Origin of the sequence: Corallococcus exiguus (assembly GCF_009909105.1) — a bacterium.
In the GTDB taxonomy this organism is placed as follows: Bacteria; Myxococcota; Myxococcia; order Myxococcales; family Myxococcaceae; genus Corallococcus; species Corallococcus exiguus.
This window is the reverse complement of sequence record NZ_JAAAPK010000001.1, coordinates 399,042-626,303: the sequence shown is the minus strand read 5'-3', so window position 1 is coordinate 626,303 and position 227,262 is coordinate 399,042. Positions and strand designations below refer to the sequence as shown.

Below are 227,262 nucleotides of genomic sequence, written 5' to 3'. Positions count from 1 at the left end.
TCTCCGAGCCGCGGAAGCTCATGAAGAACTGGTCCTCGTTCACGCCGCCCACCGCGCCCACGCCCGCCATCAGCGCGGCGCCGGCGCTCCCACCGCCGCCGTTCTCGCGGTACACGCTCTCCGCCCACCCGTAGTAGTCCACGTTCCCGCAGGTGCCCCCGCTGTCGATCATGAGCGGGCACTCACGGCCCTCCGCCACGGAGGACAGGCCCCAGTCATCCAGCAGCATGAAGAAGCGCCGGGTGCAGCGCCCGCCCGACGCGCGCCCCGCCGCGCACACGCGGAACTGGTCGCTGGCGAGCCGGTGCGACACCTTGAAGAACTCCGGCTCCATGAAGTTGCCCAGCCGCTCCGCGCGCAACGTCGTGGAAGCGTTGCAGGAGATGCCGTCGGACTGGGTGGCCATGGCCAGCCCCAGCGCCGTCGAGCCTGGATCCGCGTCCACCGGGCGGGTGCCCAGGATGTCCACGGGGCTGCCCGCGGGCCGCGTCGGCTCGCAGTCCACGTTCACCCGCGTGGCGCGCGCGATGGCCAGTTGGAAGGTCATCGCGCCGCTGGCGTGGCTGGCCCGGCCGTCGAAGTCCTGGTAGCGCCCCGCGGCCTCCGACGACGCCAGGGCCTCCGCGTTGGCGCGCTGGAAGACGCCGGCCTGCGGGTTGTGCATCACGTGCCCGGTGGCCTCCCACAGCGCGAAGTTGGCGGCCTCCTGCACCTTGAGCGTCAGCGCGCCCACCTCCGCGAAGTAGATGCCGAACAGGAGGATGGTGACGAACACCATGGAGCCCAAGGCCGTCTCGACGAGCGCCTGTCCCCGGCGCGACGTGGAAGCGCGCGCGCGCATCAGTACTTCCCTCCCGTGCTGCTGCCGCCCCGGTAGCCGGCGTTGTCCAGGCGGCGCAGCGCTTCCGCGTGCTCGGAGAAGCCCGCCTGCTGCAGGCTGTTCGCGGGCTTGTCGTCGCGGGCGCCCTCGGTGCTCACCAGCGTGGCGCGCCAGAAGGGGTTGAGGAAGTTGGGCGGCTCCTCCCAACCGCCGCCCACCGCCGCCGGCCGGGGCCGGTGGTAGTAGGCGAGCCCCGCGGCCAGGGCCACCTGGTTGCGCTGCACGTCCTCGCGGCCGGTGGGCAGGATGCGCCCGAGCGGCGCCGCGTTGTCGAACTCCGTCTCCTGGTTCGCGAACTTGAAGGTGAACAGCAGGTTCCACGGGTCCGGCTTCGCGCGGCGTGCGTCGCTGGCGTAGTCGCGGTGGAGCATCGCGTACAGCTTGGGCTGGCCGTAGTCGTTCTCGTCGGCGTTGCCGTGCAGGAGCCCCGCGTTGAAGCCCACGGAGTAGGGCCAGATGCCGGGGCACACCACGCAGGCGCCCAGCGTGTGGCGCTCGTCCACGGTGGTGTTGTTCTCCGCGCCCTGGCCGGGCGGCGCCTTCGCGCCGTAGACGTGCTGGTCCTCGTTGGACTGGCGCTCGTCGGACATCACCCACGCGTCCGTCGCCCCGGCGGTGTAGGGGGTCCCGTCCGGGCAGACGCCGGTGACGGCGCGGCCGTGGTCGTGCGCCCACGAGTTGCGGCCGGAGATGGTCTGATAGGTGGAGGAGTCCATCGCGGACGCGCTGCCGTAGTGATGGAAGCCCGGGTTGTGCGCGGCGGCGCCAGAGCCGAAGCCCGCGCTGCCGCTCCCCCGGTTGTGCACCCACGTCCAGCCCAGGCTGCCCATGGTGGCGTTGAGCGTGGCGGTGCCCTGGCCTCCGCCCGTGGGCATCACCGCGCCGGAGGTCGCCGGCACCGAGCCCGTCTTCTCCTGCTGCATCAGGTCGTCGTAGCTGGAGCCGGAGGACGCGCCGCCGGACACCTCCGCCAGGGACTTGTTGGCGCCCTCGGGCTGGGCGGCCAGCTCCGGGTTGATCTCCTTGGCGATGAGCCGGGTGAGGTTCTGGTTCGCCAGGTGCGTGCCCACCAGATGGTTGTAGATGGCCAGCTCCGCGCGGAACATGGAGCCCGCGCGCCCCTGCAGCACCTGCACCTGCGTGGCTGCCGCCTCGTCCAGGGCGGACCAGTCGTTGCCGGGCATGGCGCACGGGGACAGCTGCCGCGCGGCGTACTGCTGGCTGCCGTAGCTGATCATCGACTGCGTGCCCGCCATGGCCACCATGTGGGCAATCTGGGCGCGGTTCATCACCGCGATGGCGTTGAACGTGCGCGCCGTGGACACCGCCTGGCTGTAGGCCGCCGCGTCCGCCGCCATCTGGATTTCGACGCGCTCCTTGGCGCGCATGCCGAAGCCCAGCGTGAGCAGCACCATCAGCGTGAGCAGGAGGAACGTCAGCGAGAACAGCACCAGCGCCTGACCGCGCGCGCCGGACTTCAGAAGCCGTGCAGGCTGCATCCGGCACCTCCATTGAAGTTCGACGCCTTCACCGGGGTCATCATCCGCATGGCCGCGTGGACCTGGATGGGGAACAGGTAGTGGCCCTGCGCGTTCCAGCGCAGCATCCGCTCACCCAGGTCGCCGCCGGGCCAGTCATCCGGCCCCAGCTCCACGTCGGTGTCCGCCCACCAGTCAGACTGCTTCTGCGCCGGGTTGAGCGGGTTCGCGTCCGTGTAGTTCTTGAGGTGGAACTGGGCCAGGAACATGCGGCTCATCACCCAGTCCGCGAACGGGATGCGCATGTAGTACCAGGCCACCATGCGGATCTCGAGCGTGCGCCGCTGCATCTCCGCATTGGAGTCCGTGGGCACGTCGAACAGCAGGTCCTCGTCGCCCGCGAGGCTGCGCACCCAGGCGGGATCCGGGGACTCGCGGACGATCTCCACCATGGGCCCCTCGGTGAAGAGCGTCCCCCGCGAGCCGCGCACGCGCAGGTAGTTGCGCTTGCGCTCGTCAAAGGCGTTGGCCAGCTGCGCGGGCGTGCGCGTGTGCTCCACCGTGGGCAGCATCGTCACCAGCGCCGCGTGCGTCATCGCCTCGCAGCTGCCGTGGTTGAGGCTGCCCGCGCGCACCGCGCGGTACACCGCCACCTGCGCCAGGATGCGGCCCTGCAACAGCATGAAGAGCTGCAGCGAGCCCAGCACCATGAACACCACGAGCGGCATGCACAGCGCCGCTTCCACCGCGGCCTGACCGGATTCGCGCTGCCGACGTGGGGGGTGGGGAAGGGCCATGGGGGAGGCTGCCTTCCTCCTAGATTCTCGGTGATTGGGGAATCGGTCAAATGGACGAAGCCCCGACAGGACCGATTCCATTGTGACACAACTGTTTACTCACCGATTGAGGGTGAACCCGCAGGCCGCGTCCAGCGCCACCTTCGCCCCCGCGAGCGCCTGGAGCAGGCGCTCGTAGTGATTGCGCTCCGCGTCAACCTGGGCCTCCACCTCCTCTGGGGGCAGGCCCTGGTGGGAGAGGGAGAGGCGCAGGCGGGCGGCGGCCGCGTCGCGCTCCGCCTCGATGGCCGCCCGGGCCTTCTTCGAGGACCGGCCAAGCTCCGCCTCGGCGGCGGCCTGGGCCACGGGCAGCGCGGCGTCCACGAAGGCGCCGAAGCCGGGGAAGGCCTGGTGGACTTCATCCCCCTTCAGGGCCTTGCCGTCGGATTCCAAAGCGGTGAGTACGGAAACGTCCGCCACGGGGCCCTGGGGACCCTCCACCACGGCCACGGGCAGGAGGGTGCGGGCCAGGAAGCGGGCCAGCTGCCGGCTGGGCACGCGGGCACCGGGCGAGGTGTCCTGGGGCTCCGGCAGCTGGACGTGGAAGAGCAGCTCCAGGCCGCGCGCGGGCTTCTTCACGCTGCGCTTCTCGATGTGGCGGAAACCACTGCGGCCGTAGGGGCCGTCCTTGAGGAAGCCGAACAGCGCCTCCACCAGCGGGTGGCCGGTGGCGAAGTACTCCAGCTCCTCCGCTTCCACCGCGGTGTCGCGCCAGAAGGTGCCCAGCAAGGTGCGGTCCTGCATCACGTCGATGCCGGGCAGGCCTTCCACGTTGAGCGCGTGGCCGAACTGGAAGGCCACCTGGAAGGCCTCCACCTGCTCGTCGGTGTCCACGCCAATGCCCACGCGGCGCGCCAGCTCCGTGACGGTCTCCTCCAGGCGCTCGTCCAGGTCGCGCGCCACGCTCCACAGCCCGTCCTCCAGCGGCGGAGCCTCCTCGTCGGAGTCCTCGTCGCCAGGCTCATCCCCCATGCGCTCCTGCGCGCGCGCCACCAGCCGGGCCACGGCGGGCTTGTCGAAGCTGCGCACGTCCAGCAGCGGGTCGTACGCGCGCTTCACCTGCTCACGCGCCGCCTCCACGCGGGTCTTCAGCTCCGCGGCGTACTCCACGCGCGCCTCGCGGGGCAGCAGGGCCAGGTCCGCGATGCGGTCCTCCACCTCCTCCAGCACCGCGTCCAGGCCGCCCACCGTCTCACCGAAGACGCCCACGGCGTCCGCCAGCAGCATCAGCACGTCCGACGCGAGCGTGCCCGCGGGGTCGAAGACGTGGATCTCCACCGGGTGCGCCTGCCCGATGCGGTCCAGGCGGCCGATGCGCTGCTCCACCGTGGAGGGGCTCCACGGCAGGTCGTAGTGGACCAGGTGATGCGCGAACTGGAAGTTGCGGCCCTCGCCGCCCACCTCCGTGCACAGGAGCACGCGGGGGCCTTCCGGGTCACGGAAGCGCGCCACCTGACGGTCGCGCTCCACGAGCGGCAAATCGCCGTGGTAGCCCAGCGCCTCCACGCCCTCGCGCGACAGCTCCGACTGGAGCGAGTCCAGCGTGTCGCGGCTCTCCGTGAACACGAGCACCTTCGCGCGCGGCTCCGCATTCCAGATGCCGCGCAGCACGCCCACGAACGCGAGGAGCTTCGCGTCCCGGCCGGTCAGCTTGAGGTCCGCGCCCTTCAGCGCCGGGTTGGACTTCACCGCGCCCATGAACGCCGCGGGGCTGGACTCCAGGCGCCGGAGCACGTTGGCCAGCGGAGCGCCGCGCAGGCTGCCCTTCGCCAGCGTGGCGAGCGCCGTGTCACGCGCCGTCAGCTCCTCTGGCGTGAGCTGCACCGGGTGCCGGTGGAGCCTGCGCGTGGAGAAGCCACCCACCACCGCGCGCCGGTTGCGCACCAGCCGGTCGGACAGGCTGTACGTCTCCGCCAGGTGCGCGAGCAGCGCCTCCTTCTCCTTCAGCGTCTGGAGACTCGCGTCCTCCGGGAAGCGCTTCGCCAGCGCGGCCACGGCGGCCTTCGCGGCCTTGCCGTCGCCCTTGCCTTCCATGAGCGCGCGCACCGCGGTGGACAGCTCCTCCTGGCGCTGGAGCCGCGCCTCGAAGCCGTTCACGGACGGCGCCGTCGCCGCGTCGATGAGGGTGAGCAGGCCGTGGTACTCCGCCGGATCCAACTGCATGGGCGTGGCGGTGAGCAGCAACAGGCCCCACGAGTTCGCGGCCAGCCCCTTCGCGGCGGCGAAGGCCTTCTCGCCCTTGAGGTGGTGCGCCTCGTCGATGATGACCAGGTCCCAGAAGGCGTCCTCGGCGGCCACCTCTTCGCGGTGCTCGCGGGTGCGGCTGAGCAGCTCCAGGCTTGTCACCACCAGCGGGAAGCGCGCCCACGGCGAGACGTCCGGCGCTTCCTTCAGCGACTGCTCGTAGCGGTCCGAGTCCATCAGCGTGAAGAGCTGGTTGAACTTGTGGAACAGCTCCACCAGCCACTGCACGGTGAGGTGGCTGGGCGCCACCACCAGGCAGCGGCGCGCCAGGCCCACCAGCCGCAGCGCGCTGAACACCATGCCCGCTTCAATCGTCTTGCCCAGGCCCACTTCATCCGCCAGCACGAAGCGCGGCCGGCGCGCGGACAGCACGCGCTGCACCACGCCCACCTGGTGCGGCTTCACCATCACCCGGCTGGCCAGCAGCGCGCCCAGCGCGTCACCCCGGCGCTCGTCGTCCAGCACCAGCGCCTGCTTGCGCAGCATGAACGCCTTCGCGTCCCCCACCCGCCCGTCGCGCAGCGTGGACAAGAGGTCGGAGCGCGGCGCCAGCGCACGCACCTCCGACTCCGGCAGCTCGTCCTCCTCGCCCGTGTCCTCGAAGCGCACCACGTAGCGGCGCAGTCCGCGCGCGCCCGGCTCCTCGCCCAGGACGGTGGCCTTGCGCCCCTTCGGCGTCTGGATGGGCTCGCCCTTGGGCAGCTGGTAGGGAACCAGCGCACCGCCGCGCGTGGACACCAGCACCGGCGCATCCTCGCGGGACGGGAAGGCGATGAGGGCCTTGGCCCCCTGCTCCTGCAGCGACAGCAGATGCCCCACGCCCCACTCGGGCTGCGGGAGGTAGCGGACCTTCAGACCTTCGACGAGAGACGCCATATGCCGTGCAACACCTGGGTGACGAGGAAGGGGCGCTGCATAACGTCCCGGCGCCCGGAAGGCCATTTCACGGGCACCTCCACCTCTTCCAACCCCTTGATTCCAGGCCCGAGCTCCCGGAAAGCGCCGGGGCATCGTCCACCATCCGACAGCCCCGCCGCGTCCTGCCCGCCAGACCTTTCCCATCCCTGCGGGTAGGGTCCATGATTTCATGACAAACAGGTAAAAACAGGGTTATAGGATACCCTGCCCGACAGTGCGATGTCGCTCACCCCACCTTTTCGGTGATGTTGAGCGTCCTTCTGCACAGAAGCGCTCGGTGCCGTCGGGGGGGAGTGCCACATGCTGCGACGTTGGACCTTCGCTCAGCGGGTCGGGGCAGGTCTGTCCGTATGCCTTCTGGCCGGACTCATCCTGCTTGCCACCCTTGTGTCCACGGCCCACACGCTGACGGTGGACGACGGGGCCGTCCTCCATCACGCCTCCGACATCCTCTCCGGCCTGCTGGGCCTGGGCGCCCTGGTCGCGCTGGTGGTGGTGCTGCGCAACGCGCTGGGCCCCATGCACGCGGAAGCCGTGCAGAGTGAACAGCGGTTGCACCTGTTCATGGATGGCGTGAGCGACTACGCGCTGTGCTTCCTGGAGCCGGATGGCACGGTGTCCTGCTGGAGCACGGGCGCGGAGCGGCTCACCGGATGGACGTCCTCCGACATCGTGGGCCAGCGCGTGGAGGTGCTGCACGTGCCGGACGCGGTGGCGCACGGCCTGCCCGCCTCCCACCGCGAGCGGGCCGCGCGCGAGCGGCGCCTGCAGGCGGAGGGCTGGCGGATCCGCAAGGACGGCTCGCGCTTCTGGGCGGAGACGCTGCTCACCGCGCTCTACACGGAAGGCGGCACGCTGCAGGGCTTCGCGGAGGTGACGCGCGACATCACCGAGCGCAAGCGCACCGAGCGCATGCAGGCGTTGCTCGCGGAGGCGGGACGCGTGCTGCAGCCGCAGGCCGGCGCCAAGGAGCTGGGAAACGCGCTCACCCGCCTGTGCGTGCCGGAGATCGCTGACGCGTGCGTGCTCTACCTGCCGGACGGTCAGGGCGGCGTGCGCCCCGGCGCGGTGACGTGCGCGGACGCGGCCACCCAGGCGCGGCTGTGGGAGCCGCTGTTGCGCAGGCCCTCGCAGGACGAGCCCGGCCCCGCGCGCGTCATGCACACCGGCCGCGCCGAGCGCTTCGCGGAGGTGGATCCAGACCGGCTGCCCTCCTCCGTCAGCGACAGCACCTGCGCGGAGCTGTGGCGCGCGCTGGGCGTGCGCTCCGCGCTGAGCGTGCCGCTCGTCGTGGACAACCGCGTGCTGGGCGCGCTGTGCCTGCTGTCCACCCGGCCCCACCGCCACTACGGCGCGGTGGACCAGGCCTTCCTGGAGGAGCTGTCCGCGCGCGCCGCGCTGGCGCTGGACAACGCCCGCCTGCTGGCGGCGACGCAGAACGCGCTGGAGCTCATTGGCGTGGCGGCGCACGACCTGGGCACTCCGCTCAGCTCGCTGCAGCTGCGCCTGCGCCGCGTGCGCCTGCAGTGCGCGCCCGCGAACGCGGAGGACCCACGCCTGCGCGAAGGGCTGCTGCTGGCCGAGGATGAGACGAAGCGGCTGGGGCAGCTGGTGCACAACCTGCTGGACCTGTCGCGCCTGTCCGGCGGCCGGCTGGTGCTGGAGGCCCGGCCCATGGACCTGGCGGAGCTGGCGCACGAGGTGACCGCCCGCCACGAGGACCAGGCCGCCGCCGCCGGCTGCGCCCTCACCGTCCACGCCCGCGACGCGGCCCGCGGCCGCTGGGACCGCCAACGCCTGGACCGCGTCCTCACCAACCTGGTCAGCAACGCCCTCAAGTTCGGCCGGGGCCAGCCGGTGGAGGTGCATGTGAACGTGGATGAGGACTCACACCGGGTCCAGATGTCGGTGCGGGACCACGGCGCCGGCATCCCTGCCGAGGCGCAGCAGCGCCTGTTCACCCGCTTCGAGCGGGTCACGACGGACAGCCGCGCGCCGGGCTTCGGCCTGGGTCTCTACATCGTCCGCCAGCTCGTCGAAGCCCACGGCGGCACCATCCGCGTCCACTCCCGGCTGGGAGAAGGCTCGGAGTTCACGGTCGAACTCCCGTTCACCCTGGAAGCACAGGAGGAAGTGGGAAAATCGATTCGAATATGACCCTCCCGGGTGGGTTGCGCCCCAGAGGCCCTTCCCATCCAGTCACGGACAGTTCGAGTTCGCCTCTGGGTGGAATAATTCTCAGAAGTTGAATCGCTCTGTTGATTGTGGATATTCTCCGTGTGGCTAGAACTGCTCGTTTCCGGCAAAAGCCGGATTTGAGAGTGACCCTCCGCCAGCGTCCCCCCGACGCAAGGGCACCCGGGTCCACTGGCCGCGACGCTGCTTCGGCAGCCGTCCGCACATACGCGTTCGGAGGAGTCCCCTCATGGCTGGAACTGACACGATTCGGGAGCGGTGTTCTCGCACTTCCCCCCACCTGTTCACGGCGGGCCGCGCGAGCCTGCTGGCGACGCTCGCCAGCCTGACGGTGGCGTGCGGTGGTCCGGAGTCCACGGAGCTGGAGTCCTCCGCCAACGTGGAGCCGCAGCTCGCGGTCCAGGGCCAGGACCTGTCGCTGGGCGACATCCTGGGCGGCGGCAACCGCGAGCCGGCCGTGGGCCTGGCGCTGGAGGTGGACAACGGCAAGGGCGTGCCCATCAAGGTGAAGGCCGGCCAGAGCTTCTGGGTGAACCAGATTGACCTGCGCGCCTCCATCACCGCGTCGAAGGACGAGGGCGTGGACGGCCTGCGCCAGAACAGCGACTTCCTGGCCATCGGGTGGTCGGGTGTGCGCCTGGCGGACCAGGAGTTCGTGGGCCTGTCGAACCCGGACGGCACCTTCACCCGCCGCCGCTTCTACCGTGACGCCGCGTGGATGAAGGCGACCAGCCTCTTCACGGTGGAGCCGGTGGACTCCCGCGGCGTGCTGACGGGCGCGCCGGTGCTGCTGAACATCGGCAGCGACGACACCCGCCGCACGGAGCGCGACGACTTCTTCATCCGCCGCATGCGCGCCATCCAGTGGACGCGCGACTGCCGCTCGCTCACGGACTGCAACGGCGCCCGGGCCTATGAGGAAGAGGCCCTGGTGGAGCTGCGCAACGCGTACGACCACGCGAAGAAGCAGACCCTCACCTTCAACTCCCGCACGGCGGGTCTGCGCCTGCGCTGGAGCCTGCGCCCGTTCGCCCCCTACTACATCCCCGTCACGCAGGTGTCCCAGCCGGAGTTCAGCTACGGGTTCGGCATCGACATCAAGCCCGTGACGGCTCCCCGCAAGGACGGCACGTATGCCCCCGGGTCGGACGTCACCTTCCAGATGACCCTGAAGGACGGCAAGGGCAAGCGCCTGCACAAGGCCGGGAGCCTCCCAACCTACAATGAGGTCGCACCTCCGGGCGCTCCCGGTAGCCCGGGCGGCATCCAGTACTATCAGGCGTTCTTCAACCCCACGACGACCTACTATCGCCGCAAGCACCAGGAACGGATGATGATGACGCAGCTCATCGGGCCGGCGCAGGACATCCAGCCCATCCGGACCATCGTCGACCTGGAGGCCTTCCTGGATGACTCGCAGGACGTGCAGACCATCGCCACCCCGGCGCGCGACGGCGTCTATGCGCAGTTCATGACCTTCCCCCCCGCCAACAAGCTGTTCGGCGGCGCCTTCTTCCCCAACGACGGCCGCTGGGACGCGCCCGTGAGCGACACCTGGACCTACACCCTGCCCGCGGACGTGAAGCCCGGCACCTACCTGGTGACCGCCAAGGCGCGCCGCAATTACCTGGGCGAGGACATTCCGGCGTCGCGCACCATCGAAATCCAGGTGGGGACGAAGACGCACACCAGCGCGGCCCTGACCACGGGTCCGTGCAACACCTGCCACAGCAAGGGCGGCGATCTGGGTGAAGTCCTCCATGCGAACGACAACCGCGCCGCGTGCGCGTCGTGTCATGCTCCGCTGGGCTTCGAACTGGAAGGGCCCATCTTCGTGCGCACGCACTTCATCCACTCGCGCTCCAACCGCTTCGACGCGCCCCTGGAGAAGTGCTCGTCCTGCCACCTGAAGCAGGAGACCACGCAGCGCACCAGCAAGGCCGCCTGCCTGTCGTGCCACAAGAGCTACCCTGAGAGCCACGTGGCGAAGTTCGGCCCCATCGAGAGCATGTACGTCGGCGGGGGCCGCGAATCGTTCCAGCAGTGCACCGGCAGTTGTCACAAGACACACCCCGGCGCCGGCTTCTAGCCGCCGCCGGTTCGCACGGAGGTCCTCATGGCGCACGTGAAGATGCAGACGGCTCGTTCCACCCTCACGGATCCGGTCGCCGTCGCCGAGGACCTCCTGCGCCAGTTGCACGGCCCCCCGCCGAAGCTGGTGACGCTGTTCGCGGCCCGCCAGCGCGACCAGCGCGCGCTCAACCGCGCGGTGCGCGAGCGGCTGCCGAAGGACACCCGGCTGGTGGGCGCCACCACCGCCGGGGAGCTGGACAACAACGGCATCCACGAGAACAGCGTGGTGATGGGCGCGCTCTCCGGCGACTTCGAGGTGGGCCTGGGCCTGGGCAGCGGCCTCACCGGGGACGCCATCGCCGCGGGCGCGCAGGCCATCAAGCGCGCGTGCGAGGAGCTGGGCGTGCGTCAGCAGGACCTGGACGCGCGCCGGTACGTGGGCCTCGTGATTGACGACGGCTTCCGTTACAAGAAGGAAGAGCTGCTGCTGGGCATCCTGGAGAAGAACCAGACCCTGGTGCTCGTGGGCGGCGGCGCCAGCGACTCAGAGACGGACCCCGCGCGCCAGTCCGCCCTCATCCACGTGGATGGCGAAGTGGCCGGCGACGGCGTGCTGGTGGCCCTGTTCAAGACGAACGCGCCCTGGGCCGCGCTGCGCTCGCACTGGTACGTGCCCACCGGCGAGCGCATGACCATCACCAAGGTGGATGAGACGCACACGCGCGCCCTGGAGATCGACGGCCAGCCCGCCGCCCGGCGCTACGCGGACATCCTGGGCGTGGAGAACATCGCGGACCTGGAGTTCGGCCGGCCGGGTGGCTTCGCGCTGCGCCCCACCGCGCTCAAGGTGGGCCGCGAGTACTTCATCCGCGCCGCGTGGCGCCCCCTGGAGGACGGCTCCATCCTGTTCGCCAACCTCCTGGAGGAGGGCAGTGAGCTGGACCTGATGAAGGCCGGCGACCTGGCGGGCATGACGCGGGACTTCTTCCAGGAGGAACTGCCCAGGCGGGTACAAAACCCCCAGGCCGCCCTCCTGTTCCACTGCAGCGGACGCCTGTGGTACGCGCAGGCCCAGGGCATGTTGCCAAAGCTCTCCGAGGCCATGAAGCTTGCACCGTCCGCTGCTGGGATGAACGTGCAATTCGAGATCTACTCGGGCTTCCACATCAACACCACGCTGACCGTGCTCGCGTTCGGCTCCAACTAAACAGACCATGGCCCACCACCCGTTCGACGTGGCCCAAGCCGAAGCGCCCCTCGGTTACACCCTGTCCCTGCTCCTGGTGGGCAGCGAGCGTGAGACGCGCGCCATGCGCGACGCGTTGGAGAAGGAGGACATCCTCTCCATGCTCACGCTGGAGCCCGTCAGTACGCGGGAAGCCCTGGAGCAGGCGCTGGAGCGCCCCTGGGCCCTGGTGCTGGTGGGGTCCGAGCTGCCGGGCATGACCTGGGAGGACGTCCAGGCCGCCTGGGTGAAGCGCGGCCGTGAGACGGCCTTCGTGGTGAGCGCGCCCACCTGGAGCGCGGACACACTGGCCGCCGTCATGCGCGCCGGCGCGCGCGACTACGTCAGCGAGGACCGCTACGGCCACCTGCCCTTCGTGGTGGCGCGCGAGCTGCGCCTGCACGCCGAGCGCGCCCAGCACCAGATGACGGGCGTGGAGCTCAAGCGCACCAACTACCTGCTCAGCAACATCATCGACGCGCTGCCCTTCGTGCTGTTCGTGAAGGACGCGGAGACGCGCCGGCTGGTGGTGGTGAACAAGACGTTCGCGGACGCGTTCCGGGTCACCAAGGAGTGGTTGCTGGGGAAGCTGGACCACGACTACTTCCCCAAGGAGCAGGCGGAGTCGTTCATCGCCATCGACACGGAGATCCTCGAGACGCGCAAGATGAAGACGTTCGAGGAGGTGGCCCGCGCGGACGGCGTGGACCGCATCTTCGCCACGCGCAAGATTCCGCTCCTGGACGACCAGAACGTCGCGCGCTTCGTGATGGGCGTCACGGAGGACATCTCCGACCGCAAGCAGAACGAGGAGGCCCTGCGCGCCTCCAGGGATGAGCTGGAGGCCGCCAACAAGCAGCTGGCCGCCAGCCTGGAGGAGATCAAGAAGACGCGCGCGGTGTCCGCCCGCTCCCTGGCGAGCTACCAGCAGCGCGCGCTCCAGATGGAGATCATCCGCCAGCAGAACGAGGACCTGGACCGGCTGGCCCAGGAGCTCTCCGTCGCCAAGCGCAATGAAGAAGAGCGCGCCCGCGAGGCGGAAGGCGCCGTGCGCCTCAAGAGCGAGTTCCTGGCGAACTTCAGCCACGAAATCCGCACGCCGCTCAACGGCATCATCGGCTACTGCGACCTGCTCATGCGCGAGGAGGGCAGCCGCCTGACGCCGCACGGCCGGCGCGACCTCAACGTGGTGAAGACGAACGCCAAGACGCTGCTGGCGCTCATCAACGACATCCTGGACCTGTCCAAGATTGAAGCGGGCCGCGTGGAGGTCGTCACCGAGCCGGTGGACGTGCAGGAGCTGGCCGACGAGTGCATGGCCACCGTGAAGGAGTACCTCAAGGGCAAGGACGTGGCCCTCACGGTGAACGTGGACACCGAGGCGAAGGAGATCCGCACCGACGCGCTGAAGCTGCGGCAGATCATGCTCAACCTCTTGAGCAACGCGGCCAAGTTCACGGACACGGGCGAGGTGGCGCTCACGGTGGTGCCCGCGGGCGGCGGCGAGCTGCTGATGACGGTGGAGGACACCGGCGTGGGCATCCCGTCGGATCAGCTCCCCTTCATCTTCGAGAAGTTCCGCCAGGTGGACGGCACCACCACGCGCAAGGTGGGCGGCACGGGGCTGGGGCTCGCCATCGTGCGCGAGCTCACCCGCGTGCTGGGCGGCACGGTGGACGTGAAGAGCACGCTGGGCCGCGGCTCCACCTTCACGGTGCGGCTGCCAGACGTGCTGGCGACGACCGTGGGCGCTGACAGCCCGCACGCCACGGAGCGCCTGGTCCCCTTCCACGACGTGGCCCAGAAGCTCGCGCCCATGGCGCGGCCGGGCAGCACGGTGATGGTGGTGGACGACGACGTGCTCATCCAGCAGCTCGTCACGGGCCAGCTGGAGCCCGCGGGCTTCAGGGTGGTGACGGCCAATGACGGCCTCGCCGCGCTGAAGCTGGCCCGCGAGGTGAAGCCGCAGGCCATCCTGCTGGACATCCACCTGCCGCGCATGGACGGCTGGTCCGTCCTGAGCCAGCTGAAGAGCGACCCGGCGCTGGCCGCCATCCCGGTCATCCTGGTGTCGGTGGAGGAGCAGCGCGCCCGCGGCTTCAGCCTGGGGGCGTGCGAGTACCTGGTGAAGCCGGTGGAGCCGGAGCGCCTGGTGGACGTGGTGCAGAAGAGCCTGGCCTCCGCGGGCGCGTCCGCCGCCACGGGCGACGTGCTGGTGGTGGACGACGACGCGGCCACGCGCGAGCTGGTCAGCCGCAACCTGCGCCGCGCGGGCTTCTCCACCAACGAGGCGCGCAACGGCGAGGACGCGCTGCTCAAGGCGCGGGTGTCTCCGCCGTCGCTGGTGGTGCTGGACCTGATGATGCCGAACCTGGACGGCTTCGAGGTGCTGCGCCGGCTGCGCGCGGAGAAGCTGTCCGTGCCGGTGGTGGTGCTCACCGGCAAGACGCTGTCCACCGAAGAAGAGACGCTGTTGCGCGACGGCTTCGCGGGCTTCGTGCGCAAGGGCGGCCACGCGCTGGAGGACGTCATCGCGCAGGCCAAGGGCCTCTTGATGACCCAGCGGGCGGCGTCCGCGGGGAAGCTGCCTCGCGTGCTGTACGTGGAGGACAGCGAGCAGAACCGCGACATCGTCCGCAGGTACCTTGGCGGACTGTATGACCTCATCGAGGCGGAGGACGGCGAGCAGGGGCTGGAGCGGGCCCGCAACGACGCGCCGGACCTCATCCTCATGGACCTGTCCCTGCCGCGGCTCGACGGTTGGGAAGTCACGCGCAGGCTCCGCGCGTTGCCGGATGGGCAGAACGTGCCCGTCATCGCCGTCACGGCACACGCGGGTCGCGAGTACCAGGACAAGGCTCAGGCGGCCGGTTGCACGGCCTACATGACCAAGCCCCTGGACCGCGATCAGCTCATCGAGACGATTCGTCAGTACCTAGGGAGAAGCCATGGCTGAAGCCAAACCGCGCGTCCTTGTCGTGGACGACGATCCGGATCTGCTCGACCTCGTGCAGCGCTCGCTGAGCGCGTACGGGTTCGATGTGCAGACCCACACGTCCGCGTTGGGCGTGTCCAACATCGTGCGCGCCTCCGAGCCGGACTTCGTGCTCATCGACGTCAACTTCCCCGCCCTCAAGGGGGACAAGGTGGTGGGCCTGGCGCGCCAGTACGCGCCCCCCGGCACCCGCTTCATCCTCTACTCCGCCTCGGATGAGGCCAAGCTGCGCTCGCTGGCCATTGCCTCCGGCGCGGACGGCTACATCTCCAAGAGCGTTCAGGGCGCGGAATTGGCGCAGAAGCTCCACGCCATGCGCCTCAAGCCTCGCCCGGCGTCGCCCAACCGGAATCCCTCACCGGTTGAGAGCTGACCCACCCCCTGGGTGAGCCCGACCCCTCGGGCCACCCCGTACTCCGGACGGATGGGAATCTCAAAAATCGATAACCAGCAAGCCCTGTATGACTTGAAGTTCACCAAAAGGGCTGTAAGGTAGTCGCTTCTAGAGATTTACGCGCTCACTGTTCCTCCCTACTGGGGCGCGCTCTACCCACCACGAACTGCCTGCGTCCCCCCGGAGGCACCTTGCATACGTCGACCGATTACAGCCACGCCGAAAAGCTGAAGCAGGAGCTGACTCAACCCCTGTTCAACGTGATGTTGAAGAAGTGGGTGGGCAAGGGCGAGCTGGACTACGAGCGCTACCTGCACACGGACACCCTGCTGGCGCTGCAGTCTCCGGAAGGCGAGCTGGTCTCCCATGACGAGCTGATGTTCCAGATCGTCCACCAGTCCCAGGAGCTGTACCTGAAGCTGGCGTCGCGGGAGATGGTGGAGGTGGTGGCGGAGATGGACCGCGACGCGCTGTGGGCGGTGTCCGCGCGGCTGGTCCGGGTGCAGAAGATCCTCTCCGGCATCAGCGCGGAGATGGCCATCCTGGAGACGATGACCCCGTCCGAGTACCAGGTCATCCGCCGCAGCCTGGGCAACGGCAGCGGCCAGGAGTCGCCGGGCTACAACACGTTGCGCCTCGCGGCGGACGGGCTGGAGTCCGCCATGGAGCGCATGCTGGCGCGTCGCGGGCTGACGCTGTTCCAGGTCTATTCGGCTGGGGGGCCGAAGGACCTGCAGCACGTCTGCGAGCAGCTGGTCACGGTGGATGAGAGCTTCCAGGGATGGCTGTACGCGCACTACCAGCTGGTGCGCCGGACGATTGGTATCGACCGTACGGTGAAGGCGCTGGACGGGCTGCCTTCGCAGGTGCTGCAGGCGCGCATGACGCTGCCGCTGTTCCGCGCGCTGTGGGACGTGCGCGTGGAGCTGACCGCGGGCTGGAAGCGCGAGGGTGGCTACACGCCGGGTGAGTCGCGCGGTGGCGGCTGCCCGATGGCCGCCATCAACGCGATGAAGGACACGGCGGTGAACATGCCGGTGGCCCAGGCGCAGGCGGCGCACGCCCATGTGGCGGCGCACGCGCAGCACGCCTCGGCGGCGCACGCGGCCCCGGCCCATGCGCATGAGGCGCGCACCGGCGGCGGCTGCCCGATGAACATGCAGCACGCTCCGGCGGCCCACGCCTCCGCGGTCCACGCTCCGGCGGCCCACGCGGCCCCGGTCCACGCTCCGGCGGCCCACGCTCCGGCGGCCCACGCGGCCCCGGTCCACGCTCCGGCGGCCCACGCCTCCGCGGTCCACGCCTCCGCGGTCCATGCGCACTCCGCTACGGCCCACGCTCAGCACGCCTCGGTGGCTCACGCCGTCATGGCGCATGCTTCGGAGGTCCACGCGGCCCATGCGCAGCACGCCTCGGTGGCTCACGCCGCGACGGCTCACGCGGCCCCGGTCCCTGCGCACGAGGCGCGCACCGGCGGCGGCTGCCCGATGCATGCTCAGCACGCGCCGGTGGCCCATGCTCCGGCCGTCCACGCACAGCCGGCTCTGGCTTCACACGCTCCGCACGCGGCGGCCCATCCTCCGCACGTGGCGCACGCGCCGGTGGTCCACGCCCCGCACGCGTCGGTGCCGCACGCGCCCGCTCCCCATGCGGCCGCGGCTCCCGCGCCGGTGATGCACGGACCGCATGCGGCGGTGCCCCACGCTCCGACCCCTCACGGGCCTCATGCGCATCCGCACGCCGCGCATGCATCGGCGTACGCCCACGCCCAGGAGCTGCGGAGCCAGTCGTGACCGTGGCGGCACTCCCGGGAGCCCTGCGCGCGGAGTACCCGCTGCTCCAGACCTGCACGTACCTCAACAGCAACTCGACCGGGGCGCTGCCCCGGGCCGTGGAGGGCGTGCTGGCGCAGTACTGGAACACGATGCGCGCGTGGCGCGATGACACCTGGGACAGGTGGCTGTCCCAGATGCAGGCGTACGCGGACGGGGTGGCGGAGCTCATCGGCGCACCCGCCGGCTCCGTCGCGCTGGACACCAACCTGAGCGCGCACCTGTCGCGCCTGGCCTCGTGCCTGGAGTTCACCGGAGAGCGCCGCCGCGTCGTCATCACCGACCTGGAGTTCCCCACGGTGCCCTTCATCTGGAAGGGCTTCGCGCGCTACGGGGCGGAGCTGGTCGTCGTCCCGTCGAAGGATGGCCGCGTGGACGAAGCCGCGCTGGAGGCGGCCATCGATGAGCGCACGCTCATCGTCTGCGTCGCTCACGGGGCCTTCGCCACCGGCGCCGTGCTGGACGTCGCGCGCATCGCCAGGGCAGCGCACGCGGCCGGAGCGCTCATCGCCACGGACGCGTACCAGACCGTGGGCACCGTCCCCGTGGACGTGCGCCAGCTGGACGTGGACTTCCTCATGGGCGGCGCGCACAAGTGGCTGGGCGGCTCCGAGGCCGCCTTCCTGTACGTGCGCCCGGGGCTCCTGCCCACGCTCCGGCCCGCGGTCACCGGCTGGCTGGCCGGCGCGTCACCGCTCGGCTTCCAGCAGACGACGGACTACGCGCCGGACGCGCGCCGGATGATGGGCGGCACGCCCGCGCCGCTGATGGTGCTGCTGTCCCGTCCCGGCCTGGAGCTGCTCAAGGACGTGGGCATCCACGCCGTGCGTGAGCACTCGCTGAAGCTCACCGGCCAGCTGATGGCGCGCGCGGACGAAGCAGGCCTGCGCGTGGTGACGCCGAGAGAGCCAGACCAGCGCGGCGGCGTGGTGGCGATGAGCTTCCCTGGCGACGCCCAGGTGACGGCGCGGCTGGTGGCGCGCGGCTTCATCTGCAGCCACCGGGGCTTCCTGCGCGCCGCGCCACACTTCTACAACACGCTCGAGGAAGTGGACGCCTTCATGGACGCGCTCATCGAAGCGCAGCACAATGAAGCCGCATGAGCAGCCAGATGCCTCCCTTCACACGTGAGGCGCCGTCGCCTCGCGCCCTGCTGCACCTGCTGTTCAACGGCGCCCGCGCGATGGACGTCGTGGAGACCGCGCTGAAGCTGGGCCTGCTGGACGCGCTGGAGCCCGGCCCGGTGACGCTGGGCGAGCTGGCCACGAAGTACGACCTGCGGCCCAAGCGGCTCTACAAGTTCCTCGACTGCCTTGAGAGCCTGGGGCTGGTGCAGCGCGAGCAGACCAGCGACGCGCTGGAGGCGGCGCGCTACCGGGGCGTGCCCGGCCTGCGCGAGGCGGCGGAGCTCGTGCTCGGCGCGGGGTCGCTGGAGCGCGACCGCGAGAAGTACGACTGGAAGGCCCTGTACGGCCGGCTGCCGGAGACGCTGCACGGCCAGCACTCCATGTCCGCCACGTCGTTCGACTGGCCTCCGCGCACGCCCGAACAGGTGGAGGGCTTCGAGGCCAGCATGTCCGCGGGCCTGGGCCCCATCCTGGAGACGTTCCGCGCGCACGCGAGCACCCTGTGGCCCTCCGAGGCCCGGCTGCTCGACGTGGGCGGCGGGGACGGCACGCTCGCGGAGCACCTGCTGCGCCAGCACCCGATGCTCTCCGTGGACGTCTACAACCTGCCCGCCACGGAAGCCCTCGTCGCGCGCACGCGCGAGCGCGCGGGCCTGCCCGCCAAGCGCCTGGGCTTCGTGGGCGGCGACTTCCTGAAGGAGCCGCTGCCCCGGGGCTACGACGCGCTGTCGCTCGTGCGCGTGCTGCATGACTGGCCCGCGGAGGTGGCGCGGTCGCTGATGCAGGCCGCCTTCGCCGCCCTGCCCTCCGGCGGACGCCTGCTCATCTGCGAGGAGTTCCGCACCCCGGAGCGGCTGGCGGCCCAGTTCTTCTGGTCCTACTTCCTCATCGGCGTGGACACGTGCGTGAGCCGGCTGCGCGAGGTGGAGTTCTACCTGGAGGGGCTCACCGCCGCGGGCTTCACGGACGCGCACGTGCTGCCCGGCCCCTTCGAGCTGGTGGTGGCCACGAAGCCCTGAACCGCCCCACCCCGTCAGGGGTGGCGTGCGAGGAAGGGCGCCCTCCCCGGGGCGCCCTGGCCTGCCCCGCGGGCCCTGTCCTACGCTGGACACCCGGCCCCCTCCGGCAGGTCACAACGGGTGGGGCCATGTTCAGACTGTGTCTCAGCCAGACGCGGTAACCAGCCACACGCAGACGGGAGGAGCCTGTATGACAGGTCCCCGGTCACGAACGGGGTTGAATGCGGTAGGGCAGGACCACGGGTGGGAAGAAGCGCGGGAGTCCGAAGCGCGACGTGGTGGCAGGCCGGCGGCGCGCACGCATCTGGAGCGCGAGGTGATGGTGCCGGTCGATGACGCCGTCCTCGTCCGAGGACGGCTGGCGGTGCCCTCGGGGGCCCGGGGCGTGGTGGTGCTGGCGCGCGGCAGCGACAGCAGCCTCCAGAGTCCACGGCTCGCGCAGACCGCGCGCCTGTTCCAGGCGATGGGGCTGGGCACCTTGTTGATGGACCTGCTCACCCGCGAGGAGATGGAGGAGCGCAGGACGCGGCAGTTGCGCTTCAACGTGGGCCTGCTGGGCATGCGCATGGCGGGCGCGGCCCGTTGGCTGAGGCGCGAGGGCCCCTCCGCGGGCCTGAACGTGGGCTACTTCGGCGCGCACACCGGCGCGGGCGCGGCGCTGTCAGCCGCGGCCTTCCGGCCTGATCAGGTGGAGGCCGTCGTGTCGCGTGGCGGCCGTCCGGACCTGGCCGGCGCGGTGCTCCCCAAGGTGCAGGCACCCACCCTGCTGCTGGTGGGCGGCGCGGACACGCTGGGCCTGGACATCAACCGCCGGGCCTACGAGGCGCTCCGCTCCGACAAGCGCATGGACATCATCCCGGGCGCCACCCACCACTTCCAGGAGGACTCGGAGCTGGAACAGGTGGCCGAGCTCGCCGGGGAGTGGTTCCTCCAGCACCTGGGCGACCCCCGGGAAGCGCTGGAAGACGGCGCGGAGGAAGCCGCGCCACCTTGAGGGAACAGCCTCAGGCCAGCACGGGACGGGTCACGCCCAGCTCGCACGCCATCACCGCGAGCTGGGCGCGGTTCTCCGGTCCCAGCTTGCGGTAGATGCTCGTCAGGTGGGCCTTCACCGTGCGCTCGGTGATGCCCAGGTGGGCGGCGATCTTCAGGTTGTCCGCGCCGGCCGCCACGTAGCCCAGCACCTCGCGCTCGCGCAGGGTCAGCCGTGACAGCGCGGAGCCCGGCATCTCAAGGTCGTCCAGGTTCAGGGCACTGGCGTGGAGCATGTCCACGGGCAGCAGCCGCTCGCCCCGGGCCACACGCCCCACGGCCCGCACCACGTCGTCAACGCCCGCGTTCAGCTTGCACAGGTAGCCCGCCGCTCCCGCCTGGAAGCAGCGCTCCACCACGTCCGGCTCCTGGTGTCCGGACAGCACCAGCGCGCGCACCTGCGGATGGAAGTCATGCAGGTACTTCAGCGCGTTCAATCCGTCCTCCGCGCCCTCACGGCCCACGTGCTCCAGCCGCAGGTCCACCACCGCCACGTCCGGCGCGGCCGCGCGCACGTTGGAGAGGAACGTGCCTGTCTCCGCGCACCGGGCCACCACCTTCATCCCCGCGCCTTCGAGCAGGGCCACCAGGCTCTCGCGGAACACCTGCTGATCTTCCAGCAGTGCGACGCGGATCTCCCGCCCCGTTGAGTTCAGTTCCATGGATGACACCCTTGCCCTCCCATCGCTTGGTCATCACCCCCTGGGAAGGGACATCCACCCTACGTCATCCCGCCGCCCCCTGTGAAACCACTCCCCGCGTGAGCTTGGCGGAGGAGAAGGGCAGCGAACGTTTTGTCGTCCGAGACCCAGACGAAGAGTATGCCCGACAGTGTGTCCCCGAGAGGGGATTACCAGTCTTGCCCGTTCAACCCCCGCTGAGCTACGTCCGTCGGATGGCGCCCAAGCCTCCACGCGACAGCGAGCTCGAAGCCATCCTGGAGAAGGTGCGTCAGGTGCGGAACTTCGACTTCCGCAATTACAAGCGGGCCACGCTGCAACGGCGCATCGAGCGGCGGATGCAGGCCACGCGCTGCAAGAGCCGGGCGGCCTACCTGTCGCTGCTGGAGCGGGACCCCACGGAGGTGAGCACGCTGGTCTCCTCCATGCTCATCAAGCTGACGTGCTTCTTCCGGGACCGCGAGGTCTGGCAGGCGCTGGAGCAGTGCGTGGCGGAGCTCGTGCGCCAGCGGCCGGACACGGAGCTGCGCATCTGGAGCGCGGGCTGCGCCACCGGCGAGGAGGCGTACTCGCTGGCCATCATCGCCGCGGAGGCGATGGGCCCGGGCTACCCCGGCGCGGAGCTGAAGGTGTTCGGCACCGACGTGGACGAGGACGCCATCGCCACCGCGCGCCGGGGCATCTATACGCCGGAGCAGTTGGAGAACGTCTCCCCGGAGCGGCTGGCGCGCTTCTTCGTGCGCACCGGCAACAGCTTCACGGCGCGCAAGGAGATCCGCCGCGCGGTGGTGTTCGGCGTGAACAACCTGGTGTCGGACGCGCCGGTGTCGCGCATCGACATCATCCTGTGCCGCAACGTCTTCATCTACCTGGACTCGGAGCTGCAGAAGCGGGTGCTGGCGCGCTTCCAGTTCGCGCTGCGCCGCAACGGCCTGATGGTGCTGGGCCGCTCGGAGCTCATCCCCTTCGCTGCCCGGCTCTTCCGGCCCATCGACCTGGCCCGGCGCATCTACCGCAAGGACGGCCACGCGGAGGTGACCAGCACGACGCAGGACCGGCTGCCTCCGGAGCCCGTGAGCCTGCCGCGCCTGCTCGAACCCAGTCAGGACCTCGAGCGCACCTTCCTGCGCGACCTCCTGGACTCGCACCCCTGTCCGCACATCGCCACGGACAACGACGGCACGGTGACGCTGTGGAGCCGCGCTTCGGCCCGGCTGTGGAACCGCAATGAGGGCGAGATGCTGGGCAAGAGGTTGGCCACGCTGGGCCTGGCGGGCCTCAGCGGCGACCTGCTCGTCGAACAGAGTCAGCGCGTGCGCTCCGGCAACTCCGAGCGGGAGACGGCCGACGGGATGCTGGAGATCGCCAACGGCGAGGCCCTCGCCCTGCGCATCCAGGTGGTGCCCCTGCGCGAAGCAGGGGGCGGCCGGCAGGGCCTGCTGTACATCGTCCACGACATCTCCCACCTGCGCGGCGTGGAGCAGAACCTGCGCGCGGCGCAGGAGGAACTGCAGGCCATGCAGCTGCGGATGCAGTCCTCCACGGAGGAACTGCGCGCGTCCAACGAGGAGCTGGAGACGACCAACGAGGAGCTCCAGTCCGCGAACGAGGAGCTGCAGACGACCAACGAGGAGCTCCAGTCCACCAACGAGGAGCTGGAGACGACCAACGAGGAGCTGCAGTCCGCCAACTCGGAGCTGGACGCCACCAACCGCGAGCTGGCGCACCGCACGCTGGAGATGGACGCGCTCACCTTCTGCCAGCGAACCATCATCCGCACGCTCTCCGCCGCGGTGCTGGTGCTGGACGGCGACGGCCGCATCACCACCTGGAACCTAGCCGCGGAGCGGCTGCTGGGCCTCACCGAGCGCGAAACGGTGGGCCAGCTCTTGTGGTCCCTGCACGTGCCCGCGCTGAAGCGCGCGCTGCTGCTCAAGCTGCGCCGCCACCTGCAGGAGAAGCGCTCGCTGCGCCTGGAGGGCATCGCCTACCAGTTGCCGCACGGAGGTAAGGGCAGCGCCACGCTGGTGGCCACGCCGCTCATCACCGACACGCACGTGCTGGGCTCCATCATCCTCTTCGAGGACACCACCCGGGCCACCGCCCTCCTTGAGGAGAACCGGACCCTGCAGGAGAAGCTCAAGGCATGAGCCCCCGCCGCGAGCCCCCGCCCTCCGCCGTCCCGGGCCCCAGCGTCCGGGAGTCCCAGGGACTCCTGGGCAAGTACCGCGAGCTCATGAAGAAGCACACCGCCCTGGTGCGCAAGTTGGGGGAGCACACCCGGCGCCAGGTCATCACCTACAAGCTGTCGCGCTGGGCTCTGGAGACCAGCGACAGCGCGCTCGCGGTGATGAACGCCACCAGCGTGGTGCTGGCCAACAGGCGCTGGCACGTGCTGGGGCGGCTGCGCGGTCCCTGGCGGCGCGAGGAGGACGGCGCGGAGCGGATGGCCCTGCGCGACGTAGGCCAGGCGGAGGCGGCGGCGGTGCTCGCGCATCCCGAAGGCGTCACGCGCGTCACCCGCTACCGGCAGGCGCGGGAGGCCCAGCCCCGGGTGCTGGAGGTGCGCGCCGAGCGCGTCACCGGCAACATGCAGGGGCAGGTGCTGATGCTCGCGCGCGACATCACCGAACAGGCGCGCGCCGAGGAGGAGCTGGCGAACGCGCGCGCCACCCTGCTGGAGCGCGAGAAGGTGCGCGCCCTGGGGGAGCTGGCGGCGGGCATCGCGCACGACCTGCGCGCCACGCTCAACGCCATGCGGCTGCGGCTGGAGCTGCTCCAGCGCGACGTGGACCCCGCGGGCCAGGGCCAGCAGCACCTGGACGCGCTCACGCACGTTGTGTCCGACGCGGAGGCGCGCGTGGAGCGGCTCCAGGCCTTCTCCCGCAGCAAGCCCGGCACCGTGCTGGAGCGCGTCCAGTTGACGGGCGTGGTCCGCGACGCGGTGGACATCGTCCGGGGAGGCATCGAGCACCAGGCGCGCCAGGGCGGCCACTCCCTGCGCCTGGACGTGGAGCTGCCCGAGGGGCTTCCCCACGTGTCGGGTTCCGCCATGGAGCTGCGCTACGTCGTCATCAACCTGATCATCAACGCGCGCGACGCGATGCCCCGGGGCGGCGCCATCCGCCTGCGGGCCTTCCGGTTCGGAAGGGCGGTGCGGCTCACGGTGGAGGACGAGGGCACCGGCATCCCGGAGGAGCACCTGCTCAACATCTTCAAGCCCTTCTTCACCACCAAGGGCGACAAGGGCACCGGCCTGGGACTGTCCATGGCCCACGGCGTGGTGACGCAAGCGGGCGGCACGCTCACCGCGGCCAACCGCCCGGAAGGGGGCGCGGTGTTCACGCTCACCTTCCCCGCGCTGAAGGCCGCTCCCGCCCCGCCACGCGGCGGAGCGCGCTGACCCTGGGACCTCAGCTCAGCTGCTTCGGCTCGTCGGGGAGCCTGGACTCCGCGGACGCGACGCCGGACGGAGGCGCCGCGAGCACCGCCTGACGTAGCAGCTGCACCTGGGCCTCGGCCGTGCGGGCGCGCTCGTCGAAGCGCAGCGCGGAATGTTCATGGCTGCGCTGCCGGGCCTGCATCGCCAGCCGGCGCGACAGGGACGCGCTCTCCTCCAGCGCGCGCAGCGCGGCCCACATCGCGCCGTCCAACTGGTTCTGCTGCGAGCCGGACAACGCCTCCGCCGTGTACGCATGGCCCGTGCGGCAGCGAAAGCGCAGCAGGCCGTCCTCCTCCAGTTCGAAGAGCACGCCGCCACAGTCGGGGCAGCCGTAATAGGAGGGCTTCGCGTACTCCAGCGGGGAGGGCGGGTCGTCCATGGAGGGGATGTCCACCTTCATCGCCTTCACCTCCGTCTCCACCTGCCGCGACCGCTTGCGCGAGCGCGGCGCGGCGGGCGTGGCCACCAGCCGCGTCAGCAGCGCGCCCATGCCCTCCAGGGGCACGCAGTGGTCCACCGCCACGAACTCCATCGCACTCCGGGGCATGTCCGGACAGAGCGCGTCGCGCGGGTCCTGCACCACCGCCAGCCCCCCCTCCCGCTTCACCGCCAGGAGGCCACCGGTGCCGCAGTCCAGCGCGCCGGTCAGCACCACGCCCACGACGCGCGGGCCATGGGCGCTCGCGGCCGAGCGGAACAACGGATCCACCGCCGGACGGTGCCCGTTCTCCTTGGGGCCCTTCATCACCCTCACGCGGCCCGGCTCCACCAGCAGATGTCTGTCATTGGGCGCCACGTAGATGCGGCCCGGCTCCAGACCTTCCCCATCCTGGGGATGGTGGGCCGGCAGCGGACCGGAGCGGGTGAGGATCTCCGGCAGGTAGCTGCGGTGCTGGGCCGGCACGTGCAACACCAGCAGCACGCAAGCGGCCAGGTCTCCAGGCAGCTGCCGCACCAGTGCGGTCAGCGCCTCCACACCGCCCATGGATGCGCCAATGACGATGATGTCGTGACGTTGCACGTGTCTCACCCCTGGCGGCGCGAAGCGGCTTCGCCGCGGTCGTTTCAAGCTAGGCAGGGACCCTGCCCCCGTGCAGCCCGAGACCGGATGGACGCGGTGCCGCCGCCAGGCCAGCGCTCAGGCCCCCTTCTCCCCGGGCAGGCGGCCCGTGGGCGCTTCGAGCGGAGCCAGATGCGCCTTCTGCGAGGACACCTGCGCCTCGGCTTCCGCCCGGCCCGCCTCGGCCAAGGCCCGGCGGGCCTGCGCGGCGTGGAGGGAGGACTCCCGGTCCATCAGCTCCGCGTGGGTCCCGGCCCGCTGACCGTCATGCCAGGCCCAGTTCCGCTCGTATTCGCTGCCGCCCAGCCTGGCCACGGCGTGATCCGCCAGCGAGACGGCCCTCAGCGCCTGGGCCCGCTGCGCGCAGGCCTGGGCCAGCGCGGTATAGGCCTCCGACTGGGCCCGTGACGCCAGGGACTCCAGCCGGCGGGCCTCCGCGCGGACTTCCAGGGCATGCTCCCGCGAGTCAGGGGCTCGCACCTTCTGCTGGGATGTCATCGGGGTTCTCCAGGTGGGGAGGCCACCCACACCTGCCGCGTGGCGCTCGTCCACTACAAGGCTAGGGACGAGCCTCCAGGTCGCCCACCCGGCGGGGCGAGGCATGTGGTTCCAATTGGAAATCTCCAGAAAATTCCAGGGAGGGTGGCCAGAAGGGAGGGGGGTGGGTCATACTCGGGAAGTGCCCGGGTCACTGTCTTCCTTGGGGCGGCATCCTGCCGACCGGGGCACCCAACTGTCGGTTCCAGGGGGAGCCACCATGTCCGAGACCAAGATTCGCGTCCTCATCGTGGACGATGACCCGGACCAGCTCGCGCTGACCGAACGCTCGTTGTCCTCGTACAACTTCGAGGTCCGCACCCACCGTTCGTCCCTGGGGGTCTCCAACCTGGTGCGCACCACGGCGCCGGACCTGGTGCTCCTGGACGTGAACATCCCCGCGCTGAGTGGCGACAAGGTGCTGGCGCTGGCCCGGCAGCAGGCGCCGGAGAACACCCGCTTCGTCCTCTACTCCGCCTCCGACGAGTCGAAGCTGCGCGCGCTGGCGCTGGCGGCGGGCGCGGACGGCTACCTGTCCAAGAGCACGCAGGGCGCGGACCTGGCGCGCAAGCTGGAGCGGCTGCACAAGCGCCCCCGCGTCGCCGCCGGCACGTAGCGCTCCGCGCTCACGCGAAGGCTCACTCGCCCACGAGCGCGCCGACCTCCAGGAACACCTGCCGGAAGTCGCCCTGCGCGCCCACGAGGCGCAGGTTCTGGGCCAGCCCCCCGGTGGCCCGGAAGAACATCATCGCCTCCGGGGGCGGCCGGATGCGCATGATGCGCGCGGCGTTGCGCGTGAAGTGGTTGCGCATGTCGCGGTTGATGTCGCAGGTGCCGTAGTCGTACGGCGCCGTGCGCATGGGACGCCCGGCGATGTGGAGCACCTCGCGCAGGAGCACCTCCGCCTCCGCCTCCGGCAGCTCCACGGAGAAGCCCACTTCGCGGCACAGGCCCAGCACGTCCAGCGTCTCCAGCCGCAGCGCCTGCTGGAACATGCGGCGGTTGGCCGCGATGAAGCCCGGGCTGAAGCGCTTGATGGAGCCGAAGTCCAACAGGCCCATGCGCCCGTCCGGCATCACCATGAAGTTGCCGGGGTGCGGGTCGGCGTGGATTTCGCCCGCGTCCAGGAACGGCCCGTAGGTGGCGCGGATGAGCTGGCGCGCGACGCGGAAGCGCGCGGCGTCATCCGGCGACGTCGTCACCCAGTCCTTGAGCGTCTGGCCTTCCAGCAGCTCCAGCGTGAGCACGCGGTGGGCGCTGCGCTCCTCGACGACCTGGGGCACGTACAGGTCCGGCAGCCGCGCCACGCTCTTCGCGAAGCTCTGCGCGAGCTTCGCCTCGCGGCGGTAGTCCAGCTCCAGCATGAGCTCGTCGCGGAGCTCCTGGAAGTAGGCGGTGCCGTCCATCATCCGCGACGTCTTGGACACCGTCTTCACGACGAGGCCCAGGTTGTCCATGTCGTGGCCCATGGACACGTCGATGCCGGGGTACTGCACCTTCACGGCGACGGGGCGGCCGTCATGCAGCACCGCGCGGTGCACCTGGCCCAGCGACGCGGCGGCGAGCGCGTCCGGGGAGAACTCCTTGAACAGGGCCTCCGGCGCCGCGCCCAGCTCCTCCTGCACCACGCGCGACACCTGCGCGTAGGACATGGCGGGGGCCTGGTTCTGCAGCCGGGCCATCATCTGCCGTACCTCTGGCGTGAGCAGGTCCGGGTCCATGGAGAGGGCCTGGCCCAGCTTCATGGCCGCGCCCTTCATCTCCCCCAGCGTGGCCACCAGCTTCTCCGCGGTGCCCAGGCTGAGCAGCTCCGAGGAGTTCGTCCCGGAGAGCTTCTTCGCGCCCGTCTTGAGCACCTCCGTACCCACATGCAGGGAGAGGCCCGCCAGCTTGCGCAGGCGGTTGAAGCGCCCCTGGGGCGGCAGCTTGTCGTCGGGTTCGGAAGCCATGGGAGAGCAGAGGATTAACGAAGACTCCTCTCCCATACGCAAGACGCCCCCGGGTGGATGCGAGCCCGGCTCCCCTACCGGGGAGCGGCCGAGCCCCGCACCCGGGCCCGGAGGAAGCGCCAGCGCTTGAGCCCCTCCAGGTCCAGGGGGTCCGCGCGGACCGCCAGCTCATAGGCGGCGAGCGCCTCCTCCAGCCGGCCCACGGACGCGAGCGCGTCTCCGGACAGGCGGTGGACGGCGGCGCGGCCCTCGCGGCCGGTGTTGCCCGCGAGGAAGCGGCGGCGGCACTGCTCCAGCATGGTGGCGGTGAGGCCCGCGGCGAGGCACCGCTCGATGCCCTCCACGTTGCCCAGCGTGGCGTCGTACTCCACGCGCCGCTCCACGTGGCCCAGCGTGTGGAGCGCTCCGGACACGCGATCCAACGCGCGGTCCACCTGGGCGCGCTGGCCGTCCGACAGCGGGCGGGCCTTGAGCAGCTCCAGCGCCCCACGAGCGCGCTGGGCCGCGGTGCGCACGGACTCCAGCGTGGCGTCGCGCGGCAGCTCCAGCACTGCGTACGGGTCCCCGGCGAGCCGCCGGCGAAAACCCTGGAGGACGGTCTCTGCTTGCGCGTCCTCGGGCGTGGGGATGGCGGCGGTGGCCTGCGCGGACGTGGCGCGGGTGACGTTGCGAAGCTGGGCCAGCTGGGCCTGGAAGGCGGGGCTGGCATCGCGCAGCTGCACGCCGAAGCCCGGGGGCATGTTCCACGACTGGGCCTGCTCGGCGGTGACGTGGCGTACCACCTGCGCGGTGCACGGCAGCTCGCCGCCGGGAAGCCGCAGCACCAGCGACACCTCCGACAGGAGCGCGGGGGGCGGAGTGGCCAGCTGGAAGAAGAGGCCGGAGCGGCCCACCCACTCGCCCTTGAGCTCCACGGGGGCCTGCGTGCCCTGGCCGCGCAGGAGCGCGGTGAGCGGCGGCGCGGAGGGCGCGGGCGGCGGCGCGAGCGACGCCTCCAGGGCCGCTCTCAGCTCCGCGGCGGAGGCGAAGCGGTGTTCGGGCCGCTTGGCCAGCGCGCGCAACAGCACCCGCGACAGGGGCTCCGGCACGGCGGGGTTCAGTTCGTGCGGCGGGACGGGCTCCTTCTGCAGGTGGCCCACCAGGATTTCGGCGGCGGTGCGGCCGTAGAAGGGCACCTGGCCGGTGAGCAGCAGGTACGCGAGCACACCGGCCGCGTACAGGTCGCTGCGCGCGTCCACGATGCCGTCGCCGCACTGCTCGGGGGCCATGAACTCCGGCGTGCCCAGGAGGACGCCCACTTCGGTGGTCATCTCCCCGGCGGGGCGGGACAGGAGCTTGGCGATGCCGAAGTCGAGCAGCTTCACGCGCTGCTTGCCGCTGGGGCTGGGGACGAGGAAGACGTTGGCGGGCTTCAGGTCGCGGTGGACGATGCCGTGCGCGTGCGCGGCGCCCAGGGCGTCACACACCTGCATCATCAGGTCCACCACCAGCGCCGCGGCCATGGGGCCGCGGGCGAAGTTGGCCAGGCTGTCACCCTCCAGGTACTCCATGACCAGGTACGGGCGCCCTTCGCGCGAGTCCAGGTCATAGAGGGTGACGACGTTCTCGTGCTGCACGAGCGTGAGCGTGCGGGCTTCGGAGAGGAAGCGCGCGACGAGCTCCGGGGCCTGGGCCAGGTGCGCGTGGAGCACCTTGATGGCCACGCGCTTCTGGATGAGCGTGTGCTCCGCGAGGAACACGGTGCCCATGCCGCCGCGGCCCAGCTCGCGCACGACGCGGAAGCGGCCGAACTCCTGGCCCACGAGGGAAGGCACCACGGGCGTGGGAGACGACATGGGCGTGAGCGAAGGGGCGGGCAGCGACGCCGCGGGTCCCGGCGGCGGCGTGCCGGCGTAGAGCATCGTGCCGCCGTTGAGGTCCAGCCCGCGCATCAGCGTGGGACACGCCTCCGCGTCCGAGTGGGGCTGACCGCAAGAGCAGATGAGAGGCGACTGGGCGAGCACGAGGGACCGGTAACCAGGGAAGGCGATGCGGGGGTAAGGACGGCGTCAGCGGCCGATGCGAGCGGTGTGCCAGGAACCGGAATTCTCCGGCTCGCGCGGACGGGTGCGCCAACCGGTTGATCCGCTTCGCTTTTGCGACACTCGGATGCGGCCTGGGACCCAGCTCATGGACAGACACCCCTCGCTTTCGGGGAGTTTTTACAGCCCCGGGACGGAACAGTTTTCCGTCCAGCACATCCCAATACGTTCGGTCCGCAGGACCTTGGGCAACTTCCGCCTCGCCTTCCCTTCAACCGTCCTGCCGCGCCGCGAAAGTCCCTTCAAGATGACAGCACGTCGTGCGGGTTTCCAGTGCGCAGCGACACGAACACCCACGTTGGAAAACATCTCGTTCAATCTCGAAGTAAGCCGCGATTGCGCGGCTGGCTGAGGGAGCCTGGAAGGCCCTGTAGCGCGAGAGGAACGTACGGATCCGCCGGTGTTGGGAGGCCGACAAATCGGCCCGGGATGAAGTGTCCTGCGAGGATGGCGGGGGTTTCCGGGCTTCTGGCGGGACGCGGTTGCGTGCGGTGGGGACGCGGGGTCCCTCACCCGTCCTGCATCAGCTTCTTCAGCCAGAACCAGCGCCCGTTCGAGCGGAGCGCGCCCGCCAGGAACTCGGAGAAGGAGCTGGCGATCCGCGGGCACTGGGATGGATCCGGGAAGCCTTCGCGGAAGCCGTCGCGCAGGGGATAGCGGCCGTCGTGCTGCTGGCTCACGTCGAGCAGGACGTAGTTCCCATCGCGGACCTCGCAGAGGGCGTACCAGGACGCGGGCCCCGCCCGGTCCGTGTCGTCCTGGCTCATGACGATCCGCGCGCGGCGGAGCTCCGACAGCGGGGGGAAGGAGAACGCGGGGTCGACGCGGTCGAACAGGTCCGCACCGTCGCAGTGCAGGTAGAAGGCGCGCAGGTCCGGGTCCAAGCGCCAACCGGCGCGTTGCTCGAAGGCATCGAGCTGCGCGGGGGTCGCGGGAGGGCGTGCGTGGTGGAGGCGCGAGACCTCTTCGAGCAGGGCACTCATCGACATGGGGTCATTCGCCCCTGATAGGGAGAAGGGATGCTCAAGACGGCAGGTTACTTCCGGGAGTTCGGTCCCGGGTTCGAGGATGCCCCTTCCCTCGTGGAGTCGCGAGGGAAGCTGCCGGAAGAGGACTGGCGGCGCGTCGCGCGCTATCTGCACACGGGCGTCACGCTCGCGGTCAGCGGCGGCCTGCTGAAGGACTGCCTCACGGGTGAGACGCTCGTGGCCAGCCACTACGCCCAGACCGATGGCGTCTGGACGTGGCGGGCCGACCTGCCTCGCTACGTCGAGCGATACCGCGTGGCCATCCCCGACGCGTTCCTGGAACACATGCGGGCGCTGGACTGGAAGTGCCCCGTCCTCTCCCAGCAGGAGCTGATCGCGCTGACGGAGCGGCTCTTCCACGAGATGAAGCACGCACGGAAACATCGACGGAAGCCCTGAGGGCGGCACGAGCCCAGGAGAAGGCCACGCGCTGGGAGCACCGCTCGCTCGTGGGCTCGCGGCTGGCGGACCGTGCGTTGATGGCCACCCTTACGCCATGAGCACGCAAGCCCCGCGCAGGCTGAACGACGGGAACTCGCTTCCTCCCATGGGCTTTGGCACCTGGCCGCTCACGGGCGACGAAGCGGCGGTGGCGGTGGAGACGGCGCTGCGAACGGGCCACCGGCTGGGCGGCGACCCGAACGTGTACGTCGAGCTGTAGGGGGAGCAAGCCATGAGGTTCCATCGCAAGGTGGGAGTGCTCGCATTGGCGCTCGCGTCGCTCACCGCGTGGGCGGAGGACGCGGTGGACTTCTCCACGCGTCCCACCGGCACGCTGGAGGTGGTGGCGCGCTTCGATGGGCCGGGCCCATCAGGCATCGCGATCACTCCGGACGGGCGCATGTTCGTGGGCTTCCCGAGGCACGCGGAGGACCACAAGGGCGCGACGCTCGCGGAACTGGTTCGAGGCACGCTGGTCCCCTTCCCCAACGCGGCCATGAGCCTGCCGTCGAACGCGCCCGCCGCGCAGCGCCTGCTGTCGGTGCATGGGATGACCACCGACAACAAGGGCAACGTATGGGTGATCGACGACGGCAAGCGCGCGGGCATCCAGGGCATCCCGGATGGCGGAGCCAAGGTCGTGGGCTTCAACCCGACGACTCGCGAGGTCATCGCCAGCGTGGTGATCCGCGCGCCCGCGATGCTGCCCGACAGTCACCTCAACGACCTGCGCGTGGACCTGACCCACGGCGCGAAGGGCACGGCGTACATCACCGACTCCTCGTTCGGCACGTCGCCCGCGCTCGTGGTGGTGGACGTGGCCACGGGGCGGCAGCGCCGGGTGCTGGCCACGCATCCGTCCACCCAGCCGGAGCAGGACTTCCTGGCGGTGCTGGAAGGCAAGCCGCTGCGCTTCGACCCGAAGCACCCGACCTTCCCGGTGGGCGGAGCGGACGGCATCGCGCTGAGCACGGACTCACGCCGTCTGTATTACGCGCCGCTGACGAGCCGGCGGCTCTACAGCATTCCGACGGCCGTAGTGTCGACCTCGACGCGACGGAGCCCACGTTGGCGGCGGCGGTGAAGGACGAGGGAGAGAAGGGCTTCGCGGATGGCCTGGCCATGGATGCCCAGGACCGGCTGTACATCACCGATGGCGAGCATCACTCCATCCTGCGCCGCTGGCCGGACGGCCACTTCGACGTGGTGGCGAGGGATGCGCGCATCGTCTGGCCTGACGGCATCTTCGCCACGGCGGGACATGTCTACGTAACGCTCGGCCAGTGGAACCGGCTGCCGTCGTTCAACGGCGGCAAGGACCTGCGCGAACCGCCGTACCTGTTGATGCGCGCACCGCTGGAGGCAACGGCTCCGGTGGATGCCACGCGGACGAAGAAATGAGGAGCGGCCATGCACTCACGATTGGGATGGAGGGCGGCCCTGGTGGCCGTGCTGGGACTGGGCGGAGGCGCCTGGGACCGAGACTCCGCAGCCACGGCTCCAGGACAAGCGCCTGTCTTCAGCTACTGGCACAACTGGACGGATGACCATGGGGTCAGCCACATGACCCTGTGTCCCGTGCGGAGCTTCGACCTGAAGAGCATGTCTCCGCCCGCCGATCCCCAATGGCAGGCACACCAGCCGCCCGGCCAGTCCCAGGTCATCTTCACGGTCCAACCCAACGGCTGGAAGGGGTCCTGGCACGAGGACCCGAAGGTCCAGTGGATCATCCCCCTCTCCGGAACATGGTTCGTCGAGGCAATGGACGGCACCCGCGTGGAGCTGGGGCCAGGGCAGGTGTCCCTGGGCGAGGACCTGAACACACGGCCGGACGCACAGGGCCGAAAGGGCCACCTCTCCGGGAACGTCACCCCCGGTCCTGTGACGCTGATGGTCGTGCAGCTCGCGGAGGAGCCCACCGTCAATCAACCGTGCCGGTTCAAGTGACGGCGGTGCGTGCTGGATGTCTTCGCTACGGCGGCGCGAGCTGAACGTCTGGCACCACGTCCGCGAGCAATCCGAGCACTTCATCCCGATAGGGCAATCCCGCCTGCGCTCCCAACCGCGTCGTCGCGATGGCGGCGGCTGCATGCGCGAAGCGCGCGGCGGAGAGCAGCGGCTGGGACTCCGCCAGAGCGACACAGAGGGCCGCGGAGAAGGCATCCCCTGCCCCGGTCGTGTCCACCGTGTCCACCGGCAACTCAGGCAGCCAGGCCTCCTCCTCCCGCGACACCAACAGGCTGCCCCCAGGCGCCGCGATGATGGCCGCCCCCACGCCGCGCATCAGCAGATTGCGGGCGGCTCGCCGCGCGGAAGCACGGTCATGCACCCGGACGCCCGTCAGCGTCCGCGCTTCGGAGGCATTGGGCCGGATGACGTGCACATCCTCCAGCAACACCTCCGGCAGCGGCACGGCCGGCGCGGGATCCAACACCACCCGGACACCAGCCGCTCGCGCCAGACGGACCGCCGCCTGGACCGCGTCCAGCGAAACCTCCAACTGCACGAGCAATACCTTCGCGGTGGCGATCCGCTCCGCGCTCCGCAACACATCCCGGATGGAAAGTCTGTGATTGGCGCCCGGGGAGAAGAAGGTCTGCTTCCTCCCGCGTCCATCCACCATCACCAGCACCGCGCCAGAAGGCGCCTTCGGATCAGGCACCACCCCCTCCAGCGCAACGCCCTCCCGTTCCAGCAACGCCACCTGCCTCAGGCCGCGCCCATCCGTCCCCACCCTCGCCACCAGCGAGGCCCGCGCCCCCAGCCTCACCGCGGCCACCGCGCCGTTGGCTCCCTTTCCTCCGAGCGCCTCCTGGAAGACGTCGCCCTCCGCGCTGCCTCCCGGCTCCGGCAGCGACGGTCCTCGCACCAGGTAGTCCGTGGCCACGCCCCCCACCACCACGATGCGCGGGCTCATGGCGGAGCCTCACCGAACGGACGCTCCCGTGCGGCCGTAACCAGGTGCTGGAGGAACCAATCCCGGGCCAGCCGGGCCGCCTGCTCCAGCGTTCCCGGCTCCTCGAAGAGGTGGGTCGCCCCAGGCACGATCTCCAGCCGCTTGTGCGTGCGCAGCGCCGCCAGCGCCTCCTGATTGAGCGCAATCACTTGCGTGTCATCTCCACCCACGATGAGCAGGGTGGGCGCCCGCACCGCCGGCAGCACGGCACCCGCGAGATCCGGACGACCGCCCCGGGACACCACCGCCTGGATGGCTTCAGGCATCCGCCCCGCGGCCACCAGCGCCGCACCCGCCCCCGTGCTCGAACCAATCAACCCCAGCGGCTGGCCTCCCAGCCCTGGCACCCGTTCCAGCCACCGCGTGGCTCCCACCAGCCGCCGCGCCAGCAACTCGATGTCGAAGCGCAGGTGCCGCGTCCGCCGCTCGGCCTCCTCCTCCCCCAGCGTGAGCAGGTCCATGAGCAGTGTCGCCAGCCCCGCCTGCTGCATCACTCCCGCGACGTACCGGTTGCGCGGACTGAAGCGGCTGCTGCCGCTGCCATGCGCGAACAGCACCACGCCGGAGACCGACTCCGGCACGCTCAGCGTTCCTTCCAACCCCACGCCGGGCTCCACCTCCAGCCGCACCGCGTGCTCCGAAATTCGTTGCTCAGCCATGTCTCAAACCTCCGCTGGACTCACGGCGCCACCGTGCGCAGCGCGCGCCAGCAGCTCGCGCACCTCGTCGTCGGTGGTCTGCGTGAAGTCCTCGAACCATTGCCCCACCGCGTAGAACGACTCTGGGGTGTGGACGCAGACGACCGCGTCCGCTTCGCGCTCGAACTCCGCGCACGTCTCCGGCGCGCCCACCCCCACGCCCACCACGATGCGCGCGGGCTTCTGCTGACGAAGCGCCCGGAGCGCCGCCCGCATCGTCGAGCCCGTGGCCAGCCCGTCATCCACCAGGATCACCGTCCGCCCTTCGACCCGCGCGGGAGGCCTGCCGTCGCGGAAGAGCTGCTCCCTCCGGACCAGCTCCCGCCCCTCACGCTCGGCGGCCGCGGCGATGGCCGACTGGGGTATCCCCAGCCTTCGCACGACACCCCCGTTGAGGACCGTGACACCTCCGGTGGCGATGGCCCCCATCGCCAGCTCCTCGTGCCCCGGCGTGCCGAGCTTGCGCACCACGAACACGTCCAGCGGCACCCCGAGGATGCGAGCGACCTCGAAGCCCACGGGCACACCGCCGCGCGGCAACGCCAACACCAACAGGTCACCGCCTCCGCCAAGCAGGACGCGGAGCCGTTGGCCCAACGCACGGCCGGCGTCGACGCGGTCTCTAAACAGTTGCATGCCATGCCCCAGGGTCCGAAGAAGACGTCCTCCTCCTTGAGGTGGAAGACATGCCGGATGGCAGCAAGGGCACCCTGCCCGCCCGCTCGCATCACGCCCGAGTGACTGATTCAGCGATCAACCATTAACAAACATTTACATCCGACTTCGTGCGCGTGACGCGAGGCGTCACCTGCCTATGGTCTGTTCCGCGTCAAACCCCCGTAGGAGTGCGTCAAAACCCAACGCAGGGAGTCCCCATGTCGAAGGTCTATGAAGCTCCGGGTCAGAAGGGCAGCAAGGTCGAGTACAAGAGCCGTTACGGCAACTACATCGGCGGTGAGTTCGTCCCGCCCGTGAAGGGCCAGTACTTCGAGAACATCAGCCCCGTCACCGGCCGCCCCTTCTGCGAGATTCCCCGCTCCACGGCGGAGGACATCGAGAAGGCGCTCGACGCCGCGCACAAGGCGAAGGACGCGTGGGGCCGCACCGCCGCCGGCGAGCGGGCCAACATCCTGCTGAAGATCGCCGACCGCATGGAGCAGAACCTGGAGATGCTCGCCGTCTCCGAGACGTGGGACAACGGCAAGCCCATCCGCGAGACGCTCGCCGCGGACCTGCCGCTCGCCATCGACCACTTCCGCTACTTCGCCGGTTGTATCCGCGCGCAGGAAGGCTCGCTCAGCCAGCTGGATGACAACACCGTCGCCTACCACTTCACGGAGCCGCTCGGCGTCGTGGGGCAGATCATCCCGTGGAACTTCCCGCTGCTCATGGCCGCGTGGAAGCTGGCCCCCGCGCTCGCCGCGGGCAACTGCGTGGTGCTCAAGCCCGCGGAGCAGACCCCCGTCACCATCCTCAAGTTCGCGGAGCTGGTGGGCGACCTGCTTCCCCCCGGCGTGCTCAACATCGTGAACGGCTTCGGCATCGAGGCCGGCAAGCCGCTCGCCAGCAACAAGCGCATCGCCAAGATTGCCTTCACGGGTGAGACGACCACTGGCCGCCTCATCATGCAGTACGCCTCCGAGAACATCATCCCCGTCACCCTGGAGCTGGGCGGCAAGTCCCCCAACATCTTCTTCGAGGACGTCTTCGCCAAGGACGACGACTTCGCCCAGAAGGCGCTGGAGGGCTTCGCCATGTTCGCCCTCAACCAGGGCGAGGTCTGCACCTGCCCGTCCCGCTCGCTGGTCGCCGAGCGCTTCTACGACGACTTCATCGCCAAGGCGGTGGAGCGCACGAAGCGCATCGTGCAGGGCAACCCGCTGGACGTCTCCACGCAGATTGGCGCGCAGGCGTCCAATGATCAGCTGGAGAAGATCCTCAGCTACCTGGACATCGGCAAGAAGGAGGGCGCCAAGGTGCTCACCGGCGGCGGCCGCAAGTCGCTGTCCGGCGCGCTGGCGGAGGGCTACTACGTGGAGCCCACCATCTTCGAGGGCCACAACAAGATGCGCGTGTTCCAGGAGGAGATCTTCGGCCCCGTCGTCGCGGTGGCGAAGTTCAAGGACGCAGAGGACGCGCTCGCCATGGCCAATGACACGCTCTACGGCCTGGGCGCCGGCGTGTGGACGCGCGACAACAGCACCGCGTACCGCATGGGCCGCGGCATCCAGGCGGGCCGCGTCTGGGTGAACTGCTACCACCTGTACCCCGCGCACGCGGCGTTCGGCGGCTACAAGCAGTCCGGCATCGGGCGTGAGACGCACAAGATGATGCTCAATCACTACCAGCAGACGAAGAACCTGCTCGTCAGCTACGACCCGAAGCCCATGGGCTTCTTCTAGGACGCCCCGCATGCCCGTGCCGCGCGTCGAGGTCACGCCGGCCGCCGAGGCCCTGCTCCACAAGATGCAGGGCCTTCACGGTCCGCTCCTCTTCCACCAGTCCGGCGGCTGCTGCGACGGCAGCGCGCCCATGTGCTTCCCGCGCGGCGACTTCCGCGTGGGCCAGGAGGACGTGTACCTGGGCGACATCGTCCGCACGCCCTTCTACATGTCCGGCCCGCAGTTCGAGCTCTGGCGCCACACCCACCTCACCGTGGACGTGGTGCCCGGTCGCGGCAGCGGCTTCTCCGTCGAAGCCCCTGAAGGCGTGCGCTTCCTCATCCGCTCACGCCTGTTCACCGACGACGAGTACCGCGCGCTCGAACAGGAAGGCCCTCCGCCCAAGGGGCCCCAGCACTGAAGGCATCGCCGGCCCCGGCCTCCCTCACATCTCCGGGGGAGGCGGGGGCCGCGCTTCCGCCGTGTTCCGGGGCAGCCGCAGCGTGAAGGTGGCGCCCTGCCCCGGCTGGCTGTCCACGTCGATGCGGCCGCCCAGCGCCTCCACAATCTGGCGGCTGATGTAGAGCCCCAGGCCCATGCCGCCGTAGTGCCGCTCGCTCACGGCGCGCTCGAAGCGGCCGAAGAGGCGCGGCAGCGCGTCCGCTTCGATGCCGATGCCCTCGTCGCGCACCTCCACCCAGGCCTCGTCGCGCGCATCCACGCCCGCGCGCACCGACACCGGGTGGCCGGCGCCGTACTTCGCCGCGTTGGAGAGCAGGTTCACCAGCACCTGGTCCAACCGCAGCGCGTCCCACTGGCCCGTCAGCGTGCGCGGCAGCTCCAGTTCGAGCGTGCACCGCGCCTGGGCGAACACGTCCTCCAGGCGCTCCACCGCGTCGCGCGTCAACTGCACCAGGTCCACCTCCGCGCGCTCCAGCGACAGCTTGCCCAGGGACAGCCGGCTCACGTCCAGCAGGTTGTCCACCAGCGCCGTCAGCCGGAGCACCTGCCGCTGCGCGGTGTTGAGCCTCCCCGTCACGAGCCCGGGAGTGCCCGCTGTCTCCAGCGCCCGGCCAATGAGGTTGTGCTGGAGGATGAGGCTGGTGAGCGGCGTCTTCAATTCGTGGCTCGCCACGGAGAGGAACTCGTCGCGCAGCCGCACCGCGGCCTGGGCGTCGTGGAACAGGCGCGCGTTCTCCAGCGCCACGCTCAAGCGCAGCGCCAACTCCTCCGCCATCGTCACGTCCGCGGCCTCCAGCGCGCGCTGGGGCTCCGCGGTGAACAGCGTGATGACGCCCAGCGTGCGGCCGCGCGCACGCAACGGCACCGACAGCACGGACGTGGGCGCCAGGCGATCCACCAATGCCCGGTGCTCGGCGCTCGTGGAGACGGCGTCGCAGCGCTTGAAGTCCAGGCGCGACAGGAAGCAGACCTCCCCGGTGCGGAAACACTGGAGCGCCGGGTGGGCGGGCCCCCGGTCCGTGCCTCCCAGGGCCGCATGGAGCCGCGCGTCGTGCTCGGCCACGCGGTGGGCCGCGGTCACCCGCCGCAGGGTGCCGTCCGGCGCTGCCAGGTCCACCAGGCAGCCGGTGGCCACGTGGTCCACCACCAGCCGCGCCACCGCCGGCAGCGCCTCCTCCACGTCGTCCAGGCGCAGCGCCAGCACGCGGCTTGCGGCCAGCAGGAGCTGCAGCCGCTCCTCGGCCGCCTTGCGCCGGGTGATGTCCGCCATGGCGCCGGTGAGCTCCGTCACCTTCCCGTCCGGTCCGCCGAAGGACTGTCCCACGCTGTGCAGCCAGCGCACGCCGCCGTCGCGGCGAATCACGCGGAACTCCAGCTCGAAGAAGCCCGGCGATTCGCGCTGGTAGCGGTGGAACTCCGCCTCCACGGATGGCCGGTCCTCCGGGTGCAGCCGCTCCAGCATGTCGCCCACCGGCACCGCCGAGTCCACCGCCGGCAGGCCCAACATGTGGTTGAGCGCCGCGTCGCGCAGCTCCTTGCCGCGCACCAGGTCCAGGCGCCACGTCCCCATGTCGCCTGTCACCAGCGCCTGCCGCAGCCGCTCCGTGCGCTCGCGAAGCGCTTCGTAGAGCGCGGCCCGCTCCAGCGCCTGCGCGCACTGGTGCGCCAGCGCCTCCAGGAACGCGCGCTCAGCAGCAGGGAAGACGCGCGGCTCCGGCCACGCGAGCAGCAGCAGGCCCCGCACGCGCGTCTCACCCCACAGCGGCACCACCGCGCGGGCCCCCGGCCCCTGGCGGCGCGCGACCTCCGCGCCCTCCGGGTGGTGCGCGATGAGCTCCTCGAGCGAACCGAACCACCCCGCCTCGCGCCGGATGTTCGGGGCCACGCCATCCGGTGGCCGGGTGAACGACGCCAGCGCGTCTTCCGGGTAGCCCAGGACGCGCAGCGGGCGCATGAGGCCGTCCTCCTCCAGCGCCAGCACCGCGACGCGCGTGGCGCCGCTCGCCTCCCACACCTCGCGCGCCAGCACCTGCGCCACCGCGTCCTCGGTGGCCGCGCGGGACAGGGCCGCCGTCACCGCCTGCAGCCGCGCCGTGCGCGCCTGGGCCTGACGGGCCTCGCCATACAGGCGCGCGTTGTCCAGGGACAGCGCCGCCCGGCGGGCCAGCTCGCGCGCCAGCTCCAGGTCCTGCTCACCAAAGCGTCCGGCCGTACCGGACATCAATGACAGACTTCCCAGCACCCTCCCGCGCGCCACCAGCGGCACCACCATCACGGAGCGGCACCCCAGGCGCCACGTCTCCTCCAGGGCCGCGTTCCCCCGTGCCGCCGCCAGGAAGGCCTGTTCGGGCACGTCCGGGATGAGGCGGGCCTCGCCGGTGCGCAGCACATGGGCCATGCCCTGCGAGCCGTTCTCCTGGAGGGCCCAGCGCTCCCCAATGGCATACACGGTGGGTACGAGCGAGGGGTCCCGGTGCGTCGCCGCCCTTCGCTCCACCTGGTTCGAAGGCGTGACGACGTCCACCGCGCACCAGTCCGCGAACACCGGCACCACCAGCTCCGCCAACTCGCGCAGCACCGTGGGCTCGTCCAGCGACGACGCCAGCACCTCACCCGCGCGGGCCAGGAACGCGAAGCGGCCCTCCTCCGCGGAGGATGACGCCTCGCGCGCGCCGGGCGGGGGCACGGGCACGGCAGTCTCCACGGCGGCCGCGCGCGTGACGGCCGGCGCTCCCGGCGAGACGACCTCCATGGAAGCCGCGGACGCCGGCTTCAGCGCGACGGCCTCGCCTCCGCTTGCGGACACGGGGACCGCCGCGTCGCTCGCCGTTACGGCGGACGGCGGAGGTGGCTCGACGGCAGGCTCGGTCGAAGGCTCGATGGACGGTTCGGGCATGGAGCGCGGGCCACGGCGTCACGGGGATGACGCCTCACCAAAGGGACGTTCCGATAATGACGGCCCCCGACCAGCCACAAGCCTCCCCGCCCACCGGATTCCTGGCGAGTGTCCGGCAGGCAACCCGCCCGGCCTGCCTGCCCTCGCGCAGTGCCTCAGCCCGCCGTGACGTCCGGTGAAGGCGGGTTCCACCACACCGCCCCCTTCTCCTGGATGGCGGTGTGCGCCCGCTCCCGCACCGCCTGCATCCCCGCGGCGTCCAGGGGCTGGAAGGCCGCTGCGGATTGGAGCGCGGCGTCCTGTTCGTTCGGGAAGCCCATCCCCATCAACATCACGTCCGGATCCAACGTCAGCGTGTACCGCACGCACTCCGCCACCGACAGGTGCGGCAGCATCGGCGTGTCGCGCGCCTCTCCGCCGGAGCTGACCTTGCCGCGCGGGCGCGCCTGGAGCGGACGGCCGTAGCCCTCCGTGTCTCCCAACAGCTTGCCCGCGCCGAACGTCTTGAAGGACACCACGCCCACGCCGTGCGCTCGCGCCAGGGGCAGCACCTGCTCCACGTAGCGCGCGTCCACGAACGGCCCCAGCGGGAACATCACCACGTCGCACCGCCCGGAGCGCACCGCCGCCACCAGCGCGTCCGGGTGGTGGCAGGAGATGCCCTTGAAGCGCGCCTGCCCCTTCGCCACGCACGCCTCCAGCCGCTCCAGCGCACCGCCCGGCCGGGCCAGCTCCTCCCACTGCGCCAGCGACTTCACCGCGTGCAGCGCGAACAGGTCCACCGACGGCAGGCCCAGCCGCCGCAGGGACGCCTCCACCTGCGGCGCCACCGGTGCGTCCAGCGCGTCCACCTTGTCGATGACGAACACGCCCTCACGCCGGCCGCGCAGCGCCTCGCCCACCACCTCCTCGCTCAGGCCGTCCTCGTAGCCAGGCGCCGTGTCGATGACGTTGAGCCCCGCGTCCAGCGCCCGCGCGAGCGTGGCGACCAGTTCCTCGCGCGGCACCGTGCGGTCCGCCAGGTCGCCAATGCCCACCGCCGTCGCGGTGAAGCCCGTGCGCCCGAGCGCGCGGCGCGGGGTGAAGCGGGGAAGCGATGTCGTGGTCATGAAGTCCCTCTGTCAGGAGGAACAGCATCTCACCGCGCCCCACGCCCCGCGCGGTTCTTGTCCCAGATGGCTCCCAGGATGAGCAGGTAGGCCATCAGGCGGACGACATACAGGTAGTGGATGCGCTCGGCGTCCAGGGTGGGCGCCAGCAGCGCGCCCAGCAGGTTGTGGACGCCCATCAGCGTGAAGGCCAGGGAGAACAGCGCGAACAGCCGGTCCTTCGACTGGAGATAGAAGCGCAGGAAGAACAGGGCGCACGCCAGGTACGCCATCAACACCGCGCCATCGAGCAGGATCTTCATCATGGCGTCCCCCCCATTGCGTCAGGACACGTCCCAGATGAGGCCGAAGAGCAGCACGCCGGCCCCTACCAGCGATGTAACGGTGCGCTCCAGCGACAGGTCGCCCGCGGGGATGAGCACCAGGTCCAAGAAGAGCAGCACGTTGTTCAGCGTGAAGACCGTGAAGCACAGGCCGCTGTAGAGCAGCAGCTTCATCCGCGTGCGCCGCCAGGCCCGCAGCAGCAGCACCGCGCACGCCAGGCTCGTCAACGCGCACAGGATGTAGACCGCCTCAGCCATGTCCGTCGCCGTCCTTGTCCTTCTTGAGCACGAACGCGTCCGCGAAGCCCCTCACCCGGTCCATGGGGCGTGAGAAGATGAACGAAATCACACTCACGCGCCGCGCCGAGTACGCCATCGCCAGCTCCGCCGTGGCCTGAACGTCCTCCGAGCGGCCGGGGCTGAAGCGGTAGGCGTCCTCCGCCACCCCATCCTGGAGAAGCAGCCCTCCCGTCTTCAGCTCCGCCATGCGGCGGGCCGCTGAGGCTTCGGTGATGCGCAGCTCCAGGGCCACCGCCGACGCCGACCACGCCCGCTCCGTCCGGGCGCGAAGCAGGAGGAGCACCTCCAGCTTCTCGATGGAATCGATGTGCGTCGTGAGGAAGCGCTGGACCCGTGATGAGAGGCCGGCGTCAGTCACGTCTCCACCTATGGACCCAGATACTTTGTGAATCAACCTTTCTATTGGGAGCGGTTGTTCACAGTTACACACGAGCCTGGTCGCCTGTCTGGTCAGGGTGCGTCACGCCAGGGGGCACCTGATTCCGCCTAGTTGCGAACGCGAGGTGCGGGGGCGCGGACGCGGACGTCCATGCGGGCGTCTCCGGCCACCATGCTGCTCAGGGCCTCCGGCTGGGCCGGGGACAGGCGGGCCACGGCGCGCAGGGCGGCCACCAGGATGAGGGCTTCCAGGCTGGAGGGCACCGCCAGCCCCTCGGGGCCGGCCTTCACGGGCAGGGGCAGCCGGGGCGCGCGGCCGGCGGCGGTCAGCGCGTCCACGGCGTAGGTAGGGCGGGCCTCCAACGACACGGTGATGGCGGGCAGGGACTGCGCCTCCTTGTCGGCGCCATGCACCTGGAGCTCCAGCAGCCGCCCCAGCGAACCGGGGGACAGGTAGAGGGCCAGGCCCGAGGGGCCGTCGTCGTCGCCGTGGAAGACGCAGCCCTCGTAGGTGTGCTCGTGCGCGCCCGTCACGTCCACGGTGAAGGCCTGGCTGTCGTCCCAGTGCGTCCAGGGCTTCGCGTCCCAGAACTCGGTGGCCGCCTGGACGAAGAGCAGCGCCTTGTCGCTGCCCAGCCCGGACACGCCCAGCTGGCCCCACGCGAGGAAGGTGGCGATGGCCGCCCGGGCGGAGAGCGCCGCCAGGGACGGAGGTGCCACGGCCAGGCCCAGCGTCTCCGCGGCTTCCGCCAGCGCGGGCTCGCACGACACCTGGGAGGGCTCCAGGCCGGCGATGAGGGCGCGCACGCCGGAGAGGTCCGTCTGTTCGAAGACGGGGGCGGACGGGTCGCCCGACTCACCAATGCGCAGGTAGACGCCGGTGGTGCCCACGGAGAGGGGCACGGGACCCAGCTTGAGCAGGTGGAACATGGCGGACCCTCCGGGCACGCGGGCGGTGCGGCTCACCCTCCCCGGGCGCGGGGATTCGCGTCCAGGGCCCTGCGGACCATCTTCATCAGGGCGCGGATGTCGAACGGCTTCTGGAGGAACTCCATGCCCGGGTGCAGGCGCTTGAGGCCGCTGACGTCCACGGCGCTCATGCCCAGCACGGGAATCTGGCGCAGCGTCGGGTCCTGCTGGATGCGCGCGATGAGCGCGGGGCCGTCCAGCACGGGCATCATCCAATCCGTCAGCACCAGGTCCGGCTTCACCTCCGCCAGGCGCTCCAGGGCCTCGCGGCCATGGGACGCCGTGAGCACGCGGTAGCCCTCCTCCCTCAGAAGGTCCGCGAGCGCCTCCAGGATGCCCTGTTCGTCGTCCACCACCAGCACGGTCTCGGTCGCGGGAACCACGGAGCCTCTGGGGGTCAGGAGTGGTTGCCCGGGAAGCGAGCGATGCCGGTGAGCAGCAACTCGGGCGAAGGCTGGAACGGCGGCTGGATCTCGATTCCCTGGGAGGTGATGAGGAACTCGCGCAGCGTCGGGTCGTAGTCCGCGTCCCGCAGTTTGAAGATGGACAGCAGGCGCCTCAGGCGGCCATTGAGTTCCAGGTGGCGCATGAACAGCAGGTTCTCCGCCACGCCAGACAGGCCGGTTCCCAGGGGAACATCCATGTCCGGGCCGAAGAGGCGCGGCGTCTCCAGCGTGAAGACGGTCGTCACCCCGTGGCGTCGCAATTCCTGCGTGAGCGCGGCGAAGAAGGGGCTGATGCGCGCCGGCTCGTGGGTGGTCTCCACCATGGCGCTCAGGCCGTCCACGAACAGGCGCTTCACACCGCGCCTGCGCACGTCCTCCATCAGCGTGTGCGCCACCAGGTCCAGGTTGCACTCGGCGGGCATGTTCCACTGGAGCACCAGCCGGCCGTCCTTCACCGCGGTGCCCAGCGACAGCCCCACGTTGGCCGCCTTGTGCATCAGCCGGTCCGGCCCCTCGTAGAAGCTCACCATCAAGCAGGGCTCGCCCAGGCGCAGCCCTTCCGCCAGGTGGCTGACGCCGAGGATCGTCTTGCCGCAGCCCGGGGGCCCCATCACCAGCGTGGTGGACGCCGCGGCGAAGCCCTCCGGAATCATGGCGTCCAGCGTGGGCACGCCGAAGCGCACGCGCTGCGTGCCCCAGTCCGGCGGCTGCGAGCGGCTGACCATCGTCTCCAGGCGGGGGAACACCTCCAGGCCCGACTCGGAGATGCGGAAGTGGTGCGAGCCGTTGAGGCTGGCGCTGCCGCGGAACTTGCGCACCTGCAGTTCACGCCACGAACGCATGGCCGCCGTGCGCTCGCGCAGCTCCAGGATGCCGTCCACCATGGTGTATTCCGGGTGCACGGTGGGGCCCACGCTGCTGGTGAGCAGCAGCGCGGTGAAGCGGGACAGGCCGGCGGACACCTGGAGCTCGTGGATGAACTTCTTGAAGTCGCGGCTGCTGCCCGCGGCCTCCTGCGCCTGCACCAGACCGTCCAGCACCAGGATGCCCGCGCCGTGGTTGCGCATCTCCCGGCGCAGGAGCTCCAGCAGGCCCGGCAGCCCCTGCTCCTCCAGCATGCGGAAGCCGCTGACGTAGTAGATGCGCTGGGGCAGCTGGGACGCGTCGAAGAACGCCATGCTGCGCAGGTTCGCCAGCATGCGCGAGTGCGATTCGGCCAGCAGCGTCACGTACAGACAGCGCGTGCCCTGTTGCGCCTGCGAGTAGCACAGCTGGTTGGCGAAGATGGTCTTCCCCGCGCCGGGCTCCCCCACCACGATGTAGACGCCTGAGGCCACCAGGCCACCGCCCAGGATGGGATCCAGTCCGGGAACGCCTGTCGCGATGCGCTCGAAGACGGGAGGGTGCTGCTCGCTAGGGGACATGGCGACCGCTCATACCGTAAAACCCGGGGTGTCGCCCTGGGAGATTCGCGCCGGGGCCCCTTGCCCCCTGGAGCCCTCACCGTGGAAACCCTCGTCCGGTTCGCCGAAGGGCTGGGCCGCTTCTCCGCGCGCTTCGTCCCCAGCGCCTTCGCCATCGCGGTGCTGCTCACCCTGCTCACCATGGCGCTGGCCATGGGCTGGGTGGGCGCCTCGCCGCCGGTGGTGCTGGACGCGTGGGGCGGAGGCTTCTGGGAGCTGCTCACCTTCTCCATGCAGATGGCGCTGGTGATGTTCACTGGCTACCTGCTCGCGCTCACCGCCCCGGTGAAGGCAATGCTGGAGTGGGTGGCCGGCCTGCCGAAGAGCCCCCGGAGCGCCACCGCGCTGATGGCGGCGGTGTCCATGGCACTCGCGTACTTCAACTGGGGCCTGTCGCTCGTCGCCAGCGCCATGCTGGTGCGCTTCATCGCGCGCAGGCGTCCGGACGTGGACTACCGGCTCTTGGTGGCCTGCGCCTACTTCGGCCTGGGCGCCACGTGGCACGCGGGCCTGTCCGCCTCCGCGCCGCTGCTGGTGGCGACGCCAGGGCACTTCCTGGAGAAGCAGCTGGGGGTCATCCCCATCGACCGGACGCTGTTCTCCCTCTTCAACGTGGGCCTCACGCTGGCCGCGGTGGCGCTGCTCACGGCGCTGGCGTGGGCGCTGCATCCGTCCCCCGAGCGCACCGTGCGCGTGGAGCCCGCGGTGCTGGAGAAGCTGGGCGACTTCGTTCCGCCGGAGAAGCCCAAAGGGCGCTTGAGCCCCGCGGAGTGGTTGGATCACGCGTGGCTGCTCAACGCCATCTTCGGCGTGCTGGGCCTGGCGTGGTTCGCGCGGCACCTGTGGCTGAACGGCGGCTGGAAGGCGCTCAACCTCAACGTGGTGAACTTCACCTTCCTCACGTTGGCGGTGCTGCTGCACGGCACGCCCGCGCGGCTGCTCAAGGCGAGCGAGGAGGCCGCGAGCGTGCTGCACGGCATCGTGCTGCAGTTCCCGCTGTACGCGGGCATCTACGGCATCTTCAAGGCCACGGGGCTCACGGACCGCATCGGGGAGCTCTTCGTGTCGCTGTCCACGCAGCAGACGTTCCCGGCCATCGTGTACCTGTACAGCGGCGTGGTGAACTACTTCGTGCCTTCTGGAGGCTCCAAGTGGGCCATTGAAGCGCCCTACCTGCTGGATGCGGCGGGACGGCTGGGCGTGGCGCCGGAGAAGGTGGTGCTGGCGTACGCGTGGGGCGACATGGCCACCGACCTCATCCAGCCCTTCTGGGCGCTGCCGCTGCTGGCGGTGGCCCGCTTGGAGTTCAAGGACATCCTCGGCTTCCTCCTGGTGGCCTTCCTCGCGTACCTGCCGCTGGTGACGCTCGGCTTCTTCCTGTTCGGCTAGCGCGGCGCGGCGTCCCCGGTGCGAAACCCTGGAATCCGGGACTCGGGGAATGACGCGGGATGTTTCATGCTAGACAGGCACACCCAGGGGCCGGACGTGGGCCGGCCGCCTCCAACATCAACGAGGGGACCCCAAGACATGAAGAGCCTGATCAACGGAAGCGTGCTGTGCGCGGTGCTGGGTGTGGCGACGGTGGCCGGAGCGCAGGAGGCGGCGGCACCGGCGGCGGCACCGGCGGCGGAGTCCGTGAAGGCCCCCAGCGCGGACGCGATTCGCGACACCTGGAACTACTTCTACAAGGGCCAGGGCCAGGGTCCCGTGCTGGTGGAGGCCAAGCTCTGCACGGACGTGGCCAAGGACGGCCCCAACAAGTACGAGTGCACCGCCGAGGTGGGCCCCGAGGGCGTCAAGGCGAACACCAACGTGATGCTGTGGCAGAGCTACCTGGTGCCCCAGGGCGACTCCATTGACGACATCACGGTGCAGGTGAAGCAGGGCACCACCGTGCGCGAGACGAAGGACGTGAAGGTGAAGGGCGAGGGCTGGCGCGCGCGGCAGTGGACCGGCGTGCGGCTGCCCAAGGCCGGCAACTGGACCGTGGCGGTCATGCGCGGCGACCAGGTCCTCAAGGAAGTGTCGGTGACGGTGACGGGGAAGTAATCCGCCGTCCCAGCCACACGATGCACCGACGCCCGCCCGGGAGCGCTCCCAGGCGGGCGTTGCTGTCTGCTCAGGGCTGGAAGACGTCCTCGCCGCGAGGCGTGAGCACGCTCCAGGTGTTGGAGCGCAGGTTGAAGGCGCGGAACGTGAGGCCCGCCTCCCAGTCCCCCATCAGCAGGAACAGGTGGGGCCGGGCGAGGGGCAGGCCCTTCACGGACCGGGACTGGGACGCGGCGCCCACGGTGCCCCGGACGGCGTAATAGACATACGAGCCCGTCACGTCGGTGCCCGTAGGCGCGGGGAAGACCGCGCCCTCCGCGGGGCCGCCGGACGCGCCGTACGCCACGTCCGGGATGACGGGCGTGAACGTGTTGCCCCGGCCGATGCCGTCACCCGCCACGTCGAAGTACCCCAGGCTGGCACCCGTCGCGGGCGACGTGGGACAGGCGTTGACGAACCGCACGCGCGCGTCCTGCGCGTCGGCCGGCAGGGAGTCCGGCACCACGAATGCTTTCGGAGCCAGCGCGCCCGTCCCGCCCGCGCGGCCGGACACGACGACGAGGTAGCGGCGGCCCGCCTCCAGCGGCCCCGTCTGGGCGCCCTCCAGCACGGACGTCACGCCATCTGACTGGAGGACGAAGGACAGCGGATGTCCCGCCGCGCTGGCCGGCAGGTCGCCCGGCTTCGGATCCGCGCCGAACTGGAAGTCCGCCGCCACGGGCACGCCCTGGCTGAGGGCCTTCAGCGGAGCGCCCGAATCCAGCGCGTGGAAGAAGTACAGCAGCGGGTCGCGCTTCAGGCGCACGGCGCCGTCCTTCCCACCGGGGATGAGCAGCAGCGACGGGGCAGCCGGATCGTTCATGGCGCGCCGGTCATCACCGAAGGACACGGCGTAGTACGCGGTGCCCGACGTCAGTCCGCCCGAGGGCAGCGTGTAGGCCAGTTCGCCGCTCTGGGAGGGCGCCGGGTTGTCATTGCTGCCCCGGACGAGCAACCGCGTCGTGGACGCCACCGGGATGACGTGCCCCAGGGCTTCCGTGTCCGCGGTGAAGGGCGCCACGTTGGGCAGGTCCAGACCGGAGTCGGTCCGGATGAAGCGCGGCCTGCTGGCGGCGACCACGCGGTCCGCCGTCACGTGGCGCAACCGGGCCTCGCCCGCGCCCGGAGTTCCCAGCGTTTCATCTCGCAGCGCCACCAGCTTCGGCGTGTCGAACCGCACCGTGCCCACGCGCGACATGAGGCCCAGCGCCAGGACCGTGACATGTTCGCCCTCCGCCAGCGACACGCCCTGCAGCGTGGCCAGGGCCGCCTCCGTGGCGGGCCTACCCGTGTTGCGCACGCGGAAGGTCAGGTCCGTTCCGGGAGCCACCGGGATGAAGTCCGTGACCGCCGAGTCACCCGGCTCCACGCCGGAGAACAGCGGCGCGGCGTCCCCGAGCGAGAGGTCCATGCGATACGTCGCGGCTACCCACGGGGTGTTCGGCTCCGAGGAGTTGCCTTCGAAGAGCACGTTGACGAAGCGCACGTAGGCCGTGCCCGCGTCCACACCGGCATCCGGCTGCGTGCCCGCGTCCACGCCGGCATCCGTGCCCGCGTCCACGCCAGCATCCGTCTGGGTTCCCGCGTCCACGCCGGCATCCGTGCCCGCGTCCGGCGGCGTGCCTGCATCCGTCTCCGTGCCCGCGTCCGGCTGCGGTGCGGACGTGACGGCCACGCACTTCTCCTCCTGGCACGTCCAGACCTGGCCCGAGGGCGCAGCGCCCTTGTCGCGGCAGTCAAACGCGTCCACACACTCGGCGGAATCACATCCGGCCAGCGCCGAGGCCAGGCCCACCATCAACATCCACTGTCTCCAGCTGTTTCTCATCGCGAGGCTCCCCTTCCGGGACCAGGTGTTTGGGATTGCTTGGGCTTCAGGGCGAGGCGCGCTTCTCGCACTCACCGCGCAGCGGGTAGATCCACCCCGCCGGGTGCTGCGTGAGCTGGTCCTTGAGGAAGAAGTAGGCCATCACGCCGACGTTGAACTCCGCGTGCTGGAGCCACTCCCCGAGCGCCTCCGGATCCGACCCGTCACGAATCCCCTGCGTCAGCGGGTTGTCCAGGGTGCAGACCTCCGTCCACATCCGCGTGCCGCCAAACGAGGTGACATTCGCGCTCGGAGGCGTGGCTGTGCCGAAGCGGCCCAGCCGGATGAGATCGCACGCGCCGCGCGCCGCGCCGAGCATGTTCGCGCCCCACGCCGCCCAGTCCCGGGCGTCGCCGGAGAAGTCGATGTCCACCTCGCCGTATTTCACCCACGCCTGCATGAAGTCCTCGGAGAACTTCACCGTCGTGCCGCCGGAGGCCATCCACAGCAGGTAGCGGGCGCCACCGTGCGCGCCGTACTCGGCCTCGAACGGTGCCAGGTTGGACGTCGCGCCTGTCGTTCCAAAGAGGCCCGCCGCCAGGTTGGCCACGCGAGCGCCGTTGAGCGCCACCAGCGTCTTGGCCGCGCCGCTCTGCCCATCGCCCGAGCGACCATGGCAGTTGGCGCAGATGCCCTGGAAGGCCGTGGCACCGGGCGTGGAGTAGTAGAGCTGGCCGTAGGGACGGCGGGGGCGGCCCAGCTCATCCAGCATCCACGGCTCCACCGGATCCGGCGCCGGCTTCGTGGGGAACGCGCAGCCCGCCTTGGCCACCCACCAGTTGGTGGCGAAGGGCTGCTTCGCCAGCTGCTCATGCGCGGAAGTGATGGGGTAGCGCGTCAGCCTTTCGAAGGGAGGCTTGCCAATGAAGTCCTTCCAGGCCGGGTTGCGAGGCTCATAGGGGACCTTGTCGGAGAAGTCCTCGGTGATCCACCGCACGTCACTGGGCGGAGTGCACGAGACGCCCACCGCGAGGTCCGCCTGCCGGATGCGCTCGGCCGCCCTCGCATCCTGCTCCGCGGGCGACAGCGTTTCCTCGCCCTTCCAGCGCAGAGACCCGATGTAGCGCGCCATCAGCAGCGCGGCACGGCAGTCCTGCCCGGGCACGTTCGCGGGCATGTGGATGAGGCGCGCGTCCGTATCGCGAGCCACGCGCTGGTAGAGCGTGCTGCTGGGCGTGCGCAGCAACAGGTCCTTCGTGTAGTCGGGGACGGTGACGGGGTCGCACACGGCATAGGTGCGCTGGCCGTTGCTCTCCTTCACACCACAGGGGTTCCAGCCCGGCAGGATGCCGTTCGAGGAGAAGTCCAGCGAGGCGATGGCGGGATTGCTCTGCGTGGCGAACCCGTTGGGGTTGTGGCACTGCCCGCAGTTGGCGACGAAGTACCCCTGGAGCTCCAGCGTCTGCCGGTTGGGCGCCGGCTGCCCCTGCGGCACGGCCTGCCGGGCCTGGACCTCCAGCCGGGGCAGCAGCGTCTCCAACTCCTGACGCGAGCCGGACACCGGCAGTCCGGTGATGACGCCCGCGCGCACCAGCCGCTCCACCTGGCTCCGCTCGTCGTCCAGGACCTGCGTGTTCACATCCACGCCCGCTTCACCCGGGGCGCGGCGGTTGAGCTGCAACGGCGTGAAGCCGAGCACGAAGTCCTGGGCCTCCGCGCCGGAATGACAGTTGATGCACCGGTGCGCGCCGGGGATGGCGTAGTTGCGCGTCTTCCCCGTGGCCTCGTTCTCCGTATAGACGAGGACCCGGTCGGAGAAGGGCTCTCCGTTGCGGTAGCGCAGGTCATGCAGCTGCGCGACGGTTCCTTCCGTGTTCCAGAGGTACGTGCCGAAGAGCGACTGGTTCCACGGCGTGCGCACGACGATGAGCCGCGTTTCGATCTTCTGGTAGCGCACGTAGCCGTCCTTGCCCGCGACGGACTTGAAGAACGTCTTGTAGAAGCGCGTGTTGGGAGGGACCTGGAACTTCCCCGTGTCGGCGTCGTACCGGATGGACTGGCCCGCCGGCACGTGCACCTGACGCAGCTTCTTCGCGTGGTCGGAGAAGAGCGGATACGTGGGCGCGAAGGCGAACGTGCCATGCGTGGCCAGCTTCTCCGCGTCGAACGTCAGGATGTCCGTGTCCGTGTCGGACAGCAGGGGCGGCAGCTTCGCCATCGCCGCGAAGGCCGCGTCCTTGTCCGGGTCGCTCCCGAGCGCCTCCGGCTTGGTGACGTCCGGGATGCAGTTGCCCAGGTCCGTCATCGCGTCCGCCACCGCGGGCGCCACGGTGACTCCGCCCACGGCCTTGTCCTCGCAGCTCACCGGGAACGCGCCCGTGGGCGAGCCCTGCGCGAGCCAGGAGTTGAGGACGCACGCCAGCTCCACCGCCTTCTTCGTCTGCTCGGGCGAGGCCAGCGGGGGCATCTCCCCCTGGGACGACTTCAACGCCATCCGCGCGCCGTCCTTCTTCAATCCCTCCACGTCCGCGCCGTACTGGAAGCCCCCGACGATGTTGGGCGCCGCATGGCACTGCGCGCACTGCGCATCCACCCGGGCCTTCATCCCGTCGAAGGTCTCCGTGAACGTCGCCACGGGAGCGCCCGCGCGCATCGGGATGCGCTCCGCCGAACGCGCGGGCTTGCAGCTCGAGGGCGTCACGACGACGACCCCGCTGTCGGAAGGTCCCGCGTCGGGTGGCTGCTCCTCCGGACTGGAGGAACAGCCAGACACGATGACAGCGGCCAGCAGCAAGACCCCCCGGGTCAGGCCTGGGACAAACCCCTTGCGCTTCATTCCCATGTGGACGGGACCTCTCTCGGTGACTGAGAGGCACCCTACCGCGCAAGTTTCGTCTGCCTTTGACAAGTCCTTGCAACAAACCCTGTCAGTTGGTCACGGCGTCGTGACCAGGCGGAGCTTGCCCAGCTTGTTGCCGGTGCGCTCCGTGAACCAGACATTGCCGTCCAGGCAGAAGAAACCCGCCGGGCCGAAAGTGATGCCCGCGGGGCGGCTGCGCACGGTGGGCACGTCGAACTCGGTGATGACGCCCGACGCGGTGATGCGGCCCACGCGGTTGCCGCCCTGCTCCACGAACCAGATGTGGCCGTCCGCGCCGGGCGACACGGCGACCGGGGCGCTGGAGGGGTTGGGCAGCGCGTACTCCGTCACCACGCCGTCCACGGTGATGCGGCCCACCTTGTTGCCCAGCTGCTCGGTGAACCACATGGCGCCGTCCACGCCCGGCGCGATGGCGCTGGGGAAGCTGGAGGGCGTGGGGAGCGGGAACTCGGTGATGACGCCCGTGGCGGTGATGCGGCCCACCTTGTTGCCCGCCTGTTCGGTGAACCAGACGTTGCCGTCCACGCCCAGGGAGATGGCGCGCGGCTGGGATTCAGGGGTGGGAACCTCGAACTCCGTGATGACGCCGGCCGGGGTGATGCGGCCAATCCGGTTGCCCACCTGCTCGGTGAACCAGACGTTGCCGTCCAGGCCCGCGGTGATGCCGGAAGGCGCGGAGCCCGCCTGGGGCAGCGGGAACTCCGTCACCACGCCGGCCGGGGTGGCGCGGCCAATGCGGCCCGCGCCCAGCTCCGTGAACCAGACGTTGCCATCCAGGCCCGCGGTGATGCCCTGGGGCGAGGCGAAGGGCGTGGGCAGGTCGAAGCTGTTCACCACGCCCTGCCGCGTGGCGCGGCCGATGCGGTTGGTGCCCGGCTGCGTGAACCAGACGTGGCCATCCGGGCCCACGGTGATGCCCACGGGGGACGCGCCCGGCTCCAGGGCAATCTCCTCCACCGTGCCAGCGGCGCCGGCAGGCTGACGGCAGAGCCAGGGCAGCGGCCGGGAGGAGGACGTGAGCGCCAGGCCCGTGTCCTGGGCGAGGGCGGGAACGGCGAAGAGGAACGCGGAGGCGAGCGACAGCTTCACGGCGGAACGCATGGGGAGGGCTCCAGGAGGAAGGACTGCGGGAAGGGACGCGCCGGAAGGCGGCCGCGGCGCGCAAGACGGCCAGGCCGGGAGGGACGCACCCTCCCGACCCGGCCGGTGCCTGGACTTCAGGCGGAGGGAATCAGTTGCAGACGCCGGCGCCGCGGCCGTCGTTGTTCACGCCGCCGCACTTCAGCGCGCCGGACGTGTTGCAGGAGATGAAGCCCTGGGTCACCAGGATGTTCTCGAACTGGGCCTTGCCGGAGCCGTAGACCCAGTCATAGATGATGGCCTCTTCGTCCGAGCGCATGTTGGTGGTGCTCTCGTTGAGGAACAGCGCGCGGGCCAGCGGGTAGGCATTGGCCTTGTCCGTGAGGAACTTGCGGACGTTGTCCACCGACGGGGCGATGCTGTTGACGCTCAGCGCCTTGTTGCCCGTGCGCTTCGCGGAGTCACCCGAGTAGCCGATGGCGTTGGAGTCGGTCGCGGTCAGGTAGCCGATGCACGCCGTGGCGCTCGCGTTGGCGCCGGCGCTGACGCCCGCGGTGCTGGTGCAGGCCGCCGGCAGGGAGCCGTCGGCGACGACGATGACGCCCGGGCAGAAGGAGCCGCCGCCCACCAGCGACTTGAAGGTGTCCGTGGTGCCGGACAGGTCGTCACGGCGGTACTTCGTGAGGGTGCTGGTGCAGGAGCCCGGGATGGCCACGTTCGAGGCGTTCGTGGCGAAGAACGTCTTCTGCAGGTCCGCCATGGTGATGTTGGTCAGCGTGTTGGCGCTGTTCACGAACGCGTTCACCGCGTCCAGGGCGATGATGTTGCTCTTCTCACCCGTGAGGCACGGGGTCTTCATGTCGCGCGACATGGGCGCGAGCGCCTGCTGGCCGGCGCCGCAGAAGCCGGCCGAGCCGCCGCGCAGACAGCCCTCGCCGACGCCAGAGCCCTTGCCCTGGACGTTCAGGCCCGCCCCCGCCGCGCCGTCCGCGGCGATCAGCGCCGCCTTCAGCGTGTCCGAACCGTAGAACTCCAGGTTGGGGCCCAGCCCCTGCGCCACCGACTTCGTGCCCCCCATGGTGGCGCCGGACTCGCCACCGCAACCCACTGCCGACATCGCGATCACCGCGGCGGACATCACCCACGTCATCGTCTTCATGGACAGCTCCTGGTGGTGCTGGAAACAGGTTGAACAGCAAGTCCGGGCTCCCCCCGGACACACCCCGGCCCTGCCGCGTCACGCGGTCACGAAGACGTGGCAATGGCAGGCAAGCCGCCGAACCCGGCGCATCCCGGATTCGACGGGACGCAAGATGCAGCAATGGCAGACAGCGAGGTGACTCAAACGCGTCAAGATTCCGCGTTGGTCAGGTCACACCGCGCGAATGGATTCTTCCACGGAAGGACCGTGACGCGTCCGTCAGCGATGTGATGACTTTCATGCAGTCCATTGTCCCCCCGGACGTCTGGGTGCTTTTTTCATCCCGGCCCTGGCCTGGAGCAGGAGTTTTTTCAGACAGGAGGACAGCGCCCTCCTCCATCCGGCAGGGGTCCGTCTGGATTTCAGAGGGGACACCCTGGCCAGGACACGTTGGCCGCGCCCTTGCAGTAGGGCTTGAGCGCGGTTGAAGGGCGGGGGAGTCGGGGTTGGGTGGGGCGGGTCCGGGACGGGGGGCGGCGGTGGCGTGGATACGGATGGCGGTGTTCATGGGGGGGATGTTCCTCGTGGGGTGCGAGGAAGCCCGAGCCACGGCACCGCGCATCCCGGTACTCGGTGAGGTGGGTGGACAGGTAGCGCCAGAGGGCGTGGAGGCACACGTGTGGTCGCGGACCCTGATGGTTGGGGACCCACAGGCTCCGCACGCGGTGGTGACCTCCAACGGGGACGTCCTGGTGGCGGCGACCTATCAAGAACCCATCGACCTGGGGGCGGGTCCCCTGCCCTTCAATCGCAACGTCGTGGCGCCACACCTGCTGGTGGCGCGGTATTCGCCGGACGGGACGCTGAAGTGGGCGCGGGGCTGGACGCCCGAGCACGAGGCGAAGGCCCGCGTGGGCGGCCTGGCGGTGGACGCCGCCGACAACATCTTCATGACAGGCATGTCCGCGGGCTTCACCCGCGACGGAGCCACGCTGCCGGAGGGGCCGTTCCTGGCCCGGCTGGACGGCGGGGGCGCGCTGGACTGGGTGCGCTCGTTGCCGGGTGAAGGCCCGGTGGCGGTGAACGGCGTCACGTCCGACCACCACGGGGGCGCGGTGCTGGTGGGGGACTTCGCCGGAGCGCGCGACCTGGGAGAGGGATTGAAGCGCACGCCCCATGGCAAGCACGCGGGCTTCGCGTTGAGCGTGGGCGCCAGGGGTGAGCAGCGCTGGAGCCGCGTGTGGATGCCTTCAGGCGAAGGCGAGGTCTCCGCGCGAGCAGTGGCGGTGGATGTCTTTGGCGACGTGCACGTGGTGGGCGGCTACGCGGGGGCGGTGTCGTTGGGGGACGCCACGTTCGTCACCGTGCGCCAGCACACGCCCTTCGTGGTGAAGCTCACCCGGGACGGCGACCACGTCTGGAGCCACGACGTGCGCGGCACGGATGGCACGGCGGTGTCCGTGGCGGTGGGGGCGGACCGCGTCTTCGTGGGCGGAGGCTTCAGCGGCCGGCTGTACTTCCAGAAGACCTTCCACCGCGCGGACTCCCGCGACGGCTTCCTGCTGGCCTACGACGCGAACGGCGGCCAGCAGTGGGCGCGAACCTTCCCCACCGGCGCGCCGATGGTGGCCACCGACGACGCGGGCCAGCTAACGGTGGCGGGCGGCCATGACGGCGGTCTCGCGCTAGGCGGAGGCAGCCTGCCTCCGGGCCTGTATGTCGCGAAGCTGTTGCCCGAAGAGGGCGCGTCGCTCTGGGTGCGCGGCTTCGCGAGCCCCGGCACCGTGGCCCAGGCCCGGGCCGTGAGCGTGGACGCGTCCGGGGGCGTGCTGCTCGCCGGAGGCTTCAACCGGTCCATGCCGGAGGACGGACCGTCACGGCCGCTGCAGGATGGCTTCCTGCTCAAGCTCCATCCGTGACTTCACGCCCCGATGCCCTCGGGGTCCGTGGCCAGCTCTCCGCCCAGGTGCATGCCCGTCTGGCAGCGGTAGTCCGTGATGAGCGACGCGGCCAGCACCTTCACGCCCAGCAGCACGTGCAGCGCCGCCGCCACCGGCGAGCGCTTCGCGTACCCCAATACGAAGGGCGCCAGCACCGCGCCCAGTCCATAGGCGTAGTCCGCCAGCTCGTGCGCCTCGATGGGGATGAGCTTCGTGAGGCTCAGCCGGTAGTCCGTGAACAGCGACACGCCCACCGCGGCCCCGCCCAGCGCCCAGCCGGCCGCCTTCGCCTTGCTGTCACCGGACGCGCTCCCCACCGCCACCAGCGCCGCCCCGCCCACGTAGTCCAACACCGAGTGCAGGTCCTGCGACACCCAACGGCGCAGCGGCAGCCGGCCGAACAGCGGACGCGACAGGATGCCCGCCGCCGCGCTGTGGTCCCTCATCCGGCGCCACTCGCGCCGCACGGCACCCTCCGCGCGCGGAGGAACTGGGGGCAGCAGGGGCTCGGGGCCTCGGACCTCGTACATGACGTGACTCCTCTCCCGGCCTTCGTGGCCTTGCCCGGAACGGTAGCCATGCCTCCAAACCCAGGCGCCGGAGCCGCCCCGGTCCCACGCCCGCCTGCCTGTGCCAACAATGGTGGGGAGGCTGACTACCCCACGAACTGTTGACTGCTCAGCAAGGGGGCTTCCACCCACCCCTCCCCGACGGGCAGACTGTTGTGCGCACTCAGGCCCTCACATTTCGAGAGGACCGACCGCTCCCGAGCGGTGGGTGCCGCGCCCCACCAACAAAGAGAAGACGATTCATGGCTACTGGTACGGTGAAGTGGTTCAACGATGCGAAGGGCTTTGGCTTCCTCACTCAGGACGGCGGTGGTGAGGACGTGTTCTGCCACCACAGCGCCATCAACATGGACGGCTTCCGCACTCTCCAGGAAGGTCAGAAGGTGGAGTTCGAGGTGACGCGCGGCCCCAAGGGCCTGCAGGCGCAGAACGTCCGCTCAGTGGGTTGATCTCCACCCGCTCCGGGTCAACCCCAGAGCACGGAAGCCCGGTCCCGCTCAGGCGGGCCGGGCTTCTTCATTTTTACAACCCACCCAGAAGGAATAACACGCAATTCCTTTCAAACCTTCCACCCCCCAAGGAATCAAGGGGGGGCTGGTGAAAGTCCGAAAGACGTCTGTTAGGCTTTGATCCTGCGAGGGAGGGCGCACCTATGTTCGAAGTCACCAACGATGTCAGCCGTCGGACCATCACTGCCCGCATGAGCGGTTTCATGCGGCCGAACGAGATGAAGGAGTACGTGGCCGTCTACAAGAAGGCCACGGACAGCTACGGCGGAGGGCGGCACCTGGTTCTGGCCGACATGCGGGGCCTGCGCCCGCTGGAGCCGGAATCCGCGAACCTGTTCTCCGAGGTCATCAACCACGGGCGCAAGAATGGCTGTGCGATGTGCGCGCACGTGTCGGACTCCACCATCGCGCGCCTGCAGACGGCCCGCGTGGCGTCGGAAGCATCCCCCAACGACGACATCACCGTGGATTGTGTGTCGCTGGAGGAAGCGCAGAACCAGCTCGCCAAGGCGCGTGTGCGCCTGCTCAACGGCGAAGGCATGTCGGCTTCGCGCTAGAGCCGTTCCTTCCGGGCAGGACGCCCGCGAACGCCCCGTCTCCGGCAAGGCCCGGAGCCGGTAGCCTCCCGCGGAAGACGCCCACCCGGAACTTGTTTCATCCCCTTTGTTTCAAATGAAAGGCGCGGGTGACGGAGCCGTCACCCGCGCCTTTTGTTTCATGCCGTGAAGCCTCAGGCCGCGCGGTCGTGCGCCGCGGCCGCGTCCACGGGGTGCGCGGAGTGCGGTCCCTGCGCGCGGGGCTGCTTCTTGCGGAAGGACAGCTTCTCCATCGCCGCGAACACCACCGGCACCACCAGCAACGTGAGGAAGGTGGAGGTGATGACGCCGCCGATGACGGAGATGGCCATGGGGGCGCGGAACTCGGAGCCGATGCCGGTGCCCACGGCGGTGGGCACCATGCCAATGGCCATGGCCGCGCTCGTCATGAGGATGGGGCGCAGGCGGCGGGGGCCGGCCTTGAGCAGGGCCTCGTCCACGGAGTCGCCCTCGCGCAGGTGATGGAGCGCGCCGTCGATGAGGAGGATGGCGTTCTTCGTCACCAGGCCCATCAGCAGGATGACGCCAATCATCGCGCCCATGCTGACGTGGTAGTTCGTGACGACGAGTCCCAGGAGCGCGCCCACGAGCGCCAGCGGCAGCGACACCATGATGGTGAAGGGGTGCTTGAAGGACTCGAACTGGCTGGCGAGCACCATGTAGATGAAGACGAAGGCCAGACCGAACGCGATGCCGAACGCGTCGTTCTGCTCATCCAGGCTCTTCATCTGGCCGTCGTAGACGATGGCGTAGCCGGGCGGCAGCGGCTTCTCCGCGATGGCGGCCTTGAGCTTCGTGGCCACGTCACCCAGCGCGGCGCCCTTGGCCAGCTGGGACACGACGGCCACCTGGCGCTCGCGGTTCTCGTGCTCGATGACGCTGGGGCCGTCCTTGAGCGACACCTCCGCCACGTCCGTCACCTGGTGCAGGCCCTTGGGCGTGGCGATCATCAGCTGGCGCACGCGCTCCGGCGTGGCGCGGTCCTGCTCGCGCAGGCGCACGCGGATGTCCGTCTCATCCGTGCCCTCGCGCAGCTTGGCCGTCACGTCACCGTCGATGGCGAGCCGCAGCTGCGCGGCGAGTGACCCGGCGGACAGGTCCATGTCCGCGGCGCGCGCGCGGTCGATTTGAATCTGGAGCTCCGGCTTGGCCGGGTTGGAGTCCACGCGCACGTCGGAGGTGCCCAGGGTGCGCAGGATGCTGGCGACGCGCTCGGCCTCCTCGTTGACGCGCTTCAGGTCCGGGCCCACCACGCGCACCATGATGGGGAACCAGTCACCCAGGCCTTCGATGGACGGCGGGTCCGACAGGGTGATGGCGGTGGAGACCAGGTTGGGGACCAGCAGCGCGCGGGCCTCCTCCTTGAGGGTGCCGATGCTCTTGGTGCGCTTATCCTTGCCCACCGTGAGCACGCGCATGCGCGCCTTGTAGACGTCTCCGTTGGGACCGACCGTCGTGTAGATGTCCGTGACCTCGGGGATCTTCTTGAGGAGGACCTCCGCTTCCGCGGCGCGCTCCGTCGTCTGCGCCAGGTTGGCGGAGTCCGGCAGCTGCAATTCGACGATGAGCTGCGAGCGGTCCTCCGCGCTCATGAACTCCACGCCCAGGCGGCTGGCGGCGCCGAAGGACAGGACCAGCGCCAGCACGGTGAGGCCGGCGGTGGTCCACTTGTGGCGCAGCACCCAGCCCAGGATGCGGGCGTAGGTGGACTCCGTGGCCTCCAGGAAGCGGCGCAGCGCGCGGAAGACGGCGGGCTCGTGCCGCTGCTCCCCCGGCTTGTGCGCCTTGGCGAAGCGCGCGGACAGCATGGGGTCCAGCGTGAAGGAGATGAACAGCGAGATGAGCACCGCCACGGAGATGGTGATGCCGAACTGCTTGAAGAACTGACCCACGATGCCGGGCATGAAGGCCACGGGGATGAACACCGCCACCAGGGCCAGCGTCGTGGCGAGCACCGCCAGACCCACGTCCTTGGTGCCGTTGGACGCGGCGCTCATCGGGTCCTCGCCCTGCTCCAGGCGGTGGGTGATGGCCTCACGGACCACCACCGCGTCGTCGATGAGCAGACCGATGGCCAGCGACAGCGACAGCAGCGTCATCTGGTTGAGCGAGTAGCCCAGCACGTACATCACGAAGAACGTGCCGATGACGGACGTGGGAAGCGCGAGCGCGGAGATGAACGTGCCGCGCGGGTCCAACAGGAACATCAGGATGATGAGGACCGCCATCAGTCCGCCGAAGATGAGGGCGATCCACACCTCGTGGGTGTTGGCGCGGATGAGGTCCGACTGGTCGATGAGGAGCGTGGCCTGGAAGCCCTGCCCCACCACCGGCCCCATCTCCGCGAGCGTCTTCTTCACCGCGTCGCTGACGCTCACGGTGTTGGAGCCCGGCTGCTTCACGAGCTCGAGCACCACGGCGTCGCGGGCGTTGAGGCGCGCGGTGGTGCGGCGCTCGGCGACGCCGTCCGTGACGGTGGCGACTTCCTCCAGGCGCACCTGCGCGCCGGTACTGCTGCGGGCGATGGGCAGCTTGCGCAGGTCCTCCACGCTGATGAACTCGCCCATGGCGCGCACGGTCAGCTCGTTGGGCCCCAATTGCAGACGGCCCGCGGGCAGGTTGAGGTTCTCCATGGCGATGCGCTGGGACACCTGCGACGGCGCGATACCCACCGCGCGGGCCTTGTCCAGGTCGATGTCGACCTGGATTTCACGCGTGTCACCGCCGGTGATGCGCACCTCCGCCACGCCGGCCAGCTGCGCGAGCGCGGGCTTGATGCGGTCATCCAGCAGCTTGCGCAGCGCCTGGGACCGCATGTCCGCGGAGATGGCGTAGGTGAGGATGGGCGCGGCGGACAGGTCCACGCGGCTGACGATGGGCGCGTCCGCGTCCGTGGGCAGCTTGTTGACGGCCTGGCCCACCTTGTCGCGCACGTCCTGGACGGCGGTGTCCAGGGCGGTGCCCAGCGTGAAGGACACCACCACGGTGCCCACGTTCTCACGGCTGAAGGAGTGGATTTTATCCACGCCGCTGATGCCGGCGACCGCGTCCTCCAGGGGCTTGATGACCTGGGTCTCGATTTCGCCCGGGCCCGCGCCTTTGTAGAGGGTGTTGACCACCACCACGGGGAAGCTGACGTCCGGGTAGAGGTCGGTGCCCAGGCGCTTGAGGCCCATCACGCCCAGCACGATGAGCAGCAGGGACACCATGGCCGTGAACACCGGCCGTCGAATGGAAACGTCACTGAGAATCATGGAAGAGCTCACGCACGCCGCGCGCGAAGGACGGCCGCGGCGAAAAGGGGCGGCTTGCGGCTACTTCACGGAGACGCGGGTGCCGGGGGTCAGGGAGGGCGTGGGGAAGTCCACCACCTGCTGGAGGACGGTCGCGGCGCGCACCACCACCTCGCGGTCGCGGCGCTCCAGCACCTGCACGTCCACGCGCTGGAGCGAGCCGTCGCTGACGACCATGACGTGGTCCCCGTTGGAGGAGGACAGCGCCGTGGTGGGCAGGGCCTGCGCGTCCTGCGTCTCCCCCAGCTTCAGCATGGCGCGCGCCAGGGTGTGGGCCACGAAGCGGCCGTCCGCGTTGGGCACGGCGATCTCCACCGGGATGCGGCGGGTGGTGGGGTCCGCGGAGGGCAGGATGGTGCGCACCACGGCCTCGTCGGTGGACGCGCCGTTGCCCAGCGCCGCCACGCGCACCTTCGTGCCGGGCTTGAGCAGCGCGCGCGCCCCTTCCGCCACGGTGGTGCGGAAGATGAGCGTGTCCAGCTGCTCCAGCGTGAAGAGGGCCGAGCCCGGCCCCACCGTGGCGCCCGTCTGGTCCGGGGATTCAATCAGCGTGCCCGCGAAGGGCGCCTTCAGGTCATGCCGGCGGCGCGCCGCGCGGGCCTGCGCGAGCTGCGCCTTCGCGGCCATCACCTGCGCCTGGGCCTGCGCGGCGGCGGCCACGGCGTTCTTGTGCTGCTGGTCGCTGACGCCACCGCCGGTGCTGAGCTTCTCCGTGCGCTCGGCGGCGTCCTTCGCGATGGAGGCGCCGGCCTCCGCGGCGGCGACGGCGGCCTCCGCGCCAGCCACCTGCGCGTCCACGATTTCGGAGTTGAGCTGGGCGAGCGTGTCGCCCTTCTTCACGGCCTGGCCCTTCTGGGCGCGCACCGACTCCAGGCGGCCGCCCACCTCGAAGCCGACCTGGAGGCCCTGGGCGGGGTACAGCGTGCCCGTCACCTCCTCCGACTGCGAGGCCTGCACGCCGCGCGCGGAGACGACCTTCACGGCCGGCGCCGGCTTGTCCTGGCCGGGGGCCGCGGTGGCGGGCGGCGCGGACGCGGCATCCGCCTTGTCACAACCGGAGAGCGCGAGCGCGGCGGCCATCCCCAGGGCGGTGAAGGCGCGGGAGGCGGAGGGCTTCGTGGATGGTTTCACGGGCGTTTCCTTGGCGGGCGGTGCGGGTGGTCCGCGCGGGCTTGGCGCCGGCGCGTGGAAGGCGGTGAAGAAGGACGGGCGACGGCGGCGGGCGTCGCGGGCACGGCCTCGCGGGGCAGCGAGCCTTCGTGCATGAGACGTTGGAGGCCCACGGCCCAGGTGGCCAGGTCCGGCTTCTGCGTCAGCCGCCCCATGCGCCGGGCCAGCAGCAGATAGGTGCCCACGATGAAGGAGCCGAAGAGGCTGGGGTCCACGTCCGGGGTGTCCGGATGCTGGCCGCGCAGGTGGTGGAACTCCCCGGCGATGCGCTCCACCTCGCGGTCCACCACGTCCCACATGACGGACTCGAAGGCGGTGCCCTGGCTGCCCACGATGAGCGCCGTGACGAGCTCACGCTGCTCCCACATGAGCTCCAGCATCTCCACGTCGAGCTCGGCCTCCATCCGCAGGAAGTCGCGGTAGCGCTCCGAGCGCGTGGCGACGTCCCCGGGGCCCGGCAGGCCGCTGTGGTCGGCGCGGAAGCGGTCCATGCAGGACATGCGCTTCGTGGCCAGGACCTCCAGCGCCTCCAGGAACTCCTGCACCAGCGCCGCGAAGAGGGCCTCCTTCGAGGGGAAGTGCAGGTAGAAGGCGCCCTTGGACAGGCCGCTGGCGGCGGTGATGTCGCTGATGCGCGCGCCCTTCACGCCCCGCTTCGCGAACTCCGCCCGCGCGGACGCGATGAGCGCGCTGCGGGCTTTGGGGTCGGCGGGGCGGGGCATGGCGGACGCATTCCTAACCCGCCGGTCAGAAATAGAACAGTCGTTGCTGAACGCCGGGTCAGGAATCCGAGGGGCGTGTCGGCGGGGGGCGCAGGAGGGCGGAGCAGAGCGGACACGCGGGCGGGGCGTGGGGGGCGTCCCGGCGGTGCAGGTCCAGGATGGCGCGGGACACCTCCGCCAGTTCGCGGCGCACCTCGCGGCGGGCGCCCTTCACGCGCTGGATGCGCATGTCGTCGTAGCCGGTGGTCTGGTGGCGCATCCAGGCGATGACGGCGGCCTCCGCGCGCCTCTCAATGGGGATGCGCTCCGTGCGGGCGACGGTGCCGCTGCCCACGGGGGTGGCGTGGCCGGCGACCATCACGGCCAGACGCTTGGCGTGGGGGAGCCACGCGGGGCTGAAGGCGAGGAAGCGCAGGACGGCGTTGGCGAAGTCGACCTCGTACTCGGCCTGCTCCTTGGCGCGGCGCTCGCGGCCCTGGGCCAGCTTCTTGGCGTAGGCGGGGGTGGCGCGCTCGTCGTCCAGGGCGGCGCGGGCGTGGACGATGTGGGCCTCCGGCGCCCACACGCCCCGGGAGAAGAGCTTGCGGCCCACCTTCTCCACCACGGTCCAGGAGGGGCCGGCGGCCTTCACGCGGCGGGTGAGGCCGGCATCGCCGGGGGGGAGGAGGGCCCAGCCGTCAGGAACGGTGAGCAGGCGGCCGTCCTGGGCTTTCACTCGGCGGGGGTCGGCCGTGGGGCCGACCGTCAGGGAATCAGGCATGGGGGAGGGTCCGAAAGGGCCGGCTGCATAGCACGCCCCCTCGCACCCTGGTAAATGCCCCCGGGAACGCTCGCGCGCAGGCAGATTCCGCGCGTGCGAGGAGGCCACTCTCGACGTGGGAAGCGCTGGCATGTCCCTACTGAGGCTCACCTTCCTCGGCACCTCCGCCGCACAGCCCACGCTGCATCGCGGCCTCTCCGGTCTGGCGGTGAAGGCGGACGCGGATCTGCTGTTGTTCGACTGCGGCGAGGGCACCCAGCGGCAGATGGTGCGCTTCGGCACGGGCTTCACCGTGGACGCGGCGTTCTTCACGCACTTCCACGCCGACCACTACCTGGGAATCATCGGCTTCCTGCGCACGCTGGGGATGATGGGCCGCACCGAGCCCATGCACCTGTACGGGCCTCCCCCCGCGCGCCGGCTGTTGCATCAGGCCGTGCACCTGGGGCTGGAGTCGCTGGCCTTCCCGGTGGAGATCCACGAACTGAAGGACGGGGACTCGGTGCGCCGCAATGGCTACACCGTGCATGCGGTGGGCGTGGACCACCGCATCCACGCGCTGGGCTACGTGCTGGCGGAGGACGGCCGTCCGGGGCGCTTCCACCTGGAGAAGGCGCGGGAGCTGGGCGTGCCGGAGGGGCCTTCCTTCGGCAAGCTGCAGAAGGGTGAATCCATCACGCTGCCGGACGGGCGCGTGGTGAAGCCGGAGGACGTGCTGGGCGAGTCGCGGTCCGGGCGGCGGCTGGTGATTTCCGGAGACACGCGGCCGTGCCCGTCGCTGGTGCAGGCGGCGAAGGACGCGGACCTGCTGGTGCACGAGTCCACCTTCTCCGACGACGAGCAGGCGCGCGCGCTGGAGACGCGGCACTCCACCGCGCGGGAGGCGGCCCAGGTGGCCAAGGACGCGGGGGCGAGGCGGCTCATCCTCACCCACCTGTCCAGCCGCCATGACACCGACCCCGGACGGCTGCTCACGCAGGCGCGTGAGGCGTTCAAGGGGCCGGTGGAGGTGGCCTTCGACGGCCTCACCGTGGAGCTGCCGCTGCGCGACTGACGTTGGTGTCGCTCGGGCGGCAGCCCCTGCTCGGTGACGGTGGGTGGGGCTACTCGACCTTCTTCGCCTCGGCCTTGAGCGCGGAGGCGGCGTCGGGGTCCACCTTCTGGAGCAGCTCCCACTCCAGCTCGGAGTCGCGCCGCATCTGGGAGGCGCCGGCGCCCACCGAGGACTCACCCGTTTCCTTGGCGCGGCCGTCGGTGCTGTCGGCGGCGCGGGACTCGGAGCGGTCCTGGCGGCGGAACTCCACCGCGGACTGGCCGGGCCCCCGCTCGAAGCCGCGCACCAGGTAGCGCGCGTAGGAGGTGCCCAGCGAGGAGGGAGCGCTGGTCATCAGCCACTCCGTCGTGGTCTCGAAGCCGGTCTGCGTGTTCGTCACGGAGAAGCCCTTCTCCTTGACCAGGGCCAGGGCCGCCGGCCACACCTCCGCGATGGGCTTGCGGTAGACGTGCCCCATGGCCTTGTCCTCCAGGTACGCCTGCTGACGGCGCGCGGCGCAGCCGCTGAAGGCGAGGGCGAGGGCGGACACCACGAGCAGCGCCGAGGCGCGGGACGATTTCGAGGGATTCATTGCTCCGGACTCCATGAAAGAGAAGGCGGTTGCGGAATTTCGCCCGGTGCGGGCCTGGAAGCCAAGTCCAGGCGCGTCCGGAAGAGGGTTACCTCCAGCAGGCAACCTTCATTTGGCTAGAGCCCGGCCGCCTTCTGGTGATGCGTCCGGCGCCGCACATCCGTGCGCACGAAGCCGTCCGGGGGGCTGGTGGCGAGGCCATGCTGGCGGGCGGACATGATTCCCATCAGCGACGACAACCCGACCCTGCGCACCCCGGTGATGACTTACCTGCTGCTCGCGGCCCTGGGGCTCACCTGGGTGTTCTTCCAGGGCGCGGGCTTCAACGTGGTGGCGCTGGCCACCAGCATCTGCGAGCTGGGCATGGTGCCCGGGGAGCTCACCGGCCGCGCGCCGCTGGGGCAGGCGGTGCCGCTGGGGGACGGGCTCGCGTGCGTGGTGGACAACGAGGCCATCAACCGCCTCACGCCGCTCACGTCCATGTTCCTGCACGGCGGCTGGGGGCACCTCTTGGGCAACGTGCTGTTCTTCTGGGTCTTCGGAAACAACATCGAGGACAGCATGGGGCGTTTGCGCTTCCTCGTCTTCTACCTGGTGTGCGGGCTGGTGGCGGCGGCCGCGCACGTGGCGGTGGACCCCACTTCGCCGGTGCCCACGGTGGGAGCGTCTGGCGCCATCGCGGGAGTGCTGGGCGCGTACCTGGTGCTCTACCCGCGCGTGCGCGTGAACATGCTGTTCATCATCTTCATCCTCATCCGCGTCTTCCCCATCCCCGCGTGGGCCGTGCTGGTGTGGTGGTTCGTGCTCCAGGTCATCACCGGCCTGCCGCAGTTGATGACGCTGAGGCCGGAGGTATCCGGTGGCGTCGCCGTCTGGGCGCACATCGGCGGGTTCGTGGCGGGCATGGTGCTGATCAAACTCTTCGAGAACCCCCGCTACACCTCACAGCGCACGACGTGGCGGCACCGGATGCACCCGAACCACCCCTAGGGCAAGCGGACGGACAGGCCTCCGTCGGCCCGGGATGCGGATGCGAACAAGCGCCCCGACATTGGGGGTGGGTGTTCTTCGCGCCGTGAGGAGGCGGGCATGGGGGCGGACGGAAAGAAGGAAGGGCTCTGCGTGGACGCGCCGCCGCGCAAGCGGGTGCTCATCCTGGGGGGCGGCTTCGCGGGGATGTACGCGGCGCTGCACCTGGAGCGGCAGCTGGGGAAGCGGGACGACGTGGAGGTGACGCTCGTCAGCCGCGACAACTTCTTCCTCTTCACGCCCATGCTCCACGAAGTGGCGGCGAGCGACCTGAACGCGACCGCCATCGTCATCTCGCTGCGCAAGCTGCTCCCGCGCATGACGTTCGTGGAGGGCGACGTCAGCGGGCTGGACCTGGAGGCGAAGCGGGTCAGGGTGGCGCACGGCGGGCTGGACGGACACAGCCACACGCTGGAGTACGACTACCTGGTGCTGGCCATGGGCTCGGAGACGAACTTCTTCGGCAAGCCGGGCCCGCGCGACTACACGCTGACCATGAAGACGCTGGGCGACGCGATGCTCCTGCGCAACTGCCTGGTCGACCGGTTGGAGGAAGCGGACGCGGACTGCGTCACCACGGGTGCGCGCAACGCCATTGTCACCTTCGTGGTGGTGGGCGGCGGCTTCGCGGGCGTGGAGACGGCGGGCGCCATCAACGACTTCATCCACGGCGCGCTGCCCTTCTATCCCAACATCCAGCCCGCCAACGTGCGCGTGATGCTGGTGCACGGCGGCAAGGAGGTGCTGCCGGAGCTGGGCGAGGACCTGGGTGCGTACGCGCGCAAGAAGCTCATCGAGCACGGCGTGGAGGTGCGCACCGGCGTCCACGTGAGGGACGTGACGGAGGCGGGCGTGGAGCTGCCGGACGGCACGGTGGTGCCCACCAAGACGGTCGTGTGGACCGCGGGCGTCACGCCGCCGTCCCTGCTGTGCACGCTGCCAGGCGAGAAGGAGCGCGGGCGGCTCAAGGTGAACGAGCGCATGGAGGTGCCCGGCTTCCCAGGCGTGTGGGCGCTGGGCGACTGCGCGTCGGTGCCGGACGTCACCAACGGAGGCAAGCCCTGCCCGCCCACTGCGCAGCACGCGCTCCGCCAGGGCGTGACGGTGGCGCGCAACGTGAGCGCGGCGCTGAAGGGTCAGCCGGGGAAGCCGTTCCGCTACCGGATGCTGGGGCAGCTGGCCACGATTGGCCAGCGCTCGGGCGTGGCGCGCATCCTGGGGCTGAAGTTCTCCGGCACCTTCGCGTGGGTGCTCTGGCGCACCGTCTACCTGTTCAAGCTGCCGAAGCTGGAGACGAAGGTGCGCGTGGCCATGGGCTGGACGCTGGACCTGTTCTTCCGCAAGGACGTGGTGCAGGTCATCGGTCCGCGTGAGTTGGATCAGCTCACGCTGCCGGCCCTGCCGCTCAACAGCCGCCAGCAGGTGCGCCAGGTGCAGGCGCTCCACCCGCGCACGCAGCACTGAGCGCTGTCTGGCTCAAGCTCGACGGCGGGAAAGAAGAGCCCCGCTGCGCGAGCGCCCGCCCGGGCCGCCTTCGTGCTCGTCACCGACCCGGCCGAAGTGGACGCGCGAATCGACGTGCAGCGTCCGGCGCCACCGAACGAGACCTGCCAACCCACCGCTCACGCTCCGGCGCTGAAGCCGGAAGACCCGGTGGCCAGTGCGTTCGGGTCAAGGCGCTGCGCGTCCGCCGATCTCCGGAAAGCGCTCGTAGGTCCGCTTGAGCGTGTCCAGGTGGGCGGGCTTGTCCAGGTCGAGCGGCGCATCGGTGAGCTGCACGACCCAGCCGCCCGATGCCGTGCGCCGAGCCCGTGAAAGCAGCTCGGCGTCACGGGTCGGATCCGGGAACCCGATGGCCCGCGCGGCAGCGGCAGACCAGTAGTTCAGCCACCCGAGGAACCAGGGAATCTCAGGCGCGGGGAGCTTTTCTGGCAGGTTGATCATGGGCAGCCCACGGGGTGAACACTCTGGTCCATCAGACGATCGGCGAAACTGCGGCGCGACTTCCGAACCGTAACCATATGGCGACGCATGTCCCCAGAACGAGCACGCACCCTCAGCCACGCCCTCAAGCAAAGCCGCCGCTGCCGCGAGCACGGGCTCGTCCAGTGGCAGTTCTGCATGCACTTCAGACAGGGACTGACTGCCTGGGCTGAGGAGTCCAGGTCTTCCCCTCCCGTTGACCGTCACGGGGTAACGCTCGTCCCCGTTGCACAGAAGAGGGAATCTCCCGTCCTGCGTCCTTTCCGCGAGCCACGCGTCGCGCTGCGGCAATGCGATGGGACGCACTCCGTTGCCTACTTCCCACTCCAGGCGCAGGCCGGGAAGCGCCTTCTCCATCCCACGGACGATGGCGAGCGTGCGGCCGTCCTGGCCTACAAGCGGAGGCGCATAAACAATGAGGGAGAGGGCTCTACGCCTGGTCATCGTTTGCACCCCGTGACGACTACATCCAGTGAGAAGTCCACTTCGATAAGCGCGTCTTTGTGCTCCTGGGTGCTCACCCCAATGACGAAGTCATATCCACATGCCGCGGCAGCAGTTCGCTCCTTTTGTATTTGCTCCAACTCCCTCTCAATCTCCCGCCGCTGGATGAAGCCAGGGTACGTGTCGAATCGATGGGTCTTGATCTCCCACAGCTTGCGCACGCCCACTTGCAGCGCATCGAAGCGCACTCCGCCAACGAGCACGTCCATCCCGGGGTAACGGTTGGGTGGGAACTTGTCGGCACATTCATTATGTGGGTCGTCCTCGCCCGCGTGGGGCACCGGAACAGGTTCGCAACTGGCGCGTCCCGTCCGGTCCACGGGCACAGGCGGCACTGGGGGCTGCCAGTCCTGCCCCGCTGGCTCGGGCTTCAGCTTGGGCTTGCGTTGCGCTTCGGCTTCCCGGGATGCCACCTTCGTTCCTCGTGAGGTTCCTGCCTCTTCGGGGTAGGCGTGGCGGAGCTCATAGGCATCCATTGCTTCCTTGATGGCGACGCCGACCACCACCACACCCAGCACGATGACGGCGCCCACGGCAATCTCAGGAGCCGCCAGCACGCAGAACCCGATTCCAACGGCAGCGGCGTCAGCGGAGGCGACCGTGCATCTTCCCGTGGTGTCGTGGAACTCGATCCGGTCACGGTCGAGGGTCCGATAGCACTTCTCCACCAACACGGGCCAAGGCTGTGCAGCCTCACGGACGACGCACCGTCCACCGTCAGTCCATGGCAGCTCCGCTGCTCGCTGGAGGTTGGCGAGCCTCGGGTTACGCACCGTCAGCTCATTCCAGCTCGGCGCCGACGTGGCACAGGCCGAGAGAACGAGCAGAAGTGCGGCGCAAGCGCGGAGACGCCTCATGGTCACGACCTTTCAATCAAGCGCGATGCTGGGGTCCTGGGGTCCTGGGGTCGCCTGACTCCAGCCACGCTGTCAGACGAGCGGCGGCAGGTGGTGCAGCAGCCGCTCCAGATCCGGCTGGAGCTCGTCCGGCATGGCGGTGGCCAGCTCCTCGTGGGCGTGCGTGCCCCAGGTGACGGCGTACGTCTTGAGGCCCGCGGCCTGGCCCGCGCGCAGGTCCAGCGTGGTGTCGCCCACCATCCACAGGCCGCCGGTGCCCAGCGCCTTCAGGGCGTGGTGGATGACGTCCGGCGCGGGCTTGTGCGGAAAGCCGTCCGTGCCCTGCACGTGGTGCAGCAGGCCGCCCAGCCCCATCGCGTCCACGAAGCGCCGCGCCATGTCGCCGCGCTTGGTGGTGGCGACGGCGAGCAGGTAGCCCCGTTCGCGCAGCGTGCGCAGGACGCGCTCCACGCCGGGGAAGGGCCGGGAGCGCCGGTGGAAGTTCAGCGGGTAGTGCTCGCGGTAGGCCACGCAGAGCGTGGTGGCGTGCTCGGGCGCGAAGCGCGTGTACATGGCCTCCAGCGGCTGGCCGATGAGCGCGCGCACCTCCGCGACGGAGGGCGCGGGCAGGCCGTGGTGCGTGAAGCCGTGGAGGAAGCTGTCGATGATGTCCGGCAGCGAATCCACCAGCGTGCCGTCCAGGTCGAAACAAATGCCGCGAGGGGTAACGGTGCTCACCCGCCTTTCCATACGCCCTCCGGGGCCGCGTGTCCCGGTTCGTCCGATATGCCTTCACCCGCCGTGCGTTTCCTCCCCAGGAAGGGCGCACGCCAGCGGGGGGAGCCATGCAACGCACGAAGCAGCAGGACGGCTTCTGGGTAGCCCCGGAGGTGCCGGGGCTGGAGCTTCACCGGGCGGCCTACACCCGATGGACCTTTCCCAAGCACTCGCACGATGCCTTCTCGCTGTGCGCCTATGACGCGGGGGCGGAGTCGCTGTACCTGCAGGGGCAGCGGGTGGTGGCCTCGGTGGGCAGCTTCCTGGTTGTGCCGCCTGGAGAGATGCACGAGGGCCGCGAGGCGGACTCGAGCGTCGGGTGGGCGTATCGGATCCTTTACATCCCGCCCTCACTGCTCATCCGCGCGGCGGAGGAGACCGGGGCGCCCCCGGGCACCCTGCCCGGCTTCGTGTCTCCCGTGCTCCAGGACGCGGCCCTGCTGGAGCGCTTCACCGTCACCTTCGACGCGCTGAAGGGCGGCGGCGTCTCCCGGTTGGAGCGCGAGGAGCGGCTCTTGGGGTTGCTGGTGGCGCTGCTGCGGCGGCACGCGGGCCTGCCCCACCGACAGCGGGCGATCCCGTGCGCGCGGGGCGTGAAGCGGGCGCGGGAGCTCTTGGAGGCACACCCCACGCGCAACCTCTCCCTGGAGATGCTCGCGCGCGTCGCGGGGCTCAGCCCGTGGCACCTGGTGCGCGCATTCCACCGTCAGTTCGGACAGACGCCGCAGGTGTTCCAGCGGTCCCTGCGGCTGCGGCTCGCGCAGGAGTTGCTGGCGGGGGCGCTGCCCATGGCGGAGGTCGCGCTCGCGGCCGGGTTCACGGACCAGAGCCACCTCATCAAGCACTTCGGCCGCACCCTCGGCGTCACGCCCGGCGAGTACCGGGCCGCGGCGCACGCGGGGCGTGGACCGCGCAAGCACGTACAATCCCGCGCGCCCGCGCATCCGTAGTTTGGAGCCCTCTTCACAAGGAGGGGTCCACACATGCTGAAACACATCATCGCGGTGTCGATGCTCATGGGTTGCGCTCCGGATGCAATGCCAGATGAAGTGGCGCCGGAGCCCGCCGCCTCTTCCGATGAAGCACTGGAAGCACGGAACTGGGGCGCGGTGGTGCTGCCACCGGGAGCCCGCGTTTACGGCCGGCCCATCACCGCATGGGCGAAGGAGTGGTACCGCTGGCACTTCCGCGTGCCGGCGGACCGCAGCCCCATGCTGCGGCTGGAGCAGGACTGCGACGAGGACCAGGACGGCCCGGTCTACTTCGTCCCCACGTACGACCTGGACACCACGTACCAGCGCACCTGCCGCGTGCCCCGGAACCGGCCGGTGCTGGTGCCGCTGTGGGTCATCATCAATGACTATCCGTGCCCCGACCCGGCCTTCGAACCGGCGCCGGGCCAGACGCTGGAGGACTTCCTCCGCCAGGGCGCCCTCGACTTCAACAACGGCACGCAGGACCTGGTGGTCACCGTGGATGGCCGGCGCGTGGACACCCGCCGCCACCGTCACACCAGCGGCCTGTTCACCTTCGACGCGGACCCCAGCCTCGTGGGGAAGATTCCGGACCCGTGCCTCGTGGGGGGCGAGCAGCGCGGCGTGACGGACGGGTGGTGGCTGATGCTCCAGCTCTCCCCGGGGGAGCACGTGGTGCGCGTGCAGGCGCTGGCGCCCTTCGGCACGCCCATTGATTACACATACACGCTGCGCGTGGGGCGCTAGCCAGCGGTGACTCGCGGAACTGGCCGTCGCGCGGGGCGTGCGTCAGAGTGCCGCGCGCGATGTCCCGGGACTTTCCTGCCCGGGCGAACGAACGGTCATGGCGGGTGCGCGGATGATGCGAGGACGTCTCGGTTGGATGCTGGGGGCGCTGGTCCTGTGTGCGGGCGCGGGTTGCTCGCGGCGCGTGCCGGAGGGAACGCCCGCGGAGCAGGCGGTCGCGGACGCGCCCACGGTGTACGTGGCCAAACGCATCCGCACGCTGGATGCCGCGAAGCCGGAGGCCCAGGCGCTCGCCGTGCGGGACGGCAAGGTGCTGGCCGTGGGCACGCGTGAGGAGGTGCTCGCCGCGGCGGGCGCCACCGCGCGCGTGGTGGAGCTGGGTGACGCGACGGTGGTCCCGGGCCTCACCGATTCGCACGGGCACCTGGCGGGGCTGGGCCAGGCGCTCGCGGGCGTGCGGCTGGAGGGCACCGCGTCGCTGGCGGAGGTGCGCCAGCGGCTGGAGAAGGCCCCGGCCACCGCGTACCAGGGCGACTGGCTGGTGGGGCAGGGCTGGGACCAGAACGACTGGGACACGCCGCGCTTCCCCACCCTCGCGGACATGGGCGAGCACCTGAAGGACACGCCCGTGGTGCTGTGGCGCATCGACGGGCACGCGCTGTGGCTCAACGGCGCGGCGCTCAAGCGCGCGAACATCACCCGTGACACGAAGGACCCCGAGGGCGGCACCATCCAGCGGTTGCCGGGGGGCGACCCCAGCGGCGTGCTCATCGACAACGCCATGGACCTGGCGCTGAAGGCGCTGCCCCCGCCCACGAAGGAGCAGCACGAGGCACGCATGAAGGCCGCGCTGGAGCACTGCGCGCGCGTGGGCCTCACCGGCGTGCACGACGCGGGCATGGACCTGCGCACGTTCCGCCTGTTCCAGGCCTGGGACAAGGCGGGCACCCTGCCCCTGCGCGTCTACGCCATGGCGGATGGCCAGACGGATGACCGCGTGCAGTACCTGAAGGACGGCCCCTTCCAGGGCAGGCTCCTGACGATGCGCGCGGTGAAGCTCACCCTGGACGGCGCGCTGGGCAGCCGGGGCGCGGCGCTGGGCGCGGCCTACAGCGACGAGCCCGGCCACCGCGGACTGCTGCTGCTGTCCCCGGAGGAGTACGCCTTCCGCGTGCACGCCTTCGTGGGCCGGGGCTTCCAGGTGGCGACGCATGCGATTGGCGACCGCGCCAACACGCTGCTCCTGGACACGCTGTCGCGGGAGCTTTCGGCCACGGGGACCAAGGCCGCGCGTCCGCGCGTGGAGCACGCGCAGATCATGACGGCCGAGGACATCACCCGGCTGGGCGCGAACGGCTTCGTGGCGAGCGTGCAGCCCACGCACGCCACCAGCGACATGCCCTGGGCGGAGAAGCGCGTGGGCTTGGAGCGCATCCAGAACGCCTACGCGTGGCAGAAGCTGAAGGCCGCGGGCGCCGTGCTGGCGCTGGGCAGCGACTTCCCGGTGGAGCGGCCGGACGTGCTCGCGGGGCTGTACGCGGCGCGCACGCGGCAGGACGCCAGCGGCCAGCCCCCGGGCGGGTGGCACCCGGACCAGCGCCTGAGCGGTGAAGAGGCGCTGGAGGGCTTCACGGTGGGCGCGGCCTACGCGTCCTTCGCGGAAGCACAGCGTGGCCGGCTGATGCCGGGCATGGACGCGGACTTCGTGGCGCTGTCGGTGGACCCCGTGGACGCGCCCCCGGCGGACCTGCTCACCGGGCAGGTCCGGCTGACGGTGGTCGCGGGCCGCGAGGTGTTCCGCGCGGACGCGAAGTAGCTACAGGTCCGCCTCGTAGGAGAGCGACTCGATGCGCTGGTTCGTCTCCGCCTGCAGGCGGGTGCGCTCCAGCTCGAGTCGCTCCAGCTCCCGGCCGATGCTCTCCAGCCGGTCCTCCTGCGCGTTGAGCTTGGTGACGAAGCGCTCCACCAGCTCGCGCTGGGACGCGCCGCTCTTGAGCGAGTCGATGTTGGAGCGGATCCGCTCCTGGTCCTTGAAGAGCTGGGTGCGCTCCTCGTTGAGGCGCTGGATGTCGCGGGCGACGTTCGACTGCTTCTCGCGCATGGCCACCACGTCGCGCAGGGCCTGGGCGACGCGCGGGTCGATGTAGCGTGAGTCGAGGAAGAACGTCACCTCCTCCAGCCCCAGGTTGCCGAGGTAGTACTGGCGGTGGCCCCGGGTGCGCTCGGTGATGACGAGCGTGTCGGAGGTGCCCGGGGCCAGCTCGCGCTTGAAGCGCCAGAAGCCGTCCGTGGTCTCCGCAGGGGTGGCCGTGTCCTTCAACTCCCAGCCGGTGCGCGGGTGCTCCACGAAGAGCACCTGGGGGCGCTTCGCCTTGTTGCGCGCGAGGACCTTCGTGCGGCGCTGGTGGAAGAACTCCACCACCAGGGTGCCCCGGTTGAGCCGCGCTCGGAACACCGGGCCATCCTCCTGGTCCTCCTCCACGGACATGATGCAGGACAGCTCCACGGCGTAGGGGACGAAGCGCACGTCGTCGGGCTTGAGCGTGTCGAGCATCGCCTCGCCCACGTAGGTCTCGTCCTCGGTGATGGTGACGGGGCCGCCCTCCAGCGTGAGGCCGGTGGTGTTCTTGAACTCGATGCAGGACATCGGGTTCTTCTCACGCGTGGAGCGGTTGTAGAGCAGCACGCGGCGGCCCTCGAAGGGTCGGTGCACGATGGGGACGAGCGCGCTCTGGTTGCGGTGCACGGTGACGGGGCGGTCCACGCCGTATTCGAAGAGGTCGCCCACCTCCTTGGTGAGCGTCGTCACCGCGGTGCTCTGCTCCAGCGCCTCGCGCATGCCGCCGCGTCCGCTGCCGCCAATCATCGGGCCGCCCTTGGCGCGCATCCTGCGGGGGGCCGGCGGGGGCGCGGCCATGGCGGGCATGACGGTGGACGCCATGTCCGCGGAGCCGAAGGAGCCGTCGTCCGCGGACTCCATCATGGGCTCGGCGGGGGCGCTCTCGTAGGCCTCCTCGGGGATGACGGGCGCGACGCCGGTCTCCGAGCGCACCTCCACGACGGGGCGGCGCAGGTAGCGGGGGTTGTAGAGGTCGTGGACGAAGGACACGGGCAGGCCGGCGATGAGGGACAGCTCCACGTCCACCCAGTCCTCGTCACCGGTGTTGTCCACCATGGCCCAACCCTGGAGGAGGGGCGGTTGTCCTTCATCCAGGAGGATGCGGTAGCTGGTCTTCCACACGGGGGACTCCAGCACGTAGCTGACGAACAGCTCGCGCGAGCCCTCTCCGGCGGTGAGGATGGACAGCCGCTTGGAGTCCTTCTTGTACGAGGACATGACGGTGGCCAGGTAGAACTCCAGGTCCTTGCGCACGGCCTCGTCGAGGAACTCCAGCTCGCCCAGCTCCAGCACGTCGAAGGTGCGCAGCGACGCGCCGACGAGCAGCGTGAGGAAGGGGCGCACGACGCTGGCCTCCCCCTGGACGACGGGCAGCGACTCCAGACCGACGATGGCGCCTTCCACCTGCGCGCCGCCGACGCGGGCACGGACGCGGGCGCCCTTCACCTGACCGAGCAGCGCGGTGAGGCTGCCGTGTTCAGGGATGCGGATGGTGGCTTCGGAGAGGAGCTGCTCCAGGGGCTTGGTGGAGTCGTAGCTCACGGCGGACACGGAGCCACCGTTCAGGTCCAGCACGGTCATGGACTTGAGCACGTCGTTCATGTCGCGCGCCTTGAAGTCCAGGTGCGCGGTCTCGCTGCCGGTCACCTTCCCCCGGCGCTCGAAGTAGCCGACGCCGTGCTTGTAGAGGACGACACGGCGGATGGACAGGGGCGAAGGCATGCGCGGGGCTCCATGTGCGATGTGACCGAGGGCCATGGTCTAGCAGTGCCGGGGGACACGGTTCCACTCCGGGTGGGGGTGGTGCCCCTGGCATGCTTCACGAAGCGTCATTTCCGGGAGATGCATGCGCGGACTGTGCTGGCTGCTCGTAGGGCTGCTCTGGAGCTGTGCGTCGACGTCATCTGCTCCGGCGTTCTCGCCGGAGGCCTTGTGGGCGGAGGCGGAGACTGGAAGTGAATGCGCGGATGGGGACGAGGACCAGTGCCTCGCGCCCTGGTGCGTGGATGGAGCCTGCGCGCTGTTCCGGTGCGAGGACCTGGAGCCGGGTCGCGTGGTGCGCACGCGGAGCGCACTCGCGCCGCCGGTGTTCGTGGCGCCGGGCAGTGGGCCACAGCGGACGTGGGGCAGTGCGCAGGGCCTTCCGGGCGATGCGATGCCCGTCATGGTGTTCCGCTGGTATCCGCGCGAAAAGCTGCCCAGCGAGGTGAAGCGCCAGAAGGCGCTGGAGGAATGGGCGAAGCGGCCCAAGGAGCGGCACCACATCTTCCCGCAGGCGTTCAAAGCGCATTTCAATTCCAAGCTGATCGACATCCACCAGTACGTCATCGCCATTGATGCGGACCTGCACAAGCGCATCCATCGTGGAGCAGGCGGCGGTCCCTGGAACCAGGACTGGCAAACCTTCATTGACGACCAGGGACGAAGAGGGAACCGTGAGCAGCACTTCGACTACGCCTCCCTGATGATTCAGAAGTACGGTCTCTTTGGTTTGACCATGACCTATTGGCAGCAGGTGGACCTCGCGCCCATCCCGGTAGGGGACTGACAGATGCGCTACTTCGAAGTGTCCACACCGAGGGACCTGGACTCCTTCCATTGGAGTGGGTCCTACCGCGCCGAGCGCCAATGGTACCTGCCAAGCGTCCTCTGCCAGCGCTGTGAGACCTGGGGAGTCATGACGGCGTACCCGTCAGTGGACCTGTCCACCTTGCCCGAAAAAGACGAACTGAAGAGCGTCTGGCCGCAGCCGCTCGAGGAGTATGTGCGGCGCAAGGCCCTGGTCCTTCCCTTCGTTCCCCCGGAGATTCAGCTTGAGCCGGGCTGCCAATTCGGTCCCCTCGTGGGCAGGGCGATGGGCCGGTTCGGACCCGTCACCGCGATGCCTTCGTGGCAGGTCCTCGTGCGTGAGGACACGCTCGCAGCGATTCAAGAGGCAGGGCTGAATGGCATCATCCCGGTCCGGGCGGAGCTGCGAAACCGCCGCACGAAGGAGCTGCCGCAATACGAACTGGAAGCACGTCCCCTGGTGAAGCTGCATCCTGCGTGCATCCAGGACCGCGACCGGGTGCCCACCTGCGGTTACTGCGGGAGCCACGGCTTCTACCTCCCACCGGAGCGCTGGTTGCTGGGCGAATCCATTCCCGCAGGCCTCGACCTCTTCGGCGTGGAGGACACCACCCGCATCGTCGTCTCCGAGCGCTTCGTCGACACCGTGAACCGGCTGGGCCCCAGTGACGTGGTCTACCGGGAGATCTCCGTGGAGTAGCGCCATTGCGGTCAAGACCCTGGCGCCGGAAGCCGGTCCGTGCGTCAATGGCAGACAGGGGGCGTCCGCCAGATGCAACGACAGTCTTTCCGTCAGGGATTCATCGCGGTGGCCGGTGTGGCCCTGGTCCTGCTCGTGGGCTGCGGGACGTCCAGGCCACGGGGCTTCAGTACCGTGACGGAGGTTCCTCCAGGGAGCACCTCGGACCAAACGCCCACGTCCTGGCAGGACGCGCGCGTGGGCGACCGCGTGGAGTACGCCTTCTACGCCCAGGGCGATTCCAGCCGGGGGAGCAGCGCTTCAGCGGGCCAGCTCTTCGTGGAAGTTGTCGCCGTGAGGCCACCCTGGGTCTGGCTCTCCATCCGGGTCACGCGAAATGACGGACAGCCCCATCCGCATCCGTTCCTGAGCCACGACTACGTATTGCCCGTGCGGATGGGACAGGCCCCGGCGCATCCGCCCCCAGGCATTGAGGGAAGCGTTCCCGTTCGCATCCGGGCCTTCGCCGCCGGTCATCATTGGCTGGCACAGCGAACATCCCGTGACGAATCCATGGGGGACGGCCCTACACAACATCGAATCTACGCGGAGCCTCCGGGGCCGCTCTATCTCACGCGAGGGCTCCTCGAAGTCTCCTTCTCCGCTGGCTTCTTCATGATGAGCCACCACCGCCTCGCGCTCGTGTCATTCCGGCGGGGCGCAGGCACCTCTGGAGGGACCCCTCCAGGCATGGACCAGCCCTGGGGACCGGGTACCTGGTACGAGACACAGGAGCGCGCCAGTTGGGGTGACTTCAGGAAGAGTGTCTGTCTTGGCGCGGAGCAGGGCTACCTGCTGCGCAAGGTTTGGGAAAAACCGCGGGACGAAGTCCAGTGTGAGGACTTCCAGGGCGCGGAGGTCCTTCCGTTGGAGGATGCGTTGCTCCACCTCGTCAACAACTCCGTCTACATTCCCACTTGGCCCCCTCGCGACTACGGGGCCCCTCTTCCCAGGTTGGTGCGGGTCCACCTGGGGCAGGAGTCCGTGGTGGCGTACCTCGACGAAGACCAAGCGCATCCCTGGGAGGATGCCTCCTGGAGACGGTCCCGGAGCTACTCCATCGACCTGTGGAGTCCCGTGCTCCGGGGGCTCCCCATGGAGGTGCGCTTCGACCGGCTCTCGGAAGGGGTGTACCGACAGTCCGAAGAAGGAGCGCGCGAATACCGTTCCGACAGCCGGCTCCTCCGCTGGGGCACGTGGCTGGAGTCTTCCTCCGAGCTGTCTACCAGCGCACGTTGACGCCACTCATGCGGACACCGTCCACACGGCTCCACTCGGGGCTCCGTGTATCTAGCGACCACATGCGACGCCCCCTCTTCCGCGCTCCCTTCCTGCTGTGCTCCGCGCTCCTGCTGACCACGGGCTGCGAGAGCATGAAGCCTCGTGCCGTCTCCCCCTCCGACGGCACCACCGCCACCGCCACCGAGCAGCCCGACGCCTCCGCTCCGACCGAGGCCTCCGTACTGGACGCCGGAGTTCCCAACACGGACGCCACGCCCTCACCGTGGCAGCGCGCCCGCGTGGGCGACCGCGTGGAATACGCCTTCTCTGCCCACCGGGGCCGCCCTGGCGCGGACACCGGCGTGGGCGTGGCCGGCCATGTCACGCTGGAAGTCGTCTCCGTCCAGGCGCCTTGGGCGTGGCTTACCGTCACCTTCACGGATGATCAGGGCAGGCCCCTGGCCCACCCGCGCCTCTCCCAGCCTCGCGTGCTGCCCATGCGCACGGAGGAGACGCAGCCCTGGAAGGAAGAGCACCGCGGCCAGCGCTCCGCCGAACAGACCACCGCCGCCGGACGCACCTGGGAGGCCCGCCGCTTCCTGGACGACCGCCGCCCCAGCGACGGCCCCCTCCACAACCGCCTCTATGCCAATGAGCCCGGCCCGCTGTACCTCACCCATGGCCTGCTCGACGCCAGCACCACGCTCTCCGGCTTCGGCGCCAGCGGCAGCCAGCAGCTCACGCTCGTGTCCTTCCGCCAGGGCTCCGACGCCGCGGGCAACGTGCCCGTGCTCGACCGGCCCTGGGGCCCGGGCACTTGGTACGACGTGCGCCAGGACCTCTCCGGCACGCCCTCCGTGCGCCGCGTCTGCCTGGGCGCCGAGCGCGGCTTCGTCCTTCGCAAGGAGCTGACCGGCCCCACCGGCGACGCCCCGTGCGCCGACTTCCGCGACGCCGAGCCCCAGCCCCTGGAAGAGGCCCTGCTCGCCGCCGTCAGCGAAGCCGTCAGCCAGCCGCAGCAGTGGCCTCCCGTCGCCGCCGGCACCGCGCCGCCGCGCCGCGAGACCTTCACCGTCGCTCAGCACCCCATCCCCGCCTTCGTCCTCGAAGCGCCCGCGGGCGAAGGCGCCGAGCGCCGCGTGCAGGTCACCACCTACGCCGCCGACCCCTGGGGCGCCGCGCTCAACGGACTCGCGGACGAGGCCCGCTTCATCCCGCTCGCGGATTCCGTCTACCGCACCGCGCCCAAGGGCAAGCGCGTGCCCGAGGACGGCACCGAGCTCGCCGGCTGGGGCAAGTGGGTCATCGACGGCGGCAGGTAGCGCGCGTCAGTCACACGTGCGGCGCTCCGGCTTGTCCGCGCGGCACTGCGCCACGGACGGGAGCGCCTCGCGCGCCTCGTCCGCCACCTCCACCAGCTGGCGCGCGCACTCCTTCGCCGCCAGCGAACCCTGGATGTCGAACAGGGACAGCACCTCCGTGCAGCGCTTCTGCATGGACTCCACGCCCGCCACGAAGAGCGGCTGCATCACCTCTGGCGTGAACGAGTAGCCGCTCGCCGTCGCCAACCCCGACTCGGGCTTGAACATCCACGTGCTGCGCCAGCTGCTCGCCACCTGGTCGAAGCGCGCCGAGCCCATCCACACCGCCTGCCCCGCCCCCGGCCCCACCATCTGAGGCTGGAAGCCCGTGCCCTTGCGGCGGCAGAAGTCCTCCGTCGCGCCTCGCAGCGTGCAGACGTTGTACTCGCCCAGCCGGCGCGTCACCGCGAGCAACTCCGCCTGCTGCACCTCCGCCACGCGCGGCTGCGCCACGAACAAATCGATGGTGCGCATCAGCACGCTCATCGCGTTCTTCGGATCCATCGCTGGTGACGGGTTCATCCCTCCCGTCGAAATCACCAGCACGCGCTCCGCCCCACGCTCCACCGCCTGGAGCAGCGGAAGCCCGGAGCGCACCCCGCCGTCGTAGTACGTCCCCGTGCGGTCACCCGCCGCCGACGGCAGCTTGCCCGCCGGGTTCGACAGCACCGGCTCCGCGATGGACGCCACGATGGCGTGAATCATCCCGCCCTTGCGCAGATGGTCCGACGCGCCCGGCTTGAAGTCCGCCGGGTCCTGGTCGCTCACGCTGAACACGTCGCCCGTCTGGAAATCCACCGACACCGACACCAGCTCCGTGCCGTTGTGCAACATCGCCGGCTGGATGAATTGATCCAGCTTCGTATAGATGCCGTCGAACTTCACCAGGCCCCGCGTGTCCTCCGCCAGGTTCCACAGCCACGTGGAGTTCACGCAGTACAGGTCCGACTCCACCGTGCACGTGTAGTTGCCCAGCAAGAGCCGCCGCGCGTTCGCCTCCTGGCCCGGCGTGTGGAACAGGTCCACCAGCGTGCTGATGAGCGCGCCCGTGCTCGTCCCCGCCGCCAGGTCGATTCGCGCGTCTCCGCACCCCTCCGGCGCGGGCTTGCCCCGGCACTGCTCCAGGATGCCCAACAGCCGCCACATGGCCCCCGCGCTGAACGCCCCGTTGGCCCCGCCGCCGCTCAGCACCACCGCGTTGCTGGGCCGCTGCAGGTCGCGCCGCCACGAGCGCGCCCGCACGTACGCCGCCGCGGACGCCGCGCCCCGCTGGATGCCCTGCGCGAGCACCTCGCGCGTCAGCGGCACCTCCAGCGACTGCTGCAACGCCGCGAGCGACGGACCAATGCCCATCGCGTTCGCGAGGAAGCGCTCCGCGTCCACCTCCTCCGCCGCCGCTGCCGCCACGGGGAGGGCCTGCGCGGGCATCGGCACGCCCCACGCCGACGCCTTCACGGTCCGGTCGACGTAGCCCGTGCGCGCGTCGTTCTCATAGCAGGACGCCGAGTCGTTGCCCGCGTGCTGGACCAGGCACGCCGACATGTCCAGCACGGCCTCCGGAGACGCGCCCAGCGCCTCCATCCACGCGCCCGCGCGCGCCGGGTCCACATAGGAGTCCGTCAGCTGTGCGCGCGTCAGCCCCGCCACGCGCTCCACCGCCGGCACCCGGACCGGCACGTCCTTCGGATTCGACGAGTCCGGGGTGTTGAGCGTGTCCAGCAGGACGTCCGTGCGCAGGAAGCTGCAACCGCTCGCCGAGGCGGCGAGGAACATCAGCAGGGGCGTGAGATGACGGCGCATGGAAGACGCCTCCTTGACGAGGGAGTGGACCGACCGTCTTCCTCCTTAGCTGAAGCCCCCGACGCCCGGCCATCACCCGAAACGTCCTGCATCCGCAATCTCTCAAAGCACTGCTCACGACGCGTCGCGGTGCGGTTAGCATGCGCCTCCCGTTCCGGAGGGTATCCCCTACATGGTTGAGTATGACCCGCATCGCTGGTGGAGCTACTTCCACTACCTGCGCGGTTCGATGGTGAAGGAGATCGTCGGCCGAGTGTTGATGTGCGTTGTCTGGGCCGCGGCCGTGGTGCTCTTCCACCAGCGGGTGCGCAACGTGGGCGTGCCCCCGACGGTGCACACGCTGGCGGGCATCTCGCTGAGCCTCCTGCTCGTGTTCCGAACCAACGCTTCCTATGACCGCTTCTGGGAGGGCCGGAAGCTCTGGGGCGGCATCGTCAACGAGACGCGCAACCTGATCCGTGCGTCGGAGCCCTTCATCGGCCACACGGAGCTGTTCGCCACGCTGGTGCGCTGGACGGCCGCGTTCCCCTTCGCCACCGCCGGGTGGCTGCGCGGCCAGCAGCGGCACCTGGGTCCCCACACGGGCCCCCTGCCCTCCGGGGAGGTGGCGGAGGTGCTCAAGGCCCAGCACGTGCCCCTCAACGTGGCCCGCCGGATGACCGCCGTGCTGGACGAGGGCCGCCGCCAGGGGCTCTATCCCGAGTACGTCCAGATGCAGCTGGACCAGAACGTCCACCAGCTCATCGACTACCTGGGGGGTTGTGAGCGCATCCACCGCACGCCCATGCCCTTCGCGTACATGGTGCACGTGCGCCGCGCGCTCATCCTCTACTGCTTCACCCTGCCCTTCGCGCTGGTGGACACCTTTGGCTGGGTGACAGTCCTGGCCACGTTCCTCGTCGCGTATGTCTTCTTTGGTATCGAAGAGATTGGCGTCGAGATTGAGGACCCCTTCGGCACGGACGACAACGACCTGCCGCTCGATACCATCTGCCAGAGCATCCAGAACAACCTGCTGGCGCTCCTGCCAACCTCCACCTCGAGCGCCCATGCCGACTCCGCCACCTGAGCCCGCGAGCTCCGTCCTCTTCCAGCGCAAATGGAAGGCGGAGCTGCGCGCCAGCGGCGCGATGACGCCTCGGGTGCCAGTGCAGTTCGTCGCCGAGCAGGGCCGGGCCATCCGCGTCATCGACATCCGTGAGAAGGAAGACCTCACGGGGGTGATGGGTCACATCCCGGGCTCTCTCTGGGTGCCGCTGGAGCGCATCGCGGAAGTGCACCCGCAGCTGGGTCCGGACGTGCCCGTGGTGCTCGTGTCCCACAGCGGCCGGCGCGCGGGCCTGGCGGCGCAGTACCTGCACGCGCTGGGCATGCAGTACGTGGCCGCGCTGGCCGGCGGCATGATTGCCTGGCGCACGGCGGGCTACTCCACCAGCCGGCGCGCGGCCATCTTCGAGCGCGGCCTCACCACGCCCACCTTCGCGGCGGAGGAGGGCCCCGCCACGGGCCCGCTGAAGAAGGAGCACATCGAGCGGCACGTGGGCGACCCCAGCCAGGTGCGCTGGGCGCGGCTGTCCGCGCTGCTGATGACGGGGCGCCGCTCCTGCGTGGACGGCCGCGACGAGCAGGGCGTCATCGGCACGCCGGGTGGCGACGCGGGCGAGTTCCTGCTGGCGCTGGCCGCCGTGGAGAACGTCACCGGCGCCCGGTTCGATGACGCGACGGTGGAGGAGCTCCTCTTCCAGGAGCTGGAGGTGTTCGGCCGCTTCTACATGCACACGGACATGCTCGCGTGGGGGAAGCTGGTGACGGCGCTCGCGGCGGATAAGCGCCTGTCCAACCACCGCCTGCCGGCCAGGGAAGACGAGGCGGGCTGGCATGCGTTCGTGGACCACCCGCCCGTGGACGCGCGCCCCGTGGTGATGGAGCAGCTGCTGGAGCCCGCGCACATGGGCTGCGGCCACCTGAAGCTGATGCTCACGCGGCCCCAGGACTACGGCGTGCGGCCGGACCTGGTGCGCTCGTTCCTGTGCGCGTTCCACGACCTGCGCTGGCAGGGCGTTCCGGAGCTGGAGTTCGTCACGCTCTCCGGCGAGCACGATGAAGCGGCGGTGTTGACGGTGTTCGTGGAGGAGGAACTCTGGGACATGGCGCCCATCCCGCTGGTGTCTCCGTCCGTGGGGCCCAAGCAGGTGTTCGTCGCGCACCCGCAGGTGGCGGCGAAGCACCGCGACCACTACGTGGAGTTCTTCCAGCGCCTGCCCAAGTGGGTGAAGGTGGAGCCGCACCAGGTGGAGCCGCTGCGCACGGAGATGAACGCCCTCGCCGCCACGCAGCTGGGCCACACGCTCAAGAGCCTGGCCAAGGGGCTGCCCATCTTCGAGGCGCGCTTCGACGGCGCGGAGACGGTGCGCGTCGTGGAGGCAGGCAAGGTCTAGCCCTGCCTCCGCCAGCCGTGAAGGACTACTCCGCGACGGAGACCTTCACCTCGATGTTGCCGCGCGTGGCGTTGGAGTACGGGCACACCTGGTGGGCCGCCTCCATCAGCTTCTGCGCCTCCTCGCGGGGGACGCCCGGGAGGATGCCCGTGAGCTCCACCGCCAGGCCGAAGCCGCCGTCCGGCGTCTTGCCGATGGTGACGGTGGCCTTCACGCCGGCCTTCTCATCCAGCTTCTTGCCGGCCTTGCCCGCGACCAGACGCAGCGCGCTCTCGAAGCAGGAGGAGAAGCCCGCGGCGAAGAGCTGCTCGGGGTTGGTGGCCGACTCCTTGCCGGAGCCGCCCAGCTGCTTCGGCATGGCCAGCTCCAGGCCGTCCAGCGGGCTGTTCTCCAAGAGCAGCTTGCCGTTGCGGCCGCCGTGCGTGATGGCGGTGGTGGAGTAGAGCGGCGAGATCTGGACCGGGGCCATGGTGTTGCTCCTTCGTGACGTCGTGGTTGGAAACCGCGTGTGTCTCAAGCGCTGCGTGAGGAAACCTTTTCGAACAGCCGCTGGATGTCCCGGCGCAGCCGCGACAGCTCCTCCAGCGTCAAACCGGTGCGGCAGACGATGGCCTCCGGGATGGATGCGGCCTTGCGGCGCAGGGCCTTTCCCTGCGCGGTCAGCGACACCATCACCGACCGCGCGTCCTCCGTGGAACGCTCGCGGCGCACGAAACCCTGCGTCTCCAGCCGCTTGAGCAGCGGCGTGAGCGTCCCCGAGTCCAGGTACAGCTTCTCCCCCAGCTCCTTCACCGACACCCCGTCCGTCTCCCAGAGCACCAGCATCACCAGGTACTGCGGATAGGTGAGCCCCAGCTTCGCCAGCAGCGGCGTGTAGGCCTGCACCATCGCGCGCGACGCCGCGTAGAGCGGGAAGCACAGCTGCAGGTCCAGCCGGAGGAAGTCATCCGTCGACATGGAGAATATGTAGTGCACAATTTAATTGCACGCAACTGAATCGGCGGTGCGCGGGGAAGGTGGGTGGGGGTGTGGCGTGTTCCCCGGCGGGCAGGGCCGTGGTACAGCCGCCACCCCCGGAGTGCCCGGGAACTGTCGAGGACGAGTGATGCTCAGGACGGTCACCGCCACGCGCTATGTGACGCCCTTGCGCGAAGGGGGCTCGCTGCCCGCCATCGTGGAGGCGAACGACGCGGGGCTCTATGTCGTGAAGTTCCGTGGGGCGGGCCAGGGGGCCAAGGCGCTCATCGCGGAGCTGTTGGCGGGAGAGATTGCTCGCGTGCTGGGCCTGCGCGTTCCGGAGCTGGTGTTCGTGGAGCTGGACGTGTCACTGGGGCGCAACGAGCCGGACAGTGAAATCCGCGAGCTGCTCAAGTCGAGCGCGGGGTTGAACCTGGCGCTGGACTACCTGCCGCGCTCGGTGACGTTCGACCCGCTGGCGGTGCCGGTGCCGGAGGCGCAGGTGGCGTCCGCCATCGTGGCGTTCGACGCGTTCGTGACGAACGTGGACCGCACGCCGAAGAACCCCAACCTCCTGGTGTGGCACCGCAACCTCTGGCTCATCGACCACGGGGCGGCGATGTACTTCCACCACTCGTGGGACGGATGGGAGGAGCGCAGCCAGACGCGCTTCGCGCCCATCAAGGACCACGTGCTGCTGCCGTGGGCGCACGGGCTGGCGGAGGCCGGGGACCTGCTGCGCGAGCGCGTGACGCGGGAGGTGGTGGAGCGCATCGTGGGGTCCATTCCGGAGGCGTGGCTGGGCCAGGAGCCCGCGTTCGCGTCCACGTCGGAGCACCGCGCGGCGTACGTGACGTGGCTGATGCGCAGGCTGGAAGCGGCGCCGGGGTTCATCGAGGAGGCGACGCGTGCCCACGCCCAGCTCGTTTGACTACGCCATCATCCGGCTGGTGCCTCGCGTGGAGCGCGAGGAGTTCATCAACGTGGGTGTCGTCCTCTTCTGTGTGCAGCACCGCTTCCTGGGCGCGCGCGTGGAGCTGGACGTGGCGCGGCTGAAGGCGCTGTCACCGGACGCGGACGTGGAGCTGCTCAGCGGCCACCTGGAGAGCTTCCGCCGCGTGTGCGTGGGCGGGAAGGACGCGGGGCCCATTGGACGGCTGCCGCAGAAGGAGCGCTGGCACTGGCTGGTGGCGCCGCGCAGCACGATGCTCCAGACGGGCCCCGTGCACGCGGGCCTGTGTGACGACCCGGACCGCGCGCTGGAGCACCTGCTGGACACGATGGTGCGGGTGAAGCCCGCAGTCTGACGCCAGGAAGGAACGCGGATGACTGCCGAGGAATACAGGGTCTCCAAGTTCGAGCTTCGGCTCATGGAACTGTCCAATGCCGCGCTGGCAGCGCCGGAGCGGCTGGCGCCGGAACTGGACCCCGGCAGGGCCGTGCTTCGGACCTGGTACTACCCCTCGTTCGATCACTACCGGGTCTGGCTCCTGGAGAAAAAGTACCGAGGACACTTCGAGTACCTCCGACTGCGCCGTGTGGTCTGGAACCACGGCCAGGAGCGGGAAGACCTCGTCAAAGCGGCTGACCCGGAGGCGTTCCTACGAAGCGTCCCCTCCCGCATCCAGGTCACCGACGCGGACGTGGATGGCGAGCGCTGGCACGCCTTCGAGGATGCCGCTGCGAGCGTCGTCATCCCACCGCTGTCATTCCCGCTCCGCGGCCTGTCTATGGATGGCGTGAAGTTCGGCATCGAGCATTCGTTCTTCTCTCACTCGCTCCGGCTGGAATGGCGGTCGAACATCCCCAAGGAATGGAAGCCCCTGACCCGCTGGACACAGCAGGTGCAGGACTTCTTCGACGAGTGCATCGCCCCGGCTCCCTGAGCAGGCAAGCGGGCGGGCACTTTGTCCGCCTGCAAGCACATCGCGGCTGGTGCTGGCGCATCCCATCGTGAAGAGAGCGGGGAGGCCTGGACGTTCGTGCCAGGGCTTCCCATTTTTCAACGCGAGGCATGGGGAGGTAGCGACCGGACCATGGAGCCGTCAGCGCTGCGCATCGTCACGTACAACGTCCGCTACTTCGGCCACATGCTGAGGGGGCTCGCGAGCACCGTGGGGCCCAAGCGCCGGGTGGCGGCCGCATTGGCCACCCTGGACCCGCTGCCGGACATCGTCTGCCTCCAGGAGGTGGAGACCTCCTCGCTGCGCAGCAACATCGTCCACCGGCCCACCCGCCCGGGTGAGACGCAGCTGGAAGCCTTCATGGAACGCGTGGAGGAGACGTTCGCCCTCCAGGGGAGGGAGATGCCCTACGAGGCGTTCTACTTCCGCGCGCACCACTACAAGGTGGGTGAGCTGTCGCTGTACACGACGGGGCTGGCGATGCTCGTCAACACGCGCACGCTCCAGGTGGACCGGCACAACGTGGAGGCGCCGGAGCACATCACGCACCACCACGTGCAGGGCCTCAAGGAACGCAAGCAGAGCCGCATCTGCGCGCACATGCGCGTCTTGCGCCGCGCGGATCAGCGCGCGTTCCACATCTTCAACACGCACCTGAGCCTGCCCACGCCGTTCGCCCGCGAGTTCTGGGCCACGCGCGACAAGATGGGCTGCGGCGTCAACCAGCTCCACGAGGCGAAGAAGCTCACGGGCTTCATCGGGCTGCACGCGAAGGAGGAGCCGTTCGTGGTGTGCGGGGACTTCAACTCGCCGCCGTCGTCGCCGGTGTTCCGCTATCTCACGGGGGATGCGCACCTGACGTGCGCGCAGGCGTCGGTGGGGCAGATCAACCCGACCCTGTCCCGAGCCTTCCCCACCGCGGGCTTCATGCACATGCGCATGCACCTGGACCACCTGTTCTCCGGTGGCGGCGTGAGCTGGCTGGACACGACGGAGACGCGGCCCTTCGGAGACCTGACCAGCCGCTTCCACGGCCTGTCCGACCACGTGCCGCTCATCGCGCGCTTCCGGCTGGATACTCCGGCGCCCGCGCTGGTGACCTGAGAAGCGGGCCGCCGCGTCCCCGCCGGGTACTCCCCGCGCGCGCCTCGCGTGGGCAGCGTGTCCTTTCGGAGGCTCGCGACGATGATTCGACTCCAGCGCGTTTATGACGAGCACGGCTCGGACCCTCGGGCGGGGACCCGCTTCCTGGTGGACCGGCTGTGGCCACGGGGGCGCAAGAAGGCGGACCTCCACCTGGACGGCTGGCTCCGGGAGGTGGCGCCCAGCACGGAGCTGCGGCAGTGGTATGGCCACCACGTGGAGCGCTTTGACGAGTTCCGGTCCCGGTACATCCGCGAACTGGACGCGCACCCCGACGCCTGGGAGCCGCTGCTCGAGGCCGCACGCCACGGCCGCATCACGCTGCTCCACGGTGCCCGTGACACCGAGCACAACAACGCCACGGTGTTGAAGGACTACCTGGAGGCCCGGCTGAAGCGCCCCTCGCGAACGAAGCCGCGCCGCACGGTGCACTAACCCGCGTCGCGCTCCAGCGCCTCCCACGCGTCCAGGATTTCGCGCGTCTTGCGCTCGGCGAGCGCGTGGAACTCCGGCGCCAGGTGGGCCACCTTGTCCGGGTGGTATTGCGCGATGAGCGTGCGGAACGCCTTGCGCGCCTCGTCCCTGGGGGTCCCCCGCTCGATGCCCAGCACCGTCCAGGGGTCCTTCGTCTCGGGCTCGGGCGCTACGGCACGGCTGCCCCGCGGGGGCGTGGGTCCGTCGGCCTGCCACTCGCGAGCCCTGCCCGAACCCGGGCGGGCCCCCGCATTGCCTCGCGAGGACGCGTCACCTCGGGCGCTGGAGCGGCGCCAGGGATCGGCGGGTTCCTCCGGCGCTCCGCTGTCACTCGCGGGGCCGTAGCGCGGCGGAGCCTTGGGCGCGGGCTCCGGGCGGCGGTGGCCGGGGCGCTTCTCCGGGTCGGGCGCGGGGATGCTGTGAGACAGGCGGCTCAGTGCCTCCTGGAGGAACCACAGGTCTTCCGCGGGACTGGCGTGCTTGCGCACCACCGCGCGCGGCTTGCCGTCCTCCAGCAGCACGTAGCCCGTGGATGCCGCGTAGGCGCGCTTCTTGTCCTCCGGGTAGAGCCGGTCGCCCAGGTCCCCCAGCGGATCCCTCCACATGCCTTCCGTGGTGCCTTCGTCCGCCACGACGACCTGCGACAGCACGTGCCCGAACAGGTCCTCCAGCGCCGCGAAGGGCTCGCGCGCCTGCGGCGGACGCGTCATCACCGCGCCGTGGCGCACCCCCGCCACCAGCAGCAGCCCCTGCGCCGCGTCCACGAACGAGAAGAGCTTCTCGCGGACCTGCTTGTCGGAGAAGTAGAGAACGGCCTGCACGGTCCTCCCATCTTAGGCCCTTCGCGCCCCGGCCCCCACCCGTTCCCCTCCCAACCTGTCGGGCCCGGCCCCAGGAATTCCGACAAGACCCGGTTCGAAGCGGCTCGACCCGGGGGCGGGCTTGCGAAAGAGTCACCCTCCCCTATGCGCTGCTGCCACCGCCACGCCCCCGCCGCCGCCGGGTCCTCCGACCCGCATCCGTTCAGCCTGCCCGGCGCCACCGAGCACTACGCCGCGCCCCGGCCCGTGCGCGCCGAGCACGTGCGCATCGAGCTGGACCTGGACTTCGCCCAGCGCGCCCTGGCCGGCACCTGCACCACCCGCGTGTCCGCCGTCCGCACCGTTTCCACCGTCACCTTCGACGCCGTGGACCTGGACGTCACCGAGGCTCGCGTCGACGGCCGCTCCGTCACCTTCTCCAACTCCGGCGCGCACGTGCGCGTGGAGCTGCCTCGCGCGCTCGACGCGGGCCAGGCGTGCGACATCGCGCTCACGTACCGCGCCCGCCCCCGCCGCGGCCTCTACTTCTGGGGCCCCGACGCGGGCTACCCCGACCGTCCGCTCCAGGCGTGGACGCAGGGCCAGGACATCGACGCGCGCTGCTGGTTCCCCTGCCTGGACACGCCCGCGCAGAAGGCCACGTCGGAGGTCATCGCCACCTTCCCGGCGCACATGACGTCGCTGTCCAATGGCGTGCTCGTCAGCGACGTCACCACCGGCGAGCGGCGCACCCAGCACCACCGCATGGCGCAGCCGCACGCGCCCTACCTCGTCACGCTGGTGGTGGGCGAGTTCGACGAGGCCACCGACACCGCCGGCACCACGCCGCTGCGCTACCTGTTCCCCAAGGGGCGCCGCGAGGACGCGCTCCGGTGCGTGGCGCGCACGCCGAAGATGATTTCCGCGTACGAGTCCATCACCGGTGAGCCCTTCCCGTGGAGCGGCTACGCGCAGGTGTTCGTCACGGAGTTCATCCTGGGCGGCATGGAGCACACCACCGCCACCACGCTGGTGGACACCGTGCTGCACGACGCGCGGGCACACCTGGACTACAACGCCGAGCCGCTCATCTCCCACGAGCTGGCTCACCAGTGGTTCGGCAACCTGCTCACCTGCCGCGACTGGCCCCACGGCTGGCTCAACGAGGGCTTCGCCACCTACTTCGAGGTGCTCTGGAAGGAGCGCGGCGACAACCGGGACGAGGCCGACCACCACCGGGCGCTCGACCTGGAGGCCTACCTCTCCGAGACGCGCGAGCGCTACGCGCGCGCCATCGTCGCCCGGAAGTTCCAGGCGCCCATGGACCTGTTCGACCGCCACCTCTACGAGAAGGGCGGGCTGGTGCTCCACGAGCTGCGCCGCCGCGTGGGGGATGACCTCTTCATGCGCGCCCTGCGCCACTACGTCGCGTCCCACCGCCACGGCGTGGTGGAGACGGTGGACCTGGCGCGCGCCTTCGAGGCGGCCACCGGCCACAACCTGGACCCCGTCTTCGACCAGTACGTCTTCTCCCCCGGCCACCCGGAGCTGAAGGTGGAGGTCCGCTACGAGGCGGACGACGCGCGCCTGCGCATCACCGTGCGCCAGACGCAGCGCACGGATTCGGGCACGCCTGTCTTCCGCCTCCCGCTGGAGGTGGCCGTCACGGTGAACGGCGAGGACACACGCCACCGGTTGGAGCTCACGGACGCGGAGCACCGCTTCCACCTGCCCTGCCCCGCCGCGCCCACGCAGGTGCGCGTGGATCCGCGCCGCGACGTGCTGGGCACGCTGGACGTGGACAAGGCCGTGGGGCTGTGGCGCGAGGAGCTGGCCAATGCCCCTGAGGCCCGCGCACGCACGGAGGCCGCGCACGCGCTGGGGAAGGACGGAGGCCTGCGGTCGGTGGAGGCGCTGGGCCGCGCGCTGAAGGACGCGAAGCGGTTCTGGGCCACTCGCGCCGCATGCGCGAAGGCGCTGGGCCGCATCCGCACGCCGGAGGCCCGCGCGCTGCTGCTGGACGCGGTCGCCACCGAGCACCCGCGCGTGCGCCGCGCCGTCGTCGCCGCGCTGGGCGAGTTCCGCCACGACGTGGAGGCGGCCGGGAGGCTGCGCTCGGTGCTGGAGGCCGGTGACGCCAGCTACTTCGTGGAGGCGGAGGCCGCACGGGCACTGGGACGCGTGCGCGCGCCGGATGCGCTGCCCCTGCTGGAGGCCGCCACCGCGAGGCCTTCATTCCAGGACGTCATCGGCGCGAGCGCGATGGACGGGCTCGCGGAGACGCAGGACCCCGCCGCGTTCCCGGTGGCCGTGGCACGCACCGCGTACGGCCAGCCCGCGTTCCTGCGCCGCGCGGCCGTGAGCACCGTGGCGAAGCTGGCGGAGGTGGCGAACCGCAAGCGCGAAGCGGTGGACCTGTTCGCGCAGCTCTTGCGCGACCCGCAGTTCCGCGTGCAACTGGCGGTCTGCGACGCGGCCTCCACGCTGGGCGACCGTCGCCTGCTGCCCGCGCTGGAGGGCACGACCTTCAGCGACCCGCGCACCCGCCGCTACGCCCGCGAAGCCGTGCGCACCCTGCGCGAAGGCGCGCCCCAGGCCCGTGAAGTCGCGTCGCTGCGCGAGGAGCTGGACGCGCTCAAGCAGGAGACGCGCACCCTGCGCGAGAAGCTGGAGACGTTCACGCTGAACGCGCAGCCGGCCGCCCCCGTGCGGAAGCCTGTGCGCAAGCAAGCGGCGAAGCGCGGCCGCACGCCGCCCAAGCGTCGGCGCTGAGCCGCCACGGCTTCAGTCCGTCTGCCCCTGCAACGACTGGCGCAGGAACGCGCGCCAGTCCTCGAGCAACGCGGGCGACACGTCGTGGCCCAGGTCCGGGTAGGTCCGCAGGTCGATGGGGACGCCCCGGCCCCTCAGCTCCGCGACCCGCTCGCGCGTGTGCTGCACGGGGATGATGGCGTCCTGTTCTCCCTGGAGCACCCGCACCTTCCGCGACACAGGCTGCCCCTGGACCGGGTCGCCCAGCAGCCGCGTCCCCATGGGCACCGCCGCGTCCACCAGCTCCGGGTGCCGGATGGCCAGCATCCACGCCAGGTCTCCCCCGTAGGAGAACCCCGTCACCACGACGCGGCGGAGCTCCGGGTGCGCCGCACGGACCTCGCGGATCAACTCCGCGAGCCGCTCCGCCATGCGCTCCACGTCCTCCGTCTTCCCCTCCCACGTCTTCTCCTCGTGGTCCGCCTGGAACCACGTGAAGCCGTCGCGGCGGGGCCTTGGGCCCTGGGGCAGCAGCGTGCGCACGGGGACGCCCAGTGACTGGATGGGCTCATCCCAGAACGCGGGCGTGGAGCCGGAGAAGTGCAGGGCCACGAGCAACGCCTCGGGCTTCGGAGCGCCCACCGCCTCGCTCTTGTAGACGAGCGGGCTCTGCGCCGCCGACGGCGTGCTCCGGGTGCTGGCACAGGCCATCCCCAGCAGTGACACGGCGAGCAGCACGGCGGCGGTTCGGGATTCGCGCATGCTCCCTCCTGTACCCGCCCGCTCGCCCGGCCTCCAGGGGCGCTGTCAGCATCCTGCCCTCCGGCTTCACCGCGCCGCTTCGGCCCACAGTGCGTACCTGTAGGCAAAGGGAACGCGCACGGGCGCCAAGACGCGCGCCCGCCAACGCCGGGGAGACCCCACCTCCCGGCAGGGCCGGACACGCGGCGAAAGAGACGCGTGCCGGGTCCCACCAGGAGCGAGCATGGCCGGAGGAGCCGCACGGGAACTGGAAGCCATCTTGGACGCCGCGGTGGATCCCATCATCGCGTGCGGCCCGAAGGAGCTCATCCTGCACGTCAACGCGGCGACGGAGCGGCTGCTGGGCTGGGACCGCGAGCAGCTCGTGGGCAGGCCCATCACCGACCTCTTCCCGCCTCGCCTGCACCACTTCCACGGCCTCAGCCTGCCGCGCTACCTGCTGTCGCGCCGCAAGGCGCTCGGCGGGCGGCCCACTCGCGTCTTCGCCCGGAGGCGGGACGGCGTGGAGATACAGGTGGAAGTCACCGTGGGCGCCACCGGCCTGGACGGAGATGAGCGCATCGTCTTCACGCTGCGCCGGATGCACGAGGTCATCGACTCGCTGGAGGAGCCGGTGGAACACGTCCCCGGCGGCCCCGACGTGGCCTCGCACCAGGAGACGGTGGACCGGCTCTACCGGCTGCTCGTGGAGAACGCGCCCCTGGGCATCTTCCACTTCGACCGCAACCCCGTCATCACCGCCTGCAACGACCGTTTCTCCAGCTTCATCGGCACGTCGAAGCGCAACCTGGTGGGCCTGAACCTCCTCACGCTGCGCGACGAAGGCATCATGACCTGCGTGCGCGAGTCACTGGCCGGCCGTGCCTGCGACTACGAAGGCGACTACCGCGCGCTCACCACCGGCAAGGAGATACCCGTCCGCATCCGCTTCGCCCCCTGCTACTCCGAGGACGGCACCGTCGTGGAGGGCGGCGTCGGCATCGTGGAGGACATCACCGAGCGCCGCCGCGTGGAGGCCGAGCGCGAGGAGAACCTGGCCCAGCTGGACCTGCTCGTGCGCAGCGCGCCGGTGGGCATCGGCTTCCTGGACACCAATCTGCGCTACGTGCGCGTCAACGAAACGCTCGCGCGCATCAATGGCATCCCCGCGGAGGACCATCCGGGCCGCACGCTGCCGGAGCTGCTCGGGGAGCCGGGCGCCATCGCGGAGCAGGGGCCCCGCTACGCGCTGCGCACCGGCGAGCCCCTGGTGGACCAGGAGTCCACCTCCGACGAGGACCTGGGCGTCCCCGGCCCCCGGCGCTACTTCCGGGGCAGCTTCTATCCCGTGCGCACTCCCGACGGTCGCGTGCTGGGCGTGGGCGTCCTCATCGAGGACATCACCGAGCGCCGCCGCGCGGAGGAGGAGCGCGCGCACCTGTACCGCGAGGCCCAGGAGGCCATCCGCGTGCGCGACGACTTCCTCTCCATCGCGAGCCATGAATTGAAGACGCCGCTGACGCCCCTGAGCCTGCGCCTGGCCACGCTGGAGCGCCGCCTGGAGCGCGGCGAGAACCTGGACCCCGGCGTGCTGCGCCACGCGCGCCACCAGCTCACGCGCCTCACCGGCCTCATCAACGACCTGCTGGACGCCTCGCGCATCGAGGCCGGCCGACTGTCCCTGCACCCGGAGTCCACCCGCCTCGACCTGCTGGTGGAGCAGACGCTCGCCGGCATGGAAGGCCAGAAGGGCAACCACACCTTCGACTTCGAGCCCCCCCGGGAGCCCGTCTCCGTCCACGGCGACACGTTCCGGCTGGAGCAGGTCATCTCCAACCTGCTGGAGAACGCGCTCAAGTACAGCCCGGACGGCGGCACCATCCGCGTGCGGCTGTCATTGACGGACGACGTCGCGGTGCTGTCCGTGACGGACCCGGGCATCGGCATCCCGGAGGACCAGCAGCAGCAGTTGTTCGACCGCTACTTCCGCGCGCGCAACGCCTCCACCCGCTCCTACGGAGGGCTGGGCCTGGGCCTCTACATCAGCCGCGACATCGTGGAGCGCCACGGCGGCCGCATCTGGGTGGAGAGCGAACCGGGCCGGGGGTCGACCTTCTACGTCGCGCTGCCGACACTCGCCTCCGTGCGGCCTGCCCTCCCGCAAGTGTGGCCTGATCGCCACCTCCACTGAAGCAGCGGTCGCCCATCACCTGAAAGAACTTCAGCCCTGCCTCTCCGCCCCGGACGAAGGCTGCATGCAAAGGGCTGGAATCCCACGCTCCTCAGCCCTGGCACGCCCCCTGCTCATGTGAGGGCACGGGAGGGAGAAGACCCATGGAAAACATGACGATGAAGAGCGAGTCCCCTATCAGCCAGGACAACGACGGGTGGCTTGTCCGGGTGAAGGTCGGCGGGCGCATCCAGGAGGTGCGCTGCACGTCGGAGAACCAGGCGCGCTACTTCGCGGCCGTGCTGTCGTTCAACAACGCGGTCCCCCCCTCGCGCATGCGCCACTAGCGCGCGAGGAGGAGGCGCCCGGCGTCAGGCATTGCGCCGGGCGATGTCGGTCGACAGCACGTTGGCGAAGGACACCCAGCCCAGGTACGGGGCCATGAACCATGGCGCCTTGCGGTCCACGCGGCTGGCGGCGGCGGTATACGCCGCGATGCTGCCCAGCAAGGCCCAGTTCTCCACCGCCGCGGCCTTGAGCTGGCGCTTGCGGAAGAACAGATGGGACCACGCGGCGTTGAGCCCCAGCTGCACGAACCACAGGCCCAGCGCGCGCGAGCGCTCGGCGCCCGCCGGTGAGCCCCAGATGCGCCAGCCGGACACGGCGATAAGTCCGTAGAGCGCCGTCCACACCGGCCCGAAGGCCTGCCGCGGCGGTTGGTAGGGCGGCTTCTTCAAGTGCTTGTACCAGCGGCCCTCCACGGCCTCGCGGGTGCTGCGCGCGTTGAGGAAGACCGCGCCCGCGGTGAGCGCGCTGAAGGCACCCAGCGCCACCAGCGATTCACGGTTGAGCGTGGCGTTGTGTTCCAGGCCCTCGGAGCCTCCCAGCTCGCTGAGTTGCATGTCGTTCCTCCCGGACGTGACGAAGCCGTTGTGCGAGCCCACAAGCTGTGTCCTCGCACAACGGCCTGCCATGTCCGCCTGCCTGCCCGGCTGGCCTCAGGGCTGCGCGGGGACGGACGCGGAGTCCATGGGGGCACGCGCCTCCGTGGCCACGCCTGACGCGAGCCAGCCCTTCACCAGCGCCAGGTGCTCGGCCTCCGCGTCCAGCGCCAACGTGAAGCGGTCCGCGAGCGTGTCATGGCCCAGGCCGCGCGCCAGGTCGATGAGCAGCTCCCAGCTCGCGTTGTCCGTCAACTCCGCCACCAGCAGCGCCTGAGTGGCCTGCCGCAGGTTGGTGCGCGGGTCGGAGATGGCCGCGGGCACGCCCATGGAGATGACCGAGGTGAGGTCCGCTGACGGCGTCATCGCCGTGGGGTCCGCGCCCAGCTTCTCCAGCGCCTCCGTCAGCAGCGCGAAGTGGCTCAGCTCATCATCGAGGATCTTCATGAGCAGCTCGCGCGACGGACCTCCCTCCCAGCTGCCGAAGACCTCCAGCTTGGAGAGCGCGCCCTCGTAGAGCCGGACGCCGGTGCGCTCGAAGGCGAGCCGTTCGCCCAGCTTGTCGATGAGCACGGTGGGCTTGCCGCCCTTGAGCATGTCCACCGCGGTCTTCGCCATGCCCTTGAGGCTCGCGGGCGGCGGGACGCGGCCCAGGCCGTCACCAGCCTCGCGCATGTACTGCTTGCGCACCTCCGCGATGGCCCTCGCGTCACCCGGGCTGCTGGGCTCCGCGCGCTCCGCTTCCGCGATGATGTCCTTGCTGTCCACGGGTGACGTCTTGATGCCGGTGCGGTTCATCCCCACGTCGGCGAGGGTGTCCTTGCTCATTGCAGCCTCCTGCCTTCCAGCACCGAGCCCATGCGCTCCGCCTTCGCGGCGAGCTCCGTGCCCGGCCTCCATTTGTATCCAGCCGCCGCCGTCTCCGAGGGCGACCCTTCCGAGTTCAGCTGCGCCTGGTACACGAGCGTGCGGTGGTCCGGAGGCAGCTGCGACTTGTCCACGTATTCGGTGCCGTCGGAGCGCATGTCCACCTCCTGCGAGAGGACCTTGCGCACGAACTCGCGGTGCTCCTTGAACGCGATGGGCTCCGGGAGCGTGCGGGGCAGCACCTCCGCGGGGTCACGCTGCTCCAGGCTCTTGAACAGCTCCATCACGTAGTGGAGGTGTCCCAGTTCGTAGTCCACGAACCGCTGCCACACCTCCTTGATGCGCGGGTTCGTCTCGTACGCGAGGCACGAGTGGTAGTTGTAGACCTCCATGGCCTCGTGGAGCATCCACTTCTCCAGCAGGGACTCGCCGGGGTCCATCAGCGAGCCGTACTGGGTGACGTGCTGCTCCTCGATGGAGGCGATCTCCGCGTAGAGCTGCCGCGCGACGGGGTCCGTGAACGTGGGGCCCACGGTCATGTAGTAGTCGTGCGTCTGGAACTCGGACGCGGTGATGGTCATCGCGTGCAGCTTGGACAGCGGATCCGCGGCCTTGCGGTCATACGGGCGGCGCAGGTCGTCCAGCGGATGGCGGTGCTCCACGGACGTGGGGCGGCCCGGAATGATGTCCGTATAGGACTGGGTGATGTTGTTGGGGTCCTGCCCCTCCAGCCGGTCGTAGAGCGCGGAGTAGCGGTACAGGTGGTCGAAGTCCTCCAGCATCCCGAACCGGTACGTCTGGGCCAGATACGGGTCGGGCTCGTGGATGGCCACGCTGGCGGTGACTTCAATGGCGAGCTGCTCGAAGCCGAGCGTGGTCTCGATGACCTTCTGGTCCGGCGGCGTGAGCCAGTTCACCAGCGTCTGCTGGTGGTGCTCGGCGCGGCGCACCAGCGCCAGGTGCGGACGCAGCTCCAGGCTGAGCCGCGCGAAGATGTGTTTCATGCGCAGGGCATCCGCTTCGATGCCGTTCATCAGGATGACGCGCGTCCGGGTGAACGCGTCGTCGTCCATCTTGCTGTAGGGCCGCCGCACGAGGTCCTTCCAGGTGAAGGCCTGGCGCTCCACGGGGACGCCTTTTTCTTTGAACAGGTCCAGGGCCACGGGGTGACTCCTTCAGGGCAGGGACAGGGCATTGAAACGCGGGCGATGAAGGTCACCGCCTCGGGTCCCATGGAGTTGAAGGTTGTGGGCCACGCGCCGTCGGCAACAGACGGGCAGCCGTCGCCCGCAGGCCTCCAGGGACTGCGACGGCTCGCCGGGTCTCCTGCTTCGCGGGCCTCTCTGGGTCCTCCTGGATGAAGGTGCAGTTCCGTCCTGCCCCGCACGTGCCGAGGGGGCATCTCCCGGAGTAGCGTCTCGCCATCGACCTCGTGGGGAGGGTCCGTGGCGGGTGAGACGTGGAAGCTGATCCAGGAGCGCTGGCGCCATCACGGACGCGCGATGCTGGGCATCGCGCTGGCAGCCACACTCATCGCGTGGGCGTGCGAGGAGGCGAAGGTGCTCGAGAGCACGGAGCACATCGCCTACGACGAAGCCCTGGTCCGGTTCACCGGTGGCCGGAAAGAGTCCAAGCAGGTGGTCGTGGTGGCCATCGACCAGGACTCCATCGATGAAATCAGCCAGAACGCGCAGCTCCAGATAAATTTCGGCAACTGGCCGTACACGCGCACGCTGTGGGCGAGCATCGCGCAGGAGCTGAAGGCCCAAGGAGCCAGGGCCGTGCTGTTCGACGCGGTGATGGACGAGCGGACGGCCGACGAGTCCGTGGACCTGGGCTTCGCGCAGGTGCTGCGTGAGACAGGCCTCCCCTTCTACCTGGGCATGTCGACCAGCGAGTCGGCGAAGCGGATCGTCCACGCGGACCTCCAGGCCCCCGTGCCGCTGACCGTTCCCGAGGCCGCTCCCGCCGCCAGCCCTCCAGAAGACGACTCCTTCCCCGAAGAGGAGGAGTTCAAGGAAGCACCCGCTCCGGCCACGCCTGTGCTGACGCCCGGAGCCCTGGCGCGGGCACTCGCCTTCCCCGCGCGTCGGGCGGAGGGGGAGCCGTTGCCCAGGATTGGGCAGATGCCATCGAAGCCGCCACCGAAGCCCCGCTACCCGGTGCCTCCGACACCCGCGCTGGTCAGCGCGGTGAACGGGGTCGGACTGGTGGATATGGAGGCGGATGGAGATGGCTCCATGCGCCGCACGCGCTTCGCGTACACGGACGGCACCAATACCTACGTGACGCTGCCCGTGCGCATGATGGCGGACCTGCTGGGCGCGAAGGAGGTCGTGTTCTCCGGCCGCACCCTCCGCCTGGGTGAGCACACGTGGCACGTGGACCCGGACGGCAGCGCGGCGCTGGACTACGGCGGTCCGCTGGAAAAACGCTTCGTGGCGGTGAGCCTCTTCGACGTGCTGAACGACTGGATCCACCGATCCAAGGGCGAAAAGCTGGACCTGGCCGCGGACATCTTCCAGGACAAGGTCGTCGTCATCGGAGGCACGGCGGTGGGCCTCAACGACATCAAGGCCACGCCCTTCTCCGCCGCGGAGCCCGGGCTGGTGAAGCAGGCCACGGTGGTGGACACGCTGCTGTCGGGCACGTTCATCACCCGCGCGCCGCTGGCCGTGGACCTGGGGCTGACGTTCTTCGTGGCGCTGGTGTCCGTGGTGCTGCTGATGACGGCGCGCTGGACACCGCTGGAAGTGGCCTGGCCGGTGGCGCTGATTCTGGGGCTGCACGTGCTCACGGGCCTGCTGCTCAAGACGGCGCACACGCACGTGCTGATGGCGATGCCCGCGCTGGCGGGCGTGGGCGCGAGCGTGGCGGCGCTGGCGTTCAACCACCTGGTGGCCAACCGCGAGACCCAGTTCATCCGGCAGGCGTTCCACCGCTTCATGGAGCCGAAGCTGGTGGAGCAGATGATCCGCTCACGGCAGCTGCCGCGCCTGGATGGGGAGAACAAGGAGATCACCGCGTTCTTCAGCGACATCCGCGGCTTCTCCACCTTCAGCGAGCGCTTCAAGGAGGACCCGCGCCAGCTGGTGCGCATCCTCAACACGTACCTCACGACGGTGAGCGGGGCGCTGCTGCGCGAGGGCGGTTGCCTGGACAAGTACATCGGCGACGCGGTGGTGTGCCTCTTCGGCGCGCCCATGGCCCAGGAGGACCACGCCGTGCGAGCGTGCCGGGGCGCCCTGGCGGCGAAGGCTGCCGTGGAGGTGCTGCGCGTGGACTTCCGCGAGAAGGGTTTCCCGGACGTGTACACGCGCATCGGCGTGAACAGCGCGGTGAACTTCGTGGGCAACTTCGGCAGCGACCAGCTCTTCAGCTACACGGCCATTGGCGACGGCATGAACCTGGCCGCGCGCCTGGAGGGCGCGAACAAGGCCTACGGGTCGGTCATCATGATTGGCCCACGCACATACGAACTGGCGCACGAGCACATCGAGGTGCGCGAGCTGGACCGGGTGCGGGTGGCAGGCAAGACGGAGGCCGTCACGGTGTACGAGCTGCTCGCGCTCAAGGGCCAGCTGGACGCGTCCACCCGTCACACGGTGGCGCGCTACCACGAGGCCCTGGGGCTGTACCGTGAGGCCCGCTTCGCGGAGGCCGTGAAGGTGCTGGAGGCGGAGGCCGCGCGGTCGCCGGAGGACGGGCCCACGGCGAAGCTGCTGGAGCGCTGCCTCGAATACCTGGAGGCGCCCCCGGAGAAGTTCGATGGCGTCGCGAATCTGGAGAAGTGACGGCGTATCAGGTTGGGGAGGATGACGATGAGACGATGGACCTGGGGCGTCGTGCTGCTGGCGCTGGGACTGCCGGCGACGGCCGCGTGGGCAGTGAAGAAGGACGAGAAGCTCTACGTGAAGGCGCGCAACACCCGCGTGCTCAAGAGCGCGGTGCCCACGGCGGACGTGGTGGCGGTGCTCCAGCCCGGGCAGCAGGTGACGTGGAAGGGCGCGGACCCGAAGAACACGCAGTGGCACCAGGTGACGGAGCCCGGAGGCAAGGCCGGCTACGTGTTCCAGACGAACCTGTCCACGAAGCCGCCCGACATGGAGCTGGTGTCCAAGGACGGCAAGACGCGCGGCATCGATACAGCCTCCTTTGTGTCCAGCGGCGCGGCGGTGAAGGCGCTGAGCCCCGGCGCGGAGAAGTACGGCAAGGAGAAGGGCGGCGACTACGCGGTCGCGGTGTCGCAAATCAAGGCGCTGGAGGCCCTGGCCCTCAAGGTCACGCCCGTGGAGATCGACGCGCACGTGAAGCAGGCCGGGCTGTTCCCGGTCGTGGCGCCCAACACGAAGCTGGGCCCCCAGGCGAAGAAGGCGGTGAAGTGATGCGCTCGCGCATGGGATTGCTGGCGGTGGCGGGCCTGGGGCTGTGCCTCACGTCCTGTGCCCAGATGGCGAAGGGCCTGAGGGCCGCGAACCTGGGCGAGGACGCGAACCGGCTGGCGACCGCGGCGGAGAAGGTGGAGTCCTGCGACAAGCTGAAGGTGGAGCCGGCCATCCAGGAGGAGTACGCGCTGGGCAGCGCGCTGGCCATCCACTGGGCGCAGCAGAGCGGCGGGCTGATGCTGTCAGGCGCGGCGGAGGAGAAGCTGAACGCCTACGTCAACACGGTGGGCCGCAACCTGGCGATGCAGTCCCCTCGGCCGGAGCTGAGCTGGACGTTCGGCGTGCTCAAGGACGCGGAGAACTTCAACGCCCTGTCCGCGCCCGGTGGCTACGTGTTCGTCACGCGCCGGTTGCTCCAGGGCGTGGACAACGAGGCGCAGCTCGCGGGCGTGCTGGCGCATGAGGTTGCCCACATCGTGCTCAAGCACGCGCTGCACCAGTACGTCTCCGTGAAGGTGAGCACGTGCAAGGGCGCCGCGGTGACGGGCGCCGTGGTGTCCACGGTGGCCTCGAAGGTGGTGGGCGCGAGCCGGGCGGACGGCCGGCTGGACCTGGACTCGGACACGGGCCTGATGGGGAAGATGGTCGAAGGCACCGTGGACGCCTTCGGCAAGGGCAACCGCCGCGACGAGGAGCTGGCGGCGGACGCGCTCGCGGTGGAGCTGCTGCTGTCCGCGGGCTACGACCCGGGGGAGTATTCGCTGTTGCTCGGCAAGACGACCGGGGGCGGCGGACTCCTGGCGAACCACCCCAGCGCGAAGGACCGCAGGGAGCAGATTTCCAGGCTCGTCGAGGCGCGGCGGAACAACGCGGATCCGCTCGCGCGGGTGGACGTCGCGTCGCTCCAGCGGCCGGCCCTGCCCGCGGCCTTCGCCGTCGTGGGGCCCGTGAAGAAGTCCACGGGCGTGGCGAAGGACGCGAAGTAGGCGAAGTCCTTCAGCGCACCGTGGCCTGGCTCAAGGCACGGTGCACGGACTCCAGGGCCTTGCGCGCCTCCAGCAGCTCGGCGCGCTCGGCGGTGAGGGACGCGACCTGCTGGGCCAGCACGTCGCGCTCGCCCTGCAGCGTCTCCACGGCGCGGCGCAGGGAGGAGGACTCGTCCTTGGCGCCTTCCAGCTCCACGGCGAGGCGCTCCTCTTCCGCCAGGCTGTCGGCCAGGGCCAGCTTGCCCTTGGTCACGACCTGCTCCAGGGACTCGTGCTCCTTCGCGGCGGCCTGGAGGGCCTGACGGGACTCCTGGAGGGACAGGAGCGCTTCGTCGCGCTCGCCTTCCAGGGAGGCCAGTTCGCGTTCCAGGTCGGCGAGCAGCTTCACGCGGCCCTCCATCTCCGCGGACAGGCGGCGGGCCTCGTCCATGCGGAGGCGGGCCTCCTCGGTGGCCTTTTCCGCCTGGCGGCGGGCGACCTCGAGGTCCTGGGTCAGCGTGAGGTTGGCCGCCTTGACCTTGGTGAGCTCCGCCTGGAGGTGGGTGATGCGCTCCACGGCGCGCTGGCCGGCTTCCGCGACGGTGGCGGGCAGCGGCTCCGGGCGCGGGTTCTCGCGCACGGCCTTGAGGCGGGCCTTGAGCTTCTCGCGGCGGGATTCGGAGTCGTCCTCGCGGGGAGGCGCGGGCGTCTGCACCTCGACGGGGGCGGGCGCGGCTTCCTGTCGGGCCACCGTTTCGGTGGTGGTGACGGTGGAGGCCTGGACGGCAACGTACGTCGTCATGGGCTCGGCCTCGGAAGGCATGCGGAGGGCCTGAACGCCCATCCGTCCATCGAACTGTACTCCGGGAGGCGGGCCCGCGAACGTGGCCGGCATGCCCCGGGGGGCTTCCGCCTGCGCCATCGCCGGGGGCGGCGAGGCGAAGGTGACTGGCGCACCCCGAGTGTCGGCGCGAGGGGCTTCCGCCTGGGGAGGCACCGGCGCGGGGACGGCTTCTGCACGCGGAACAACCGGAGCCGGGTGCTCCACGCGGGCCACGTCGGTGCGCAGCGCTTCCGTGTGCGTCACGGAGTGGGCCAGGGGCGCCACGCGCGTCGGGTCCACATGCGTGGCGGCTTCCGGACGCGCCGTCAGCGCATCCCAGCGCGCGGCGGCGGGCGGGGGCGGCTCCACGTGCGTGGGCGTCGGCTCGGCGCCCAGGGGCTCCTGACCGAAGGCCTCGACCGCGGACTCCCGCTGCTGCGCGACGGACACGTTCCACGCGGACGCGGCGACGGCTTCCGCCACTTCGCGGTGCGACACCGGCGGCACGGCTTCCGCGTCCCAGACGGACTCCTCGGGCGCGGTCTCCTGCGCCACGTTCCAACCGGGCGCGGTCTCCTGCGAGTCCGAGTCCAGCCACGGCGCGGGCGCGGCCTCTTCCTCTTCGCGGTGAGCCTCCGGGGACACCAGCGCGGACAGCGCGTGGGACACCGGCGAGAACGAGGGCGCCGTCACCGCCGGCAGCCCCTGCGCGGCGGCGGGCGGCGCGGTGTGCCTGGGCGGTGCGTTCAGCGCGGCCTCCATCGCCTCGGCGGCGGTGGGACGCGGGCCGGCGCGGCGCTCGATGCGCGAGCGCACCTCGGAGGACAGGTCCGGCGACTCCGCGACGGGCGCGGTCGCTTCCGGCGTGGTGGGCTCCGCGGCGGCGGCGGTCCCCGTGGGGTCGGCCGGGTCGAGGGCACCCGTCAGCGCCCCCAGGCGGAGGCGCGGCTTCGCGCGGGACACGTTCTGTTCGAAGGCTTTCTTCATGGGGAAATCTCAGCCGGCTTTCGTCGCGGTGCCGGCCTTCACCGCCGCGGCGTGCGCGGCCACCAGGCGAGGCAGCACGTTGTCCAGCATGGCCTGGATGTCGTTGGCGCCCTTGGACGTGGGGTCCGCCACGAACACCGGGCGGCCCTCGCTGGAGGCCTGCGCGAACTTGGTGCACTGCCGGATGATGGTGGGCAGCAGGTACTCGGGGTAGTGCGTCTGGAGCGCCTCCAGCGCCTCCTTCGCCAGCTTGAAGGTGGCGTTGAAGGAGTTCACCACGATGAACACGTGGTCCAGCACGTGGTTGAGGTCCTCCTCCAGGCTCTGCACCGTTTCGAACAGCAGCTTGAGGCCGTGGAAGGACAGGAAGTCCGCGAGCACCGGCACGAACAGGTCGTTCGCGGCCATCAGCGCGTTCAGGTTGAGCAGGCCGAAGGACGGCGGCGCGTCGAAGACGATGAAGTCGTACTGCGCCTCCACGTCCTTGAGCGCGTTGCGCAGCTTGAACTCACGGCCGGCCATGGGCATCAGCGCCAGGTCCACCGTGGACATGCTCAGGTTGGACGGGATGAAGTCCAGGTTGGGCAGGGTGGACTTCTGCACGACCTGCGCGAGCGGCGTCTTGCGGACGAGCACGTCCAGCAGCGTCTTCTCGAAGTCCTCGCCCTCGTAGCCCAGGCACTTGGTGGCGTGGCCCTGGCTGTCCAGGTCGATGAGGAGGACGGCGTAGCCCAGCTCCGCCAGGCGCCACGCGTAGGACGTGGACAGGGACGTCTTGCCGGTGCCGCCCTTGAAGTTGAGGAAGAGCTGCCGGCGCAGGCCCGCGGTGGGCGGGAACTTGTTGAGCGTCGTGCGCAGCTCCCACACGTCTTCCGGGCCGTAGGCGTCCTTGCGCAGCTCCGTGGGGATGGACTTCGGAGTCACGCCGAGCATCTCGGCTACCTGCTTCGAGCTGTACGTCGGCGCTTCCATGAACGACCCTTCGGATGACGTGTGAGGCCTGGGCGGGTTGCACCTTGCCTCAAGCGGCGAAGTATTTGTGCCCCCTTCGCACGATGGCCCCTCGGGCCACCAGCAGGGCAACAGCCTCCTGGGCCAGCTCCGCCGGAGCGGACAGCCCGGACGTCAGCTCGGCAAGCGAGCGTCCGCGAACGGCGACCCGCACCTCCTGCAACATCGCCCCACACAGCGCTTCCACGGGAGACGGTCCGCGCTTGGGAGGAACCGGCGGCTGGGCGGCAGGCGCCGGAGCCCGGGCCGGAGGAGGCGCGCCCATGGCGACCAGCGCGGCCTGCACGGGCGTCCGCCGCACGGCGGGCTGCACGGGCGCGGCGGGAGGAACGGGGGCTACCGGGCGCGACGGCGGCGCGGCAGGACCCGAAGCGAAGGAAACGGGACCACCGTTCGCGACCCGGGCGGGCGCCGGAGCTGCGGCGTGCATCGCGACCGGGGCGGAGCGGGCCGCCCCCACGGTGGCGACCGCGAGCGCGGGGGTGGCCATCGGAGTGGCGGTCCACTGCGAGGTATTCGCGGCGACATCCGCGAGCGACACCGGCACGGCGGCGTGCGCGGGAATCGAAGGGAGGGGCTGCGCCGCGACCGGGGCACTCACCTGCGGCGCGCCCATCACGGCCACCGGCGGCACCTGCGCCACCGCCACGGGCTGCACGGCATTCACCGCCACGGGCTGCGCCATCTCCGCGACCACGGGGGCCGCGCGCACGGGCTTCACTTCCAGCGTCGCGCGCACGGGCTTCACGGGCAGCGTCGCCAGCCGGCGGATCTCCCGGCGCCGGTGCGCATCATCCAGCGCGACCACCGCGGACACGTCATGTCCCAGGATGCGCGACAGGCTCTGCGCCGCCGCCTTGCGCACGCGCGCCTCGCCGTCGTCCAGCGCGCCCAGCAGCAGCATCCGAGCGTTCTCGCCCCGGCCCGCGCCCAGCGCCAGCGCCGCAAGCGCGCGGACCTCCGGATCCGTGTCGTGGATCGCGTCCTCGCCCAGCCGCCGCGCCGTCTCCCCCTCCAACCCCAGGGCCAACAGCGACGCGCGCCGGCGCACCGACCGGTCCGAATCCTTCATCGCCTGCGCCAGGTGCGGCGCCGCGTCATTCGGGGCCAGCACCAGCAGCGCCTTCAACGCCGCGATGCGCACCTCAGGCACCGGCGACGACAGGAGCGGCGACACCACCGACGCGCCCTCCTCCCGGCACAGCCCCGCGAACGCCTGCACCAGCGCCACCTGCGCCGTCGCGTCCGTCTCCGCGTGCAGCGCCGCCGCCAGCGCGGGCGCCGCCGCCGGATGCGCCAGCGCCTTCAGCCGCTCCGCCGCCCGCACCCGCGCCGCCGCGTCCGCCGCCGACAGCTCCCGCACGGAGAACCCGAACAGCGTCTCGTCCGTGGTGCTGCCCGTATGCCCGGACAGCTCCGCCATCTGCTCCGGGCTCACCCGCAGGCGGCCCTCGCTCTGCAGCCGCTGAGCCTCGCGCGCCACCGGCGACAGCCCCGACTCCGCCGCGGCCGACGACACCGTCGAAGCCCGGGGCGGAATGGCTGGCGCGGGGCGCTCCGCCCACGGCACATTCGGATCGGAGGACTTCAGCGGCACCGCCGGCCCGTTGAAGGGCGCGCGCATCGCCGGCACGTCCCCGCGGAGGATCACCTCGCTGCGCAGCTGGGAGATGAACGACGCCAGGTCGAACCCCAGCTCGTCGTCATCGTCCGAAGCCATGGCGCGCGACTGCCCGGAGGAGTGGATCCGGCTCGCGTCCAGCAGCTTCGCCATCAGCTGGTCGCGCTCCAGCCGCAGCGCGTGGTTGAGCCGGGACAGCTCCTCGCGCTCGGCCTGCGCGCGGGCGCTCTTCACCTCCATCGAGGCCACCTCCCGGCGCAGGTCCAGCTCACGCTGGTGCCGCTCCGACAGGTCCTCCTTGAGGTGCGAAAGCTCGTCGCGCGTGGACGCCAGCTCGCCATGCAACTGCTGCGCACGGGCCTCGAAGTAGACGATCTTTTCGAGTGCGCTCTTGAGCAGCGCGTCCGGACGCTCGTCACTCACGACTGGCTCTCGCCTCCCCGCGAAGGCGCTCGGCGGCGCTCCCCGGTTCGCTTCACCGAAGGGACTCCCCGGTTTCCCGGCTCGCCGCCGGGGCAGGCACCTTATGTCAGCCCTACGTGCTACGTAAACCACGGAAACACCAGGGGTTTTCCCCTGCTGGGGCACGCTGTGATTGACAACGCCGCCCGGGCCGATTTTTCGGCCTCGCGCTCGCGCGCACGCATGCTCCAATGCGCGCATGGCCCCTTCGCGCATCGATACCGCGGTCACCCGGATGTTGGGCATTCGCTATCCCATCATCGCCGCTCCCATGTTCCTGGTGTCCAACGCGGCGCTGCTGGAGGCCGCCGGACGCGCGGGCGCCATCGGGGCGGTGCCGTCGCTGAACTACCGCACCGCGCAGGCGTACCGGGACTTCCTGAACACGTTCCCGAAGGACGTGCCCTTCGGCGTGAACCTCATCCTCAAGTGGGCCGAGCGCCTGGAGGAGGACGTGGCCGCGACGGTGGAGCGCAAGGTGCCGCTGGTCATCACCAGCCTGGGTGACCCCACGCCCATCGTGGAGCGCGTGCACGCGTACGGCGGCAAGGTGTGGAGCGACGTGATTTCGCTGCGCCACGCGGAGAAGGCCGTGAAGGCCGGCGTGGATGCGCTCGTCGCGGTGGGCAGCGGCGCGGGCGGTCACGCGGGCAACCTGAGCCCCATGGTGCTGGGCCCGTGGCTCAAGGCGGAGTTGGGCGTGCCGGTGGTGCTCGCGGGCGCGCTGTCCACGGGGCGCCACCTGGCCGCCACGCTCGCGCTGGGCATGGATGGCGCGTACGTGGGCACGCGCTTCCTGGCCACGGAAGAGGCCGGCGCCGCGCCCGACTACAAGCAGGCGCTGGTGGACTCAGGCCCCGAGGACCTGGAGTACACGAAGGAGGTCACCGGCGTGCACGGCAACTTCATCAAGAGCGCGCTGGAGCGCTTCCGCACGGGCCAGGGCAAGGCGTGGAAGGACACCTGGAGCGCGGGCCAGGGCGTGGCCTTCGTGAAGGACGTGCTGCCCGCCGCCACCGTCGTCGAACGCATGGTGCGCGAGTACTCCGAGGCCCGCGCCGCGCTGCCGTCCGAATCCTGAAGCAGCACTGAAGCAACCCGGGTGTCGAGCCCCGCTTCCGGCCCCTTCCGCCGGAAGCGCGCGGTCTCCCCGGACCCGCGAAGTCGTCGCGAATCGCACGAAGCAACCTGGCACGTCGGGCGACCTCTCAAGGCCTTCCCGTGACGTCTTGGGAGGGGCGGAAGCGTGCCCGCCTACCACCCCGGTTCGGCGCGCGTGACGCGCAAGAAAAAACACCCGGGAAGCCTTGCCAGACGCGCGCGTGGGAACGGCGGAAACGGCGGATTGTCGAGGGTTTGCGGGCCCTGTCCGAACGCCCGGAGATGTCAGACCCCACTCTTAATCTGTGTCTCACGAGGTCACGCAAGGCAGCGACTTCTCCCCGGTACCTCTCCGTCTGAAAAGCGGGGGGAGAAGCTCCTCTTTCGACAGGTTTTCCACGCCATGGAACAACGACTGGCAACCCTTATTGGAAACGCGGTGCGAGTGGCCCGGCAGCGGCTGGAGCTGACGCAGGCCGATGTCGCCGAGCGCGTTGGCATCGCCACCGAGGTGTACGGGCGGCTGGAGCGCGGGCACATGCTGCCCAGCGTGCGGACGTTGCGGAAGCTGTGCCTCGTGCTGAGCTGCTCGTCGGACGTGCTGCTCGGGCTGAGCGCGACGGCGGCGGTGACGGAGGACGGCGCGCCGCAGGTGGCGGAGGATCCGCCGGAGTACCGTGAGCGTCCGGAAGTGCGCCGCCTGCTGCGCACGGTGCGCAAGCTGGACTCCCCGCGCCTGCGCCTGTTGGGTCAGGTGGCGCACGCGCTGGAGCGATGAAGCGCTGAAGGGGGCTACTCGGCCGCGGGCTCCGCGTTCGCGTCCACGGGCGCCGGTGCTTCGCGGTGGACAGGGGGGGATGCAGCTCCGGCGACGGGCAGCCGGAGGATGAAGCGCGCACCGCCTTCGGCGCGGTTCTCCGCGTCCAGGGTTCCGCCCGCGCGCGCCACGTAGTCGCGGCAGAGCGCCAGGCCCAGGCCGGTGCCCTTGCCGGGCGGCTTCGTGGTGAAGAAGGGCTCGAAGAGGCGCGACAGCGCGGCCTCGGGGATGCCCGGCCCGTTGTCCTCCACCTCCACCCGCACGCGGCCGTCTTCCATGCGCGCGCGCAGTATCACGTGCGCGGGCTTGCTGGAGCGGGCGGCCTCCAGTGCGTCCGCGGAGTTGAGCAGCAGGTTCACCAGCACCTGCACCAGGTGGCGGGCCGTGACGCGCGCGGGGGAGAGCCCCTGTGCGACGTCGCGCTCCACCACGCCCAGGCTGCGCAGGCGCACCGAGGCCAGCCGCTGCGCCTCGGCCAGCGCCTGCGCGACGTCGCAGGACTCCAGCTCGTCGGGGGCCTCACGCGAGAACAGGCGCAGGTCGGTGACGATCTGCTGGATGCGCAGCACGCCCTGCTGCGTCTCGTCCAGCACGCGCAGCACGTCCTCCAGGTCATCGGGCGAGCCGTGCGCCCATTCCTCCTGGAGGTAGTGCAGGTTCGACTTCACGTACGCGAGCGGGTTGTTCACCTCATGGGCCACGCCCGCGGCCAGCTGCCCCACCACCACCAGCCGCTCCACCTCCGCGCGCTGGCGCTCCACGCGCACGCGGCGCGACTCGCTCTCCGCCAGCTGGCGCAGGGCCTCGACGCGCTCCAGGTGCGCGTTGCGCTCGGCCGCGCGCAGCTTGCGGAAGGCCTCCGCGCCGTGCGCGGACACCGCGAACACGAAGAGGAGGCTGATGCACTGGCTGACGAACGCCATCCAGGGCGCGTGCGCCAGCCACATCATCAGCAGCACCGCCACCAACGTGCCGGCCATGGCGGACCACACCGGCAGCCGCTGGCCCGGGACGAAGACGGCGACGAAGAGGGGCACCGTGTAGAACGACGGGAACAGCGGGCTGGACAGGCCTCCGGTGAGCTGGATGCACACGGCGAGCGAGGTCAGGCTGACGACGCCCGCCGTGATGCCGCTGAACGGAGGGCGCAGCCACCCCGCGCCGACCGCGGTCCCCAGCACGAGGAACGACACGGTCCAACCCAGGTTCACCAGGAGGTAATCCGCGCGAAAGCCCCCCAGGACCAATGGGTGCGCCAGCGAGCCCAGCGCGATGATCAGCGCGCACCACCAATACGTGCGGCGCCGGACCCGCCGGCGGGCCCGGGCATCCGCGTTCGCGTCGTCCCACGCGCTGGAGGTTGGAGACGTCACCCCGGCCCGGTCCGCCGGGCCGCGCGGCGCGGCGCGAAGTACAGCGTCATGTCGAGTCCTCCCGTGGACGTCGCAGCCGGCGGGACTTCCCCAAACGCACCGCGTCCCGTCCCCGTTTCTTCGCCTGTCCGCCGCCGGAGGGCAAGATGGGGTCAGGACACACCGCGCGAAGTCGACATCCCCGGCACTCGGCGCCGGTCCACACGGCCTCGAAGAGGGCGGTGGTCCGGTCGATGGTGTCGAAGTCCTCCGTCACGAAGCCCATCTCGAAGTTGCGGACGTCGTCGCCCTTGGCGCCCAGGCCCGCGCCGGTGAGGTTGGCGCTCCCCAGGTAGACCCAGGCGCCGTCCACCACCACCGCCTTGAAGTGGACGCGCGGGCACACCTTCAGCTCCAGGCCCCCCTTCACCAGCCGGGAGCGCGCGTCGAACGCGGCCCGGAACGGCCGGCTGGGCAGCTCCGCATGTAACAGCCGCAGCGCCACGCCCCGGGCGGCCAGCCCATCCAGCACCTCCAGGAGCGGAACGAAGGCCCCCTTCGAGCGCTCCACGTACATGGCCTTCACGTTGGCGGTGGCCATCCACACCGACTCGCGCGCGTGGGCCAGCTTGCGCAGCACCACCTCCTGGTACAGCGCGCTCCCCGACAGCAGCTCCGCGTCGATGGGTCTCATCATGTCACCCAGCGTCGCACACTGGATTACACGAAACCATTCCCTTCCCCTCGCGAACGTCCTGCGGTGGAAGGAGACCCAGGCGCCAGCTTGACCGGTGACCGGCGGTCATTTAACTCCGGGTCATGGCAGGAGCACTGGCCGCGAAGCGGGTCGTTCCACTGCGGGCGCGGCGGGACGAGGACAAGGAAGCGCGGCGGCGGGAGCTGCTGGACGCGGCGCGAGCGCTGTTCGAGGCCACGTCGTTCGCCGAGGTGAAGATGGCGGACGTCGCGGCGCGCACGGGCCTGGCGAAGGGGACGGTGTTCCTCTACTTCCCGACGAAGGAGGCGCTGTTCCTGGCGCTCCTGGACGACCTGCTCACCGCGTGGTTCGCGAAGCTGAACGGGCGCATGGCCAAGGACGGCACGTGGACGGGCCACCAGTTGGCGCGCACGGTGGCCGAATCGCTGGAGGGCGAGGAGACCTTCACGCGGCTCCTGGCGCTGGCGCAGACGGTGCTGGAGCAGAACGTGACCGTGGCGCAGGCGCGGGCGTTCAAGGAGCGCGTGCTGGTGGCCATGGCGACGACGTCGGCGCTGCTCCAGGCGCGGCTGCCCTTCCTCACGCCGGAGACGGCGGGCCAGCTCATCCGCTACGTGCACGCGCTGGTGACAGGCCTGCGGCAGATGGCGGACATCGCGCCCGTGGCGCGCGAGGTGCTGACGCTGCCGCACATGGCGCCCCTGCGAGTGGACTTCACCGCCGAGCTGACGGCGGCCATCACCACCCTTCTTCGCGGGCTTCAGGCCCGCTGACCCTTTGCGTCTTTCTTGAAACGGAGCTGAGTCATGCTGGAAGCCGTCGCGTCCCTCCTCCCCCAGGCCACGGTTGAAGTGGACCGCATCCGCGCGGTGTTCGAGTCGCAGCGCGCGAACCGGTGGAACCTGTCGCGCAGCACTCCCGCGGAGCGCATCGCGAGGCTGCGCAAGCTGCGTGAGGCCATCATCGCGCGGCGCGAGCAGCTGGCGGAGGCCATCCACCAGGACTTCCGCAAGCCGGCGATGGAGGTGGAGCTGACGGAGATCCACCCGACGCTGGAGGAGCTGAACCACACGGTGAAGCACCTGAAGTCGTGGATGAAGCCCAAGAGGGTGGCGACGCCGCTGACGCTCAAGGGCGCGTCCAGCCACGTGCGCTTCGAGGCGAAGGGCGTGGTGGTCATCCTGTCGCCGTGGAACTACCCGTTCCAGCTGCTGGCGGCGCCGCTCATCGCGGCCATCGCCGCGGGCAACGCGGTGATGCTCAAGCCCAGCGAGAAGACGCCGCACACGTCGCGCTTCCTGGCGAAGCTGGTGCGAGACATCTATCCGGAGAACGAGGTGGCGGTGTTCGAGGGCGGCGCGGAGGTGGCGGAGTCACTGCTCCAGCACCCGTTCGACCACTTCTTCTTCACGGGCAACCCGAACATCGGGCGCAAGGTGATGATGGCGGCGACGAAGTTCCTGTCCAGCGTGACGCTGGAGCTGGGCGGCAAGTCGCCGGTCATCATCGACGATTCGGCGAACCTGAAAGCGGCGGCGGAGGCGCTGGCGTGGGGCAAGTTCGTCAACGCGGGCCAGACGTGCGTGGCGCCGGACTACATCTACGTGCCGGCGTCGAAGCAGCAGGCGTTCCTGGAGGCGTTCAAGGCGGTGCTGACGCGCTTCTACGGAGCGACGGAGGCCGAGCGTCAGGCGAGCCCGGACTTCGCGCGGGTGGTGGACCCGGCGGCGTGGAGGCGGATCAAGGAAGTGCTCGACCGCACGGTCGCCGCTGGGGCGAAGGTGGAAGCGGGCGGTACGGCGGACGGGCCGTCGCGGTACGTGGCACCCACGGTGTTGTCCGGGGTGACGACGAAGATGCCCATCATGGAGGCGGAAATCTTCGGGCCGGTGTTGCCGGTGCTGACGTACGAGCGGCGCGAGGAGGTCTACGCGCACATCAACGAAGGCGGGAAGCCGCTGGCGCTCTACGTGTTCTCGCAGGACTCGAAGATGGTGGAGGAGGTGCTCCAGCACACGACGTCCGGCGGGGTGGTGGTGAACAACGTGCTCATCCACGTGGCGAACCCGAACCTGCCGTTTGGCGGGGTGGGGATGAGCGGGTTGGGGAACTACCACGGGCACTACGGCTTCAAGACGTTCAGCCACGAGCGGGCGGTGATGGTTCAGTGGATGAAGTCGCTGGCCGCGGTGTTCTTCCCGCCGTATCGGGGAAAGACCCAGGAATGGGCTTCCAAGGCGACCCGGATGCTGGAGTAGGTCCTGGGGAGGGAGAGAGGAACCGGCATGCGCGTGGTGTCAGTGGAGGAGGCCCTGGTCCCGGGAGACCTGCAGGCGGTGTTCGACCGCCTCCAGGCGCGCCGCTGGGAGCTGGCGAAGACAGGGCCCAAGGAGCGCCTCGCGCGGCTGGAGAAGCTCAAGGCGCTGCTCTTGGAGCGGCGTGAGGAGCTGGCGGACGCGCTGCACGAGGACTTCCGCAAGCCGCCCGCGGAGGTGGAGGCGACGGAAATCCTCCCCGTGCTGCTGGAGTTGGCGCACGTGCAGAAGCACCTGAAGGCGTGGATGAAGCCGCGCAAGGTGGGGGCGCCGCTGCTGCTCGCGGGCACGAAGAGCGAGGTTCATCCGGAGCCCAAGGGCGTGGTGCTCATCCTGGCGCCGTGGAACTACCCGTTCCACCTGCTGGTGTCGCCGCTGGTGGCGGCGGTGGCGGCAGGCAACGCGGTGCTGTGCAAGCCGAGCGAGAAGACGCCGGGCACGGCGCGCTTCCTGGCGCAGCTGCTGCGGGACGTGTTTCCGCAGGACGAGGTGGCGCTGGTGGAGGGCGGCGCGGAGGTGGGCGAGGCGTTGTTGCGGCTGCCGTTCGACCACTTCTTCTTCACGGGCGGGCCGCGCGTGGGCCGGCGGGTGATGGAGGCGGCGGCGCGGCACCTGTCGGGAGTGACGCTGGAGCTGGGCGGGAAGTCGCCGGTCATCGTGGATGCGTCAGCGGACGTGGACGCGGCGGCGGAGCGGATTGTGTGGGGGAAGTTCCTGAACGCGGGACAGACGTGCATCGCGCCGGACCACGTCTGGGTGCACGCGTCGAAGGAAGAGGCGCTGCTCTCCGGGATGAAGGCCGCGCTGGAGCGCTTCTACGGGAAGACCGAGGAGGCGCGGCGGGCGACGCCGGACTTCTGCCGGATGGTGGATGACGGCGCGTTCAAGCGCGTGTGCCGGTTGCTGGATGAGTCCGTGGCGGGAGGAGCGCGGGTGGTGGCGGGAGGCGGCGTGCACGCGGAGACGCGCTACATCGCGCCCACGGTGCTGGCGGACGTGACGCCGGAGTCGGCGGTGATGGATGAAGAGATCTTCGGGCCGCTCCTGCCGGTGCTGCGCTTCGAGTCACTGGATGAAGTGGTGACGCAGGTCCGCGCGGGGGGCAAGCCGCTGGCCATGTATGTCTTCAGCCACGAAGAGGCCACGGTGGAGCGCCTGCTGAAGGAGACGAGCGCGGGCGGCACGGTGGTGAACAACGTGGTGTTGCACAACGTGAACCCGCACCTGCCCTTCGGAGGCGTGGGGCAGAGCGGGCTGGGCGCGTACCACGGCGAAGCGGGCTTCAAGGCCTTCAGCCACGAACGCGCGGTGGTGCGGCAGGGCCGCACGGCCTTCACGAACCTCTTCTTCCCGCCCTACCGTGGCAAGGCACAGCGCCTGGCCCGGCTCGCGAGCAAGTTGTTCGAATAGGATGGAGGCACGATGAGCTCCGACAATGCACCGCCGCCTCGTGGCCTCTACGGACAGCGCCCCAGCAAGAGCGCGGACGCGGCGCGGAGGGCTCAGTTCGATCGATTGGCGGCGATGACGCCTCGGGAGCGGGTGTTGCTCGCGCTGAGTCTCAAGGAACGGATGCGCTACATCACACCTGCGCGCGCGCATAAGCCCGGCCCGGGTGCGCCCAAGTGAGCGACACAGCCAGTACCAATCGGCAGGAGCGGACGCTCCAGATTGCCGAGCGTGTGGTTGGCCTCCTGGAACAGCACGGCATCTCCGCCGCGGTGATTGGTGCCATTGCCCTGGCCGTGCACTACTACCCGCGCCAGACGGAAGACTTCGACCTGGCCATCAACATCAATCCCTTCCCCCGGTTTCGTCAGCTTGACGAGGTTCTACGGGCGGAGGGGTTCGAGACAGATCTCAGTTACCCCGATGCGGAAGATCCCCTGGGCGGAGTCCTTCGTGTCTCAGGAGAGGACTTCGAGACCATCGAGATCGTGAACTTCCAGAATCCATGGCCCGGCGCGAAGGACAACACCACGCTTGCGCAAGAGGCCATTCAGTCCGCGTCGTTGGCCTTGAACCCAGGCAGTCGCCTCCGTGTCGTCGATCTTCCCCACCTCATCGCCTTGAAGCTGTTCGCGGGAGGATGGAAGTCGAAGGCCGACGTCATGGAGCTTCTGGAGCGCAACCGGCAACACCTGGATGTCGCCGGGCTACGTGATGTCTGCGAGCGCCATGGGATGGGGCCAGCCCTTCGGCCCCTCCTCGAAGAGCTCGGGATTTCCTAGCTGCGCAGACCCGGGGCTTCCTGACCGGTGCGCGCGACGTACTCCGTGTAGCCGCCGCCGTACTTGTGGATGCCGTCCGGCGTCAGCTCCAGCACGCGGTTGGACAGCGCTCCCAGGAAGTGCCGGTCGTGGGACACGAACAACATCGTGCCCTCGTAGCGCGACAGCGCCGTGATCAGCATCTCCTTCGTGCCCATGTCCAGGTGGTTCGTGGGCTCGTCCAGCACCAGGAAGTTCGGCGGGTCGTAGAGCATCTGCGCCATCACCAGACGCGCCTTCTCTCCTCCCGACAACACCCGGCACTTCTTCTCCACCTCGTCGCCGCTGAACCCGAAGCAGCCCGCCAGCGCCCTCAGCGAACCCTGCCCCGCCCTCGGGAACGAATCCGCCAGCTGGTCGAAGACCGTCTTCTCTCCGTCCAGCAGGTCCATGGCGTGCTGCGCGAAGTAACCCATCTTCACGCTGCCACCCAACGCCACCGAGCCTTCATCCGGCTGCGTCGAGCCCGTCACCAGCTTCAGCAACGTGGACTTGCCCGCGCCGTTCACGCCCATCACGCACCAGCGCTCCGCGCGGCGCACCAGGAAGTCCAGGCCGTCGTAGATGGTCCGCTTGCCGTAGCCCTTGCTCACGTTCTTCAGGTTCACCACGTCGTCACCTGAACGCGGCGGCGGCTGGAACTCGAAGAGCACCGTGGAGCGGCGCTTCGGCGGCTCCACCTTTTCAATCTTCTCCAGCTTCTTCACCCGGCTCTGCACCTGCGCCGCGTGCGACGCGCGGGCCTTGAACCGCTCGATGAACTTGATCTCCTTCGCGAGCATCGCCTGCTGACGCTCGTACTGCGCCTGCTGCTGCGCCTCGTTCTGCGCGCGCTGGCCTTCGTAGAAGTCGTAGTTGCCCGAGTACGTCGTCAGCGAACCGCCGTCGATCTCCACCACCTTCGTCACGATGCGGTTCATGAACTCGCGATCGTGCGACGTCATCAGCAGGCCGCCCTCGTACCCCTTGAGGAAGCCCTCCAGCCAGATGAGCGATTCCAGGTCCAGGTGGTTGGAAGGCTCGTCCAGGAACATCGCGTCCGGCCGCATCAGCAGGATGCGGGAGAGCGCCACGCGCATCTTCCAGCCGCCCGACAGCTTGCCCACGTCGCCGTCCATCATCTCTTCGCTGAAGCCCAGGCCCGCGAGGATTTCCCGCGCGCGGCCCTCCAGCGCGTACCCGCCCAGCTCCTCGAACCGGCCCTGCACGACGCCGTAGCGCTCGACGAGCTTCTCCATGTTGTCCGCCTGGTCCGGGTCACCCATGGCGGCTTCCAGATGCTTCATCTCCGCCGCGACGGTGCTCACCGGGCCCGCGCCGTCCATCACTTCGGACACCGCGCTGCGGCCGTTCATCTCACCGACGTCCTGGCTGAAGTAGCCAATGGTGACGCCGCGGTCGATGGAGACCTGTCCTTCGTCCGGGTACTCCTGGCCGGTCATCATCCGGAACAGCGTCGTCTTGCCCGCGCCGTTCGGGCCCACCAGGCCCACCTTCTCGCCCTTGTGGAGAGCGGCCGACGCCTCGATGAAGAGGATCTGCTGACCGTGTTGCTTGCCGATGTTGTCGAGACGGATCATGTGCGTACCGAAAAGGCCCGGGGAATCAGGCGGCGCGCCCTTATGCCACGAGCCGCCCGCCGGAGGGATGGTTCCGAACCCCCAACGGCCCCAGGTCCATCCACGCGGCCGGGCAGGCAGGCCCCCGCCCGGGATTCCGCTCGGCTTGGAACGCGGGCCTCAGTCGTCCCGGTGCACCGTGCCCGGGGAGAACGCCGGGGTGCAGATGGCCACGTACTCCGCGCCGTCCTCCTCGGGGGTGCTGTAGCGGACCCACTCGCCGGGCTCGCACACCACCGTCTGGCCGGCGTGGACGTCCATCACCCCGCCCTTGTGCTCCACCCGCAGCGTGCCCGCGAGCACCAGGGTGATTTCACGGAACTCGGGCGTCTGGCCCGGCTCCTCCCACCCACCGGGGCTGCGCATGTGGGCCACGCTGATGTTGGACGTCTTGGAGTTCACCCGGCCCACGTACTCGTCGATGAGCTTCGGCTTGTTGCCCACGGCCGTCACGCGGATGGGCTTCGGGATGAGCGTGGGCATGGCGAGGCTCCAGGGGAGGACGAAGGGAACAGCAGCCATCCCTACCCTACCAGCGCGTGGCGTAGAGTGCCGCCGTGCTGACCGTCGACAACCATCCCCTCCTCGACCTCATCGCCTTCACCTCCACTTTTCCCGCTCCCCTGGGGGACCTGCCCGCGCCCGACTGGCTGCAAGCCCTGCTGAAGCCCGGCGCCACCGCCCCCATCCAGAGTGACGACGCCGTCCGGGGCGCCGTGCGCGACCTGCTCCGCCACGGCGGCTACAAGCCCACGGGCCGGGGCAAGCCCGCGTCCGAGTACCTGGTGCGAGCCTCCGGCGATGGCACCCTGGGCACCATCAACGCCGCGGTGGACGCCTGCAACGCCGTGTCCCTGCACAGCGGCCTGCCCATCAGCGTCGTGGACCTGGACAAGGCCCAGGCCCCCTTCCGCGTCTCCACCGCCATCCAGGGCGACCGCTACGTCTTCAACGCCTCCGGGCAGACCATCGACCTGGAGGGCCTTCTGTGCCTCTTCGACGCACAGGGGCCGTGCGCCAACGCGGTGAAGGACGCCCAGCGCACCAAGACGGACGCCACCACGCGCCGCACCCTCACGCTGCTGTGGGGCACCAAGGAGCTCAAGGGCCACACCGAGCGCGCCTTCACCTGGTACCGCGAGTTGCTGGAGCGCCTGGGCGCCACCGTCGAGCCCGTGCGCTGAAAAGCGCTACCCGGGCAGTAGCGCCAGCCCGTCCAGGATGCGCTGCACCACCACGTCCGGCGGCGGCGTCACGTCCACGGTGAAGGCGTCCCTGGGCACCTCCAGCGTCTCCAACTGGCTGGCCAGCAGCGACGCCGGCATGAAGTGGCCCAGGCGCTGCTGGAGCCGCTCGCGGATGACGGACGCGGGCGCGTGCAGGTACACCCAGCGCTCGCGCCCGGCGTCCACGGTGAGTCGCGCGCGGTAGAACTCCTTGAGGCCGGAGAACGCCAGCACCAGGTCCTCGTCCGCGTCCAACGCCTTCTCCATCCTCGCGCGCAGCAGCTCCAGCCAGGGCTGCCGGTCCACGTCCGTCAGCGGCGTGCCCGCGGCCATCTTCCGGCGGTTCTCCACCGAGTGCAGGTCGTCCGCGTCCACGAACGTCCACCCCAGCCGGTCCGCGAGCGCCTGGCCCACGGTGGACTTCCCGGTGCCTGAAACGCCCATGACGATGACCACCATGCCGTTGCCGCCTCCCTCGCTCGCGCTCGCTCCCTCATGCTGCGGCCTTCCCTTCCCTGGCGCCACGCGAGAAGCACGGCCGGTGACACACCGGACATCCCGGGATACCGGAAGGTGAGCGTCCGCTGTCCAACGCCCTTGCCCCCAGGTCCACCACGCTTTCCACTTCGCGACGGAGGAACCGCTACCCTCGTTCCATCATGACTTCCGTGGGAGCACCCCCCGGCCGGACGCTCGTCCAGCTCCTCCTGTGCAGTGGCCTGCTGACCCTGGTGACCCTCGCCGCCTGCCGCGACCCCGCCGCCGCATCCGGCACCGCCCTCTTCGTCACCACCGAGTTCGAGCCCTCGCTGAACCTCACCCGGCTGCGCGTCTCCGCCACCGCGGAAGGCGCCTCCGTGCCCACCTCGCTGCTGCCCGAGGACTCCAGCCGCGCGCTCGTGAACGGTGAGACGTTCCGCGTCCTCCTGGACGGCGCGGCCAATGGCACCCAGGCCACCCTCCGCGTGGAGGGACTGCGCGACGACGCCACGGTCGCCACCGGCGAGGCCACCGCCACCGTGCGCGACGGCTACGAGGTGGAGGTCACCGTGCGGCTGACCGCCTCGAACGGCGGCACCTTCTGCGTGGACTGCCCGGACGGCTGCTGCCGCGACGGCGTGTGCACGTCCCGCACCTTCCGCACTTGCGGCGTGGGCGGCGTCGCCTGCGAAATCTGCGACTCGGACCGCGCCGACACCTGCACCAACCGCGGAACCTGCGGCTGCGGCACCGGCCCGGCCTGCGACCTCAACGCCAACCGCTGCAACGGCGGCAAGTGCTTCTGCGGCCTCGGCAATGCGTGCGGTCCGGGGCTCGCGTGCATCAACGGCTTCTGCCGCTGCGACCCGTCCACCTGCGCCGGCTGCTGCGATGGCAACAGCTGCATCCCCGCGCCCAACAAGAACCAGTGCGGCAAGGGCGGCGAGTCCTGCAAGAAGTGCGACAAGCGCTGCAACCCGGACGGTTCCTGCGACTGACTCGCGCTAGCGCACGGTGAACGGGCGCGAGCTTCCCGCGTACGGGTGGATGCGCCCGTCCCAGCCGGACTTCCAGTTCCCCTCGTGCACCAGCCGGTACGTTCCCGGCTGCGTGTCCTTGGAAATGGGCCACGTGATTCGCACGTGTGAGCACGCGAGCGTGGGCACGCAGAACTCGCGCTGCCAGTGGTACAGCGCGACGCCGTCTCCGTCGTTCGCCACGTCCCGCCACGTGCCATCCGACTCCCGCCGCTGTACGCGCAGGAAGGTGCCGCCCAGCTTCAGGTCATTGCGCGGATGGCCGCCCCAGAAGGTGACGCTCGCCGTTTCGCCGCGCACGTAGGAAGCCTTCGCTTCCTCCGCGACGGCGCCGAAGTCCACCCAGAGCAGCTTGTCGTCGAACACCACGCCGGGCTGCAGCCCCACCACCACCTTGCGCAGGTCGCGCGGCGTGGGGCCCGGCGGCACGGATGTCCCGTCGCGCAACGCGCTCGCGAGCCCCGTGAAGGACTGTTGCAGCGCCCCCAGCGTCCACGGGCCGAAGTGCGTGGACGCGCCCTCGTAGTCCTGACGCGCGTACTCCTCGCGCGTGGCCACGTAGCCCGAATAGGCGTTGGCCGGTCCCGCGATGACCACGTCCGTCACGCCCGTGCCTTGCAGCTGCGCGCGCACCGTGTCGCGCAGCCGGCGGCCCGCCATGGTGGTCATCTCGAAGGGCACCGCCACCAGCGCCAGCGGTCCCACCGTCACCACCTGCAGGGGCAGCACCTCCGGGGACCACGGGTAGGGCTTCATGGTGCCCATCTCCAGGACGATGGGCTTCTCTCCCTGGCAGGGCGTGGTGACGGCGGCGCAGGTGAACTGGCTCCACACGTCGTGCACGTTCTCGCACGTGGCCCCTTCCGAACCGAAGCCGGGCCCGTCCTCCGCGCCCGCCAGCATGGACAGGCCGATGGCCGCGGGGCAGGTGCGGTGCGTTCTGCCGTCCGTGAACGCGGGCGCGACGTCCACCGCGTCCATCTTCACGTAGGCGTGCCGGTAGTCCACGCCGCCCATCACCGGCATCCCGGCGGTGGACCACAGGTGCGCGGCGAAGTCGTACTGCTTCTTCGCGGACAGGGCCGCGTCCTCGAAGTCGTTCGCGCCGCCGCCGTTCGTGCCGCCCAGGATGTTGGGCGTGACGTCGCCTTCATTCGAGTTCGCGAACGCCGCGACAAAGGTGTCCGGGCCTCCGGGCGTCCGTCCTCCCTTCTCCACCTCGAACGTGTGCGCCGCGAGCCCCTTGTTGTCGCCGCTGATGTACGTGTTCGTGTTGCCCATGGACGTGGCGTGCACGGCGAACCAGTTGACGAGCCCCAGCTCGCGTCCGTCCGCAGCCGTCATCCGGAGCAGCGTCATGCGGTCGTCCACGTTGTCGGAATAGCGGGCGCGCTCGGACTCCGGGTTGCGCAGGTAGGCTTCCGGTGAGCGGTTGATGCTGGCGCCGTGCAGGTCGCCCGAGGACAGCCGCAGCGAGCCCTCGGCCAGGCGCGCGTTGGCGCGGAGGATGGAGTCCGTGATGCCGGAGACGATGGCTTCGAAGTTCTGGGGCACGAAGCCGAAGGTCGTCAGGTTGTAGAACGTGTAGTGGCTGAAGCCGCCCGGTCCGGAGTGCGTGTGCGTGGCGCTGAGCAGCACGTTGTCGTCGGAGAACGTGTCGCCCAGCTTCGAGCGCAGCCGCTCCACCACCTGCTGCTTCACCGCCTGGAACACCATGCCCAGGTCCGCGCTGACGAAGGCCACGCGGCGGCCGTTGCATGGCGAGGCGATGACGAACGCCCGCGAGTACAGCCGCAGGTGGATGCCCTCCGTCTTCTGGGACACCTGCCCGTAGCCCATCATCCCCACCTCCGCGGCGGGGCCGGTGATGTCCGAGCGCGCCGCGCCGATGAGGAAGTTCGCCGAGCCCGCGCACGCGTCCGCCGGAGCTTGCGCCGGAGCCGGAGCCCGCGGCGTTCCCTCCTGCGCGCTCGCCGTGGACAGCCGGGGGGTAGCGCCCGGCCCCAGCGACAGCACGCAGCCCAGCAGCAACCCGAGCACGGGAGCGAGGCGGGCGTTCAGCGTGCGCATGACATCCTCCACGGCCTCCGGAAGGGAAGGCCCCCGGCGGCGGCGGGTCCCAGCGTGTCGCTGTCGTCCCCTGGAGGGGAGCGCACGCGAGGGCAGGCCGTCCGACGCTCCACACTCGAACACGGGAGCGCGGCGGATTCAGTCCATTTCGCGGCAGCGGACGGGCGGCCCGCTCCGCCGCATGGACGCGGAATGCGGGCTGGTCAGGCCCCGAGTGTGGGCCGCGCGGCGACGTGCAGGGTGACGCGGAAGGTGGCGCCGTGGCCCTGCGTGGACTCCGCGGCGATGGTGCCGCCCAGCGCGCGCACGATGGTGTCGCAGATGGACAGGCCCAGGCCGGTGCCCTGGCCCGGCGCCTTGGTGGTGAAGAAGGGGTCGAAGATGCGGCGCAGCAGCTCCGGCGCGATGCCCCGGCCCGTGTCGCGCACCTCCACCACCACCCGGCCGTCGTCGTCCACGCGGCTGATGAGCCGGATCTCGTGCTCGTCCGTGAAGCCTTCCGGAATCGCGTGCGCGGCGTTGATGACCAGGTTGAGGAACACCTGGAACAGCTTGCCCTCGTTTGCGCGCACCGTCGGCACGACGCCGTACTGCTTCACCAGGCGGGCGCGCGGCCGGATTTCACTGGCCGCCATCTGCGCGACGGAGTCCAGCACGCGGTGCAGGTCCACCGACTCCTCGTGCGCGTCGTCCACGCGGGAGAAGACCTTGAGCTGGCGGACAATCTGGCGCATCCGCTCGGAGCCCTCGCGCGCGTCGTCCAGCACCTGCTGGTACTCCAGCAGCTCCTCGGCGCCCAGGGGCCGGGGCATGGGGCCCAGCGCGCGGTGCAGGAACTCCAGGTTGGAGAGCACGTAGGACAGCGGGTTGTTCAGCTCGTGCGCGATGCCCGCGGCCAGCATGCCCATGGAGGCCAGCCGGTCCCCCAGCATGAGCTGCGCCTGCATGTGCTTGCGCTCGGTGAAGTCGCGCGCCACCGTCACGCGCGCGGGCACGCCGTCGAAGAGCACACCCAGCGTCACCAGGTCCGCGCTCACCACCTGCCCGTCGCGGCGCACCAGCGGCACTTCATGCGAGCGGGCCGCCAGCGCCCCGTCCTGTGCCTCCTCCAGGTGGCGGCGCGCGACCTCCTGGTCCTCGCGCCGCACCAGGCCCAGCAGGTGCCGGCCCAACAGCTGCGCGGGGTCCTGGTAGCCCAGGTAGTTGGCCATGGCCGGGTTCACCGACAGGAGCATGCCGTCCGTGGTGTGCACCACCACGGGGTCCGGGAACCCTTCGATGAGCAGGTGGAAGCCGGCCTCCGTGCGGCGCAGCGCCGTCTCCGTGCGCACGCGCAGCGCGTCCGTGGTGTGCTGCTCCAGCGCCAGCGACAGCGCGCCGGCCGCGCCGGACAACAGCTTCACCTCCACGTGCGACCAGGGCCGCGCGTCGTCGCAGTTGTCGAAGCCGATGAAGCCGAACGATTCGCCGTGCACCACCAGGGGCAGCACCAACAGCGAACGGATGCCCTGCGCCAGGAGCACCGGCGCGTTGTCCGCGCCGAAGTCCTCCGGCGAGCCCTGCACGGCCTCGCCCCGGTGGAGCTGCTCCAGTTGGTGCAGCGTGAAGGCCTGGTCGATGGGCCACGCTTGCGTGTCCGGGTTGTCCAGTTCGCGCGAAATGCCGGGCGCGCACCACTCCGCGCGCTGGGACTGGAGCATCCGTCCGGAGGCGTCGCGGTGGAACTCGAAGACGTAGGCGCGGCTGGCGCCCGCGACGCGGCCCAGCGGCTCCAGGACGGCGTTGTAGAAATCCCCGGAGCCCTCTGGCGCGAGCAGCTGCCGCTGCACCTCCACCATCGCGCCCAGGTAGCGCTCGCGCGTGGCGGCGGCCTCCTCCGCCAGACGGCGCGGGGTGACGTCCACCAGCGTGCCCAGCACGCCGCCCAGGTGCTCCGGGTCGCCCGTCACGGACAACTCCACCCAGCGCGGCTGCGTGCCGCCAGACAGCCGCAACTCCAGCCGTGAGGGCACGTCCGTGCGCGACAGCGCCGTGCGCAGCAGCACCCGCGCCTGGTCCCGGTCCTCCGGGTGGAACAGCTCCACGAGTACGCGGCCCAGCCACGCGTGCACGGGAGCTCCGACCAGGCGCTCCCAGGCGGGGGTCGCCAGGACGAGGCGGCCCGCCGCGTCCAATTCGAAGAGCGCCTCTCGCAGGAGCGACCCGGCGCGCTGGAAGCGACGCGTGTCCACGAGGTCGCCCGCCACGGATGACTGCCCCAGAGCAGCGGCGCTCCCCGTTTCGCGTTGCTCCTGCCCCACCGCGGCCTCCTTCAGCACGGATGAAACGAAATGAAACCTGGATTGGAGGGAAACCCACCCGGTTCGTCCGGGCCCGACCCCTCTCTCCGTCTCACCGCGGCCCGAAGCATAGGGCGCTCGAATGTTTCAAAGTCAATGGACCCACCCTGGACTCAGGGGTTTCCCTCGGAGTCAGGAGGCTCCCAGCCCCCGGGAATTCCGGAACGGGGGCGTTGACGGCGATCCCCAAGCAGGCGTGCAGGCACGCCACCAACGATGGCCCACGGGGGCACGTCGCGGGTGACGACAGCGCCCATTCCAATCACCGCGTGGTCGCCCACGGTGACACCGTCGGTGATACCCGCGTTGGCGCCCACCCAGACGTCCTGGCCAATCACGATGCCCTTCGAGGTGACGGGCTGCTCGCGCACGGGGCGATCCGGTGCGAGGCCATGGTCGAAGGCATAGAGCGTGGCGCCGGTGGCGATGCGACTGCCCTCGCCGATGCGGACGCCGCAAGTGCCGCCGTCCAGGCTGACGCGCGCGTTGAGGCTGACGCGCGCTTCCAGCACCACGGGCCCGTGCATGAAGACGTCCGCGCCGATGCTGCACCCCGGCCCGATGCGCACGGTGCGGCCGGGCTCCGCGAAGATGCGCGCCTCAGGGGCAATGAAACATCCTTCGGCGATATCAACTGTCTCCAGCTCGCGCAGGCGGTCCTGCACCTCGCGCTGCCAGGCCTCCGCCCATTCGCGGTGGCGCGGCTTGAGACTGAAGTAGAGCCACGGCATCCACGACAGCCGCAGCTTGTGTTGTTCACGGCGTTGCGCGTTCAGGTCCACGTGTCCTGACCTACCACGGGCCCCGCATCGGCTTCACAGGGGCTCGGGCTTCACGGGCGGAGCGGTGACGGGCTCCGGTGCTGCCGCGGGCACCACGGTGAAGTGGCAGCGCTCGCGCTCCTTCGCCACGGCCTCCGCGTCCAAGGACACGGGTGTCAGGTGGCAGAGCATGTCGTCCGGCTCCCACGGGTACGGCTGGCCGTCCAGGCGCACGCGCCCTTCGGCCACGGCGCGCGTGGCCTCCACGAGCGACAGCGAGGACAGGTCGCGCATCAGCGCTTCGAAGCGGCCCTGGCGCTCCGGGGTGGAGAAGTGGAAGCGGCCGCGCGCGACGACGGCCAGGTGGTACCACATGGGCCGGAAGGCCACGCCGGCCAGGCCCAGGCGCTGGGCCATGGCGAGCAGCACCTCGGTCGTCTCGCGAGACAGGCCCAGGCCGGGCACCTCCTGGCCGGGCAGTTGCGGACGCTTGTCGCTGAAGCGCGCGCGGGGATGGCGCAGGGACAGCCAGTTGGCGAAGAGGAAGGTCTCGCCCTGGAGTTCCTTCTTCTCCACCACCGAGTCCGACAGCAGGTGCTCGCGGCCGCCCGCGTGGCCCAGCACCATGATGCGGTCGCCGGTGCCGCCGGTGGAGGTCACCTGCACGCGCAGGCGGCTGTAGCCCAGGCGCTCCACGTACGACAGCAGGCCGTAGCGGAAGAGCGCGTACTCGATGCCCTGCGCGGTGTAGTGGCCCAGGACGCGCGGCTGCACTTCCGGCCCCAGCCGCAGCGGGCCCTCCAGGTCCTCCAGCGAGAAGGGCTCCCAGTGCGGCGCCTTCCCGGCGGTGTTGGCCTTCTCCGGATCCAACATGTGCGCGATGCGCTGGAAGCGCGCGCTCAATGGGTCATAGCGCGCGGTGATGCGCTGGTGGCCCAGGCCCGCGAGCACCAGCACCGTGCCCGCGAACAGCTTCCAGGACTCCGCGTGGTAGCCGCCCCCGGGCAGCCACACGCTGGCCCGTCCTCGCAGCGCGGCGGCGATGGCCACGTCGCGTTTGCGCGCACCCTGGAGCGTGATGCCCACGCGCCCGAAGCGGTCCCCGGACAGCACGTCCCCACCGGCGATGACGAAGGTGATGTCCGAGCGCGGCATGCGCGCGAGCAGGTCCTTCACCTTCTGCACGTAGGTGACGTCGTCACAGCCATCCGGCACGCGTGTTTCATCCACGCCGGGGGGCAGCACGCCCCAGTCGCTGCCGGACACGGAGCCGATCCACACCTTGGGTTGTCCGGCGAGGCACGCGGCTGTGCCGTCCGGCGGGTGCGCGTCCAGGTCCAGCACGGCCACGGAGCCGTCGAAGCCGGAGGCGCGCAGGTCCGCCACGGACACCGCGATGTCGTTGACGGTGCAGAAGCCGCCGCCCTTGTCCGGGCGCGCGTGGTGGAAGCCACCGGCCATGTTGACCACGGGCCCCTGTCGCGCGAGCGCCAGCCGGGCCGCGCCCAACGTCCCGCCGCACACGAGCCGCACGCTGTCCAGGAGCGCGTCCACGGGCACTTCCGACGGGTCGGTGGCGTAGATGCGCGCGAGCGTCGCGGGGTCGGAGAGGGACTCCAGGTAGCGGGCGTCGTGCACGCGCGCGAGCTGCGCGTAGGACACGGGCACGGGGTGGCGCACGTCCGCGGCGCGCACCACGCCGGCCTCCAGCAGGTACCAGGTGGTGAAGTCGGTGCCGCGCGGCTCGATGCCCACGGAGGACTCGATGCCGGTGAGGGGAAGGCGGTAGGCCTCGTCGTAGAAGACGTGCACCCGGCCGCGTCCCAGGCCCAGCTTCCACAGCCACGCTTGAATCATCCGCGCCTCGCGGGTGGCAGGAGATGGCGGGCGTTCACGGGGACGAGGGACACAGGGAGAGGTTCGAAAAGAGTGATGGCCCCTTCATCACGCTTGGGGGCCGTGGGCGCAAGGCTCATTCCACGGGACGCTGGGCCTCTTCCCGCAGGGCGGGGCTGCGGCGGCGCACGGTGCGGGCGGCGACGGTGACGAACAGGGCCCACGCGAGCCCGGCCACCCAGCCACCGAGCACGTCCGTGGGGTAGTGCACGCCCAGGTACACGCGGGTGCAGCCCACCAGGACGGAGAGCACCAGGGCCACGGAGAGGAGGTAGACCTTCACGCGGCGGTGCTCGGCGAACTGGGCCAGCAGCGCGCCCAGGGTGAGGTAGGTGATGGCGGACAGCATGGCGTGGCCGCTGGGGAAGCTGGTGGACATCGTCTCGGTGAGGTGGGGCACCACCGAGGGGCGCGGGCGGTGGAACAGGTTCTTGAGCAGCGCGTTGAGGATCCACCCACCGACGATGGCGGACAGGACGAAGAGGCTGGTGCGGTAGCGGCGGGCCACCACGAGGAAGCCGCACACGGCCGCGGTGAGGAGCGCCAGGACGGGGAAGCCGCCCAGGGACGTCACGTCGCGCGCGGTCTCCGCGAGCCACCACGGGCCTCGGGGGAGCCCTGGGTCTTCGGGACGACGCAGGGAGCGCACGATGCGCTCGTCGATGTCCTGCGTGTCGCCTTCATGCACTTCATCCGACAGGACGACGAAGCCCAGGACGCACGCGACCACGAGCAGCAGCAGCCCCAGGGGCCGCGTCACCATCACGTCCCAACCCGACACCCACCGCCATGGCCCTCGTGACATGACCGTGACTTAGGACAGCGGTTGCGGGCTGGCCACGGGCTTTTCGCGGCGAGTGTCGGGCAGGCTCCAGGTGCTCAGGGGTTCTGGACGGACAGGCCCAGCGCTTCAGCACCGGCGGCCTTCGCGCCGTCGAGGGCGCTGATGAGCCGTGTGTAGGGGGCCCGCGCGTCCGGCTGGAAGAACAGGCCGCGCTGGCCCTTGGGACGGGCCTCCAGGAAGGCGCGCAGGCGCGGCACGAATTCGGCTTCGCTCACGGGCTCGCCTTCCAGGAGCAGCGAGCCGTCCGCGGTGAGGCGTATGAGGCCGGGGGCCAGCTCCTTCGACGGCGGGGGCTCTTCGGTCGGGGATGTCTGTGCGAACGGGAGCTGGAGTTGAAACTCCCCGCGCATGAGCGGGGTCACGACCATGAAGATGATCAACAGCACGAGGACCACGTCCACGAGCGGCGTGACGTTGATGTCCGACTGGATACCGGACTGGGGCTTCACCACGACGGGGCGTCTTGCGTGCATCAGTTCTTCCTCATGGAGACACCCAGGGACACTTTCAGAGCACCCGCGTCCCGCGACTGTTGCAGCACACCAAGGACATCGCCGCAGGTGAGCGTCTCATCGGCCTTGAGGAGCAGCTTGCGGTCGGGACGGGCGCGCAGCTCCTGCTGGACGCGTTCCTGGAAGCGCGCGGCGTCCGGGAAGGACTCGTTGCCGACGTACAGCATCTTGTCCGCGGTGAGGGAGAAGACCAGTGGCTCGGGCTTCTCGCGCGGCTCGCCCTGCGCGGCAGTGGGCAGGGTGACGTCCTTGTCCTGCTGGGCCAGCGGGGTCACGACCATGAAGATGATCAACAGCACCAGCACCACGTCGACCAAGGGGGTGACGTTGATGTCGGCCTTCACTCCGCCCCTGCCTCCCACGGCCATTCCCATGCACAGCCTCCGCGCGAGCTCCTGCGAGTCGGAAGCCATGGGACCACGGGGCCGGGATGCCGTTGGCCGTGGGCAGTCGGTGGTTCGGTCATGATTCGGTCACGGGTGATGTTCGTATTCTCCAAACGAGGCATCACCAGGAGGCCCATATGCGATGGCATGGATGGTTGACGCTTGCATGCGTCGCCTTGCTGACCACTGGCTGTGCGTCCGCCCCCTTCGAGCCTGATTCCCCAGACTCCACCGAGGACGTGCTCGGCCCCTTCCTGAAGGGTTCATCGCCCGCGGCCTTCGTGGCCATGCAGCGAGGGGTGAACATGGCCCAACTGGTGGAATCGCTGAGTCATTGGGATGCCGTCCGCTTGGGAGCACTGGGCCCGATGGACGCGAAGGCCTCCGAAGTTCTTGGACGGAAACGCGCGGCCTTTCTCGTCAGTGCCACGGAGCAATTCGGCGTGGCCCGAGCCGAGGTGTTCGCCCTCTTCATCCTCCACTCCACATGCGATGACGAGATGCGTGCCGTGCTCAACCTGCTGGCCAAGGACAAGCAACTCGGCCAGACGCTCGGCGCGATGGCTGCCGTCCGCGAGCAACTGCACGAGCGTGGCCTGATGATTGAGGCACACGCCGAGCGCCCTGAACGCAGCGGTGATGTCCTCCGAGGCCTGGGGCGGGCCGGCCGGGACGCGCTCGCCAGCAGTGACGTAAGTGCTGGAGCCCGCTACCTTGAGCTGTCTTCCAAGCGCCAGCAACTGCCTCCGCCATACCGTCAGGCCCTCGATGAGGTGGAGCAGTCCCTCATGGAGCAGCACTTCGCGGCGGACAGTGTGGCGCTGGGGAGCTTCGATCACCTGACCTTTGGCGTACCGCTGGGCTTCTTCCACCTGGCGGCAGGGACGGCGCAGGGGACGTCTTCGCTGGCCTCAGGCAGATACGAGCAGGCCACGCGCGAGTTGGCGCCAGCAGCGCTGATGGTCGCGCTGTATGCAGGCGGCAAGGGGGCACGTGCGCTCCGGGAGTCTGCCGCCCCTGTCCTCAGCATGGAGAGGCTGAAAACCGTAGTGGCTCGACTGGAGGAACAGCTCGGGCTCAATGCGGCCCGCGGCGTGCTGAGGTATCTCCAGGCCCGCCGGGAGAATGCCTACCTCGCCGCCGAGTGGGGCGAGGCTGGCGTTCTGGCCCTGCATGAAACCCGAGGCAATGCGGCGAAGGCCCAGGCCATGTTGGCTCAGGCCGATCGTGACCGGCCAAGGACACCGCCAGCCCGCGCTGCTTCCAGCGCATCCACGGAAGGCTTTTCCACTGACGCCCCAATCCAGAACGCGCATCTGGCTGGGAAGAAACATCCGGTTACCGACGTCCCCTTCGACGCCGAGGGCTACCCTGACTTCAACGCGGCCGGGGTCGTGAAGACCGAGGTGAGGATCCCCTATACTGGTTCGCGCGCCGGGGATTTCGCCGCCGCGAACAAGGCGGCGGGCTTGAAGCAGACGCCCAAGGGAATGACCTGGCATCACCATCAGGACCGGACCACCCTTCAGCTGGTTCCCACCGACGTCCACGCCCGGACAGGACACACTGGCGGTTTCTCGGGAGGCCCCTGATGGCTCAGCGCCTGCGGACGACTGAAGGTGGACCATTGCTGAGCGAGGCGGACCTTGTCGCGTTCGAGCAGCGGTTCAGGCTCAAGCTCCCACTTCCGCTTCGTGAATTCCTGCTGACCACCAACGGAGGCAGGCCGGAGCGCGACCTCTTCAAGCTCCAGGGCCTTTCAGGGAATCCCATCGGCCGGATCCACTTCTTCTTCGGGCTCAACGACCCCGTCGAGTCCTGCAACCTGGACTGGAACCTGGAGGTCTTCCGGGATCGCCTTCCGCCGGGTCTGCTCCCCATCGCGACAACAGAAGGCGCGGACAAGGTCTGCCTGTCCGTGACCGGCGCCACAGCGGGCCAGGTGTTCTACTGGGACGCGCATGCCCGGCCGGGCATGAACAGCGTCCACCTGCTGGCGGAAGACCTCGACACCTTCATCGCGGCGCTCCAGTCGGACGCGCTGTCTCCCACCGTGCTGGAGTCCTGAGTCGCGGTCTCGCGGCGTACGCCCCTGGACGCTCGGACTCCGGAGGCATTGTCACGAGGGTGGGGCCTGTTATCACCCGGTGACGTTCTCACCGGGAGGCACCCGCACATGGCCATCGCCACCATCAGCCCCACCACCGGCAAGACGCTGCGCACGTTCGACGTGCTCTCGTCCGAGGAACTGGAGCGCAAGCTGCAACGGGCCGCGGATTCATTCCGCTCCTACCGCGAGACGTCCTTCGCTGACCGCGCCCGCTGGATGCGCCGCGCCGCTGAAATCCTCGAAGTCGAAGCCGGCCGCTTCGGCCGCATGATGACGGAGGAGATGGGCAAGCCCCTGGAGGCCGCCAAGGCGGAGTCCATCAAGAGCGCCACCGCGTGCCGCTACTACGTCACCCGCGCGGAGAAGCTCCTTCGCGACACGCCCATCGACGTGGATGGCGACACCGCCTTCGTGCGCTATCAGCCCCTGGGCCCCGTTCTCGCCATCATGCCGTGGAACTTCCCCTTCTGGCAGGTCGTGCGCTTCGCCGCCCCCGCCCTCATGGCCGGCAACGTGGGCCTCCTCAAACACGCCAGCAACGTGCCCCAGTGCGCCATCGCACTCGAGGAAATCTTCCGCACCGCCGGCTTCCCTGAAGGCGCCTTCCAATCGCTGTTCATCGAGACGTCGGAGGTGAACCGCGTCATCGAAGACCCTCGCGTGAAGGCCGTCACCCTCACCGGCAGCGAGGGCGCTGGCCGCGCTGTCGGCGCCGCCGCGGGCCGTGCCATCAAGAAGGTCGTCCTGGAACTGGGCGGCAGCGACCCGTTCATCGTCATGCCCAGCGCGGACCTGGACAAGGCCGTGCACACCGCCGTGTCCGCGCGCCTCATCAACAACGGCCAGTCCTGCATCGCCGCCAAGCGCTTCATCGTCGCCGAGCCCATCGCCCAGGAGTTCGAACGCCGCTTCGTCGAACGCATGAAGAGCATGGTGGTCGGTGACCCCATGGATCCGAAGACCGACGTCGGTCCGCTCGCCACGCCCGGCATCCTCGAAGGGCTGCACGCCCAGGTGCAGGAGAGCGTGAAGGCCGGCACCCGGCTGCTGCTCGGCGGCAAGCCCCAGGGCGGTCCCGGCAACTTCTACCCGCCCACCGTCCTGGCGGATCCGCCGCCGAAGGCCCCCGCCTTCCATGACGAACTCTTCGGCCCCGTGGCCACGCTGCTGCGCGCCCGCGACCTGGAGCACGCCATCGAGCTGGCCAACGCGACACCCTTCGGCCTGGGCGCCAGCGTGTGGACCCAGGACGCGAACGAACAGCGCCGGCTCATCGACGGCATCGAGGCCGGCATGGTGTTCGTCAACGCGCTCGTCGCATCCGACGCGCGCCTGCCCTTCGGCGGCGTGAAGCACTCCGGCCACGGCCGCGAGCTGGCCGACCTGGGCATCCGCGAGTTCGTCAACGCGAAGACCGTCCGCATCACCGGCGCATCCGGCGCGCCACCGCCGTCGAAGCACGCGGGCGAATAGCCCCGCCCCGTCCGTCAGCGCGTACGCACCCGGCCATCCACGGGCGCGCCGTGCACCTCTTCCAGCGCGGACGTCACGGCGTCCACCTCCGCGCCCAGCTGCTCCACGCTATGGCGCAGGCCCGCGCCGGCCACGTCCGCGTCCGCCGCGTCCGCCGAGCGCACCCGCAGCACCTGGGCGTAGAGGTTCTCCAGGGTGTACGCGAGCCGCGTGAACTCGGCCTCCAGCCGGTCCGCCGCCTTCGTCAGCTCCGCGCGCTGGCGCACCTGTTCATCCAGCACCTGCAACGCCGCGCGCAGCCGGTCGCGCACCACCACGTCTTCCTCCGCGGCCCAGCGCGTCTCCAGCTTCTTGCGCTCGTCCGCCAGCCGCTGCACGTCCTCCGGCGGCGCCACCGTGCGCAGCTCTCGTTCGCGGCGGACGAGCTCGTGGCAGCTCTTGCGCAGGTCCTGCACGGTGCGCTCCGGCGAGCGCACCATCTCCTGCAACACACCCTTCCCCGCTCGCAGCTCCGCGAGCAGCTTCTCGCAGACGGCGTCCACGCGCGTCAGGCGCGGATCCACCGGCGCCTCCGGCACCTTCGCCTGGGTCAGCACCGGCGCGGGCGGTTCCTCCACGCGCGTCAGCAGGGGGTTGTTGCGCGGGCGCAGGTGCTTCGCCGCGCCCTTGAAGAACGCGAGCGCCACGAACACCAGCCACCAGTACTGCTGCGGCAATCGCACCACCGTGGCCACGCACGCCAGCGCGACGACGAGCTGCCCCACGCCCACCACCGGGTTGCGCGAGGCCTCCTCCCGAGCCGCCTTCTCCGCACGCTTCGCATCGCGGTGCGCCTGCTGCTGAGCGATGTACGCGTCGCGTTTGGCATGCCGCTCCGCGCGGCGCAGGGCGTCCTTCGACTCGCGCTCCCACTGCTTCTCCCACCGCTGGCGCTCCCGCTCCGCGCCGCGCTCCCACTCCCGTTCCCAGCGGTCGCGCTCCTTCTCGGTGGGCAGGCGGCCCATCCGGCGCACCCACGCCTCCAGGGCCGCGTCCTTGCGCGCGCGCCCCTCCTCGATGGCCGCTTCCAGCCGGCGCAGGCGCTCCGCCGCGTCGTGAGGGGGCGAGGAGGCAGGGGGCGCTTCGCGGTCTCGGGGCACGAGGTGACGCTAACAACTTCCCCCGGGGTTGGGGACTGTCGTGGGTGGCCCCATAAGCGCAGGTGTTGAGCCATTGGCGCGCGGCGGGCAGGCGGACACGGGCACGCGGTGGTCCCCTGTAAACGGATGCGGTACTGGGAGGGCACGATGACCCTTCCCACCGCCGCGACCCGCCGCTTCCAGTGGTTCAGCATGGGCGTGCTCCTCTACAGCCTGGGCGTCATCCTCTGGGGCGCGTTCGTGCGCGCCACCGGCTCCGGCGCGGGCTGCGGCGACCACTGGCCCGTCTGCAACGGCGAGGTGCTGCCGCGAGCCCCCACCCTCCAGACCCTCATCGAGTACACCCACCGTGTCACCAGCGGCCTGGCCACGGTGCTCGCCGTCGTCCTCTACGTCTGGGGCCGCCGCGAGTTCCCCAAGAGCCACCCGGGCCGCCGCGCGGCGTTCTGGGCGCTGGTGTTCATGCTCACGGAGGGCCTGGTGGGCGCGGGCATCGTGTTGCTCAAGTACGTGGCGCAGGACGCGCGCCTGGGCCGCGCGGTGTGGATGGGCGTGCACCTGACCAACACCTTCCTCCTGGTGGGCGCGCAGACGATGGTGGTGTGGGCCTCCAAGGGCCGCGCGCGCATGGTGCTCCAGGGCCAGGGCGTCGTGGGCGCGCTGCTGGGCGGGAGCATCGTCGGCATGCTGGTGCTGGGCGTCAGCGGCGCGGTGGCCGCGCTGGGCGACACGCTCTTCCCCGCCACCAGCCTCACGCACGGCTTCGAGCAGGACCTGTCGGAGACGGCGCACGTGCTCTTGCGCCTGCGCATGTTCCACCCGGCCATCGCGGTGGCCATGGGCGCGCTGCTGGTGTTCGGCGGCCGTCAGGTGGCGCGGCTGCGGCCCTCGCCGGACGTGCGGCGCGCGTCCACGTGGCTCACCGCCATGTACGTGGCGCAGCTGTGCGCGGGCATCATCAACCTGGTGCTGCTGGCGCCGGTGACGATGCAGCTGGTGCACCTGCTGCTCGCGGACTGCGTGTGGATGTGCGTGGTGCGGCTGTGCGCGGCGGGGCTCGCGGAGGACGCGCCGCGCCTGGAGCCCGCTGCCGAGCCAGCCTCCCGCGTGGAGCCGGTGTAGCGCTCAGCCGCGCAGGCCCCGGGGTACCAGCACCCGGGCCACCGCTTCGAAGAGGCCGCTGACCGCGAGCGCGAGCACCGCCGCGGGCACCGCGCCCTCCAGGATGAGGCCCACGTCGTCCAGGCGGATGCCGGTGAGGATGGGCTGGCCGTAGCCGCCCGCGCCCACCAGCGCGCCCAGCGTGGCGGTGCCCACGTTGATGACCGCCGCCGTCTGGATGCCCGCGAGGATGGACGCCGCCGCCATCGGCAGCTCGATGCGCCACAGCCTCGCGCCGGAGGGCAGGCCCAGCGCCTCCGCGGATTCGCGCACCTCCCACGGGATGCCCTGCAGCCCCGCCGCCGTGTTCCGCACGATGGGCAACAGGCTGTAGAGGAACAGCGCCGCGATGGCCGGCTTCGAGCCGATGCCCAGCAGCGGAATCATGAACACCAGCAGCGCCAGCGACGGCACCGTCTGGATAACGCTCGACAGGCCCAGCACGCCCTGCCCCAGGCGCGGACGGCGCGCGGCCACCACGCCCAGCGGGATGGCCAGCGCGATGGCCGCCATCAGCGACAGCCCCACGAGGAACAGGTGCTCGCGCGTGCGCTGCCAGATGCGCGCACCCCGCCCATCCGTGTGCACCTCCGTCGTCAGGCCCAATGAAGCCTGGAGGAAGTCCGCCGCCACCTGGGCCTCAGGCACGTGCTCCAGCCGCGCGCGGGCGTTGAGCCGCACCATCTCCGCTTCCGTCAGCGAGCCCTCCAGCCGGCGCAGCGCCTGGACCACCCGAGGCGCTCGCGTCTCCAGGTCCGCGCGATAGAGGAGCACGGCGTCGTACGCGGGGAAGTGGTGCCGGTCGTCCTCCAGCACGCGCAGCCCGTAGGCGGCGATCTCCGCGTCCGTGGAGTACAGGTCCGTGAGCTGGATGGCGCCGCTCTCCATGCCCCGGTACGCCAGGTCATGGTCCAGGCCACGCACGTCGCGCTGGGGCAGGCCGTATGCGTCGCGCAGCGCGGGCCAGCCGTCGCCCCGCTGCATGAACTCGTTGCTGAAGCCCACACGCAGCTCCGGGTGCACCTTCAAGTCGGAGATGCGGCGGATGCCCAGCCGCTCCGCCTCTGCCTCCTTCATGCCCAGCGCGTAGGTGTTGTTGAAGCCCAGCGACGCGCTCATCCGCAGGCCTTCGTCCGCGAGCGCCTTCCTCAGCGCGTCGTCGTCCGGCAGCGCGCGCCCCACGAGCAGCTCCTGCCGCAGCGTGCCGGTGTACTCGGGATAGACGTCCAGCTCGCCCCGGCGCAGCGCCTCCCACAGCACCGTGGTGCCGCCCAGCTCGCGCCGGTGCGAGGCCCGCGCGCCCGCGTGCGCCGCCACCTGCGTCACCATCTCCCCGAGGATGACGGACTCGGTGAACTTCTTGGACCCTACGCGCACCTGGGGCCCGCCACCTTCAGTGCTCGTGCACGCGACGGTGAGCAACAGCAGCCACGCCAGCGACAGCGCGCGCATCATCCCGGCCTCCGCAGGGGCAGCGGGCGCTGCGCCTGGATGAAGCGCGTGACGAACGGATCCGTAGGACGCGCCTCCATCTCGTCCAGCGTACCCTGCTGCACCACCTGGCCATCGCGCATCAGCACGATGCCGTCTCCCAGGAAGGCCGCTTCCGCCAGGTCGTGGGTGACGAGCACCACCGTCTTGCCCAGTCGCTCGAAGATGCCGCGCAGGTCCGTCTGGAGGTCATGGCGCACCAGCGGATCCAAAGCGCCCAGGGGTTCATCCAGCAGCAGCACGTCCGGGTCCAGCATCAGCGCGCGCATCAACGCCACGCGCTGCCGCTGGCCTCCAGAGAGCTCGCCTGGGAAGCGCTCCAGCGCCTCCTCCGGGAAGCGCGTCAGGTCCATCAATTGCGTCAGTCGCTCGCGGATCCGTGCCTCCGGCCAGCGCAGGTGCCGCGCCATCAACGTGACGTTCCGCGCGCCGGTGAGGTGCGGGAACAGGCCTCCGCCCTGGAGCGCGTAGCCCACGCGTTGGCGCACGGCGAGCAGTGCGTCCGCGTCCTCCGGCAGGGGTTGTCCATCGAAGAGCACGCGGCCGGTCTCGGGCCGGAGCAGGCCGTTGAGCAGCCGCAGCAGCGTGGATTTCCCACAGCCGCTGGGGCCGATGAGCACCGTGGTGGCGCCCTTGGGCAGACTCAAGTCCAGCGGGTGCAGGGCCTGCTCGGCACCGAAGCGCTTGGACACTCCTTCCAGGAGGAACACGAACGCCACGTCCCTTCAGCGCGGAGCGAACACGCCGTTGCAGGTGGTCGGAAAGGGGAAGAGCGCACCCGCCGGGAGGCTGCACGCCGCGAACAGGCCCCAGCCCTTGTAGTTCACGCCGCCGGTCCAGACCTGGACCTCACCGCCACCCTCCTGCGCGGGCGCGGTGAAGCGGACGCAGCGCGTGGCCTGGCCCTCCACGTAGCAGTCGAGCACCTCCACCGGGCCGGCCCCCGGGAGCGCGTCGCGCAGCTCCTCCGCGCTCCGGTCGCGCCAGCGCTCCACCTGGCCCGCGCCCGGCGCCACCGGCCGGAAGATGCTCCAGGAGAAGGTGGACGCGTCACAGCGGATCCGCCCCGCGCGCGTCGTCGAGTCCGCGACCTCGCAGCCCTCCGGGACGAACAGCACCCGCCACGGAAACCGGGGCGGCATGACGAGCGCTGATGGCGACAGCGTGTCACCCTCCGGATTGCCCCGCGTGGCCAGGTACGCGAACAACTCCAGACACCGGCCCAGCCCCGCACGGACGTCGTCGCGCGCCACGCAGCCCAGCTGCCGCACGTGGCCCGCGGAGGGCATCACCGCCGTGACGTAGCCGCCCACCGTGCAGGCGTTCTCACCGGAGCACCGTTCGAAGCGCAGGGACGGGTGCGGCTGTCCACCGAGTGGCAGCTCGCCTCGGGCTTCCGTGAGGCGCGAGCCGAGTCGCGCCTGGACGCGGGCACGGCCGGAGTCCACGGCCTGCGCCTCGCTCCGCCCGGGCTGTTCGTGCAGCCACACGGAGAGCGAGCCGCAGCGGTACGTGCGCGACATGGCGCTGTCCGGGATGGGGACACAGCCTTCGAAGAGGGTGCGCGCGTCTTCGACGAAGGGGCCCGCGGGCGTCACGCCCTCGGAGGGGACCGCGGGGGCCACTGGCGCGGACGCAAGACACGCGCTCAGCAGTCCCCCGAGTGTCACTCCCATCGCCGCGAGTGCCGTGCGCATCCGCAGGGGATAGGCGCCGGACCCGGCCGAGTCAACCGGCCCGTCGGCCCGACGCCCACCGCGCTACACACGCGGGCACTACTTCTTCATCTGCTTCTCGAGCTCCTTCGCCTTCGTCTCGTTGCGGGCGACGACGCTCTCGGTGTCGCTCAGGAGCGCCAGGAAGCTGGCGTCGTTCTTGTACTCCTTGCGGCCCTCCTTGAGGACGTCCTTGCCCTTCTTCTGGTCCTCCGCGATGCGCGACAGGAAGGCCTTGTCGAACTCGGGGCCCTGCTTCGCCTGGAGCTTGGTGATCTCCTCGTTCGACTCGTCGATGGCCTTGCCCAGCTTCTCGCCGGTGCCCTTCATCTTCTCCTGGTAGCCCTGCTGGACGCCGGAGCCGCCCGTGCCCGTCTGGTCCTCGGAGGTGACGTTGCTGTCGCTGAGGGCACTGATCTGCATCTTCTTCTGCTCGGCCCAGGTGCGCAGCTGGCTCTGGCTGTTCTCGTGGTCCTCGCGCAGCTTGGTGGCGAACTCCTTCACCTGCGGATCCGTCGCCTGCTGCTCCGCGAGCCGCGCCAGTTTGATCTGGCGGTTGTTGAAGACGGCCAGCTTGCCCACGTACTGCACGCGCTTCGCGGCCGCCTCACCCACGGCCTTGCCCTGCTTCATCTCGTGCTTGTCCTGCTTGGTCTCCTCGTCGTTGGCGTGGGCCGAGAAGCCCATCAGCCCCGTCACGACCGCCGCCGTCACCGCCCGCGCCTTCCAATTCGTCTTGCTCATGGGCCCTGCCTCCCCCGCCTTCGCGGATGAACGTTTGACGGGGGCAAGGTGTGGACGCGGAAGCCGGGTGCCAGGGCCGCCTGGCTGAACGCCCTCCCCCCGGGTACGAGACCCGAGGGATGAAACCGCCTCACTCCACGGGCAACAGGCCGCGCACCACCGCGCCGCGCCCCAGCGCCGTGGCCTGGGCCCAACCGCGCAGGAGCGCCAGCACCTCCGAGGAGAAGGTGGGTGTGTCGAGCAGCGTGACGGTGGTGGCCATCCCGCCCGTCTGGGCCTGCTCGAAGCGCGCGGTGAGCCAGCAGGCCCCGGCGCCCACGAGCTCGGGCACCGTGCGCGACACCTCCAGCTCCAGCAGCGAGGACGGGGACAGCCACCCTTCCGCCCAGCGCAGCCGCCGCTCCAGCAGCGCGCTCAGGGATTCGCTCGCGGCCGTGGCCTGCGGCGGCAGGGGCTCGCCGTCGCCGGAGGGCAGGTACACCTCGCGCAGGAAGGGCGGCTCGCGGGTCAGCGCGTGCGCCGTCGCGCGCAGCCACAGTCGGCAGTCGCGCAGCACGTCCGCCGTGGCCGCCTCGAACGAGGGCAGCGGGTGGCGTGTCGGTGAACGGCGGCTGCCCTTTCGGTCCGCCTCCACCTCCACGAAGGGAGACACGCGCGCGCAACCCTCCACCGTGCCGTCCACATCCAGCCCCAGCCGCTCCAGCCGCGAGCCCCGGCCCAGACCGCGCCACAGGTCCACGAAGGCCGCCGCCAGTGGCGCCGCGTTCGCGACCGAGTACGGCCGCCACTCCACGCGCTGACACACCACGCGCGCCGACGGCACCCGCGCCCCAGGAGGCCCCAGCCCCAGCGTCAGGTCCTCGCCGCCCACCGCCACGCGAGAGGCCAGCACGTGCCGCACGGGGCCTTCCAGCAGCCACACCTGCAGGGCGCCTCGCGGCACCGCGCCCTCCACGTAGCGCGCGCCCAGCAGCCACAGCTCGCCCTGGATGAGCACGTCCTCGCCCCGGGGCGCGTGCAGGTTCGGCCTCGAGTCCTGACAGCCCAGCACCCAGGCCCCACGGCCCTCCTGGACCCAGCGCACCCGAAGGCCCTCCGGCAACGCCTCCAACGCGCGCCGCGTGGCCTCCGCCTCGCTCATTCCCTCCGCCATTGGGCCCCTCTAACCAAACAGCGCTACGGTATTCTTACGTAATAGCTGTGATTCACCGCCCGTGTCAGCACGTTTTTCGTGGTTTCCCGAGTGGGTGGCAGGAAACCCGGTAGGTCTGGGTGGGGGTACGGCGGGGGAACTCAGGGGGTGGGAGACCGGGTGCCCCAGGCTCCAAAGGCGCGCTCCAGGAGGGCGTCGCTGGAGAGGCCGGGACTGGCCTTGGCGGCTTCGACGTCGAGGCCTTCGCCGTGGCCACGGCCCTGGCCTTCGAAGAGGACCTGGGGTCCGTCGAAGGAGGCGCGCTGGGGGCAGGAGGGGAGCTTCAGGCCGGCGCGCAGCGTGTCGCACGGGAGGGAGCGCGCGTCCTCGTAGGGCGCGGCGGGGGTGCCTTCGGTGCGCAGGTAGCGCACGCGGCCGGACTCGAAGCGCAGGGAGACGAGGTTCGTGCCCAGCAGGGCTTCCACCTCGGTCCGGGGGCGGGCTTCGCGCCACGGGGTGTCGCCGCCCTGCGAGAAGGTGAGCCACGCGCCCCACTTCAAGGCTGGGAGCTGGAGGGCGCGGGTCTCTTCCGGGCGGATGCGCACGGTGCCCCGGAAGGCCTGGCAGTGGGTGGTGTCGCAGAGGGCGCGGCCGGGGTGGCGGGTGTCGGCGTGGCGCTCGTTGTGCGCGGCGACGCGGGCCAGGGCGACGCGGGCTTCGCCCTTGAGCGTGACGTCCTCGGCGGCGACGACCCCGGCCGTGTACTGCACGCGCGTGGTGCGGAAGACGAAGTCGGAGCCACGCCGGGCCTTGAGGGCGCTGGGCGTGGTGGGCACGCCGGGTGGCGGGCGATACGGCGGAGGCGCGGACCAGGTGAAGACGCCCGCGTAGTCGCGGCCACCATCGGGGCCGTCCGGGAAGCGGATGCGCCACGGGCTGCCCAGGCAGACGGCGGGGCCCTTCGCGGTGAGCGCGTCCAGGCGCGAGAAGTCCGGTGGCGCGGCGCGTGGAGTGCCGTCATCGAGGGAGAAGCCGGCGCCCGAGCAGCGGGCCTCCACGGTCGCGGAGGGCAGCAGGCCGAGTACCTGCACTCGCGCGGCCTCCAGTCCCGCCTGGCGGCGCACGCGGGTGAGGAGCGCGGGGAGTTCATCCACGAAGTGCCGGGGCATCTTGCCGGGTCGCACGATGACGGCGACGAGGTCCGCGTCCACGGCGGCGATCCATCCAAACTGCGGGCGGCTCGCGGCGTCGCGCACGGTGCCCGTCTTGGTGGCGACGCCCTTGAGGGCCTTCGATGTGGAGAGGCCGCTGAGCGTGCCTTCGTCCACGTTGCCGGTGAGGAGCGTGAGCACGTCCGGCCGCGCCTCCGCGAGCAGCCGGTACGCCTGCGCCATGCCCCACGGAGACAGGCCATGCGCGGAGCGGAGCCCGATGGCCTCCGTCATGTCCGAAGGCAGGCCGGTGAGCCCCACGGAGGACAGCACGGGGCCCCAAACACCGAAGGCCTTCGGTGCGAGGCCCGTGGCCTCCCAGTCCAGGAACCAGCCGTTGCACGAGCGCAGGAGCGCGAGCCGCGCGTCCACCTTCGCAGGCAGGCCCGCGCCGCAAGCCCACTCCTGCACGCCCTGGCGCGGCGCGAGCAGTGGGGGCGCGTTGGCCTCCGGAGCAGCATGCCCCGCACCTTCGGGTGTGGCGGCTGCGGTCTTCGCAGGTGCGCCGGACTCCACACGGCCCGAGCCCAGGAGTGCGGTGCCGCGCCCCTCGGGTGCAACGACCGTCATCGAACGTGCGCCGGAGCCGCTGGCATCGCGAGGCGAAGCACCTCCTCGCGCGACAACGGTTCCCGCCGCGTACAGGAACGGCTTGAGCGTGGAGCCATAGGGCACCGCGCGGCGCACGTCGCCCTCCGAGAACAACACCTCTCCCGAGTGCCGGCTCACCACCACCGTGGCCGCCTCGGGCGCGAGCACCGCCACGTCCGCCAGCTCCTCCACCGTCAGGGGCGCTGCCCACCGCGCTCCGTCATGACACTGGCGCAGCCTGCGCGTCAGCGCGGCGGGAAACCCCGTGTGCTCACCCAGGATGCGCGCGAGTCCCCTTCTCGCTCGCGACGTGTCCACCGCTGGCGCGCTCGCCACCTCCTTCGCCGCGCGCGACAGCGATTGATAGGGACCGTCACGCCACGCGGGCAGCTCGCCGCTCACCGTCAGGGCGAAAGCTTCGTGGAAGAGCCGGTCCTCACTGGACGCGGGACAGGCCCACCACAGCAACTGATGCGCCAGCTCATGCCGCAGCGCCGTGCGCGTCTTCGCGTCCAGCACGCCGGGCGTGTTCTGCCGCAGCTCCACCACGCCGGGCCGGCCCTGCGCGTTGCGCCCGGGAGTCAGCGACGTGCCCTTCTGAATCGTCACGGTGGCGGGGGCCCTCGTGGGAAGGCCACCCGCCTGCGCCGCGTACTGCGTCTCCAGAGACGTCCAAGCGGCCTGGGCCTCACGGCGCAGGTCCGCCTCGGGCGTCACATCCCCCCGAGTGACGAAGGTGGGCGAAGCCGACAACAGCACGGCGACGGCGACGGCCCACCCCATGGGCTACAGGTCACTCACGGACGTCTTCGAGGGCACCACCTTCAACACGTCCGACGCCGTGCGGCCCCGGATGCGCGCCGAGTACATGTCCTCGATGGTCGCGGGCGGCGCCGCGAACGTGCCCGCGAACTGCGCGCGCATCACGTAGCCCACCGTGCGCGGGCTGTCGCTCCACCACGCCGGCTCCTCGAAGAAGAACGTCGCGTGCGAGGGGTCCAACTGCCGGCGCTTGAGCGCCTCCGGAGCCAGCGGCAGCGAGTGCGGCGGCCCGCGGAAGGACTTGTCCTCCTGGAGCGGAACGAAGCCCGCCGGCACCGCGTCCTCCACCACGTAGTACGCCGAGCGCGCCCGGTTCTCCCCGCGCGCGTCCAGCGTCAGCTCCACGTAGACCTCTTCGCCCTGCGTCACCTGCACGCCCGCCTCCAACTTCACCTTCCCGCCCTCGCGCAGCACGTAGTACGCGCGCTCCACGGACATGCCGTTCACGCGCGGCTGCACGTCCTTGAGCGGCGTCATCGCGGCGGCGCGCAGCGTGGCCACACCGTCGAAGCCACCCACGTCCACCGTGCGAGTCCCCGCCGGCAGCGTGGCCACCAGGCCCATGCCGCGCGTCGTGAACTTCACCGGCGCCGAAGCGCCCTTCACCTCCGGCGGCGCCATGCCCTTGAACGCCTTCGCGTCGCGCTCCACCAGCCAGAGCGAGTGCAACAGCGCCGTGCTCCGGTCGAAGGTGGACAGGCCCGGCTCGCTCAGCATCTCCAGGATGCGCTTGCGAGCGCGCGTGACATCCAGCGACCCGAACGACGCCGCGTGCGCGGTGATGGCGGTGAGGCCCACGCGCCGCAACGGGAAGCGGTAGAACGCCTCGGACATCTCCGCGTCGCTCCGGAGCCCCGCGAGCTTCGCGAAGCCCTCGCCGCTCTCCTTCACCAGCCCCTGGATGCGCCCCTGGAGGCCGGGCTCCTTCATCACGCCCGCCTTCTCCGCGGCCAGCACCGCGAGCGCTAGCGGGTACAAATCCCCCGGCTTCGCGGCCTCCACCAGCGCGCGCACCCGAGCCGCCTGACGCGGCCCCTGCAGGCGCGCGAGCACGTAGGCGCGCGTCGCGTCGTACTCCGTCGACAGGCCCTCCTGCGCCTCCAGCCACTTCGCGCTCTCCTGGATGCGCGCGTCGTCGCGGTCCACCAGCCCCGCTTCGGACGCGTACGCCAGGCCGTCCAGCGCGATGAGCGTGAGCGGCAGGCTGGGCTCGCTGTAGCCTCCGAACCAGGTGAAGCCACCGCCCTTCACCGCGAGCCCCAGGATGCGGGCCGTGCCCTGCACGGAGCGGCTGCGCGCCTCCGCCAGCAGCGCCTGCGAATCCGTGTCCAGCTTGTCCAGCGCGCCCGCCTTCTGGAGCACCTGGTACACCGCCACGTTGGGCACCGTCGTGGAGACCAGCTGCTCCAGGCACCCGTACGGATACGTGAGCAGCTCGCGCACGCTGGAGAGCGCCGCGTCCACCGTGGACGGCTGGAGCACCAGCTCCACGCGCGTCAACGCGGACGCCTCCGGGGCCTCCAGCGCCAGCGCGCCGCCGCCCCACGCGCTCACCTGCACCGCGTCCTCCACGGCGGCCGGGGCCACCTCGAAGCGCTTCAGGTCGCGCAGCGGATCCTTGCCGCCCACCACGTCCACGGAGAGCTGCGCCGGGCCCGTCTTCGACGCGTGCAGCGTCACCGGCACCACCTGCTCGCCGCCCTCGCCCAGCTCCACCTTGCGCTGGAGCGCGTCCGCCTGGAGCGCGCCGCCCGGCTGCAACCGCACGTCCAGCACCTGGCTGCCCTTGGACTTCGTCCCCGCGGCCAGCCGCACGGACGCGAGCGCCTCGTCGCCCTCGCGCAGGAACTGCGGCAGCGCCGCGTAGACGTTCAGCCCGCCGCGCGTGGCGAACTCCGCCGTGCCCTCACCGAAGCGGCCGGACGTGTCCGCCGCCACCGCCGTCACCACCCACAACGTCTGGTTGGAGGGCAGCGTGAAGCGCACCGTCGCGCGCCCGTCCCGGTCCGTCACCACCGCGGGGACCCAGTGCGCCGTGTCCTTCTCCAGGTCCTTCGCGCTGCGGGTGGGCGGCTTGATGGACGCGAACGCGTGGTCGGGCAGCCCCGCCATCTTGCGCGCCAGCTGCTCGCCGTAGCCGTAGCCCTGGAACTCCGCCGAGTAGAAGTTCGTCACGTTGTCGCGCGCCGGCGGATAGAAGAAGTCCAGCACGCCAGGGCGGAACTCGGACTGGATGGCGTAGACGGCCTTGTCCACCACGCCCACGGACAGCTGCGCGGACACGCCGTTGCCGTCGCTATCGGTGACGCGCACGTCGATGGCCTGCTCCGTGAGCGGCAGCGCCTCCGCGCGGCGAGGCTGCAGCGCCACCGTGAGCGTGCGCTCCTTGGGCACGATGCGGAACGCCACCGTGCGCTCCTCCCAGCGGCCCGTCGCCGTGGGGTACGCCACGGACGCGTACACCGCGCTGCCGAAGCGCTTCTCCACCGGGAAGGAGTGCACCAGCGTGCGGCCCTTCAACCGCACCACCGCGGTGCCGTACAGGTTCGCGCCTGTCAGCGTCACCCACACGGGCCCTTCATCCTTGCCGCTCTGACCCCAGCCGTCCGGCATGAGCGCCACCAGCTTCGCGCTGTTGCCCGGCTCCAGCGTGCCGGACAGCGACGCGAGCGTGAGGTTGGGCACCTGCGCCACGGGCTCGTCCGCGCCGCCGATGACGAGCAGCGACTCCTCGCCCGTCCATTCCTCGCCCTTCTTGTCCTTCACCGTCACGCGAGCAAGCACCCGGCCCACGTCCGTGGTGGGCACCTTCTGGCGCGACGTGCCGTCCTGCTGCGTGGTGAAGGTCTGCGTGCCCAGCGTCTTCTCGCTGCCGTCCGCGCGGACCAGCACGAAGTCCACCTCGCCCGTGGTGACGCCGTAGCCCTTGCCGGACAGCGTGGTGGCGCGCACGGACAGCTGCGCGTCCGAGCCCTTCTGCACCACCGCGTCCGAGAACCGCGCCACGCCCAGCACCTCCACCTTCGACAGGAAGAAGGCGGCGGTGCCGGTGGCGAACGTCTCCTGATCATCCCGCGCGCGCACGGTGAGGCTGTAGCGGTACGGCAGCCGGTCCTCGCCCGCGCCGAGCGGGGGTACGGCGACCTCCACCTGGGCCTCGCCCTCCGCGTCGAACTCGCTCGCGGAGGACCACGGGTCGCCCGCGGCCTGGCGCTCCGCGATGGACGAGTACAGCCGCTCCGGCACGCTCAGCTTGCCCTCGCTGCTGGAGGCGGAGCCGTACGTCACCGCGCTGCCCTGGCCGCCGCGGCCGGAGTCGTCCACCCACGCGGGCGCGTCCAGCAGGCTGCGGTAGAGGAACACCTCGTACTTCGCGCCCTTGGGAACGCCGCCCGCGTAGCGGCGCGCGCGCACCGTCACGCTCACCGTCTGGCCGGGCACCACCGTCTCCGACGCGGGCTGCACCTCCAGGTAGAACGTGGGCTTCACGTAGTCCTGCACGCGCGCCTCGCCCTGGTGGGGGTGCTCGTCCAGGTCCGCCTCGATGCGCAGCACGCCCGTGCCCAGGTCGGCCGGCACCTTCAGCGTGCCGTTGAACGCGCCGAACTCATCCACCGCAGCGCGAGTGACAATCTCGCGGCCCTCCTGCGACATCAGCTTCACGCGCACGTCGCGCTTCTTCGGCGTGAAGAGCCGCGCGAGGAACGTGTCCGGCTGACGGACGAGCCCGCGGAACTTCACCTCGTTGCCCGGCTTGTAGACGGGCCGGTCGCTGTAGATGAACACGTCCGGCGCCACCGCCAGCGTGGAGTAGAAGTCCGTGTCCACGATGGCCGTGTCCTTCCCGGACGTCACCGTCGCGATGATGCGCGGCTCCGTCACCGCCAGCGTCACCTCGCCCTTGTCGTCCGTGGTGCCCGCGGGGCCCTTGCCCGTGGGCAGGTACACCTGCACCTGCGCCTTCGCGCGCGGCTGCTGATCCCTCCCCGCCACGCGCACCAGCACCTGTCCGTCGGTCTGCTTGAGCTGCACGGTGACGTCGCTGACGACGAGCACCACCTGCCCCTCCACCCGGCCCTGCACCAGCTGGAGCACGTAGGTGCCCGCGGGCAGCGGCGCGAGCAGCACGCGGCGCTCCTGGAAGCCGCTGCTGCTGTCTCCCGTGTCGAAGCCCGGCACGTTGAAGTCCCGGTTGGCGCCGCCCAGGTCCAGGTTGAGCCACTGGCTGCGCACCACGGAGAAGCCCGGCGGCGTGCCCACCAGCTTCTCCGGCCCTTCCGCTACCTTCGCCAGCGGCTCGCTGGACGAGGACTCTCCCGGCGGCGGAGGCAGCGACGTCCCCACCTCCTGGCGGAAGTCGGGCGACAGCGCCTCCATCAGGACGATGCCCGGCGAGCGCACCGCGTTGAGGCCGCGGCTCAGGCCACGGCCCGGGTTGAGCAGCGTGGGCGGCGTCTCGTACGCGCGCCGCAGGTCGCCCTGCGCGCGGATGAACGCGTCCAGGTTCGCGGGCTGGAGCACGCGCAATTCGACGGGGCCCTTGTCCTCGAAGGCGACGTCCACGGCCACCGGCTCACTGCTGCCGTAGGAGCGCGGGACGGTGATGTAGAGCGGCTTGGCCAGCGCCACGCCGGACAGCAGGAGCGCGGCCAGGGCCGCGAAACGAACGGAGGTCTTCATGTCCCAAATCCTTCCGACGCCATGACGTAGCCCTGCGCGTTGCCGCGGAAGCCCAGGTACGGCAGGGCCTCCAGGTCGCGGCGGGCCGCTTCGATTTCAGGGGGCAGCGCCTTGGGCAGGGGCGACGAGCGGTCCACGCGCGCCTCGGACGTGTAGCCGTCCATGGCGAGCCCGCTGAGCAGCCGCCCCAGGTTGACGCCCAGCAGCACCGAGGAGGGCGCGCGCAGCCCCGCCACCACCGGGCCCGCGGCGTTGAGCATGTTGGGCGCGCGGCCTTCGCACGCCTTCTTGAGCCGCTCGACCTCCTGCGGGCTCGTGGCCAGCACCACGTGCTTGCACAGCGTGGTGCTCACCAGCGTCCGCGCGCCGCCGGAGAACAGCGCGTTGATTCCCTCCGCGTCCTTCTCCTCGCCCCACAGCAGGGCCAGCTCCGGCTCCATGGACGTGCTGCCGCGCGGCGTCCACGCCAGGGCCACCTGGCGCTCGCGCAGCGGGGCCCGGCTCTCGCCCTTCCAGAAGGCCTTGAGCTGCGCGGGCTCCAGCGACTCCGGCAGCATGAACCGGAACGCGAACAGCACCGGCGTGTCCTCGGGCACCAGCTTGAGCAGGTCGTCGGAGAGGGGCTTGCCGGTGGTGACGTACGTCCCGCTGACCTTCCCGGCGATGCCCTTCGCCACCAGCCGGTCGCCCTCCACGCCCAGTTGGAGCCGCGTGTCCTCGCCCAGGCCCAGCACGTGGGTGAAGAGCTGCGCCTCGCGGCCGTAGGCGTTCGCGTCGAAGCCCACCTCCACGTCCACGCCGATCTCCCCATCCAGCTCCGGCGGCGCCGTGCACAGCGCCTGGAGCACCACCACCGGGTGGCGCGACAGCACCAGCCGGTCCGCCGAGCGCGCGGCCCACACCGTCTGCTCGGCGACGAGCCAGCGCGACAGGTGGAAGCCGCCGTCAGGCACCTTTCCCGAGCTGGCAGGGGGGCAGCTGTCCGCGACCATCTCCCCGCGCTTCGCCACGGAGTCCAGCGCGTCCCACGCCGACTGCGACGTCTTGTTCGCCTTCGGCACGATGAGCGCGGGCGTGCCCACGCGCGCGTCGCCGGAGAACCACACCGTGCGGAACGGCGTGTCGAGCAGCTGCCCGACGACGACGTCCAGCACCGCGCCCTTGAAGGACGCCTTGAGGTCGGTGCCGGTGGAGCCCAGGAACGCGGCCCAGCCGCTCGCGAAGCCCTGGCCCAGCGGCTTTTCCCACTGCGCCTTCAACCACGCGTTGCGCGCCAGCGCGTCGCGCACCTTCGCGGGCGAGTGCACGTCCACCCAGATGGCGGGGAGCGCCGTGGCGCTGGGCACATCCATCTTCGTGGGCTCGGAGGACACCTCCGGCATGCCCTCCACGGTGGCGCCCGCGGATGGCGGCCCCTTGGGCTCACCCGAGGAGAAGGCGGGGCCGGAGCCGCCGCCACCGCCGCTGCTCTTGCGGCCGATGACGAAGGCCCCCACGCCCACGCCCACGACGATGGCGCCGATGAGCGCGATGCGCACGGCGGACGAGGGGCCCTTGCCTCCGCCTCCAGCGGGGGGCGGCGGGCTCACGGGAGACGTCATGACATCCACTCCTTGAAGCGGAAGAAGCCGAGGAAGGAAGCGTTGGCCGGCACGGGGCGCCACTCCAGCGGCGCCTCGGTGGCGAGTGAGTCCAGGATGCCGGTGCGCACGCGCGCTCCAGCCTCACCGGGGTGGTAGACGACGCGCGCGGGTGCATGGGCCCGGTCCTCCGGGCGCACCACGAGCATCAGGTGGAAGACGGGGCCCGCGTCGTGCTCCTGGCGGAAGGCCACCACGTCCCCGGTGCGAAGCTGCTCGCGCGCATCCACGCCCCGGCCCAGCGGAACGAAGCTGCGGCTGATCAGCGTCTCCGCGTCCGCGAAGTCGGAAGGTCCGCCGCGCGTGTCCTTCCACAGCGGAGAGGAGAGGCGCTCGGAAGCCACGCGCCGGTACGCCGTGCGGTACGCGTAGCGGATGAGGCCCGCGCAGTCGCGCTGCGCCGGCTGCCACGCGGCGTCCGGAGCCTTCACCTGCGCGAGCGCCACCTGCGCGACCTCCCGGCGGAGCAGCCGCGCGCGAGTCTCCGCGGCCACGGGCTCCGACGCGATGACCGCGCCTTCACGCACGGGGGCCGTCCCGGACGGAGCGGGACCCGCGTTCAACAACAACGTGAGCATCAGGACGCGCATGGCGGGGCCGGGCCGGGAGCGCCGGTCGCTTCAGTAGCCTTCGTCTCCCTCGCCGCCACCGCTGTCACCACTCTTCTGGAGCTCCTTGACCGCCTCCTCCAGATTGGTGGGCCAGCCGTTCCCCTTGGGCTTCGGATCCGCGGACGGCACGTACACCTCCGCCTGCCCGTCTCCCAGGATGTTCACCCACGCGAGCACGCGCGTCGTGCCCGGCGTCGCCAGCGGGATGCGCACGCGGCGGCGGACCTCGCCCGGCGTGCCTTCAAAGAGCGCCAGGTTGAGCGTGGCCACCGTGTGCGCCTTGTCGCCGCTGGGCCAGTAGTTCGTCGCCACCAGGTACACGCCCGTCGGCGGCGCGCGGTGGATGTAGAGGTACGGGCCGTATGCCGGCTGGTCGAAGTCGCCGCCCTGCTCGTTGAGGAAGAACGTGCCGCCGGACGGGCTCTCCGTGTTCGCCCAGTACACGTGCGCCATGGACGTCACGTCCAGCGTGTCACCCGCGCTGCTCGCGTCCGTGGGCTCGTAGATGTGCAGGTCCGTGTAGACGCCGTCCGTGTCGCTCGTGAGGATGGCCTTGAGCGGCACCGAGGGCACCTGCGCGTAGCTCGTCGCCTGCGCGCGCGCCGTGCCACCCTTGTTGGTGGCCATCACCGTCACCACGTTCTTGCCGCTGGCCGCGGGGAACTTGCGGCTGAAGCGCCCCCCTTGCGTGCGCATCAGGTAGCGGTCGCCGTTGATGGACACGACCACCGGATCCACCGAGGGGTCGCTCACCGTGCCTTCGATCTTCAGCATCCGGTCCACCGTCCACCCGCCGGACGGCGCGCTCAACACCACCTTGGGAACCGTGTCGCCCCGGCCAATGGGCACGCCCTGCTGGCGGGCGGAGACCGACGGCGCCGTCTGCGCGAGCAGCCCGGCGAGAAGGACGGAGAGCATGGTGGAGCCTGCGAACCTGAAGGTGAGCTGCGCGAACCGCGTGTCCGCGAAGGGACACAGCGTGCGGCAAGCCCCTACCCCTTTTCAAGCCACCTGGCCCCCACCGGCGCCAAGGCCCGGGAAGCCCCCCCGCCGCGACGCTGGACGTCGCGGCCTTCTCCTCCCCTCCTCGCGAGTCCGTCCGCCCGGCCTACGAGCCCGGACACCCACGGTCACGCGTCAGAAGGGCCCTGCTGCGCCGCACCCGACTACGCCGGGCGTTCCCAGCCGTGGCGGTTCACGAAGTCCGACACCATGGCGGCCGTCGTGTCGCGGATCTTCTCCACGTCCGCCGCGGACTTGCCCACCGTGTCCTCCATGGGCCAGTCCTCGCGCTTCTGGTCCGTCACCGACGGCGCGTCCGGCAGCCCGCCCAGCGTCACCAGGATCTGCGCGCTGTTCGCCAGCTCCGGAGTCAGGCGCTGCGGCTTCGCGTCGCCCAGATCCACGCCCATCTCTTTCATGGTCGCGAGCACCTCGGGATGCAGACGCTCGGCCGGCTGCGTTCCCGCGGAAATCGCGCGCGCCTTCGCCGGGTCCGCCAGCAGGTTGAAGAAGGCCGCCGCGATCTGCGAGCGACCCGCGTTGTGCGTACAAGCGAAGATGACCGTGTTCATCGCACCGCCTTTGGAGTGTTGATAATCATGATGTTCCTGGGCTTCCTGGGAAGTATCACATCCTGAGTGGGGAAGAGGACAACGCTCGCCCTCGCCCATCACGTCCCCCTGACAAGGGGTGTCATGACGACGGATATGGGTAGGATTTGACTCCGCGCGAACCCTTCTCTCGGTCGCAAGCCGGGGGGATGCCTAGGTTGGTGGGGTCATGCAAAGCACCCCTTCCTGGGCCTGGGTCGTCTTCTGGGCGCTGCTCCTGGCGCTGCTGGTGGTGGACCTGCTGGCGCACCGGGGAGGGCGGGGGCAGTCGCGGCGCGCGGCGGTGCTGTGGAGCATGGCGTGGGTGGGGCTGGGGCTGGGCTTCTGCGGCTTCGTGTGGGTGACGCTGGGCAGTGAGCGCGGCCACGAGTACCTGGCGGCCTGGCTCATCGAGAAGAGCCTGAGCCTGGACAACGTCTTCGTCTTCCTCGTCATCTTCCGCAGCCTGAACGTGCCCCAGCGCCACCAGCACGAGGTGCTCTTCCTGGGCATCTTCGGCGCGCTGGTGTTCCGGGCCCTGTTCATCTTCGTGGGGGCGGCGGCGCTGCAGCGCTGGGGCTGGGTGTCGTACGTCTTCGGCGCCATCCTGCTGATCACCGCGTGGCGCGTCTTCCGCGAGGACCCGTCGAAGCAGGAGGACAACCGCGTCGTGGGATGGCTGTCCAGGAAGCTGCCGGTGACGGACCAGGTGGAGGGGCCGCACTTCCTGGTGAAGCACCAGGGCCGCAGGCTGGCCACGCCGCTGCTGCTGGCGCTCGTGGGCCTGGAGGTGACGGACATCCTGTTCGCGGTGGACTCGGTGCCGGCGGCGTTCTCCGTCACCACCGACACGTTCATCCTCTACAGCTCCAACGCCTTCGCCATCCTGGGGCTGCGCGCGCTCTACCTCGTCATCGCCGGGGCCGTGGGGCAGCTGAAGTACCTGCACTACGGGCTGGCGGGGGTGCTGGCGTTCGCGGGCGTGAAGATGGTGGTGGAGACGTGGGTGCACATCCCGCCGCTCCTGTCGGTGGCCATCATCGTGACGGTGATTGGCGGGGCGGTGGGAGCGAGCCTGGCGCACCGCCGGTCCGTGCGCCAGGTGGAGGCCTGACGCTCAGGGCGTGGGCAGGCCCGCGGTGCCGCCGACCATCAGGGGCTTCGACAGGAGCTGGTCGAACGTGGGGTTCGCCGCCTTCGTGATGCGCGCCGCGTGCTTCTTCAGGAGGGAGGCGTTGGCATCCTTCACGTCCTTGCCCGAGGCTGCCTCCAGCTGGGTGATGTACTTGCGCAGCCCGGCGCGGCGCTGCTCCAGTTGCAGCCGCTCCGCCTCGCTGAGCTTCGGGTCCTCCAGCTGCGGCGCAATCGCGGCGAACTGCTCCTCCAGGAGCGCGATGTTCGCGGGGTCGGACGGCTGGGACACCGTCGCCACGCCCGCGTCCGGCGCGGCCACGGGCTCCGGATACACCATGGCGGAGAGGCGGCCGAACTCCTGGGGCGACATGCCCCGCGCCTCCAGGTTCAGCAGGAAGGAGGCCTGGGCCTTGCCCAGCATTCGCATGGAGGCGCCCGCGGCCCGGAGCTTCGCGCTGCGGGTTCCGCCGGTGAGCTCCTTGCCGTACTTCTCGACGTACTCCAGGGACTCCTTCTGGAGCACGTCGTAGGCGGGCAGGGTCGCCTCGCGCACCGCGAGGTAGGCCTCCAGCCGCGCCTCGTCCAGCTTCAGCACCTTGCCCGCGTCAGGCGGCTGGAAGGGGAAGCGAGCGTTGAGCTCCGCGGTCTTCAGGGCGCGCTCCTGGGACTTCATCAGCGTGGCCACGCCGGCGCCGTCCATCTGGCGGTCCGCCCAGTACCCGGTCGCGACCAGGCCTCCACCCACGAGGAGCAACCCGCCGACACCCAACCCCAGCCCGAGGATCCACTTCTTGTTCATGGCGCCGCTCCGCTCTCCTTCCGGAAGGCGGGGCCCGCCCGCCGCCGGAGCCCCTTTGCTACCCGGGCCGTCCCTGGAGGGCAAGCGCGCCCGGGAAAGGCAGCCCTTTCAGTCCCGGGCGGGCGGCCGGCGGGGCAGGTGCACGAGGAAGGTGGTGCCGTCCTGGGCGGAGGAGCGCACGCGCAGCCGGCCGCCGTGCGCATCCACGATGTGCTTCACGATGAACAGCCCCAGCCCCAGCCCGTGGGCGTTGTTGCGGTGGCCTTCCCGGAGCTCCGCGCGCTTGAGGGGTTCGAACAGGTGGGGCATCAGGTGCGGGGGAATGGGGCGCCCCTGGTTCTTCACCGCGAGCGTCACCGTCCCCGGCTGGCCGCGCAGCCGCACGCGCACCGGGCAGTGGGCGTCTCCATAAGCGAGCGCGTTGTTCACCAGGTTGGTGATGACCTGCGCCAGCCGGTCCGGGTCGCACCACAGCCGGGTCCCTCCCCGCCCGTCCACCTCCAGGCGCCGGTCCGGGTGGGCCTGCTGGACCTCGTCCACCACCTGGCGCACCAGGTCCAGGAGGTCCACCTCGCGCGGGTCCATGGGGATGCCGCCGCCCAGCCGGGCCTGGGTGAAGTCCAGCACGTCGCGCAGCATGCGGTGCGCGCGCTCGGCGCTGGAGAGGATGCGGGCCACGGCCCTCTGAACTCGCGGGTCGGAGTCCTCGCGCCTGGCCAGCGTCGTGGCGGCCATGGTGATGGCGGAGATGGGGTTGCGCAGGTCGTGGCCGACGATGCCGATGAGCAGCTGTTCGAACTCCGCGCGGCGCTTCGCCTCGGCTTCCGCCTCGTGCCTGCCGGTGACGTCCTGCATGGCGCCCACCATCCGCACCGGGCGGCCCTGGAGGTCCTTCACCACGCGGCCCCGGTCCTCGACGAAGGCCCATGTCCCGTCGCCCCGGCGCATCCGGTACTCGGCCACCCAGTGGCCCTCGTGGCTGTCGAGCGCCGCCTGCAACCCCCGCGTCACCCGCTCGCGCTCGTCGGGGTGCAGGCTGGCCGTCCACCACGCCGTGTCCATGACGGGCGGCCCCCGGGACGTGTCCAGCCGCAGGACGCGGGACGCCGATTCGCTCCAGTGGATTTCATCCGTCACCAGGTCCCAGTCCCAGATGATGTCGCGGGTGGCCAGGGTGGCCAGCCGGTAGCGCGTCTCCGACGCACGCAACTCCTGCTCCGCCCGGCGCCGCTCGGTGATGTCCAGCGACACGCCCGACACGCTCACCACGCGCCCGCCCACGTCGAACACCGGCAGGAGGCGGACCTCGAACCAGACGCCCATCAGGTACAGCTCCGTGGACAGCCGCTCCCCGGCCAGCGCGCGCAGGATGACCTCCAGCACGTCCCGCCGGTCCCGGAACACGTCGAAGACGGAGCGTCCGTGCATCACCCGGGAGGGCACGGACGTGGACGTCACGCCCTCGCCCTCGAAGAGGGTGAACACGCCCTGCGCGTCGAAAGCCCACAGCACGACGGGCAGCTGCGTGAGCACGCGGTGGACCTGCTCACGGGCCTCGTCGCGCTCCTGGCGCAGCGTGCGCGTGGTGGTGATGTCCGTGGACACGCCGCACAGGGCCCACGACTCGCCCTGCACCACGCCGGGCAGGGGGAACTTCATCGTGTGGTAGAGGTGCGTCCCGTCGGGTTGGAGCACCTCCTCATCGAAGACGAGCGGCGTCTTCGCCGCCAGCACCCGGCGGTCGTTGTAGCGGAAGCGCTCCGCCGTCTCCCGGGGGAACAGTTCCAGGTCCGAGCGCCCCAGTACCTCCTCGCGCTCGTGGCCGGAGATGGACTCGAAGGGGCGGTTGATGAAGAGGTACCGCCCGTTGGCGTCCTTCGCGTAGATGGCGGCCGGAGCGTAGTCGAGGATCTCCTGCAGCCGCCGCTCGCGGGAGCGCAGCGCCTGTTCGTGCTCGTGGACGTAGTGGGCCACGGCTTCCGTCAGGCTCCGGTCCAGCGCGCGCCACAGCGTGCGCAGCTCGTCCGTGCCGAGCGGCCGGTGGGACACATCCAGCACCTCGAGGATGGCCTCGCGCAAGAGGCCGTACTCCTCCACCAGCGTCTCCACGCGAGCGCCGGCCTGGAAGCGCCGCAGCCCGAACTCCCGGGCATGGGCCCAGACCGCGCCCGTGGACCACGTCTCCACTGCGCCCTGACGGAGGACGAGCACCAGAGCGTCCACCAGCTTGAGCATCCCCTCCAGCCGGTCCTGGAGATCCGAGGAGCTGCCTGGGGGATGAGACCCCAGCCGTGCGCCCCAGCGCCGGAGGATGTCCTCGCGCCGCGCCTCCACCAGGTCCGCGAGCGAGTCCGTCGTGGAGGCGACGGGGTTCATGCCGGCGCCCCGGAGGCACCGGTCGGACAAGGCAGGCCGCCTGCTGTGGGAAGAGTGAATGGCACCGTACCCCTGCTCCCGGGACAAGGCTGGAGTGGGGGGAAGATGGACATCCCGCGTCACGAAATGGATGGGGCCCGCGGGACGGGGAGGGGTGGGTTGCCCACCTCTGGGATTGAACCCTGGGACATGGCGGGCAGCCATGGGAGGCCTCCGTGAACCGCTGGGCGCCGTCAGGGTCCTGGGGGAGACTGACTCCCAAGAACACGGGAGGCAGCAGGTCATGGCATTCGCGGAACGCAGGACCGGCGGGCAGGGCGCGCACACGCTGGCGACGGGGCGGTCGCCCCCGAGGACGTGGACCCGAGTACACGTCCAAAGGGGCGAGGGCCGGTCATGAGCACGACCCAGGCAGTGGATCCACTGGAGTCGCTGGCCCGGGGCCCCGTGCGCAGCGTCTGGGAGGTGCTGGAGGCGATGAGCACCCTCATGCGCCGCCGCAACGAGGGCCTGCCGCTGAACCTGCCGCAGGTGTCGCTGTTCCTGCGCAGCGGGCGCGAAATCACGGGGCTCGTCCGGGAGTACGGCGAGTTCCGCCAGGGCCGCGGCGTGCTGCTCATCACCTCCGGGGGCTACGGCTCGCGCGGGGAGAACCTGGACGTGACGTTCGTCCCGGACGGCGTCATCGAGGCGCTCACGCTGCACGACGCCACGGTGCTGGACACGCCCGCGAAGTCGATGCCCGAGTCCTCGCCCATGCACCTGCGCCGCCACCTGCCCGCGCTGGCCGACAAGCTGTCCACCGCCTGGGGCACGAAGGTGACGGCGGAGTTCGGCACGGCCGCGGAGCTGGAGCAGGAGGCCCACATCCAGCCCCTGGCGTGGCTCGTCGAGCGCACCGGCGAGGTGCTGGCCAAGCTGGCCACGACACCCGACGTGGGCGACGTGCTCCGGGAGCGGGTGCGCAGGGTGCGGCTGTCCGTGGGGGACGACTTCGGGGCGAGGCTCTCGGATGGCACGCTGGCCCTCACCACGTCGCGCCGCCCGGCTGCCTGGCCGCTGGAGTCGGAGCTGGCCCGGGCGGTGATGGACACCTTGCCGTAGGGTGGACGCTGGCGGGCGCCGTCCCCGGGGACACGGCGCCGGGCAGCGACCCCACAGGCCCCGGCGTGCGCGCCGGGCCTCCAGCTCCAACGCTTCGAACTCGCCGCGCCGGGAGGCTCCTGCCGGCGGGATGAACAAAGTGCACGCGTAGCCCCGTTGCACGAGCAGCGCGTTCACGTCCTGGCCGTCCACGGACACGTAGGCGAGCCGCCGCCCGTAACGGTCCGTGCACGCCTCCGCGTCCCGCAGCCGCACCGTGCGGCCCTCCACGAGCGAGCGGTTGAACGCCGTGGCCTCCTCGCCGAAGCAGTCGTCGTGCCCCTTCGTCGTCTCCGGGGTGTCGGCCAGCAGGTAGCGGATCCGCTCGCCGTCCTGGAGCACCACGGTGTCCCCGTCGATGACCTTCGTCACCACGCCCGTGCTCGGACCGCACTCCCCTTCCCCGCCACCACAGGCGGACAGGACGGTGAGCAGCATCCATCCCACGGCAAGCGTCCTCATCGCGTGCAAGTGCGGTTCTCCCGACCCGCGGTGCCCCGGTCGCCCGTGCCGTAGGTCACGCCGACTGGAGTGGGACAGAAGGCCCCGGCCGCGTCGTTGCCGGCGGCGTCCCTCACGCGCGCATCCAGCTGCGACGACACGCCGGCACTCGCGGCGCTCGTGAAGGCCACCGAGTCCAGGACGGTGCCCTGCGCCGACAGCTTGAGGACATGGGCCCCCGCGCTGTTGCCCAGGCCGAACGCGAACGTGCCGAGCACCGAGGGCAGCCCGCCATTGAGTGAGGCGTCATCGCCGCGCGCGAGGACCGCGAAGCCTCCGGCCTTCATTGACAGGCACAGTGGGGACTCCAGGACGGAGCTGCCCGACTCGTTGGCGAGCGTCACTCCATTGAGGTCTACCTCGCGCAGCGCGAGCACCTCCACCCATTCCCCCTGCGCATCCGGGACGGCGGCGGGGTCGGCCATGAACTCGGTGAGCACCAGGGAGCCCACGGTGGGAGTTCGGAGCGCACGGGTCTGCCCCGTGGTCCGGTCGATACAGCCCGCCTGCGCCGTGCCCGCGTCCGTTGCTGTGCACACGCGATTGGTCCGTCCCGGCGTGCCCAGGTTGCCCTTGTCGCCGTAGGCCTCCGTGGCCGCGCACCAGGATGCAGTGACGTCGTTGTTCTTCGCATCGCTGGCGAGCGGCGCGGACACCTGGGTGGCCACGCCGTCCTGGGACGGGCCATACAGCGCGCTGTCGATGAGCACGCTTCCCGCACGCACGGCGACCACACCGCCCGCGTTGCGCAGGTCCACGGAGAACGTGGCCAGCGGCTCCGGCAGGCCGCCGTTCACCTCCGGCTCCCGTCGGCGCGCGAGCAGCGCGGACTCTCCGGCGGCGAGGGACAGACAGCGCTCCGACTCCAGGCGAGTACCGGACGTGTCTGTTCCCACTGTCAGCCCATTGAGGTCCACGGGCACGGTGGCGCGGACCTCCAGCCACTCGCCCACGGTGTCGTCGCCTCGCGGGTTGGCCATCACCTCGGTGATGATCAGTTCTCCGGGTCGTGGGGACTGGACCTCCCGGGGAGAGACCGCGCCCGGTGGCAGGCACGTCGCTCCGGAGGTCACTCCGCCATCCGGCAGCGAGGGGCACGGCGCGTTCGCGACGCCTGGACTGCCCGGCGCATCGCACCAGCCCGACAGGCCGGCATGAGTCCGGGCCAAGCCCGACTTCGCAGGCGCTTCGAGCACCACCGAGTCGAGCACGCGCGTCCCGCACCGCAGACCCAAGAGCCCCGCGCTGTTCCCCAGCGCGCCGAGCGCATCCCCATAGGTCTGGTCCACATGCTCGGGCAGCGCGCCCTCGCGCACGTCGCCCAGCACGACGAAGGCGCCCGCGTCCACCGGCAGGCCCGTGGTGAACGTGTAGACCCGCTCCTGTGCCGCCTCGTCGCGTGCGGTGAAGAGCGTGACGCCCAGCAGGTCCACGGTCTCCCCGGTGGGGTTGTGGAGCTCCACGTACTCCTTCCCCGTGTCCGAGCCCACGGGGTCGTTGAGGTACTCCGTGATGACCAGGTCCCCCGGCAGCAATGCCTCACAGGCCGCTGGCTCTTCCTCCCACATGGGCAGTCCGCACGCCGCCATCCATCCCAGCACCCATCCCAATCCCAACCGCACGCCCCATCCCCGCACTGCCCAAGCCGCCACACTCCGCTCCCTTCAGAACCGCGTCTCCACTTCCAGCGCGAACAGGTGCCGAGGCGCATCCGGCGGCGTCCGGGCCCCTCTCGCGTCCTTCAAGTCCACGACCCACGCGTACCGGGCCCGTGTCGTCACGGCGTCCGCCGTCCAGCTCACATCGAGCGTGGCCCGGAACACCTGCTCCAGCCGGTTGCGCGTCGACAGGTCCTCGTCCTTCCACACGGCGCGGCCGCGCAGCCTCACGGCATCGCAAGGCCGCACCTGCGCCTCCACCACCGCATGCGCGTCCTCACGCACGCCCCGGTTCACCGGATCATCCACGCGGGCATGCGCGTACTGCACGGCCACGCTCACGGCGTCGTGCAGCTCCGCCTTCACCCGGGCCGTGATGCGCAGCAGCGACCCTGAACAGGGGTCCTCGCCCGAACCGTCGAAGCAGTCCCCCGCCACGCCGACGTCCTTGTCCCGGTACTCGGTCCACAGCGACGGTTGGAACAGCGCGTGCGCCCGCCAGTCCACCCGGGCCGAGGCCCGCAGGTTCACGGTGCCGGCACTGCCCACCGCCGCGCCGTCGGCGGGCAGCGTCCACGCATCCACCTCACCGCGCAGCCGCAGCGTGCCCTCCACGCGGTGCAGGTAGCGCACGCGAGCGCCCACCTCATTTCGCGCCCGTGAGCCCTCCAGTTCGTCCGGGCCGGACATCGCGCCCGTGTAGGGATTGGCGAAGCCGCGCCCGTAGGCACGCAGCGACAGCTCCAGTTCCTTCGACGTGCCTGCCACCACCGTGCGTTGAAGCGCGCCGTAGCCACCGCCTCCGCCCGACGCCGAATCGAACGTGCGCGCCGCTTCCACGAAGAGGTCGACAGGTCCCAGCCCCCATGCGCCATCCACGCCCACCGCGCCGAAAGCACCGCCCGCCGGGTAGCCCGCCGTGGAGCGGAAATCGAGCGCCGCGCCATCCACGCTCCACACCGGCCGCGCGCCCCAGGCCGTCACTCCAACCTGTGCACGTCGGGTCCACGCCATCGCCGCGTGACCGCCTCCCGCCCACTCGTGGAACACGCCGGGCAGCGCGCGCGACACCACGCGCCCCATGGGCGATCCCGTCCCCTCAAGCCACACCGCTGGCGCCTTGCAGGCAGAGCCCGCACAGGACGTCCGCTCCATCAGGGCATGCGAGAGCAGCGAGCGGGACTGATACGAACCGAAGCCCGTCACGGACACGCCCGAGGAGGTCCGCACCGTGCCCACCACGCCCCGGAAGCCTTCGTCCCACTGGAAGTCTGGCGTCACGTCCGCGTCGCGCTCCTCGGGGGTGCAGGCGCCTTCTCCCAGGAAGCACCAGCGCTCCACATTGCTCGGCACGCGCACGGCATCATCGGGCAGGAAGCCGTCCGGCGTGGGAAGTCCGGTGGTGTCCAACGTGAGCCGCTGCCCGAAGCCCAGCCGGTACGAACCCACCAGCACGGAAGCCCGCTCGCCCGTCCACTGACCGTGGAACTTGGGCACGACCACCGACACACCGGGCGCCTCCGCCACCAGCGCTCGCCGGTTCGCATCCCGGTGCACCGCGCCCAGCCGGCGCCGCGTGAGGGACGTGAGCAGGCCCACGCGCCAGCCCTCCGGCCCCGCCACTCGCACCTGGAGCGCCAGTGGAGGAAGCACCGGATCCGACGCGGCGAACGCCGTCAGCAGCCGCGCATCCCCCGTCACCCGCTCCGGCGCCGAGGTCGTCAGGAAGGGCGCCAGCCGTCGCCGCTCCTCCTGCGTCAGCGTCCCTGAAGCCTCGAACCCATCCACGCGCGCGTACGTCAGCCCCGGCAACGCATAGAGCGAGGCGCGCGACGCATGCGCCGGATCCACTCCCGAGCGCCGCAGCACCAGCAGCGCGGACAGCGTCTCCGCCGTGATGGCGCCGTCCTCCCTTAACGCGAACAGCGCCTGCTCTCCCGTGTCCTCGGGGTCCACCTCATAGGTCGCGCCGAGCACCGTGAAGGGAAGACCCAGCAGGAACAGCCACACGCAGACGAGGACGGAACGCACGCGGCGGGCCCTCTGCACGAGCGGGACCACCCTTCCCTACAGCGAAGGCACGACGCGCGGTCCATCCCTTCCTCGGACCCGCCGTCCAGGCCAGGGACGGCGGTCCACGCTTGCCGCGTCGCGTGGGGCGGTGCGGCTATGCTGCGGTGACATCCTCGCGAGGCCGGTCCCGTCCGGCCCCAGAAACAGCGCATGGGCTACGTCCACATCCTTCGCCACTTCCCCTCTCCCCAGGAGGGCTTCAACCGCACCGTCCGCATCTACACGCCGGACGCCTACGACGCCCAGCAGGACCACCGCTTCCCGGTGCTCTACATGCACGACGGGCAGAACGTCTTCGCGCATCCGGAGTCCGCCGTCTTCGACACGTGGTGCGCCAACCGCGTCGCGGAGGAGAGCGTCCAGGCGGGACGGATGGAGCCGTGGATCATCGTCGCGGTGGACTCGGGCCCCGGCCGCTTCCAGGAGTACTCGCCGTGGGACGAACCGCGCAACGGCGTGTCCGCGCGAGGCGAGGCCTACGGGCGATTCCTCGTGGAGGAGCTCAAGCCGTACATCGACCGGACGTACCGCACGCGTCAGGGCAGCCAGTGGACCGGCGCGATGGGTTCATCCCTGGGCGGGCTCATCTCGCTGTACCTGGGATGGAAGTTCCCGCGGGTGTTCGGGCGCATCGGCGCGCTGTCGCCCACGGTGATGTGGAGCCAGGGCCGCCTGTTCGACGCGTGGCGCGAGCACAGCCAGCGCTGGACGCGCATCTACCTGGACGCGGGCGCCACGGAGTCCATCCACGCGGGCGGCATCCCCCTGGACTACGGCCGGGGCACGCGCGACTTCTTCCACCACCTCAAGGGCCTGGGCTACGGAGACCACGAGGTGTCGCTGGTGCTGGAGCCCGGCGGCGAGCACCACGAGAAGGACTGGCAGCGCCGGCTGCCGGGCGCCATGCAGTGGCTGCTCGGGTGAGTCCTCTTCCGTGACACGACGGCCCCGCTCGGTGCCGCCCGAACAGCGGCAGGTCTATGTGCAGGTCGTGGAGGGCCTCCTCCAGCACGGCCTGAGAGGCCAGGTGTCCCCCCGCCTGCGGGAACGGCTGCGTCAGGCAGGCGTGGACCTGGACCGGCCGCTGTTGCCGCTCTACCCCGTGCCGCTCTGGGCGCGGTGCCTGGAGATCGTCGTCGAAGAGGTGTACCCGGGCCTGCCGCAAGCGGAGGGCTTCGCCCGGCTCGCCCGGGCACACGTGGAGGGCTACGGGGCCACGCTGCTGGGGCGCGCGGTGATGAGCGTGATGCGCGTGCTGGGCCCCCGGCGCATGGTGCAGCGGCTGCCGGAGGTGCTCCGCGGCACGGACAACTACACGGAGGTGACGCTCGTGGAGCGCGGCCCCACGCACTTCGAGCTGCACTTCAACTCGAGCCTCAAGGGGCCCGGCTACGTGGAGGCCCTCTTCGAGGCCCTGCTGACCGCGGGCGGCGCGAAGGCGCCTCGCGCGACGAAGCTGTACGACGACGGCGAGCGCACCGAGTACTCGCTCACCTGGACGCAGGAGCCCTGAAGCTCACGTCGCCTGGATGAAGCGCACCGCGTCCTGCATGGATTCCGTGTCCGTGTGGCGCGTGAGGTACATCTCTTCACCCAGCAGCGAGTGGTAGATGGGCGGCAGCTCACGGTGCACGAGCAGCGACTTGCCCAGCCGTTCGACGATTTGCGCGTGGGAGTGCTTGTAGCGGCGGCCGTGACGGCGGGCGCTGTGGCATACGTGGTGGCGCGGCGTGTACTGGAAGTCCGCCACCGGGTCGCCCGTCACCACGCGGGCATAGAGCCGGTACACGTCGATGTCGCACGTGTAGTTCATCATGTCCGTCATGAAGCCGCCGGGCGGGCGCAGGTTGGCCTCCAGCACGACGAAGCGGCCATCCGGCAGGCGGAAGAACTCCAGGTGGAACCAGCGCTCGCGAAGACCGAACGCGGCGACGACCTGACGGCCCAGCACGTCGAGCGCGGCGGGGATGTTCTGGAGGCTCCAGAAGGAGATGTCGCGCCGTTCGGTGACGGTCTCCATGCCGCCGTCGCTGTATTCGTGGCTGAGGTTGAAGACGATGACGCCGTGGCGGTCCACGATGCCGTCGTAGGTGACGATGGTGCCGCGCACGAAGGGCTGCGCGACATAGGACGTGGGCAGCGGGTGCGCGAGCGCGGCGTCCACCTCCGCGTCACTGGCGACCTTGAACGTGTGGGCAGCGCCCACGCCCACGTCGGGCTTGAGTACGAGCGGATAGCCCACGCGGGCGGCGAACTCCTTCACCTGGTCCGCGTCGCGCACGCGCAGCAGGTCCGGGTGGGGGACGCCGGAGGCATGGAAGACCTCGGCCATGCCGGACTTGGAGCGCAGCTTGAGGATGTCCGAGGGCTGGAGGCCAGGGACATGGAAGTCCTCGCGCAGGCGGGCTTCGACTTCGAGCCAGGACTCGTTGAGGGACTCGATGCGGTCCATGCGGCCGTGGCGCCAGGTGAGGTAGCCGGTGGCGCGCAGGAGGGCGTCGTAGTCGGTGAGACTGGGGACGAAGAAGTATTCGCGAAGGGACTCGCGAAGTTCCTGGCGCAGGGACTCGTAGGGGGTGTCGCCAATGCCCAGCACGGTCACACCGCGCTCGCGCAGCGCGGTGGCGAAGTGGAAGTACTGGGAGGGGAAGTGGGGGGAGATGAAGACGAAGTTCATGGCTCCTGGCGGGCGAGTCCTCCGCTGGGGTGGACCATAGCGGCCCCGCCCGCGCCCTAGAAGCCCGCTGGGGAACAGTGTCCACCAGCGGCACTCGCACGGAGGGCTTGCGCCAGGAACACTCGCTGCATGGCGGAGGATTCCAAGGCGTTCGCACAGGCGCGCGAGGCGATGGGAAGGCACACCATCCCGGAACTCATCGACCTGCTGGAGAGCGAGGACGTCCGCACACGCTTCCTGGCGGAGATGTGCCTGAGGGACGCGACGTCCACCTGACTCCACTTCCAGCCCGCGGGTCCGCGGGCCGAAAGGGAGGCAGCGGTGAAGGAATGGCGCGACTGGTGGGCCGCGCGGAGGGACACGTTCAAGAAGCGCTGGGGTGACCGGAGCGGCGGCTGACGGCTACTGCGCCAGGTCCGGGCGGTAGGTGGCCAGGGTGCAGCGCATGCGCTGGACCTGCTCCGCGCTGAAGCCGGTCATGCAGGCGTCGTCCGTCAGCTCCATGTAGTTCTGGATGGGGACCGGCACGCCGCCGCAGCTGGTGATTCCCGCGGTGCACCCCTTGTGAGAGGTGGCGTTGGGCTGGGTGTCGCAGATGCGGTCTCCGGTGGTGTAGCAGTCCGGCGCGGTGGCCGTGCCGCACCCCGAGTAGTACGTGTGGAACAGGCCCAGGTAGTGGCCCACCTCGTGCGTGACGGTCCGCCCGTTGTGGTACGGCACGACGGGCCCCACCCGTCCGAATGCCAGCCAGTTGATGACCACGCGGTCCTGCGGCTGACCGACGGCGCCCGTGGGCTCCGCGGGGAGGAAGGGCACGTACCCTCGCGAGCCACCGGCGCTGTTGGTGTAGATGTTCACATAGCGCGTCGGATCCCAGGAGGTACTGAGCCAGTAGCTGCCCGTGTCCTGGTACCAGGTCGTGTTGCAATAGCGCTGGATGCCCGTGGTCGGGTTGCCCAAGGGGTCCACGGTGGCAAGAAAGAACTCAATCTTGCTATCCACCCCACTGCCCCCCGGAGTGCCAGTCAGCGCGCGGAAGTCCTCATTGAGGACCGCGATCTGACTGTGGACCAGTGCGTCCGACACGTTGCCAGTCGTGCACGCGGTGTCCGCGACGACATGGACCACGACCGGGATGCGCCGCACCGCTACGGGCAGCCACTGAGGGCCGGGGACGGTCGAGTCCATGGAGCAGTCGGAGGCGGAGGGGGAAAACTTCGCCACAAAGGAAGGCGCAGGCTCCGGGGCAGCACAGGCTTCGGAATGGTCCAGGGGGGAGGCTCCGGACAGGAGCGCCAGGGCAGGACCGACAATCATGGAAGCAAGTGTCATTTGAACCCAGGATACCTTGGGCTCACGCGACTGGCGCCACCACTTCAGACGAGATGTCCGCCATTGCAAGCGGCAACGCCTCGTCCCACCCAAGGCTTCAAGTGTTCATTGAATTCTTGGTCGCTCATGCCGCCCTTGCCGACCCTCCACCACAGCCCCGACTCCAGCAAGGCCCTCAGGGGAATGGCTGGGAATGCCCGCTTGAAATAAGAAACAATCGCAGAATGTGAAATCCCATTTTCAAGCATGCCGCCAAGCAACTCCGCGAGTTCCACTGGGGTCAGCAGCTTCTCTTTCGCACGAAGCACGTTCAAGACATCCTCATCGCGCATCAAGCCCATACAATTTCCAAGACGCAAGCAGAACCGATGACTCGAGCCCCGGCATGCATCGGAATCTCCATCCCCTGAGCCACATGCAGCCAGGGTTCGGACAGAAGCGGCTCGATGACGGCCTCCTTCTCCTGTCCCGGTACAAGCGGCCCGGCGTCATCCAATGTGACGAAGCCGCCGTCCAATGCCATCTGGACATCGTCGGCGCGGCTTCCAACGTTCCAGTTTGGCCTGAACTCTTTTCCCATGGGGCCATGGGAGCCGCCCTCTTCAGGCGTCAAGAGTCTGACCACTGCACGGATGAGCAAACGCTCTCGCATGGCACTCTCCTGGACGACGCTAGCGAACTTCGAAGACCGCCCCTTCCACAGCTTCGGGCGGCTCCGCTCCGCTTAACTCGATTTGAAGCGTGACCGTTCCGTCCATCCGTGAGCGTCCACCCTCAAGCGCGACGGAGCGCACCACCATCTCCACAGGCATGCCAGAGACCATCGCGTAGGCACGCGCGCCAGACGCCACCACTCCAGACAAGATGTCCACCGCCACAATCGTCACCCCCAGGGTGGTCAGCCGCTGGACATGGAGTACTTGGAACATGGCGGTCGTCATGGCTGCTCCTGGAGGCCACGCGGTCGGGAGGTTGTGTCCCGTGTCTTTTCGGAAGCCCCCTGGCTCATTCTTCCTTGATCCACGCCTCAAGCCCTACGGCAACAAGCCGAGCCTGAACTGCAGCCACTGCGTCCGGGCTCGCAGGCTTGGAGCCCCCGCCTACGCCGTAGATGTCATTCAGGACGAGCGGATAGTCCTGCCCCACAAAGTGGCCGACCACCATCGCAAGAGCCCTGTCCGACATATGTGGGTACAGCACAGTCAGCAGGGGCAGGTAGTCCGCCTCCGTCACACCGTCAGGGAAGGCTCTCCTGATCAGGGCTGCAGTGCGCTCAAGACTGGGATGAAGGTCCATATGGCGTTCCACTCAAAGGGACAGCGGTGGAGGAGACCTTGAAGTCTACTTCTCGCCGCGCTGGGAACCGCCCATCACGGGAACCAGGCGTTCGCTGAGTTCGGACAGGAACCCCGTCAGTCCGACCTGTTCACCGCGTTGCCTCAGCGTCTGCAACGGAGTATCGCGCAGACATTCACGCTCACGCTCCATGTTCCCCGAAGTGAGTTCTTCCAGCGCCTTCTTGGCGTCGTTCTTCGCGCCGTGCTCCCTGGCGGTCAGCTTGTGGGCGTCACGGACGGGGTGGAAGGAGAGCCGCTGCTCCACCTGCTTGAGGGTGCCCTCTTCCGATTCACGGGCGTCGAATCCGGCGAGCACCCAGCACTCCCGCTTGGGCTCCGCAACGCCGATGACCACCTTGAACGGCCAGGGCTTGTCAGCGCGAGCCTGCTCAAGTCCCTTACGCCGTTCGGAGTCTTTGTCGGCGTCTCGAACGAGCAGGACCGCGTCGGGTTGCCTGTCCAAGGCCGCAAACAACAGTAGAGCCTTGCGAGCGGCAAACGCGTCGTGCGCCCCTGGTTCCCCCGAGAAGTGACCAAACACAACATGTTTGAAGCCCGCGCGGGCGGCCTCGGCCCCCACATCATCCCAGCGAAGAAATGAAGTCGCGGATGTCAGCCCTCGCCATTGACGCTGCATGTCCAGCATCTCAGCGTCGAGCCAGTCAATCTTGTGGACCAGGACTCGGTCCGCGAGCAAGCAGGCCGTATCCTGGTCAGCAGGGGCCTCGCAGACGACGCCAAATTCGTAAGCAGGCTCACTCATGCGGCGCGGACGCGGGCACCTTGCCAATCCAGCTCTCGCCCACAGTGCTCCAGAACTCGCCGGGGCTCATCAGGTCCTTCCACTTCTCGAACTCAGGATGTGCCGTGAGCTTCTCGCAGCGAGCGAACCCGTTCTCCGCCAGGAAGGTCATCCGGATCTCCTCCGGCTTCAGGTAGTTCAGGATGAAGGGCGAATGGCTTGTCGCCGCGATCTGCAACTCGGGATCGTTCTTCTGAATGGTACGCAGGACCCCGACGAGCTTTCCCTGTGCCACGGGATGAAGCGCTAGCTCAATGTCATCCAAGAGGAGAAGCTTGGGTCGCTGGGGTCCGAGCAGCACGGTCAACAATCCCAATGCCATCAACGTGCCTTCGCCCACGGAGTCCGCTGGCACGCCCTTTGCGCCCTGCATGTCCAGCACGATCCGATTTCCCCAGAGCGTCCGTTTCTCGGACACATGGGTCTTCTGATCATCAAGCGCAATCGTTCGCAGATTGCTCTGCTCGACGGCAGCACGCTCGACACGAATCTTCCGCACGGACGGCACGACCTGCTTCAGCGCGGATTCAATCTCTCCGAACAGGTCCTCATGGCTCAACTTGAGGAACGCAATCGTGGAAGCCAGTCCCGTGCCGTCCCTTGAAACCTTGGGCACCTGCTCCTCGCTATACGACGCGCCCGCGAGCTTCCGTGCTTCAAATCGCAGGAGCGTTGCCGTGTGCAAGAACTGGCGCAGCTCATGATTTGCGCGCCTTACCGCCTCCGGGGTCGCCATATCCTCCTCCAGTTGGCGACTAATGCTAGGGATAGGCGCTCCGACTCCCTTGATAACCACTTTGGCGGGTGTTTGCCTCAAGTGAGACTGAAAGACCAACTCCGCTGGCTGGTTGACTCCAAACGAAATAAAGCTCGCCGGAATGAGTTCAGATGCACCTGCTCCCGTTTTGAAAGGGGCAAGCATGGTCGGCATCCGCAAGCCATCCAGCAGCGTCGTCTTGCCCGAAGCATTCGGCCCCACCAGCACGGTGAAGGGCTCCAGGTCCAGGTCGAGTGAGCGGTACGCCTTGAAGTTGCGGAACTGCACCTTCTCGATCACGCGTGCACCCTCCTCCCGACGACACCTCCGCCCCGGAATCACTCACAGGGCGGAGCACAGCACACCGCAGTCTCAGCCCTTCGTCAGCGGGCGGTACCGGATCCGGTGCGGCTCCAGCGCGTCCGGGCCCAGGCGCTTCTTCTTGTCCGCTTCGTAGTCCTCGAAGTTGCCCTCGAAGAAGAAGGCCTTGCTGTCGCCTTCGAACGCCAGGATGTGCGTGACGATGCGGTCCAGGAACCAGCGGTCGTGGCTGATGACCACCGCGCAGCCCGCGAAGCTCAAGAGCGCGTCCTCCAGGCTTCGCAGCGTCTCCACGTCCAGGTCGTTCGTGGGCTCGTCCAACAGCAGCAGGTTGCCGCCGGCTTTGAGCATCTTCGCCAGGTGCAGCCGGTTGCGCTCGCCGCCGGACAGGTCCTTCACCCGCTTCTGCTGATCCGTGCCCTTGAACGCGAAGCCCGACAGGTACGCGCGGCTTGGCACCGTGCCCGCCTTGCCCAGGTCGATGAGGTCCAACCCCCCGCTCACCTCCTGGAACACCGACTGCTCACCGTCCAGCGAGTCGCGGCTCTGGTCCACGTAGGCCATCACCACCGACTCGCCAATCCGCAGCTCGCCCGCGTCCGGCTTCTCCGTGCCCGTCATCATCCGGAACAGCGTCGTCTTGCCCGCGCCGTTCGGGCCAATCACGCCCACGATGCCGCCCGGCGGCAGCTTGAAGTTCAGCTCGTCGATGAGCAGCCGGTCGCCGTACGCCTTGCGCAGCCCCTTCGCCTCCACCACCAACCCACCCAGCGGCGGACCCGGCGGAATCATCACCTCGCCCGTCACGTCCCGCTTCTGCTGCGACTGGTTGAACAGCTCCTCGTACGCGGCGATGCGCGCCTTGCTCTTCGCCTGACGCGCCTTCGGAGACGCCCGCACCCACTCCAGCTCGCGCTTGAGCGTCTTCTGACGGTGGCTCTCCGACTTCTCCTCCAACTCCAACCGCTTCTGCTTCTGGTCCAGCCAGCTGGAGTAGTTCCCCTTCCAGGGCACCCCCTCGCCGCGGTCCAGCTCCAGGATCCATTCCGCCACGTTGTCCAGGAAGTACCGGTCGTGAGTGATGCACACGATGGTCCCCGTGTATGCCTTCAGCGCCTGCTCCAGCCACGCCACGCTCTCCGCGTCCAGGTGGTTGGTGGGCTCGTCCAACAGCAGCAGGTCCGGCTTCTCCAGCAAGATGCGGCAGAGCGCCACGCGGCGCTTCTCACCGCCGGACAGCTTCGTCACGTCCGCGTCGCCCGGCGGCAGCCGCAGGGCGTCCATCGCCATCTCCAGCGTGCGGTCCAGCTCCCAGCCGTTCGTCGCGTCGATGAGGTCCTGCAGCTTCGCCTGCTCGGCGAGCAGCTTCTCCATCTGCGCGTCGTCCATGGGCTCCGCGAACTTCGCACTCACCTCATTGAAGCGGTCCAACGCCTGGCGGATCTCCTTCAGACCCAGCTCCACGTTCCCCTTCACGTCCAGCTTCGTGTCGAGCTGCGGCTCCTGCGCCAGGTAGCCCACCTTCACCGTGGGGTCCGGCTTCGCGATGCCGAAGAACTCCGTGTCCACCCCCGCCATGATGCGCAGGAGCGTGGACTTGCCGGAGCCGTTGGGACCAATCACGCCAATCTTCGCGCCCGGGAAGAATGACAGGTAGATGCCCTTGAGGATGTCCTTGCCGTTCTTGACCTTGCGCAGGTCTTGCATCGTGAAGATGAAATTCTGGGCCATGGCGGAAGGCCTCCTGGGATTCGCCGAAACGGTGAGCGGGGCCAGCGGATAGCAGGGAGCCCCATCCGGCTCAAGGCGCCTGCGTCAGCGCAGTGTCCGGTTGGACGGGGCGCGTCACGCGTCCAGGAGCGAAAACGCCTGCTCGCTGACCAGCGAACCCAATTCGAAGGTGTTAGAGGAAGCGCCCCATGTCAGAGCCGACGCCCCCCGCCCTGGAGCTCAAGGGCCTCTCCAAGGCCTACGGAAAGTTCACTGCCCTTCACGCCGTGGACCTCACCATCCGCCCCGGTGAAATCTTCGCCCTTCTGGGCCCCAACGGCGCCGGAAAGACGACCCTCATCGGCAGTGTGTGCGGCCTGGTGAGGAAGTCCGCTGGCACCATGAAGGTCTTCGGCAAGGACCTGGACGTGGACCCCAACGGGCCCCGCTACCAGGTCGGCCTGGTCCCGCAGGAGATCAACTTCGACCCGTTCTTCTCCGTCGCGGAGTCCCTGCGCATCCAGCAGGGCTACTACGGCCAGCCCCGCGACGACGCGCGCATCGACGAGGTCCTCACCGCCTTGAACCTCCAGGCCAAGAAGGACTCCCTCACGCGCGCCCTGTCCGGCGGCATGAAGCGCCGGCTGCTCATCGCCAAGGCCCTGGTCCACAAGCCCAAGCTCGTGTTCCTGGACGAGCCCACCGCGGGCGTGGACGTGGAGCTGCGCCGCGACCTGTGGACGTACGTGAAGAAGATCGCCAGCGAAGGCACCACCATCGTCCTCACCACGCACTACCTGGAAGAGGCCGAGGAGCTGGCGGACCGCGTGGGCATCATCAACGAGGGCCGCCTCCTCATGACCGAGGACAAGTCCTCGCTCCTGCGCCGCTTCGGAGAGAAGCGCCTGGTCGTCACCTTCGCCGAACCGCAGGCCGCCATGCCCGCCGCGGGCGCGCGCTTCGCCGCGAGCCTGTCCACCGACGGCCGCACGCTCACCTATGTGGAGCGCGACAACTGCGCGCCCTCCGGTGAGTTGCTCCGCTCGCTCTACGCGGATGGGCTGCCCATCTCGGAAGTGGAGACGCGGCGGTCGCGCCTGGAAGACGTGCTCATCGAAATCCTCCGTGGCCGCCCCTCGCAGGCCGCCTGAACCCCCGCTCCTTCGAAAAACACCCCATGAACGTCCTCGGGATGCAGACGCTGTTCGCGAAGGAGGTCCGGCGCTTCATGCGCGTGCCGGGCCAGACCATCCTGTCGCCCCTCATCAGCACCACGCTGTACTTCATCGTCTTCGGCTACTCGATTTCCGGCCGCATCCACGAGGTGGAAGGCCAGCCGTACCTGCACTTCATCGTGCCGGGCCTCGTGTTCCTGGGCATCGCGAACAACGCGTTCCTCAACAGCTCCTCGTCGCTGTTCATCACCAAGATTCAGGGCACGGTGGTGGACCTGCTGGTGGCACCGCTGGGGCCCGGTGAATTGATGGTGGGCTTCATCGGTGGCGCCATGGTGCGCGGCCTGGTGGTGGGCCTGCTCACGTGGATTGTCGCGGCGGTGTTCTCCGGCTTCAGCCTGGAGCACCCGCTGGCGACGCTCTACTTCCTCATGCTGTCCAGCTACGTGTTCAGCGTGCTGGGCATGCTGGCCGCCGTGTGGGCGGAGAAGTTCGAGCAGATCAACTTCTTCCCGACCTTCGTGATGCTGCCGCTCACGTTCCTGGGCGGCGTCTTCTACTCGGTGCGCGAGCTGCCCTCGCCGTGGAACCACATCAGCCTCTTCAACCCCATGGTCTACATGGTGGAGGGGCTGCGCTACGGCATGCTCGGCAGCAGCCTGTTCTCGCCGCTCGTGGGTGGGGCCATCCTCGCCCTCACCGCGGCGGTCGCGACGGGCGTCACGTACGCGGTGCTGCGCTCCGGCTACAAGATGAAGGCCTAGGCGTCAGTAGCCCGCCTGCCTCCTCAACGGGTAGGAAGGCGGGCCCCTCCCTGCTGGACAGAACCCCGGTCATTTTGGAGAACGGCTGTTTCCCGCCCGGTGAGAAAGCGCGGTATCCTCCCGGACACCCATGGCAGTGGTCTTCGGGAAATACGAGCTGCTTCGAAAAATCGCGTCGGGCGGAATGGGACAGGTGTTCCTCGCCCGGGAGCACGGGACAGGGTTCGAGCGACTGGTCGTCCTCAAGCTCATCCTTCCCCACCTCGCCGAGGACGAAGAGTTCCTGGAGATGTTCCTGGACGAGGCGCGGCTGGTGGCGCGCCTGTCACACCCGAACCTCATCACCATCCTCGACCTCTCGGAGATTGAGGGCCGGCACTGCCTGGCCATGGAGTACGTGCAGGGCGAGGACGTGCGCCGGTTGGATCGCTTCGCGCGCAAGCAGGAGCGCCCGCTGCCGGTGGGCCTGGTGGTGCGCATCATCGCGGACGCGGCGGCGGGGCTGTCCTACGCACACGGTGCGCGGGACGGGCACGGCCAGCCGCTGATGCTGGTGCACCGCGACGTGTCTCCGCAGAACGTGCTCGTCGGGTTCGACGGCGGCGTGAAGGTCATCGACTTCGGCGTGGCGAAGGCGGCCACCAGCGGTCAGCAGACGGCGACGGGCGTGCTCAAGGGCAAGTACCCGTACATGTCGCCGGAACAGGCCAACGGGATGGCGGTGGATGGCCGGAGCGACCAGTTCGCGCTCGGTGTCGTGATGTGGGAGCTGCTCACCGGCAAGCGCCTCTTCAAGGGCGACACGGACCTGATGACGCTGCGGCTGGTGCGTGACTGCCAGGTGCCTCCGCCGTCGCAGCTCAACCCCAAGCTGCCGCCGGGCCTGGACGAGATCGTCCTCAAGGCCCTGGCGCCCACGCCGGAGGGCCGCTACGCGGACTGCGCCGCGTTCCGCCTGGCGTTGGAGGACTGGACGCTCAACCTGCGGCTGCCGTCCAGCAGCGCGCACCTGGCCGCGTACCTGCGGGAGCTGTACGCGGACCGCATCACCACGGAAGCGGACCCGGCGAAGTTGGATCAGCTGGCCGAGGACGTGGACCTGGACGCGCAGTCCAACTCGTCGCGGGACGGGATGCCCACGTCGGGTGCGCGAGGACAGGCCGCGTCGCGCGCGTCGAAGCTGGTGGGGCCGCCGTCCCGTCCGCCCACGCGCGTGGAGCCGGAGAAGACGCGGAACACCGCGGCCCTGATGCCGCCGGAGGCTCCGAAGCGGCGCGCCTGGCTGCCCCTCGTGGTGGGCGGTGTGGCGCTGGTGGTGGGCGGCGCGGCGGTGGTGCTGGTGCGCGGCAACTCCGAGACGGTGACGCCGCCCCCGGTCGTTGCCACGCGGCCCCCGGATGAGGTGCAGGGCCGCACGCCGGAGACGCCCACGCGCACCACGCCGCCGGAGAACACCGCGCCCCAGCCGGTGCGCCTGATGGTGACGAGCGAGCCTCCCGGCGCCACGGTGCAGATCGCGGGCGAGGAGCGCGGCATCACGCCGGTGGCGCTGCCGCTGGTGCCCGGGGAGCCGTCGGTGGCGGTGACGCTCGCGCTCAACGGCTACGAGCCGGTGACGCGGCACATGTCCGCGGCGGACGCGCCCGGGGTGGCGGTGGCGCTCCAGAAGCGGGCGGCACGGCCGTCGACCCCGCCGAAGAAGCCGCCGTCCACGTCGTCGCTGGGCATCAAGACGGGGCGCTGAGGCGCCTCTTCGTGCCGCCGGTCCGGCGGACATGCACTGCCCGGGTGAGGCGCGTCAGGAGCGCTTCGCTCGCGACTCCGCTGCCACGACGACGACGTAGCCGTCCGGGTCCTTCGTCCAGAACTCCCAGCGGCGCGAGTTCGGGTTCACGTGCGGCTCTTCCACCCACTCCACCTTCAGCGCCCGAGCCGCGTCCACGCACGCGTCGAAATCCGTGGTCTCGAACCACAGCAGCACGCCGTGGCCTCGCGGCGCCGAGTCAGGCCCCATCAGGTTCGCGTGCTCATCCAGGTCCCACGCGTGGAGCTGGAGCACGAGCTCGCCGTTGTTCAGCAGCATCTCGTACTCGGGCCCGCCGTGCCCGCTCTCACAGCCGAGCACCTCCTGGTACCACCGGCTGCTCGCCTCCACGTCGCGCACCGCGATGAGGGGCTGCGAACGGACGTGGCCGGTGCGGCGGGGCTTGCTGGGCATGGGGCGCTCCGGAAGGCCAGGCTGGGAGAAGGACGGGGCGCATGCGGCCCCGTCCTTCCGGTGAGGCACTACCGCTTGAAGTGGTCCGCGACGACGCTCGCCACCGCGGCGGTCAGCTTCTTGCCCGTGGGGATGTGCAGGAACTCATTGGGCCCGTGCGCGTTGCTGCCCGGCCCCAGCAGGCCCGTGATGAGGAACTGCGCCTCCGGGAAGCGCTCACCCAGCATGCCCATGAACGGGATGGTGCCACCCTCGCCCATCGCCATCGCGGGCTTGCCGAAGCACGTCTTGGACGCGTTCTCCACCGCGTTCGACAGCCAGCTGGCCAGCGGCGGCGCGTCCCAGCCCACCGACGCCTTGTCCCCGTCGAACGACACCTTCGCGCCGTACGGCGGATCCTTCTCCAGCGTCTCCTTCAGCGCCTTCGCGGCCGCCTTCGGGTCCACGCGCGGCGGGATGCGCATGGACAGCTTCCACGTCGTGAAGGGGCGCAGCACGTTGCCCGCGCTCGCCAGGCCCGGCACGCCCTCCACGCCCGTCAGCGCCAGCGCCGGACGCCAGGTGCGGTTGAGCACCAGCTCCTCGCCGTCCGTCGTCACCGGGTTCGCGCCCTCCACCCAGGGGAACTTCGAGAACAGCTCGTCGCCCATCGTCTGGGCCGCGGCCTTCGCCTGCTGGCGCCGGCCCTCCGGAATCTCCGTGTGCAGGGCCTGCACCTTGATGTGGCCCGTGGCCTCGTCCTCCACGCGCGACAGCAGCATCCGCATGATGCGCATGGAAGACGCCACCACGCCCGTCGCGTCACCGGAGTGCACGCCCTCCGTGAGGATGTCCACGCGCAGGTTGCCGGCGATCATTCCGCGCAGACTGGTGGTCATCCACAGCTGCTCATAGTTCGCGCAGCCCGAGTCCAGGCACACCACCAGCGACGGCTTGCCGATGCGCGGCGCCAGCGCCTCGATGTACGCGGGCAGGTCGTAGCTGCCGCTCTCCTCGCACGCCTCGATGACGATGGCGCAGCGCGCGTGCGGCACGCCCTGCTCCTTGAGCAGCCGCAGCGCGGACAGCGACGCGAACGCGGAGTAGCCGTCATCCGCGCCGCCGCGTCCGTAGAGCTTGTCGCCCTCGCGCACGGGGGTCCACGGCGTCAGGCCGTCACGCCAGCCGGTCATCTCCGGCTGCTTGTCCAGGTGTCCGTACAGCAGCACGGTGTCGTCACCGCGCGTGCCCGGCACCTCCATGTAGATGACCGGCGTGCGGTCCTTGCCGTCCGCCGTCTTCAGCCGCACCACCTCCACCGTCAGGCCCGGCAGGTGCGTGGCCTGCGCGCGGCACCAGTCCGCGATGAGCTGGACGGCCTGCTCCATGTGGCCGGACTTCACCCAGTCCGGGTCGAAGGCAGGCGACTTGTTGGGGATGCGGATGTAGCGCTCCAGCGCCGGGACGATTTCCTGCTCCCAGATGCGCTCGGACGAGGCGAGGGCTTGGTCGACGTTCATGGCGGCGCCATGCTGCCCACACCGGCGCCCCCTGTCGATGGAAAGCCCCGCCTCCCGAGTGGCGGAGGCCCCCGTTCTGAACCTCCCCGCCCGCCCGACACGCGGCCTGCCGTCCTGCGTCAGGCCGCGTGCGGGTCCAACTTCACGCGGGGTTCAGGGCTGGATTTCGCGGACGCTCAGCCACTTGAAGTCCACGTCCGTCGCGTTGTCCCAGCGGAACACCGCGATGGGGCCACCCCAGGTAATGGGCGCGGCGGGCACGGCGCCGCCGCAGTGCTGGGCGTCGCCGCCCCACCTGCCGGCGTCCGTGGTGTCGTAGGCCTTCTTCCACGTCACCTTGTCCGCGTTCTCGTTGACGTACAGCTCCAGCTTCACCGCCGTCTGGCCGCTGACGGTGACGTTGCGCATGACGGCCTTGAAGCCCACCCAGCGGCCCTTGAGCGCCGAGGTGGCGGTGACGTAGGGCGTCTGCTCGTAGGAGACATGCCAGGTCTCCTTCTCCCAGCGGGCGCGGCCGTCATAGTGCAGGCCCGCCTTGTAGCTGCTGCCCTCGCAGCCGGAGTACTTGTCGTTGTGCTTCCCGCCGCGCGCGTACCACGCGAAGTTGTCCTTCACGTCGGCCACGGCGTTGACCTTCACGAAGCCGGTCATCTCGATGTTCTTCCAGTCGTTCGGCGCCTGCATGTAGCCGCGGCTCGCCAGCACGTCCCGGTCGTAGGTGGGAATCTTCCGGTCGTCGTAGCCCGTGGACGTGAAGACGCTCATCCGCACCTGCTTGTCCCTCATCTTCCAGGAGCCGTCGCTGTTGCGGGTGATGGTGTCCTGCGGGTCGAAGCGCGCGTCCGCCAGCGCGTTGTCCGCCAGCGTCCACGCCTCGCCCCCGGACTTCGAGGGGTAGAGCATGGTGACGCCGAAGCGGTCCTGGCCCGCCGTGGGCGTGGCGGCGCTGGTGATGGCGGCCCACTCCGCGATGCTGGCCCAGGTGTTGACGGAGTTGCCATTGACGGTGACGCGCACGTAGCGGGCGTTGCGCGCGGTGAAGCTGTAGCGCTCGAAGTTCGCGGTGGCGCCGGACGACGTCGTGGACACGGCCGTGGACCAGGTGGTGCCGTCCGTGGACGTGGCGAGGACGAACGTGTTGGTCCGCTCGTTGCCCCGGTGCCAGGCGATGTCCACCGCGGACAGCGACTTCACGCTGCCCAGGTCGCCCCGGAGCCACTGCCCCACGCCGTCGCTGGACCAGCGCGTGGTGAGGTTGCCGTCGACGGTGGCGGACGGCGGGTTGCCGTCATTCCCACTGGCGGTGACGGCGGTGAAGCCCGACGCGGCGAGCGCCGGTGCCGCGGACCCGAGCAGCAGGAGCGCGCTCGTGGTGGTGAGGTGCCGCTTCCACGGTGATGGATGAGATTGAGACAAGGTGCTTCCTCCTGGCGGCCGAGTACCGGCCTGGCTCCGAGGGCATTCCTTGTCGTTGCCTGTTTCACGGAGGGAAGAAGCGGCGGCCCGCCCCCCTGCTTCCGGGAGACGGGCCGCGCGTGAAACCGTGTCTGTCTTTGCGTGCGGGCTACTCGCGCAGCCTCACCACCGCCGCGGAGGGGCCTTCCAGGCGCACGACGTTGCCGGTGAGCGGAGACGCCTCCACGGTGCCGCCGTAGCGCGGGTTCTCACTCCACGCGACGATGCCCGCGCTCGCGTGCGTGGGCAGCGTGTGCACCAGCGAGCCCCGCAGGTTCACGAAGATGAGGAACGTGTCCCCGTCAGCGCGGCGCTCCAGCACGAACGCGTCCTGTCCCAGCGCGCGGGCGTCGTGCGTGCCCTGACGGCTGGTGAGCACGGGCTCCGTGGCGCGCAGGCGCAAGAACTCCTTGTAGAGCGTGTGCACGCCCGCGGCCTCCGCCCCGTCCAGCTCGCCCCAGTCCAGCGTGGAGCGGGTGAAGGTGTCGCGGTCCTGCGGGTCCGGCACCTGCTCGCCCTTGAAGCGCGAGAAGCCGGCGAACTCCTTGCGGCGCCCCTCCGTCACGAGCTTGCCCAGCTCCGCGTTGTGGTCCGTGAAGTAGAGGAACGGCGTGCGCGCGTTCCACTCCTGGCCCATGAAGAGCAGCGGCGTGAAGGGCGACATCAGGAGCAGCGTGCTCATGGCGCGGTAGGCGGCCGGGGACACGTCCTCCGACAGGCGGTTGCCGAAGGGCCGGTTGCCCACCTGATCATGGTTCTGGATGCAGTGGACGAAGTGCCACGGCCCCAGTCCCTTCGGGTCCGTGCCGCGCGCGTGGCCCAGGTTCTTCGACTTCTGGCCCGTGTAGAACCAGCCCTGCCGCAGCGTCGCGGCCAGGTCCTCCGCGCTGCCCGTGTAGTCCTGGTAGTAGCCCTCGTGGTCGCCCGCGAAGGCGCGCCGCAGCTGGTGGTGCAGGTCATCCGCCCAGACACCGTCCAGGCCGTAGCCGCCTTCGGACGCGGGCGTGACGAGCTTGCGCTCGTTGCGCTCGTCCTCGGCGATGACGACCACGCGGCGGCCGGAGGCGGAGGCGTGGGCGCGCTCGGTGATTTCGGTGAGCAGGTGCGGCTGGCCTTCATCCACCAGGGCGTGCGCGGCGTCCAGGCGCAGGCCGTCCGCGTGGTAGTCGCGGATCCACATCTCCACGTTGGAGAGCACCAGCGAGCGCACGAAGCGGCTGCCCTCGCTGTCGTAGTTCACCGCGTCGCCCCAGGGCGTGTGGTGCTTGCCGGTGAAGTAGTGCGGCGAGTACGCGCGCAGGTAGTTCCCGTCCGGTCCGAAGTGGTTGTAGACGGCGTCGATGAGCACCGCGAGCCCGTGCGCGTGCGCCGCGTCGATGAGCTTGCGCAGCCCCTTCGGCCCTCCGTACGTGGCCTGCGGCGCGAAGAGGTCCACGCCGTCGTAGCCCCAGTTGCGGGCCCCCGGGAAGCTGGCCACCGGCAGCAGCTCCAGCGTGTTGACGCCCAGCTCGCGCAGGTGGGCGAGCTTCGGAATGAACGCCTCGAAGGTGCCCTCCGGCGTGGCGGTGCCCACGTGCACTTCGTAGATGACCAGGGCCCGCGGATCCGGCCCCTTCCAGTGCGAGTCCGTCCAGCCGTGGTCGGAGCCCACCACCTCCGACGGGCCGTGCACGCCCTTCGGCTGCGAGCGGGACCACGGGTCGGGGAAGGGGTCTCCGCCGTCCACGCTGAGCTTGTAGCGCGCGCCCTCGGCCAGGTCTGGCAGCGCGCCGCCGAAGCAGCCGTCCGCCTCGGCGGTGAGCGGCACCTTGCGCAGGACGCGCTCCTCCGCGTCGTAGAGGACGACGTCCACGCCCTTGTGGCCGGGCGCCCAGACGCGCCAGCGCACCGAGGTACCCTCCACCCACGCACCCAGCCGGGGCGCCTGCGACCGTGCTTCAATCGATTGAGCCATGTCGCGTCCCTGTTAATGCGCGAACGCGGGCCCGGGGAGCACCCCTCGCCCTCAAGGCCCACCGCTGTTCACGGGCCGACCTCTCCGGGCCCACGAGTGCGGACCGGCGGACGGAGGAGCGCACACCCTCCGTACAGGGAGGATGGCTTGTGGCGCCCGGGCACGTCCCGGATGATGGGCGCCGCCGAGCCCGCCACTCCTGGAGTCCACCGCGATGTCTCCCCGTTCCGGCGTCGAACCCTCCGCCTTCCCCGAAGGCCCGCCCATCCAGGAGCGCGTGGCCGCGCTGGAGGTGCTGTCGCCCCAGGAAATCGACGCGCGCCTGGGCGACCTGGGTTACCGGGGCCAGCCCGAGGCCCGCCGCGCCGCCTCCGTGCTCGCCTACCGCCACCTGCGCCGCATCCGCCGGCTGTACCTGGAGGGACTGGAGCCCGAGCCCGGCACCCGCGAGAACGCCCTCTTCCTGGGCCCCACCGGCTCCGGCAAGACGTTCCTCGTGGAGCTGATGTTCCGGGAGATTCTGGGCGTGCCCACCGTGCTCGCGGACGCCACCCAGTTCTCCGAAACGGGCTACGTGGGTGACGACGTCAGCACCCTGCTGTCCCGCCTCTACGAAGCCGCGGAGCGCGACGCGTCGTGGGCCGCCTGCGGCGTCATCTGCATGGACGAGTTCGACAAGCTCGCCACCAGCCGCTCCGACAGCCGCTTCTCCGGCCAGCAGACCACCAAGGACGTGAGCGGCTTTGGCGTGCAGCGCAGCCTGCTGCACCTGCTCTCCGCGGCGCAGGCAACCTTCCCGCCGGACTTCGGCTTCACCAGCCGGATCCGCTCCGAATCCCTGGACATGGGCTGCATCACCTTCATCGCCTGCGGTGCCTTCAGCGGCTTCCGGGGCACGGCGGCGACCATGAACCACGTGGAGCGCGTGGGCTTCGGCCGCGAGCCCGGCAAGGGCGGCCAGAAGGACCTGGAGTCCATCGCCACGCGCATCACGGAAGAGCACCTGGAGAACACCACCGCGTTCTCCCGCTACGGCTTCATCCCGGAGCTGATTGGCCGCTTCAACCGGCTGGTGTCCTTCAACCCGCTGGACGCGGCCACGCTGGGGGACATCCTCCAGAACAATGTGCTGCGCACCTGGGAGCGCGAGTTCGCCCACGAGGGCCTGGAGCTCACCGTGGACCCCGCCGTGCGCGAGTGGATTGTCGCCCGCGCCCTCAAGCGTGAAACAGGCGCTCGCGGTCTGCGCACCACCCTGGCCCCCGTGCTGGAGCAGGCCGCCTACGAGCACTTCGGCCATGGCAAGGCCGCCACCGTGCGCCTGGTGTTGAAGGACGACGCCGTGCACGCCGTGCGCGGCTGAAGGCGGGAGCAGCCAACGCGCCGGGGCCCGGTCCGCGGGGCCCCCGGAGCGTCGTTCAGCCGGGCCCGTCCTTCACCCGCGAGTCAGACGCCTTACGGTTGAGGCACACGACAGCCGCGCGGAGGCGGACCCATGGCACACATCAACCAGGAAATTCCCCGGGAGCAGTGGGAGAGCTACCTCGCCGGCATCAGCAGGCAGGACGCCACCCAGTGGGTGCGCGTGGAGTCCATCGACGCGGAGACCGGCGACCAACCCCTCGCCGACCGCCTGCCCCTGGTGGACATCTCCCTGGAGCGGAAGGGAAGCGACGCGGGCGCGGTGCAGATCATCGTGGGCCGCGAGGACGGGCGCATCACCCACCGCATCCTCGAACCGGACCACCTCTACGCGGAGCTGGACGGAGAGTCGGGCGCGCTGGAGTGCCTGGAGATTGGCGAGCGCGGCGGCAAGACGCTCGTCTTCTTCGAGCGCGCCACCGAGGCCGATGAGGCCTCCGCCCGCTTCTAGCGCCCGAAACGGCACGAGGCCGACGGGCGCGTCGCGAAGACGCTCCCACCGGCCCCTGCCCCCTCACAAGCGTGACGCTTGAATCACGGGTACAGCGCGCGGGCGCCCTGCTTGTCCAGGGTCGTCAGCACGAGGTCGCCCGTCTGGGTGCCGTTGCACTGCGGGTAGTGCATGACGGAGGAGCGGTCGTAGGTGGAGGTCAGCGCGCGCCACTGGCTGTCCTCGTAGCAGCCGCTCGCCGTGGAGCGGGTGTGCTCGTGGCGGAAGCCCAGCGTGTGGCCCAGCTCGTGGCGCAGGATGCCCGTCAGCGTCCAGGGCGACAGGTTGCCGAACGCGCTGCTGTCCACCAGCACGTTGCGGCCGGAGCGGGCGGAGTTCGGGAAGAACGCGCGCGCCACGTAGGACTGGCCCGACACCGGACGGATGTCGAACAGCACGCCCGACTGGGACGCGGTGCAGGAAGCGTCGTACTGAGACAGGTAGACGAACTTCACGTTCGCCGTGGCCTGCCAGGCCGCCGTCGCGTTCGCCATCGCCGTCACCATCTTCGACTTGTTCGTGCCGAAGTTGTTGCTGATGCAGTAGGTGAGGTTCAGCTTCTGGGTGGCGTTCCACTTGATGTCGCCGCCGATGTAGTACACGGCCAGGCCGTCCTGCGACTTGCCCAGCTGCTGCTCGACGATGTTGTGGAAGTAGGCCTGCAGCTCCTCCTCGGACTCCAGCGCCTCGTCACCGTTGACGATGTACTTTCCGCCCTCCCACGGCTCACGGTACGCCTGGGCCTTGAACTCCTCCCACGTGGGCTTGACCTCGGACTCCTGCGCGGACTCGGGACCACCGCACGCACCGAGCATCAGCGAGACGCCGGCCAGCATCGCAACAGAGCGGAACTTGAGCATGGGAACTCTTCCTGTGTGCTTCGAGGGATGCGCGGCCACCACCTGGCCTTCCCGCCAGGCGCCATCCGCCGCGCGCCGGGCCATTGAGCAACTGTCGGGCCAACGGCGCTCCCCAGGAGAAAAACAGGAAACGCGGGGATAGCTGGAGCGCCCCCGCTCCAGCCCTCCCCACGTCAACCGTCACTTCACGTGACGTTTACAAACCCAAGTCCCCTGAAAGACTATGATTTTCAGGGCAACCTCTTGCTGTCTGAGAAAGAGACAGCAAGGTGTCCTGATTCCGGTCAGGCCTGCCAGGGGGTTTCCAGGGAATCCCTAGAGGATGGCGCGGCGCATCTTCCAGTAGGTCTCCTTGGCCATGCGGAAGGTGTTGGAGCCTGGGGGCAGCAGGGCGCGCAGGAGCTCCGCGGACTGAATCTGGAGGGGGCGCACGCAGTGGGCATCCAGCTGGTGGCGCAGGTAGCCCACCATGTCTCGGCTCCGGTACTCGTTGAAGTAGTTGCGCAGCTCGGCCTCCGTGCGGGCCTTGCCGTTGTCCGCGTACTTGGCCACGAAGGGGCTGAAGTCCGGGTAGAGGCTGCCCTTGCCGAAGCCGCCGTGCACGGTGGTCTTCATGAAGTTGCCGATGAGCAGGTCGTCGAACACCTGGTACTTCACGGCGGTCATCAGCGAGTTGCGGGGCGCCTCGAAGGTGATGCCCTTGTGGAAGCGGCGCTTGTTGAACTCGATGACGTGCTCCTGGCCGCCCACGCGGAAGCGCAGGAAGTCCATCACCGTGCCCAGGTGCTCGACGGCGCGGAAGTACTGCTCCAGCTCTTTCACCTCGTCCGCTTCCAGGCGCTCGCTCCAGTCGTCACCGAACTCCCTGGAGTCCACCGGCTTGATGGCGCGCTCCTTCGGGTTGATGGAGACGGAGGAGTCGTTGGTGAAGTCGTGGCGCAGGAAGGCCGGGAGCATCTCGCAGGAGTTGGAGGCGAAGCCCCGCGCGTAGTCCGGCAGCGTGGTGGTGTACTCGGAGCACCAGACGCTGTCGGAGCGCTGGTACTTGTGCATGGAGCTGAAGGGGACGAAGTAGCGGGCGCCGTACGTCTCCGCCATGCGCGCGATGGTTTGTCCCACGGGCGTCTTCGCCGCCGCGTACGGGAGGATGCGCCGCCCGTCCTCGGTGAAGAAGTTCATCATGTCCGCGTCGCCGTAGCCGGACAGGGCCAGCAGGTACGTCTCGCTGTACTCCTTGATGACCCGGCGCACGAAGCGGCCCTGGCCGCGGTCACCGGAGTCGTTGAGGTTGACGATGAGCCGGCCGCCCACCTCCACCAGCAGCACCGCGTCCTGGTTCACGTCCGGGATGCACAGCACGCGGATGCGCGGGGACAGGCGCGTCCATTCACGGTCCTGGAGCACCTGGACCTTGAAGCCCGCCTCGCGCAGGTCGTCGCGGATGCGGCCGCCCACGTGGTTGGGGAGGAGCAGCGTGCGCTCGCGCAGCTTCTCCAGCGAGGCCATGCTCAGGTGGTCCGGGTGGCCGTGCGACAGCCACACGTAGGGGCAGTCCAGGATGGACTGGCGCTGCTCTTCGGGAATCTCGTGGGACAGCGTCCAGCTGCCGAAGTACGCGTCTCCGTCCGTCCACGGGTCCGTCACCAGCACCGGCCCGTTGTCGTGACAGATGAGTGTGGCGTTGCCAATCGTCTCGAAACCCAGCTCCATGCGCGCCCCCTTGAACCCCTCACGCCGCTCCCAATGCGCGTGTGGACGAGAAGGTGGCACCCGGACTTTTGCCTACAAGCTTGGGAAACAAGCTTCACGCCTGGCTGGTAGCCCTCCGCGCCTGCGGCCCAGGAAAGGGCTTTCCCTTGTCAGGCGGTTCGCGGCGGACGGCACGCCCCGCGGCGGATCCACACTGGCCTCCGGCCTCCCATTTCGGGGCACGACGCTGCCCTGGAGGGGCGGATCCACGAGCCCCTGTCCACCGGCGGACACGCGGATCCGCGCCTGCCGTCAGCGTCGGCGGGACACGAGCGAGAGGATCTGCGGACCGTAGCGCTCCGCGAGGGTGGGGCCCACGCCGTGGATGGACATCAGCTCCGCACCGTTGGAGGGCCGGGCGCTGGCGATGGCGTCCAGCACGCGGTCGGTGAGGATGCGGAAGGCGGGCACCTTGCGCTTGCGGGCCTCGGTGAGGCGCCACTCCTTGAGGGTCGCCACCAGGGCGGGGGACGCCGGGGGCACTTCGAAGTCCGGCGGCGCGTTGCGGGACGCGTTCCAGGAGGCCCGGGGCCCAGGCGACGCATCCGGCGTGGCGCGCGCCTTCCAGCCGCGGGCCGGAGGGGCATCCGCGGGGAAGGACTCCTGGCTGAAGTCCGCGTCATGGGAGGCGCCGCGCGGGGCCCAGGCCTCCGAGGCGCCCCGGCGGCCCTTGCCGCGTGCCCGGGGCGAGGCCGCCGCGGTGGAGGCGGCGCGCTTGCGGGGAGTGCGCTTCGTGCCGCCAGTGGCCGTGCGGCCCTTGCGCTTCTTGGAGGGCACCTCGCGCGCCTGGGGCAGCACCACCTGTCCGGGGGCGATGACACGGGCGCGGCGGCCGGTGTCCGTGAGGGACAGCCGCTGGAAGAGGATGACCTGGCCGTCCTTGTCGAAGGAGTCCGAGTCCAGGCGCACCAGCCCCGAGCGCACCAGTCCGCCCACCAGCCGCTCGAAATCTCGGCGGTGGAGCTGTTCTCCGAAGAGCTCCCGGTGGAGCCGTCCGGTGGCCTGGCCGTCGCGGGCGTGGAGGGCCTCCAGGATGCGGCCCAGCGCGTGGGCCTCCAGAGCGGAGGGCTCCTCGAAGCGGACCACCTCGCAGGACTCGGGGGCGCAGACGTCGCACAGGCCGCAGGCGGCGCCGGAGTCCTGCACGTCGCCGAAGTGCGCGACCAGGTGGCGCATGCGGCAGTCATGCGCCTCCGCGTACCGGCCCATCTGTTCCAGGTGGAGCTGCTTGCGCTCGCGCTGCGCGATGTACGCCACGGCCCAGCCCGCGCGGCCGCGCCGCACGTCCTCGTCCGGAGTCATCTCCACGCCGCCGTGGATCCACAGCTGTTCCAGGGCCTTGTCGAAGATTTCCGGGTCGCCGCGCACGCGGGCCTGGATGGAGGCCTTGGGCTCGAACTCGTTGGAGGTGGCCTGGTAGATGCGTTCCAGGACGGAGGAGTCCGGGTAGTCGCGGCGGTGGAAGAACTCGTGGGTGCGCCGGTCCACGAAGGCGTGGAGCAGCACCGCGCGCGAGTTCTTGCCGTCACGGCCCGCGCGTCCCAGCTCCTGGTAGTAGCCCTCCAGGCTGGCCGGCAGCGCCGCGTGGATGACGGTGCGCACGTCCGCCTTGTCGATGCCCATGCCGAACGCCGTCGTGGCGACGATGACCTCCAGGTGTCCCTTGAGGAACGCGGCCTGGATGCGGTCGCGCTCGGACGGCTGGAGGCCCGCGTGGTACGGCGCGGAGTGGAAGTCGTGCGCGAGCAGGTCCGCGTACTGCTCCGCGTGCTTGCGCGTGGACGCGTAGACGATGGCGGGCCGGTGCTCCGGGTTCTTGAGCAGGGACAGGATGGCGTCGCCGCGGGCGCCCGGGTTGAGCTCACGCACCTCGATGGCGATGTTGGTGCGGCGGAAGCCGTGGATGAAGGTGTGCGCGGCGCCGCCGCGTGAGCCGCGCAGGCCCAGTTGCTGGACGATGTCCTTCTGCACGTCCGGCGTGGCGGTGGCGGTGAGCGCCACCACGGGAGCGGGACGCAGGAGCGGCAGGCGCGAGCCCAGCAGCCGGTAATCCGGACGGAAGTCGTGACCCCACTGCGAGATGCAGTGCGCCTCGTCGATGGCGATGAGCGAGGGCGTGCGGCGGGCCAGCAGCTCCACGAAGCCGGGGACGCCCAGGCGCTCCGGGGCGATGAAGAGGAAGTCCAGGCGACCTTCGAGGTACTCGGCGCAGACCTGCCGGGAGGTGGCCCGGTCGCGGCCGGAGTGGATGCGGTCCGCGGCGAAGCCCAGCGACTGGAGCCGCAGCACCTGGTCCTCCATCAGCGCGATGAGCGGGCTGACGACCAGGGTGGTGCCCGCGCGAGCCAGGCCCGGCAGCTGGTAGCAGAGCGACTTGCCCGCGCCCGTGGGCATCACCAACAGCAGGTCCTCGCCGGACGTGGCCGCGCGGCAGACCTCTTCCTGGTACGGGCGGAAGTCGTTGAAGCCGAAGGCCTCCTTGAGGAGTCCACGCAGCTTGTCCGGAGGCGTGGGAGCGCGGTGAACGCGCTCCGGCCGGGTGCTGCCCATGTTCACGGCTTGAGGCTGACGTTTGGCCCGGCCGAAGCCCTCGGAGGAGGCCTGCACGAAGGCGGTGCGCACCTCCGCGGAGGGAATCGTGGGAGGGCGCTCCTGCACGCGCGGAAACGCGGCCGGAGGGGTGCTCCCGGTGGCTCCCGCGTGGACGTCGGATCCGCCGTGGAAACCGTGAGCCGGAGCGCCCGCCGCGAACTGCGAGGCACCGTGGGTGGATGCCCCCGCGTGACGTGCGTCACCGAGGTGGGTCGCGCCGCCGTAGCCACCACTGGCGGAGGTTCCCGCTGCATGACGTGCATCCGCAGCACCGACCTCATTGCGCGCGGAGTTGGCGCGGGCCGCGGTCCGGACGGTGGCGGTCACGGCCTCACGGGTGCGGAAGAGCTCCTCGGCAGGGGCCTGCGCGGGATGGGGACGGGTGGATTCAAAGCGCCCGCTCGCGGCCGAGGCTTCGTTCCGAGACCCCGGACCAGCCACCGGCGTGGGCGGCAGCGACGTGGGCGCCTGGCCCACGACCTCCCGCACATACGCCTCGATGCCGCTCATGAACGAATCCAACGCGCCCTGCCCGCGCTCGATGCGCTGGAGCCACGCTTCCCACTGCCCCGTCATCACGGGGGACTTCACGTCCGGGTGCACCACGCCAATGAGCTGGATGCCCTTCTCCGTGGCCACCAGGCGCTTGCCCTCGCGGGTCAGGTACTCGCGCTCGAGCAGCAGTTCGATGGTCGCGGCGCGCGTGGCGGGCGTGCCCAGCCCCGTGTCGCGCATCGCGTCCACCAGCTCCTTCTCATCCAGCGTGCGCCCTGCGGACTCCATCGCCGTCAGGAGCGTCGCCTCCGTGAAGCGCGGCGGCGGACGCGTGCGCTTCTTCACCGCCTCCACGTCCTCCACCGTCTGCGCCTGTCCGCGCGCGAGCCCCGAAGGCAGGTCCTGCGGCTCGTCGTCCGGCTCCTCTTCCTTGTCCTTGTCCGCGCCCTTCTTGCCCTCCGACTTGAGGCGCGGCGCCTTCTGCCCGCCCCCCACATCCAGGACCTTCCAGCCCACCTTCTCCACCTGCGTGCCCGCGCTGTGGAAGCGGTCCACCGCCGGCCCCGCGTCCCCCTTCGACGTCACCGCGGTGATGACCGTGGTCACCTTCCAGACGTGGTCCTCGTGCCACGCCTGGAGCAGCCGGCGGCACACCAGGTCATAGAGGCGCTGCTCGTCCGGAGACAGCCGCACGCCGGACGCCGGCATGGGCGTGGGGATGATGGCGTGGTGGTCCGTCACCTTCGAGTCATCCACGTAGCGCTTGCCCAGCGGTCGCTCGCCCGTGCCCGGCGCCAGGTCCTCCTGGTAGGGCGCGGCGATGGCACGCACCACCTCTGGCAGCGTGTCCGCCACCGTCTCCGACAGGTGCCGGCTCCCGGTGCGCGGGTAGCTCAGGAGCTTGTGCTTCTCATAGAGCGCCTGCGCGACCTCCAACGTGCGCTGCGCACTGAAGCCGTAGAGCCGGTTCGCGTGTCGCTGCAGCTCCGTGAGGTCGTAGAGCAGCGGCGGAGGCATCCGCTTCGTCTCCGCGTCCAGCGACTCCACCACCGCGTTGCCGCTGCGCACGCGGTCGATGACCCGGCCCGCCTCCACGCCGTCCGCGTCCAGCCGGCGCGCCTCGCGCACGGAGTCGTAGCCCGGCGGAATCACCGGCTTGCCGTCCGGCCCCGAGCGGAACCACGTGCCCTGGTAGCGAGCCCCCACCGGCGCGCCCTTGCCGCGAGGCGAGAAGGTGGCCACGACCTCCAGGTAGTCCCGGGGCACGAAGTCGCGGATGGCCAGCTCACGCTCCACCACCATGGCCAGCGTGGGCGTCTGCACGCGGCCTACGGACAGCATGTTGCCGTAGGTCCCGCTCGCCAGCGTGTAGAGGCGCGACAGGTTCATGCCCACGAGCCAGTCCGCGCGGCTGCGCCCCATGGCGGCGGCGGCCAGCGGCGCGTAGGCCTTGCCGTCCTTGAGGTGCTGGAAGCCATCGAGGATGGCGCGCTCGGTGAGCGACGACACCCACAGCCGCCGCACCGGCTTGCGGCACGCGGCGGCGTCGTAGATGTACCGGAAGATGAGCTCGCCCTCGCGCCCGGCGTCCGTGGCGCACACCACGGCGGACACCTCCGGCGCGTTCATCACGCGGCGGACGACCTCGAACTGGTCCTTCGTGGTGGATGACACCACCAGCGGCCAGTCCCCCGGCAGCATGGGCAGCTGCGAGCGGTGCCACTTCTTCCACTCGGGGCGAATCTCATGGGGCTGGGCCAGGCCGACCAGGTGGCCAATGGCCCACGTCACGACGTAGCCGTTGCCGCGCAGGAAGCCCTCGCCGCGCTCGGTGGCGCCGAGCACCCGGGCGATGTCGCGCGCCACGGAGGGCTTCTCCGCCACCACCGCGAGGACGGAGCCCCGCCCACCGCGAGCCGTCCCACCGTCCACGCTCGCGTCCCGCGCCACCGACCTGTCCCATCCGGGCGACTCGCCCATCTCATCCCACCTCATGACCTGTCCCCTCCCCGCCCCTGAACGCCCACCCGCGGGGTCGGGCCCCCCACCGTGCGCGTCCCTACCCATCCCTATCGCGGCAGGCTGACATGGCCAGGGCCCCCCTGTCCCGCTCCGTCACGCCCGCTTCCCCACCAGGGGGCCTCGCAGGACGGACCGGAGGCAAGGACGGCCCCGATCAAAACGGAAATCGCCCCGGCGCCAGCAGGCACCGGGGCGACTTGCGCACCACGTCCCAGGTCTTCTTGCCTCAGTGCACCGGCGCGGGCCGCGACGCCGGGAGCTCCGGACGCGCGGGAGGCGCAGGAGACACGGCGGGCGCCTGGAGGGACACCGCCAGGGCGGGCATGCGCTTCAGCACGTTCCCGGTGATGAGCCGCATGTCCCGGCCGCCCTTGGTGAAGAAGGTGTAGCCCCAGTTCAGCATCACGGAGGCGCGGTTGCGGAAGCCGATGAGGTAGGCGATGTGCACGCCCGCCCAGACGCACCACGCGGGAAACCCCGACATGCGCCACTTGTCGAAGAGCAATCCCACCGCGTAGCCGCGGCCAATCACCGCGAAGCTGCCCTTGTCGTGGTAGCGGAACGCGCGCAGCGGCTTGTTCGCCAGGCGGCAGCGGATGGTCTTCGCCACGTGCCGCCCCATCTGCATCGCCGCCGGCGCGATGCCCGGCACCGGCTTGCCGCGTTGCGCCACCGCCGCCACGTCGCCAATCACATACACGTCATTCAAGCCCGGCGCCGTGAGCAGCGGCGTCACCTGCACCCGCCCCGCGCGGTCCAGCGGCACCTCCAGCGAACGCACCAGCGGCGACGCCGCCACGCCCGCCCCCCACAACACCGTGCGCGTGGCGATGCGCTCGTTCCCGAACGTGACGCTCTCCGCGTCGATGTCCGTCACCATGGCCCCGGTGCGCACGTCGACGTGCAGCTCCTCCAGGTCGCGCTTCGCCCGCTCCGACAGCTCCTCCGGATAGGTGTTCAGCACGCGTGGCAGGCCCTCCAGCAACACCACTCTCGCCTCGCGCGTGTCGATGCGCCGGAAGTCCTTCGGCATCGCATGCCGCGTCATGTACGAGAGCGCCCCCGCCAGCTCCACGCCCGTGGGCCCCGCACCGATGATGACGAAGGTCATCCACTGACGCTGGCGGACCGGGTCGGACTCGCGCTCCGCGGCCTCGAAGGCCGCCAGCACGCGCTCGCGGATGCGCACCGCGTCCTCCAGCGTCTTCAGGCCGGGCGCCACCTCCGCCCACTCCGGGTGCTTGAAGTACGAGTGAGACGCGCCCGTGGCCAGCACCAGCGAGTCGTAGGGAATCTCTCCGCCCTCCACGACGAGCACCTTGCGGTGCGTGTCCACCGACTTCGCATCCGCCAGCAGCACCTCCGTGTTGCGCGATTGCAGCACGGTGCGGATGGGCGCGGAGATGTCCGACGGGTTCAGCACCGCCGTCGCCACCTGGTACAGCAGCGGCTGGAAGAGGTGGTGGTTGTAGCGGTCCACCACCGTCACCCGCACGTTGCGCGCCTTGCCCAGGGCCCTCGCGGCCTGAAGCCCGCCGAAGCCCGCTCCCACGATGACCACGTGATGCCTGCTGTCCCGAACGCGTTCCATGGCGGACAAGGTGCGGACGCATGACGCGCCCGGCCAGCATCCGCTATCCCTTGGCTGCCTGGCGGCCCGGGAACGGATGCCCGGCCGCTCCACGGCCAGGCACCTGGAATCCGGACGCGGTGGATCAGCCCGCCTTGGCGGTGCCCTTCGACTGGTGCCAGGCGGAGAGCACTTCCTTCTCACGCTCGGCGGGCAGGCCCGCGCGCAGCTTCTCCTGACGGTCCGCCGGCAGCGTGTGGAACCAGGTCAGCGTGTCGCGCACGGTGTCCGCGAGCGACCGGGTGACGAGCCCCGCCTGCGTGGCCTTGGCGATGCTCACCGCGCCGACGCCGCTCTCCGGCCCGGTGCGCGGCACCCACGCGGGCATGTCCCCGAAGGCCGTCACCTTGTGCTGATCCAGGAACGCGCTGTCCACCCAGGTGAAGCGCGCGTCGCTCCCGGTCGCCTCCCGCAGGGTCTCCAGCATGCCCTTCATCTTCATGGGCTGGACCGGGCCGGTGACGTTGAAGATGCCCATGCTGCGGCGCTCCACGTTCCGGATGATGAACGCGGCCAGGTCGCGCGCGTCGATGACCTGCACCGGGTCCTCGCCGTCGCCGGGGGCCAGCACCTCGCCGCCCTTCGCCACGCGCAGCGGCCAGTAGGTGAAGCGGTCGGAGCCGTCATCCGGCCCCACGATGAGGCCGGGGCGGATGTTGAGCGTGCGGCCGGGCAGCGCCGTCTCCGCGGCCTTCTCGCAGAGCGCCTTGAGCGGGCCGTAGCTCTCCTCGCCCACCTCCTCCGTGGTCTCGTCCGCGAGGGTGCTCACGGCGTCGGACTCGTTGAGGTCCTTCTTCGTCATCTCCTTGTAGACGGAGATGCTGGAGATGAAGACGTACTGCTCCACGTTGGGCGCGAGCAGCTCCGCGGACGCCTTCACGAGGCGCGGCACGTAGCCGGACGTGTCGATGACCGCGTCCCACTTGCGGCCCGCCAGCGCCTTCAGGCCCTCGCCCTTGTTGGGGTCTCGGTCGCCCTGGAGCTTCTCCACGTCCGGGAACAGGCCCGGGTTGGTCTTGCCGCGGTTGAAGAGCGTGAGCGTGTGGCCGCGCGCCTGCGCCACCTGCACCAGCGCGGGGCCCAGGAACCGGGTGCCGCCCAGGATGAGGATGTTCAGGGGCTTGCCCGGGGCGGTGTCCTTGTCATCAGACGCCGAGCCTGGGCCCGCCTTGGGGGACGACGCACAGCCCAACACCTGGACCGCGCCCAGCGCGGCCGCTGCTTGAATCACGCCTCTTCGGGTCAGCTTCATGCCGTGGTTCCTCCAGGAAGGCTTGTCTGCGGAAGGGTTTCAGCGGCGCGCGTGCGTTGCTGACGCGCCAGGTACAGGGCCACCGCGAGCCACAGCGCGGCCACGGGCACGGCCGCCAGCGACAGGCCCGTCATGCCCAGCCCCAACGCGGTGAGCCCGCCCTGCAGCCACGCGCTCAGCGTGTCACTGCCGCGGTACACCACCGTGTCGATGAAGCTCTTGGACTTGTAGCGGGCCTCGCGGTCCACCGTGGTGAACAGGATTTCGCGCGACGGACGCTCCAGTGCGTAATGACTCGCGCCCCGCAGCGACTTCACGGCGATGAGCACCGTCAGCACCGGCGCGAACGCGAGCACCCCAAAGCCCACCAGCGTGAGCACCGGCGCCACCGCCATGGCCACGCCCAATCCCAGACGCGAGATGACCCGCCCGGTGACGAGCGTCTGGATGGCCAGCGTCAGCACCTGCACCCAGAAGTCGATGTCCGCGAACGCCGCCGTGCGCGACGCCGCGTCCTTCGCCAGGGACGCGACCAGCTGCACCTCCTGGTAGTACAGGAACGTGGAGGTCGCCGCGTACAGCAGCACCTGCATCCCCAGCGCGAGCAGGAACGGCGACGTCACCAGGAGCCTCAAGCCCGCGAGCATCCCGCCGCCCACCGGCCCCTCGCGCGTGGCGGGCTGGTGCTGCACGTCCCTGGCCCAGTGGCCCAGGCGGCGCACGCACTGCGCGCTCACCTCCAGCATCACCGCGGACACGAGGATGAGGTTCACCGGCCCCACCGGCTCCGCAAGTCTGCCCACCAGGAACGGGCCGACAATCATCCCCGTGGTGCCACCCGCGGCGATGAAGCCGAAGAGCCGCTTGCCCTGGTCGCTGGCGAACACGTCCGCCATGAAGCTCCAGAAGATGGAGACGACGAACAGGTTGTAGACGCTCAGCCAGACGTAGAAGGCGCGCGCCACGGACTCCTTCGCCACGCCCCATTTGAGCAGCGCGAAGAAGACCAGCAGGTTGAGGAGGAAGAAGCGATAGACGCGCGGCACCACCACCCGCCGGGGGTAGCGCGCCACCAGCGCGGAGAAGGCCGGCACCGCCAGCAGCATCACGACGAAGGTGACGGTGAAGAGCCAGGGCAGGTGCTTCACGTCCCCGGCGGTGCCCATCTCGTTGCGGATGGGCCGCAGGATGGCGTAGCCGCACATCAGCGTGAAGAAGTAGACGAACGCCCCGAGGACCGCGCCTACCTCCTCGTCACGGACGTCCACGAAGCGCTTGAGCATGATGGCGGCGCCCTCAACGCCACGGCTGGCAGGGTATTCCCTGTCTGCCAGCCTGTGGAGGAAAGTGGCTACCGGGCCGTGAGGATTTCACGCACGGTGGCCTCCACGCGAGGCATCGCCTCCTCGATTTCGGCGACGGAGGTGGCGCCCACGGAGAGGCGGAACCAGCCGGTGTCCTCCGCCAGGCCGAACGCCTGGAAGGGCACCACGGCGAAGCGGGCCTTCTCCAGCAGGCGCTTGCGGATGGCGTCGTTGGTGGCGAGGCCGTCCTTGCCCACCACGTCGAAGCGCACGGTGAGGTAGATGGCGCCCTGCGGCGCGATGGCGTCCACCGGCAGGCCCGCGTCCTTCATGCGCTGGAAGCCCTTGTAGAGGGCCTCCAGGCGCTGGTCGACGCGCTGGCGCATCGTCGTCAGGAAGGACTCGGTGGCGGGGACGTCGTCCAGGTAGCGCGCGGTGGCGACCTGTTCGGCCTTGGGGGCCCAGGCGCCCACGTGGCCCAGCACGTCGCGCATGCGGGAGATGATGGTGGGCGCGCCCACGCCCCAGCCCACGCGCACGCCGGTGGCGGCGAAGGCCTTGCTGATGCCGTCCACGAACACGGTGTACGGCGCCATCTCCGGCACCAGCTCCACGGGCGTGACGTGCTTCTTGCCGAAGTTCAGCACCCAGTAGATGTGGTCGTACATCAGGATGAGAGGCTTCTGGCCGCGGCCCTCGCGCGCGCGGTTCTCCTCGACGATGCGCTGGCAGATGGCGCGCAGGGCCTCCGGGTCCAGCATGGTGCCGGTGGGGTTGAGCGGGCTGCACAGGCAGAGCAGGCGCGCGGACGACAGGTGCGGCTCCAGCTGCGCCAGCGTGGGCATGAAGCCCGCCGATGCCTCGGTGGTCACCACCACGCTCTTCGCGCCCAGCATGTGGGCGTAGTGGTTGTTGTTCCACGACGGCACCGGGTAGACGACGACGTCCCCCGGGTCGAGCACCGCGCGGAAGATGGCGTAGATGACGGGCCGCGCGCCGCCCGCGATGGTGATGCCCTCCAGCGGGTACTTCAGACCCAGGGAGCGCTCGTAGAAGCGCTGCACGGCCTGGCGCAGCTCCAGCACACCGTCGGACGGCGGGTAGTTCGTCTCACCGCCCTGGAGCGCGGCGCCAATCTGGTCGCGCAGGCCGTCCGGGATGGGGAACTCCTTCGGGTTGAAGTCCCCCACGGTGAGGTTGCACACCTTGTTGCCCTTGGCCACGAGCTCGCGAATCTCCGCGGCGATGCGGAGGATTTCACTGCCCACGAGCCCACGCACCATGCTGCTCACGGTGGTGTCATCGCGAGAGGGACGCGGGAGGGAGGTCAGGTCAATGGCCATGGTGCGGATCTCTCCAGTGCACGAAGGGGGGCCGGGGGGACGCGGCCCGGCGGACCCTATACGCAACGGCGCCGGGAAGGCGCATCTTCCATGGTCCTGGGGCACGCGGTGTGCGAGGACTCGGGAAGTCCCCGGCTGACGGGGTTTGACGGGAGGAATCGGATGCGTCTGCGACTGGGAATGTACGTGCTGGGAGTGGCGGTGGGACTGCTGGGCCAGGGCTGCCAGAAGCAGGAGCCCCAGACCGTCCCCATGGACGTACCGGCCGCGAATCCGCCCGCCAACACCCTGCCGCGCGAGGGCCCGGCCGCCACCGCCCCGGTGGTGCACCAGGTGCTGGACGTGAAGGAAGACGCGGGCAAGCCGGCGGCCACGGCGGAGGCAGCGCCGGACTCCGGGAGCGCGGCGGACGCGGCGTGGACGACGGCGACGGTGGAGAGGCCGCGCGGCGAGCCCCCGTCCATCACGCTGCGCTCGGTGCGCACGGGGACGCACGCGGACTACGACCGCACGGTGTTCGAGTTCGACGGGCCGCGCCTGCCGGGCTACCAACTGGGGTACGTGAAGACGCCGGTGCAGCAGTGCGGCTCCGGCGACGACGTGAAGACGCCGGGACAGGCCGCGCTGGAGGTGCGCTTCACGCTGGCGCGGGCGCACGACGACCAGGGGCAGGCCACGGTGGCGCAGCGCTCGCTCAAGCCCGCGCTACCGACCCTGCTGGGCCTGGAGCGCGTGTGCGACTTCGAGGGCGAGGTGACGTGGGTGCTGGGCACCGCGCGCCGCGCCCCGTTCCGCGTGCTGGAGCTGAAGGACCCCACGCGCCTCGTGCTGGACGTCCAGCACTGAGGCGACGGGAGGCGGCTACTTCTTGGGCGGCTGGGCGCGCTTCTTCGCGATGAGGTCGCGCGCGTCCTTCTCCGAGTCGGCGAAGTCCACGTCCACCGTCCACTTGCCGGTGAAGTACAGGGCGAGCATCAGCGCCTTCGCGCCCGCGCGCTGGAGCGGGCCCGTGCCCAGGTAGACGTGGCCACGGAACCACTCGGCCTTCGCCTGCGCGACCAGCAGCTCGCGCGAGTCCTTCTCGATGCTGGAGTTGGACACGTCGGAGATGACGAACACCGGTCCGTTCTTCGAAACCTCCTGACAGATTTCCAGCACCTTCTTCGAGTCCTCCATCTTCGAGGGCCCGTTGAACTTCATCACCAACAGGTCCGGCGCCTCGAAGTACGCGCGATGCGCCCCGAACTCCCACTCACGATGATTCGCCACGCGGTCCCTGCCTCACACAGATGAAGAATTGCGCAGACCCGATAGCATCGAGAACGAGGATTTCCAAGGAGAGTGCGGAGACCCGCTCTGTGTGAAATGAAGCCTGCTGAGGGTGACAGCGACCGCTCAAGTCGGGTCGTGCGCGACGTCTGTCCTTGCTGACCCGGGTCGAGCACGGGCGCGGTAGGAAGAAGGCGTGACGCCGAAGCGGGTACGGAAGCGGCGGATAAATTCAGACAGGTCGCCAAAGCCACACGCGAAGGCGACGTCCGCGATGCGCTCACGGTCCGTCCGCAAGCGTTCAGCGGCGAGTGTCAGGCGACGGCCGAGGATGTAGCTGTAGGGGCTCTCTCCCACCACCTTGCGGAAGGTGCGCAGGAAGGGGTGGCGGCCCATGCCCAGCTCTTGCGCGAGCACGCCCAGGGAGAGGGGCTCCACGAGCCGGGCCTCCATCAACCGGAGCGCCTCCGCCATGCGGCGCTCCTCGGTGGCGGTGATGGGGCGGGCGGAGCCCTCGTGGATGCCGCTCAGCGCCGCGCCCGCCATCCGCAGCGCCATTTCCTCCGCGCCGCGCGAGCCCGGCTGCTCGGCCAGCGCCTGGACGTCCGCGATGAGCGGTGCGAGCCGTTGGAGGGGAGGCAGCCGGTGCTTGGGAAAGTCCGTGCGAGTCACGCCCGACAGGTCCCTGGCCACCTCTTCCATGAGCTCGGGTTTGAAGTGGAAGGCGATGCAGCGGTCACCCACGCCGTGCTCGTGGCCGCAGCAGAAGGACGTGTGCTGTTCCCCGAGCAGCAGTGAGCCGGGCGTCAGCAGCACGCGTCCACTCCGGGAGCGGTAGGTGAAGCTCCCCGACAGGACGGCGGAGACGGACACCCAGGTGTGCTGTTCCTCGAAGACAGGGTCCCTGGGACCGGAGCGACAGACGATCTCGCTCACGCGCCATCCGTCCCCGGAGGCCAGCCGGCGCACCGTGGTCAGGTCCACTTTCCCCAAGTCGGCCAAGGTCCGTCCTTCCATCCTGCCCCGCATATCCAACGGGGTGACCGAATCATGGCGACGGAGGCAACGGCAGTCACGCGGGAGCTCATCTGGCGGCGCGTAATGGATGAACTGGGATTCGAGCATGCCCGCGTGAGGCGCGGGAAGGAGGGCACGGAGCTCTCCGGCTTGATCCTCGTCGCGGAGCAGGGGTCACCGCTGAGGGCGGAGTATTCGGTCGTCTGTGACAGTGCGTGGCGCACGCGCCGGGTGAGCGTGACGCAATCGTGGCGCGGCGAGCACCGGACGCTCACGTTGGAGCATGACGGAGAGGGCCACTGGCGGAAGGACGGCCGGGTCGCGGAGGCGCTGAAGGGCTGCACCGATGTGGACCTGGGCTTGAGCCCCTCCACCAATGCGTTGCCCATCAACCGGCTGCGGCTGGGCGAAGGCACCAGCGCGGAGATCCGCGCGGCGTGGGTGAAGTTTCCCGCGCTGGAGGTCGTGCCCGCGCGGCAGGGCTACACACGCGCGGGCCCCACGCGCTACCGCTACGAAAGCCTGGAGAGCGGCTTCAACGCCATGCTGGACGTGGACACGGACGGGCTGCCCATCGAGTACGCAGGCATCTGGCGCAGGCTCGCGGAAGGACCCGCCACCCCTGTGTCCTCGACGCAGGCGTTCGTGGAGGCCCTGGTGAGCCCCGGCCCTTCGAGCGAACTGGGCGACGCGGCGGCCACCTTCGGATGGTTGGTGGGAGGCTGGGCCGGTGCCATCCAGGACCACGATCCGGACGGGAGCATCCGCCAGAGCCAGGGCGAGTGGTGGTTCCACTGGGTGTTGGACGGACGGGCCCTGCAGGACGTGTTCATCGTGCCGTCGCGGCACGCCCCCGCGCAGTCAGGTCCCGGTGCGAACAAGCGCTACGGCACCACGGTGCGCACGTTCGACCAGGCTGGAGGCAAGTGGCAGATCACCTGGATCAGTCCCACGGGTGGCGCCATCAACCGGCTGTCTGGAGGACGGGATGGGGACCGGCTCGTCCTCCTGGGTGAGCACCACGGGAAGCCCATCCGCTGGAGCTTCTCCGACATCGGCCCGGACCGCTTCACCTGGCGCGGGGAGATCCAGGAAGCCGACGGGCAGTGGAAGCTCCAGTCACGCTTCGACATGCGGCGCATCACCTGAAAAACCTGTCCGACTGTCGGACAGGTTCGAGCCGCGCGTCCCCGTCGGGGTGCGACTCACCGCACGCCGCTTCGCAGTCGGGCCGCGGCGCCGTCCAGCCGGGTCAGCAACTCCGCGTGACGGGCTCGGGCCTCGGCTCCGCCCGCGCGCAGCGCCATGGCGAGCACCTGCGGCAGGTTGAGCGCGGCGCCCACGCGCAGCCGCTGCTGGTAGTGCTCGGCCCAGTCCGTCGGGATGCGCAGCGACCAGTTGCGCGCATCCACGGACCCCGGCGCGTTGTACGTGTCCGGCATGCCCAGCAGGTCCGCGAAGAACACCATCACGCTGCGCGCACGGCTGGCGAACAGGTCCGCGAACTTCGCCTGCGCGAGCAGCCCCGGGTCCTCCGCCAACTGACGCGCGAAGGCCTCACGCCCCTCCGCATCGGGATGCAGCCGCTCCGCGAGGTAGTCCGCCTGGGCGCGCAGCGCGTGCTTCCACTGCCATTCGGAGACCAGCCGCCAGAGTGACTTCGTGTCGTGGTTGCCCACCATCACCCAGTCCTCGGGGGCCACGTTCTCGCTGCGGTACACATCCGCCGAGTTGTTCAGGTCCGCCTTCTGCGTGACGCGGAAGCGGCCCAGGCCATCGCGGGCCATCACCCGTGACAGCTCATACGGCAGCGTGCTCAGCACCTCGCACAGCACGTCCTCGCGGGCCCGGCCATGCGCCCGTGCCGTGCGCACCACGGAGTCGAAGAGGATGGCGTACCGAGCCACCTGCTCCTCCGTGAGCCCCTTCACCCACCCATCCGCGTAACGCGGCACCGAGCGGTCCAGCTGCGCCGAAGCCACGATGGAGTACCGCGCCAGCGCCGGGTGGTCCGGCAGGTCCGGCGACGAGAACAGCCGCGCCCCACCCTGCACCGCGCGCAGCGGATCCGCCGAGCCCGCGCGGTACACCCAAGGGCACACGAGCCCGTGCGGATGGTCGATGCGCAGCCCGTCGTACTCGGAGAGCATCTTGCCCAGCCGCGCGTCCATGTAGCGCAGCACCGGCCCGGGGCCCGAACCGTCCGGAGCGATGTACTGCTCCGGATCCAGCACCGGGTAGTTCCACGGCTGGCCCTCCGGGTTGGTGCGGCTGGGCGGAGCCCCCATGAGGTACGCGCCCAGGAACAGCCCCTGCCGCGCCCACGTGTCCCGAGGCGAGAAACCAATCTGGAGGTCCCCATACAGCTTGAGTCCCCAAGCCCCCGCGCGCACCCGCAGCAGCCCATGCTGCTCGTACACGAGGAACTGGCGGAAGGCGTACTGCTCCACCGCATCGGCTTCGACGGTGAGCAACTCCCGGATGCGCGCCTCCGCCTGCGCCTCTTCGCCGGCACGCGGCGCGAACAGGCGCCCATCCAACGAATCCGCCCAACCGCGCCAGTCATCCGGCGTGTGATGCCGAGCGGCGAGCACGTCGAAGAGCGCATCCCGTTCCAGCCACTCCCGCTGCTCCAGGCGGAAGTCCGCGAAGCGACGAACCAGCCCTGGCTCCCGGGTGCGCCGGAAGGTGTCCCACGCCTCCTGGAGCGCCAGCGCCTGGCCCCGGCACGCGGAGGAGTACCGGGCCTCCGGACCCACGTCCTCGGGTACTTCGGAGACGAGCCGCGCCAGGGTGTCCGCGGACAGCAGTGCGCCCCAGGGCCCATGCGGATCCGTGAGCGGCGCGAGCGCCACGTTCAGCGTGTTGCGCGAGAACAACGTGCCGTCATACGGCGACGGGTTGTACGCGGTGGTCTGCCCCTGCGGCCCCAACTGGATGCCGGTGAAGCCCAGGTCCCGAGCGAAGGCGAGGAAGCGCGCGGCGCCCTCGGAGTACGGAGAGCCGCGCCCCAGGTCCTCTCCGGGGAGGCCGGGGAAGCTGGGGTCATGGATGCTCAGGACCCAGCGGGTAACACCCAGTGCCTCCAGGGCTTCGGTGACGAGCGAGCGGTGCGAATCGGGCAGCGGGGACAGGAGCTCCACACTCCCGACCCTATGGCCCTCCGCGCGATGCGCCAACCGTTCCTTGAGGGTGACACGAGCATCTTCTCCGCGTCACTCCTGCCGGGCCTGCGGGTGGGGCCGGGGCTCGCCGCCACCGTGCGCTGGCCCGTGGGCCTGGCCGCGCGCCTTGAACACCCGGCGCAGCTTGCCGGTCATCCACGCGCGACCGTCCGTCAGGATTTCATACACCGTCGGAATCACCAGCAGCGTGAGCAGCGTGGACGTGATGACGCCGCCAATCACCGCGCGGCCCAGCGGCGCCCGGAAGTCGCCACCCTCGCCGTGTCCCAGCGCCACCGGCACCATGCCCGCGATGAGCGCGAAGGTCGTCATGATGATGGGTCGCAAGCGGATGCGCCCAGCTTCAATCAGCGCCTCGCGCAACGGCATGCCCTTCTCGTGCTGCCACTTGGCGAAGTCGATGAGCAGGATGGCGTTCTTCGCGACGATGCCCATCAGCAGGATGACGCCGATGAGGCTCATGATGTTCAGCGTGTCCCCCGTCACCACCAGCGCCAGCACCACGCCAATCAACGACAGTGGCAGCGACACCAGGATGGCCAGCGGATCGATGAACGAGCCGAACTGGATGACGAGGATGAGGTACATCAACATCACCGCCACACCCAGCGCCAGGAACACCCGGCCGAACACCTCCTGTTGATCCGCGGACTCGCCGCCCGTGGACACCTCGTAGCCCGGAGGCACCTTCACCGCCTCGAGCCGCGTCTGGATGCCGTTCATCACCTCCGACAGCGACCGCCCCGCCACGTTCGCCTGCACGTTGATGACCTTCTCGCGGTTCAGGTGATCGATCTGCGCCGGGCCCACCGTCTGCTTCACCGACGCCACCTGTCCCAACGGCACCACCACCGGCGCGCCCGTGGCGCTGGTGCCCACCACCAGCGGCAGCTGTGACAGCTGGGACGGGTTCTCCCGGAACTGGGGCGCCAGGCGCACCATCACGTCGCGCGTCTCGCCAATGGGGTCCACCCAGTCGCCGGAGTCCAGGCCCGCGAAGGCCGGCCGCAGTGACTGCGCCACCTGCCCCACCGTCACGTTGAGCTGCCCCGCGACCCCGCGGTTCAGCTCCACCTCCAGCTCCGGCTTCTCGCCGCGAGTGGACAGCCCCACGTCCACCGCGCCCGGCACCTGCTTCACCTCCTTCATCACCTGCTGCGCCAGCTGGTTGAGCCCCTTGGACTCCGGCCCACGCAGCTCCAGCTGGATGGACTTGATGGCCCCGCCAAAGCCGCTGGTGAACACCGACACGTTCGCGCCACCCACCGCGAGCAACTCCTGACGCAGCGTCTTGCCCAGCACCTCCTGGCTCGCCTTGCGCTCCGTCTTCGGCTTGAGCCGCACGTACACCAGCGCCTGGTCCACGCCCGGCGAGCGAAGGGGCAACGGCACACCGATGGTCGTGTACGTGTACGCGACCTCCGGGTGCTGACGCGTGAGGCGGGACACCTCCTCCACCTTGCGCCGCGTGTAGTCCAGGCTGGAGCCCGCGGGCGTCTCCACCAGCATCTCAATCTCCGCGCGGTCGCTCACCGGCACGAAGCCCGCGCCGCCGAAGACGCCTTGCAGCGCCACCGCGCCCACCAGCGAACCCACCGCCAGCAGCACCATCGCGAGCCGGTGGTCCAGCGCCCACGCGATGACGCCCTTGTAGCGGTCCGCCTGCCGGTCGAACCAGTGGTTGAAGCGCTCCAGGCCCCGCGAGATGAAGTTGCGCCGCTCGCCCTTCTCCACCTGCGGATCCGGCCAGTACGCGCTGAGCATGGGGTCCAGCGAGAAGCTCACGAACAGCGACACCAGCACCGAGCACGCGATGGTGAGCGCGAACGGCTTGAACCACTGCCCGGCCACGCCGTACATGAACGCCACCGGAACGAACACCGCCACGATGGAGAACGTCGTCGCCGCCACCGCGAGGCCAATCTCGTTCGTGCCCTCGCGCGACGCCGTGTAGTGGTCCTTCCCCATCTCCACGTGCCGCACGATGTTCTCGCGCACCACGATGGCGTCGTCGATGAGGATGCCGATGGCCAGCGTCAGGCCCAGCAGCGACATCGTGTTGAGCGTGAAGCCGAACGCCCACACGCTCACGAACGACGCCAGCACGGACACGGGCAGCGCCAGGCCCGTAATCACCGTGGAGCGCCATGAGTTGAGGAACAGGAACACCACCAGCACCGTGAGCAGCGCGCCTTCAATCAGCGCCTGCTGCACGTTGATGACGGAGTTCTCCACGCGCGTGCCCGCGTCGCGGACGATTTCCAGCTTCGCGTTGGCGGGCAGCCGCTGCTGGAGCATCTTCACCCGCTCGCGCACGCCGTCCGCGACCTCCGTGGTGCTGTGGCCCTTGGACTTGATGACCTCGATGCCCACCGCCTGCGCGCCGTTGTAGAGCGACAGGGTGCGCGGCTCCTCGGTGCCGGCGAACACGTCCGCCACTTCCCCCAGCCGCAGCGTGCGTCCGTTGCGCTCCGCGATGGGCACCTGCGCGAAGTCCTCCGGCGTCTCCAGGCGGCCCTTGAGCCGGATGGTGCGCTCCTGCAATTCGGTGTTGAGCCGGCCCACCGGCGCCGCCAGGTTCTGCGCCTGGAGCGCCGCCACCACCTGCGCCACCGACAGGCCCGCCGCCTGGAGCGCCGCGGGCCGCACCTGCACCGTCATCTCCCGGTCCACGCCACCCACCACCGTGGCCTGCGCCACGCCGGGCACCGAGCGCAAATCCCCCACCACCAGCGGATCCGCGATGAGCGTCAGCGCGGGCACGTCCAGCGCGTCCGACGTCAGCACCAGCGACACGATGGGTTGGTCCGCCGGGTCGAAGCGCGTGAGGATGGGCTCCTCCATCTCCTGCGGCAGGTCCGCGCGCTTGCTGGAGATGGCGTCGCGGATGTCCTGGGACGCCTCCTGGATGTCCTTCTCGAAGTCGAAGAAGACCGTGAAGTTCGCCAGGCTGTCCGTGGAGCTGGACGTGGTCTTCTTCCCGTCCACGCCGGAGATGGCGAAGATGGCGTCCTCGATGGGCTCGACAATCTCGCGCTCCACCGTGTCGGGTGAGGCCCCTGGGTACGCGATGGTGACGTTGATGACCGGCTGCTGAACGTCCGGGAACTCGTCCGTCTCCAGGTTGAAGAGCGCCACGATGCCGAACACGACGAGCGCCACCATCGCCGTGATGGTGATGATGGGGCGCTTGATGGCGAAGTCGGAGATGAACACGGACGACTCCTGCGGTGCTTCTCAAGAAGTGGAGACGTCTGGCGCTACTTCGCGGGTGCCTGGGCCGGAGGCGTCGGAGCCCCAGCCGCGGCCGGAGCCTGAGCGGGGCCACTGCCGCCGGACGCGTTGCCCGCGCCGCCCACGCCCTGCTGGGCTTCCGGTGGAGAAACCGGCCGCTGCTTCTTCGGCCCTTCCGGCGCGGCGGTGAGCTTCACGGGCGTGCCGTTGGTCAGGTCGCGCGCGGAGCCGAGCAGCACCACGTCCCCAGCCTTCAACCCCGAGCGAACCTCCACGGCCTGCGCCACGTCATCCCGCAGGCCCAGCGTCACCGCCACCTCCTCCACCTTGCCGTTGGAGATGCGCTGCACGGTGGGCGGCTCCTGGCGCGTGTCGAGCGCGTCCACCGGCACGGCCAGCGCCTCTTTCGACTGGGACGCCACGCGCCCCAGCGCGAACAGGCCGGACAGGAGCGTCTGCTCGTTGTTGGGGATGCCCACGTAGATGCGCACCTGGCCCGTGGCGGGGTCCACCGCCGGGTTGATGCGCTCCACCTCACCCTTGAAGGCGCGGTCCTCGTAGCCGTTCACGCGGAAGGCCACGGGCGTTCCGACCTTCACCTGGCCCAGCTGCGCCGCGGGCACGGAGGCCTCCAGCCGCAACGTCGCGGGGTCCACCACGACGAAGAGGGGCGCGCCCGGCTGGACGATGTCGCCCGCGTTCACCTGCCGCTCGCTCACCACGCCCGTGAAGGGCGCGGAGACCTTCGTGCGCGCCAGCTGGTCCTGCGCCAGCTTCAGCTGCGCCTGCGCCTGCGCCAGCTGTCCCTCCGCCTGCGTCCGTGTGAGCTGCGCGCGTTCGAAGTCGCGGCGGGTGATGACGCCCTGTTTGACCAGGGTTTGATTGCGCTGCTCATCCGTTTTCGCCACCTGCAAGGCATTGCGCGCCACGCGCAGGCTGGAGCTGGCAGCCAGCACCTGCTCGCGCAGCGTGTGTTCCTCTACTCGCGCCAGGGGCTGCCCCTCCTTCACCGTCTGGCCCTGGTCCGCCATCACGTCCAGGATGCTGCCCCCCACCTCCGCGCGGACGCTGGCCAGCCGCCGCGCCTGGAGCGTCCCGGAGATGACGGGACCGTTCTCCAGCTTCTGGGGCTCCACGCGCACCACGTTCTCCGGTCCCAGCGACACCACCGTCGGCGCGGTGGGCGCGGCGGCCTCCTCGGAGCGCTGTCCGCATGCGCCAGCCAACCAGACAACGGCCAGTACGGCTCCCCACCGTGAACCCGTGCGCCGGGCTCGAAGACCCGCTGTCTCTTCGGTGCGTTCCACGGCCTGCCTCCCCGGCCCCCAGGGGCCATTGGCCCTGGAGTTCCACCCGGGGGCGGTCCCCGGGGCCGGGTAAACGTGGTGCCGCCCCCCCGGCCGGGGAAGTCGTGCCACCACCGGCCGTGAACCTGGAGAACACGCCCGGCCCGTCCCCCCGACAGGCGGGGAGACATGCGGACGGCGGCTGGAAAGACGACGGCCTCCGTCCCACGCGAAGGGACGGAGGCCGCGTTTTCTTCACATCTGGACGAGGCTTAGTGGACGCTCGGCGCGGCGGTCACGAACGCCGTGGTGAGGCAGCTCTGGTTGGCCATCTGGTCCAGGAACGTCTGGCGCGCCAGCACCTCGTTGAAGGTGCGCACGGGCGTGCCGTCCGCGCGGTCCGGCACGGTGAGCGCGCCGCTGAGGAACGGCGACAGCGCGCCGGTCCAGCTCACGTGGGTGAAGTTCGTGCCCAGCTCGTCACCGTGGCAGCCGTCGCAGGTGTTGAGCGAGAAGACGTGCCGCGCCTGGCGGTTGGGGATGGCGGACGCCGGCAGGCTCCAGAACGGCGGGGTGGCCACGGGGTTCGTCACCAGGGCGCGGCCCGAGCGGAAGGTGCCACCGGCCCACGGCAGCGGGACGGAGTACGTGCCCGCGATGATGGGCCCCGTGTTGGCGTTCACGTAGGCCGGGAACAACGAGGTCTGCCGGGTGCGGTCCGGCGTCTGGGCCACGGTGTGGCTGTTCAGCAGCCCCAGCGCCGGCGGCGGCGTGGTGGAGTACGAGTTCGGGTTGATGGAGCCGTTCCAGAGGCGGAACTCGCGCAGCTCCCACGGGTGGGCCAACCAGTCGTCGTTGGTGCGCACCTGGTTGATGGAGCTGCGGTTGGGCTTGCGCGGGGACAGGTCGCGCTTGGCGAACTGCTCCGTCAGGGCCTCCAGCGCCGCGTTGTACGCCGCGCTGCCCAGCGGCAGCCCGGACAGGGCCTGCCACTGCTGCGCGTAGGTCTTGATGTTCACGCAGCCGGTCTTGTCCACCCCGTACTCCAGGATGACCAGGAAGGGCACCGTGTAGCAGCTCGACCCCGTGCCCGTGGTGGCCGCGAAGATGAAGCGCCCCTCGCCCGCGCTGCCCGCGCCGTAGGCCGGGTTGCTGCCGGCCAGGTCCAGCCGGTTCACGATGGCGATGAGCTTGAACGGCGACCTCGCCAGGTTCAGCTCGCCGGAGGACAGCTTCGGCCAGGGCCCGATGAGGTTCGCCGCGATGGAAGTGCGCGGCGGGTTCACGAAGCCGTTGATGGTGCGCGGCTGCTCCCACTGGCGCAGCCACTCGCGCACGAAGGTGGTGGGGGCCACGCCCGTGAAGGGCTGGTTGGCCATCTCCGTCATCAGGTAGTTGAACGTCCACTTGCCGTTCGGGTTGCCCACGCCGGTGCACGGGTCATACGTGCGCGTCGTGTCGTTCACGACGCCGGGCGCGCGGATGATGAGCGAGCGCGCCGGGTCCACCAGCGACGCCAGACCAATGGGCTGGATGGGCACGGGCTGGCCCACCGGGAACTGCGTGCTCAGCGCCGTCACCGGCACGGTGGCCACCAGCTGGCGGTTCTCGAACACGGCCGTGGTCAGCTGCGTCTGCGACTGGGACTGCGCCTGGGCAATGCGCTGCTGCTCCGCCTGGAGCGCCACGAAGTCGAACGTGCCGGAGGCCGTGAAGAGCAGGTCCCCCGCCACCGCGTCGCCACCCTGGCCGTCGTCGCGGAACGTCAGCTGCTGCGCGCCGTCCGCCATCGAAAGCGTCCCACCGCGGAACGCCTCGTTCTCCGAGCGATTCGACTTCAGCTTCAGCTGGAACACCGTGGCCGTGGACTTGCTGGCCGCGCCCTGGGGAATCGCGAAGAGGGACTCCACCACCGGACGCGCCTCGTCCCCCTCCAGGGCCTGCAGGGTCGTACCGAGCGCCACCTCCAGGTTGCCGGACGGGTCCACGGCCTGGGCGGAGGAGTCCGCCTGGGGCGCGGAAGGCGCGGGAGTCTCGGACGTCTCCGGAGCGGGCTGGCCACAGCCCACCGCCAGCGACGAGGCCAGGAGCGCAAACGGCAGACGCTTCCGGGAATGCTTCCACAATAGGGACAGCTCAGGCTTCATGGGGCGTGCTCCACTCACGACGGGGTGACCGCGACGACAGCCTCGCGATGGGGCGCCCTCCCTCTCACCGTGCGCGGAACCCCGAACACACCGGTCCCGTCCCCCTCCGTGAATGCGGAAAACGCCCCATGCCCCTCCGGTCCTTGCGACGCGGAGGCGAATGGAGCGTTCTCATAACATGAAACACTGACTTTCATCGACTTCCAGATTTTGTAACCTAGTCCGTTACAAGTCTGGGATTGCTGTAGCCGGTGAGGCTACAAGCCGCTGACCCCGTAGGGCGACTCGCTGATGAGGCGGGTGCCGGACTGGAAGTGGCTGGTGCTGCCGCAGTCAGGGATGGGGTTGAAGCCCGAGCACGTCACGGGCGCGTGGGCGCGGGTCTCCGAGGTGAAGCAGCGCGCGCCGGCTTCATTCCACTCGGCCTCCGTGCTCCAGGACTCGGTGTCCGTCTGGACGCCCACGCCGTCGTAGAGGTTGACCCACTGGCCATCGGTGGTGTGCGACGCGCCGTCGCCACAGAAGTCCGCGCGAACCATGCGGGTGCAGGCCTGGTGGTGACCCGCGAGGCTCTGGCCGTTGACGGTGGCCCAGGGCTTGTAACCAAAGTGCATGCACTTCGCGATGGCGGCGCCCTCGCAGGCGAAGGTGAAGGCGGTGGCGTCCTCAATCTTCTCGCCGCCGCCCGCCACGCCCTGGAGGTAGTTCCAGCGGCCGGCCACGGCGATGGCGGAGAGCGCCCCACCGTTCGCGTCCTGGCACACGGAGTTCCAGCTGCCGTCCGAACCCTGGTAGGAGACCTGGTAGGACCACAGGTCGCTGTCGCCGCCGCTGCCCTGGGTGATGCTGTCCACGCGCACGGGCAGGGTCGAGCCGTCGCCCAGCTTGCCGACGAAGCGGGCGCCATTGAAGCCCATGCCCGTCACGGGGTTGGGGCCGTCCAGGCCGACGAAAGCCGAGCCCTGCAGCCGCACGTTGGTCAGCGCCTTGCCGGAGGCGGAGGAGGCGCCCGCGTACGCCACGGACACCAGCATGCTGCCCAGCTCGCCGTTGTTCAGGTTGCGGCCGTTGAGGTTGCGTCCGTTGAGGTTGCGCCCATTGGGCGAGACGACCTCCGCCACCTGCGTGCGCAGGGAGGGAGCCTCGGGCTCCGACGATTCCGTGCCACAGCCCACCGCCACGACGGCGAGACACGCCGCGAACACTCGCTGCAACGTCCTCATCTGGATGCCCCTTCCCTGCCCCGACCCCGACCCGCACCGCGTTACAGGGCACAAGGTCAGTCCGGTGTGCGGGAGCGGCAACCACACGAGGCCCATCCGGGCACTTGCAGCGTCCAGTGGCTTCCAGTTGGAGCAGACCCCAGGGCGAGGCCAGCGGTTCCCGGGGGGTTCCAGTGTCCGGTGGCGCTCAACCGCCGGACACGGGCGCGTCCGCGCACACGCGCAGGCCCACCGTGACGTCGCGCAGTGAGGGCTCTGGCAGCTCGCGGTTGGAGGACCGCGCGCTCGTCACGTTGAAGGTGAAGCTGCCCCCGCGAGCCACCGGGCGGCCGGGCTCCAGCCACGAGCGGGTCCACTCCCAGACGTTGCCGGCCATGTCGTCCGCGCCGAAGGGACTGCGGGACGCGGGATGGCTGCCCACGACGTCCGGGCCGAAGCCACCCGGATCCTTGCCGTAGGTGACGTCCACGTTGGCCTCGTCCGGCCCCAGCCGGTTGCCGTGGGGATACTCGCGACCGTCCACGCCGCGCGCGGCGCGCTCCCACTCCAGCTCCGAGCACAGCCGCGCCCCCGGCACCTGGCCGGACGTGGACAGCCACGTCACGTAGGCCTCCGCGTCCGCGAAGTTGATGCCGCTGACGGGGAACTGGCGCCAGTCCTGCTCCGTGCGCTGCGAGCGCCGCGCGTACCGCACGGGCTCGCCCGTCCGCGCCGTGTAGCGCACGCCGCCGGGCTGGAAGCGAAGGCGCCAGCCATTGCCGTCCGGCTCCAGCGCCAGGCCCCCGGCGTAGCCGCCCGTGCCCACGCTGGGCTGGCGCGAGGCGCGCTCCGCCGCGGGCAGGGCCGCCAGGTATTGGAGCCAGTCCGCGTACGTCGTCTCGTGGCGGGCGATGAGGAAGCCCTGCACGGGCACGGTGTGCAGCGGGGTGGCGTTGAAGAAGTCGCGCACGCTGGACTCGGCGGCGCTGCCGAAGCGCACGTCACCCGGGGGCACGTACACGAACCCCGGCGGGAGCGCCCCCTCGCGGACGAGCGGCAGGACGACGTTCCGGGACTCCCCGCGCGTCAGGAGCAGCGGCTGCACCGACGCCTCGTGGCCCGGGGCGCGCACGGTGAGTTGGTAGTTCCCCGGAGGCACGGTGAGGTTCGCCCAGGGGAGCGCGCCCGGGGACGGCAGGGGCTCGCCCACGACCTCCGGACCTGCAGCCTCGCGTGAGATGGGGCGCAGCTCCGCGGAGGCGCCGGGCGCGTCCACCTGGAGGGACAGGTGCGCGGGCGTGTTCCAGCGGTTCCAGCGCACACCGTCGGGGTCGTAGAGGCGCAGGCGCTGGAGCAGCGCGGGCAGCACGGGCTCGCGCTCGCTTTCGGCCCACAGGGCGCGCTCGTAGAGGAAGTCCGCCAGCGCGTCGCGCACATCGGTGCGAGTGGGGGCCAGCGCCAGCGCGCGCTCCAGCTGGTCCGCCACGGCGTCGAAGTGGTGGGACAGCTGTCCGGCGTGTCCCGCCACCTTCGCCCAGCTCCGGTCCCCGTCCGCCTTGTGGCCGGTGTCGTAGAGCTGGAAGGCCTCCGCGCGCTCGGTCTGGAGCGCGTCGCGTTCACGGCGCACGGCCTCCAGCTCCGACCCGGCCGAGGCCAGCTCGCCACGCACACGCACGTCGAGGATGCGACGCTCGCGCCACTGCAGGCCCGCGTACACGAGCCCCAGCGACGCGAGGAAGCCCAGCACCAGGCCCACCTTCAGGCGGCGGCTGCGCACGCCCGTGCTGCGCGAGGTGCTGAGGAAGGACTGCTCGCGCTGGGTGAGCTCGGACGGCTCCAGCAGCTCCGTCTCCGCCAGCTGGCGAGGGCCCCAGAGCGACTCGCGCGCATGGCCCAGGCGCTCCCACTGCGCGGCGGCGGCCTCCAGCCGGGCCTGCACCTCGCGGCGCTCGCCCGCCTCCACCAGCCAGCGCGCCAGCGTGGCCCACCCGGTGAGGAGCGCTTCATGGGCCAGTTCGTACGCGGTGCCGCCCTCGCCTTCGCGCGCCACGAGCAGGCGCGCGCGCACCAGTGCCTCCAGCGCTGCGCGGTAGCGAGGGTCGTCGCCCACCAGCTCGCGGTCCGTCTTGCGCGCGCGGGTGCCATCCGCCGTCACCAGGCGCAGCATCACGCCGCGCGCCGCCGAGCGCTGGTCGGGCAACAGGCGGGCCACCGCGGCGTCGGCGTGCCGGGCGAGCGCACCGGACACACCGCCCAGTGAGTCCAGCGCCGCCTGGGTCATCACGCCACGGGACTCGTCGCGAGCGTCCCACAGCTCCGCCAGCGCGAACTGGAGCAGCGGCAGGCCGCCGTCGGAGGCGGCCGTGGAAGCGACGAGCGCGTCCACCACGTTCTCGGACTCGAAGCGCACGCCCTTCACGCGCGCGGGGCCGACGATGGCCTCGCGAGTCTCCTCCGGGGTGAGCGCGCGCAGGAGGTACAGCGCGTGCGGCACCTCCGGGCCCAGGCCGGGCACGGCGGTGAGGCGGGTGAGGAAGTCGCTGCGGCCGGTGGCGAGCAGCCGCAGTCCCCCGGCCGCCTCCGTGAGCGCCCCCAGCGCGGCGCCCGCGAGCGCGGCCTCCTCCGGCGGGGACAGCGTCACCAGCTCCTCCAGCTGGTCCATGTAGACGAGCAGCCCGCCCTGCGTGCCCAGCTTCGCGCGCAGCCTGCGGCCAAGCGACGTGGGGTCCTGACGCAGCGTCTCCGCGAGCGGCTCCTCGTCCACCTCCAGCACCGGCGCGAGCGCCACGGCGAGCGCGGACACGGGCCTGCGTCCGGGCACGAGCCGCGCGGTGCGCCAGCGCCGGCCGTCCTCCAGCGCGCCGTCCGCCACGGCGGGGAGGATGCCCGCGAGGCATAGGGACGACTTGCCCACGCCGGAGTCGCCCGTCATCAGCAGGAAGGCCTCCGCCTTGAGCCGCTCCAGCACGGCGCGCTGCTCGCGGCGGCGGCCGAAGAAGAGGCCGCGGTGCTCGGCCTCGAAGGCGCGGAGGCCACGGTAGGGATTGCCCTCCGGAATGACGGCCGGAAGCTCCTCGCGCGTCAGCGCCTCCAGCGCGTCGAGCAGTTGCGCGGCGGACGCGTGGCGCTGGGCGGGGTCGCGCTTCAGGCACTTGTCGATGGCGGCGGCGAAGCCCGGGTCCACTGACGAGGCCACCTCCTGGAGGGGGCGCACGTCGCGGGTGCGCACGGCCTCGGACAGCTCGCGCCAGGGCACATCGCGGAAGGGGCCACGGCCCGCGCACAGCTCGTAGAGCACGACGCCCAGTGAGTACACGTCACTGCGCGCAGTGAGTTCCTCGCCGGCCCAGGCCTCCGGGGACATGTAGTAGGGCGTGCCCACCAGCGCGCCGCGCGGCAGGGACGGCAGGAAGACGCCGTCCAGCGAACGGGCGCCGAGCGCGGGGCTGGCTTCCGGATCCCAATCCGCGGGCAGCTCCGGCGGCGGAAGGGGCGCGCGAGGTGGGGTGGGCTCGCTGGCTTCGGCACGGTCGAGCAGCTTGGCCAGGCCAAAGTCGAGCAGCTTCACTTCGCCGCTCTCCGTGAGGACGGCGTTACCGGGCTTGATGTCGCGGTGGAGCACGCCCCGGCGGTGCGCGGCGCCCAGGCCCCGGGCCAGGTCCCGCCCGATGCCCAGCGCGCGCTCCCAGGACACGGGCCGGGCCAGCCGGTCCAGGCTGACGCCCCGGATGAACTCCGAGATGAGGTACGGCTGATCCTCCAGCTGTCCCACCCGGTACAGGGTGACGACGTTGGGGTGCTGGATGCGGGCGGCGGCGCGAGCCTCCACCAGGAAGCGCGCCAGCGCGTTGGAGCCCAGCGACGGGATGAACTTCACCGCGACGGGGCGCTCCAGGAGCGTGTCGTGCGCCAGGTACACCCGGCCCGTGCGTCCCCGTCCGAGCGGCCGCACGATGCGGTATTCGTCGAACTCCTCGGGAGGAGTCCACGCGTCAGGTGGAGAAGACGAGGCGGGAGAGCCCACCAGGGTTGCCTACGTTTCCCGCGTCCAGGGGTCAACCGGGGGGCCCGCGGGAGCCCGTCCCGGCGCAGGGTACCGCACCCGAGTGTCCACCCATGGACACCGCGGGGCGGCGCCTGGGGTTACTCCTGACCCGAGCGGGGCTTCGCCTTGCTGGGTTTGAGCATGTTGCGGATCTTGTTCTCCAGGTCCTGGGGCAGGCAGGGCTTGGCGACGAACTCGTCCGCGCCCACGGACAGGGCGTGCTCGGCGTTGCCGGCGAGCACGTGGCCGGTGAGGGCCATCACGGGGATGTCGCGGGTGCGGGTGTCCTGCTTGATGCGCCGCGTCGCCTCCCAGCCATCCATGACGGGGAGGGACAGGTCCATGAGGATGATGTCCGGCTCCCCTTCCTGGGCCTTCTCCACGGCCTCCAGGCCGTTCTTCGCGGTGTCCACCTCAAACCCGCAGAACTCCAGGTATTCGGCGTACATCTCGCGGGCGTCGTCGAAGTCGTCGACGACGAGGACGCGCTGCTTGGCGGAGTTCACGGGAGCGGGCCCACCGCTCGCGGTTGGCTCACCCTCTGGAGATGTCAGGACCGCGTTCTTCATGGAGCAGAGGCCTCGCATGCAGGGGAGGGGCGGAGCGAATCTAAACACGTCGGCAGGAAAGCGCCCGTTCTCGCAAGATTTCCCTGGACGGATCCGAGGGTAGGTTCGCTGTCCGCTGAGCGACAGGGGGACAGTGGACGACAGTGTAGGTGGGCGGAGGGACTGGGAGTGGGGGCTCCACCATAGCCCCAGGTGCACCGGGCTCAATCGTTGGGGCGGAAGACGTGGAGCCGGAATTGGGTGGCGTCCTGCTCATCGACTTCGGACCAGGCGAGGAAGATGCGCCCGTCCTTGTCCGTGCCGAGTTGGGAGTGGCTCACCGGCGTGGCACCGGGATTGGCACTCAGCGCGCCTCCAATCTGCTCCCAGTGGTCCGTGGTCCACCGCTGGACGAACAGGCTTCGCACGGAGGACGAGGCTTCGGACTCGGGTTCTTCGAGCAGCATGATCAACCGGCCCTGCGCGTCGAGCTTGAGAGCGGTGGCGGAAGCGTCAGTCCTTCCGGGGACGCGGTCATAGGTATTTCCCACGCGCTCCCATGTCCCCGTTGGCCACTGCTGCACGAGGACGGACTGACTGCCATTGGACTGGACTGGGCTGGCGACGACGATCCTGCCATCCCCGCCCACCGTCATCGCAAACATGGGCGACGCGGCTTGTCTGGATGGAGACGCATACCCGACATCACTCCCGCCTGACGAACGACTAACGGAAATCGCCCACCCAGGGAATCCATACTCCGTATTGCTCCGGCCCAGGATCTGCTCGTTCCACTGATTCAGTTCCAGGTGCAGAGACGTGAGGTTTGGGACGCCCTGGGAGCCTGCCACGGCCCGTGATCTCCACTCTCCCGCCTGCAGGCGGAAGACACTGACTTGGAGTTCCGAAGCATTCCTTTCCTTGAAAGCAATGACAGGGATACCCCCAAAGCTTTCCACCTTTATTCGCAAGTCGGTCACACTCGCTTGCGACAACACAGGAATGACGGGTGCCCCCAAGGCAGTCCAGGCGCTCCCGGACCACCGTCGGACATGGACCTCCACGCTTCCATCGAGCTTGGGTTGGACCCATGCCACGTGCGGGGTGTCCGACGAGTCGAGGTGCAGAACACACTCCGTTGCCTGGGGGTCTCCGGCGCTGCCTTGGAGCGGGGCTCCTAGCGCTTGCCAGGCCACACCATTCCATCGTTCGACCTGGACGCCGGACGTTCCCGTTCCCAACCTCGCCACCAGCGGAGTCCCCCCGCGCTCCACCTGGAACGAGAAGGAGTCCACGCGGGTTCGAGGAGTCTGCGAGTCCCCCAGGGGAAGGAAGGCAGGAACCCGCCAGGACCACCCCTGGGAAGACATCGCCACGGGGTTGCCCGCGGCATCCGTCACGCTCGGATCAAACACCACACGCATCACTTCGCTCACGGGCAGTGGCTCAAGCGGTTGAAGCGTCAGGACGCGGCCATCCTGCGACAGGGAAACCTCCGCGGAGACCGCACTCTGTCCCGCCAGCAGTCGGACCGTGCTGTTGTTCACGCTGTCCGCCACCACGGGCTCGGACAGCTCCGCTCGAACCGTCTGGTGCACGGGCACCCACTGCGCACCGTCCTGGGGATTCTGCGCGACCAGCGATGGCTTCGTCCGGTCCACCACCACCTGGCGCTGGGGGCTCAAGGATTCCTGCCCACATCGGCGCGCACGGACGACGAATGCATGCGGGCCCTCCGAGACAGATTGGGTCTCCCAATCCAGGACGAAGGGTTCCTTCAGGGCCGCTACCGCTGTGCCATCCACGAGCAGGTCCACGGTTTCTGGTGTGGCGCCCGTCAGTTGAACCTGGAGCCTCGCGATGCTTCCGACCTGTGCTCCGTCCTGGGGTGACACCCATTGGACGCTCATCGGAGCCTCGCCCACGTCACTGCAGTCTGGCTCGTCGAGTGGCGCCGCGATGTCGGGAATCTGGATGCATGCCGCGGGCATGAGCAGCGTCGCAAACAGAATGGATCTGAGGGTTTTCATGGGGCTGCGACTGAGCAAGAAGGAGTCCATCCGGAAGTGGACTCGCTCCGTATGCATCTACGGGAGGTTGCGCGTCCAGCGACGCTGAGACAGGTCTCCATTCAAGACGGGAGGATCCCTCCCCAAGGACACCTTGAAACGAAGATGCCCCCGCGAAGCCTGGGCTTCACGGGGGCATCCAAGTGGCTTCAACCACCTACGTCAGGCTGACGCAGGACGGCTCAAGGAGCAGGGGGCGGCGCGGGATGCTGGCCGATGCCCGTCGCTTCCAGGTCAGCGTTGATCGGCTGGCCCCAGATGGACTCGTAGACGTCGTTGGTGCCCAGGACGGGCGCCAGGTTGCTGAACGAAACGACGAGACGGACCTGGCTCGGGTTGAGGGCAACGGAGCCCGTGTAATTGAAGAAGTAGCGGGTGCTGTACCCGGACGCCTGGATGCCGAACACAGGCAGCTCCGCCGGCGTACGCGTCCGGACGGGCTTCGTCGGCTCGGCGATGTCCAGGGGGAAGCCCTGGCCGCTGTAGTTGCCAACCTCACCGAAGGAGTTGCCGCCCACGGTGCCGTTGTTGTCGATGTCCGCGTTGAAGAAGACCTGGACGGACTGGCCGACCTGCTTCGCGATGGGCGAGCTGAAGTTCACGAACACGTCTTCAAATTGGTTGAGCTGCGTCGCGGTGGCCGCCGGCGGCAGCGACGTCTCCTGGTACCGGAGCTCCGCGATGGTGATCGCCCTCGGAGCGGACGCGTCGCCGCCGAAGAAGAAGCCCGTGCGGCTGTAGTTGCTGCCACCCTCCGCGGCCACGGCGCGCAGGAAGATGTTGTACTCCTTGCCCTCCTGCACGATGCCGTTGCCCGGGGTGATGGTCGCCGAGTAACCGCCGACGTTCACCGAGGCCGTCACCGGCAGCGACTCCTTCGCGTACTCGTCCGTCAGGCGCACGAACACCGAGCCCGGCTGCACCGGCTGGTTGAAGTACACGTAGATGGGCTCGCCAGGACGCACCATGTTGCGGAGCGGATCCGTCTCCGCGGCGCCCTTCAGGCTGGACACGTTGCCACCCTCGATGTTCAGCGCCCCCACGCCCGACGGCTTCGAGAAGTTCAGCTGCGCGAGCGTCGTGGCCTGGGAGCCCACGATGGAGCCACCCGAGTAGCTCTTCGTGTAACCGCCCGTGTCCACCACCCCGTCGCCGTTGGTGTCCATCGGCGCGATCCAGAGATTGTACGTGCCGTTCAGCCGCGCCAGCTCGATGCCGGAGGGGATGCCGTTGAAGGTCAGGATGCCGTTGGAGTCCGCCGTGGCCTCCACGTAGACCTTGCTGACCACGGAGGAGACGGAGTCGTAGTTGCTCAGGATGACCGAGCCCGCCTTGTCGACCTCCAGCACGCCCTTCGCGCCCACCGCCGGACGACCCTGCGGCGTCACCACGGTGACCGCCAGCGAGCCGTTCAGCTGCGTCAGCGTCACCGGACCGAAGCTCGCGTTGCCGTTGTTGATGGGCACATTGCCCGCGGACGACGGCACCGTGGAGGTCGCGCGCAGCGTCGAGAAGCCGCTCTTGCTGAACGTCAGCAGCACCTGAGCGCCCGCCGGCACGTCCGTCATCACGAAGTTGCCGCTGGCATCCGTCGTCACCGACTTGCCCGTCGGCTGGCTGCCAATCGTCATCGCGACCGCGACGTCCGCGATCGGCTGCAGCGTCGTGCTCAGCACCTGGCCCGACACCGTGCCCTTCGGCGTGGAAGGCACCACCACCGACACGTTGTTCGGATCACGGATGCCGTCCGCGACACCATCGTTGTCCGCGTCAGTCGGGTCACCGCACCCCCAAACCATCAGCGGCAACACGGCCATCAGCACTTGCTTCTTCATCGTCCCCACCTTGAATTTATGACGGAATTTTCACGCCCCAGCTGCTCCCAAAAGGGCGGAAATCGGACACTCCCCGACCCGGGCCCACGCCGTCAAGGTGGGGTGAATTTTACCCAAGGGCTTCCAAGCGCCCCGAACTAGGATGACTCGCCATGTCAGACGTCAACGACCCCTGCCTGGGCTGCGCCATCGTTCGCGGGGAGGTCCACCCACCGGGTGGCGTGCTCGCGCGGGCGCCCGGGCTCGTCCTCCACGCGGTGGCGTCCCCCAGCCCCGTCCCGGGCTGGGTGGTGCTCACCAGCGATCAGCATGTGCGCGGCTGGTATGACCTGGACGAAACGGCCTCACGGGAGCTGGGGCCGTTCGCCGCCCGGGTGATGCTCGCCCAACGCAAGGTGCTCGGCGCCGAGCACGTCTACGCCTTCGCCATTGGCGACGTGCTCCGCCACTTCCACCTGCACCTCGTCCCCCGCTTCGCGGACACCCCGTCCCACCTCCGGGGTCGGGGCGCCTTCGACGCGGTCCCGGCGGAGCATCTTTCGCCGGAAACGCTGGAAGCCGCAGCCCGGCGGCTGGCGGCGGCGCTCGCCCGCTGACCCACGCCGGGCGTGCGGTGCCCTTCCGGGTTGGCCAGTGTCATGGACCTGACACCGTATCGGGGGAAGAATGCCGGCGCCCTCATGCGTGCGTTCCCCCTCGGTCCCTGGCTGCTGTCCCTCTGGCTCCTCACCGCCGGTCCCGCACTCGCGGACAACAACGCGGATGAGGCGGACATTGCCTTCGAGCTGGGCAACGACGCCTACTCGCACGGCAACTACACCGAGGCGCTGCGCTCGTACTTCACCAGCTACCGGCTGGTCCCCAACCGCAACGTCCTCTTCAACATCGCGCGCTGCTTCGAAGCGCTGGGCAAGTTCAACGAGGCGTACCGCTACTACAACGACCTGCTCGGCGAGGACCTGCCGGCCGAGGACGCCTCGGAGGTCACCCGCTCCCTGGAGCGGCTGCGCCCCAAGGTCGCACTGGTGCGCGTCACCACCAATCCCCGCGGCGCGGAGGTCTTCGTGGACCGCGCGGACCTGGGCAGCCGGGGCCGCTCGCCGCAGACGCTCGCGCTGTCGCCGGGCCGCCACAAGGTCCTGGTCCAGAAGTCCGGCTACCGCCCCACCGAGGCCACCGTCACCCTCGTCCGGGGCCGGGAAGTGCCCGTGGACCTGGACCTCAGCCTCATCACCGGCATGGTGGACATCACCGGCTCCCCCGAGGGCGCGGAGGTGCGCGACAGCCCCACCGGTCCCGTCCTGGGCCGCATCCCCGCGAAGCTGCGCCTGTCTCCGGGCCAACGAGTGCTGCACGTGCGCGCTCCCGGCCACGCGCCCGGTCAGTACGTCATCGACGTGCCCGCCGAAGGCACCCTGCCACTCGCCGTCACGCTGACCGCCCAGACGGCGCCCAGCGGCCGCGTCGTCGTCACCGCCAACCACGACGGCGCCACCGTGCGCGTGGACGGCCGGCCCGCGGGCTTCACTCCCACGGTCGTCACCCTCCCGCAGGGTGAGCACGTGCTGGAGGTGGAGAGCCGCGACGTGCGCCCCGTGCGCCAGAAGGTCACCGTCATCCCCGACCAGGAGGTGAAGGTCCACGCCACCCTGCGCTACGAGCCGCCTCCGGTGCGCGCCGCGTCCAAGCGCCTCCTGTCCGTGGACGAGGCCCCCGCCTCCACCACCGTGCTCACGCCGGAGGAGCTGCGCGCGTTCGGCTGGCGCACCCTGGCGGAGGCGTTGGCGGGCGTGCGCGGCTTCTTCCTCACCGACGACCGGACGTACACGTACCTGGGCGTGCGCGGCTTCTCTCCGCCGGGCGACCTCAACACGCGCATCCTCATCCTCTGGGATGGCCACGCGATGAACGACGTGTGGGCCGGCCAGGGCTACGCGGCGCATGACCTCAGCGTGGACCTGGAAGAGGTGGAGCGCATCGAGGTGGTGCGCGGCCCCGGCAGCGCGCTGTACGGCACGGGCGCGTTCTTCGGCGTCATCAACGTGGTGCCGCGCGAGTCGCTGGGCCTGGACCGGCGGCTGGAGATCACCGGCGCCGTGGGCGCGCTGGGCTCCACGCTCGTGCACGCCACCACGTCGTGGGAGGACCCCCAGCGCTCCGTCCTCTTCAGCCTCGCGGGCATGAAGTCCCACGGCGCGGACACCACCCGCCTGGGCGACTCGGGCCCCATCGTCACCGGCCTGGACGGCGAGAGGGCCGGCACCGGTTCGCTGCGCGCTCGCCTGGGCAACCTGTCCCTGGTGGCCCGGCTGCACGGGCGCAGCAAGGACGTGCCCACCGCTCCCTATGGCACCGTGGTGGGCGCGCAGGGCACGCGCGTGCAGGACGTGCGCGGCTTCGCCGAGGCCAAGTACGAACGCCCCCTGTCCGAGCGCTTCGTCCTGTCCCTGCGCGGCGCGCTGGACCTGAGCCGCTACAAGGGCCACTGGAACTACGACGGCGGCGACAACGCGGTGACGAACACCGACTCCGGCGCGGCGGACTGGCTCACCGGCGAGGCGCGCCTGCTGGCGGTCCTGTCCGAAGCCAACCGCCTCACCGTGGGCGTGGAGGGCCAGGCCCAGCTGCGCGTGGACCAGAAGAGCGTGGGCCCCGCGGTGGCCGCGTCACTGGGTTCGCGGACGCGCTCGCTCGTGTCCGTGTACGCACTGGACGAATGGCGCCTGCACCCGCGCCTGAGCCTGTCCCTGGGCTTCCGCGTGGACATGTACTCCGACCTGGACTCGCTGCCGCTCACGCCCCGGCTCGCGGTCATCGGCCGGCCGTATGAGCAGGGCCTCACCAAGCTCGTCATCGGCCGCGCGTTCCGCGCCCCCAACGTCTACGAGCTGTTCTACGAGGACAACCTCCTCACCCAGCGCCCCGCGGGGCAGCTGCAGCCGGAGACCATCACCACCTTCGAGGTGGAGCACTCGCACGACCTGACGCACGAGCTGCGCCTGACGGTCGCGGGCTACCACAACCGCATCTCCCAGCTCGTCACGCTCACCACCGAGTCCGCGGCCACGCCCGCTTGCGGCACCCAGAGCGCGCCCACCCAGTGCCTCGTCTACGCGAACAACTCCGGCGAGACGCTCGCGTGGGGCGCGGAGGCCGGGCTGCACTGGCAGCCGGGCCGCTGGCTGCTGGTGGACCTGAGCTATTCGTACGTGACGCTGCGCAACGCCTCGCAGGACGTGGTGGAGGCCGCGCCCGCGCACCTCGCCTCCGGACGCTTCCTGCTGCCCGTGGGCAATGGCGACATGCGCATCGCCACGCAGGCCACCTACCAGAGCGCCCGGGTGCCGAGCGTCGCTGGCGCGGCCAGCGGGGAGGCGCTGCTCGTGGGCTTCGGCGTGTCCGGTGACTACGGCCGGCTGCGCTACTTCGCGGGCGTGAACAACCTGCTCGACTCGCGCTACGCCTTCGTCGTGAGCGACGACGTGTCCGCCGGTCCCGTGCCGCAGTACGGCCGCACCTTCAACCTCCAGCTCACCGGCAGCTTCTGACAGACTCTCGCGCCATGAATGACCTCCGCTTCGACTTCATCGACCCCCGCCATCCGCTCTACGCGGGCGAGCTGGAGCTGCGCTTCCGCGTGCTGCGCGAGCCGCTGGGCCATGCCCGCGAGGACGTGAAGTTCCCCTTCGAGGACGCCAGCCTCCACCTGGTGGCCCACGCGAACGGCGACGTGCTGGGCTGCGTGCTCTTCCACCCGGAGGACGCGCACGGCGGCCGGCTCTTCCAGATGGCGGTGTCGCCCTCGCTGCAGAAGAAGGGCCTGGGCGCGAAGCTGGTGCGCGCGCTGGAAGAGGAGCTGCGCACTCGCGGCTTCCGCCACGTCCACCTGCACGCGCGGGCCCCCGTCGTCCCCTTCTACGAGCGCCTGGGCTACGCGCCGTACGGCGAACTCTACGAAGAGGTGGGCATCCCCCACCGGAACATGCAGCGCGACATCTGAGGCCTCAGGTCGCGGAGGCCTGGGCCGCCGGCAGACGGCGGCCACTCCAGAGCACCACCACCAGCGCCGTGAACGACATCGCCGCGCCCACGGCGCACACGCCCGGCCAGCCCGCGCGCGTCCACGCCGTCATGCCCGCCCACGCTCCCGCGGCACCGCCTACGAAGTAGGTCACCATGTAGAGCGTGTTGAGGCGGCTCCGGGCGTCGGGCCGCAGCGAATACACCCGCGCCTGGTTGGCGATCTGATTCGCCTGCGCGCCCAGGTCCAGCAGCACCACGCCCAGCGCGATGCCCCACAGCGAGTGCCCCACGAGCCACAGCACGACGAAGGACGCCAGCAGCACGGCGATGGCCAGCGCGTTGATGCGCCGGTCCCCGCGCTGGTCCGCGTAGCGCCCCACCAGCGGCGCGATGGCCGCGCCCGCCACGCCCACCACCCCGAAGAGTCCCGCCACCTGCGCGTCGTAGTGCCCGGGCAGTGAGCGCAGGTAGAGCGCCAGCGTGGCCCAGAACGCGCTGAACGCGCCGAAGGTCAGCCCTCCCAGCAGCGCGTGCAGCCGCAGCACCGGCTCCGTGCGGGCCAGGTGGATGAGCGACCGCATCAACTGGGGGTACGCCATGGAGACCGAGGGCGGTTGCGCGGGCAGCGTGAAGCGCAGCACGACGCCCGTCACCACCATCAGCCCCGCGGCCACGAAGAACATGGTGCGCCAGCCCAGGTGCGTGCCCACGAAGCCCGCCGCCGTGCGCGACAAGAGGATGCCGATGAGCAACCCGCTCATCACCGTGCCCACCACGCGTCCTCGCTCCGAGGGCGCCGCGAGCTGCGCCGCGAACGGGATGATCATCTGAGGCACCACCGTGGTGACGCCGATGGCGAAGCTCGCCGCCACCAGCACGTGCAGGCTGGGAGCGAGCCCTGCGACCACCAGCGCCACGCCCACGCAGCCACACAACAGGAGGATGACCTTGCGGCGCTCCAGGCTGTCGCCCAGTGGCACCAGGAACAGCATGCCCACCGCGTAGCCCACCTGCGTCAGCGTGGGCACCAGACCCAGTGCGCTCCCGTCCGCACCGAGCGTCCGGCCGATGTCTCCCAGCAGGGGCTGGTTGTAATAGAGGTTCGCGACGGTGACGGCGCCGGCCACCGCCATCAGCCAGACGAGCGAGGGACGGAGCGAAGCGGAAGGCGCGGGGTCGGAAGGCGTCTGCATGGCGGGCGGCGCAACGGATAAGCCCCACATGGACGCGCTTCAAGCAGGACCTGCGCCCCCATCACCGTCCGGGCGGGCAGGCCGTGCGTGCCCCCCTTCCCCACGAGGCCCGCGCGCGGCAGTCTGCGGGCCATGCTTCGTTCCCTCCTGCTGTGCGCGGTGCTGGCCCTGGCCGGCTGTGGTGACTCTTCATCGTCCTCCTCGGGTGACCCCGCGGACGCGACCTACGCCGAGTCCCTGGGCGTGGACCTGTCCGCGATGAACAAGAGCGAGTCCGGCCTCTACACGCAGGACCTGGTCGTGGGCACCGGCAAGGAGGCCGTCAAGGGCAGCCGCGTGCAGGTGCACTACGCGGGCTGGCTGCCGGATGGCTCCATGTTCGACAACAGCCGCTCGCGCGGTGAGGCCTTCACCTTCTCGGTGGGCGCGGGCCAGGTCATCGACGGTTGGGACGAGGGGCTCGTCGGCATGCGCGTGGGCGGCAAGCGCAAGCTCGTCATCCCCTCCGACCTGGGCTACGGCTCGCGTGGCTCCGCGCCCGTCATCCCCAGCGACGCCGTGCTCGTCTTCGACGTGGAGTTGATGAACATCTTCTGATGCGCGTGACGAGGGGCCCCGGCGTGGACTTCAAACGCCGGGCGTTCCCCCGGACACGGGCGGTGCCGGAGGCGAGCGCTTCTTCGGAATCGTGGAGCGGCCCTTCGGCCCTTTCAGCGCCACGCCCAGCAGCATCGTCGCGGGCAGCATCATGCCCAGCCCCTGCGTGAGGTCCTGCGGGGGATGGTTCACCACGCCCAGCACCATTCCGGCGAATAGCAGGCCGCAGATGACGCGGAGGATGAGGGCGTTCACGGTCGAAGGCTCCCGGGCGGGCAATGCCCGGTGGCGGGCGGCCGGAGCATAGCGCGCGGCGCCCCGCCGCGCTGTCCGTTAAGGTCGCCCCGTGAGCCCCCTCAAACGCTTCCAGCCCGGCTATGAACCGCCCGCTCGCTCGCGCGACATCGCGCTCCTGTTCGCCACGCGCGGCATGGACCTGCTCGTGTCCGAGCAGGACGGCCGACTCGACCTGCCCCGGTGCTCGGCCCTGCCGGAGGCCGCGGTCAGCGCCCACTTCCTGGGCATGCTCGACGACACGGATTGCTATGCGGCACCAATGCCGGGAGATTTCACGCCGCCAGAGGGGCTGAAGTTCGTGCCCGCCCGCTCGCTCTACAAGCAGGTGGACGAGGCGACCTTCGCCGTGGCGGGCCGCGCGCTCTCCATCTCCGAGTGGGACCTCAACCACCGCTTCTGCGGCAAGTGCGGCGCGGCCACGCAGCTCGTGCCTGGCGAACGCGCTCGCCGATGCCCGGTGGACCACACGCCGTTCTATCCGCGCATCGCTCCGGCGGTCATCGTCCTCATCACCCGGGGTGACGAGATGCTGCTCGCGCGCAACGCGTCCTTCCCGGAGCCCTTCTTCAGCACCGTCGCCGGCTTCGTGGACGCTGGCGAGTCGCTGGAGGAGACCGTGCTGCGCGAGGTGAAGGAGGAGGTGGGCGTGGACCTGAAGAACGTCACCTACTTCGGCAGCCAGCCGTGGCCCTTCGGCCGCTCGCTGATGGTGGGCTTCATGGCCGAGTACGCGGGCGGCGACGTCGTCGTGGACGGCAAGGAGATCGCCGAGGCGCGCTGGTTCGGCGTGGACGACCTGCCGCGCATCCCGCCCCGCCTGAGCATCGCGCGCCACCTCATCGACACCTTCATCGACCGGGTGAAAGCCCGCCGGGCTTGACCCCTTCCCCCCAAGGGTGCGCTTGATGCGCCCCTTCGCACGCCATGCCTGCCGCACGCCCGCACATCGAGCCCCGCCGCGTCCCCACCGCCGACTCCGTCGTGGTGAAGGAACTCTATCTCTCACTCCAGGGTGAGTCGTCCCACGCCGGCATGCTGTGCGGCTTCATCCGCCTCACCGGCTGCCACCTGCGCTGCACGTACTGCGACAGCGAGTTCGCCTTCCACGGCGGCAGCCGCATGAAGGTCTCCGAGGTCGTCGAGAAGGCGCTGGCCTGGAACTCGCCCACCGTGGAGGTGACAGGTGGCGAGCCCCTGCTCCAGCCCGGCGTGTATCCGTTGATGGAGGCGCTGCTGGACGCAGGCCTCAAGGTGCTGCTGGAGACGAGCGGCGCCATCGACGTGCGGCTCGTGCCCCCGGCCGTCCACAAAATCGTGGACATGAAGACGCCGTCGTCCGGCGAGTGCGACCGCAACGACTACCGCAACCTCACGTCCATGAACGCCAACGACGAGCTGAAGATCGTCATCGGCTCACGCGTGGACTACGAGTGGGCGCGCGCGCTCGTGCAGGAGCACCAGCTGGGAAAGAAGCCCTACGGCGTCCTGTTCTCCACCATCTTCGACAAGCTCCACCCGCGCCAGCTGGCGGAGTGGATCATCGAGGACCGGCTGCCGGTGCGCTTCCAGCTCCAGATGCACAAGTACCTCTGGGACCCCAACGAGCGCGGCGTGTAACGCGCGCCCTCAGGGCCCGTGCCGCCCCAGGGTCAGCACGAAGGCGATGAGCGCGCCCCACGCCAAGAGCCCCAGCAGGTTCAGCGCGGACACGACGCGCAGCACGATGGCGAGGCCCCGGTCCCCCACCTCTTCGCGGCGCCGCAGCTTGCGCGTGGAGATGACGGTGCCCGCCACCGCCACCGCCAGCGTGCACGCCAGCTCCAACAGCATCCCCAGGCCTCCGCCCCGCCTCCCGTCGCCCGCCCCCGCGAGCCGCACCCCGTGCGCGACGAGGAACAGGAGCCCCAGGGCGTTGGCGAACAAGGCCAGCCGCACCGTGTGCGCGGGGCGCATGTTCCGGATGCGGCGCTCGGCGCAGGGCGCGCAGTACGCCGTCTCCTCCAGCACCTCCGTGCACGCGCCGCACAGGTAGCCGCCGCAGCGCGCGCAGAGGGCCACCGCGGCCGCGTCCGGATGCTGGCCACAGCGGGCACCCGTGGGGCTCGCGGTCATGCGCGGAGGCCTAGAAGCCGGGGGGCGGCATGCGGGCCATCGCCGCCGAGATGCCGTGCGCGCCCATGCCCAGGAACACCGCCGTCAGCACCGTGCTGGCCACGAAGCCCGCGACGATGAGGTTCTTGCGCGGGTGCTCGAACTGGCTGAACGCGTAGACGAGCATGTAGCAGGGGATGAGCAGCACCATGACGCCCGTGCCCACGCTGCGGCGGAAGGCGTGCGTCAGCAGGAGGGCCGCGCACACGAGCGAGACGACCCCGAACAGGATGGCGAGTGGCAGGAGCGGCACACCCGCCCCCTTAGCACGCCTTCGCCCCTTTCGCGGCGGACGTGCGCATACTAAGGACGCCCCGCCGCCCACCCGCCGAGGAGGTCCCCGCCATGGCCACGTTCAAGACGTTCCTCATCTTCATCCTGGCCGGCACGCTGCTGGGCACCTTCATCGCGTCGCTGGTCGCCCCCTCCTACATCGAGTGGTACAACAGCACGCCGCTCGCCTCGCAGACCATGTGCAACCTGCCGGAGGTCGTGCGCCGCGTGACGACGTCGCTGATGCACTCGCAGCTGATGGGCGCGGGCATTGGCGCGGGCGTGGGCCTGGTGGCCGCCATCCTCGTCGCCGTGCGCGCCCGGAGCCGCGCGAAGCAGGGTCCGGGCTCTCCGCCTCCCGCGGCCACCGCCGCCTGAAGCCCGCGCGCTACTGCTGCTTCGGCTGGATGAAGAGCGGGGGTGACTGGCCCAGCAGCACGCCCCCGTTGTGGTCCTCCACCTCCACGTAGAGGTAGATGGGCTGGTTGGGGTCCTCCAGCGGCGCTGGCGCCGTCCAGGTGGGCGTGGCGATGTTGGCGTTGCTGAACACGCCGCCCGCGTTCGAGGGGTTCTGCGTCCAGCGGAAGTAGATCTCGTCGTTGTCCGCGTCCGTCACCTCCAGCTGCAGCTGGATGACGGTGCCCTCCTCGAACTTGAGTCCGCCCGGCGTGGACGGCGAGCCCAACGGGCGCGGTCCGGCGGTGATGACGGGCTGGTGGTTGGGCGCGCCGCACCCCACGCTCCCCAGACCCAGGGCAAGCAAAGCGAACAAGAACGAGCGAGAACGCGACATGGACTTCCCCCTGCTAGGACAGGCCACACCCTAATTCGGCCCCCGGCGTTCCGTACACCCACCCGAAGGCCCCGGCCGTTTCATCAGCAGGCGATGAAACACCCGCGGGCGCCGCGCCAACTGTCGCTCGGCGCGCATCCCGCGTCGGGAAGAGAACCCATTCCGCCAACAAGGCGGGGGGACGTGCGTCAACGCCGTCCCGGACGCCGTGTGAAGAGCAGCAACTTGTCCGCGCGCGTCAGCCGCTTGATGGCGGCCTCGCGGCGCAGGGCGGTGCTCCGGTCCTCTGCGGGCTCGCTCCACACCAGCGTCACCGGCAGCCGGGCTCGCGTGTACGCGGCGCCCTTGCCCCGGCCGTGCGTGGCCAGGCGACGCTCCAGGTTGTTGGTGGCACCCGTGTAGAGCGTGCCGTCCTGGCAGCGCAGCATGTACACGGTCCAGGCGGTGGGAGGGGCTTCCGACACGGCGAGCCCCACTCTACAGCCAGGACCGAGCCCCTCAGAAAAGCTTCTGCCCGCCCCCACGCCTGCCGTGCAGGCGCGCCAGCCGCCGCTTCTGGCTGCGGACCGCGTGCGTCTTGCGAACCCGCGCCATGACGTCCGACACCTGCGCCAGCGGATCCGTCCGCCAGCCCGCCAGCACCTGCGTTTCGTGCACCACGCCTACCAGGCTGCCCCCTGCCCCCACCACCCCCACCACCTGCACATGGTGGCGCTCCATCACCTTCAAGGCCCCCAGCAGTGTGTCTGTGGGAAAAACTGTGGCGATGAAGGACGACAACACTTCCCTGAAACCCCGGCCCTGCCCCATTTCCACGACCTCCCCGCGATGGACTCACATCCCCTGCAACTGTCCTGCCGGTCCTCCAAAGTCCGCGTGCGACACACCGGCAACGGCCGGGCGACGGGCGTAGACTGAAGGGGTGACATCACGACAGGCATCAGCACCCCGGTTGAGCCGGATGGCGGACCTCTTCACCAAGGCGGTGGAGCGGAGCAAGGAGGGGTTGCTGACCCTCACGTTCAAGCCGGACGAGCTGTACCGGGTGCCCACGGACGACGGAGCGGCCATCGCGCTGGGGCGCTACCACCCTCGAGGGGAGCGCCGGTTCGCGGAGCCCGTCCTGCTGTGCCACGGGCTGGGAGCCAACCGCTTCCACATGGACTTCAACGAGCAGTACAGCCTGGCGCGCTACCTGGCGCGGGCGGGGTTCGAGACCTGGGTCATCGAGCTGCGCGGCCGGGGGCTCGCCGGGGCCTGCGCGGACTGGAA

Annotated in this window: 192 protein-coding genes and 2 pseudogenes (2 of these 194 running past the window's edge); 81 read left to right on the top strand and 113 right to left on the bottom strand. The window is 70.2% G+C overall.

The annotated features are described in order from the left end of the window. The 4 genes from GTZ93_RS02575 to GTZ93_RS02560 all read right to left on the bottom strand — a co-directional run. On the bottom strand, positions 1-841 hold the 5' portion of the coding sequence (locus tag GTZ93_RS02575) for a hypothetical protein (protein WP_139919880.1). It extends 143 nt beyond the left edge of the window; only the first 841 of its 984 coding nucleotides appear in the window; it begins with the start codon at positions 839-841; the stop codon falls past the left edge of the window. After that, a complete protein-coding gene (locus GTZ93_RS02570; protein WP_139919879.1) occupies positions 841-2,379 on the bottom strand; it encodes a pilus assembly protein TadG-related protein in 1,539 nt (512 codons plus the stop codon). The genes GTZ93_RS02575 and GTZ93_RS02570 overlap by 1 nt, the downstream gene beginning before the upstream one ends. After that, the gene (locus tag GTZ93_RS02565; RefSeq protein WP_120575147.1) at positions 2,358-3,155 is read right to left on the bottom strand and encodes a TadE/TadG family type IV pilus assembly protein; all 798 of its coding nucleotides are present in this window, start codon (positions 3,153-3,155) and stop codon (positions 2,358-2,360) included. Before GTZ93_RS02565 ends, GTZ93_RS02570 begins: the two co-directional genes overlap by 22 nt. Positions 3,156-3,254: 99 nt before the next feature. After that, on the bottom strand, positions 3,255-6,314 hold the full coding sequence (locus GTZ93_RS02560) for a helicase-related protein (RefSeq protein WP_139919652.1): 3,060 nt from the start codon (positions 6,312-6,314) through the stop codon (positions 3,255-3,257). A gap of 342 nt (positions 6,315-6,656) precedes the next feature. On the opposite strand from GTZ93_RS02560, the gene GTZ93_RS02555 reads away from it, so the two are divergent. The 9 genes from GTZ93_RS02555 (at position 6,657) to GTZ93_RS02515 (ending at position 20,211) form a co-directional block, all read left to right on the top strand. After that, a complete protein-coding gene (locus GTZ93_RS02555; protein WP_126932930.1) occupies positions 6,657-8,513 on the top strand; it encodes a sensor histidine kinase in 1,857 nt (618 codons plus the stop codon). Between the two features lie 268 nt (positions 8,514-8,781). Beyond that, the gene (locus tag GTZ93_RS02550) at positions 8,782-10,641 is read left to right on the top strand and encodes a cytochrome c3 family protein (protein ID WP_139919653.1); all 1,860 of its coding nucleotides are present in this window, start codon (positions 8,782-8,784) and stop codon (positions 10,639-10,641) included. 27 nt (positions 10,642-10,668) lie between these two features. Continuing rightward, on the top strand, positions 10,669-11,832 hold the full coding sequence (locus GTZ93_RS02545) for an FIST signal transduction protein (RefSeq protein ID WP_120575151.1): 1,164 nt from the start codon (positions 10,669-10,671) through the stop codon (positions 11,830-11,832). A gap of 7 nt (positions 11,833-11,839) precedes the next feature. Further along, on the top strand, positions 11,840-14,806 hold the full coding sequence (locus GTZ93_RS02540) for a response regulator (RefSeq protein ID WP_120575152.1): 2,967 nt from the start codon (positions 11,840-11,842) through the stop codon (positions 14,804-14,806). Next, on the top strand, positions 14,799-15,218 hold the full coding sequence (locus GTZ93_RS02535; protein WP_120575153.1) for a response regulator: 420 nt from the start codon (positions 14,799-14,801) through the stop codon (positions 15,216-15,218). The genes GTZ93_RS02540 and GTZ93_RS02535 overlap by 8 nt, the downstream gene beginning before the upstream one ends. 212 nt (positions 15,219-15,430) lie before the next feature. Next, complete coding sequence (locus tag GTZ93_RS42420; RefSeq protein ID WP_219629085.1) at positions 15,431-17,032, top strand: tryptophan 2,3-dioxygenase family protein; 1,602 nt, start codon at positions 15,431-15,433, stop codon at positions 17,030-17,032. Further along, positions 17,029-18,174 carry an aminotransferase class V-fold PLP-dependent enzyme gene (locus tag GTZ93_RS02525; protein WP_139919654.1) on the top strand — a complete coding sequence of 382 codons (1,146 nt, stop codon included), beginning with the start codon at positions 17,029-17,031 and terminating at the stop codon, positions 18,172-18,174. Before GTZ93_RS42420 ends, GTZ93_RS02525 begins: the two co-directional genes overlap by 4 nt. Before the next feature lie 8 nt (positions 18,175-18,182). Continuing rightward, positions 18,183-19,217, top strand: coding sequence for a methyltransferase (locus GTZ93_RS02520; RefSeq protein ID WP_139919655.1), 1,035 nt, complete (start codon positions 18,183-18,185; stop codon positions 19,215-19,217). Between the two features lie 319 nt (positions 19,218-19,536). Beyond that, positions 19,537-20,211: a dienelactone hydrolase family protein gene (locus tag GTZ93_RS02515; protein ID WP_139919656.1), complete on the top strand. Its 675-nt coding sequence runs from the start codon at positions 19,537-19,539 to the stop codon at positions 20,209-20,211. Positions 20,212-20,221: 10 nt separating this feature from the next. Here GTZ93_RS02515 and GTZ93_RS02510 read toward each other — a convergent pair whose 3' ends face one another. Then, positions 20,222-20,911 carry a response regulator transcription factor gene (locus tag GTZ93_RS02510; protein ID WP_139919657.1) on the bottom strand — a complete coding sequence of 230 codons (690 nt, stop codon included), beginning with the start codon at positions 20,909-20,911 and terminating at the stop codon, positions 20,222-20,224. Positions 20,912-21,108: 197 nt separating this feature from the next. Here GTZ93_RS02510 and GTZ93_RS02505 point away from each other — a divergent pair, with 197 nt between their 5' ends. Both GTZ93_RS02505 and GTZ93_RS02500 read left to right on the top strand, forming a co-directional pair. Next, positions 21,109-23,079, top strand: a complete 1,971-nt coding sequence (locus GTZ93_RS02505; RefSeq protein ID WP_257979284.1) for a CheR family methyltransferase — start codon at positions 21,109-21,111, stop codon at positions 23,077-23,079. Further along, positions 23,076-24,332, top strand: a complete 1,257-nt coding sequence (locus tag GTZ93_RS02500) for a sensor histidine kinase (protein ID WP_161662626.1) — start codon at positions 23,076-23,078, stop codon at positions 24,330-24,332. Before GTZ93_RS02505 ends, GTZ93_RS02500 begins: the two co-directional genes overlap by 4 nt. Positions 24,333-24,342: 10 nt before the next feature. Here GTZ93_RS02500 and GTZ93_RS02495 read toward each other — a convergent pair whose 3' ends face one another. Together GTZ93_RS02495 and GTZ93_RS02490 are read right to left on the bottom strand one after the other, a co-directional pair. Beyond that, positions 24,343-25,392 (bottom strand): chemotaxis protein CheB, encoded by a 1,050-nt coding sequence (locus GTZ93_RS02495; protein WP_139917335.1) that lies wholly within the window; start codon positions 25,390-25,392, stop codon positions 24,343-24,345. 117 nt (positions 25,393-25,509) lie between these two features. Beyond that, entirely contained in the window at positions 25,510-25,929 is a 420-nt protein-coding gene (locus GTZ93_RS02490; protein ID WP_139917333.1) for a hypothetical protein, read from the bottom strand. A 259-nt stretch (positions 25,930-26,188) separates the two neighbouring features. Here GTZ93_RS02490 and GTZ93_RS02485 point away from each other — a divergent pair, with 259 nt between their 5' ends. Further along, positions 26,189-26,584 carry a response regulator gene (locus GTZ93_RS02485; RefSeq protein WP_120548103.1) on the top strand — a complete coding sequence of 132 codons (396 nt, stop codon included), beginning with the start codon at positions 26,189-26,191 and terminating at the stop codon, positions 26,582-26,584. A gap of 22 nt (positions 26,585-26,606) precedes the next feature. Here the strand turns inward: GTZ93_RS02485 and GTZ93_RS02480 are convergent, their stop codons facing one another. The 3 genes from GTZ93_RS02480 to GTZ93_RS02470 all read right to left on the bottom strand — a co-directional run bounded on the left by GTZ93_RS02480 (position 26,607) and on the right by GTZ93_RS02470 (position 30,987). Continuing rightward, a complete protein-coding gene (locus GTZ93_RS02480) occupies positions 26,607-27,917 on the bottom strand; it encodes an ABC1 kinase family protein (protein WP_139917331.1) in 1,311 nt (436 codons plus the stop codon). A gap of 74 nt (positions 27,918-27,991) precedes the next feature. Continuing rightward, entirely contained in the window at positions 27,992-29,848 is a 1,857-nt protein-coding gene (locus GTZ93_RS02475) for a serine/threonine-protein kinase (RefSeq protein ID WP_257979102.1), read from the bottom strand. Positions 29,849-30,507: 659 nt separating this feature from the next. Continuing rightward, positions 30,508-30,987, bottom strand: a complete 480-nt coding sequence (locus tag GTZ93_RS02470) for an SMI1/KNR4 family protein (protein ID WP_139917327.1) — start codon at positions 30,985-30,987, stop codon at positions 30,508-30,510. 30 nt (positions 30,988-31,017) lie between these two features. Between GTZ93_RS02470 and GTZ93_RS02465 the strand changes: the two genes are divergently transcribed. The 5 genes from GTZ93_RS02465 (at position 31,018) to GTZ93_RS02450 (ending at position 33,414) form a co-directional block, all read left to right on the top strand. Continuing rightward, on the top strand, positions 31,018-31,425 hold the full coding sequence (locus GTZ93_RS02465) for a hypothetical protein (protein ID WP_121751596.1): 408 nt from the start codon (positions 31,018-31,020) through the stop codon (positions 31,423-31,425). A 97-nt stretch (positions 31,426-31,522) separates the two neighbouring features. Further along, on the top strand, positions 31,523-31,687 hold the full coding sequence (locus tag GTZ93_RS02460; RefSeq protein WP_161662625.1) for a hypothetical protein: 165 nt from the start codon (positions 31,523-31,525) through the stop codon (positions 31,685-31,687). 12 nt (positions 31,688-31,699) lie between these two features. Further along, positions 31,700-32,551, top strand: a complete 852-nt coding sequence (locus GTZ93_RS02455) for an L-dopachrome tautomerase-related protein (RefSeq protein ID WP_219629061.1) — start codon at positions 31,700-31,702, stop codon at positions 32,549-32,551. Next, entirely contained in the window at positions 32,548-32,868 is a 321-nt protein-coding gene (locus GTZ93_RS42415) for an NHL repeat-containing protein (protein ID WP_219629060.1), read from the top strand. Before GTZ93_RS02455 ends, GTZ93_RS42415 begins: the two co-directional genes overlap by 4 nt. Before the next feature lie 9 nt (positions 32,869-32,877). Next, entirely contained in the window at positions 32,878-33,414 is a 537-nt protein-coding gene (locus GTZ93_RS02450; RefSeq protein ID WP_120575164.1) for a cupin domain-containing protein, read from the top strand. A gap of 25 nt (positions 33,415-33,439) precedes the next feature. On the opposite strand, the gene GTZ93_RS02445 is transcribed toward GTZ93_RS02450, so the two are convergent. From GTZ93_RS02445 to GTZ93_RS02435, 3 genes are read right to left on the bottom strand one after another with little or no spacing between them, the layout of a single operon-like run. Then, positions 33,440-34,384 (bottom strand): ribokinase, encoded by a 945-nt coding sequence (locus GTZ93_RS02445; protein WP_139917325.1) that lies wholly within the window; start codon positions 34,382-34,384, stop codon positions 33,440-33,442. Then, positions 34,381-35,082, bottom strand: coding sequence for a dienelactone hydrolase family protein (locus GTZ93_RS02440; protein WP_121751599.1), 702 nt, complete (start codon positions 35,080-35,082; stop codon positions 34,381-34,383). Before GTZ93_RS02440 ends, GTZ93_RS02445 begins: the two co-directional genes overlap by 4 nt. Before the next feature lie 3 nt (positions 35,083-35,085). Beyond that, positions 35,086-35,757, bottom strand: a complete 672-nt coding sequence (locus tag GTZ93_RS02435) for a phosphoribosyltransferase (RefSeq protein WP_139917323.1) — start codon at positions 35,755-35,757, stop codon at positions 35,086-35,088. Between the two features lie 239 nt (positions 35,758-35,996). Between GTZ93_RS02435 and adh the strand changes: the two genes are divergently transcribed. Further along, positions 35,997-37,523, top strand: coding sequence for an aldehyde dehydrogenase (gene adh / locus GTZ93_RS02430; RefSeq protein ID WP_120575168.1), 1,527 nt, complete (start codon positions 35,997-35,999; stop codon positions 37,521-37,523). Positions 37,524-37,533: 10 nt separating this feature from the next. Continuing rightward, positions 37,534-37,923 (top strand): DUF779 domain-containing protein, encoded by a 390-nt coding sequence (locus tag GTZ93_RS02425; protein ID WP_120593884.1) that lies wholly within the window; start codon positions 37,534-37,536, stop codon positions 37,921-37,923. Between the two features lie 24 nt (positions 37,924-37,947). Here GTZ93_RS02425 and GTZ93_RS02420 read toward each other — a convergent pair whose 3' ends face one another. From GTZ93_RS02420 to GTZ93_RS02385, 8 genes are all read right to left on the bottom strand, one after another. Further along, entirely contained in the window at positions 37,948-40,770 is a 2,823-nt protein-coding gene (locus GTZ93_RS02420; protein ID WP_161662624.1) for a GAF domain-containing protein, read from the bottom strand. A gap of 245 nt (positions 40,771-41,015) precedes the next feature. After that, the gene (locus GTZ93_RS02415) at positions 41,016-41,969 is read right to left on the bottom strand and encodes an aldo/keto reductase (RefSeq protein WP_139917318.1); all 954 of its coding nucleotides are present in this window, start codon (positions 41,967-41,969) and stop codon (positions 41,016-41,018) included. Positions 41,970-41,998: 29 nt separating this feature from the next. Then, positions 41,999-42,274 (bottom strand): DUF5985 family protein, encoded by a 276-nt coding sequence (locus tag GTZ93_RS02410; RefSeq protein ID WP_167547796.1) that lies wholly within the window; start codon positions 42,272-42,274, stop codon positions 41,999-42,001. A gap of 18 nt (positions 42,275-42,292) precedes the next feature. Further along, positions 42,293-42,550, bottom strand: coding sequence for a DUF5985 family protein (locus GTZ93_RS02405; RefSeq protein ID WP_139917316.1), 258 nt, complete (start codon positions 42,548-42,550; stop codon positions 42,293-42,295). After that, positions 42,543-42,950 carry a hypothetical protein gene (locus GTZ93_RS02400; protein WP_139917314.1) on the bottom strand — a complete coding sequence of 136 codons (408 nt, stop codon included), beginning with the start codon at positions 42,948-42,950 and terminating at the stop codon, positions 42,543-42,545. The genes GTZ93_RS02405 and GTZ93_RS02400 overlap by 8 nt, the downstream gene beginning before the upstream one ends. Positions 42,951-43,078: 128 nt before the next feature. Continuing rightward, on the bottom strand, positions 43,079-43,900 hold the full coding sequence (locus tag GTZ93_RS02395; protein ID WP_139917313.1) for a hypothetical protein: 822 nt from the start codon (positions 43,898-43,900) through the stop codon (positions 43,079-43,081). Between the two features lie 32 nt (positions 43,901-43,932). Further along, positions 43,933-44,322: a response regulator gene (locus GTZ93_RS02390; protein WP_139917311.1), complete on the bottom strand. Its 390-nt coding sequence runs from the start codon at positions 44,320-44,322 to the stop codon at positions 43,933-43,935. A 14-nt stretch (positions 44,323-44,336) separates the two neighbouring features. Next, on the bottom strand, positions 44,337-45,809 hold the full coding sequence (locus GTZ93_RS02385) for an ATPase domain-containing protein (protein WP_120575176.1): 1,473 nt from the start codon (positions 45,807-45,809) through the stop codon (positions 44,337-44,339). An 81-nt stretch (positions 45,810-45,890) separates the two neighbouring features. Here GTZ93_RS02385 and GTZ93_RS02380 point away from each other — a divergent pair, with 81 nt between their 5' ends. Further along, positions 45,891-47,237 carry a short-chain fatty acid transporter gene (locus GTZ93_RS02380; protein ID WP_139917309.1) on the top strand — a complete coding sequence of 449 codons (1,347 nt, stop codon included), beginning with the start codon at positions 45,891-45,893 and terminating at the stop codon, positions 47,235-47,237. A gap of 138 nt (positions 47,238-47,375) precedes the next feature. After that, the gene (locus GTZ93_RS02375) at positions 47,376-47,897 is read left to right on the top strand and encodes a hypothetical protein (RefSeq protein WP_139917307.1); all 522 of its coding nucleotides are present in this window, start codon (positions 47,376-47,378) and stop codon (positions 47,895-47,897) included. 70 nt (positions 47,898-47,967) lie between these two features. On the opposite strand, the gene GTZ93_RS42585 is transcribed toward GTZ93_RS02375, so the two are convergent. From GTZ93_RS42585 to GTZ93_RS02355, 4 genes are all read right to left on the bottom strand, one after another. After that, positions 47,968-49,764 (bottom strand): DUF4397 domain-containing protein, encoded by a 1,797-nt coding sequence (locus GTZ93_RS42585; protein WP_261777580.1) that lies wholly within the window; start codon positions 49,762-49,764, stop codon positions 47,968-47,970. Positions 49,765-49,810: 46 nt separating this feature from the next. Beyond that, on the bottom strand, positions 49,811-52,537 hold the full coding sequence (locus tag GTZ93_RS02365; protein ID WP_257979100.1) for a hypothetical protein: 2,727 nt from the start codon (positions 52,535-52,537) through the stop codon (positions 49,811-49,813). A gap of 141 nt (positions 52,538-52,678) precedes the next feature. After that, positions 52,679-53,725, bottom strand: coding sequence for a Vgb family protein (locus GTZ93_RS02360; protein WP_219629059.1), 1,047 nt, complete (start codon positions 53,723-53,725; stop codon positions 52,679-52,681). A gap of 130 nt (positions 53,726-53,855) precedes the next feature. After that, the gene (locus GTZ93_RS02355; RefSeq protein ID WP_139917303.1) at positions 53,856-54,863 is read right to left on the bottom strand and encodes a type 2 periplasmic-binding domain-containing protein; all 1,008 of its coding nucleotides are present in this window, start codon (positions 54,861-54,863) and stop codon (positions 53,856-53,858) included. A gap of 659 nt (positions 54,864-55,522) precedes the next feature. On the opposite strand from GTZ93_RS02355, the gene GTZ93_RS02350 reads away from it, so the two are divergent. Continuing rightward, the gene (locus GTZ93_RS02350; RefSeq protein WP_315967308.1) at positions 55,523-56,764 is read left to right on the top strand and encodes a hypothetical protein; all 1,242 of its coding nucleotides are present in this window, start codon (positions 55,523-55,525) and stop codon (positions 56,762-56,764) included. A 2-nt stretch (positions 56,765-56,766) separates the two neighbouring features. Here GTZ93_RS02350 and GTZ93_RS02345 read toward each other — a convergent pair whose 3' ends face one another. Next, entirely contained in the window at positions 56,767-57,315 is a 549-nt protein-coding gene (locus tag GTZ93_RS02345; RefSeq protein WP_139923378.1) for a hypothetical protein, read from the bottom strand. A 281-nt stretch (positions 57,316-57,596) separates the two neighbouring features. Here GTZ93_RS02345 and GTZ93_RS02340 point away from each other — a divergent pair, with 281 nt between their 5' ends. Then, complete coding sequence (locus GTZ93_RS02340; protein ID WP_120562412.1) at positions 57,597-57,803, top strand: cold-shock protein; 207 nt, start codon at positions 57,597-57,599, stop codon at positions 57,801-57,803. Positions 57,804-58,066: 263 nt separating this feature from the next. After that, on the top strand, positions 58,067-58,420 hold the full coding sequence (locus GTZ93_RS02335; RefSeq protein WP_233597529.1) for a hypothetical protein: 354 nt from the start codon (positions 58,067-58,069) through the stop codon (positions 58,418-58,420). Positions 58,421-58,593: 173 nt separating this feature from the next. Here GTZ93_RS02335 and GTZ93_RS02330 read toward each other — a convergent pair whose 3' ends face one another. From GTZ93_RS02330 to GTZ93_RS02315, 4 genes are read right to left on the bottom strand one after another with little or no spacing between them, the layout of a single operon-like run. Beyond that, the gene (locus GTZ93_RS02330) at positions 58,594-61,713 is read right to left on the bottom strand and encodes an efflux RND transporter permease subunit (RefSeq protein WP_139923376.1); all 3,120 of its coding nucleotides are present in this window, start codon (positions 61,711-61,713) and stop codon (positions 58,594-58,596) included. A gap of 60 nt (positions 61,714-61,773) precedes the next feature. After that, a complete protein-coding gene (locus GTZ93_RS02325) occupies positions 61,774-62,883 on the bottom strand; it encodes an efflux RND transporter periplasmic adaptor subunit (protein WP_161662623.1) in 1,110 nt (369 codons plus the stop codon). Further along, on the bottom strand, positions 62,880-63,644 hold the full coding sequence (locus GTZ93_RS02320; RefSeq protein WP_120600353.1) for a TetR/AcrR family transcriptional regulator: 765 nt from the start codon (positions 63,642-63,644) through the stop codon (positions 62,880-62,882). Before GTZ93_RS02320 ends, GTZ93_RS02325 begins: the two co-directional genes overlap by 4 nt. Positions 63,645-63,702: 58 nt before the next feature. After that, positions 63,703-64,404 carry a DUF2293 domain-containing protein gene (locus tag GTZ93_RS02315; RefSeq protein ID WP_120562417.1) on the bottom strand — a complete coding sequence of 234 codons (702 nt, stop codon included), beginning with the start codon at positions 64,402-64,404 and terminating at the stop codon, positions 63,703-63,705. Between the two features lie 130 nt (positions 64,405-64,534). On the opposite strand from GTZ93_RS02315, the gene rnz reads away from it, so the two are divergent. Continuing rightward, a complete protein-coding gene (rnz, locus tag GTZ93_RS02310) occupies positions 64,535-65,458 on the top strand; it encodes a ribonuclease Z (RefSeq protein WP_120581474.1) in 924 nt (307 codons plus the stop codon). Positions 65,459-65,507: 49 nt separating this feature from the next. Here the strand turns inward: rnz and GTZ93_RS02305 are convergent, their stop codons facing one another. Next, entirely contained in the window at positions 65,508-66,029 is a 522-nt protein-coding gene (locus GTZ93_RS02305; RefSeq protein WP_120581473.1) for a hypothetical protein, read from the bottom strand. A 216-nt stretch (positions 66,030-66,245) separates the two neighbouring features. Between GTZ93_RS02305 and GTZ93_RS02300 the strand changes: the two genes are divergently transcribed. The 3 genes and pseudogenes from GTZ93_RS02300 to GTZ93_RS42580 form a co-directional block, all read left to right on the top strand. Then, positions 66,246-67,019, top strand: coding sequence for a rhomboid family intramembrane serine protease (locus tag GTZ93_RS02300; protein WP_120593716.1), 774 nt, complete (start codon positions 66,246-66,248; stop codon positions 67,017-67,019). A 99-nt stretch (positions 67,020-67,118) separates the two neighbouring features. After that, on the top strand, positions 67,119-68,522 hold the full coding sequence (locus GTZ93_RS02295) for an NAD(P)/FAD-dependent oxidoreductase (protein ID WP_139918788.1): 1,404 nt from the start codon (positions 67,119-67,121) through the stop codon (positions 68,520-68,522). Positions 68,523-68,570: 48 nt separating this feature from the next. Beyond that, positions 68,571-68,708, top strand: a pseudogene (locus GTZ93_RS42580) (DUF2381 family protein); the annotation flags it as partial. A 21-nt stretch (positions 68,709-68,729) separates the two neighbouring features. Here GTZ93_RS42580 and GTZ93_RS02285 read toward each other — a convergent pair. The 3 genes from GTZ93_RS02285 to GTZ93_RS02275 form a co-directional block, all read right to left on the bottom strand. Next, the gene (locus GTZ93_RS02285) at positions 68,730-69,485 is read right to left on the bottom strand and encodes a DUF5953 family protein (protein WP_139918825.1); all 756 of its coding nucleotides are present in this window, start codon (positions 69,483-69,485) and stop codon (positions 68,730-68,732) included. Further along, the gene (locus GTZ93_RS02280; RefSeq protein ID WP_139918790.1) at positions 69,482-70,402 is read right to left on the bottom strand and encodes a DUF6310 domain-containing protein; all 921 of its coding nucleotides are present in this window, start codon (positions 70,400-70,402) and stop codon (positions 69,482-69,484) included. The genes GTZ93_RS02285 and GTZ93_RS02280 overlap by 4 nt, the downstream gene beginning before the upstream one ends. Positions 70,403-70,474: 72 nt before the next feature. Next, entirely contained in the window at positions 70,475-71,131 is a 657-nt protein-coding gene (locus GTZ93_RS02275) for an HAD family hydrolase (RefSeq protein WP_167547793.1), read from the bottom strand. Positions 71,132-71,226: 95 nt separating this feature from the next. Between GTZ93_RS02275 and GTZ93_RS02270 the strand changes: the two genes are divergently transcribed. The 3 genes from GTZ93_RS02270 (at position 71,227) to GTZ93_RS02260 (ending at position 74,695) form a co-directional block, all read left to right on the top strand. After that, entirely contained in the window at positions 71,227-72,108 is an 882-nt protein-coding gene (locus GTZ93_RS02270; RefSeq protein WP_139918793.1) for an AraC family transcriptional regulator, read from the top strand. A 33-nt stretch (positions 72,109-72,141) separates the two neighbouring features. Then, positions 72,142-72,879, top strand: coding sequence for a hypothetical protein (locus tag GTZ93_RS02265; protein WP_139918795.1), 738 nt, complete (start codon positions 72,142-72,144; stop codon positions 72,877-72,879). Between the two features lie 112 nt (positions 72,880-72,991). Further along, entirely contained in the window at positions 72,992-74,695 is a 1,704-nt protein-coding gene (locus GTZ93_RS02260) for an amidohydrolase (protein WP_390624847.1), read from the top strand. Here GTZ93_RS02260 and GTZ93_RS02255 read toward each other — a convergent pair whose 3' ends face one another. Continuing rightward, positions 74,696-76,720, bottom strand: a complete 2,025-nt coding sequence (locus GTZ93_RS02255; protein WP_139918797.1) for a DUF4139 domain-containing protein — start codon at positions 76,718-76,720, stop codon at positions 74,696-74,698. A gap of 124 nt (positions 76,721-76,844) precedes the next feature. On the opposite strand from GTZ93_RS02255, the gene sitA6 reads away from it, so the two are divergent. From sitA6 to GTZ93_RS02235, 4 genes are all read left to right on the top strand, one after another. Beyond that, the gene (gene sitA6, locus GTZ93_RS02250) at positions 76,845-77,546 is read left to right on the top strand and encodes a SitA6 family polymorphic toxin lipoprotein (protein WP_139918799.1); all 702 of its coding nucleotides are present in this window, start codon (positions 76,845-76,847) and stop codon (positions 77,544-77,546) included. A 3-nt stretch (positions 77,547-77,549) separates the two neighbouring features. After that, positions 77,550-78,266, top strand: a complete 717-nt coding sequence (gene sitI6 / locus GTZ93_RS02245) for a SitI6 family double-CXXCG motif immunity protein (RefSeq protein WP_139918801.1) — start codon at positions 77,550-77,552, stop codon at positions 78,264-78,266. 72 nt (positions 78,267-78,338) lie between these two features. Then, on the top strand, positions 78,339-79,544 hold the full coding sequence (locus GTZ93_RS02240; RefSeq protein ID WP_139918803.1) for a DUF6068 family protein: 1,206 nt from the start codon (positions 78,339-78,341) through the stop codon (positions 79,542-79,544). A 62-nt stretch (positions 79,545-79,606) separates the two neighbouring features. Next, entirely contained in the window at positions 79,607-80,848 is a 1,242-nt protein-coding gene (locus GTZ93_RS02235) for a DUF6068 family protein (protein ID WP_161662622.1), read from the top strand. 6 nt (positions 80,849-80,854) lie between these two features. On the opposite strand, the gene GTZ93_RS02230 is transcribed toward GTZ93_RS02235, so the two are convergent. Next, complete coding sequence (locus GTZ93_RS02230) at positions 80,855-82,687, bottom strand: patatin-like phospholipase family protein (protein WP_139918805.1); 1,833 nt, start codon at positions 82,685-82,687, stop codon at positions 80,855-80,857. A gap of 172 nt (positions 82,688-82,859) precedes the next feature. On the opposite strand from GTZ93_RS02230, the gene GTZ93_RS02225 reads away from it, so the two are divergent. After that, complete coding sequence (locus tag GTZ93_RS02225; protein WP_139918806.1) at positions 82,860-83,756, top strand: bestrophin family protein; 897 nt, start codon at positions 82,860-82,862, stop codon at positions 83,754-83,756. Next, positions 83,737-85,125 (top strand): rhodanese-like domain-containing protein, encoded by a 1,389-nt coding sequence (locus tag GTZ93_RS02220; RefSeq protein WP_139918808.1) that lies wholly within the window; start codon positions 83,737-83,739, stop codon positions 85,123-85,125. The genes GTZ93_RS02225 and GTZ93_RS02220 overlap by 20 nt, the downstream gene beginning before the upstream one ends. A 25-nt stretch (positions 85,126-85,150) precedes the next feature. Here GTZ93_RS02220 and GTZ93_RS02215 read toward each other — a convergent pair whose 3' ends face one another. Together GTZ93_RS02215 and GTZ93_RS02210 are read right to left on the bottom strand one after the other, a co-directional pair. After that, positions 85,151-85,594, bottom strand: coding sequence for an organic hydroperoxide resistance protein (locus tag GTZ93_RS02215; protein ID WP_139918810.1), 444 nt, complete (start codon positions 85,592-85,594; stop codon positions 85,151-85,153). 44 nt (positions 85,595-85,638) lie between these two features. Then, positions 85,639-86,082 (bottom strand): MarR family winged helix-turn-helix transcriptional regulator, encoded by a 444-nt coding sequence (locus GTZ93_RS02210; RefSeq protein ID WP_139918812.1) that lies wholly within the window; start codon positions 86,080-86,082, stop codon positions 85,639-85,641. Positions 86,083-86,230: 148 nt separating this feature from the next. On the opposite strand from GTZ93_RS02210, the gene GTZ93_RS02205 reads away from it, so the two are divergent. The 5 genes from GTZ93_RS02205 to GTZ93_RS02185 all read left to right on the top strand — a co-directional run bounded on the left by GTZ93_RS02205 (position 86,231) and on the right by GTZ93_RS02185 (position 89,564). After that, positions 86,231-87,013 (top strand): HipA family kinase, encoded by a 783-nt coding sequence (locus GTZ93_RS02205; RefSeq protein WP_139918814.1) that lies wholly within the window; start codon positions 86,231-86,233, stop codon positions 87,011-87,013. Continuing rightward, positions 86,991-87,389: a DUF3037 domain-containing protein gene (locus GTZ93_RS02200; protein WP_139918816.1), complete on the top strand. Its 399-nt coding sequence runs from the start codon at positions 86,991-86,993 to the stop codon at positions 87,387-87,389. Before GTZ93_RS02205 ends, GTZ93_RS02200 begins: the two co-directional genes overlap by 23 nt. Before the next feature lie 18 nt (positions 87,390-87,407). Continuing rightward, the gene (locus tag GTZ93_RS02195; protein ID WP_139918818.1) at positions 87,408-87,968 is read left to right on the top strand and encodes a hypothetical protein; all 561 of its coding nucleotides are present in this window, start codon (positions 87,408-87,410) and stop codon (positions 87,966-87,968) included. 150 nt (positions 87,969-88,118) lie between these two features. After that, on the top strand, positions 88,119-89,090 hold the full coding sequence (locus GTZ93_RS02190) for an endonuclease/exonuclease/phosphatase family protein (protein ID WP_139918820.1): 972 nt from the start codon (positions 88,119-88,121) through the stop codon (positions 89,088-89,090). 81 nt (positions 89,091-89,171) lie between these two features. Next, the gene (locus GTZ93_RS02185) at positions 89,172-89,564 is read left to right on the top strand and encodes a DUF488 domain-containing protein (RefSeq protein WP_139918822.1); all 393 of its coding nucleotides are present in this window, start codon (positions 89,172-89,174) and stop codon (positions 89,562-89,564) included. Here GTZ93_RS02185 and GTZ93_RS02180 read toward each other — a convergent pair. Next, positions 89,561-90,424: a J domain-containing protein gene (locus GTZ93_RS02180; RefSeq protein WP_139918823.1), complete on the bottom strand. Its 864-nt coding sequence runs from the start codon at positions 90,422-90,424 to the stop codon at positions 89,561-89,563. The two genes, GTZ93_RS02185 and GTZ93_RS02180, sit on opposite strands and share 4 nt — an antisense overlap. 144 nt (positions 90,425-90,568) lie before the next feature. Between GTZ93_RS02180 and GTZ93_RS02175 the strand changes: the two genes are divergently transcribed. Next, on the top strand, positions 90,569-93,175 hold the full coding sequence (locus GTZ93_RS02175; protein ID WP_139915754.1) for a M1 family aminopeptidase: 2,607 nt from the start codon (positions 90,569-90,571) through the stop codon (positions 93,173-93,175). A gap of 12 nt (positions 93,176-93,187) precedes the next feature. Here GTZ93_RS02175 and GTZ93_RS02170 read toward each other — a convergent pair whose 3' ends face one another. After that, positions 93,188-93,916: an alpha/beta hydrolase gene (locus tag GTZ93_RS02170; protein WP_139915753.1), complete on the bottom strand. Its 729-nt coding sequence runs from the start codon at positions 93,914-93,916 to the stop codon at positions 93,188-93,190. Positions 93,917-94,139: 223 nt separating this feature from the next. On the opposite strand from GTZ93_RS02170, the gene GTZ93_RS02165 reads away from it, so the two are divergent. After that, a complete protein-coding gene (locus GTZ93_RS02165; RefSeq protein WP_139915752.1) occupies positions 94,140-96,086 on the top strand; it encodes a PAS domain-containing sensor histidine kinase in 1,947 nt (648 codons plus the stop codon). A gap of 143 nt (positions 96,087-96,229) precedes the next feature. Beyond that, positions 96,230-96,412: a hypothetical protein gene (locus tag GTZ93_RS02160; RefSeq protein WP_120574693.1), complete on the top strand. Its 183-nt coding sequence runs from the start codon at positions 96,230-96,232 to the stop codon at positions 96,410-96,412. A gap of 24 nt (positions 96,413-96,436) precedes the next feature. Here the strand turns inward: GTZ93_RS02160 and GTZ93_RS02155 are convergent, their stop codons facing one another. The 3 genes from GTZ93_RS02155 to GTZ93_RS02145 all read right to left on the bottom strand — a co-directional run bounded on the left by GTZ93_RS02155 (position 96,437) and on the right by GTZ93_RS02145 (position 99,036). Further along, positions 96,437-96,967, bottom strand: a complete 531-nt coding sequence (locus GTZ93_RS02155; protein WP_120574724.1) for a TspO/MBR family protein — start codon at positions 96,965-96,967, stop codon at positions 96,437-96,439. A gap of 96 nt (positions 96,968-97,063) precedes the next feature. Then, complete coding sequence (locus GTZ93_RS02150; protein WP_139915751.1) at positions 97,064-97,834, bottom strand: ferritin-like domain-containing protein; 771 nt, start codon at positions 97,832-97,834, stop codon at positions 97,064-97,066. Continuing rightward, positions 97,831-99,036, bottom strand: a complete 1,206-nt coding sequence (locus tag GTZ93_RS02145) for a hypothetical protein (protein ID WP_126933078.1) — start codon at positions 99,034-99,036, stop codon at positions 97,831-97,833. Before GTZ93_RS02145 ends, GTZ93_RS02150 begins: the two co-directional genes overlap by 4 nt. 282 nt (positions 99,037-99,318) lie before the next feature. Here GTZ93_RS02145 and GTZ93_RS02140 point away from each other — a divergent pair, with 282 nt between their 5' ends. Genes GTZ93_RS02140 through GTZ93_RS02130 form a run of 3 tightly spaced genes read left to right on the top strand, consistent with a single transcriptional unit; the run spans position 99,319 to position 103,244 of the window. Then, a complete protein-coding gene (locus GTZ93_RS02140) occupies positions 99,319-101,667 on the top strand; it encodes a CHASE2 domain-containing protein (protein WP_139915750.1) in 2,349 nt (782 codons plus the stop codon). 27 nt (positions 101,668-101,694) lie between these two features. Further along, the gene (locus GTZ93_RS02135) at positions 101,695-102,258 is read left to right on the top strand and encodes an SH3 domain-containing protein (protein WP_139915749.1); all 564 of its coding nucleotides are present in this window, start codon (positions 101,695-101,697) and stop codon (positions 102,256-102,258) included. After that, positions 102,258-103,244: a M48 family metalloprotease gene (locus GTZ93_RS02130; RefSeq protein ID WP_257978979.1), complete on the top strand. Its 987-nt coding sequence runs from the start codon at positions 102,258-102,260 to the stop codon at positions 103,242-103,244. The genes GTZ93_RS02135 and GTZ93_RS02130 overlap by 1 nt, the downstream gene beginning before the upstream one ends. Before the next feature lie 10 nt (positions 103,245-103,254). Here the strand turns inward: GTZ93_RS02130 and GTZ93_RS42575 are convergent, their stop codons facing one another. From GTZ93_RS42575 to GTZ93_RS02110, 3 genes are read right to left on the bottom strand one after another with little or no spacing between them, the layout of a single operon-like run. Further along, positions 103,255-105,033 carry a hypothetical protein gene (locus tag GTZ93_RS42575; protein ID WP_257978978.1) on the bottom strand — a complete coding sequence of 593 codons (1,779 nt, stop codon included), beginning with the start codon at positions 105,031-105,033 and terminating at the stop codon, positions 103,255-103,257. A gap of 9 nt (positions 105,034-105,042) precedes the next feature. Continuing rightward, positions 105,043-106,005: a ParA family protein gene (locus tag GTZ93_RS02115; protein WP_139915748.1), complete on the bottom strand. Its 963-nt coding sequence runs from the start codon at positions 106,003-106,005 to the stop codon at positions 105,043-105,045. A 49-nt stretch (positions 106,006-106,054) separates the two neighbouring features. Then, positions 106,055-108,088 (bottom strand): HEAT repeat domain-containing protein, encoded by a 2,034-nt coding sequence (locus GTZ93_RS02110; protein ID WP_139915747.1) that lies wholly within the window; start codon positions 108,086-108,088, stop codon positions 106,055-106,057. Positions 108,089-108,326: 238 nt separating this feature from the next. Here GTZ93_RS02110 and GTZ93_RS02105 point away from each other — a divergent pair, with 238 nt between their 5' ends. Then, positions 108,327-109,208, top strand: coding sequence for an NAD(P)H-dependent flavin oxidoreductase (locus tag GTZ93_RS02105; RefSeq protein WP_139915746.1), 882 nt, complete (start codon positions 108,327-108,329; stop codon positions 109,206-109,208). A gap of 423 nt (positions 109,209-109,631) precedes the next feature. Continuing rightward, positions 109,632-110,006 (top strand): helix-turn-helix transcriptional regulator, encoded by a 375-nt coding sequence (locus GTZ93_RS02100; RefSeq protein ID WP_120574700.1) that lies wholly within the window; start codon positions 109,632-109,634, stop codon positions 110,004-110,006. 14 nt (positions 110,007-110,020) lie between these two features. Here the strand turns inward: GTZ93_RS02100 and GTZ93_RS02095 are convergent, their stop codons facing one another. After that, entirely contained in the window at positions 110,021-111,418 is a 1,398-nt protein-coding gene (locus GTZ93_RS02095) for a sensor histidine kinase (protein ID WP_139915745.1), read from the bottom strand. Between the two features lie 46 nt (positions 111,419-111,464). Continuing rightward, positions 111,465-112,091, bottom strand: coding sequence for a phospholipase D-like domain-containing protein (locus GTZ93_RS02090; protein ID WP_120574727.1), 627 nt, complete (start codon positions 112,089-112,091; stop codon positions 111,465-111,467). A gap of 125 nt (positions 112,092-112,216) precedes the next feature. Between GTZ93_RS02090 and GTZ93_RS02085 the strand changes: the two genes are divergently transcribed. Genes GTZ93_RS02085 through GTZ93_RS02065 form a run of 5 tightly spaced genes read left to right on the top strand, consistent with a single transcriptional unit; the run spans position 112,217 to position 116,661 of the window. Then, on the top strand, positions 112,217-112,888 hold the full coding sequence (locus tag GTZ93_RS02085; protein WP_139915744.1) for a TetR/AcrR family transcriptional regulator: 672 nt from the start codon (positions 112,217-112,219) through the stop codon (positions 112,886-112,888). A gap of 33 nt (positions 112,889-112,921) precedes the next feature. Further along, on the top strand, positions 112,922-114,373 hold the full coding sequence (locus GTZ93_RS02080; protein WP_139915743.1) for an aldehyde dehydrogenase family protein: 1,452 nt from the start codon (positions 112,922-112,924) through the stop codon (positions 114,371-114,373). Positions 114,374-114,400: 27 nt separating this feature from the next. Then, positions 114,401-115,840, top strand: a complete 1,440-nt coding sequence (locus GTZ93_RS02075) for an aldehyde dehydrogenase family protein (protein WP_139915742.1) — start codon at positions 114,401-114,403, stop codon at positions 115,838-115,840. Positions 115,841-115,852: 12 nt separating this feature from the next. Beyond that, on the top strand, positions 115,853-116,059 hold the full coding sequence (locus GTZ93_RS02070) for a hypothetical protein (RefSeq protein WP_139915741.1): 207 nt from the start codon (positions 115,853-115,855) through the stop codon (positions 116,057-116,059). Next, entirely contained in the window at positions 116,056-116,661 is a 606-nt protein-coding gene (locus GTZ93_RS02065; RefSeq protein ID WP_139915740.1) for a nucleotidyltransferase family protein, read from the top strand. Before GTZ93_RS02070 ends, GTZ93_RS02065 begins: the two co-directional genes overlap by 4 nt. Here the strand turns inward: GTZ93_RS02065 and GTZ93_RS02060 are convergent. Together GTZ93_RS02060 and GTZ93_RS02055 are read right to left on the bottom strand one after the other, a co-directional pair. Then, positions 116,658-118,280 carry an ABC-F family ATP-binding cassette domain-containing protein gene (locus tag GTZ93_RS02060; protein ID WP_139915739.1) on the bottom strand — a complete coding sequence of 541 codons (1,623 nt, stop codon included), beginning with the start codon at positions 118,278-118,280 and terminating at the stop codon, positions 116,658-116,660. The two genes, GTZ93_RS02065 and GTZ93_RS02060, sit on opposite strands and share 4 nt — an antisense overlap. Before the next feature lie 159 nt (positions 118,281-118,439). Further along, positions 118,440-118,802 (bottom strand): cupin domain-containing protein, encoded by a 363-nt coding sequence (locus tag GTZ93_RS02055; RefSeq protein ID WP_120574709.1) that lies wholly within the window; start codon positions 118,800-118,802, stop codon positions 118,440-118,442. 74 nt (positions 118,803-118,876) lie between these two features. Between GTZ93_RS02055 and GTZ93_RS02050 the strand changes: the two genes are divergently transcribed. After that, positions 118,877-119,503, top strand: a complete 627-nt coding sequence (locus GTZ93_RS02050; RefSeq protein WP_121752433.1) for a phenylalanine--tRNA ligase beta subunit-related protein — start codon at positions 118,877-118,879, stop codon at positions 119,501-119,503. Between the two features lie 6 nt (positions 119,504-119,509). On the opposite strand, the gene GTZ93_RS02045 is transcribed toward GTZ93_RS02050, so the two are convergent. Beyond that, on the bottom strand, positions 119,510-120,004 hold the full coding sequence (locus GTZ93_RS02045) for a gluconokinase (protein ID WP_139915738.1): 495 nt from the start codon (positions 120,002-120,004) through the stop codon (positions 119,510-119,512). A 209-nt stretch (positions 120,005-120,213) separates the two neighbouring features. Between GTZ93_RS02045 and GTZ93_RS02040 the strand changes: the two genes are divergently transcribed. Further along, positions 120,214-121,023 (top strand): hypothetical protein, encoded by an 810-nt coding sequence (locus GTZ93_RS02040; RefSeq protein WP_257978977.1) that lies wholly within the window; start codon positions 120,214-120,216, stop codon positions 121,021-121,023. A gap of 6 nt (positions 121,024-121,029) precedes the next feature. Here the strand turns inward: GTZ93_RS02040 and GTZ93_RS02035 are convergent, their stop codons facing one another. The 7 genes from GTZ93_RS02035 to GTZ93_RS02005 all read right to left on the bottom strand — a co-directional run bounded on the left by GTZ93_RS02035 (position 121,030) and on the right by GTZ93_RS02005 (position 129,858). Beyond that, entirely contained in the window at positions 121,030-123,132 is a 2,103-nt protein-coding gene (locus tag GTZ93_RS02035; protein WP_139915737.1) for a neutral/alkaline ceramidase, read from the bottom strand. Between the two features lie 203 nt (positions 123,133-123,335). Further along, a complete protein-coding gene (locus GTZ93_RS02030) occupies positions 123,336-125,378 on the bottom strand; it encodes an ATP-binding protein (RefSeq protein ID WP_233596637.1) in 2,043 nt (680 codons plus the stop codon). Positions 125,379-125,584: 206 nt separating this feature from the next. Next, the gene (locus GTZ93_RS02025) at positions 125,585-126,253 is read right to left on the bottom strand and encodes an acyltransferase (RefSeq protein WP_120593762.1); all 669 of its coding nucleotides are present in this window, start codon (positions 126,251-126,253) and stop codon (positions 125,585-125,587) included. A 33-nt stretch (positions 126,254-126,286) separates the two neighbouring features. Next, positions 126,287-128,089: a histone deacetylase family protein gene (locus tag GTZ93_RS02020; protein ID WP_139915736.1), complete on the bottom strand. Its 1,803-nt coding sequence runs from the start codon at positions 128,087-128,089 to the stop codon at positions 126,287-126,289. A 115-nt stretch (positions 128,090-128,204) separates the two neighbouring features. Next, positions 128,205-128,933 carry a phosphatase PAP2 family protein gene (locus tag GTZ93_RS02015; protein WP_120574714.1) on the bottom strand — a complete coding sequence of 243 codons (729 nt, stop codon included), beginning with the start codon at positions 128,931-128,933 and terminating at the stop codon, positions 128,205-128,207. A gap of 74 nt (positions 128,934-129,007) precedes the next feature. Next, positions 129,008-129,445, bottom strand: a complete 438-nt coding sequence (locus tag GTZ93_RS02010; protein ID WP_139915735.1) for an ExbD/TolR family protein — start codon at positions 129,443-129,445, stop codon at positions 129,008-129,010. Beyond that, positions 129,445-129,858, bottom strand: coding sequence for an ExbD/TolR family protein (locus GTZ93_RS02005; RefSeq protein WP_120574716.1), 414 nt, complete (start codon positions 129,856-129,858; stop codon positions 129,445-129,447). Before GTZ93_RS02005 ends, GTZ93_RS02010 begins: the two co-directional genes overlap by 1 nt. A 299-nt stretch (positions 129,859-130,157) precedes the next feature. Here GTZ93_RS02005 and GTZ93_RS02000 point away from each other — a divergent pair, with 299 nt between their 5' ends. The 3 genes from GTZ93_RS02000 (at position 130,158) to GTZ93_RS01990 (ending at position 133,453) form a co-directional block, all read left to right on the top strand. Continuing rightward, a complete protein-coding gene (locus tag GTZ93_RS02000) occupies positions 130,158-131,462 on the top strand; it encodes an HNH endonuclease (RefSeq protein WP_306464176.1) in 1,305 nt (434 codons plus the stop codon). Beyond that, positions 131,462-131,938 (top strand): SMI1/KNR4 family protein, encoded by a 477-nt coding sequence (locus GTZ93_RS01995; protein ID WP_139915734.1) that lies wholly within the window; start codon positions 131,462-131,464, stop codon positions 131,936-131,938. Before GTZ93_RS02000 ends, GTZ93_RS01995 begins: the two co-directional genes overlap by 1 nt. A 108-nt stretch (positions 131,939-132,046) precedes the next feature. Continuing rightward, complete coding sequence (locus GTZ93_RS01990) at positions 132,047-133,453, top strand: NAD-dependent succinate-semialdehyde dehydrogenase (RefSeq protein ID WP_139915733.1); 1,407 nt, start codon at positions 132,047-132,049, stop codon at positions 133,451-133,453. A 14-nt stretch (positions 133,454-133,467) separates the two neighbouring features. On the opposite strand, the gene GTZ93_RS01985 is transcribed toward GTZ93_RS01990, so the two are convergent. After that, positions 133,468-134,592: a coiled-coil domain-containing protein gene (locus GTZ93_RS01985; RefSeq protein ID WP_139915732.1), complete on the bottom strand. Its 1,125-nt coding sequence runs from the start codon at positions 134,590-134,592 to the stop codon at positions 133,468-133,470. Between the two features lie 147 nt (positions 134,593-134,739). Between GTZ93_RS01985 and GTZ93_RS01980 the strand changes: the two genes are divergently transcribed. Next, positions 134,740-135,714 (top strand): COX15/CtaA family protein, encoded by a 975-nt coding sequence (locus GTZ93_RS01980; protein WP_139915731.1) that lies wholly within the window; start codon positions 134,740-134,742, stop codon positions 135,712-135,714. A 3-nt stretch (positions 135,715-135,717) separates the two neighbouring features. On the opposite strand, the gene GTZ93_RS01975 is transcribed toward GTZ93_RS01980, so the two are convergent. The 11 genes from GTZ93_RS01975 to GTZ93_RS01925 form a co-directional block, all read right to left on the bottom strand. Next, on the bottom strand, positions 135,718-137,208 hold the full coding sequence (locus GTZ93_RS01975) for an ABC transporter permease/substrate-binding protein (protein WP_390624846.1): 1,491 nt from the start codon (positions 137,206-137,208) through the stop codon (positions 135,718-135,720). Then, positions 137,205-137,954: an ATP-binding cassette domain-containing protein gene (locus GTZ93_RS01970; RefSeq protein WP_139915755.1), complete on the bottom strand. Its 750-nt coding sequence runs from the start codon at positions 137,952-137,954 to the stop codon at positions 137,205-137,207. Before GTZ93_RS01970 ends, GTZ93_RS01975 begins: the two co-directional genes overlap by 4 nt. Before the next feature lie 15 nt (positions 137,955-137,969). Then, positions 137,970-138,920 (bottom strand): hypothetical protein, encoded by a 951-nt coding sequence (locus GTZ93_RS01965; RefSeq protein ID WP_222595310.1) that lies wholly within the window; start codon positions 138,918-138,920, stop codon positions 137,970-137,972. A 99-nt stretch (positions 138,921-139,019) separates the two neighbouring features. Continuing rightward, positions 139,020-139,703, bottom strand: a complete 684-nt coding sequence (locus GTZ93_RS01960; protein WP_139915730.1) for a DUF4142 domain-containing protein — start codon at positions 139,701-139,703, stop codon at positions 139,020-139,022. Between the two features lie 130 nt (positions 139,704-139,833). Continuing rightward, complete coding sequence (locus GTZ93_RS01955; protein WP_139915729.1) at positions 139,834-140,856, bottom strand: hypothetical protein; 1,023 nt, start codon at positions 140,854-140,856, stop codon at positions 139,834-139,836. Positions 140,857-140,996: 140 nt separating this feature from the next. After that, entirely contained in the window at positions 140,997-143,420 is a 2,424-nt protein-coding gene (locus tag GTZ93_RS01950; protein ID WP_139922002.1) for a hypothetical protein, read from the bottom strand. A gap of 3 nt (positions 143,421-143,423) precedes the next feature. After that, positions 143,424-148,139: an alpha-2-macroglobulin family protein gene (locus GTZ93_RS01945; protein WP_139922004.1), complete on the bottom strand. Its 4,716-nt coding sequence runs from the start codon at positions 148,137-148,139 to the stop codon at positions 143,424-143,426. Then, positions 148,136-149,740, bottom strand: a complete 1,605-nt coding sequence (locus GTZ93_RS01940) for a hypothetical protein (RefSeq protein WP_167547791.1) — start codon at positions 149,738-149,740, stop codon at positions 148,136-148,138. Before GTZ93_RS01940 ends, GTZ93_RS01945 begins: the two co-directional genes overlap by 4 nt. After that, a complete protein-coding gene (locus GTZ93_RS01935; RefSeq protein ID WP_139922007.1) occupies positions 149,737-150,369 on the bottom strand; it encodes a DUF1175 family protein in 633 nt (210 codons plus the stop codon). Before GTZ93_RS01935 ends, GTZ93_RS01940 begins: the two co-directional genes overlap by 4 nt. Before the next feature lie 30 nt (positions 150,370-150,399). Next, a complete protein-coding gene (locus GTZ93_RS01930; RefSeq protein ID WP_139922009.1) occupies positions 150,400-151,308 on the bottom strand; it encodes a DUF2135 domain-containing protein in 909 nt (302 codons plus the stop codon). Between the two features lie 248 nt (positions 151,309-151,556). Next, complete coding sequence (locus GTZ93_RS01925) at positions 151,557-151,964, bottom strand: arsenate-mycothiol transferase ArsC (protein ID WP_120580812.1); 408 nt, start codon at positions 151,962-151,964, stop codon at positions 151,557-151,559. A 208-nt stretch (positions 151,965-152,172) separates the two neighbouring features. Here GTZ93_RS01925 and GTZ93_RS01920 point away from each other — a divergent pair, with 208 nt between their 5' ends. Then, the gene (locus GTZ93_RS01920) at positions 152,173-153,096 is read left to right on the top strand and encodes a TerC/Alx family metal homeostasis membrane protein (protein ID WP_161662620.1); all 924 of its coding nucleotides are present in this window, start codon (positions 152,173-152,175) and stop codon (positions 153,094-153,096) included. 3 nt (positions 153,097-153,099) lie between these two features. On the opposite strand, the gene GTZ93_RS01915 is transcribed toward GTZ93_RS01920, so the two are convergent. Both GTZ93_RS01915 and GTZ93_RS01910 read right to left on the bottom strand, forming a co-directional pair. Further along, a complete protein-coding gene (locus GTZ93_RS01915) occupies positions 153,100-153,915 on the bottom strand; it encodes a hypothetical protein (RefSeq protein ID WP_139916447.1) in 816 nt (271 codons plus the stop codon). Positions 153,916-154,023: 108 nt separating this feature from the next. Continuing rightward, a complete protein-coding gene (locus tag GTZ93_RS01910) occupies positions 154,024-156,291 on the bottom strand; it encodes a PAS domain-containing sensor histidine kinase (protein ID WP_139916456.1) in 2,268 nt (755 codons plus the stop codon). 396 nt (positions 156,292-156,687) lie between these two features. Between GTZ93_RS01910 and GTZ93_RS42090 the strand changes: the two genes are divergently transcribed. Then, on the top strand, positions 156,688-157,395 hold the full coding sequence (locus GTZ93_RS42090) for a hypothetical protein (protein ID WP_167547776.1): 708 nt from the start codon (positions 156,688-156,690) through the stop codon (positions 157,393-157,395). Positions 157,396-157,458: 63 nt separating this feature from the next. Here GTZ93_RS42090 and GTZ93_RS01905 read toward each other — a convergent pair. From GTZ93_RS01905 to GTZ93_RS01895, 3 genes and pseudogenes are all read right to left on the bottom strand, one after another. Further along, a pseudogene (locus tag GTZ93_RS01905) lies at positions 157,459-157,872 on the bottom strand (thermonuclease family protein); the annotation flags it as partial. A 20-nt stretch (positions 157,873-157,892) separates the two neighbouring features. Next, on the bottom strand, positions 157,893-159,587 hold the full coding sequence (locus GTZ93_RS01900; RefSeq protein WP_306464180.1) for a lamin tail domain-containing protein: 1,695 nt from the start codon (positions 159,585-159,587) through the stop codon (positions 157,893-157,895). A gap of 12 nt (positions 159,588-159,599) precedes the next feature. Continuing rightward, positions 159,600-161,624, bottom strand: coding sequence for a hypothetical protein (locus GTZ93_RS01895; RefSeq protein ID WP_180946028.1), 2,025 nt, complete (start codon positions 161,622-161,624; stop codon positions 159,600-159,602). Positions 161,625-161,816: 192 nt separating this feature from the next. Between GTZ93_RS01895 and GTZ93_RS01890 the strand changes: the two genes are divergently transcribed. Next, positions 161,817-162,590 carry an alpha/beta hydrolase gene (locus tag GTZ93_RS01890; RefSeq protein ID WP_139916443.1) on the top strand — a complete coding sequence of 258 codons (774 nt, stop codon included), beginning with the start codon at positions 161,817-161,819 and terminating at the stop codon, positions 162,588-162,590. Between the two features lie 10 nt (positions 162,591-162,600). Then, positions 162,601-163,179 (top strand): DUF2378 family protein, encoded by a 579-nt coding sequence (locus GTZ93_RS01885; protein ID WP_257979061.1) that lies wholly within the window; start codon positions 162,601-162,603, stop codon positions 163,177-163,179. A 3-nt stretch (positions 163,180-163,182) separates the two neighbouring features. Here GTZ93_RS01885 and GTZ93_RS01880 read toward each other — a convergent pair whose 3' ends face one another. Beyond that, the gene (locus GTZ93_RS01880; RefSeq protein ID WP_121758153.1) at positions 163,183-164,343 is read right to left on the bottom strand and encodes an ATP-grasp domain-containing protein; all 1,161 of its coding nucleotides are present in this window, start codon (positions 164,341-164,343) and stop codon (positions 163,183-163,185) included. A 129-nt stretch (positions 164,344-164,472) separates the two neighbouring features. Here GTZ93_RS01880 and GTZ93_RS01875 point away from each other — a divergent pair, with 129 nt between their 5' ends. After that, complete coding sequence (locus GTZ93_RS01875) at positions 164,473-164,619, top strand: hypothetical protein (protein WP_158616640.1); 147 nt, start codon at positions 164,473-164,475, stop codon at positions 164,617-164,619. Between the two features lie 126 nt (positions 164,620-164,745). Here GTZ93_RS01875 and GTZ93_RS01870 read toward each other — a convergent pair whose 3' ends face one another. The 8 genes from GTZ93_RS01870 to ettA form a co-directional block, all read right to left on the bottom strand. Next, positions 164,746-165,531, bottom strand: coding sequence for a zinc metalloprotease (locus GTZ93_RS01870; RefSeq protein ID WP_257979060.1), 786 nt, complete (start codon positions 165,529-165,531; stop codon positions 164,746-164,748). Positions 165,532-165,719: 188 nt separating this feature from the next. Further along, positions 165,720-166,016, bottom strand: coding sequence for a hypothetical protein (locus GTZ93_RS01865; protein ID WP_139916439.1), 297 nt, complete (start codon positions 166,014-166,016; stop codon positions 165,720-165,722). Next, the gene (locus GTZ93_RS01860) at positions 166,007-166,327 is read right to left on the bottom strand and encodes a hypothetical protein (RefSeq protein ID WP_139916437.1); all 321 of its coding nucleotides are present in this window, start codon (positions 166,325-166,327) and stop codon (positions 166,007-166,009) included. Before GTZ93_RS01860 ends, GTZ93_RS01865 begins: the two co-directional genes overlap by 10 nt. A gap of 19 nt (positions 166,328-166,346) precedes the next feature. Next, positions 166,347-166,616: a hypothetical protein gene (locus GTZ93_RS01855; protein WP_139916435.1), complete on the bottom strand. Its 270-nt coding sequence runs from the start codon at positions 166,614-166,616 to the stop codon at positions 166,347-166,349. 64 nt (positions 166,617-166,680) lie between these two features. Next, positions 166,681-166,971: a DUF3349 domain-containing protein gene (locus GTZ93_RS01850; protein ID WP_139916433.1), complete on the bottom strand. Its 291-nt coding sequence runs from the start codon at positions 166,969-166,971 to the stop codon at positions 166,681-166,683. A gap of 45 nt (positions 166,972-167,016) precedes the next feature. Beyond that, complete coding sequence (locus GTZ93_RS01845) at positions 167,017-167,709, bottom strand: hypothetical protein (RefSeq protein WP_257979059.1); 693 nt, start codon at positions 167,707-167,709, stop codon at positions 167,017-167,019. 58 nt (positions 167,710-167,767) lie between these two features. Further along, entirely contained in the window at positions 167,768-168,871 is a 1,104-nt protein-coding gene (locus GTZ93_RS01840) for an AAA family ATPase (RefSeq protein ID WP_161662619.1), read from the bottom strand. Positions 168,872-168,943: 72 nt separating this feature from the next. Beyond that, positions 168,944-170,623: an energy-dependent translational throttle protein EttA gene (ettA, locus tag GTZ93_RS01835; RefSeq protein WP_139916428.1), complete on the bottom strand. Its 1,680-nt coding sequence runs from the start codon at positions 170,621-170,623 to the stop codon at positions 168,944-168,946. A gap of 188 nt (positions 170,624-170,811) precedes the next feature. Here ettA and GTZ93_RS01830 point away from each other — a divergent pair, with 188 nt between their 5' ends. The 3 genes from GTZ93_RS01830 (at position 170,812) to GTZ93_RS01820 (ending at position 174,285) form a co-directional block, all read left to right on the top strand. Beyond that, positions 170,812-171,753 (top strand): ABC transporter ATP-binding protein, encoded by a 942-nt coding sequence (locus GTZ93_RS01830; RefSeq protein WP_120596985.1) that lies wholly within the window; start codon positions 170,812-170,814, stop codon positions 171,751-171,753. Positions 171,754-171,779: 26 nt separating this feature from the next. Continuing rightward, on the top strand, positions 171,780-172,541 hold the full coding sequence (locus GTZ93_RS01825; protein ID WP_120596984.1) for an ABC transporter permease: 762 nt from the start codon (positions 171,780-171,782) through the stop codon (positions 172,539-172,541). A gap of 130 nt (positions 172,542-172,671) precedes the next feature. After that, a complete protein-coding gene (locus tag GTZ93_RS01820; protein ID WP_139916425.1) occupies positions 172,672-174,285 on the top strand; it encodes a serine/threonine protein kinase in 1,614 nt (537 codons plus the stop codon). Between the two features lie 54 nt (positions 174,286-174,339). Here the strand turns inward: GTZ93_RS01820 and GTZ93_RS01815 are convergent, their stop codons facing one another. The 4 genes from GTZ93_RS01815 to treZ all read right to left on the bottom strand — a co-directional run bounded on the left by GTZ93_RS01815 (position 174,340) and on the right by treZ (position 179,667). Next, positions 174,340-174,759 carry a VOC family protein gene (locus GTZ93_RS01815; protein WP_139916423.1) on the bottom strand — a complete coding sequence of 140 codons (420 nt, stop codon included), beginning with the start codon at positions 174,757-174,759 and terminating at the stop codon, positions 174,340-174,342. A gap of 68 nt (positions 174,760-174,827) precedes the next feature. Further along, positions 174,828-176,258, bottom strand: coding sequence for a M20 family metallopeptidase (locus GTZ93_RS01810; RefSeq protein ID WP_139916421.1), 1,431 nt, complete (start codon positions 176,256-176,258; stop codon positions 174,828-174,830). Positions 176,259-176,411: 153 nt separating this feature from the next. Then, positions 176,412-177,674 carry a discoidin domain-containing protein gene (locus GTZ93_RS01805; RefSeq protein ID WP_139916419.1) on the bottom strand — a complete coding sequence of 421 codons (1,263 nt, stop codon included), beginning with the start codon at positions 177,672-177,674 and terminating at the stop codon, positions 176,412-176,414. A 148-nt stretch (positions 177,675-177,822) separates the two neighbouring features. Continuing rightward, entirely contained in the window at positions 177,823-179,667 is a 1,845-nt protein-coding gene (gene treZ, locus GTZ93_RS01800) for a malto-oligosyltrehalose trehalohydrolase (protein ID WP_139916417.1), read from the bottom strand. Between the two features lie 214 nt (positions 179,668-179,881). On the opposite strand from treZ, the gene GTZ93_RS01795 reads away from it, so the two are divergent. Both GTZ93_RS01795 and GTZ93_RS01790 read left to right on the top strand, forming a co-directional pair. Continuing rightward, the gene (locus tag GTZ93_RS01795; RefSeq protein ID WP_120576268.1) at positions 179,882-181,030 is read left to right on the top strand and encodes an AAA family ATPase; all 1,149 of its coding nucleotides are present in this window, start codon (positions 179,882-179,884) and stop codon (positions 181,028-181,030) included. Positions 181,031-181,162: 132 nt separating this feature from the next. After that, positions 181,163-181,540: a DUF5335 family protein gene (locus tag GTZ93_RS01790; protein ID WP_120576269.1), complete on the top strand. Its 378-nt coding sequence runs from the start codon at positions 181,163-181,165 to the stop codon at positions 181,538-181,540. 83 nt (positions 181,541-181,623) lie between these two features. Here the strand turns inward: GTZ93_RS01790 and GTZ93_RS01785 are convergent, their stop codons facing one another. From GTZ93_RS01785 to GTZ93_RS01755, 7 genes are all read right to left on the bottom strand, one after another. Next, positions 181,624-182,439 carry a matrixin family metalloprotease gene (locus GTZ93_RS01785; protein ID WP_121755659.1) on the bottom strand — a complete coding sequence of 272 codons (816 nt, stop codon included), beginning with the start codon at positions 182,437-182,439 and terminating at the stop codon, positions 181,624-181,626. Between the two features lie 315 nt (positions 182,440-182,754). Continuing rightward, complete coding sequence (locus tag GTZ93_RS01780; protein WP_139916415.1) at positions 182,755-184,149, bottom strand: MBL fold metallo-hydrolase; 1,395 nt, start codon at positions 184,147-184,149, stop codon at positions 182,755-182,757. A gap of 291 nt (positions 184,150-184,440) precedes the next feature. Further along, positions 184,441-189,270 (bottom strand): DNA topoisomerase 3, encoded by a 4,830-nt coding sequence (locus tag GTZ93_RS01775; RefSeq protein ID WP_180946027.1) that lies wholly within the window; start codon positions 189,268-189,270, stop codon positions 184,441-184,443. Positions 189,271-189,523: 253 nt separating this feature from the next. Next, entirely contained in the window at positions 189,524-190,858 is a 1,335-nt protein-coding gene (locus GTZ93_RS01770; RefSeq protein ID WP_139916692.1) for an NAD(P)/FAD-dependent oxidoreductase, read from the bottom strand. A gap of 154 nt (positions 190,859-191,012) precedes the next feature. After that, on the bottom strand, positions 191,013-192,179 hold the full coding sequence (locus GTZ93_RS01765; RefSeq protein ID WP_139916684.1) for an NAD-dependent epimerase/dehydratase family protein: 1,167 nt from the start codon (positions 192,177-192,179) through the stop codon (positions 191,013-191,015). After that, entirely contained in the window at positions 192,176-193,462 is a 1,287-nt protein-coding gene (locus GTZ93_RS01760; protein ID WP_120576181.1) for an NTP/NDP exchange transporter, read from the bottom strand. Before GTZ93_RS01760 ends, GTZ93_RS01765 begins: the two co-directional genes overlap by 4 nt. 68 nt (positions 193,463-193,530) lie before the next feature. Further along, positions 193,531-194,826, bottom strand: coding sequence for a pyridoxal phosphate-dependent aminotransferase (locus tag GTZ93_RS01755; RefSeq protein WP_139916682.1), 1,296 nt, complete (start codon positions 194,824-194,826; stop codon positions 193,531-193,533). 162 nt (positions 194,827-194,988) lie between these two features. Here GTZ93_RS01755 and GTZ93_RS01750 point away from each other — a divergent pair, with 162 nt between their 5' ends. After that, positions 194,989-195,672, top strand: a complete 684-nt coding sequence (locus GTZ93_RS01750; protein ID WP_257979067.1) for an AMIN-like domain-containing (lipo)protein — start codon at positions 194,989-194,991, stop codon at positions 195,670-195,672. Positions 195,673-195,687: 15 nt separating this feature from the next. On the opposite strand, the gene GTZ93_RS01745 is transcribed toward GTZ93_RS01750, so the two are convergent. Both GTZ93_RS01745 and GTZ93_RS01740 read right to left on the bottom strand, forming a co-directional pair. Beyond that, positions 195,688-196,095, bottom strand: a complete 408-nt coding sequence (locus GTZ93_RS01745; RefSeq protein WP_120576184.1) for a hypothetical protein — start codon at positions 196,093-196,095, stop codon at positions 195,688-195,690. Positions 196,096-196,221: 126 nt separating this feature from the next. Beyond that, positions 196,222-197,097, bottom strand: a complete 876-nt coding sequence (locus GTZ93_RS01740) for an AraC family transcriptional regulator (protein ID WP_161662618.1) — start codon at positions 197,095-197,097, stop codon at positions 196,222-196,224. Positions 197,098-197,145: 48 nt separating this feature from the next. Between GTZ93_RS01740 and GTZ93_RS01735 the strand changes: the two genes are divergently transcribed. After that, positions 197,146-198,261: a putative glycolipid-binding domain-containing protein gene (locus tag GTZ93_RS01735; protein ID WP_139916676.1), complete on the top strand. Its 1,116-nt coding sequence runs from the start codon at positions 197,146-197,148 to the stop codon at positions 198,259-198,261. A gap of 56 nt (positions 198,262-198,317) precedes the next feature. On the opposite strand, the gene GTZ93_RS01730 is transcribed toward GTZ93_RS01735, so the two are convergent. The 9 genes from GTZ93_RS01730 to GTZ93_RS01690 form a co-directional block, all read right to left on the bottom strand. Beyond that, on the bottom strand, positions 198,318-200,255 hold the full coding sequence (locus GTZ93_RS01730; RefSeq protein WP_180946032.1) for a 4-alpha-glucanotransferase: 1,938 nt from the start codon (positions 200,253-200,255) through the stop codon (positions 198,318-198,320). Positions 200,256-200,327: 72 nt separating this feature from the next. After that, positions 200,328-203,513: an efflux RND transporter permease subunit gene (locus GTZ93_RS01725; protein ID WP_139916674.1), complete on the bottom strand. Its 3,186-nt coding sequence runs from the start codon at positions 203,511-203,513 to the stop codon at positions 200,328-200,330. Positions 203,514-203,557: 44 nt separating this feature from the next. After that, entirely contained in the window at positions 203,558-204,838 is a 1,281-nt protein-coding gene (locus GTZ93_RS01720; RefSeq protein WP_139916672.1) for an efflux RND transporter periplasmic adaptor subunit, read from the bottom strand. Between the two features lie 251 nt (positions 204,839-205,089). Then, entirely contained in the window at positions 205,090-206,964 is a 1,875-nt protein-coding gene (locus GTZ93_RS01715; RefSeq protein WP_139916670.1) for a hypothetical protein, read from the bottom strand. 257 nt (positions 206,965-207,221) lie between these two features. Further along, complete coding sequence (locus GTZ93_RS01710) at positions 207,222-208,187, bottom strand: ADYC domain-containing protein (RefSeq protein WP_139916668.1); 966 nt, start codon at positions 208,185-208,187, stop codon at positions 207,222-207,224. 187 nt (positions 208,188-208,374) lie between these two features. Next, on the bottom strand, positions 208,375-212,190 hold the full coding sequence (locus GTZ93_RS01705; protein WP_139916666.1) for an nSTAND1 domain-containing NTPase: 3,816 nt from the start codon (positions 212,188-212,190) through the stop codon (positions 208,375-208,377). 119 nt (positions 212,191-212,309) lie between these two features. Further along, entirely contained in the window at positions 212,310-212,780 is a 471-nt protein-coding gene (locus GTZ93_RS01700; RefSeq protein ID WP_014393311.1) for a response regulator, read from the bottom strand. 203 nt (positions 212,781-212,983) lie between these two features. Further along, a complete protein-coding gene (locus GTZ93_RS01695; protein WP_161662617.1) occupies positions 212,984-214,819 on the bottom strand; it encodes an Ig-like domain-containing protein in 1,836 nt (611 codons plus the stop codon). Positions 214,820-215,010: 191 nt separating this feature from the next. Beyond that, positions 215,011-216,663, bottom strand: a complete 1,653-nt coding sequence (locus GTZ93_RS01690) for a carboxypeptidase-like regulatory domain-containing protein (RefSeq protein ID WP_139916662.1) — start codon at positions 216,661-216,663, stop codon at positions 215,011-215,013. Positions 216,664-216,815: 152 nt separating this feature from the next. Here GTZ93_RS01690 and GTZ93_RS01685 point away from each other — a divergent pair, with 152 nt between their 5' ends. From GTZ93_RS01685 to GTZ93_RS01675, 3 genes are all read left to right on the top strand, one after another. Further along, complete coding sequence (locus GTZ93_RS01685; protein WP_139916660.1) at positions 216,816-217,259, top strand: HIT family protein; 444 nt, start codon at positions 216,816-216,818, stop codon at positions 217,257-217,259. An 84-nt stretch (positions 217,260-217,343) separates the two neighbouring features. Continuing rightward, a complete protein-coding gene (locus GTZ93_RS01680) occupies positions 217,344-220,211 on the top strand; it encodes a TonB-dependent receptor domain-containing protein (protein WP_139916659.1) in 2,868 nt (955 codons plus the stop codon). Between the two features lie 14 nt (positions 220,212-220,225). After that, positions 220,226-220,663 (top strand): GNAT family N-acetyltransferase, encoded by a 438-nt coding sequence (locus GTZ93_RS01675; protein WP_120576197.1) that lies wholly within the window; start codon positions 220,226-220,228, stop codon positions 220,661-220,663. 4 nt (positions 220,664-220,667) lie between these two features. Here the strand turns inward: GTZ93_RS01675 and GTZ93_RS01670 are convergent, their stop codons facing one another. After that, the gene (locus GTZ93_RS01670; RefSeq protein WP_139916657.1) at positions 220,668-221,879 is read right to left on the bottom strand and encodes an MFS transporter; all 1,212 of its coding nucleotides are present in this window, start codon (positions 221,877-221,879) and stop codon (positions 220,668-220,670) included. 132 nt (positions 221,880-222,011) lie between these two features. Here GTZ93_RS01670 and GTZ93_RS01665 point away from each other — a divergent pair, with 132 nt between their 5' ends. After that, positions 222,012-222,476, top strand: coding sequence for an FKBP-type peptidyl-prolyl cis-trans isomerase (locus tag GTZ93_RS01665; protein WP_167547789.1), 465 nt, complete (start codon positions 222,012-222,014; stop codon positions 222,474-222,476). Between the two features lie 30 nt (positions 222,477-222,506). Here GTZ93_RS01665 and GTZ93_RS01660 read toward each other — a convergent pair whose 3' ends face one another. Beyond that, entirely contained in the window at positions 222,507-222,731 is a 225-nt protein-coding gene (locus tag GTZ93_RS01660) for a hypothetical protein (protein ID WP_120576199.1), read from the bottom strand. 91 nt (positions 222,732-222,822) lie between these two features. On the opposite strand from GTZ93_RS01660, the gene nudC reads away from it, so the two are divergent. Further along, positions 222,823-223,653 carry an NAD(+) diphosphatase gene (nudC, locus tag GTZ93_RS01655; protein WP_126934568.1) on the top strand — a complete coding sequence of 277 codons (831 nt, stop codon included), beginning with the start codon at positions 222,823-222,825 and terminating at the stop codon, positions 223,651-223,653. Positions 223,654-223,697: 44 nt separating this feature from the next. Further along, a complete protein-coding gene (locus tag GTZ93_RS01650) occupies positions 223,698-224,390 on the top strand; it encodes a radical SAM protein (RefSeq protein ID WP_120576201.1) in 693 nt (230 codons plus the stop codon). Between the two features lie 9 nt (positions 224,391-224,399). Here the strand turns inward: GTZ93_RS01650 and GTZ93_RS01645 are convergent, their stop codons facing one another. Both GTZ93_RS01645 and GTZ93_RS01640 read right to left on the bottom strand, forming a co-directional pair. After that, positions 224,400-224,885 (bottom strand): hypothetical protein, encoded by a 486-nt coding sequence (locus GTZ93_RS01645; protein WP_161662616.1) that lies wholly within the window; start codon positions 224,883-224,885, stop codon positions 224,400-224,402. A 10-nt stretch (positions 224,886-224,895) separates the two neighbouring features. After that, positions 224,896-225,177 carry a hypothetical protein gene (locus GTZ93_RS01640; protein WP_120576203.1) on the bottom strand — a complete coding sequence of 94 codons (282 nt, stop codon included), beginning with the start codon at positions 225,175-225,177 and terminating at the stop codon, positions 224,896-224,898. Positions 225,178-225,269: 92 nt separating this feature from the next. On the opposite strand from GTZ93_RS01640, the gene GTZ93_RS01635 reads away from it, so the two are divergent. Then, positions 225,270-225,575, top strand: a complete 306-nt coding sequence (locus GTZ93_RS01635) for a hypothetical protein (protein WP_139924163.1) — start codon at positions 225,270-225,272, stop codon at positions 225,573-225,575. A gap of 10 nt (positions 225,576-225,585) precedes the next feature. Here the strand turns inward: GTZ93_RS01635 and GTZ93_RS01630 are convergent, their stop codons facing one another. From GTZ93_RS01630 to GTZ93_RS01620, 3 genes are all read right to left on the bottom strand, one after another. Continuing rightward, a complete protein-coding gene (locus tag GTZ93_RS01630) occupies positions 225,586-225,990 on the bottom strand; it encodes a hypothetical protein (protein ID WP_139924161.1) in 405 nt (134 codons plus the stop codon). Positions 225,991-226,178: 188 nt separating this feature from the next. Next, a complete protein-coding gene (locus tag GTZ93_RS01625; protein WP_120576211.1) occupies positions 226,179-226,418 on the bottom strand; it encodes a GIY-YIG nuclease family protein in 240 nt (79 codons plus the stop codon). Between the two features lie 70 nt (positions 226,419-226,488). Further along, the gene (locus GTZ93_RS01620) at positions 226,489-226,800 is read right to left on the bottom strand and encodes a CBS domain-containing protein (RefSeq protein WP_161662678.1); all 312 of its coding nucleotides are present in this window, start codon (positions 226,798-226,800) and stop codon (positions 226,489-226,491) included. A 151-nt stretch (positions 226,801-226,951) separates the two neighbouring features. Here GTZ93_RS01620 and GTZ93_RS01615 point away from each other — a divergent pair, with 151 nt between their 5' ends. Beyond that, positions 226,952-227,262 carry the start of an alpha/beta fold hydrolase gene (locus GTZ93_RS01615; protein ID WP_139919856.1) on the top strand. Its footprint extends 709 nt past the window's final position, so the window shows 311 of its 1,020 coding nt (coding positions 1-311); the start codon lies at positions 226,952-226,954; its stop codon lies off the right edge, out of view.

What these genes read in the sequence shown, in the direction of transcription:
- GTZ93_RS02570 (WP_139919879.1), bottom strand. Translation starts at nt 2,379, where the DNA reads ATGCAGCCTGCACGGCTTCTGAAGTCCGGCGCGCGCGGTCAGGCGCTG.
- GTZ93_RS02565 (WP_120575147.1), bottom strand. Translation starts at nt 3,155, where the DNA reads ATGGCCCTTCCCCACCCCCCACGTCGGCAGCGCGAATCCGGTCAGGCC.
- GTZ93_RS02560 (WP_139919652.1), bottom strand. Translation starts at nt 6,314, where the DNA reads ATGGCGTCTCTCGTCGAAGGTCTGAAGGTCCGCTACCTCCCGCAGCCC.
- GTZ93_RS02555 (WP_126932930.1), top strand. Translation starts at nt 6,657, where the DNA reads ATGCTGCGACGTTGGACCTTCGCTCAGCGGGTCGGGGCAGGTCTGTCC.
- GTZ93_RS02550 (WP_139919653.1), top strand. Translation starts at nt 8,782, where the DNA reads ATGGCTGGAACTGACACGATTCGGGAGCGGTGTTCTCGCACTTCCCCC.
- GTZ93_RS02545 (WP_120575151.1), top strand. Translation starts at nt 10,669, where the DNA reads ATGGCGCACGTGAAGATGCAGACGGCTCGTTCCACCCTCACGGATCCG.
- GTZ93_RS02540 (WP_120575152.1), top strand. Translation starts at nt 11,840, where the DNA reads ATGGCCCACCACCCGTTCGACGTGGCCCAAGCCGAAGCGCCCCTCGGT.
- GTZ93_RS02535 (WP_120575153.1), top strand. Translation starts at nt 14,799, where the DNA reads ATGGCTGAAGCCAAACCGCGCGTCCTTGTCGTGGACGACGATCCGGAT.
- GTZ93_RS02520 (WP_139919655.1), top strand. Translation starts at nt 18,183, where the DNA reads ATGCCTCCCTTCACACGTGAGGCGCCGTCGCCTCGCGCCCTGCTGCAC.
- GTZ93_RS02515 (WP_139919656.1), top strand. Translation starts at nt 19,537, where the DNA reads ATGGTGCCGGTCGATGACGCCGTCCTCGTCCGAGGACGGCTGGCGGTG.
- GTZ93_RS02510 (WP_139919657.1), bottom strand. Translation starts at nt 20,911, where the DNA reads ATGGAACTGAACTCAACGGGGCGGGAGATCCGCGTCGCACTGCTGGAA.
- GTZ93_RS02500 (WP_161662626.1), top strand. Translation starts at nt 23,076, where the DNA reads ATGAGCCCCCGCCGCGAGCCCCCGCCCTCCGCCGTCCCGGGCCCCAGC.
- GTZ93_RS02490 (WP_139917333.1), bottom strand. Translation starts at nt 25,929, where the DNA reads ATGACATCCCAGCAGAAGGTGCGAGCCCCTGACTCGCGGGAGCATGCC.
- GTZ93_RS02485 (WP_120548103.1), top strand. Translation starts at nt 26,189, where the DNA reads ATGTCCGAGACCAAGATTCGCGTCCTCATCGTGGACGATGACCCGGAC.
- GTZ93_RS02480 (WP_139917331.1), bottom strand. Translation starts at nt 27,917, where the DNA reads ATGGCTTCCGAACCCGACGACAAGCTGCCGCCCCAGGGGCGCTTCAAC.
- GTZ93_RS02475 (WP_257979102.1), bottom strand. Translation starts at nt 29,848, where the DNA reads ATGCGCGGGCTGGACCTCAACGGCGGCACGATGCTCTACGCCGGCACG.
- GTZ93_RS02470 (WP_139917327.1), bottom strand. Translation starts at nt 30,987, where the DNA reads ATGTCGATGAGTGCCCTGCTCGAAGAGGTCTCGCGCCTCCACCACGCA.
- GTZ93_RS02465 (WP_121751596.1), top strand. Translation starts at nt 31,018, where the DNA reads ATGCTCAAGACGGCAGGTTACTTCCGGGAGTTCGGTCCCGGGTTCGAG.
- GTZ93_RS02460 (WP_161662625.1), top strand. Translation starts at nt 31,523, where the DNA reads ATGAGCACGCAAGCCCCGCGCAGGCTGAACGACGGGAACTCGCTTCCT.
- GTZ93_RS02455 (WP_219629061.1), top strand. Translation starts at nt 31,700, where the DNA reads ATGAGGTTCCATCGCAAGGTGGGAGTGCTCGCATTGGCGCTCGCGTCG.
- GTZ93_RS02450 (WP_120575164.1), top strand. Translation starts at nt 32,878, where the DNA reads ATGCACTCACGATTGGGATGGAGGGCGGCCCTGGTGGCCGTGCTGGGA.
- GTZ93_RS02445 (WP_139917325.1), bottom strand. Translation starts at nt 34,384, where the DNA reads ATGAGCCCGCGCATCGTGGTGGTGGGGGGCGTGGCCACGGACTACCTG.
- GTZ93_RS02440 (WP_121751599.1), bottom strand. Translation starts at nt 35,082, where the DNA reads ATGGCTGAGCAACGAATTTCGGAGCACGCGGTGCGGCTGGAGGTGGAG.
- GTZ93_RS02435 (WP_139917323.1), bottom strand. Translation starts at nt 35,757, where the DNA reads ATGCAACTGTTTAGAGACCGCGTCGACGCCGGCCGTGCGTTGGGCCAA.
- adh (WP_120575168.1), top strand. Translation starts at nt 35,997, where the DNA reads ATGTCGAAGGTCTATGAAGCTCCGGGTCAGAAGGGCAGCAAGGTCGAG.
- GTZ93_RS02425 (WP_120593884.1), top strand. Translation starts at nt 37,534, where the DNA reads ATGCCCGTGCCGCGCGTCGAGGTCACGCCGGCCGCCGAGGCCCTGCTC.
- GTZ93_RS02415 (WP_139917318.1), bottom strand. Translation starts at nt 41,969, where the DNA reads ATGACCACGACATCGCTTCCCCGCTTCACCCCGCGCCGCGCGCTCGGG.
- GTZ93_RS02410 (WP_167547796.1), bottom strand. Translation starts at nt 42,274, where the DNA reads ATGATGAAGATCCTGCTCGATGGCGCGGTGTTGATGGCGTACCTGGCG.
- GTZ93_RS02405 (WP_139917316.1), bottom strand. Translation starts at nt 42,550, where the DNA reads ATGGCTGAGGCGGTCTACATCCTGTGCGCGTTGACGAGCCTGGCGTGC.
- GTZ93_RS02395 (WP_139917313.1), bottom strand. Translation starts at nt 43,900, where the DNA reads ATGTTCCACCTGCTCAAGCTGGGTCCCGTGCCCCTCTCCGTGGGCACC.
- GTZ93_RS02385 (WP_120575176.1), bottom strand. Translation starts at nt 45,809, where the DNA reads ATGTCCCCTAGCGAGCAGCACCCTCCCGTCTTCGAGCGCATCGCGACA.
- GTZ93_RS02375 (WP_139917307.1), top strand. Translation starts at nt 47,376, where the DNA reads ATGAAGAGCCTGATCAACGGAAGCGTGCTGTGCGCGGTGCTGGGTGTG.
- GTZ93_RS42585 (WP_261777580.1), bottom strand. Translation starts at nt 49,764, where the DNA reads ATGAGAAACAGCTGGAGACAGTGGATGTTGATGGTGGGCCTGGCCTCG.
- GTZ93_RS02360 (WP_219629059.1), bottom strand. Translation starts at nt 53,725, where the DNA reads ATGCGTTCCGCCGTGAAGCTGTCGCTCGCCTCCGCGTTCCTCTTCGCC.
- GTZ93_RS02355 (WP_139917303.1), bottom strand. Translation starts at nt 54,863, where the DNA reads ATGAAGACGATGACGTGGGTGATGTCCGCCGCGGTGATCGCGATGTCG.
- GTZ93_RS02345 (WP_139923378.1), bottom strand. Translation starts at nt 57,315, where the DNA reads ATGTACGAGGTCCGAGGCCCCGAGCCCCTGCTGCCCCCAGTTCCTCCG.
- GTZ93_RS02340 (WP_120562412.1), top strand. Translation starts at nt 57,597, where the DNA reads ATGGCTACTGGTACGGTGAAGTGGTTCAACGATGCGAAGGGCTTTGGC.
- GTZ93_RS02335 (WP_233597529.1), top strand. Translation starts at nt 58,067, where the DNA reads ATGCGGCCGAACGAGATGAAGGAGTACGTGGCCGTCTACAAGAAGGCC.
- GTZ93_RS02330 (WP_139923376.1), bottom strand. Translation starts at nt 61,713, where the DNA reads ATGATTCTCAGTGACGTTTCCATTCGACGGCCGGTGTTCACGGCCATG.
- GTZ93_RS02320 (WP_120600353.1), bottom strand. Translation starts at nt 63,644, where the DNA reads ATGCCCCGCCCCGCCGACCCCAAAGCCCGCAGCGCGCTCATCGCGTCC.
- GTZ93_RS02315 (WP_120562417.1), bottom strand. Translation starts at nt 64,404, where the DNA reads ATGCCTGATTCCCTGACGGTCGGCCCCACGGCCGACCCCCGCCGAGTG.
- rnz (WP_120581474.1), top strand. Translation starts at nt 64,535, where the DNA reads ATGTCCCTACTGAGGCTCACCTTCCTCGGCACCTCCGCCGCACAGCCC.
- GTZ93_RS02305 (WP_120581473.1), bottom strand. Translation starts at nt 66,029, where the DNA reads ATGAATCCCTCGAAATCGTCCCGCGCCTCGGCGCTGCTCGTGGTGTCC.
- GTZ93_RS02300 (WP_120593716.1), top strand. Translation starts at nt 66,246, where the DNA reads ATGATTCCCATCAGCGACGACAACCCGACCCTGCGCACCCCGGTGATG.
- GTZ93_RS02295 (WP_139918788.1), top strand. Translation starts at nt 67,119, where the DNA reads ATGGGGGCGGACGGAAAGAAGGAAGGGCTCTGCGTGGACGCGCCGCCG.
- GTZ93_RS02285 (WP_139918825.1), bottom strand. Translation starts at nt 69,485, where the DNA reads ATGACCAGGCGTAGAGCCCTCTCCCTCATTGTTTATGCGCCTCCGCTT.
- GTZ93_RS02280 (WP_139918790.1), bottom strand. Translation starts at nt 70,402, where the DNA reads ATGAGGCGTCTCCGCGCTTGCGCCGCACTTCTGCTCGTTCTCTCGGCC.
- GTZ93_RS02275 (WP_167547793.1), bottom strand. Translation starts at nt 71,131, where the DNA reads ATGGAAAGGCGGGTGAGCACCGTTACCCCTCGCGGCATTTGTTTCGAC.
- GTZ93_RS02270 (WP_139918793.1), top strand. Translation starts at nt 71,227, where the DNA reads ATGCAACGCACGAAGCAGCAGGACGGCTTCTGGGTAGCCCCGGAGGTG.
- GTZ93_RS02265 (WP_139918795.1), top strand. Translation starts at nt 72,142, where the DNA reads ATGCTGAAACACATCATCGCGGTGTCGATGCTCATGGGTTGCGCTCCG.
- GTZ93_RS02260 (WP_390624847.1), top strand. Translation starts at nt 72,992, where the DNA reads ATGATGCGAGGACGTCTCGGTTGGATGCTGGGGGCGCTGGTCCTGTGT.
- GTZ93_RS02255 (WP_139918797.1), bottom strand. Translation starts at nt 76,720, where the DNA reads ATGCCTTCGCCCCTGTCCATCCGCCGTGTCGTCCTCTACAAGCACGGC.
- sitA6 (WP_139918799.1), top strand. Translation starts at nt 76,845, where the DNA reads ATGCGCGGACTGTGCTGGCTGCTCGTAGGGCTGCTCTGGAGCTGTGCG.
- sitI6 (WP_139918801.1), top strand. Translation starts at nt 77,550, where the DNA reads ATGCGCTACTTCGAAGTGTCCACACCGAGGGACCTGGACTCCTTCCAT.
- GTZ93_RS02240 (WP_139918803.1), top strand. Translation starts at nt 78,339, where the DNA reads ATGCAACGACAGTCTTTCCGTCAGGGATTCATCGCGGTGGCCGGTGTG.
- GTZ93_RS02235 (WP_161662622.1), top strand. Translation starts at nt 79,607, where the DNA reads ATGCGACGCCCCCTCTTCCGCGCTCCCTTCCTGCTGTGCTCCGCGCTC.
- GTZ93_RS02230 (WP_139918805.1), bottom strand. Translation starts at nt 82,687, where the DNA reads ATGCGCCGTCATCTCACGCCCCTGCTGATGTTCCTCGCCGCCTCGGCG.
- GTZ93_RS02225 (WP_139918806.1), top strand. Translation starts at nt 82,860, where the DNA reads ATGGTTGAGTATGACCCGCATCGCTGGTGGAGCTACTTCCACTACCTG.
- GTZ93_RS02220 (WP_139918808.1), top strand. Translation starts at nt 83,737, where the DNA reads ATGCCGACTCCGCCACCTGAGCCCGCGAGCTCCGTCCTCTTCCAGCGC.
- GTZ93_RS02215 (WP_139918810.1), bottom strand. Translation starts at nt 85,594, where the DNA reads ATGGCCCCGGTCCAGATCTCGCCGCTCTACTCCACCACCGCCATCACG.
- GTZ93_RS02210 (WP_139918812.1), bottom strand. Translation starts at nt 86,082, where the DNA reads ATGTCGACGGATGACTTCCTCCGGCTGGACCTGCAGCTGTGCTTCCCG.
- GTZ93_RS02205 (WP_139918814.1), top strand. Translation starts at nt 86,231, where the DNA reads ATGCTCAGGACGGTCACCGCCACGCGCTATGTGACGCCCTTGCGCGAA.
- GTZ93_RS02195 (WP_139918818.1), top strand. Translation starts at nt 87,408, where the DNA reads ATGACTGCCGAGGAATACAGGGTCTCCAAGTTCGAGCTTCGGCTCATG.
- GTZ93_RS02190 (WP_139918820.1), top strand. Translation starts at nt 88,119, where the DNA reads ATGGAGCCGTCAGCGCTGCGCATCGTCACGTACAACGTCCGCTACTTC.
- GTZ93_RS02185 (WP_139918822.1), top strand. Translation starts at nt 89,172, where the DNA reads ATGATTCGACTCCAGCGCGTTTATGACGAGCACGGCTCGGACCCTCGG.
- GTZ93_RS02175 (WP_139915754.1), top strand. Translation starts at nt 90,569, where the DNA reads ATGCGCTGCTGCCACCGCCACGCCCCCGCCGCCGCCGGGTCCTCCGAC.
- GTZ93_RS02170 (WP_139915753.1), bottom strand. Translation starts at nt 93,916, where the DNA reads ATGCGCGAATCCCGAACCGCCGCCGTGCTGCTCGCCGTGTCACTGCTG.
- GTZ93_RS02165 (WP_139915752.1), top strand. Translation starts at nt 94,140, where the DNA reads ATGGCCGGAGGAGCCGCACGGGAACTGGAAGCCATCTTGGACGCCGCG.
- GTZ93_RS02160 (WP_120574693.1), top strand. Translation starts at nt 96,230, where the DNA reads ATGGAAAACATGACGATGAAGAGCGAGTCCCCTATCAGCCAGGACAAC.
- GTZ93_RS02155 (WP_120574724.1), bottom strand. Translation starts at nt 96,967, where the DNA reads ATGCAACTCAGCGAGCTGGGAGGCTCCGAGGGCCTGGAACACAACGCC.
- GTZ93_RS02150 (WP_139915751.1), bottom strand. Translation starts at nt 97,834, where the DNA reads ATGAGCAAGGACACCCTCGCCGACGTGGGGATGAACCGCACCGGCATC.
- GTZ93_RS02135 (WP_139915749.1), top strand. Translation starts at nt 101,695, where the DNA reads ATGAGACGATGGACCTGGGGCGTCGTGCTGCTGGCGCTGGGACTGCCG.
- GTZ93_RS02130 (WP_257978979.1), top strand. Translation starts at nt 102,258, where the DNA reads ATGCGCTCGCGCATGGGATTGCTGGCGGTGGCGGGCCTGGGGCTGTGC.
- GTZ93_RS42575 (WP_257978978.1), bottom strand. Translation starts at nt 105,033, where the DNA reads ATGAAGAAAGCCTTCGAACAGAACGTGTCCCGCGCGAAGCCGCGCCTC.
- GTZ93_RS02115 (WP_139915748.1), bottom strand. Translation starts at nt 106,005, where the DNA reads ATGGAAGCGCCGACGTACAGCTCGAAGCAGGTAGCCGAGATGCTCGGC.
- GTZ93_RS02105 (WP_139915746.1), top strand. Translation starts at nt 108,327, where the DNA reads ATGGCCCCTTCGCGCATCGATACCGCGGTCACCCGGATGTTGGGCATT.
- GTZ93_RS02100 (WP_120574700.1), top strand. Translation starts at nt 109,632, where the DNA reads ATGGAACAACGACTGGCAACCCTTATTGGAAACGCGGTGCGAGTGGCC.
- GTZ93_RS02090 (WP_120574727.1), bottom strand. Translation starts at nt 112,091, where the DNA reads ATGAGACCCATCGACGCGGAGCTGCTGTCGGGGAGCGCGCTGTACCAG.
- GTZ93_RS02085 (WP_139915744.1), top strand. Translation starts at nt 112,217, where the DNA reads ATGGCAGGAGCACTGGCCGCGAAGCGGGTCGTTCCACTGCGGGCGCGG.
- GTZ93_RS02080 (WP_139915743.1), top strand. Translation starts at nt 112,922, where the DNA reads ATGCTGGAAGCCGTCGCGTCCCTCCTCCCCCAGGCCACGGTTGAAGTG.
- GTZ93_RS02075 (WP_139915742.1), top strand. Translation starts at nt 114,401, where the DNA reads ATGCGCGTGGTGTCAGTGGAGGAGGCCCTGGTCCCGGGAGACCTGCAG.
- GTZ93_RS02070 (WP_139915741.1), top strand. Translation starts at nt 115,853, where the DNA reads ATGAGCTCCGACAATGCACCGCCGCCTCGTGGCCTCTACGGACAGCGC.
- GTZ93_RS02060 (WP_139915739.1), bottom strand. Translation starts at nt 118,280, where the DNA reads ATGATCCGTCTCGACAACATCGGCAAGCAACACGGTCAGCAGATCCTC.
- GTZ93_RS02055 (WP_120574709.1), bottom strand. Translation starts at nt 118,802, where the DNA reads ATGCCCACGCTCATCCCGAAGCCCATCCGCGTGACGGCCGTGGGCAAC.
- GTZ93_RS02045 (WP_139915738.1), bottom strand. Translation starts at nt 120,004, where the DNA reads ATGGTGGTCATCGTCATGGGCGTTTCAGGCACCGGGAAGTCCACCGTG.
- GTZ93_RS02035 (WP_139915737.1), bottom strand. Translation starts at nt 123,132, where the DNA reads ATGCGCACGCTGAACGCCCGCCTCGCTCCCGTGCTCGGGTTGCTGCTG.
- GTZ93_RS02020 (WP_139915736.1), bottom strand. Translation starts at nt 128,089, where the DNA reads ATGATTCAAGCGTGGCTGTGGAAGCTGGGCCTGGGACGCGGCCGGGTG.
- GTZ93_RS02015 (WP_120574714.1), bottom strand. Translation starts at nt 128,933, where the DNA reads ATGTCACGAGGGCCATGGCGGTGGGTGTCGGGTTGGGACGTGATGGTG.
- GTZ93_RS02010 (WP_139915735.1), bottom strand. Translation starts at nt 129,445, where the DNA reads ATGCACGCAAGACGCCCCGTCGTGGTGAAGCCCCAGTCCGGTATCCAG.
- GTZ93_RS02005 (WP_120574716.1), bottom strand. Translation starts at nt 129,858, where the DNA reads ATGGGAATGGCCGTGGGAGGCAGGGGCGGAGTGAAGGCCGACATCAAC.
- GTZ93_RS02000 (WP_306464176.1), top strand. Translation starts at nt 130,158, where the DNA reads ATGCAGCGAGGGGTGAACATGGCCCAACTGGTGGAATCGCTGAGTCAT.
- GTZ93_RS01995 (WP_139915734.1), top strand. Translation starts at nt 131,462, where the DNA reads ATGGCTCAGCGCCTGCGGACGACTGAAGGTGGACCATTGCTGAGCGAG.
- GTZ93_RS01990 (WP_139915733.1), top strand. Translation starts at nt 132,047, where the DNA reads ATGGCCATCGCCACCATCAGCCCCACCACCGGCAAGACGCTGCGCACG.
- GTZ93_RS01980 (WP_139915731.1), top strand. Translation starts at nt 134,740, where the DNA reads ATGACCCTTCCCACCGCCGCGACCCGCCGCTTCCAGTGGTTCAGCATG.
- GTZ93_RS01975 (WP_390624846.1), bottom strand. Translation starts at nt 137,208, where the DNA reads ATGATGCGCGCGCTGTCGCTGGCGTGGCTGCTGTTGCTCACCGTCGCG.
- GTZ93_RS01965 (WP_222595310.1), bottom strand. Translation starts at nt 138,920, where the DNA reads ATGGGAGTGACACTCGGGGGACTGCTGAGCGCGTGTCTTGCGTCCGCG.
- GTZ93_RS01960 (WP_139915730.1), bottom strand. Translation starts at nt 139,703, where the DNA reads ATGAGCAAGACGAATTGGAAGGCGCGGGCGGTGACGGCGGCGGTCGTG.
- GTZ93_RS01955 (WP_139915729.1), bottom strand. Translation starts at nt 140,856, where the DNA reads ATGGCGGAGGGAATGAGCGAGGCGGAGGCCACGCGGCGCGCGTTGGAG.
- GTZ93_RS01950 (WP_139922002.1), bottom strand. Translation starts at nt 143,420, where the DNA reads ATGGGGTGGGCCGTCGCCGTCGCCGTGCTGTTGTCGGCTTCGCCCACC.
- GTZ93_RS01945 (WP_139922004.1), bottom strand. Translation starts at nt 148,139, where the DNA reads ATGAAGACCTCCGTTCGTTTCGCGGCCCTGGCCGCGCTCCTGCTGTCC.
- GTZ93_RS01940 (WP_167547791.1), bottom strand. Translation starts at nt 149,740, where the DNA reads ATGACGTCTCCCGTGAGCCCGCCGCCCCCCGCTGGAGGCGGAGGCAAG.
- GTZ93_RS01935 (WP_139922007.1), bottom strand. Translation starts at nt 150,369, where the DNA reads ATGCGCGTCCTGATGCTCACGTTGTTGTTGAACGCGGGTCCCGCTCCG.
- GTZ93_RS01930 (WP_139922009.1), bottom strand. Translation starts at nt 151,308, where the DNA reads ATGCTCTCCGTCCTTCTCGCCGGGCTGCTCGCGCAGACGGCGCCGTCG.
- GTZ93_RS01925 (WP_120580812.1), bottom strand. Translation starts at nt 151,964, where the DNA reads ATGAACACGGTCATCTTCGCTTGTACGCACAACGCGGGTCGCTCGCAG.
- GTZ93_RS01920 (WP_161662620.1), top strand. Translation starts at nt 152,173, where the DNA reads ATGCAAAGCACCCCTTCCTGGGCCTGGGTCGTCTTCTGGGCGCTGCTC.
- GTZ93_RS01915 (WP_139916447.1), bottom strand. Translation starts at nt 153,915, where the DNA reads ATGAACAAGAAGTGGATCCTCGGGCTGGGGTTGGGTGTCGGCGGGTTG.
- GTZ93_RS01910 (WP_139916456.1), bottom strand. Translation starts at nt 156,291, where the DNA reads ATGAACCCCGTCGCCTCCACGACGGACTCGCTCGCGGACCTGGTGGAG.
- GTZ93_RS42090 (WP_167547776.1), top strand. Translation starts at nt 156,688, where the DNA reads ATGAGCACGACCCAGGCAGTGGATCCACTGGAGTCGCTGGCCCGGGGC.
- GTZ93_RS01890 (WP_139916443.1), top strand. Translation starts at nt 161,817, where the DNA reads ATGGGCTACGTCCACATCCTTCGCCACTTCCCCTCTCCCCAGGAGGGC.
- GTZ93_RS01880 (WP_121758153.1), bottom strand. Translation starts at nt 164,343, where the DNA reads ATGAACTTCGTCTTCATCTCCCCCCACTTCCCCTCCCAGTACTTCCAC.
- GTZ93_RS01875 (WP_158616640.1), top strand. Translation starts at nt 164,473, where the DNA reads ATGGCGGAGGATTCCAAGGCGTTCGCACAGGCGCGCGAGGCGATGGGA.
- GTZ93_RS01870 (WP_257979060.1), bottom strand. Translation starts at nt 165,531, where the DNA reads ATGGACTCGACCGTCCCCGGCCCTCAGTGGCTGCCCGTAGCGGTGCGG.
- GTZ93_RS01865 (WP_139916439.1), bottom strand. Translation starts at nt 166,016, where the DNA reads ATGGGCTTGATGCGCGATGAGGATGTCTTGAACGTGCTTCGTGCGAAA.
- GTZ93_RS01860 (WP_139916437.1), bottom strand. Translation starts at nt 166,327, where the DNA reads ATGCGAGAGCGTTTGCTCATCCGTGCAGTGGTCAGACTCTTGACGCCT.
- GTZ93_RS01855 (WP_139916435.1), bottom strand. Translation starts at nt 166,616, where the DNA reads ATGACGACCGCCATGTTCCAAGTACTCCATGTCCAGCGGCTGACCACC.
- GTZ93_RS01850 (WP_139916433.1), bottom strand. Translation starts at nt 166,971, where the DNA reads ATGGACCTTCATCCCAGTCTTGAGCGCACTGCAGCCCTGATCAGGAGA.
- ettA (WP_139916428.1), bottom strand. Translation starts at nt 170,623, where the DNA reads ATGGCCCAGAATTTCATCTTCACGATGCAAGACCTGCGCAAGGTCAAG.
- GTZ93_RS01830 (WP_120596985.1), top strand. Translation starts at nt 170,812, where the DNA reads ATGTCAGAGCCGACGCCCCCCGCCCTGGAGCTCAAGGGCCTCTCCAAG.
- GTZ93_RS01825 (WP_120596984.1), top strand. Translation starts at nt 171,780, where the DNA reads ATGAACGTCCTCGGGATGCAGACGCTGTTCGCGAAGGAGGTCCGGCGC.
- GTZ93_RS01820 (WP_139916425.1), top strand. Translation starts at nt 172,672, where the DNA reads ATGGCAGTGGTCTTCGGGAAATACGAGCTGCTTCGAAAAATCGCGTCG.
- GTZ93_RS01815 (WP_139916423.1), bottom strand. Translation starts at nt 174,759, where the DNA reads ATGCCCAGCAAGCCCCGCCGCACCGGCCACGTCCGTTCGCAGCCCCTC.
- GTZ93_RS01810 (WP_139916421.1), bottom strand. Translation starts at nt 176,258, where the DNA reads ATGAACGTCGACCAAGCCCTCGCCTCGTCCGAGCGCATCTGGGAGCAG.
- treZ (WP_139916417.1), bottom strand. Translation starts at nt 179,667, where the DNA reads ATGGCTCAATCGATTGAAGCACGGTCGCAGGCGCCCCGGCTGGGTGCG.
- GTZ93_RS01795 (WP_120576268.1), top strand. Translation starts at nt 179,882, where the DNA reads ATGTCTCCCCGTTCCGGCGTCGAACCCTCCGCCTTCCCCGAAGGCCCG.
- GTZ93_RS01790 (WP_120576269.1), top strand. Translation starts at nt 181,163, where the DNA reads ATGGCACACATCAACCAGGAAATTCCCCGGGAGCAGTGGGAGAGCTAC.
- GTZ93_RS01785 (WP_121755659.1), bottom strand. Translation starts at nt 182,439, where the DNA reads ATGCTCAAGTTCCGCTCTGTTGCGATGCTGGCCGGCGTCTCGCTGATG.
- GTZ93_RS01780 (WP_139916415.1), bottom strand. Translation starts at nt 184,149, where the DNA reads ATGGAGCTGGGTTTCGAGACGATTGGCAACGCCACACTCATCTGTCAC.
- GTZ93_RS01775 (WP_180946027.1), bottom strand. Translation starts at nt 189,270, where the DNA reads ATGAGGTGGGATGAGATGGGCGAGTCGCCCGGATGGGACAGGTCGGTG.
- GTZ93_RS01765 (WP_139916684.1), bottom strand. Translation starts at nt 192,179, where the DNA reads ATGAAGCTGACCCGAAGAGGCGTGATTCAAGCAGCGGCCGCGCTGGGC.
- GTZ93_RS01760 (WP_120576181.1), bottom strand. Translation starts at nt 193,462, where the DNA reads ATGCTCAAGCGCTTCGTGGACGTCCGTGACGAGGAGGTAGGCGCGGTC.
- GTZ93_RS01755 (WP_139916682.1), bottom strand. Translation starts at nt 194,826, where the DNA reads ATGGCCATTGACCTGACCTCCCTCCCGCGTCCCTCTCGCGATGACACC.
- GTZ93_RS01750 (WP_257979067.1), top strand. Translation starts at nt 194,989, where the DNA reads ATGCGTCTGCGACTGGGAATGTACGTGCTGGGAGTGGCGGTGGGACTG.
- GTZ93_RS01735 (WP_139916676.1), top strand. Translation starts at nt 197,146, where the DNA reads ATGGCGACGGAGGCAACGGCAGTCACGCGGGAGCTCATCTGGCGGCGC.
- GTZ93_RS01715 (WP_139916670.1), bottom strand. Translation starts at nt 206,964, where the DNA reads ATGAAGCCTGAGCTGTCCCTATTGTGGAAGCATTCCCGGAAGCGTCTG.
- GTZ93_RS01710 (WP_139916668.1), bottom strand. Translation starts at nt 208,187, where the DNA reads ATGAGGACGTTGCAGCGAGTGTTCGCGGCGTGTCTCGCCGTCGTGGCG.
- GTZ93_RS01700 (WP_014393311.1), bottom strand. Translation starts at nt 212,780, where the DNA reads ATGAAGAACGCGGTCCTGACATCTCCAGAGGGTGAGCCAACCGCGAGC.
- GTZ93_RS01695 (WP_161662617.1), bottom strand. Translation starts at nt 214,819, where the DNA reads ATGGACTCCTTCTTGCTCAGTCGCAGCCCCATGAAAACCCTCAGATCC.
- GTZ93_RS01690 (WP_139916662.1), bottom strand. Translation starts at nt 216,663, where the DNA reads ATGAAGAAGCAAGTGCTGATGGCCGTGTTGCCGCTGATGGTTTGGGGG.
- GTZ93_RS01685 (WP_139916660.1), top strand. Translation starts at nt 216,816, where the DNA reads ATGTCAGACGTCAACGACCCCTGCCTGGGCTGCGCCATCGTTCGCGGG.
- GTZ93_RS01680 (WP_139916659.1), top strand. Translation starts at nt 217,344, where the DNA reads ATGCGTGCGTTCCCCCTCGGTCCCTGGCTGCTGTCCCTCTGGCTCCTC.
- GTZ93_RS01675 (WP_120576197.1), top strand. Translation starts at nt 220,226, where the DNA reads ATGAATGACCTCCGCTTCGACTTCATCGACCCCCGCCATCCGCTCTAC.
- GTZ93_RS01670 (WP_139916657.1), bottom strand. Translation starts at nt 221,879, where the DNA reads ATGCAGACGCCTTCCGACCCCGCGCCTTCCGCTTCGCTCCGTCCCTCG.
- GTZ93_RS01665 (WP_167547789.1), top strand. Translation starts at nt 222,012, where the DNA reads ATGCTTCGTTCCCTCCTGCTGTGCGCGGTGCTGGCCCTGGCCGGCTGT.
- GTZ93_RS01650 (WP_120576201.1), top strand. Translation starts at nt 223,698, where the DNA reads ATGCCTGCCGCACGCCCGCACATCGAGCCCCGCCGCGTCCCCACCGCC.
- GTZ93_RS01645 (WP_161662616.1), bottom strand. Translation starts at nt 224,885, where the DNA reads ATGACCGCGAGCCCCACGGGTGCCCGCTGTGGCCAGCATCCGGACGCG.
- GTZ93_RS01635 (WP_139924163.1), top strand. Translation starts at nt 225,270, where the DNA reads ATGGCCACGTTCAAGACGTTCCTCATCTTCATCCTGGCCGGCACGCTG.
- GTZ93_RS01630 (WP_139924161.1), bottom strand. Translation starts at nt 225,990, where the DNA reads ATGTCGCGTTCTCGCTCGTTCTTGTTCGCTTTGCTTGCCCTGGGTCTG.
- GTZ93_RS01625 (WP_120576211.1), bottom strand. Translation starts at nt 226,418, where the DNA reads ATGCTGCGCTGCCAGGACGGCACGCTCTACACGGGTGCCACCAACAAC.
- GTZ93_RS01620 (WP_161662678.1), bottom strand. Translation starts at nt 226,800, where the DNA reads ATGGGGCAGGGCCGGGGTTTCAGGGAAGTGTTGTCGTCCTTCATCGCC.